Source organism: Tateyamaria omphalii (genome assembly GCF_001969365.1).
Taxonomy (GTDB): Bacteria; Pseudomonadota; Alphaproteobacteria; order Rhodobacterales; family Rhodobacteraceae; genus Tateyamaria; species Tateyamaria omphalii_A.
The window spans coordinates 1,414,180-1,637,978 of the sequence record NZ_CP019312.1 but is presented as its reverse complement, the minus strand read 5'-3'; the positions used below and the strand labels follow the sequence as shown (position 1 = coordinate 1,637,978).

General features: G+C 61.7%; 222 protein-coding genes, 4 tRNA genes and 2 pseudogenes (2 of these 228 only partly in view). 115 read left to right on the top strand and 113 right to left on the bottom strand.

Going from position 1 to position 223,799, the window contains the following annotated elements; translation table 11 throughout:
- On the top strand, window positions 1-373 hold the 3' portion of the coding sequence (locus BWR18_RS08185) for an HNH endonuclease (RefSeq protein ID WP_076627519.1). It extends 212 nt beyond the left edge of the window; the window shows 373 of its 585 coding nt (coding positions 213-585); its start codon lies off the left edge, out of view; its stop codon occupies window positions 371-373.
- 20 nt (window positions 374-393) lie between these two features.
- On the opposite strand, the gene BWR18_RS08180 is transcribed toward BWR18_RS08185, so the two are convergent.
- Window positions 394-849: a YHS domain-containing (seleno)protein gene (locus tag BWR18_RS08180; protein ID WP_076627518.1), complete on the bottom strand. Its 456-nt coding sequence runs from the start codon at window positions 847-849 to the stop codon at window positions 394-396.
- 102 nt (window positions 850-951) lie between these two features.
- Window positions 952-1,734 carry an exodeoxyribonuclease III gene (gene xth, locus BWR18_RS08175; RefSeq protein WP_076630197.1) on the bottom strand — a complete coding sequence of 261 codons (783 nt, stop codon included), beginning with the start codon at window positions 1,732-1,734 and terminating at the stop codon, window positions 952-954.
- A gap of 357 nt (window positions 1,735-2,091) precedes the next feature.
- Between xth and BWR18_RS08170 the strand changes: the two genes are divergently transcribed.
- A complete protein-coding gene (locus tag BWR18_RS08170; protein ID WP_076627517.1) occupies window positions 2,092-2,610 on the top strand; it encodes a DUF6749 family protein in 519 nt (172 codons plus the stop codon).
- A 46-nt stretch (window positions 2,611-2,656) separates the two neighbouring features.
- Entirely contained in the window at window positions 2,657-3,724 is a 1,068-nt protein-coding gene (locus BWR18_RS08165) for a DUF6902 family protein (RefSeq protein WP_076627516.1), read from the top strand.
- 2 nt (window positions 3,725-3,726) lie between these two features.
- On the opposite strand, the gene BWR18_RS08160 is transcribed toward BWR18_RS08165, so the two are convergent.
- Entirely contained in the window at window positions 3,727-4,050 is a 324-nt protein-coding gene (locus BWR18_RS08160) for a HesB/IscA family protein (protein WP_076630196.1), read from the bottom strand.
- A gap of 81 nt (window positions 4,051-4,131) precedes the next feature.
- Between BWR18_RS08160 and BWR18_RS08155 the strand changes: the two genes are divergently transcribed.
- The 8 genes from BWR18_RS08155 (at window position 4,132) to BWR18_RS08120 (ending at window position 12,296) form a co-directional block, all read left to right on the top strand.
- Window positions 4,132-5,265, top strand: a complete 1,134-nt coding sequence (locus BWR18_RS08155) for a deoxyguanosinetriphosphate triphosphohydrolase (protein ID WP_076627515.1) — start codon at window positions 4,132-4,134, stop codon at window positions 5,263-5,265.
- Window positions 5,266-5,326: 61 nt separating this feature from the next.
- Complete coding sequence (gene argS, locus BWR18_RS08150) at window positions 5,327-7,069, top strand: arginine--tRNA ligase (RefSeq protein WP_076627514.1); 1,743 nt, start codon at window positions 5,327-5,329, stop codon at window positions 7,067-7,069.
- Window positions 7,070-7,192: 123 nt separating this feature from the next.
- Window positions 7,193-8,197, top strand: coding sequence for an SPOR domain-containing protein (locus tag BWR18_RS08145; RefSeq protein ID WP_076627513.1), 1,005 nt, complete (start codon window positions 7,193-7,195; stop codon window positions 8,195-8,197).
- Entirely contained in the window at window positions 8,194-9,195 is a 1,002-nt protein-coding gene (gene nagZ, locus BWR18_RS08140; protein ID WP_076627512.1) for a beta-N-acetylhexosaminidase, read from the top strand. The genes BWR18_RS08145 and nagZ overlap by 4 nt, the downstream gene beginning before the upstream one ends.
- A 10-nt stretch (window positions 9,196-9,205) precedes the next feature.
- A complete protein-coding gene (locus tag BWR18_RS08135) occupies window positions 9,206-10,009 on the top strand; it encodes a segregation and condensation protein A (protein ID WP_076627511.1) in 804 nt (267 codons plus the stop codon).
- Window positions 9,984-10,646 carry an SMC-Scp complex subunit ScpB gene (gene scpB / locus BWR18_RS08130; RefSeq protein WP_083957663.1) on the top strand — a complete coding sequence of 221 codons (663 nt, stop codon included), beginning with the start codon at window positions 9,984-9,986 and terminating at the stop codon, window positions 10,644-10,646. The genes BWR18_RS08135 and scpB overlap by 26 nt, the downstream gene beginning before the upstream one ends.
- Window positions 10,647-10,719: 73 nt before the next feature.
- A complete protein-coding gene (locus tag BWR18_RS08125) occupies window positions 10,720-10,962 on the top strand; it encodes a hypothetical protein (protein ID WP_076627510.1) in 243 nt (80 codons plus the stop codon).
- A 98-nt stretch (window positions 10,963-11,060) separates the two neighbouring features.
- The gene (locus BWR18_RS08120; RefSeq protein ID WP_076627509.1) at window positions 11,061-12,296 is read left to right on the top strand and encodes a hypothetical protein; all 1,236 of its coding nucleotides are present in this window, start codon (window positions 11,061-11,063) and stop codon (window positions 12,294-12,296) included.
- A 2-nt stretch (window positions 12,297-12,298) separates the two neighbouring features.
- On the opposite strand, the gene BWR18_RS08115 is transcribed toward BWR18_RS08120, so the two are convergent.
- From BWR18_RS08115 to ihfA, 4 genes are all read right to left on the bottom strand, one after another.
- Window positions 12,299-13,375, bottom strand: a complete 1,077-nt coding sequence (locus tag BWR18_RS08115) for a 2'-deoxycytidine 5'-triphosphate deaminase (protein ID WP_076627508.1) — start codon at window positions 13,373-13,375, stop codon at window positions 12,299-12,301.
- A 67-nt stretch (window positions 13,376-13,442) separates the two neighbouring features.
- Window positions 13,443-13,519 (bottom strand) — tRNA-Pro (locus BWR18_RS08110).
- A gap of 70 nt (window positions 13,520-13,589) precedes the next feature.
- Window positions 13,590-14,903, bottom strand: a complete 1,314-nt coding sequence (locus BWR18_RS22070) for a MerR family transcriptional regulator (protein ID WP_076627507.1) — start codon at window positions 14,901-14,903, stop codon at window positions 13,590-13,592.
- A 4-nt stretch (window positions 14,904-14,907) separates the two neighbouring features.
- Window positions 14,908-15,210 carry an integration host factor subunit alpha gene (gene ihfA / locus BWR18_RS08100; RefSeq protein WP_076627506.1) on the bottom strand — a complete coding sequence of 101 codons (303 nt, stop codon included), beginning with the start codon at window positions 15,208-15,210 and terminating at the stop codon, window positions 14,908-14,910.
- Window positions 15,211-15,459: 249 nt separating this feature from the next.
- Here ihfA and BWR18_RS08095 point away from each other — a divergent pair, with 249 nt between their 5' ends.
- Window positions 15,460-15,915 carry a helix-turn-helix domain-containing protein gene (locus BWR18_RS08095; RefSeq protein ID WP_076627505.1) on the top strand — a complete coding sequence of 152 codons (456 nt, stop codon included), beginning with the start codon at window positions 15,460-15,462 and terminating at the stop codon, window positions 15,913-15,915.
- A 23-nt stretch (window positions 15,916-15,938) separates the two neighbouring features.
- On the opposite strand, the gene BWR18_RS08090 is transcribed toward BWR18_RS08095, so the two are convergent.
- From BWR18_RS08090 to BWR18_RS08075, 4 genes are all read right to left on the bottom strand, one after another.
- Window positions 15,939-16,910, bottom strand: a complete 972-nt coding sequence (locus BWR18_RS08090) for a beta-ketoacyl-ACP synthase III (protein WP_076627504.1) — start codon at window positions 16,908-16,910, stop codon at window positions 15,939-15,941.
- Window positions 16,907-17,998, bottom strand: coding sequence for a phosphate acyltransferase PlsX (plsX, locus tag BWR18_RS08085; protein ID WP_076627503.1), 1,092 nt, complete (start codon window positions 17,996-17,998; stop codon window positions 16,907-16,909). Before plsX ends, BWR18_RS08090 begins: the two co-directional genes overlap by 4 nt.
- A gap of 35 nt (window positions 17,999-18,033) precedes the next feature.
- Window positions 18,034-18,240, bottom strand: coding sequence for a 50S ribosomal protein L32 (gene rpmF, locus BWR18_RS08080; protein ID WP_076630194.1), 207 nt, complete (start codon window positions 18,238-18,240; stop codon window positions 18,034-18,036).
- Between the two features lie 195 nt (window positions 18,241-18,435).
- Window positions 18,436-18,990 carry a YceD family protein gene (locus tag BWR18_RS08075; protein WP_076627502.1) on the bottom strand — a complete coding sequence of 185 codons (555 nt, stop codon included), beginning with the start codon at window positions 18,988-18,990 and terminating at the stop codon, window positions 18,436-18,438.
- A gap of 102 nt (window positions 18,991-19,092) precedes the next feature.
- Here BWR18_RS08075 and BWR18_RS08070 point away from each other — a divergent pair, with 102 nt between their 5' ends.
- The 4 genes from BWR18_RS08070 (at window position 19,093) to BWR18_RS08055 (ending at window position 23,331) form a co-directional block, all read left to right on the top strand.
- Window positions 19,093-19,545 (top strand): outer membrane protein assembly factor BamE, encoded by a 453-nt coding sequence (locus tag BWR18_RS08070; RefSeq protein ID WP_076627501.1) that lies wholly within the window; start codon window positions 19,093-19,095, stop codon window positions 19,543-19,545.
- Window positions 19,546-19,621: 76 nt separating this feature from the next.
- Entirely contained in the window at window positions 19,622-20,344 is a 723-nt protein-coding gene (locus BWR18_RS08065) for a GNAT family N-acetyltransferase (protein ID WP_076627500.1), read from the top strand.
- A 229-nt stretch (window positions 20,345-20,573) separates the two neighbouring features.
- Window positions 20,574-22,385 (top strand): ABC-F family ATP-binding cassette domain-containing protein, encoded by a 1,812-nt coding sequence (locus tag BWR18_RS08060; protein WP_076627499.1) that lies wholly within the window; start codon window positions 20,574-20,576, stop codon window positions 22,383-22,385.
- A 25-nt stretch (window positions 22,386-22,410) separates the two neighbouring features.
- Window positions 22,411-23,331 carry a DUF5996 family protein gene (locus BWR18_RS08055; protein ID WP_076627498.1) on the top strand — a complete coding sequence of 307 codons (921 nt, stop codon included), beginning with the start codon at window positions 22,411-22,413 and terminating at the stop codon, window positions 23,329-23,331.
- Here BWR18_RS08055 and BWR18_RS08050 read toward each other — a convergent pair.
- The 3 genes from BWR18_RS08050 to mnmA form a co-directional block, all read right to left on the bottom strand.
- Window positions 23,328-23,873, bottom strand: a complete 546-nt coding sequence (locus BWR18_RS08050) for a sugar O-acetyltransferase (protein WP_076627497.1) — start codon at window positions 23,871-23,873, stop codon at window positions 23,328-23,330. The genes BWR18_RS08055 and BWR18_RS08050 overlap by 4 nt on opposite strands.
- Window positions 23,873-24,628 carry an SDR family NAD(P)-dependent oxidoreductase gene (locus BWR18_RS08045; protein ID WP_076627496.1) on the bottom strand — a complete coding sequence of 252 codons (756 nt, stop codon included), beginning with the start codon at window positions 24,626-24,628 and terminating at the stop codon, window positions 23,873-23,875. The genes BWR18_RS08050 and BWR18_RS08045 overlap by 1 nt, the downstream gene beginning before the upstream one ends.
- A 71-nt stretch (window positions 24,629-24,699) precedes the next feature.
- Entirely contained in the window at window positions 24,700-25,839 is a 1,140-nt protein-coding gene (mnmA, locus tag BWR18_RS08040) for a tRNA 2-thiouridine(34) synthase MnmA (RefSeq protein ID WP_076627495.1), read from the bottom strand.
- Between the two features lie 123 nt (window positions 25,840-25,962).
- Between mnmA and sciP the strand changes: the two genes are divergently transcribed.
- From sciP to BWR18_RS22260, 5 genes are all read left to right on the top strand, one after another.
- Window positions 25,963-26,241, top strand: a complete 279-nt coding sequence (gene sciP, locus BWR18_RS08035; RefSeq protein ID WP_076627494.1) for a CtrA inhibitor SciP — start codon at window positions 25,963-25,965, stop codon at window positions 26,239-26,241.
- 100 nt (window positions 26,242-26,341) lie between these two features.
- Window positions 26,342-27,061, top strand: coding sequence for a response regulator transcription factor CtrA (ctrA, locus tag BWR18_RS08030; RefSeq protein ID WP_076627493.1), 720 nt, complete (start codon window positions 26,342-26,344; stop codon window positions 27,059-27,061).
- A 149-nt stretch (window positions 27,062-27,210) separates the two neighbouring features.
- Complete coding sequence (gene ligA, locus BWR18_RS08025; RefSeq protein WP_076627492.1) at window positions 27,211-29,460, top strand: NAD-dependent DNA ligase LigA; 2,250 nt, start codon at window positions 27,211-27,213, stop codon at window positions 29,458-29,460.
- Window positions 29,457-31,544 (top strand): ATP-dependent DNA helicase RecG, encoded by a 2,088-nt coding sequence (gene recG / locus BWR18_RS08020; protein WP_076627491.1) that lies wholly within the window; start codon window positions 29,457-29,459, stop codon window positions 31,542-31,544. Before ligA ends, recG begins: the two co-directional genes overlap by 4 nt.
- A gap of 101 nt (window positions 31,545-31,645) precedes the next feature.
- Window positions 31,646-31,774, top strand: a complete 129-nt coding sequence (locus BWR18_RS22260; protein WP_302622829.1) for a hypothetical protein — start codon at window positions 31,646-31,648, stop codon at window positions 31,772-31,774.
- Window positions 31,775-31,951: 177 nt separating this feature from the next.
- Here BWR18_RS22260 and BWR18_RS08015 read toward each other — a convergent pair whose 3' ends face one another.
- Complete coding sequence (locus BWR18_RS08015) at window positions 31,952-33,346, bottom strand: methyl-accepting chemotaxis protein (protein WP_076627490.1); 1,395 nt, start codon at window positions 33,344-33,346, stop codon at window positions 31,952-31,954.
- Window positions 33,347-33,419: 73 nt separating this feature from the next.
- On the bottom strand, window positions 33,420-33,872 hold the full coding sequence (locus BWR18_RS08010) for an iron-sulfur cluster assembly scaffold protein (RefSeq protein WP_076627489.1): 453 nt from the start codon (window positions 33,870-33,872) through the stop codon (window positions 33,420-33,422).
- Window positions 33,873-33,947: 75 nt separating this feature from the next.
- Between BWR18_RS08010 and hisI the strand changes: the two genes are divergently transcribed.
- Entirely contained in the window at window positions 33,948-34,310 is a 363-nt protein-coding gene (hisI, locus tag BWR18_RS08005; RefSeq protein ID WP_076630193.1) for a phosphoribosyl-AMP cyclohydrolase, read from the top strand.
- A 31-nt stretch (window positions 34,311-34,341) separates the two neighbouring features.
- Here hisI and gluQRS read toward each other — a convergent pair whose 3' ends face one another.
- The 4 genes from gluQRS to BWR18_RS07985 all read right to left on the bottom strand — a co-directional run bounded on the left by gluQRS (window position 34,342) and on the right by BWR18_RS07985 (window position 38,497).
- Entirely contained in the window at window positions 34,342-35,211 is an 870-nt protein-coding gene (gene gluQRS / locus BWR18_RS08000) for a tRNA glutamyl-Q(34) synthetase GluQRS (RefSeq protein WP_076627488.1), read from the bottom strand.
- Window positions 35,208-35,813, bottom strand: a complete 606-nt coding sequence (locus BWR18_RS07995; protein ID WP_076627487.1) for a class I SAM-dependent DNA methyltransferase — start codon at window positions 35,811-35,813, stop codon at window positions 35,208-35,210. The genes gluQRS and BWR18_RS07995 overlap by 4 nt, the downstream gene beginning before the upstream one ends.
- A 34-nt stretch (window positions 35,814-35,847) precedes the next feature.
- Window positions 35,848-37,200: a methylenetetrahydrofolate--tRNA-(uracil(54)-C(5))-methyltransferase (FADH(2)-oxidizing) TrmFO gene (gene trmFO, locus BWR18_RS07990; protein WP_076627486.1), complete on the bottom strand. Its 1,353-nt coding sequence runs from the start codon at window positions 37,198-37,200 to the stop codon at window positions 35,848-35,850.
- 511 nt (window positions 37,201-37,711) lie between these two features.
- Window positions 37,712-38,497: an enoyl-CoA hydratase gene (locus tag BWR18_RS07985; protein WP_076627485.1), complete on the bottom strand. Its 786-nt coding sequence runs from the start codon at window positions 38,495-38,497 to the stop codon at window positions 37,712-37,714.
- A 57-nt stretch (window positions 38,498-38,554) separates the two neighbouring features.
- On the opposite strand from BWR18_RS07985, the gene BWR18_RS07980 reads away from it, so the two are divergent.
- Entirely contained in the window at window positions 38,555-38,992 is a 438-nt protein-coding gene (locus BWR18_RS07980; RefSeq protein WP_076627484.1) for a PaaI family thioesterase, read from the top strand.
- A 69-nt stretch (window positions 38,993-39,061) separates the two neighbouring features.
- On the opposite strand, the gene BWR18_RS07975 is transcribed toward BWR18_RS07980, so the two are convergent.
- On the bottom strand, window positions 39,062-39,295 hold the full coding sequence (locus tag BWR18_RS07975) for a DUF1127 domain-containing protein (RefSeq protein ID WP_076627483.1): 234 nt from the start codon (window positions 39,293-39,295) through the stop codon (window positions 39,062-39,064).
- Window positions 39,296-39,388: 93 nt separating this feature from the next.
- Here BWR18_RS07975 and BWR18_RS07970 point away from each other — a divergent pair, with 93 nt between their 5' ends.
- Window positions 39,389-40,804 (top strand): PLP-dependent aminotransferase family protein, encoded by a 1,416-nt coding sequence (locus BWR18_RS07970; RefSeq protein ID WP_076627482.1) that lies wholly within the window; start codon window positions 39,389-39,391, stop codon window positions 40,802-40,804.
- Here the strand turns inward: BWR18_RS07970 and BWR18_RS07965 are convergent.
- Together BWR18_RS07965 and BWR18_RS07960 are read right to left on the bottom strand one after the other, a co-directional pair.
- Window positions 40,801-41,847 (bottom strand): hypothetical protein, encoded by a 1,047-nt coding sequence (locus tag BWR18_RS07965; protein ID WP_076627481.1) that lies wholly within the window; start codon window positions 41,845-41,847, stop codon window positions 40,801-40,803. The two genes, BWR18_RS07970 and BWR18_RS07965, sit on opposite strands and share 4 nt — an antisense overlap.
- Window positions 41,847-42,164 (bottom strand): hypothetical protein, encoded by a 318-nt coding sequence (locus BWR18_RS07960; RefSeq protein WP_076627480.1) that lies wholly within the window; start codon window positions 42,162-42,164, stop codon window positions 41,847-41,849. Before BWR18_RS07960 ends, BWR18_RS07965 begins: the two co-directional genes overlap by 1 nt.
- 170 nt (window positions 42,165-42,334) lie before the next feature.
- Between BWR18_RS07960 and rplM the strand changes: the two genes are divergently transcribed.
- Together rplM and rpsI are read left to right on the top strand one after the other, a co-directional pair.
- Window positions 42,335-42,796 (top strand): 50S ribosomal protein L13, encoded by a 462-nt coding sequence (gene rplM, locus BWR18_RS07955; protein ID WP_076627479.1) that lies wholly within the window; start codon window positions 42,335-42,337, stop codon window positions 42,794-42,796.
- Window positions 42,797-42,798: 2 nt separating this feature from the next.
- Window positions 42,799-43,287: a 30S ribosomal protein S9 gene (gene rpsI, locus BWR18_RS07950; protein ID WP_076627478.1), complete on the top strand. Its 489-nt coding sequence runs from the start codon at window positions 42,799-42,801 to the stop codon at window positions 43,285-43,287.
- Window positions 43,288-43,358: 71 nt separating this feature from the next.
- On the opposite strand, the gene BWR18_RS07945 is transcribed toward rpsI, so the two are convergent.
- The 11 genes from BWR18_RS07945 to guaA all read right to left on the bottom strand — a co-directional run bounded on the left by BWR18_RS07945 (window position 43,359) and on the right by guaA (window position 53,914).
- Entirely contained in the window at window positions 43,359-44,213 is an 855-nt protein-coding gene (locus BWR18_RS07945; protein WP_076630192.1) for a lysophospholipid acyltransferase family protein, read from the bottom strand.
- A 153-nt stretch (window positions 44,214-44,366) separates the two neighbouring features.
- A complete protein-coding gene (locus BWR18_RS07940; RefSeq protein WP_076627477.1) occupies window positions 44,367-44,984 on the bottom strand; it encodes a TetR/AcrR family transcriptional regulator in 618 nt (205 codons plus the stop codon).
- On the bottom strand, window positions 44,977-45,846 hold the full coding sequence (gene ppk2, locus BWR18_RS07935; RefSeq protein ID WP_076627476.1) for a polyphosphate kinase 2: 870 nt from the start codon (window positions 45,844-45,846) through the stop codon (window positions 44,977-44,979). Before ppk2 ends, BWR18_RS07940 begins: the two co-directional genes overlap by 8 nt.
- Before the next feature lie 53 nt (window positions 45,847-45,899).
- The gene (locus BWR18_RS07930; protein ID WP_076627475.1) at window positions 45,900-46,871 is read right to left on the bottom strand and encodes an alpha/beta fold hydrolase; all 972 of its coding nucleotides are present in this window, start codon (window positions 46,869-46,871) and stop codon (window positions 45,900-45,902) included.
- Between the two features lie 4 nt (window positions 46,872-46,875).
- A complete protein-coding gene (locus BWR18_RS07925) occupies window positions 46,876-47,823 on the bottom strand; it encodes a homoserine O-succinyltransferase (protein ID WP_076627474.1) in 948 nt (315 codons plus the stop codon).
- A gap of 33 nt (window positions 47,824-47,856) precedes the next feature.
- The gene (locus BWR18_RS07920) at window positions 47,857-48,726 is read right to left on the bottom strand and encodes an ATPase (protein WP_076630191.1); all 870 of its coding nucleotides are present in this window, start codon (window positions 48,724-48,726) and stop codon (window positions 47,857-47,859) included.
- Window positions 48,727-48,764: 38 nt separating this feature from the next.
- Window positions 48,765-49,700 carry a DMT family transporter gene (locus BWR18_RS07915; protein ID WP_076627473.1) on the bottom strand — a complete coding sequence of 312 codons (936 nt, stop codon included), beginning with the start codon at window positions 49,698-49,700 and terminating at the stop codon, window positions 48,765-48,767.
- 109 nt (window positions 49,701-49,809) lie between these two features.
- Entirely contained in the window at window positions 49,810-51,057 is a 1,248-nt protein-coding gene (locus BWR18_RS07910; RefSeq protein WP_076627472.1) for an outer membrane protein transport protein, read from the bottom strand.
- A 147-nt stretch (window positions 51,058-51,204) separates the two neighbouring features.
- The gene (locus tag BWR18_RS07905) at window positions 51,205-52,074 is read right to left on the bottom strand and encodes a DMT family transporter (RefSeq protein ID WP_076627471.1); all 870 of its coding nucleotides are present in this window, start codon (window positions 52,072-52,074) and stop codon (window positions 51,205-51,207) included.
- Window positions 52,071-52,349, bottom strand: a complete 279-nt coding sequence (locus tag BWR18_RS07900) for a putative quinol monooxygenase (protein WP_076627470.1) — start codon at window positions 52,347-52,349, stop codon at window positions 52,071-52,073. The genes BWR18_RS07905 and BWR18_RS07900 overlap by 4 nt, the downstream gene beginning before the upstream one ends.
- Window positions 52,340-53,914, bottom strand: coding sequence for a glutamine-hydrolyzing GMP synthase (guaA, locus tag BWR18_RS07895; RefSeq protein ID WP_076627469.1), 1,575 nt, complete (start codon window positions 53,912-53,914; stop codon window positions 52,340-52,342). The genes BWR18_RS07900 and guaA overlap by 10 nt, the downstream gene beginning before the upstream one ends.
- A gap of 193 nt (window positions 53,915-54,107) precedes the next feature.
- On the opposite strand from guaA, the gene BWR18_RS07890 reads away from it, so the two are divergent.
- Entirely contained in the window at window positions 54,108-55,652 is a 1,545-nt protein-coding gene (locus BWR18_RS07890; RefSeq protein WP_076627468.1) for a trimethylamine methyltransferase family protein, read from the top strand.
- On the opposite strand, the gene BWR18_RS07885 is transcribed toward BWR18_RS07890, so the two are convergent.
- Window positions 55,653-55,952: a DUF6477 family protein gene (locus BWR18_RS07885; protein WP_076627467.1), complete on the bottom strand. Its 300-nt coding sequence runs from the start codon at window positions 55,950-55,952 to the stop codon at window positions 55,653-55,655.
- Between the two features lie 271 nt (window positions 55,953-56,223).
- Between BWR18_RS07885 and BWR18_RS07880 the strand changes: the two genes are divergently transcribed.
- The 4 genes from BWR18_RS07880 (at window position 56,224) to BWR18_RS07865 (ending at window position 59,708) form a co-directional block, all read left to right on the top strand.
- Window positions 56,224-57,369 carry a DUF6456 domain-containing protein gene (locus BWR18_RS07880; protein ID WP_076627466.1) on the top strand — a complete coding sequence of 382 codons (1,146 nt, stop codon included), beginning with the start codon at window positions 56,224-56,226 and terminating at the stop codon, window positions 57,367-57,369.
- Window positions 57,370-57,653: 284 nt separating this feature from the next.
- A complete protein-coding gene (locus tag BWR18_RS07875) occupies window positions 57,654-58,115 on the top strand; it encodes a hypothetical protein (protein WP_157598676.1) in 462 nt (153 codons plus the stop codon).
- A gap of 130 nt (window positions 58,116-58,245) precedes the next feature.
- The gene (gene lipA, locus BWR18_RS07870; RefSeq protein WP_076627464.1) at window positions 58,246-59,193 is read left to right on the top strand and encodes a lipoyl synthase; all 948 of its coding nucleotides are present in this window, start codon (window positions 58,246-58,248) and stop codon (window positions 59,191-59,193) included.
- A gap of 305 nt (window positions 59,194-59,498) precedes the next feature.
- Entirely contained in the window at window positions 59,499-59,708 is a 210-nt protein-coding gene (locus BWR18_RS07865; protein WP_076627463.1) for a hypothetical protein, read from the top strand.
- Here BWR18_RS07865 and hpt read toward each other — a convergent pair.
- Complete coding sequence (hpt, locus tag BWR18_RS07860; protein ID WP_076630190.1) at window positions 59,701-60,237, bottom strand: hypoxanthine phosphoribosyltransferase; 537 nt, start codon at window positions 60,235-60,237, stop codon at window positions 59,701-59,703. The genes BWR18_RS07865 and hpt overlap by 8 nt on opposite strands.
- Before the next feature lie 74 nt (window positions 60,238-60,311).
- Between hpt and BWR18_RS07855 the strand changes: the two genes are divergently transcribed.
- Entirely contained in the window at window positions 60,312-60,755 is a 444-nt protein-coding gene (locus tag BWR18_RS07855) for a type II toxin-antitoxin system RatA family toxin (protein WP_076627462.1), read from the top strand.
- A 58-nt stretch (window positions 60,756-60,813) separates the two neighbouring features.
- Window positions 60,814-62,046 carry an MmgE/PrpD family protein gene (locus BWR18_RS07850; protein WP_076627461.1) on the top strand — a complete coding sequence of 411 codons (1,233 nt, stop codon included), beginning with the start codon at window positions 60,814-60,816 and terminating at the stop codon, window positions 62,044-62,046.
- A 110-nt stretch (window positions 62,047-62,156) separates the two neighbouring features.
- Here BWR18_RS07850 and BWR18_RS07845 read toward each other — a convergent pair whose 3' ends face one another.
- From BWR18_RS07845 to ispD, 4 genes are read right to left on the bottom strand one after another with little or no spacing between them, the layout of a single operon-like run.
- Complete coding sequence (locus tag BWR18_RS07845) at window positions 62,157-62,630, bottom strand: CinA family protein (RefSeq protein WP_076627460.1); 474 nt, start codon at window positions 62,628-62,630, stop codon at window positions 62,157-62,159.
- Complete coding sequence (locus tag BWR18_RS07840) at window positions 62,627-63,118, bottom strand: phosphatidylglycerophosphatase A family protein (RefSeq protein WP_076630189.1); 492 nt, start codon at window positions 63,116-63,118, stop codon at window positions 62,627-62,629. Before BWR18_RS07840 ends, BWR18_RS07845 begins: the two co-directional genes overlap by 4 nt.
- Window positions 63,118-63,597 carry a 2-C-methyl-D-erythritol 2,4-cyclodiphosphate synthase gene (gene ispF / locus BWR18_RS07835; RefSeq protein WP_076627459.1) on the bottom strand — a complete coding sequence of 160 codons (480 nt, stop codon included), beginning with the start codon at window positions 63,595-63,597 and terminating at the stop codon, window positions 63,118-63,120. The genes BWR18_RS07840 and ispF overlap by 1 nt, the downstream gene beginning before the upstream one ends.
- Window positions 63,587-64,252: a 2-C-methyl-D-erythritol 4-phosphate cytidylyltransferase gene (ispD, locus tag BWR18_RS07830; RefSeq protein WP_076630188.1), complete on the bottom strand. Its 666-nt coding sequence runs from the start codon at window positions 64,250-64,252 to the stop codon at window positions 63,587-63,589. The genes ispF and ispD overlap by 11 nt, the downstream gene beginning before the upstream one ends.
- 203 nt (window positions 64,253-64,455) lie before the next feature.
- On the opposite strand from ispD, the gene dusB reads away from it, so the two are divergent.
- From dusB to ntrX, 5 genes are all read left to right on the top strand, one after another.
- Window positions 64,456-65,415 carry a tRNA dihydrouridine synthase DusB gene (dusB, locus tag BWR18_RS07825; protein WP_368073645.1) on the top strand — a complete coding sequence of 320 codons (960 nt, stop codon included), beginning with the start codon at window positions 64,456-64,458 and terminating at the stop codon, window positions 65,413-65,415.
- Window positions 65,412-66,503, top strand: coding sequence for a two-component system sensor histidine kinase NtrB (locus BWR18_RS07820; RefSeq protein ID WP_076627457.1), 1,092 nt, complete (start codon window positions 65,412-65,414; stop codon window positions 66,501-66,503). Before dusB ends, BWR18_RS07820 begins: the two co-directional genes overlap by 4 nt.
- 3 nt (window positions 66,504-66,506) lie before the next feature.
- Entirely contained in the window at window positions 66,507-67,868 is a 1,362-nt protein-coding gene (locus tag BWR18_RS07815) for a response regulator (protein WP_076627456.1), read from the top strand.
- Window positions 67,869-68,032: 164 nt separating this feature from the next.
- A complete protein-coding gene (locus BWR18_RS07810) occupies window positions 68,033-70,210 on the top strand; it encodes an ATP-binding protein (protein WP_438873646.1) in 2,178 nt (725 codons plus the stop codon).
- Window positions 70,207-71,619 (top strand): nitrogen assimilation response regulator NtrX, encoded by a 1,413-nt coding sequence (gene ntrX, locus BWR18_RS07805; protein ID WP_076627454.1) that lies wholly within the window; start codon window positions 70,207-70,209, stop codon window positions 71,617-71,619. Before BWR18_RS07810 ends, ntrX begins: the two co-directional genes overlap by 4 nt.
- Before the next feature lie 77 nt (window positions 71,620-71,696).
- Here ntrX and BWR18_RS07800 read toward each other — a convergent pair whose 3' ends face one another.
- The 6 genes from BWR18_RS07800 to BWR18_RS07775 all read right to left on the bottom strand — a co-directional run bounded on the left by BWR18_RS07800 (window position 71,697) and on the right by BWR18_RS07775 (window position 79,422).
- Window positions 71,697-72,710 (bottom strand): ester cyclase, encoded by a 1,014-nt coding sequence (locus BWR18_RS07800; protein ID WP_076627453.1) that lies wholly within the window; start codon window positions 72,708-72,710, stop codon window positions 71,697-71,699.
- A 20-nt stretch (window positions 72,711-72,730) separates the two neighbouring features.
- The gene (locus tag BWR18_RS07795) at window positions 72,731-73,195 is read right to left on the bottom strand and encodes a hypothetical protein (protein ID WP_076627452.1); all 465 of its coding nucleotides are present in this window, start codon (window positions 73,193-73,195) and stop codon (window positions 72,731-72,733) included.
- A 285-nt stretch (window positions 73,196-73,480) separates the two neighbouring features.
- Complete coding sequence (locus BWR18_RS07790; protein WP_076627451.1) at window positions 73,481-74,542, bottom strand: DUF2169 family type VI secretion system accessory protein; 1,062 nt, start codon at window positions 74,540-74,542, stop codon at window positions 73,481-73,483.
- A gap of 151 nt (window positions 74,543-74,693) precedes the next feature.
- Window positions 74,694-75,746 carry a hypothetical protein gene (locus BWR18_RS07785; RefSeq protein ID WP_076627450.1) on the bottom strand — a complete coding sequence of 351 codons (1,053 nt, stop codon included), beginning with the start codon at window positions 75,744-75,746 and terminating at the stop codon, window positions 74,694-74,696.
- A 3-nt stretch (window positions 75,747-75,749) separates the two neighbouring features.
- Window positions 75,750-77,189 carry a DUF4150 domain-containing protein gene (locus tag BWR18_RS07780; RefSeq protein ID WP_076627449.1) on the bottom strand — a complete coding sequence of 480 codons (1,440 nt, stop codon included), beginning with the start codon at window positions 77,187-77,189 and terminating at the stop codon, window positions 75,750-75,752.
- Between the two features lie 7 nt (window positions 77,190-77,196).
- Window positions 77,197-79,422 carry a type VI secretion system Vgr family protein gene (locus tag BWR18_RS07775; RefSeq protein WP_076627448.1) on the bottom strand — a complete coding sequence of 742 codons (2,226 nt, stop codon included), beginning with the start codon at window positions 79,420-79,422 and terminating at the stop codon, window positions 77,197-77,199.
- A 440-nt stretch (window positions 79,423-79,862) separates the two neighbouring features.
- On the opposite strand from BWR18_RS07775, the gene trkA reads away from it, so the two are divergent.
- From trkA to hflX, 4 genes are all read left to right on the top strand, one after another.
- Window positions 79,863-81,239, top strand: coding sequence for a Trk system potassium transporter TrkA (gene trkA, locus BWR18_RS07770; protein ID WP_076630187.1), 1,377 nt, complete (start codon window positions 79,863-79,865; stop codon window positions 81,237-81,239).
- Complete coding sequence (locus BWR18_RS07765; protein ID WP_076627447.1) at window positions 81,239-82,786, top strand: TrkH family potassium uptake protein; 1,548 nt, start codon at window positions 81,239-81,241, stop codon at window positions 82,784-82,786. Before trkA ends, BWR18_RS07765 begins: the two co-directional genes overlap by 1 nt.
- 129 nt (window positions 82,787-82,915) lie before the next feature.
- Window positions 82,916-83,155, top strand: coding sequence for an RNA chaperone Hfq (gene hfq / locus BWR18_RS07760; protein ID WP_007119530.1), 240 nt, complete (start codon window positions 82,916-82,918; stop codon window positions 83,153-83,155).
- Entirely contained in the window at window positions 83,155-84,426 is a 1,272-nt protein-coding gene (hflX, locus tag BWR18_RS07755) for a GTPase HflX (protein ID WP_076627446.1), read from the top strand. The genes hfq and hflX overlap by 1 nt, the downstream gene beginning before the upstream one ends.
- A gap of 16 nt (window positions 84,427-84,442) precedes the next feature.
- On the opposite strand, the gene BWR18_RS07750 is transcribed toward hflX, so the two are convergent.
- From BWR18_RS07750 to BWR18_RS07740, 3 genes and pseudogenes are all read right to left on the bottom strand, one after another.
- The gene (locus tag BWR18_RS07750) at window positions 84,443-86,023 is read right to left on the bottom strand and encodes a pentapeptide repeat-containing protein (RefSeq protein ID WP_076627445.1); all 1,581 of its coding nucleotides are present in this window, start codon (window positions 86,021-86,023) and stop codon (window positions 84,443-84,445) included.
- Window positions 86,024-86,084: 61 nt separating this feature from the next.
- Window positions 86,085-86,650 (bottom strand): annotated as a pseudogene (locus BWR18_RS07745) (pseudouridine synthase).
- Window positions 86,651-86,675: 25 nt separating this feature from the next.
- Window positions 86,676-89,141, bottom strand: coding sequence for a penicillin acylase family protein (locus tag BWR18_RS07740; RefSeq protein WP_076627444.1), 2,466 nt, complete (start codon window positions 89,139-89,141; stop codon window positions 86,676-86,678).
- Between the two features lie 92 nt (window positions 89,142-89,233).
- Here BWR18_RS07740 and BWR18_RS07735 point away from each other — a divergent pair, with 92 nt between their 5' ends.
- The gene (locus BWR18_RS07735; protein WP_302622828.1) at window positions 89,234-90,121 is read left to right on the top strand and encodes an NAD(P)-dependent oxidoreductase; all 888 of its coding nucleotides are present in this window, start codon (window positions 89,234-89,236) and stop codon (window positions 90,119-90,121) included.
- A gap of 57 nt (window positions 90,122-90,178) precedes the next feature.
- Here BWR18_RS07735 and BWR18_RS07730 read toward each other — a convergent pair whose 3' ends face one another.
- Together BWR18_RS07730 and hemB are read right to left on the bottom strand one after the other, a co-directional pair.
- Window positions 90,179-90,745 carry a YSC84-related protein gene (locus BWR18_RS07730; RefSeq protein WP_076630186.1) on the bottom strand — a complete coding sequence of 189 codons (567 nt, stop codon included), beginning with the start codon at window positions 90,743-90,745 and terminating at the stop codon, window positions 90,179-90,181.
- Between the two features lie 312 nt (window positions 90,746-91,057).
- Window positions 91,058-92,059, bottom strand: a complete 1,002-nt coding sequence (gene hemB / locus BWR18_RS07725; RefSeq protein WP_076627442.1) for a porphobilinogen synthase — start codon at window positions 92,057-92,059, stop codon at window positions 91,058-91,060.
- A 141-nt stretch (window positions 92,060-92,200) separates the two neighbouring features.
- Between hemB and BWR18_RS07720 the strand changes: the two genes are divergently transcribed.
- Together BWR18_RS07720 and mfd are read left to right on the top strand one after the other, a co-directional pair.
- The gene (locus BWR18_RS07720; RefSeq protein WP_076627441.1) at window positions 92,201-92,728 is read left to right on the top strand and encodes a component of SufBCD complex; all 528 of its coding nucleotides are present in this window, start codon (window positions 92,201-92,203) and stop codon (window positions 92,726-92,728) included.
- 57 nt (window positions 92,729-92,785) lie between these two features.
- On the top strand, window positions 92,786-96,241 hold the full coding sequence (gene mfd / locus BWR18_RS07715) for a transcription-repair coupling factor (protein WP_076627440.1): 3,456 nt from the start codon (window positions 92,786-92,788) through the stop codon (window positions 96,239-96,241).
- Here the strand turns inward: mfd and BWR18_RS07710 are convergent.
- The 3 genes from BWR18_RS07710 to BWR18_RS07700 all read right to left on the bottom strand — a co-directional run bounded on the left by BWR18_RS07710 (window position 96,238) and on the right by BWR18_RS07700 (window position 99,743).
- Entirely contained in the window at window positions 96,238-97,449 is a 1,212-nt protein-coding gene (locus BWR18_RS07710) for a multidrug effflux MFS transporter (protein WP_254684953.1), read from the bottom strand. The genes mfd and BWR18_RS07710 overlap by 4 nt on opposite strands.
- Before the next feature lie 126 nt (window positions 97,450-97,575).
- Window positions 97,576-98,220, bottom strand: coding sequence for a DsbA family oxidoreductase (locus BWR18_RS07705; protein WP_076627438.1), 645 nt, complete (start codon window positions 98,218-98,220; stop codon window positions 97,576-97,578).
- Between the two features lie 2 nt (window positions 98,221-98,222).
- Window positions 98,223-99,743 (bottom strand): class I adenylate-forming enzyme family protein, encoded by a 1,521-nt coding sequence (locus BWR18_RS07700; RefSeq protein WP_076627437.1) that lies wholly within the window; start codon window positions 99,741-99,743, stop codon window positions 98,223-98,225.
- Between the two features lie 44 nt (window positions 99,744-99,787).
- Between BWR18_RS07700 and BWR18_RS07695 the strand changes: the two genes are divergently transcribed.
- Window positions 99,788-100,411, top strand: a complete 624-nt coding sequence (locus BWR18_RS07695) for a helix-turn-helix domain-containing protein (RefSeq protein WP_076627436.1) — start codon at window positions 99,788-99,790, stop codon at window positions 100,409-100,411.
- A 5-nt stretch (window positions 100,412-100,416) separates the two neighbouring features.
- Here BWR18_RS07695 and BWR18_RS07690 read toward each other — a convergent pair whose 3' ends face one another.
- From BWR18_RS07690 to BWR18_RS07680, 3 genes are all read right to left on the bottom strand, one after another.
- On the bottom strand, window positions 100,417-100,635 hold the full coding sequence (locus tag BWR18_RS07690) for a hypothetical protein (RefSeq protein ID WP_076627435.1): 219 nt from the start codon (window positions 100,633-100,635) through the stop codon (window positions 100,417-100,419).
- Window positions 100,636-100,749: 114 nt separating this feature from the next.
- Window positions 100,750-101,406 carry an aquaporin gene (locus BWR18_RS07685; RefSeq protein ID WP_076627434.1) on the bottom strand — a complete coding sequence of 219 codons (657 nt, stop codon included), beginning with the start codon at window positions 101,404-101,406 and terminating at the stop codon, window positions 100,750-100,752.
- Window positions 101,407-101,425: 19 nt separating this feature from the next.
- Window positions 101,426-103,213 (bottom strand): extracellular solute-binding protein, encoded by a 1,788-nt coding sequence (locus BWR18_RS07680; RefSeq protein ID WP_254684952.1) that lies wholly within the window; start codon window positions 103,211-103,213, stop codon window positions 101,426-101,428.
- Window positions 103,214-103,541: 328 nt separating this feature from the next.
- Here BWR18_RS07680 and BWR18_RS07675 point away from each other — a divergent pair, with 328 nt between their 5' ends.
- The gene (locus tag BWR18_RS07675; RefSeq protein ID WP_076627432.1) at window positions 103,542-104,327 is read left to right on the top strand and encodes a 3-hydroxybutyrate dehydrogenase; all 786 of its coding nucleotides are present in this window, start codon (window positions 103,542-103,544) and stop codon (window positions 104,325-104,327) included.
- 72 nt (window positions 104,328-104,399) lie between these two features.
- Window positions 104,400-105,431, top strand: coding sequence for a patatin-like phospholipase family protein (locus tag BWR18_RS07670; RefSeq protein WP_076627431.1), 1,032 nt, complete (start codon window positions 104,400-104,402; stop codon window positions 105,429-105,431).
- A gap of 44 nt (window positions 105,432-105,475) precedes the next feature.
- Here BWR18_RS07670 and BWR18_RS07665 read toward each other — a convergent pair whose 3' ends face one another.
- The 4 genes from BWR18_RS07665 to BWR18_RS07650 all read right to left on the bottom strand — a co-directional run bounded on the left by BWR18_RS07665 (window position 105,476) and on the right by BWR18_RS07650 (window position 108,953).
- Window positions 105,476-106,222, bottom strand: a complete 747-nt coding sequence (locus tag BWR18_RS07665; protein WP_076627430.1) for a DUF502 domain-containing protein — start codon at window positions 106,220-106,222, stop codon at window positions 105,476-105,478.
- A 72-nt stretch (window positions 106,223-106,294) separates the two neighbouring features.
- Window positions 106,295-107,215, bottom strand: a complete 921-nt coding sequence (locus BWR18_RS07660; RefSeq protein ID WP_076627429.1) for a pseudouridine-5'-phosphate glycosidase — start codon at window positions 107,213-107,215, stop codon at window positions 106,295-106,297.
- On the bottom strand, window positions 107,212-108,105 hold the full coding sequence (locus BWR18_RS07655) for a PfkB family carbohydrate kinase (protein ID WP_076627428.1): 894 nt from the start codon (window positions 108,103-108,105) through the stop codon (window positions 107,212-107,214). The genes BWR18_RS07660 and BWR18_RS07655 overlap by 4 nt, the downstream gene beginning before the upstream one ends.
- 44 nt (window positions 108,106-108,149) lie before the next feature.
- Window positions 108,150-108,953 carry a DUF4198 domain-containing protein gene (locus tag BWR18_RS07650; protein ID WP_076627427.1) on the bottom strand — a complete coding sequence of 268 codons (804 nt, stop codon included), beginning with the start codon at window positions 108,951-108,953 and terminating at the stop codon, window positions 108,150-108,152.
- Here BWR18_RS07650 and BWR18_RS07645 point away from each other — a divergent pair.
- The gene (locus BWR18_RS07645; RefSeq protein ID WP_076627426.1) at window positions 108,952-110,145 is read left to right on the top strand and encodes a HupE/UreJ family protein; all 1,194 of its coding nucleotides are present in this window, start codon (window positions 108,952-108,954) and stop codon (window positions 110,143-110,145) included. The two genes, BWR18_RS07650 and BWR18_RS07645, sit on opposite strands and share 2 nt — an antisense overlap.
- Here the strand turns inward: BWR18_RS07645 and BWR18_RS07640 are convergent.
- The gene (locus tag BWR18_RS07640) at window positions 110,142-110,756 is read right to left on the bottom strand and encodes a thiamine phosphate synthase (RefSeq protein ID WP_076627425.1); all 615 of its coding nucleotides are present in this window, start codon (window positions 110,754-110,756) and stop codon (window positions 110,142-110,144) included. The genes BWR18_RS07645 and BWR18_RS07640 overlap by 4 nt on opposite strands.
- 136 nt (window positions 110,757-110,892) lie before the next feature.
- Between BWR18_RS07640 and BWR18_RS07635 the strand changes: the two genes are divergently transcribed.
- The 3 genes from BWR18_RS07635 to BWR18_RS07625 are packed head-to-tail and all read left to right on the top strand — an operon-like array spanning window position 110,893 to window position 114,301.
- The gene (locus tag BWR18_RS07635; RefSeq protein WP_076627424.1) at window positions 110,893-111,621 is read left to right on the top strand and encodes an RNA methyltransferase; all 729 of its coding nucleotides are present in this window, start codon (window positions 110,893-110,895) and stop codon (window positions 111,619-111,621) included.
- A 59-nt stretch (window positions 111,622-111,680) separates the two neighbouring features.
- A complete protein-coding gene (gene ctaA, locus BWR18_RS07630; RefSeq protein WP_076627423.1) occupies window positions 111,681-112,826 on the top strand; it encodes a heme A synthase in 1,146 nt (381 codons plus the stop codon).
- Window positions 112,826-114,301 (top strand): carboxypeptidase M32, encoded by a 1,476-nt coding sequence (locus BWR18_RS07625; protein ID WP_076627422.1) that lies wholly within the window; start codon window positions 112,826-112,828, stop codon window positions 114,299-114,301. Before ctaA ends, BWR18_RS07625 begins: the two co-directional genes overlap by 1 nt.
- A gap of 144 nt (window positions 114,302-114,445) precedes the next feature.
- On the opposite strand, the gene gyrA is transcribed toward BWR18_RS07625, so the two are convergent.
- Complete coding sequence (gene gyrA, locus BWR18_RS07620) at window positions 114,446-117,151, bottom strand: DNA gyrase subunit A (RefSeq protein ID WP_254684951.1); 2,706 nt, start codon at window positions 117,149-117,151, stop codon at window positions 114,446-114,448.
- 229 nt (window positions 117,152-117,380) lie between these two features.
- Between gyrA and BWR18_RS07615 the strand changes: the two genes are divergently transcribed.
- Window positions 117,381-117,650: an usg protein gene (locus tag BWR18_RS07615; RefSeq protein WP_076627420.1), complete on the top strand. Its 270-nt coding sequence runs from the start codon at window positions 117,381-117,383 to the stop codon at window positions 117,648-117,650.
- Window positions 117,651-117,653: 3 nt separating this feature from the next.
- On the opposite strand, the gene BWR18_RS07610 is transcribed toward BWR18_RS07615, so the two are convergent.
- Complete coding sequence (locus tag BWR18_RS07610; protein WP_076630185.1) at window positions 117,654-118,595, bottom strand: radical SAM protein; 942 nt, start codon at window positions 118,593-118,595, stop codon at window positions 117,654-117,656.
- Between the two features lie 209 nt (window positions 118,596-118,804).
- Between BWR18_RS07610 and zwf the strand changes: the two genes are divergently transcribed.
- From zwf to BWR18_RS07585, 5 genes are all read left to right on the top strand, one after another.
- On the top strand, window positions 118,805-120,256 hold the full coding sequence (gene zwf / locus BWR18_RS07605; RefSeq protein ID WP_076627419.1) for a glucose-6-phosphate dehydrogenase: 1,452 nt from the start codon (window positions 118,805-118,807) through the stop codon (window positions 120,254-120,256).
- Window positions 120,253-120,921 (top strand): 6-phosphogluconolactonase, encoded by a 669-nt coding sequence (gene pgl, locus BWR18_RS07600; protein ID WP_076627418.1) that lies wholly within the window; start codon window positions 120,253-120,255, stop codon window positions 120,919-120,921. Before zwf ends, pgl begins: the two co-directional genes overlap by 4 nt.
- Before the next feature lie 4 nt (window positions 120,922-120,925).
- Entirely contained in the window at window positions 120,926-122,500 is a 1,575-nt protein-coding gene (gene pgi / locus BWR18_RS07595; protein ID WP_076627417.1) for a glucose-6-phosphate isomerase, read from the top strand.
- Between the two features lie 248 nt (window positions 122,501-122,748).
- Window positions 122,749-124,233, top strand: coding sequence for a peroxidase family protein (locus tag BWR18_RS07590; protein ID WP_076627416.1), 1,485 nt, complete (start codon window positions 122,749-122,751; stop codon window positions 124,231-124,233).
- A 186-nt stretch (window positions 124,234-124,419) separates the two neighbouring features.
- The gene (locus BWR18_RS07585; protein ID WP_076627415.1) at window positions 124,420-126,039 is read left to right on the top strand and encodes a long-chain fatty acid--CoA ligase; all 1,620 of its coding nucleotides are present in this window, start codon (window positions 124,420-124,422) and stop codon (window positions 126,037-126,039) included.
- Between the two features lie 3 nt (window positions 126,040-126,042).
- On the opposite strand, the gene BWR18_RS07580 is transcribed toward BWR18_RS07585, so the two are convergent.
- From BWR18_RS07580 to speB, 5 genes are all read right to left on the bottom strand, one after another.
- Window positions 126,043-127,686, bottom strand: a complete 1,644-nt coding sequence (locus tag BWR18_RS07580) for a sulfatase-like hydrolase/transferase (protein ID WP_076627414.1) — start codon at window positions 127,684-127,686, stop codon at window positions 126,043-126,045.
- Window positions 127,687-127,743: 57 nt separating this feature from the next.
- Window positions 127,744-127,817 (bottom strand) — tRNA-Gly (locus tag BWR18_RS07575).
- 36 nt (window positions 127,818-127,853) lie between these two features.
- Complete coding sequence (locus BWR18_RS07570) at window positions 127,854-128,690, bottom strand: class I SAM-dependent methyltransferase (protein WP_076627413.1); 837 nt, start codon at window positions 128,688-128,690, stop codon at window positions 127,854-127,856.
- Complete coding sequence (locus tag BWR18_RS07565; protein ID WP_076627412.1) at window positions 128,687-130,723, bottom strand: ASKHA domain-containing protein; 2,037 nt, start codon at window positions 130,721-130,723, stop codon at window positions 128,687-128,689. The genes BWR18_RS07570 and BWR18_RS07565 overlap by 4 nt, the downstream gene beginning before the upstream one ends.
- A 163-nt stretch (window positions 130,724-130,886) precedes the next feature.
- Entirely contained in the window at window positions 130,887-131,843 is a 957-nt protein-coding gene (speB, locus tag BWR18_RS07560) for an agmatinase (protein ID WP_076627411.1), read from the bottom strand.
- 114 nt (window positions 131,844-131,957) lie between these two features.
- Here speB and guaB point away from each other — a divergent pair, with 114 nt between their 5' ends.
- The 3 genes from guaB (at window position 131,958) to BWR18_RS07545 (ending at window position 137,066) form a co-directional block, all read left to right on the top strand.
- Entirely contained in the window at window positions 131,958-133,406 is a 1,449-nt protein-coding gene (guaB, locus tag BWR18_RS07555) for an IMP dehydrogenase (RefSeq protein WP_076627410.1), read from the top strand.
- 44 nt (window positions 133,407-133,450) lie between these two features.
- A complete protein-coding gene (locus BWR18_RS07550) occupies window positions 133,451-134,611 on the top strand; it encodes an RsmB/NOP family class I SAM-dependent RNA methyltransferase (RefSeq protein WP_076627409.1) in 1,161 nt (386 codons plus the stop codon).
- Between the two features lie 250 nt (window positions 134,612-134,861).
- Window positions 134,862-137,066 (top strand): hybrid sensor histidine kinase/response regulator, encoded by a 2,205-nt coding sequence (locus tag BWR18_RS07545; protein ID WP_083957834.1) that lies wholly within the window; start codon window positions 134,862-134,864, stop codon window positions 137,064-137,066.
- A 3-nt stretch (window positions 137,067-137,069) separates the two neighbouring features.
- On the opposite strand, the gene BWR18_RS07540 is transcribed toward BWR18_RS07545, so the two are convergent.
- Window positions 137,070-137,669 carry a gamma-glutamyl kinase gene (locus BWR18_RS07540; protein WP_076627408.1) on the bottom strand — a complete coding sequence of 200 codons (600 nt, stop codon included), beginning with the start codon at window positions 137,667-137,669 and terminating at the stop codon, window positions 137,070-137,072.
- Window positions 137,670-137,866: 197 nt separating this feature from the next.
- Between BWR18_RS07540 and recA the strand changes: the two genes are divergently transcribed.
- The 3 genes from recA to BWR18_RS07525 all read left to right on the top strand — a co-directional run bounded on the left by recA (window position 137,867) and on the right by BWR18_RS07525 (window position 142,059).
- Window positions 137,867-138,946: a recombinase RecA gene (recA, locus tag BWR18_RS07535; RefSeq protein WP_076627407.1), complete on the top strand. Its 1,080-nt coding sequence runs from the start codon at window positions 137,867-137,869 to the stop codon at window positions 138,944-138,946.
- 169 nt (window positions 138,947-139,115) lie between these two features.
- A complete protein-coding gene (gene alaS / locus BWR18_RS07530; RefSeq protein WP_076627406.1) occupies window positions 139,116-141,770 on the top strand; it encodes an alanine--tRNA ligase in 2,655 nt (884 codons plus the stop codon).
- Window position 141,771: 1 nt separating this feature from the next.
- On the top strand, window positions 141,772-142,059 hold the full coding sequence (locus tag BWR18_RS07525) for a DUF1330 domain-containing protein (RefSeq protein ID WP_076627405.1): 288 nt from the start codon (window positions 141,772-141,774) through the stop codon (window positions 142,057-142,059).
- Between the two features lie 54 nt (window positions 142,060-142,113).
- Here the strand turns inward: BWR18_RS07525 and typA are convergent, their stop codons facing one another.
- From typA to BWR18_RS07510, 3 genes are all read right to left on the bottom strand, one after another.
- A complete protein-coding gene (typA, locus tag BWR18_RS07520; protein ID WP_076630183.1) occupies window positions 142,114-143,931 on the bottom strand; it encodes a translational GTPase TypA in 1,818 nt (605 codons plus the stop codon).
- A gap of 72 nt (window positions 143,932-144,003) precedes the next feature.
- Complete coding sequence (locus BWR18_RS07515) at window positions 144,004-144,339, bottom strand: DMT family transporter (RefSeq protein ID WP_076627404.1); 336 nt, start codon at window positions 144,337-144,339, stop codon at window positions 144,004-144,006.
- 12 nt (window positions 144,340-144,351) lie between these two features.
- Entirely contained in the window at window positions 144,352-144,807 is a 456-nt protein-coding gene (locus BWR18_RS07510; protein ID WP_076627403.1) for an Lrp/AsnC family transcriptional regulator, read from the bottom strand.
- A 115-nt stretch (window positions 144,808-144,922) separates the two neighbouring features.
- Between BWR18_RS07510 and BWR18_RS22065 the strand changes: the two genes are divergently transcribed.
- A complete protein-coding gene (locus tag BWR18_RS22065; protein ID WP_368073644.1) occupies window positions 144,923-145,201 on the top strand; it encodes a DUF6356 family protein in 279 nt (92 codons plus the stop codon).
- Here BWR18_RS22065 and BWR18_RS07505 read toward each other — a convergent pair.
- The 5 genes from BWR18_RS07505 to BWR18_RS07485 all read right to left on the bottom strand — a co-directional run bounded on the left by BWR18_RS07505 (window position 145,127) and on the right by BWR18_RS07485 (window position 148,629).
- Window positions 145,127-145,741 (bottom strand): YitT family protein, encoded by a 615-nt coding sequence (locus BWR18_RS07505; protein ID WP_076627402.1) that lies wholly within the window; start codon window positions 145,739-145,741, stop codon window positions 145,127-145,129. The genes BWR18_RS22065 and BWR18_RS07505 overlap by 75 nt on opposite strands.
- Before the next feature lie 103 nt (window positions 145,742-145,844).
- Window positions 145,845-147,059 (bottom strand): NADP-dependent isocitrate dehydrogenase, encoded by a 1,215-nt coding sequence (locus BWR18_RS07500; protein ID WP_076627401.1) that lies wholly within the window; start codon window positions 147,057-147,059, stop codon window positions 145,845-145,847.
- A 100-nt stretch (window positions 147,060-147,159) separates the two neighbouring features.
- Window positions 147,160-147,738 carry an HD domain-containing protein gene (locus BWR18_RS07495; RefSeq protein ID WP_076627400.1) on the bottom strand — a complete coding sequence of 193 codons (579 nt, stop codon included), beginning with the start codon at window positions 147,736-147,738 and terminating at the stop codon, window positions 147,160-147,162.
- On the bottom strand, window positions 147,735-147,974 hold the full coding sequence (locus BWR18_RS07490; protein WP_076627399.1) for a hypothetical protein: 240 nt from the start codon (window positions 147,972-147,974) through the stop codon (window positions 147,735-147,737). The genes BWR18_RS07495 and BWR18_RS07490 overlap by 4 nt, the downstream gene beginning before the upstream one ends.
- Window position 147,975: 1 nt before the next feature.
- Window positions 147,976-148,629, bottom strand: a complete 654-nt coding sequence (locus tag BWR18_RS07485; protein ID WP_076627398.1) for an alpha/beta hydrolase — start codon at window positions 148,627-148,629, stop codon at window positions 147,976-147,978.
- Between the two features lie 157 nt (window positions 148,630-148,786).
- Here BWR18_RS07485 and BWR18_RS07480 point away from each other — a divergent pair, with 157 nt between their 5' ends.
- The 12 genes from BWR18_RS07480 to BWR18_RS07420 all read left to right on the top strand — a co-directional run bounded on the left by BWR18_RS07480 (window position 148,787) and on the right by BWR18_RS07420 (window position 158,986).
- The gene (locus BWR18_RS07480; RefSeq protein ID WP_076627397.1) at window positions 148,787-149,248 is read left to right on the top strand and encodes an Rrf2 family transcriptional regulator; all 462 of its coding nucleotides are present in this window, start codon (window positions 148,787-148,789) and stop codon (window positions 149,246-149,248) included.
- Between the two features lie 66 nt (window positions 149,249-149,314).
- The gene (locus tag BWR18_RS07475; RefSeq protein ID WP_076627396.1) at window positions 149,315-150,358 is read left to right on the top strand and encodes a cysteine desulfurase family protein; all 1,044 of its coding nucleotides are present in this window, start codon (window positions 149,315-149,317) and stop codon (window positions 150,356-150,358) included.
- A 29-nt stretch (window positions 150,359-150,387) separates the two neighbouring features.
- Window positions 150,388-151,911 carry a Fe-S cluster assembly protein SufB gene (gene sufB / locus BWR18_RS07470; RefSeq protein ID WP_076627395.1) on the top strand — a complete coding sequence of 508 codons (1,524 nt, stop codon included), beginning with the start codon at window positions 150,388-150,390 and terminating at the stop codon, window positions 151,909-151,911.
- Window positions 151,912-152,092: 181 nt separating this feature from the next.
- Window positions 152,093-152,428 carry a hypothetical protein gene (locus BWR18_RS07460; protein ID WP_076627393.1) on the top strand — a complete coding sequence of 112 codons (336 nt, stop codon included), beginning with the start codon at window positions 152,093-152,095 and terminating at the stop codon, window positions 152,426-152,428.
- Window positions 152,425-152,658: a hypothetical protein gene (locus tag BWR18_RS07455; protein WP_157598675.1), complete on the top strand. Its 234-nt coding sequence runs from the start codon at window positions 152,425-152,427 to the stop codon at window positions 152,656-152,658. Before BWR18_RS07460 ends, BWR18_RS07455 begins: the two co-directional genes overlap by 4 nt.
- A 36-nt stretch (window positions 152,659-152,694) precedes the next feature.
- A complete protein-coding gene (locus BWR18_RS07450; RefSeq protein WP_076627391.1) occupies window positions 152,695-153,024 on the top strand; it encodes a hypothetical protein in 330 nt (109 codons plus the stop codon).
- A 136-nt stretch (window positions 153,025-153,160) separates the two neighbouring features.
- The gene (gene sufC / locus BWR18_RS07445) at window positions 153,161-153,916 is read left to right on the top strand and encodes a Fe-S cluster assembly ATPase SufC (protein WP_076627390.1); all 756 of its coding nucleotides are present in this window, start codon (window positions 153,161-153,163) and stop codon (window positions 153,914-153,916) included.
- The gene (locus BWR18_RS07440) at window positions 153,916-155,190 is read left to right on the top strand and encodes a SufB/SufD family protein (RefSeq protein WP_076627389.1); all 1,275 of its coding nucleotides are present in this window, start codon (window positions 153,916-153,918) and stop codon (window positions 155,188-155,190) included. Before sufC ends, BWR18_RS07440 begins: the two co-directional genes overlap by 1 nt.
- 2 nt (window positions 155,191-155,192) lie before the next feature.
- On the top strand, window positions 155,193-155,675 hold the full coding sequence (locus BWR18_RS07435; RefSeq protein WP_076627388.1) for a YIP1 family protein: 483 nt from the start codon (window positions 155,193-155,195) through the stop codon (window positions 155,673-155,675).
- Window positions 155,672-156,268 carry a YIP1 family protein gene (locus BWR18_RS07430; RefSeq protein WP_076627387.1) on the top strand — a complete coding sequence of 199 codons (597 nt, stop codon included), beginning with the start codon at window positions 155,672-155,674 and terminating at the stop codon, window positions 156,266-156,268. The genes BWR18_RS07435 and BWR18_RS07430 overlap by 4 nt, the downstream gene beginning before the upstream one ends.
- Window position 156,269: 1 nt before the next feature.
- Window positions 156,270-157,490, top strand: a complete 1,221-nt coding sequence (locus BWR18_RS07425; protein ID WP_076627386.1) for a cysteine desulfurase — start codon at window positions 156,270-156,272, stop codon at window positions 157,488-157,490.
- Window positions 157,491-157,756: 266 nt separating this feature from the next.
- On the top strand, window positions 157,757-158,986 hold the full coding sequence (locus tag BWR18_RS07420; protein ID WP_076627385.1) for an MFS transporter: 1,230 nt from the start codon (window positions 157,757-157,759) through the stop codon (window positions 158,984-158,986).
- A gap of 85 nt (window positions 158,987-159,071) precedes the next feature.
- Here the strand turns inward: BWR18_RS07420 and BWR18_RS07415 are convergent.
- From BWR18_RS07415 to BWR18_RS07405, 3 genes are all read right to left on the bottom strand, one after another.
- Window positions 159,072-159,148: transfer RNA gene (locus tag BWR18_RS07415), tRNA-Arg, on the bottom strand.
- Between the two features lie 80 nt (window positions 159,149-159,228).
- Entirely contained in the window at window positions 159,229-161,187 is a 1,959-nt protein-coding gene (locus BWR18_RS07410) for a bifunctional 2',3'-cyclic-nucleotide 2'-phosphodiesterase/3'-nucleotidase (protein ID WP_076627384.1), read from the bottom strand.
- A gap of 255 nt (window positions 161,188-161,442) precedes the next feature.
- Window positions 161,443-161,988: a DUF882 domain-containing protein gene (locus BWR18_RS07405; RefSeq protein ID WP_172839418.1), complete on the bottom strand. Its 546-nt coding sequence runs from the start codon at window positions 161,986-161,988 to the stop codon at window positions 161,443-161,445.
- A gap of 334 nt (window positions 161,989-162,322) precedes the next feature.
- Between BWR18_RS07405 and BWR18_RS07400 the strand changes: the two genes are divergently transcribed.
- The 4 genes from BWR18_RS07400 to BWR18_RS07385 are packed head-to-tail and all read left to right on the top strand — an operon-like array spanning window position 162,323 to window position 166,560.
- Window positions 162,323-163,930 carry a L,D-transpeptidase family protein gene (locus BWR18_RS07400; RefSeq protein ID WP_254684950.1) on the top strand — a complete coding sequence of 536 codons (1,608 nt, stop codon included), beginning with the start codon at window positions 162,323-162,325 and terminating at the stop codon, window positions 163,928-163,930.
- 36 nt (window positions 163,931-163,966) lie between these two features.
- Window positions 163,967-165,058, top strand: a complete 1,092-nt coding sequence (locus tag BWR18_RS07395; protein ID WP_076627382.1) for a UDP-3-O-(3-hydroxymyristoyl)glucosamine N-acyltransferase — start codon at window positions 163,967-163,969, stop codon at window positions 165,056-165,058.
- A 33-nt stretch (window positions 165,059-165,091) separates the two neighbouring features.
- Window positions 165,092-165,352: an acyl carrier protein gene (locus BWR18_RS07390; RefSeq protein WP_076627381.1), complete on the top strand. Its 261-nt coding sequence runs from the start codon at window positions 165,092-165,094 to the stop codon at window positions 165,350-165,352.
- The gene (locus BWR18_RS07385; protein WP_076627380.1) at window positions 165,352-166,560 is read left to right on the top strand and encodes a beta-ketoacyl-[acyl-carrier-protein] synthase family protein; all 1,209 of its coding nucleotides are present in this window, start codon (window positions 165,352-165,354) and stop codon (window positions 166,558-166,560) included. The genes BWR18_RS07390 and BWR18_RS07385 overlap by 1 nt, the downstream gene beginning before the upstream one ends.
- 46 nt (window positions 166,561-166,606) lie before the next feature.
- Here BWR18_RS07385 and BWR18_RS07380 read toward each other — a convergent pair whose 3' ends face one another.
- Window positions 166,607-167,242 (bottom strand): invasion associated locus B family protein, encoded by a 636-nt coding sequence (locus BWR18_RS07380; RefSeq protein ID WP_076627379.1) that lies wholly within the window; start codon window positions 167,240-167,242, stop codon window positions 166,607-166,609.
- Between the two features lie 420 nt (window positions 167,243-167,662).
- Here BWR18_RS07380 and BWR18_RS07375 point away from each other — a divergent pair, with 420 nt between their 5' ends.
- Both BWR18_RS07375 and BWR18_RS07370 read left to right on the top strand, forming a co-directional pair.
- Window positions 167,663-169,204 (top strand): helicase HerA-like domain-containing protein, encoded by a 1,542-nt coding sequence (locus BWR18_RS07375; protein ID WP_076627378.1) that lies wholly within the window; start codon window positions 167,663-167,665, stop codon window positions 169,202-169,204.
- Window positions 169,205-169,265: 61 nt separating this feature from the next.
- On the top strand, window positions 169,266-169,565 hold the full coding sequence (locus BWR18_RS07370; RefSeq protein WP_076627377.1) for a Dabb family protein: 300 nt from the start codon (window positions 169,266-169,268) through the stop codon (window positions 169,563-169,565).
- On the opposite strand, the gene BWR18_RS07365 is transcribed toward BWR18_RS07370, so the two are convergent.
- The 7 genes from BWR18_RS07365 to BWR18_RS07335 form a co-directional block, all read right to left on the bottom strand.
- Window positions 169,555-170,238 carry a DUF2306 domain-containing protein gene (locus tag BWR18_RS07365; RefSeq protein WP_076627376.1) on the bottom strand — a complete coding sequence of 228 codons (684 nt, stop codon included), beginning with the start codon at window positions 170,236-170,238 and terminating at the stop codon, window positions 169,555-169,557. The two genes, BWR18_RS07370 and BWR18_RS07365, sit on opposite strands and share 11 nt — an antisense overlap.
- A gap of 1 nt (window position 170,239) precedes the next feature.
- Entirely contained in the window at window positions 170,240-171,475 is a 1,236-nt protein-coding gene (locus BWR18_RS07360; protein ID WP_254684970.1) for a branched-chain amino acid ABC transporter permease, read from the bottom strand.
- Window positions 171,476-171,615: 140 nt separating this feature from the next.
- Complete coding sequence (locus BWR18_RS07355) at window positions 171,616-172,626, bottom strand: branched-chain amino acid ABC transporter permease (RefSeq protein WP_076627375.1); 1,011 nt, start codon at window positions 172,624-172,626, stop codon at window positions 171,616-171,618.
- Window positions 172,626-173,402 carry a hypothetical protein gene (locus BWR18_RS07350; protein WP_157598674.1) on the bottom strand — a complete coding sequence of 259 codons (777 nt, stop codon included), beginning with the start codon at window positions 173,400-173,402 and terminating at the stop codon, window positions 172,626-172,628. The genes BWR18_RS07355 and BWR18_RS07350 overlap by 1 nt, the downstream gene beginning before the upstream one ends.
- A gap of 32 nt (window positions 173,403-173,434) precedes the next feature.
- Window positions 173,435-174,253 (bottom strand): ABC transporter ATP-binding protein, encoded by an 819-nt coding sequence (locus BWR18_RS07345; protein WP_076627373.1) that lies wholly within the window; start codon window positions 174,251-174,253, stop codon window positions 173,435-173,437.
- A gap of 73 nt (window positions 174,254-174,326) precedes the next feature.
- Window positions 174,327-175,109: an ABC transporter ATP-binding protein gene (locus tag BWR18_RS07340; protein ID WP_076627372.1), complete on the bottom strand. Its 783-nt coding sequence runs from the start codon at window positions 175,107-175,109 to the stop codon at window positions 174,327-174,329.
- An 88-nt stretch (window positions 175,110-175,197) separates the two neighbouring features.
- The gene (locus BWR18_RS07335) at window positions 175,198-176,385 is read right to left on the bottom strand and encodes an ABC transporter substrate-binding protein (protein ID WP_076627371.1); all 1,188 of its coding nucleotides are present in this window, start codon (window positions 176,383-176,385) and stop codon (window positions 175,198-175,200) included.
- A 155-nt stretch (window positions 176,386-176,540) separates the two neighbouring features.
- Here BWR18_RS07335 and BWR18_RS07330 point away from each other — a divergent pair, with 155 nt between their 5' ends.
- Window positions 176,541-177,629 (top strand): PQQ-dependent sugar dehydrogenase, encoded by a 1,089-nt coding sequence (locus BWR18_RS07330; protein WP_076627370.1) that lies wholly within the window; start codon window positions 176,541-176,543, stop codon window positions 177,627-177,629.
- A 41-nt stretch (window positions 177,630-177,670) separates the two neighbouring features.
- On the top strand, window positions 177,671-178,051 hold the full coding sequence (locus BWR18_RS07325; protein WP_076627369.1) for a VOC family protein: 381 nt from the start codon (window positions 177,671-177,673) through the stop codon (window positions 178,049-178,051).
- On the opposite strand, the gene BWR18_RS07320 is transcribed toward BWR18_RS07325, so the two are convergent.
- The 6 genes from BWR18_RS07320 to BWR18_RS07295 all read right to left on the bottom strand — a co-directional run bounded on the left by BWR18_RS07320 (window position 178,048) and on the right by BWR18_RS07295 (window position 180,805).
- Window positions 178,048-178,239 (bottom strand): hypothetical protein, encoded by a 192-nt coding sequence (locus tag BWR18_RS07320; RefSeq protein WP_076627368.1) that lies wholly within the window; start codon window positions 178,237-178,239, stop codon window positions 178,048-178,050. The two genes, BWR18_RS07325 and BWR18_RS07320, sit on opposite strands and share 4 nt — an antisense overlap.
- Window positions 178,240-178,241: 2 nt before the next feature.
- On the bottom strand, window positions 178,242-178,544 hold the full coding sequence (locus tag BWR18_RS07315; protein ID WP_172839367.1) for a hypothetical protein: 303 nt from the start codon (window positions 178,542-178,544) through the stop codon (window positions 178,242-178,244).
- Complete coding sequence (gene ubiG, locus BWR18_RS07310) at window positions 178,541-179,263, bottom strand: bifunctional 2-polyprenyl-6-hydroxyphenol methylase/3-demethylubiquinol 3-O-methyltransferase UbiG (RefSeq protein ID WP_076627367.1); 723 nt, start codon at window positions 179,261-179,263, stop codon at window positions 178,541-178,543. The genes BWR18_RS07315 and ubiG overlap by 4 nt, the downstream gene beginning before the upstream one ends.
- A complete protein-coding gene (locus BWR18_RS07305; protein WP_216637320.1) occupies window positions 179,226-180,065 on the bottom strand; it encodes a methyltransferase family protein in 840 nt (279 codons plus the stop codon). Before BWR18_RS07305 ends, ubiG begins: the two co-directional genes overlap by 38 nt.
- An 88-nt stretch (window positions 180,066-180,153) precedes the next feature.
- Window positions 180,154-180,594 carry an ion channel gene (locus BWR18_RS07300; RefSeq protein WP_076627365.1) on the bottom strand — a complete coding sequence of 147 codons (441 nt, stop codon included), beginning with the start codon at window positions 180,592-180,594 and terminating at the stop codon, window positions 180,154-180,156.
- Window positions 180,595-180,715: 121 nt separating this feature from the next.
- Window positions 180,716-180,805, bottom strand: a tRNA-Ser gene (locus BWR18_RS07295).
- 161 nt (window positions 180,806-180,966) lie between these two features.
- Between BWR18_RS07295 and BWR18_RS07290 the strand changes: the two genes are divergently transcribed.
- The 11 genes from BWR18_RS07290 to BWR18_RS07240 all read left to right on the top strand — a co-directional run bounded on the left by BWR18_RS07290 (window position 180,967) and on the right by BWR18_RS07240 (window position 189,530).
- Window positions 180,967-181,794 carry a DUF2059 domain-containing protein gene (locus BWR18_RS07290; RefSeq protein ID WP_076627364.1) on the top strand — a complete coding sequence of 276 codons (828 nt, stop codon included), beginning with the start codon at window positions 180,967-180,969 and terminating at the stop codon, window positions 181,792-181,794.
- Complete coding sequence (locus tag BWR18_RS07285; protein WP_076627363.1) at window positions 181,795-182,565, top strand: DUF2059 domain-containing protein; 771 nt, start codon at window positions 181,795-181,797, stop codon at window positions 182,563-182,565.
- Window positions 182,566-182,770: 205 nt separating this feature from the next.
- Window positions 182,771-183,457, top strand: a complete 687-nt coding sequence (locus tag BWR18_RS07280) for a 50S ribosomal protein L21 (RefSeq protein WP_076627362.1) — start codon at window positions 182,771-182,773, stop codon at window positions 183,455-183,457.
- 12 nt (window positions 183,458-183,469) lie between these two features.
- Complete coding sequence (rpmA, locus tag BWR18_RS07275; RefSeq protein WP_076627361.1) at window positions 183,470-183,739, top strand: 50S ribosomal protein L27; 270 nt, start codon at window positions 183,470-183,472, stop codon at window positions 183,737-183,739.
- A gap of 97 nt (window positions 183,740-183,836) precedes the next feature.
- Complete coding sequence (locus BWR18_RS07270) at window positions 183,837-184,340, top strand: GNAT family N-acetyltransferase (protein WP_076627360.1); 504 nt, start codon at window positions 183,837-183,839, stop codon at window positions 184,338-184,340.
- A complete protein-coding gene (locus BWR18_RS07265) occupies window positions 184,337-184,888 on the top strand; it encodes a GNAT family N-acetyltransferase (protein WP_076627359.1) in 552 nt (183 codons plus the stop codon). The genes BWR18_RS07270 and BWR18_RS07265 overlap by 4 nt, the downstream gene beginning before the upstream one ends.
- Complete coding sequence (locus tag BWR18_RS07260; RefSeq protein WP_076627358.1) at window positions 184,885-185,487, top strand: LysE family translocator; 603 nt, start codon at window positions 184,885-184,887, stop codon at window positions 185,485-185,487. Before BWR18_RS07265 ends, BWR18_RS07260 begins: the two co-directional genes overlap by 4 nt.
- 2 nt (window positions 185,488-185,489) lie before the next feature.
- The gene (locus tag BWR18_RS07255) at window positions 185,490-186,026 is read left to right on the top strand and encodes a GNAT family N-acetyltransferase (protein WP_076627357.1); all 537 of its coding nucleotides are present in this window, start codon (window positions 185,490-185,492) and stop codon (window positions 186,024-186,026) included.
- Window positions 186,027-186,061: 35 nt separating this feature from the next.
- On the top strand, window positions 186,062-187,096 hold the full coding sequence (obgE, locus tag BWR18_RS07250; protein WP_076627356.1) for a GTPase ObgE: 1,035 nt from the start codon (window positions 186,062-186,064) through the stop codon (window positions 187,094-187,096).
- Window positions 187,084-188,190 carry a glutamate 5-kinase gene (proB, locus tag BWR18_RS07245; RefSeq protein WP_076627355.1) on the top strand — a complete coding sequence of 369 codons (1,107 nt, stop codon included), beginning with the start codon at window positions 187,084-187,086 and terminating at the stop codon, window positions 188,188-188,190. Before obgE ends, proB begins: the two co-directional genes overlap by 13 nt.
- A gap of 74 nt (window positions 188,191-188,264) precedes the next feature.
- Window positions 188,265-189,530 carry a glutamate-5-semialdehyde dehydrogenase gene (locus tag BWR18_RS07240; RefSeq protein WP_076627354.1) on the top strand — a complete coding sequence of 422 codons (1,266 nt, stop codon included), beginning with the start codon at window positions 188,265-188,267 and terminating at the stop codon, window positions 189,528-189,530.
- Window positions 189,531-189,533: 3 nt separating this feature from the next.
- On the opposite strand, the gene BWR18_RS07235 is transcribed toward BWR18_RS07240, so the two are convergent.
- Window positions 189,534-190,127: a histidine phosphotransferase family protein gene (locus BWR18_RS07235; RefSeq protein ID WP_076627353.1), complete on the bottom strand. Its 594-nt coding sequence runs from the start codon at window positions 190,125-190,127 to the stop codon at window positions 189,534-189,536.
- Window positions 190,128-190,165: 38 nt separating this feature from the next.
- Here BWR18_RS07235 and BWR18_RS07230 point away from each other — a divergent pair, with 38 nt between their 5' ends.
- From BWR18_RS07230 to pip, 6 genes are all read left to right on the top strand, one after another.
- On the top strand, window positions 190,166-190,348 hold the full coding sequence (locus BWR18_RS07230) for a DUF3553 domain-containing protein (RefSeq protein WP_076627352.1): 183 nt from the start codon (window positions 190,166-190,168) through the stop codon (window positions 190,346-190,348).
- 95 nt (window positions 190,349-190,443) lie between these two features.
- A complete protein-coding gene (locus tag BWR18_RS07225; protein WP_076627351.1) occupies window positions 190,444-191,205 on the top strand; it encodes a GNAT family N-acetyltransferase in 762 nt (253 codons plus the stop codon).
- The gene (locus tag BWR18_RS07220; RefSeq protein WP_083957660.1) at window positions 191,202-192,059 is read left to right on the top strand and encodes a lysophospholipid acyltransferase family protein; all 858 of its coding nucleotides are present in this window, start codon (window positions 191,202-191,204) and stop codon (window positions 192,057-192,059) included. Before BWR18_RS07225 ends, BWR18_RS07220 begins: the two co-directional genes overlap by 4 nt.
- A gap of 409 nt (window positions 192,060-192,468) precedes the next feature.
- A complete protein-coding gene (gene rpsB, locus BWR18_RS07215) occupies window positions 192,469-193,335 on the top strand; it encodes a 30S ribosomal protein S2 (RefSeq protein WP_076630179.1) in 867 nt (288 codons plus the stop codon).
- Window positions 193,336-193,409: 74 nt separating this feature from the next.
- The gene (gene tsf / locus BWR18_RS07210) at window positions 193,410-194,285 is read left to right on the top strand and encodes a translation elongation factor Ts (RefSeq protein ID WP_076627349.1); all 876 of its coding nucleotides are present in this window, start codon (window positions 193,410-193,412) and stop codon (window positions 194,283-194,285) included.
- 46 nt (window positions 194,286-194,331) lie between these two features.
- Window positions 194,332-195,282: a prolyl aminopeptidase gene (gene pip / locus BWR18_RS07205; protein WP_076627348.1), complete on the top strand. Its 951-nt coding sequence runs from the start codon at window positions 194,332-194,334 to the stop codon at window positions 195,280-195,282.
- Between the two features lie 364 nt (window positions 195,283-195,646).
- Here the strand turns inward: pip and BWR18_RS22060 are convergent.
- From BWR18_RS22060 to BWR18_RS07180, 6 genes and pseudogenes are all read right to left on the bottom strand, one after another.
- A pseudogene (locus BWR18_RS22060) lies at window positions 195,647-195,904 on the bottom strand (histidine phosphatase family protein); the annotation flags it as partial.
- Window positions 195,868-196,245, bottom strand: a complete 378-nt coding sequence (locus tag BWR18_RS22055; RefSeq protein ID WP_254684949.1) for a histidine phosphatase family protein — start codon at window positions 196,243-196,245, stop codon at window positions 195,868-195,870. The gene BWR18_RS22055 and the pseudogene BWR18_RS22060, both read right to left, overlap by 37 nt.
- A 3-nt stretch (window positions 196,246-196,248) precedes the next feature.
- Entirely contained in the window at window positions 196,249-196,977 is a 729-nt protein-coding gene (locus BWR18_RS07195; protein WP_076630178.1) for a LuxR family transcriptional regulator, read from the bottom strand.
- Between the two features lie 17 nt (window positions 196,978-196,994).
- Complete coding sequence (aroQ, locus tag BWR18_RS07190; RefSeq protein WP_076627347.1) at window positions 196,995-197,438, bottom strand: type II 3-dehydroquinate dehydratase; 444 nt, start codon at window positions 197,436-197,438, stop codon at window positions 196,995-196,997.
- Between the two features lie 41 nt (window positions 197,439-197,479).
- Window positions 197,480-197,971 (bottom strand): MaoC family dehydratase, encoded by a 492-nt coding sequence (locus BWR18_RS07185; protein WP_076627346.1) that lies wholly within the window; start codon window positions 197,969-197,971, stop codon window positions 197,480-197,482.
- Window positions 197,968-198,969 carry an NADP-dependent oxidoreductase gene (locus BWR18_RS07180; RefSeq protein ID WP_076627345.1) on the bottom strand — a complete coding sequence of 334 codons (1,002 nt, stop codon included), beginning with the start codon at window positions 198,967-198,969 and terminating at the stop codon, window positions 197,968-197,970. Before BWR18_RS07180 ends, BWR18_RS07185 begins: the two co-directional genes overlap by 4 nt.
- 26 nt (window positions 198,970-198,995) lie before the next feature.
- On the opposite strand from BWR18_RS07180, the gene BWR18_RS07175 reads away from it, so the two are divergent.
- On the top strand, window positions 198,996-199,658 hold the full coding sequence (locus tag BWR18_RS07175; protein ID WP_076627344.1) for a histidine phosphatase family protein: 663 nt from the start codon (window positions 198,996-198,998) through the stop codon (window positions 199,656-199,658).
- On the opposite strand, the gene BWR18_RS07170 is transcribed toward BWR18_RS07175, so the two are convergent.
- Complete coding sequence (locus BWR18_RS07170) at window positions 199,655-200,650, bottom strand: NADPH:quinone oxidoreductase family protein (RefSeq protein WP_076627343.1); 996 nt, start codon at window positions 200,648-200,650, stop codon at window positions 199,655-199,657. The genes BWR18_RS07175 and BWR18_RS07170 overlap by 4 nt on opposite strands.
- Window positions 200,651-200,788: 138 nt before the next feature.
- Between BWR18_RS07170 and BWR18_RS07165 the strand changes: the two genes are divergently transcribed.
- The 10 genes from BWR18_RS07165 to BWR18_RS07120 all read left to right on the top strand — a co-directional run bounded on the left by BWR18_RS07165 (window position 200,789) and on the right by BWR18_RS07120 (window position 211,150).
- Window positions 200,789-201,613: an SDR family NAD(P)-dependent oxidoreductase gene (locus BWR18_RS07165; RefSeq protein ID WP_076627342.1), complete on the top strand. Its 825-nt coding sequence runs from the start codon at window positions 200,789-200,791 to the stop codon at window positions 201,611-201,613.
- Entirely contained in the window at window positions 201,610-202,494 is an 885-nt protein-coding gene (locus BWR18_RS07160) for an SDR family NAD(P)-dependent oxidoreductase (protein WP_076627341.1), read from the top strand. The genes BWR18_RS07165 and BWR18_RS07160 overlap by 4 nt, the downstream gene beginning before the upstream one ends.
- Window positions 202,495-202,584: 90 nt before the next feature.
- Window positions 202,585-203,781, top strand: a complete 1,197-nt coding sequence (locus BWR18_RS07155) for an acetyl-CoA C-acyltransferase (RefSeq protein ID WP_076627340.1) — start codon at window positions 202,585-202,587, stop codon at window positions 203,779-203,781.
- Between the two features lie 82 nt (window positions 203,782-203,863).
- A complete protein-coding gene (locus BWR18_RS07150; protein ID WP_076627339.1) occupies window positions 203,864-204,853 on the top strand; it encodes an NAD(P)H-dependent flavin oxidoreductase in 990 nt (329 codons plus the stop codon).
- Between the two features lie 2 nt (window positions 204,854-204,855).
- Window positions 204,856-205,884: a phosphotransferase family protein gene (locus BWR18_RS07145; protein WP_076627338.1), complete on the top strand. Its 1,029-nt coding sequence runs from the start codon at window positions 204,856-204,858 to the stop codon at window positions 205,882-205,884.
- Window positions 205,885-206,066: 182 nt separating this feature from the next.
- Complete coding sequence (locus BWR18_RS07140; RefSeq protein WP_076627337.1) at window positions 206,067-207,308, top strand: branched-chain amino acid ABC transporter substrate-binding protein; 1,242 nt, start codon at window positions 206,067-206,069, stop codon at window positions 207,306-207,308.
- 137 nt (window positions 207,309-207,445) lie between these two features.
- Window positions 207,446-208,402 carry a branched-chain amino acid ABC transporter permease gene (locus BWR18_RS07135; protein ID WP_076627336.1) on the top strand — a complete coding sequence of 319 codons (957 nt, stop codon included), beginning with the start codon at window positions 207,446-207,448 and terminating at the stop codon, window positions 208,400-208,402.
- Entirely contained in the window at window positions 208,399-209,697 is a 1,299-nt protein-coding gene (locus BWR18_RS07130) for a branched-chain amino acid ABC transporter permease (protein ID WP_076627335.1), read from the top strand. The genes BWR18_RS07135 and BWR18_RS07130 overlap by 4 nt, the downstream gene beginning before the upstream one ends.
- Complete coding sequence (locus BWR18_RS07125) at window positions 209,694-210,449, top strand: ABC transporter ATP-binding protein (RefSeq protein ID WP_076627334.1); 756 nt, start codon at window positions 209,694-209,696, stop codon at window positions 210,447-210,449. Before BWR18_RS07130 ends, BWR18_RS07125 begins: the two co-directional genes overlap by 4 nt.
- Window positions 210,446-211,150, top strand: coding sequence for an ABC transporter ATP-binding protein (locus tag BWR18_RS07120; RefSeq protein WP_216637319.1), 705 nt, complete (start codon window positions 210,446-210,448; stop codon window positions 211,148-211,150). Before BWR18_RS07125 ends, BWR18_RS07120 begins: the two co-directional genes overlap by 4 nt.
- Before the next feature lie 91 nt (window positions 211,151-211,241).
- On the opposite strand, the gene BWR18_RS07115 is transcribed toward BWR18_RS07120, so the two are convergent.
- Window positions 211,242-211,853 (bottom strand): glutathione S-transferase family protein, encoded by a 612-nt coding sequence (locus tag BWR18_RS07115; RefSeq protein ID WP_076627332.1) that lies wholly within the window; start codon window positions 211,851-211,853, stop codon window positions 211,242-211,244.
- Window positions 211,854-211,930: 77 nt separating this feature from the next.
- Between BWR18_RS07115 and BWR18_RS07110 the strand changes: the two genes are divergently transcribed.
- Together BWR18_RS07110 and BWR18_RS07105 are read left to right on the top strand one after the other, a co-directional pair.
- Entirely contained in the window at window positions 211,931-213,139 is a 1,209-nt protein-coding gene (locus BWR18_RS07110) for a serine hydrolase domain-containing protein (protein WP_076627331.1), read from the top strand.
- Between the two features lie 13 nt (window positions 213,140-213,152).
- Window positions 213,153-214,031, top strand: coding sequence for an acyl-CoA thioesterase (locus tag BWR18_RS07105; RefSeq protein WP_076627330.1), 879 nt, complete (start codon window positions 213,153-213,155; stop codon window positions 214,029-214,031).
- On the opposite strand, the gene BWR18_RS07100 is transcribed toward BWR18_RS07105, so the two are convergent.
- The 9 genes from BWR18_RS07100 to BWR18_RS07060 all read right to left on the bottom strand — a co-directional run.
- Window positions 214,019-214,783: an SDR family oxidoreductase gene (locus BWR18_RS07100; RefSeq protein ID WP_076627329.1), complete on the bottom strand. Its 765-nt coding sequence runs from the start codon at window positions 214,781-214,783 to the stop codon at window positions 214,019-214,021. The genes BWR18_RS07105 and BWR18_RS07100 overlap by 13 nt on opposite strands.
- Before the next feature lie 236 nt (window positions 214,784-215,019).
- Window positions 215,020-215,709, bottom strand: a complete 690-nt coding sequence (gene phoB, locus BWR18_RS07095; protein ID WP_076627328.1) for a phosphate regulon transcriptional regulator PhoB — start codon at window positions 215,707-215,709, stop codon at window positions 215,020-215,022.
- 12 nt (window positions 215,710-215,721) lie between these two features.
- Window positions 215,722-216,423 (bottom strand): phosphate signaling complex protein PhoU, encoded by a 702-nt coding sequence (gene phoU, locus BWR18_RS07090; RefSeq protein ID WP_076627327.1) that lies wholly within the window; start codon window positions 216,421-216,423, stop codon window positions 215,722-215,724.
- 11 nt (window positions 216,424-216,434) lie between these two features.
- The gene (gene pstB, locus BWR18_RS07085) at window positions 216,435-217,232 is read right to left on the bottom strand and encodes a phosphate ABC transporter ATP-binding protein PstB (RefSeq protein WP_076627326.1); all 798 of its coding nucleotides are present in this window, start codon (window positions 217,230-217,232) and stop codon (window positions 216,435-216,437) included.
- Window positions 217,233-217,243: 11 nt separating this feature from the next.
- Window positions 217,244-218,572 (bottom strand): phosphate ABC transporter permease PstA, encoded by a 1,329-nt coding sequence (pstA, locus tag BWR18_RS07080; RefSeq protein ID WP_076627325.1) that lies wholly within the window; start codon window positions 218,570-218,572, stop codon window positions 217,244-217,246.
- Complete coding sequence (pstC, locus tag BWR18_RS07075) at window positions 218,572-220,044, bottom strand: phosphate ABC transporter permease subunit PstC (RefSeq protein ID WP_076627324.1); 1,473 nt, start codon at window positions 220,042-220,044, stop codon at window positions 218,572-218,574. The genes pstA and pstC overlap by 1 nt, the downstream gene beginning before the upstream one ends.
- A 111-nt stretch (window positions 220,045-220,155) precedes the next feature.
- Entirely contained in the window at window positions 220,156-221,196 is a 1,041-nt protein-coding gene (locus BWR18_RS07070; protein WP_076630177.1) for a substrate-binding domain-containing protein, read from the bottom strand.
- Window positions 221,197-221,551: 355 nt separating this feature from the next.
- Complete coding sequence (locus BWR18_RS07065; protein ID WP_076627323.1) at window positions 221,552-222,607, bottom strand: sensor histidine kinase; 1,056 nt, start codon at window positions 222,605-222,607, stop codon at window positions 221,552-221,554.
- Between the two features lie 11 nt (window positions 222,608-222,618).
- Window positions 222,619-223,799, bottom strand: the 3' portion of a protein-coding gene (locus tag BWR18_RS07060) for a trans-sulfuration enzyme family protein (RefSeq protein ID WP_254684948.1). It continues 7 nt past the right edge of the window; only the last 1,181 of its 1,188 coding nucleotides appear in the window; its start codon lies off the right edge, out of view; it ends in the stop codon at window positions 222,619-222,621.

The following is a 223,799-nucleotide window of genomic DNA, read 5'->3' as shown; positions in this document are numbered from 1 at the left end:
AATACCGTCGGTCGTGGTTCTCAAGGACTATGTGAAACCCCAAAAGCGCGTGGCCTTCACGCGCTTTAATTTGTTTCTGAGGGACGAATTTCAGTGTCAGTATTGCGGGGCCAAGGGGGATCTGACCTTTGACCACGTTGTGCCGCGTGCGTCGGGCGGTGTGACCAGTTGGCAGAACGTGGTTGCGGCTTGCAGCCCCTGCAACCTGCGTAAAGGGTCGAAACCGCTGCACCGCACCGGAATGGCCCTGCGCAAACCACCGCGCCAGCCGGGGGCGGAGGAGTTGCGGAACATGGGCCGCAAGTTTCCCCCGAACCACCTGCATGAAAGCTGGATGGATTTCCTTTATTGGGACGCCGAGTTGCAGGCGTGAGCCGCCCGCACCGGATCTTATCACGCCAGAACGCCCGGCCAGTTGGCATCGCCGGCCGCGATGTTGCCGGGTATGTCCCGTTCCCAACGACGTTGGATGCGGCGGTTGAAATTCAGATACAGCTTGCCGCCCACAACCTTCCACGCTTCGGGGATTGTTGAGGCGGTGTAACCCTGGCTCACCGCCCAGGCGCAGTACCCACCGTATTGCGGAGCATAGGCTTCCGGATCCGCTGCAAAGGCATCCCGGTTGGCGGCCGTTGCAAAGTGCCATTCCGCCCCGTTCCAGACATGCGCGTGCTCTGGCGCACCTTTGACGGGCTCACCTTGTGTAAAGTAGGCGACCACGTCGCTGGCGTCGACGGCGATGCCCTCGTTTGCATAAACAGCGGGGGTGCGGGCCAGTGCGGCCCGCGCGATGAGGGTTGCGGCGGGCAGGGTGGCTGCCATGGTGAGTAGGGTGCGACGGGTCGGCATCTGGATCTCCTGCAAACATCTGTGGCCAAGAGATGGGGCGCCCGTTTTCACGCGCCACAGTCCCCACGCACCTGTGACAGTCCGTGACACGGCCCCATGGCGTCAGGCGGCCAGATCGACCCAGACCGGCACGTGGTCCGACGGTTTTTCCTCACCCCGCACCGCCTTGTCGATCTGACAGTCGGTCATCAGGTCGGCACAGACCGGGCTGAGCAGGACGTGGTCGATGCGGATGCCGTCATCCTTGTTCCACGCGCCCGCTTGATAGTCCCAGAATGAATAGTGTCCCGGCCCGAACGTGCGTGCGCGAAAGGCTTCGGTCAGGCCCAGGTTCAGAAGCCGACGGAATGCCGTGCGGCTTTCAAGTCGAAACAACGCATCGTCGCGCCAGTCATCCGGGCGTTTGGCATCTTCGGCCTGCGGGATGATGTTGTAGTCGCCCGCCATCAGGAACGGCGTTTCTTCGGCCAGAAGCGCGATGGCGCGGGCACGCAGCCGGTCCATCCACGCGAGTTTGTAGTCGTATTTCGGACCTGGCGTCGGGTTGCCATTGGGCAGGTACAGCCCGCACAGGCGGATCGCATGCGTGTCGCCCATCACCGTGGCCTCGATATAGCGCGCCTGTTCATCCGCCTCGTCGCCGGGCAGGCCGCGGGTGACGTCCTCAAGCGGCAGCTTGGACAGGATCGCGACCCCGTTGAATGACTTCTGCCCGTGCGTGGCGACGTTATAGCCGCGGTCCTCGAACAGTTCGGCGGGAAAGTTTTCGTCCACCGATTTGATCTCTTGCAACAGCACGACATCCGGGTTGGCCGCATCCAACCAGCGCGGCAGTGCGTCGATCCGGGCTTTGATCCCGTTGATGTTGAACGTTGCGATTTTCATGTCGGCCCCTCGCGCGTGTGCATCCGATGTGTTGCGCATCCTGCGCCGGACGGCAAGGCCGTCAATCGGAAGCGGTGACGGGCTTAAATTAACTATTTCTTAACTGTTCGATTCGGGTTAAAATTTGGGAGAAGCGTGCTAAAAGTCAGAAAAATGCATTAAAAACAGCACTGTGGATAAGTTTTTTTGACGCTTCCCTTTCCGGTTTGAAGCCGATCTTGGCCAAATGCTTCTGTGGCTTTCCTTATGTGGATAAGTTTGCATCGGCTCGCCTTCGGGCAGAAAAATCCTTTCGTCAATCGCCTTAAGCGGGCAACGCTTTAAGGGTCACAACCCAAAGGCGAAAGGAATTCAGCCATGACAGCCCAACGCAAAATCAACGTCGCTCTCGATACCTCCGCAATCGGTGGCTTGCACGCTGGCGACGGGGTCGATCTGTTTTCGACCAGCAGCGCACCCGGCGCATTCGAGACCATCCTCGGTGAAGGTGTCGAGATGTTCTCGACCAGCAGTGCCCCAATGGCAACAGACGCAACCGTCGGGGACGGAACACACCTGTTTTCCACCAGCAGCGCGCCGTTTGCGACCGACACAACGATGGGCGACGGGGTCGAGATGTTCTCGACCAGCAGCGCACCTGTCGCAACGGATGCCACCCTGGGCGATGGTGTGGAATTGTTCTCGACCAGCAGTGCGCCTGCGGCGATCGAAACTGCGGCCGGTGACGGGGTTGAACTCTTCTCGACCAGCAGCGGCCCCCTGACTTCGGAGGCGGCATCCGGCGATGCGACCGGCGCGTTTTCGTCCGGTTCCGGCCCCGTAACAGGCACCGTGACCCAAGGTGACGTCACCGGCCTGTTCTCCTCGGGCTCCTGACCCGCGTTGGCGGGACATGACCACAGCACATGAAAGGACGCGACTTATGTCAAACATCATTGCGCTCAATGTCCCGCCGCGCCGCCAGCGCATGGCCGACCGGACGGACAGGCTGATTGACCTTTTTGCCACGCAGCGCCGGATCCCCGACGATGTCTTCTGGCTGAAGGAAAACGCCGAACTGCTCAGCATCCTCGAATGTACGGGGATGCAGGTCAGCGACGCAGCACTTGATCCGCATGTCGATTTCTACGCGGGGCTGAAAGAGCGGTTAAGGTTCTTTCCACAATACTACCGCTTCCTGCTGTCCATCGGTCTGGATCTGGAAGATCTGGGGGTGCGGGGCACCGGCGTGGATGCGCAGATGGAGGGCTTGTGCCACTGGGTCGCCGCGCAGGGGCTGCCCGATGCCGAACTGAGTGATCTGCAACGCGCCGAGGCACGACGGCTGCTTGAACGGCGGGGTGTGTGCTGCAAGGCCGCCGATCCCGACCTGGACACCCGATTGCGGGCGTTCATCGGTCGGGCAGAGACGTTCGGTTTGCCGAACAAAAAGGCGGCGTATGAGCTGACGCATATCGTCTTTTACCTGTCGGAATACGGGCGGCGTGATCCGAACCTGGATGCAGGCGCGCTGCGCAGCCTCGAATATGTCGGCATCCTTGCGCATATGGATCAAAACATCGACCTGCTGGCCGAGGTTTGCATTGCTTTGAAACATGCAGGGCAGGAGCCCAACGCGGTCTGGGTCGATGCGGCGCGCACGGCGATGGGCGCGTTTGCAGTGGTCGCGGACGACGCGGTGAGCGGGCCGGATGACTACCACGAATACCTTGTGGCAAATTGGGCGGCTCAGGTTCTTGGCCACGATGACACGGGGGCGGCCATTCCTGTCGGGCGCGTGCGCTTTGATCAACAGCAATACCGGCCAAGCGCCCTGCGCGGGGTGTCAGGCGCGCTCTTTGCCGCATCGCAAACGCGCAGCAAAGACTGGGGGCACATGTCCGACTACGTGTTCAGCGCGCTGGAAGATGATGCTGCCCTGCTGTTGGAGGCAACCATCGCGTCCACCATGGAATTCGAGGCGTTCTTTGACGTCTTCGCGCGCGCCTGATCCTACATTGAAAAAGACGTACCGCAGCCGCACGAACTGGTGGCGTTGGGGTTCTCGATCACGAACCGCGCGCCGATCAATTCCTCGGAAAAGTCGATGACCGCGTTGGACAGGAAGGGCAGGCTGATGCTGTCCACGACAACCTTTTCGCCCGCGCCTTCCAATACGAGGTCGTCTTCCTTCGGGTCGTCCAGCGCGATTTCATACTGAAACCCGGAACATCCACCCCCTTCGACGGCCACGCGCAGGGCTTGTCCCTGATCGGCGGCGCCAATCTCGGCCAGGCGTTCAAAGGCGCGGTCGGTCACTTTGGGTGGCAATTGCATGTGCGTCTGCTCCGAACGGTTTTCATCGTGCTGCATGTGCAATATATGCGAGGCTGTAGGAGCCGACAAGGATCACAGCGAATGACAGCCGCGTATGCCTCGGATCCTGCCCGCGCCCGGGGACGGCGTTGGCCGGAAGAAGAGATGTCGTTTCGCTCGCCCTTCCAGCGGGATCGCGACCGCATCATTCACGCCTCGGCCTTTCGGCGGCTCAAGCACAAGACCCAAGTGTTCGTGGAGCACGAGGGCGATTACTACCGTACACGGCTGACCCACTCCATCGAAGTGGCCCAGGTGGCGCGCACCATTGCGGGCGCTCTGGGTCTGAACGACTGCCTGACCGAAGCGGTGGCGTTGGCTCACGACTTGGGCCACCCGCCCTTTGGCCACACGGGCGAGGACGCGTTGCAGGCGCTGATGGCGCCCTATGGCGGCTTCGATCACAACGCACAGGCGATCAAGATCGTGACCCGGCTGGAATGCCATTATGCGGACTTCGACGGGTTGAACCTCACCTGGGAAGCCCTTGAAGGGATTGCGAAACATAACGGCCCGGTGGCAGGTGATCTGCCCTATGCGCTGGCCGACTACGACGCCGAACACGACCTGGAACTGGGCACCCACGCCAGTGCAGAGGCGCAGGTGGCCGCATTGTCGGACGACATCGCCTATAACAACCACGACCTGCATGACGGGCTGCGCGCCGCACTGTTTGACGAGGCGGATATCTGCGACCTGCCGATGATCGGCCCTGCCTTTGCCGAGGTCGACAGGCTTTACCCCGACCTCGATCCCAAGCGGCGGCGCCACGAAGGGCTGCGCCGCGTCTTTGCCGCAATGGTCACGGATGTGGTCGAAACGTCGCGCGCCTTGCTGGCCGAAAGCGGCGCCGGGTCGGTCGAAGACATCCGCCACCTTGGCCGCCCAGTCATACGCTTCTCGGATGCCCTCTGGGCGGATCTGCAACAGATCCGCGCATTCCTCTTCGCCAACATGTACCGCGCCCCGTCCGTCATGGTCGAGCGCGAGCGCGTGACCCGCATCGTCAATGACCTGTTTCCGCTGTTCATGGCGCAGCCCGACCTGCTGCCAGCCGAATGGCGCCGCAACGTGGACGCGCAGGATGAAGTCGCACTGGCGCGCAGCGTGTCGGACTACATTTCCGGCATGACGGACCGCTTCGCGCTGCAGGAACACGCCCGCCTGACCGGGTAGCAGCGCTTGACGCTTGGGGTGCGCGTGATACACCCCGCGCAACCAATGAATAAGGCCCCAAATGAACCTCTTTGCCGACATCCGCGCCCTCGTGCTGAACAATCTTGCCGCCATGGTCGAGGCGGGCGATCTGCCCGAAGGTCTGGCAACCGAAAATGTGACGGTTGAACCGCCGCGCGATGCGGCCCATGGCGATATGGCGACAAACGCGGCCATGGTGCTGGCCAAGCCTGCCAAGATGAAACCGCGCGACATCGCGGACATGCTGGCCGCGCGGCTGGCCGAAGACGACCGGATCACCAGCGCCGAGGTGGCAGGGCCGGGCTTTCTGAACCTGCGGCTGGACCCGTCCGTCTGGCAGGGCGTGGTCGCAGCGGTATTGCAGGCAGGCACTGACTATGGCCGGTCCAAGCTGGGCGCGGGAAAAAAGGTCAACGTCGAATATGTGTCCGCCAACCCAACCGGCCCCCTGCATGTGGGCCACACGCGCGGCGCGGTTTTTGGCGATGCGCTGGCTTCCTTGCTGGATTACGCGGGCCACGACGTGACGCGCGAATACTACATCAATGACGGTGGCGCGCAGGTCGACGTGCTGGCCCGGTCCGTCTACCTGCGCTATCTCGAAGCGCACGGCCAAGAGGTCGCGTTCGAGGATGGCACCTATCCGGGCGACTACCTGATCGGCGTGGGCAAGGCGCTCAAGGCCAAGGTGGGCGATGCCTTTGTAGACAAGGGCGAACAGTTCTGGCTGACCGAAGTGCGCGAATTCGCGACCGAAGCAATGATGGACCTGATCCGTGCTGACTTGGCCGCGCTTGGCGTCGAGATGGACGTGTTCTATTCCGAAAAGTCGCTTTACGGCACGGGCCGGATCGAGGCGGCGCTTGATGATCTTCGGTCCAAGGGGCTGATCTACGAAGGCGTGCTTGAGCCGCCCAAGGGCAAAAAGCCCGAGGATTGGGAGTCGCGCGAACAGACGCTGTTCAAATCAACCGACCATGGTGACGATGTGGACCGGCCCGTGATGAAGTCCGACGGGGCGTGGACCTATTTCGCGCCCGACATCGCCTATCACTACGATAAGGTACAGCGCGGCTTTGACGCGCTGATTGACGTCTTCGGCGCGGATCATGGTGGCTATGTCAAACGGATGAAGGCTGCTGTCAGCGCGTTGTCGGACGGCGCCGTGCCGCTCGACGTCAAGCTCACGCAACTTGTCAAGCTGTTCAAGGACGGGCAGGAATTCAAGATGTCCAAGCGGGCAGGGACCTTTGTCACCCTGCGCGACGTGGTGGACGAGGTGGGGCCCGATGTGACCCGCTTCATGATGCTGACGCGCAAGAATGACGCGATGTTCGACTTCGATCTGGACGCGGCGCTTGAGCAGTCCAAGGAAAATCCAGTCTTTTATGTGCAATATGCCCATGCGCGGGTCACGTCCGTGATGCGCAAGGCGGTAGAGGCGGGCTTCAACCTACCGCATGAGCGGCTCGCAGTGGCCGACCTGAGCGGCCTGACCGATCCGGCAGAATTGGCCGTGGCCGCCAAGATCGCCGAATGGCCCCGGTTGGTCGAGACGGCGGCGCGCAGCAACGAACCGCACAGGGTCGCCTTTTACCTTTACGAACTGGCGCAGGTGTTCCATGCGCTGTGGAACCGCGGCAACGACAAGCCCGAATTGCGCTTTCTTCAGGACAGCGAAGAGGCGTCCATGCCAAAAATCGCCCTTGCCAGTGCCTGCGCCGTTGTAATTGCAGCGGGCCTTGGTATTCTCGGAGTGAAACCAGCCGAAGAGCTGCGTTAACGCTCCGCCAATAGGGGCACACAGGCACTTACCCCAAGGCGCGCCGCGGTCAACAGAACCGGGCGGGCAAAACAAGATAGATGACTTGCGCGGGCATGTATCCGCGCGGGCAATGAGGCAAAGATGGCAGATATGCACTATACCCACGAGATGGGTCACGGGGGCTATGATGCGACCGAGTCCGCATCCCCGCCACCTTCGAACGTTCTGAAAAACCTGACAAATTTCGCGGGGGCTGCGGTGTCGCTTGCGCTGATCGCCGGGGTGTCCGTCTGGGGCTACAAGTTGGTGATGCGCGACGTCTCGGGCATTCCGGTTGTGCGCGCCGCCGAAGGCGAGATGCGTGTGCGGCCAGAAAATCCGGGCGGTCAACTGGCCCGCAACACGGGGTTGGCCGTGAATGAAGTGGCTGCCGCGGGCGAAGCCTCCGGCCCCGTCGATCAGGTCACCCTTGCGCCGCGCCCCGTCGATCTGACAGACGAAGATCAGCCGATCCCCGCGCAGGCCGTGGCACCCGTGCAACAACCTGAGCCGCTTGATGTGGCCGCCAGCCTCGATGCCCCGCAAATCGACGTGGCAGCGGCGCTGGCCGAGGGCAACGTGGACGATCTGGTCAACCAGCTCACCGCAGGTGTCGACACCATAGACGCGACCCCGATCGACGATGCTGTGGCCGAGGCGGTGCTGGCCAGCGTCAGTGCAGCCGATCTGCCCGAGATACCGACCCCCGTGCCCGCAGTGGTGAAGGGGCCCGGGCCGCAGACCTCTGTGCGGCCACAATTGCGGCCGGCTTCGGCCCCCGAAACGGTCACGCCTGCACCGATTGAGGTTGCGGCAGCCTCCCAAACCTCCGAATTGGAGGCATCGGCCATCCCGACGGGCACACGGCTCGTCCAACTTGGTGCCTTTGACAGCCCCGACATCGCCCGCGCGCAGTGGGATCAGATGCAGGGCCGGTTCGGCGACCTCTTGCGGGACAAAGAGCGCATCGTTCAACAGGCGCAATCCGGCGGGCGCACCTTCTACCGTCTGCGCGCCCACGGCTTTGCTGACCTCAGCGACGCGCGCCGCTTCTGCTCGGCCCTTGTCGCCGAAGGGGCCGACTGCATCCCGGTTGTCACCAGATGAGCAATTTCGGCGCCACGATCCTGGATGCCGACGGCCTGCGTCTAACGCCGGATGAAAAGGCGTTCTTCCGTGACGCGGATCCTTTCGGCTTCATCCTCTTTGCGCGCAATATCGACACGCCTGATCAAGTCTATGGCCTCTGCTCGGAAATGCGCGAGGCGGTGGGGCGCGACGCCATAATCACCATCGACCAGGAAGGCGGGCGTGTGCAGCGCATGCGCGGCCCCATCTGGACCGAATGGTTGCCGCCCTTGGACTTCGTGCGGGCCGCAGGTGACGATGCGGAACGTGCAATGTATTTGCGATACAGGCACATAGCGCACGAACTTAAAGCAATCAGCATCGACAGCAACTGTGCGCCCATGGTCGATCTGATGGTCAACGACACGCATGATTTCCTGCGCAACCGCTGCTACGGCACGTCACCCGGTGACATCGCGGCCCTTGGGCGGGCAGCCGCGCAAGGGCATCTCGATGGTGGTGTCGTGCCGGTCATCAAACATATGCCGGGGCACGGTCGCAGCGCCATCGACAGCCATTTCGACCTGCCGCGGGTCAATGTCAGCCTCGACACCCTCCGTGAGACGGACTTCGCCCCGTTCCGTGATCTCAACGACCTGCCGATGGGCATGACAGCGCATGTCGTGTTCGAGGCGGTGGACGAAGCGCCGGCCACCCTGTCCAAGGACACGATGGACCTGATCCGCAGCGATATCGGTTTTGATGGGCTGATCATGACCGACGACATCGGGATGAAGGCACTCGAAGGGACTGTTGATGAAATCTCACGCCGCGCGCTCGACGCAGGCTGCGATGTGGTCCTGCACTGCAATGCGCCCTTGGCGGCGCGTATCGCATCCGCCAACGCCGCGGGCCAAATGACCGACGCTGCCCAAACCCGGGCCGAGGCCGCGCTCGCCGCCCGCAAAACCCCCGACGACATTGACATTGCCGAGCTCACCGCCGAACTTGAGGCGCTTTTGGGCGGGGCTGGTTGAAGCGTGGGGCATGGCTGAAGACATATTCGAGGAAGATCGGATTTCGGTCGCCGACCGCCTTGCGGCGGAGGCACTGATCATTGACGTCGACGGGTTCGAGGGGCCGCTGGACCTGCTTCTGACCCTCAGCCGGACGCAAAAGGTCGACCTGCGCAAGATCTCCGTCCTGCAACTGGCCCACCAATACCTTGCCTTTGTCGAAAAGGCGAAACAGCTGCGCCTGGAACTTGCCGCCGACTACCTGGTCATGGCCGCCTGGCTCGCCTTCCTCAAGTCCCGCCTGCTCCTGCCGCCCGACCCGACCGAAGAGGGACCATCGGGCGAAGAGCTGGCGGCACATCTCGCCTTTCAACTGGAACGGCTGCAAGCCATGCGCGATGCGGCTGCACGCCTTATGGCGCGCGACCAGCTGGGGCGCGACTTCTTTGCCCGGGGCCAGTCCGAAATGGTGACGCGGGTGCGCAAGGTCACATATTCCGCCACGCTGCTCGACCTGATGCAGGGCTATGCCCGCATCCGCACGCGCGATGAATTCCGCCCCTTCGTCATGGACCGCGACGCGGTCTTTACCATGGAACAGGCGCTGGACCGGATGCGCGGCCTGATCGGCTTTGCGGGCGACTGGACCGACATCCTGTCCTACCTGCCCGAAGGCTGGGAACTGGACCCGGTCAAGCGCCGGTCTGCCACCGCAGCCACCTTTGCCGCCAGTCTCGAACTGGTCAAGGAAGGGCATCTGGAGATCCGCCAGTCCGACACATTCGCGCCCATCCAGCTGCGCAAGAAAGATGAGCCCCGTGACCGAAGCACCTGAAGAACAAGAAGAAAGCCTGTTCGAAGCGCCACCGATGGCGGAACAGGAACGCATGGTCGAAGCCATTCTCTTTGCCACCACCGAACCCATTACCACGCGCGAGCTTGAGGCGCGTATGCCACACGGCTGCGACGCCGCAGAGGCGCTTGTCTACCTGCGCAAACGCTACGAGGGGCGCGGCGTGCAGGTGATGAAAGTCGGCGACGCCTGGGCGATCCGCACCGCCGCCGACCTTGGGTTCCTGATGCAGAAGGAAACGGTCGAGACGCGCAAGCTGAGCCGCGCGGCCATCGAAACGCTGGCCATCATCGCGTACCACCAACCCGTCACCCGGGCCGAGATTGAAGAAATCCGAGGCGTCAGCGTCAGCCGGGGCACCGTGGATCAGCTTCTGGAACTGGAATGGATCCGCTTTGGCCGCCGCAAGATGACGCCGGGCCGGCCTGTCACCTTTGTGGTGACGCAAAGTTTCCTTGATCACTTTGGACTGGAAAACGCGCGCGACCTTCCGGGCCTGAAGGAGCTGCGCGCCGCAGGGCTTCTGGAAAATCGTCCACCGCCCGGCACGCTTCCGGGGCCCGAAACCGAGGCCGAAGACGAAAGCGAAGAAGGGCAATCCGAGCTTTTCGAGGATTGATCCGGCAAAAGGGCCTGAAAAACGTCGCATTCATTGCTATGTTACGGCCAAGCCAGATGGCAGGAGCAGTCCGATGAATGTGAACCAGATCATCAACATGATCATGCGGATCGTGATGCGCAAAGCGATCAGCAAGGGCATCGACGCCGGTGTGAACCGCGCAAGCCGCGGCCGGGCACAGCCTAAGGCCGCACCGCCGCCGCATCCCGAGGTGGAGGCTGACGATGGCCCGACCCAGGCGCAGATCCGCGAACAGCGCCGCGCACGCCGTGCCGCACGTCAGGCGCGACAGGCCGCCAAGGAAGGGCGGGACTAGCCCGGCATTCGACCCAACAGGTCGGGAATACCACCGTTGCTTGCGTCTGCACGCTGCCGTAGCGTCACCCCCATTGGTTAAAGTGGGGGATTTCAACCATGGCAGATCGCACACCCAGTCTGTTTGTCTCGTCCGTATCGCTTGGCGTGACGGTGATCGGGCTTTACGTCGTTTTCGTCCTGTTCGTCACAATCGGTTTCGGTAGCTATATCTACCGCACCGCCTGGAAGGCCGAGCCGATCACGTCGACCGTATCGGAGAACCAGGCGCTTGTGTCTGACATCGACAACCTGCTCTTCATCATCAAGCGCGAACAGGATCTGGAGCGTGCCAAGACACGGATAACCGAGGACATCCAGATTCAGGCCGCCGCGATGTCGGACATCGAAACCCGGCACAGCAAATCCTTTGGCACCATTGCCATCGCCAAACGCGCGCTGCGGGCAGAGGTCGACGCCACACTCGGCAAGCTGTCTGAATATCAATACGATCTTGGCGGCCCTCAACGCCTGATCTACGACACGACGCTGGAAAACCTTCACAAGGCGGTCGCCGAAGAAGAGGTTAATCTGCGCGCCACCACGGCTGATTTGCAATTGCGGGCGCTGCTGCGCACGTTGGGCGACGGGCTTGGGGCCAGCGATGTCGATCTGGACACGACCGACCGTTACGCGGCATTCCACGATGAAACGGTCGGCACGCTGGACCGCTTGTCCAAGGAGGTGGACGGCGCCAACACCGCGTCGCTAGCCATCAGGGCAGAGAAAGAGGCGCTGCAGGCCGAGATTGACGAACTGCGGCTGCGCTGGACGGCGCATGACGAACAGATCCTTGCACTGCAAAACACGCTTGGGCCGGGCGATCCGGCGCGCGCACGGTTGTCGGCCTTGTCGCTGAATTTCCCCATCTTTCCCGACATCCTGATGCGCTTCGTCAGCTTCCCGACGATCTTTCTGACGCTCATCGTCACCATTGCCGCGGGTGGTCTGGGCACCGTTGTCGCCTTTTCACGCCGGTATTACTCGACCAAGAACGCGGACGAGTTGACCCTGTCCCGATTGTTCGTGAATGTGGGCGAAGGGATCGCGGCGGCCATCGCCATCTTTCTGTTCTCAGGCGCCGGGATGCTGGCCCTGACCCAGGGCAGCGGTCCTACCAACGATGTCGAGCTCAGCCCCTACACCGTGGCCTTCATCGCGTTCCTGTCGGGCTTCATGGCCGAAGATGCCTTTGCCTCGATCCAGGCCGCGGGCAAGCGCATCTTCAAACCCGACACACCCGCAGATAACGACGGCAAAGCAGCGGACGAGACATCGCAGCCCGACCAGGCCTAGCGCTACGGGGCCGCAAAATGCTTGGACAGCTTCAGACCCTGACCCTGGTAATTCGACGCGATGCCCGCGCCATATAGCTGCGCGGGCCGTGCGGCCATGCGTTCATAGATCAGCCGACCCACGATCTGCCCGTGCTCCAGCACAAAAGGCGCCTCGTGACACCGCACCTCAAGCACCCCGCGCGAGCCTGTGCCCCCGGCCGCATCATGGCCAAAGCCCGGATCGAAAAAGCCCGCGTAATGCACCCGGAACTCACCCACCATGGCCAGGTAAGGTGCCATTTCGGCGGCATAATCCGGTGGAATATGCACCGCCTCACGGCTGACAAGGATGTAGAACGCGCCGGGATCGAGGATGATATGCCCATCCCGCGCGCGCACCTCCTCCCAGAACTCCGCCGGGTCGTAGTGGCCGATATTGTCCAGGTCGATGACGCCTGTATGCGGCTTGGCCCGGTAGCCGACAAGCGTGGTGTCCGGCAGGCGCAGATCGACGGAAAAGCCCAGGCCCTCGTCAATCACCGCGTCGCCGTTGACCAGGGGCATCTCGGCATGCAGCGCGGCAAGCGTCGCATCATCCAGAACCGCTTGCCCCGCGCGGAACCTGATCTGGTTCAACCGCATACCTGGCCGCACCAACACGGAAAAGGACCGCGGGCAGATCTCGGCATAGAGCGGGCCGGAATAGCCCGGCGGGATGCGGTCAAACTCGGTCCCGCCATCCGTGATCGTCCGGGTCAGCAGATCAAGCCGCCCGGTCGAGCTCTTGGCATTGGCCACGGCCTGCACATCTGCGGGCAGGTTCAGCCCCTCCATCAGGGGCACCACATAAACGCAGCCCTTTTCCAGAACCGCACCACCGGACAGATCCACCTCGTGCATCTGAAACTCGGATAGGCGGTCGGTCACGCGCCGCTCGTGTCCGGCCAGAAATGATGCACGCACACGGTAGGCAACGGCGCCCAAACGCAGGTCAAGGCTGGCAGGCTGGATCTGTTCGGAAATGACGGCGGGCTCCGCGGTGATCTCACCGCGGCCCATCATCGCTTGCAATTCGGTATCTGGAAGAACGCCGATCATGCTGCCCCCTTTGTCATCTGTGCGAGGCTTCGTATCAGCGACCCCGTAGCGCCGGGGCGGTGTGTAATGGTCGGGCTAGCAGGACTCGAACCTGCGACCTTCCGTCCCCCAGACGGACGCGCTACCAGGCTGCGCCATAGCCCGACGTGAGGGGTGTCATACCCGATTTCTGGCCGGGGGCAAGGGGGAATTGGCACGGGTCGTCGGGTTCTTGCTAGCGCGGCGCGCGCCGGTTGTCGGCCATCTGGTCGCGCAAGGACGCGAGCTGCGCAACAAGGGGCCGGATCATGTTGCGCTGCGCGTCATTCAGATGCGTCGCACGCGCGGCCTTGCTCAGGGCCGACGGCGCAACCGGGATCGTGTCGGGGTCCGGATCGTCCGGCACAACCACCACAACCGCCGCCGGTCGCACCGGTTCCTCCGCCTCTGGTGTCTCCGCCTCTGTCGTCTCGGGCACTTCCTCAGCGGGTGCGGCATAGTCCGCCAGGAATGACGGCAACCCCGTGCGCGCAGGGTCTGGCGCGTCGTCGGCATCGTCCTGTGCGCCCGGTTCGGGATCCGTCGCTTCGCCCGCGCCCATCGGCGGCGCAGCCTCCACCGGTGTTTCCTGCACCGGCTCGAATGACGGCTCGGGATCTGGGTGTTGGGCGGGCTCGGGGGCCACGTCGGCAACAACTTCGCTGTCTGCGTCGAAATCCAGTGTCGGCTCAAGCGGCAGTTCCGCGTCCGGTACCGCATCTGCCGGTTCGACCGATCCGTCTTCGACTGTGTCGGCCGCTTCCGCCTGATCCGCAATATGGGTGTCTACCGGTTCCGGCGGCGTGTCTGTCGGTGCAAACTCCACGGGCTCCGCAGCCTGCTCCTCGGCCAGCAGGGGCGGCGGATCATCCGCATATTCCACAGCGGTCTCTGGCGGTGCGACGGGCACGTCCTCGACAAAGGGCGGGTAGGGCAAGCCTTGTCGATCATCGCCATCGGTATCGGGGGCACCAGCCGGCGGCGTCGGGGTGCACAGGAAGGATGGCAAAGGCGCCATGTCCCCTCCGGGCGCCGACATTGGCTGTGGCGCGTCCGGCTCAGGTGATGCTGATGCTGCCTCGGGCTCCGATGACGCGGCCTCCGGCGGAGGCGTGTCCGGCTCTGCCTTGGGCGGGGCACCAAAGGAAATAACCTCCGCCTCAATCGGCGGCTGCGGCACGTCCTCGTCCATACGCGCCGTCAGGTCGGCATCCAGCTGGGCGTCGGTTTCGGCATCGAGCGGCGGCGACATGTCGGCCACATGCGCCATGCCTTCCTCGCGCAATATCTTCTGTACGCCCTTGATGGTCAGCCCATCCTCGTGCAGCAGCTTGCGGATCCCGCCCAACAGCAGCATGTCGGCAGGGCGGTAATAGCGCCGCCCACCGGCCCGCTTGACCGGCTTCACCTGCGTGAACTTGCTTTCCCAAAACCGCAGCACATGGGTCTGAACCCCCAGCCACTCGGCCACTTCAGAGATGGTGCGAAAGGCGTCTGCGGATTTGGTCATGCGCTCAGGACTTGTTGCCTGCAGCGACACGGTCCTTCATCAGATGCGAAGGCCGGAAGGTCAGCACGCGGCGGGGATTGATCGGCACTTCTTCACCCGTTTTGGGGTTGCGGCCCACACGCGCCGACTTGTCACGCACCGAAAAGGTGCCAAAGGATGAAATCTTGACCTGCTCGCCCCGCACGAGGGCATCGGACATGTGATCCAGCACGCTTTCTACCAATTGCGCGCTTTCGTTCCGCGACAATCCGACCTCACGAAATACGGCTTCGCTCAGGTCCATGCGCGTCAAAGTCTTGTCAGTCATACGAACTCCCCTTTGGCAAACCATAGGGCGCGGTGAAATTCCGAGTCAATATCAAGAGCTTGGACATAGGAGCGGAAGTTGGCTTTCTGCCGGGTTTCGGACCACTGTGTTTCGAAATCACAAGAGCAAACGCAGCCGTCCGGCGCGATCGGCGAAAATCCGCGGGAATCCCAAGCCGACGCGGGACCGGAAACAGATCGCAAAAGACCTCGTCACACAAATGCTGTAGGTTCTACCCGTGATTATGTCATGGGAGGACGCACCGTGCCGCACTTCGCTGCCGTATCGAAAGACACACCGAACTTTCCCGTCATCTCACCCACCGTCAGCCAAGAAATACCGGCTGGCGGCAGGCAGGCGCAGGATCGGACTGGCCATTTGCTGACCGCAAAATCATATCAGCAGGTCGTCGCGTGGATGCGCGCGCGTATTGACGAGCGCATCACCGAGGACGCGCTGTGCGCGCTCAGCCCGCTGGGCAAGGAGACGTTCCGGCGCGCCTTTGCCGCCCGTGCGGGCATGTCGCCGATGCGATATCTCACATGGTTGCGTGTGGACATGGCTGTGCGCCTGCTGATCGACACCCGCTTTGACCTGAGCGAGATCGCCTTTGTCACCGGCTTCAAGGGGGAGCAGGGGTTGATTGCGGCCTTTGTCAGCACGCTCGGCGTGCGTCCGCAGGCGCTGCGGGTGACGACTGCCTGATCGGGACATGCTGCGGGCGGCAGCTACCAGCGCAAGACGACCGAACCCCACGCCAGACCGCCACCAATGGCTTCGGTCACAAGCAGGTCGCCATCTTTGATCTGCCCGCTCTTGCGGCCCACCGACATGGCCAGCGGGATCGACGCGGCCGAGGTGTTGCCATGGTCCTGAACCGTGACGACCACCTTGTCCATGCTGATGCCCATCTTCTTGGCGGTGCCCTGAATGATGCGGATATTGGCCTGATGCGGCACAACCCAATCGACATCATCCGCGGTCACGCCCGCGCGCTCCATCGCCGTCTCGGCCGTTGCAGCCAGCTTTTCAACAGCGTGACGGAACACCTGGTTGCCCTGCATGCGCAAGTAACCGCTGGTGCCGGTGCTCACTCCGCCATCGACATACAAAAGGTCGCGGTGTCGCCCGTCCGAATTCAGATCGGTCGCCAGAATACCCGGGTCGCGTGCCGTGCCTGCATTGTCTTGCGCTTCCAGCACAAGCGCACCGGCCCCGTCGCCAAACAGCACGCAGGTGCTGCGGTCGGTCCAGTCCATGATCTTGGAAAACGTCTCGGCTCCGATGACGATCACGCGCTTGGCCTGTCCCGATGCGATCAGCGCGTTGGCATTGGCCAGAGCATAGACAAAGCCCGCGCATACCGCCTGCACATCGTAGGCAAAGCCGTGCGTCATGCCCAGCTTGGCCTGCACCATCGTCGCCGCCGACGGAAAGGTCAGATCGGCGGTCGACGTGGCCAAGACGATGGCGTCGATATCCTCTGCGCTCAACCCGGCCTCGTCCAAAGCCGCCTGCGCCGCAGCGGTTGCCATGGAGGACGTGGTGTCATCATCCGTTGCAAAATGCCGACGCTCAATGCCCGAGCGCGACCTTATCCACTCGTCCGAGGTGTCGAGCGTGGCCTCAAACTCGGCATTCTCGACCACCCGTGACGGCAGGTAGTGACCCACACCGCGCACCACAGCACGAAGCGTCATCGCTTGCTCTCCTCTGCCAGCGCAGTGGCCCGCGCAACGCGGGCGGCCAGCTTGTCGTTAAAGCCCTGTTCGGACAATTGGGCGGCCAGTTTTATGGCTGCCGAGATCCCCGTAGCATCGGCTCCGCCGTGTGATTTGACAACCGTGCCGTTCAGCCCGAGAAAAACACCGCCGTTGACGCGGCGCGGGTCGATGCGTTTTTTCAGCCGACGCATGGAGGTATAGGCCAGAAGAGAGGCGAGACGGGACAGAGGCGTGAACTTGAACGCCTCGCGCAGCAGATCCCCGATCAGGCTCGCCGTGCCTTCGCCCGTCTTGATGGCGACGTTCCCGGTGAACCCGTCGGTGACCACAACGTCAACGACATCGCCCTGAATATCTCCGCCTTCGACGAAACCGACAAAGTCGAACTCGGCGGCATCTGCCTGCGCGCCGATCAGCTCATAGGCTTCCTTCAGCTCGGACCGGCCCTTGTGCTCTTCGGTGCCGACATTCAGCAGACCGATTCGGGGGCGGGGCAGGTCCATGCCGTTTCGGGCATAGGACGCGCCCATCAGCGCATAGCGCAGCAAATCGTCGGCATCGGCGCGCACATCGGCACCGACATCCAGCATCACGTTGAAACCCTGGGGGTTCCGGCTGGGCCAGAGCACGGCGATGGCCGGACGGTTCACACCCGGCAGCTTGCGCAGGCGGATCATCGACAGCGCCATCAAGGCGCCCGTGTTGCCGCAGCTCACGGCCACATCGGCATCACGTGCACGCACGGATTCAATGGCCGACCACATGGATGTACCCTTGCCGTTCCGAACCACATGGCTGGGCTTGTCATCCATGGTGACGACGCCCGCGGCGTTGCGGATCATGCAACGCCCGGCCAGGTTCTTGCGCTTGGCGACCAGCCGCTCCAACTCGTCCTGGGGCCCGTGCAGGATAAAGCCCAGCTTCGGATTCTTCTTGGCAGAGGTGGAACAGCCGGACACGACGGCGGCGGGGCCCATGTCCCCGCCCATTGTGTCAATGGATACGATAATCGGAAAGGCGAGCTTTGCGTTGGCGTCGGCCGTATCGGTGGATGGGGCCGTCATTGCGCGCTGTCGTGCCTTGTCGCTGGGGACGCCGCTCAGGCCGCGTCGTCTTCCAGATCAACTTCTTCGGTCATCGCGACGATTTCATTGTCGTCATAGTGACCGCATGCCGCGCAAATGTGGTGCGGACGCTTCAGTTCGCCACAGTTGGGGCATTCGTTGGGGTTAAACGCGACCAAGCTGTCATGCGCGCGGCGATTGTTGCGGCGCGATTTCGACACTTTATTCTGTTGTACAGCCATTGAATCGGGCTTTCGGTTCGGGCAGCGCCGCGCAGGGTGCGCGGATGCGAGTTGTTTCATCTCGCCCATCAGCGGGCATTTCAGGTCAACCAAGTACGGGTTGAGCAGCGTTTAGGCAAAGCGCCGCGACATGTCCAACCCAAAATCTCGTGAGGGCGGCAAAATACGCATCCTCGGCCAAGACGCAAGGGCAAATCAGCCGTCTTTGTCGCTGTCCAGCTTCGACTTCAGATCAGCCAACCCCGCAAAGGGCCTGGCGGCCTCATCCGTCAGGGGCGCGACGCCGGGTTCGGTCAGCACCATGTGACCCAATTCCGCCCCGCTTGCGCGTGGGAAATCGGGCACGGCAAGGCTCAGCGCTTCGACCATGACGGCGCCCGGATCAATCGAGGCACCAAGGCGCTCGACCTCGTCGTCTTCGGGCATTTCCGCCTCGGGCGCATCAATCTCCTCATAGTCGCGCAGGTAAAGACGGCGCACCGGGGTATCTATGCGCGTCGTCACAGGGGCCAACGTCACGGCGCAGGGCTGGGTCACCGTGGCGCCCAACTGGCCCGTGAGCAGCCAGTCCCTGGCCCCATGCGCGGCAATCTGCCCCTCAAAGCGCAGCTTGCGCAGCCCCGACAGATCCAGCTCCCGCGCCAGACCCTCCATGGTGCGCGCATCCGGCTGAAGGGCGAACGGTGTGGCCGTGTTTTGCGACAAACCGCTCACCCGCAGGGCCGATGTCGAAGGAGGGGTTTGAGACATGGGCAAACTTTCGTTTCTTGAACCAAGGCCAACACTTGAGTAAGTCGAGATAAAAGCACCACGCCCCCTGAGCAAGGGGCGACGCGCAACAAGGGGGGTCAAATGGGGACCTTTACACCACTTTCCGCAGCAGGCCTGGCCCTGATTGTCACGCTGGGCGTCGCGGGATGCTCTCCGACGTTTCGCAATCACGGCTATGTTCCACCCGAAGAGGACCTTGCCGAACTTGCCGTGGGAATCGACACGCGCGCGACGGTCGAGGATCTGATCGGTCCGCCGACCGCCGGCGGCGTGCTGGAAGGAGGCGACTACTTCTATGTGCGCAGCCGCGTCCGCACCTTTGGGCCGCGCAGGCCGCAGGTGATCGACCGGCAGGTCCTGGCCGTCACCTTCGATCAGGAAGGCGTGCTGCAGAACATCGAACGCTTCGGCCTCGAAGACGGACGTGTCGTGGCGCTGTCCCGGCGCGTGACCGACAGCGGCGTGACCGACACCACTTTCCTGCGCCAGCTTCTCGGCAATATCGGACGGATCGGGCCAGAGGGCTTTTTCTGACCGGCCTTGGTTCACGTTGCTGTCACCTGCGCCGTGTTAACGGGGCGCAACAGCACACGGGCAGGAGGCTGACGGCATGATCGGGCTCAAGAAGGGGCGCTATTGCGCGCGCCAGGCAAGCAGCAAGACGGACGTGGCAGCGGCGCAAAACTTGCGCGCACGCTGCTTTGGTCTCGCGACGGATGTTGATGATTTCGACGACCGCTGCACCCACATCCTGATCCACCGTACCGCTGACGACGCGCTGGTCTGCTGCTTTCGGATGATGCCCCTGACCGGTGCCACGATCTCGCGCAGCTATTCGGCGCAGTATTACGAACTCAGCGCGCTTGCGGCCTATGATGGCAAGATGGTCGAGATGGGCCGCTTCTGCATCGATCCGGATGCTGCCGACCCGGACATCCTGCGTGTCGCATGGGGGGCGATGACGGCCTATGTGGATGAGATCGGGGTCGAGTTGCTCTTTGGCTGCTCGTCCTTTGCGGGCACCGAAACGGCGGACTACCTGGACGCCTTTGCCATGCTCAAGGCGCGGCACCTCGCGCCAACGCGCTGGTTGCCGCGGGTCAAGGCGCCAAAGGTTTTCAAATACGCCGCCCGTCTGCGTCGCAAGCCTAACGCAAAGAAGGCGATGCTGCGGATGCCGCCGCTGCTTCGCACCTATCTGATGATGGGCGGTTGGGTGAGTGATCATGCGGTGGTGGACGACCGGATGAACACGCTGCACGTCTTTACCGGCGTCGAAATCGGGGCGATACCGCCAGCGCGCAAGCGCCTGTTGCGGGCCGTGGCCGAGTGAGGTTTCGGATCAGGGTGCCCTGATCCGACCGTCTGGGGGGCGTTGCCCCCCAGACCCCCCAAAGTATTTTCAGCCAGAAGAAATGGGATACTGTTGCGCCTGTGTGCCAATGACCGCGCGTTGGGGGTGCACGGATGGTGCACGGATGGTGCACGGGGGGTGCACGCATGGTGCACGGCGGGTGACACCCCGGTTGACGGCCCCGATGCGACCCACTAGCTGCCCCGATATGGCGCGTGTACCTCTTCTTCAACTCTCCGACATTTCGCTGACCTTCGGCGGCGATCCTGTCTTCGATGACCTGTCACTTGTGGTCCAGCCCGGCGACCGGGTCGCGCTTGTCGGTCGCAACGGCTCGGGCAAGTCGACCCTGATGAAAGTCATGGGCGGGCTGGTGGAGCCGGACCGGGGCGAGGTCGTGCCTGGCCCTGGCGTCAATGTCGGGTACATGGAGCAAGACCCTGACATGACAGGGTTTTCGACGCTCGGGGACTTTGCGATCCACGGGCTTGAACCCTCCGATCTCTACAAGGTTGAACGCGCCGGTGAGGGGCTGAAATTTGACCCGGCCCGCCCGGTCGAGACGGCCTCGGGCGGTGAAAGGCGGCGTGCTGCGTTGGCCCGTCTCATGGCCGAAGCGCCCGATCTGATGCTGCTTGACGAGCCGACCAACCATCTTGATATCGAGGCGATTGCCTGGCTCGAGGCCGAGTTGAAGGCCACCCGGGCCGGTTTCGTCCTGATCTCGCACGACCGCGCATTTCTGCGTGAGCTGACCCGCGCAACCCTCTGGATTGACAGGGGAAATGTACGGAGGCAGGAAAAGGGATTTGCAGCATTCGAGGCGTGGCGCGACACCGTTTGGGAGGAAGAAGACACCGCGCGGCACAAGCTCAACCGCAAGATCAAGGCCGAAGCACGATGGGCCGTCGAAGGCATCAGCGCGCGGCGCAAGCGCAACATGGGCCGCGTGCGCGCCTTGCAGGATTTGCGGTCAGAGCGCGCCGCTCAGATCACACGGCAGGGCACGGCCGCCATGGCCTTGGATGCAGGGCCAAAGTCGGGTCGCAAGGTGCTGGAAGCAAATGATATTTCCAAGTCATACGATGGCAACACGATCCTTGCTCCGTTCTCTCTCAAGGTGCAGCGCGGTGATCGCATCGCCTTTGTCGGACCGAACGGTGTGGGCAAGACGACCCTGCTCAAAATGCTGATCGGAGAGGTCGCGCCGGATAGCGGAACCGTCAGCCACGGCACCAACCTGGAACGCGCAGTGTTCGACCAGACCCGGTCGAAACTGGACCCCGATGCCAGCCTTTGGGACAGCCTGACCGGCGACCCGGACATGCGCGTCAGCGGCAAGGCGGATCAGGTCATGGTGCGCGGGACGCCCAAGCATGTCGTTGGATACCTTAAGGAATTTCTCTTTGACGAGGCGCAGGCCCGTGCCCCTGTCCGGTCGCTGTCTGGGGGTGAAAAGGCGCGGCTGCTTCTGGCCAAGATCATGGCCCGTTCGTCGAACCTGCTGGTGCTGGACGAACCGACAAACGATCTGGATGTCGAGACCCTCGATCTGTTGCAGGATCTTCTCGGTCAATATGACGGGACGGTCCTTCTGGTCAGCCACGACCGCGATTTCCTCGACCGGGTGGCGGTGACCACGATCGCGATGGAAGGGGATGGCAAGGCCACTGTCTACGCCGGTGGATGGTCTGACTACCAGTCACAACGGGGCTGTATAACGTCGACAGAATCTGTAGAAACACAAAAGAAAACAACGCCTTCCGGGGCGAAGTCCAAACAGGCGCCCAAATCGGGTCTTTCCTTCACCGAAAGGCACCGGCTCGACGCTTTGCCGGCCGAGATTGAGCGGCTCGAGGTGGAGATGTCCAAGCTGCAGGAGTTGCTGTCCGACCCTGACCTGTATACGCGCGAACCGGTCAAGTTCCGCAAGGCGACCGAGGCGCTGGCGGAACGGCAAAACAGGCTGGATGCCGCCGAAGAGGAATGGCTGCGCCTCGAAGAAAAGGCAGAAGCCTGACGCCGCCCTGTGCTATAATACAGCCATGTCCTGGCCAGCACTCGACTACCCGAAATGGAAAGACACCGGCGACAGCCTGCACATGTGGGCGCAGATCGTGGGCAAGTTTCGCCTCGCGCATACGCCATGGGTCAATCATTCCTGGCACGCGACGCTCTATGCGGATGCGCAGGGGCTGACCACCGGGCTTGTTCCGGGCGGGTATGAGGTGCGGTTCAACTTCGTTTCGCACCAGCTGCAGGTCTTGTCGGTCAACGGCGACAGTGCTGCGTTTGACCTACGTCCGATGTCCGTTGCGGCCTTCGATACGGAATTCAAGGCGGCGTTGGGTCAGGTGGGCGCTCCGACAGATTACCACCATTTCCCCAACGAGGTGCCGGATCCGATTCCGTTCCATCAACAGACCGCAATGGGCAGCTATGACCCTGTCGCGGCGCATGATTGGTGGCGGGCGATTGCCGCGATGGCGCCAGTGTTTCAGAAGTTTCGTACCGGATTTCTGGGCAAGGTCAGTCCGGTGCACCTGTTCTGGGGGTCGTTCGATCTGGCTGTGACCCGCTTCTCGGGTCGGCCCGCGCCACTTCATCCTGGTGGGTTCCCGGCCTTGCCCGACGCTGTCACGCAAGAAGCATACAGTCATGAAGTCTCCTCCGCTGGGTTCTGGGCCGGGGGCAACGGCGCGGAGGAGGCCATGTTTTACAACTACGCCTATCCCGTGCCGGATGGGTTTGCCGATGCGCCGGCGGGACCGGAGGGCGCGTATTTCGACAAGGATTTGGGCGAGTTTCTGTTGCCCTACCGCGTTGTGGCCACAGCGGATGACCCGGCGGCCACTCTGATCGCGTTCTTGCAGGCGACCTATGATGCGGCCGCTGATTCAGCGTCCTGGGATCGCGCTGCGCTGGATTGCGCGATCGGGGAAAAGCGCGTGCCCCGCAGCCTTTAGACCGGCTTCGCCGGAACGCCCACGACCGTCGCCGCCATTGCCACGTCTCGGGTCACGACCGCACCCGCGCCTATGATCGCTTCCGCTCCGATGGTCACACCAGGCATCACGATGGCCCCCGCACCGATCCACACGTTTGCGCCGATGGTGACAGGATGCGCAATCTCGATCCCCGCGCGGCGTTTCACGGGGTCGCGGTGGTGATCCGCACATATGATCTGCGCGCCGGTTCCGATCAGGGTCCCGTCCCCGATATGCACCGGCGCACTGTCGAGGATGACGCAGCCGCTGTTGATGAACACCTCCGCGCCCAGATGGATGTTGCGGCCATAGGAGCAATGGAACGGTGTTTCGATCAGGCAGTTGGCGCCAGGATCGGCGAACAGGTTATGCAGCGGTGCGCTGAGCGTGCGACGTTCGCTTGGGGGGAGGTGGTTGTGCGCGTGCACAGCATTCAGCGCCGCCAATCGCAGTGCCTCAAGCTCATCATCGAGGCAGGTGTACCATTCGCCCGCCTCCATCTTTTCGCGTTCTGTTGCCATCACCGCATCCGCAGTGCGCCGTCGAGGCGGATCACCTCACCGTTGAGATACCCCATTTCGACAATAAACGCGGCGAGGCGCGCATATTCGTCCGGGTCACCCAGACGGGCCGGGTTCGGCACATCGGCGGCCAAGGCGGCCTGCACATCTTCGGGCAGTCCGGCCAGCATCGGCGTCTTGAAGATGCCCGGCGCGATGGTCACGACCCGTACGCCGACGGATGCCAGATCGCGCGCCATGGGCAGTGTCATGCCAACAATACCACCCTTGGATGCGGCATAGGCCGCCTGTCCTTTTTGCCCGTCAAAGGCGGCGATGGATGCCGTGTTGATGATCACACCGCGCCCACCGTCAGGTTCAGGCGCATTATCGGCCATGGCGGCGGCAGCCAGTCGGGCAACGTTGAAGCTGCCCACCAGATTGATGTCGATGGTCTTTTGAAAGGCGGGCAGGGGGTGCGGACCGTCCCGGCCCACCGTCTTGATCCCCAGCGCGATGCCCGCACAGTTCACCGCCGCGGTGATGCCGCCCATCTTGGCGCGTGCCTGATCCATAGCCTCTGTGACCGAGGTTTCGTCGGTCACATCCGTTTCGACAAAATGCCCGCCGATGTCCCCGGCGACCTCTGGCCCCCGATTCGCATCGCGGTCCAAGAGCGTCACCTGGGCCCCACGCGCTGCAAAATGGCGCGCGGTCGCCTCGCCAAGGCCAGAAGCACCGCCAGTTACTACCGCCATGGTTGTGTCGAGCTTCATAAAGTCCTCCGCCTGCCGAATATGAACGCGTGTTCAGTTAAGCGGATCGGCAGCGTACTGGCAAGCCGGGTCTAGCCCTTGTGGATCCACCCACCGCCAAAGATGCGACTGCTGTCGCGATCGTAAAAGACGCAGGCCTGGCCCGGAGACACACCTGCCTCGGCCGCGGCCAGCTCGACAGTGGCCTCGGTCGCGCTGATCGGGCGGATGACGGCGTCGGTCGGGGGGCGGGTCGAGCGGACTTTGACCGCTACGTGCCATGCGTCGCGGCTATCGAATCGGTCGTCGCCAAGCCAGTTCACCTCGCGCACCGGAATGCTCCGGGTGGCCAGCATGTCCTTTGGTCCGACGATCACCTGGCGGTTTTCTGCGTCCAGTTTCACGACGTATAACGGGTCAGCCAATCCGCCGATCCCAAGGCCCCGGCGTTGTCCGATGGTGTAATTAACTACGCCGTCATGTTGCCCCAGCACGCGGCCCGTGTGGTCGACGATATTCCCGGGTGCCGCTGCTTCTGGCCGCAATTTGCGGATGACCGAGGCATAATCGCCATTCGGCACGAAACAGATGTCCTGGCTGTCGGGCTTGTCGGCCACGCTCAACCCGTATTTGGCGGCAAGGGCGCGCGTGTCGTCCTTGGAGGGCAAGTGGCCCAGCGGAAAGCGCAGATAGTCCAGTTGTTCGGCGGTCGTCGAGAACAGGAAATAGCTTTGATCGCGACCCGCGTCGGCGGCTGCATGCAATTCCGCACCGTGATCACCCACTTTACGCTGAATATAGTGGCCCGTGGCCATGCAGTCCGCCTCGAGATCCTTGGCCGTTTCAAGCAGATCCTTGAACTTCACGCGCTCATTGCACCGAATACACGGCACCGGTGTGGCACCGCCCAGGTAGCTGTCGGCGAACTCGTCGATCACTGCGTCGCGGAACACGTTCTCATAGTCCAGGACGTAGTGGGGAAATCCCATTTCCTCGGCCACGCGACGCGCATCATGGATGTCGCGACCGGCGCAACAGGCGCCTTTTTTCGCAAGCGCCGCGCCGTGATCGTAGAGCTGCAAGGTGACGCCGACCACGTCATATCCCTGGCTTTTCAACTCGGCGGCCACGACTGAACTGTCGACGCCGCCAGACATGGCAACGACAACACGGGTGTCAGCAGGGGCTTTGTCAAAGCCCAATGAATTGAGCGGACCGGATTGGTCGAGCATGGCGTGTCTCCGAGGGAATTGGACGCATATATATGAAAATGCGAGATAGTCTCAAGGCCCCGTTTAACGGCACATTAAATGCATCACGTCACTGTCCTGACAACGTGACGAAAGAGCAGTGAAATGTATCTGAAGAAAGTTGATGGACCACGCGCGGTGACTTTGCCCGACGGGACGGTCCTGACCCAGGCGGATCTGCCGCCAAACACGACCCGACGCTGGGTGGCCTCGCGCAAAGCGGCCGTGGTGCGCGGTGTGCTTTACGGGCTGATCACGCAGGACGCCGCGCTTGAGCGTTATGGCCTGAGCGAAGAGGAATTTCACGAATGGGTGCGCGCCGTGTCCACGCACGGTGAGGATGCGCTGAAGGCAACATCACTACAAAAATATAGACAACTTTAAGTTGTTAAGATAAGAACGCATCAAGGGTAACGTGTGGTTAACCTTTTCGGTTCACGTTTGGTTCAACACCTGAACACCCTCTGTGTGGAGACCATAAAAAATGCGTGTGCTGCTTGTAGAAGACGATCCGACGACCTCCAAAAGCATTGAACTGATGCTGACCCATGCCAACTTGAACGTCTATGCGACGGACCTGGGTGAGGAGGGGATCGACCTGGCCAAGCTGTACGATTACGACCTGATCCTTCTGGACCTCGATCTACCGGACATGAACGGGCACGAAGTGCTGCGGCAACTGCGGCTGGCCCGTGTCGAAACGCCCATCCTGATCCTGTCGGGGGCCGACGACACGGAAAACAAGATCAAGGGCTTTGGGTTTGGCGCGGATGACTATCTGACCAAACCGTTCCATCGCGAAGAGCTGGTGGCGCGCATCCACGCCATCATCCGCCGCTCGAAGGGGCACTCGCAGTCGGTGATCGAAACCGGTGATATCTCGGTGAACCTTGATGCCAAGACGGTCAGCGTCGACAACAAGACGGTGCATCTGACGGGCAAGGAATACCAGATGCTCGAACTGCTGAGCCTGCGCAAAGGCACCACGCTGACCAAGGAGATGTTCCTCAACCATCTCTATGGCGGGATGGATGAGCCGGAACTGAAAATCATCGACGTGTTCATCTGCAAACTCCGCAAGAAACTGAGCAACGCAACCGGCGGCCAGAACTACATCGAAACGGTGTGGGGGCGCGGCTATGTCCTGCGTGATCCGGAGCCTGCCCAGGCAACCGAAGACCGGCCTATGGCCATCGGCGCCTAACGCGCGCCCCCATTCTCTTCGACCAAAGGCCGACATGCACACGTCATGCCGGTCTTTTTTTCGTTTGAACGCACCGCTCTGCGATCAATGACTGGACCGTACCGACTGCGGCTTTTATCTCTTGGCGCAACACCGACAGGGGATGCGTCGTGACGGATACGATCGAAATTCATGCGTTGACCGAAGCGCAAGCCAAGGCGGAGCTTGCCCGCCTGGCCAAAGCGCTGGCGCGGGCGAACGCAGCCTACCACGCAGAAGACGCGCCAGAGATCAGCGATGCAGAATATGACGATCTCAAGCGTCGCAACGTCGCGATCGAGGCGCGCTTTCCCCAGCTCAAACGCGACGACAGCCCGAGCGATCAGGTGGGTGCTCCGGTGTCCGACGGGTTTTCCAAGGTCACACATGCCGTCGCGATGCTGTCGCTCGCGAACGCGTTTGACGATGATGACGTGTCTGAATTCGATGCGCGTATCCGAAAATATCTGGGTTTGAAGGCCGACGCACATCTCAACTACACGGCGGAGCCCAAAATCGACGGTTTGTCGCTGTCGCTGCGCTATGAGAATGGTGAACTTACACAGGCCGCGACCCGCGGTGACGGCGCGGTGGGCGAGAATGTGACGGCCAATGCGCGGACGATTGAGGATGTCCCACAGTCACTCACGGGTGCGCCCGACATTCTGGAGGTCAGGGGCGAGGTGTATATGTCTCACCCGGACTTCGAAGCGTTGAATGCCCGTCAGTCCGAAGCCGACCAAAAGTCCTTTGCCAATCCTCGCAACGCCGCTGCCGGATCATTACGCCAGCTTGACGCAAACATCACGCGGGCCCGCCCGCTGCGCTTTTTTGCCTATGCCTGGGGTGCGCTGTCAGACCCGCTGGCCGAGACCCAAATGCGGGCCATTGAGCGGCTGGCTACCCTTGGATTTCAGACCAATCCGCTGACCAAACTGTGTGACAGCCCGCAGGACATGATCGACCACTACCGGCATATCGAACAGGCGCGCGCGACGCTGGGCTATGACATCGACGGCGTGGTCTACAAGGTTAACGATCTCGCGCTGCAATCCCGCCTTGGCTTTCGGTCAACCACGCCCCGGTGGGCCGTCGCGCACAAGTTTCCCGCGGAACTCGCCTGGACGCGCCTTGATGCCATCGACATTCAGGTGGGGCGGACCGGCGCCCTCAGCCCGGTTGCGCGGCTGACGCCGGTGACGGTGGGTGGCGTCGTTGTTTCGAATGCCACGCTGCACAACGAAGACTACATCGCGGGGCGCGACAACAAAGGGGCCGTCATTCGCGACGGCAAGGACATCCGTGTCGGCGATTGGGTTCAAGTCTACCGCGCTGGCGACGTGATCCCAAAAGTCGCCGATGTAGACTTAACCAAGCGCCCTGCGGATGCGGTCGCGTTCCAGTTTCCGCAACGCTGTCCCGAATGCGGCTCTGACGCGATAAGAGAAGAAGGGGATGCCGTTCGGCGCTGCACGGGTGGCCTGATCTGTCCGGCGCAAGCAGTTGAAAAATTAAAACATTTCGTGAGCCGCGGCGCCTTTGACATCGAGGGCCTGGGCGCCAAGCAGGTCGAGATGTTCTTCCATGATGACCAACTGCCGATCCACACCCCGGCTGATATCTTTTCTCTGCGGGATCGCGATGCGCAAAATCTCAGCAAGCTCGCGAACCGCGACGGTTGGGGCGAGACCAGTGCGCGTAACCTGTTTGATGCAATTGACGAACGGCGCAAGGTTCCGCTCGGTCGCGTGATCTTTTCCCTCGGCATCCGGCACGTGGGCGAGGTGGCCGCCAATGATCTGGCCCGGCACTATTCGACGTGGTCGTCCTTCGCAGAGGCGGTCGATACCGCAGGCCCGGCCGCAGAACGTCATTTGCAGGCGGATGCAGCAGAGGCGTCAGAACGCAACGCCGCAGCAGAAGAAGGGCGCCGCGCACGAATCAAACCCGTTCGGGATGCTGTCTGGGCCGATCTCTCGCCAGATGCGCGCACGGCGTGGTTTGATATGACAGGGATCGACGGCATCGGTGCATCTGTCGCGACTGCATTGATCACCACCTTCCAGCAAGAGGCGGAGCGTCGCTCGATCGACGCGCTGGTATCGCGGCTGGACATCGAGGCGGCGGAAAACAAATCCGCGACAGACAGCCCCGTCGTCGGCAAAACCGTCGTGTTTACCGGTACGTTGGAGAAGATGACCCGCGCCGAAGCAAAAGCCCGGGCCGAAGCCTTGGGCGCCAAGGTGTCGGGGTCCGTCAGCGCCAAAACCGACCTTCTGGTTGCTGGTCCGGGTGCCGGGTCCAAGGCAAAAAAGGCCGCCGATCTGGGGATTGAGACCATCGACGAAGACGGCTGGCTGGATCTGATCGGGACGTCATGAGCCGCCCGGAAATCCTGTTCCCACTTTTTGCCGAACTGGAAACGCTTGAGGGCGTCGGCCCGAAAACGGCGCAGAATCTGAACCATCTGGGCGTTGAAACGCCGCGGGACATGCTGTTCACCTTGCCGCATACGGGCGTCGATCGCGCATTGCGAGACACGGTTGAAGGGGCACCATTGCCTGCGACCGTGACCGTCCGGGTCCAGGTCGGCGCGCATTATCCCGCGCGCAATCGCGGCGGGGCGTATCGCATCCACGTCGAGGACGCCCAGACCAGTTTTCAACTCGTTTTTTTCCATGGGCGCAGTGATTATCTGAGCAAGGTTTTACCAACCGGCAGCACGCGCGTAGTGTCCGGTAAGGTTGAACTGTTCGACGGAATCGCCAACATGGTGCACCCGGATCACATCCTGCCCGAGGCCGACGCCGATGACATCCCGGCGTTTGAGCCGGTCTATCCTCTCACCGCGGGCGTCACGCAGAAAACAATGTTCAAGGCGTCGCGGGCGGCTTTGACGCGTGTGCCCGCACTGGAGGAGTGGATCGACCCCTCGCAGCTTGCGCAAGCGGGCTGGCCCGATTTCGGAACCGCGATGGCCACTGCACACAGCCCGCAATCGCAAAGGGATCTGTCACCGGATGCCGCAGCGCGCACCCGGCTCGCTTATGATGAGTTGATGGCGCACCAACTGACCCTGGCTTTGGCACGCGCGTCCGAGCGTCAGGTTGCCGGAATTGCGACCGTGGGCACCAACAGCTTGCAGGCCCGGGTACGCGCGGCCTTGCCCTATGCCCCAACCGGTGCGCAAGAGCGCGCCATTGCCGAAATTGGCAAGGACATGGCGGCACCTGTGCGCATGAACCGTTTGCTGCAGGGCGATGTAGGGGCAGGCAAGACGCTGGTTGCTTTCATGGCGCTGCTGATCGCGGTCGAGGCAGGCGGGCAGGGCGTCATGATGGCGCCGACCGAAATCCTAGCACGGCAACATCTGGAAGGTTTGCAGCCATTGGCGGAGGATGCGGGCGTGGTCCTCGACATCCTGACGGGCCGCGACAAGGGAGCGGAGCGTCGGGCCAAGCTGGCCGCGCTTGAGCGGGGCGACATCCAGATCCTTGTTGGCACGCATGCGGTGTTTCAAGCCGATGTGAATTTTGCGGACCTGCGCCTGGCCATCGTGGATGAACAGCACCGCTTTGGTGTGCGTCAACGCCTCGCCTTGGGCAAAAAGGGCGGCGCGGCGGACGTGCTGGTTATGACCGCAACGCCGATCCCGCGGTCACTTGCATTGGCGCAATATGGCGACATGGACGTGTCGGTGCTGGATGAAAAGCCGCCCGGGCGCAAACCGATTAAGACCGCGATGGTTAGCAACGGGCGCATGGAGGAAGTCGTCGCACGCCTGCGCGCCGCAATGGATGAGGGCCGCCAGTGCTACTGGGTTTGTCCGCTGGTCGAGGAAAGCGAGGCCGTTGACCTGACCGCAGCCGAAGAGCGGTTCAAGCGGCTGCGCGCGGTTCTTGGCGAAGATCGTGTCGGACTGGTTCATGGACAGATGCCTCCCGCGGAAAAAGACGCGGCGATGGCGAAATTCCAAGCCGGCGAAACGGGCGTTCTGGTGGCGACCACGGTGATCGAGGTGGGCGTGAATGTTCCCAACGCGACCATCATGGTGATCGAGAGGGCCGAGACGTTCGGCCTGGCGCAGCTGCACCAGTTGCGCGGTCGGGTAGGGCGTGGTGATGCGGCGTCGACCTGTTTGCTGCTCTATCAGTCGCCGCTCTCCGACGCCGGGCAAAAGCGGCTGGAAGTGTTGCGTGAGACGGAGGACGGGTTTCGCATCGCCGAGACGGATTTGCAGATGCGGGGCTATGGCGATCTGATCGGCACGGCGCAGTCTGGCGTGCCGCGGTTTCAGGTTGCAGATATGGAACGGCAGGCAGGGTTGATGGCGGTTGCGCAATCCGATGCGCGCAAACTGCTGGCCGACGATCCCGACCTTTTGTCCCCGCGGGGACAAGCGGCGCGTGTTCTTCTGTGGCTCATGCGGCAGGATGAGGCGATCCGTTTGATATCAGTGGGTTAGGTGCGGGCGTTCCGAAAAGTTCGCAAATGTTCTTAAAAAGTTCTTTACCAATGGTTAATAATGTGAGAACAAAGGGGCAACTCGAAGACGGAGATGCTGACATGACCACGCTGCGCCACATCAAGGAAATCGCCATACGCGCCGAAGCCACGCTGCTTCAGGATGCCGTCGGTGTTGCTGCCCTGACCGTGATGCTGGTGGTCGGTTTACACCTTCCGGCTTTGATCTGAGTTCTGCCTGCGATCTTGCTTGATCCCATACCGCGCCCGTCCCAGGTGCTGTTTCTGTGTTACCTCGGCTCTGCCTGCCGACACTGACACCCCCCGTCTGCCTCGGGGTTCCTGGATCTGTCCCATGCAAGAGAGCTTTCCTTGCGCCGCCATCCGCCCGGATGTGCGGCGCTTTTTTCAGAACGTGTAGGCGAGCCGCAAGCCACCCCAATGCTGACCATGTACGAAGATGGGTGCCGACAGATCCTTCATCATCTTGAACGTGCCGCCGCCCATGTCGCGGCGATAGACTTGCAAGAGAAATGGCGCCGTATTGCGCCCAGCCTTCAAACCGACCCGATCGTCAAAGATGCGCCTGTTACGGCTGTTGGCCGTGTTCCAGACTTCATCATCGGACTGCGGGCGTGAAAACTTTGTGTTGTGGGTTGGCAGATAGCCGTTGATGTCTACCGCTGCGCAGAACACGACGCGGCTATCGACGTCCAGCGCCGGTTCCTGGATCGGGGGCAGAATGCGATCCAATACGTCGTTGTAGGACGTTGCAACCTGCTGGGGCTTGGTGTTGTGCAGGGGTACATAGGTCCGGTCGAAAAGCGACGCTTCGGACAGATCGCCGTGCGCGAGCGCGTGTTCAAAAGCAGCGCCTACGGCAACCGCACGGCGGCGGACATCATCAATAAAATGCGCGTCTTCGGTCATGCCCCCGAGAGCAGCACTTGATTGCACGATCTCTTCGGACGTGTCGACCAGGCGTTCGATCCGCCCATGTGCTTCGACAATACCGTCGAACGTCTGCGCGATGCTCTGCCCAATGCCAAGCATGTTGGGGCCAAAGGCCGCGATCGCGCGCTGCACCTGTGCGGAGTGTTCGGCGATGCGCGCGGCCTCTCTCTTGGTGTCGTTGACAGATTGCTCCATCCGACCAAGTGCGCGGTCGGTATCGGTGCTTTGCGCTATGACGCCCATGGCCTGTTCGGCCACATCGGTTGACTCAGTTCCCAGTGCGGCGATCCAATGCGTCAGCGTCTCGATATTGGCGGAGATCTCAGCTGCGGCGCCTTTCGTCTTTTGGGACAACTCGTTGATCGCCTCGGCCACGACGGCAAAGCCGAGTCCGGCATCACCGGCGCGCGCGGCTTCGATCTTGGCGTTTATTGCGAGTGTGTTCACCTGCATCGAGATGGCGGCAATCTGCATGTTGTTGGCTTTGACCGCGGCGAGTGTCTTGCCCACGGCATCACTCCGATCCGATAGATCCTGCACCCACGCCGCGACATCGCGCGAGCGATTGCCCAGATCGCGCATCATTTCGACCGATTGACCAACATCAGCATGGGTACGCGCGACACTTTGAACCAGGTCAGTCGCAGCTACGTCTACGGCACCGTTTGCGGTTTCGATGTCATTGGCGCTGTCTGACAGAACCGTGAGTGCGGTGCGCTGATCTTGCGCCTGCCGTTCGATCATGTCGAGAAAGCCCGCGAGGTCCACGATCTCGTACCCCAGGGTCGAGGCTGACCCGGCAAGATCATTCAGGTGCGATATCTCGGGAAGGTCGGGCCGAGCTGTCATATCAGAGCCTGCAGCAATTGTTGAATGCCACAGGGCTAAACCCGATTCGTTCAAATTTTCCTAAGCCGACCGCTTACGCGCAATCAGATTGGACCGCTTGTTCCATCGCTTCCGCCGCCGCCTCAATGCTGAGCAGGATTGAGGCATGCCTGTTCTTGTAGTCGCGTGCCGGTTCCAGAACCTCGAACGCGTCGAAGGGTGCGGGGGGCACGGGACCGCTTGATTTGAGCATGGCACGCAGCGCATCGCGTCCCGTCTTTATATCCTGCAGCGTCAGGCCCATCACCGCGCCGCCGGTCACGGCCGCCGCCGCCTGTCCAAGGGCACATGCCTTAACGTCCTGGCCAAAGCCCGTGATCCGTCCGTTTTCCACCTGAATATCGACCGTCACTGTCGATCCGCAAAGGGGCGAGCGTTTTTTGACCGTCGCATCCGGAGCGTCGAGGCGCGTATGGTGCGGGATATCCGCCGCAAGCCCGAGGATGCGGTTGGAGTAGAGTTTGATCAGGTCTGTATCGGCGGGCATATCGCCTCCACACTGGTGTTATATTCGGTTTGGACATATTTAATCTCCTTGATCCCAGATGCAAAAGGTTTTGCCATGTCGGCCTTTGATCCCAACAGCTTGAAATTTAACGACCAGGGCCTGATCCCGGCGATCGCACAGGATGCCACCAGTTACGAGGTGCTGATGATGGCCTGGATGAATGCCGAAGCGGTGTCTCGGACGCTGGAGACGGGGCGGGTGACTTACTGGTCTCGGTCGCGGCAGTCGTTTTGGGTCAAAGGTGATACGTCAGGCCACGTGCAGGACCTGGTGTCCCTGCGTGTCGATTGTGATCGCGATTGTCTGTTGATGTTGGTGCACCAGACCGGGGCGGCATGCCACACTGGGCGGCGGACCTGCTTTTACACGGATGTGACTGATGGATCCGAGGTCGAGCTGATGGCGCCGATGATCTAGGGGGCTGTCGGCCCTCTTGGCACGGTGCGCCTCACTCCCGAGGATTTTTTTCAAACAGCGAAGGCAGACCGACCATAGCGCGGATGTCGTCCGGAGTGGCGCAGTCTGCCCGGTATTTTGCGATGGCGCGCGCGTCGTCGCGTTTGGCGAGCCGCTTGCCCGCGTCGTCGCGGATCAGACGGTGATGGTGGTAAATGGGCGTCGGAAGGTCGAGCAGATGTTGCAGAACGACTTGCAGGGGTGTGGTGTCGAACAGATCTGCGCCGCGGACGATGTGGGTGATGCCCTGGGCCGCGTCGTCGATCACGGCGGCAAGGACGTAAGACACGGTTTCGATTTCCTTGCGCCCGAGCACGGCGTCGCCGGTCTGGTGTAGCAGGGTATCGGGGTCAATGGCGTGGGTTCCGGTGTGGATGGGACCGGTATCCACGAAGGACAGCGGCGCCTCTAACCGCTCGAGCGCGCGGGCCATGTTCAATCGCAGTGCATCACCCGGCTTGCGGGAGGACATTTGGCGGTGGCGACATGTGCCGGGATAAACGGACGGTTCTATCACCCCTTCCTGCGGGGCCGACAGGGCAGCGCGAATGTCGCTGCGCCGGCACGAGCAGGGATATACCAACCCGTCAGCCGCCAATTGCATCAGTGCTCTATTGTACCGCTCCAGATGCTCGGACTGACGCAGGACCGGCGTTCGCCATGTCAGACCAAGCCAGGCGAGGTCGTCGTAGATTTGCTCTTCCCACGCAACGCGTGCCCGGCTGGTGTCAGTGTCTTCGATACGCAACAGGAAAGTGCCATTTACATCCCGCGCCATCTCGTGGGCGAGAAGCGCGGAATACGCATGACCCAGATGCAGTGGCCCCGTCGGCGACGGTGCAAAGCGCGTGACAAAGGTCATTTCTTTTCGATGACATAGACGTTGGACTCCAGTCCGATTCCGGGCAGGTGGTCGCCATGTTCCTTGAACAGGAGTTGCGCGGCACCACAATCGGTCCATTCGGCGATACCACCTTCGTTCGCAGGGTCTTCGAGCGCGTGATCGTTGAACGAAAATACCAGCTTGCCCGAGCGCGGCAGCGCCCGCATCAACAGATGTAGCACGTCGATAGGGGCAGCGCCTGCGCCAATCACGCCGATGGCGGCCATGGCGGTGTAGCCATTGCGCGGCAAAGCACCGCCCGCCTCGATCCGGTCCAGTGTGCGGTACACGCCCTTGGTCCGCGCGCCGTCCAGCATTTCGCTGGACAGGTCGACCCCGTCGATCACCTCAAAGCCTGCGAGTTTCAGCGCAAGGCCCGACAGCCCGGTGCCGCAGCCGAAATCCAGTATGGGAGCGGACAGATCGTCCACATGCGCTTTGAGTGCTTCAGCACAGCGAGCGGGTGTGGCGTAGCCGTTTTGGCGCACTTCCGCGTCATAGCTTGCCGCCCAATCGTCGTAGAGCGAACGGGTGGAGGCAGCGTTGCGCGCGCTGTAGGCCTTGTCCAGAAATCCAGTCATGCTGGTAACAGTAGCGGGCCGGGTAGGCGCCCGTCTAGGCCGCAGCAGCCTGCGGGGCCAGCCATGTGAGCCAATCGGCCTTTGCCCGGTCCGTATAAGCCTTGTAGCGGTCCTTGCGCCCGCGGCGTCCGCCGCGCAGTCCTTCGACCGGGGGAAACAGGCCGAAGTTCACGTTCATCGGCTGAAAGGTCTTTGCCTCGGCGCCGCCCGTGATGTGGGTGATCAGCGCGCCCATGGCCGTGGTGTGCGGTGGCATGTCCAGCGCGCCGCCCAGGATTTCGACGGCTGCTGCGCGTCCTGCCAAGAGGCCCATGGCGGCGGATTCCACATACCCCTCGACCCCGGTGATCTGCCCTGCAAAGCGGATATTGGGGCGCGATTTCAGGCGCATGTCAGCCGTCAGCAAAGTTGGCGCATTCAGGAACGTATTGCGGTGAATGCCGCCAAGCCGGGCAAAGCGCGCATCCTCGAGACCGGGAATTAATTTAAAAACATCGGTTTGCGCGCCGTACTTCATCTTGGTCTGAAAGCCGACAATATTGTAAAGCGTGCCCAGCTTATTGTCGCGGCGCAACTGGACGACAGCGTACGGTTTCACATCCGGTTGATGCGGATTGGTCAGGCCAACGGGTTTCATCGGACCGTGGCGTAGGGTTTCGCGGCCGCGCTCGGCCATGACCTCGATGGGCAAACAGCCGTCGAAATAGCCTGCGGTCTGACCCTCGTGAAATTCGGTTTTGTCAGCGGCCAGAAGGGTGTCGATAAACGCCTCGTATTGCGCCTTGTCCATCGGGCAGTTGAGGTAGGCCGTGCGCTCTTCTTCCGTCTCGCCCTTGTCATAGCGGGACTGCATCCAAGCCTTTTCCATATTGATTGAGTCGAAATAGACGATGGGTGCGATGGCGTCGAAAAAGGCGAGCGCTTCGGCTCCGGTCTCGTTGGCGATGGCCGCCCCCAGTGCGGACGACGTCAAAGGGCCGGTCGCAATGATCCACTGGCCACTCTCGGGCAAAGCGGTGATTTCACCATATTCCACAGCGATGTTCGGGTGCTTTATCAGCGCATCGGTCACAGATTGGGCAAATGGGTCGCGGTCTACGGCCAGTGCTCCACCTGCGGGCAGGCGGTGCTTGTCCGCGGTCTGCATGATCAGCCCGTTGGCCTGCCGCATTTCCCAGTGCAAGAGGCCGACGGCGTTCTGTTCGCTGTCATCCGAGCGGAACGAGTTTGAACACACCATCTCGCCCAGCAGACCGGTCTGATGCGCGAATGTGCCGACCTTCGGCCGCATCTCGTGGATCACCACCTGCACGCCCATATTTCCGGCCTGCCACGCGGCCTCGGACCCGGCCATGCCGCCGCCCACGATATGAAGTTTTTCTGCCATGCCGGGGATGTAGGGCAAGCTGTCTGTCTGCGCAATGGCGTGAACTGATCTGGATCAATACGGCCGTCAGTAGTGCTGCTAATTCCGCAGTATTAAGCAATGAAGGACTGACTTACGATGCATGCAAAGACTGCTTTTATGATTGTGGCCCTGGTCTGTTTGGCTGCATGTGGCGAACCGGACAGATATCCGATTTCTGGCCAGGCGTGCGCGCCAGATGATCCGGTGCAGGATCTGCAGGTGGATATGTGTGCGCCGACACCTTAGGCCCGCTTTAGCGTGTTTTACATCCAGTTTTGCAAGGAGGGTTTTGGGGTCGCCGCTGCGGGAATGGTCGGTCAGAGAGAGGCTGACCTGGAGGGACCTTCCGCACACGGCGACCCAAAATCGTCATCGGTTGGTTAACCGTGTCTAATTTATGCCTTATTTGCGCCCAAATTGCCAGCGGTGATTTGGAAATAGTCGGGTGACGATTTGGAAACAACCGAAAGTCGTGTCGGATTTTAGCGATCTATTGTGACCAATCGGGTGGGCGTTTTTCGATAAAGGCGTCGATACCTTCGGCTGTGTCGGGGTTCAGCATATTTGTGACCATCACTTCACCCGTATAGGCATAGGCTTGGGCCACTGGCATCTGCAACTGTTCATAGAACGCGTGCTTGCCGATCTTGACCGCGCTGCCCAGCTTGGACGCAATGCGATTGGCCAAGTCTTCCGCGGTGCTGGCCAGATCGTGCTGTGGCACTGCATGGTTAACAAGGCCCAGTTCGACGGCCCGGTCCGCTTCGATGAAGTCACCGGTTGTTAACATTTCGAAGGCCTGTTTGCGCGGAATGTTGCGGCTGAGCGCGACCATTGGGGTCGAGCAAAAGAGGCCAATGTTCACGCCATTGACGCCGAAGCGTGTGCCATGTGCGGCCACGGCCAGATCGCATGTGGCGACCAATTGGCAGCCTGCCGCGGTCGCGATGCCATGCACCTGTGCGATGACCGGCTGCGGCATGGATTGCACCCGCGCCATCATCGCGGCACAGCGGTCGAACAAATCCTTGAAATAAGCGGCGCCGCCATCTGCAGCCTGCCGTCCCGCGGTCATCTGCTTCAGATCGTGGCCCGCGCAAAACGCCTTGCCCACACCGGATAGGATGACCGCCCGGACTGTGCTGTCACTGGCTACGTCATCAAGGGCGCCATGCAGTTCCGCGATCATTTCATCCGACAGCGCATTCAACCGATCCGGCGCGTTCAAGCGCAGGTGCGCCACCGCCCCCGTGACCTCACGTTCCAGAATTGCCATCTTGCCCTCCCATTCTTTTGCGGCTCACCCTAGGGCAGGGACAGGGGAAGGAAAAGCATGGCCGTTGTGATGACCGCGTCTGAAATGAACGCGTTTCTGCAAAAGGTGTTTTTGGAAGTCGCCGGAGAGTTTCATGTCGAAGAGGTGACGGAAGAGGGGGTCGTGTTGCGCCTTTTGGTGTCCGACCGGCATTTGCGACCGGGTGGCACAGTTTCCGGTCCGGCGATGTTCGGGCTGGCGGACGTGACCGCCTATATGGTGACGCTCGCGCATATTGGGCCGCGCGCGCTGGCCGTGACGACCAATTGTTCCATCGACTTCATGCGCAAACCACGGGCTGGTGTTGATCTGATCGCACACGGGCGGTTGCTGAAACTGGGCAAGCAATTGTCGGTGACGGACGCGCTGCTGTTCTCGGAAGGGGACGAAAAACCCGTTGCCCGCGCCAGCCTGACATACGCCATTCCGCCGCAGGGCGTTGATCTTCCATCATAAAAAATGGCCGAGCCAGGGAAGTCCCTGAACCCGGCCAAAGGAAGAGGTCTGGCAGACGCCACGGGGATGTCACATCCGCCAGAACACACGCCGCGCTTCAAAGTCAGCCTCGGCTTGTGTCAGCCCGATGTCGCGCAGAATGTGCGGGTCCAGGGTGCGCAAGGACAACCGTGTTCTGCGGCGCATGGCCCATTTTGACAGCATCACGGCAACGTGCAGCGCGAGGACCGAGGCGGCTGGAATGCGGTTTTGCGCAGTCAGGTAGGCCAAGTGCGAAGCGGGCGTTTGCATGTGATGTGTCATGGGAATCTCCTAAATTGTATTGACACAATATGGCGTATTTGCCATGGTTTAGTGATACAATTCCAATTCGACTAACGCTACGGAAACATTGTAATGAATACAATTTGGTCGCCAGAACTGCTGGACGGGCAGGGACCGAAGTACAAGGCCGTGATGCAGGTGATCCGCCAGCGCATCTCGGATCACGATCTGACGCCGGGGGACAAGCTGCCACCGGTGCGCGACCTCGCCTGGAGCTTGGGCATTACACCGGGCACCGTCGCGCGCGCCTATACCATGCTGACCGATGACGGCACGTTGATGGCCGAAGTCGGGCGTGGAACCTTTGTTGCGCAACCCGATGAAAAGGGGCCGCTTTACGCTGATGTCCCGATTGAAGTGGACAGCACCACGCACAATTCCGAAGCGCAAACCTGGAACGTAAACCTATTCTCGCCGCACCTGCCGAGTGTTGGCCAGGCGACGCTGATCCGCAGGCTTCTGGCGGAGGTGGCCCAAGATCCGCCATCCGGCATGATGCACTATCCGACCCGCGCGGGCGGCGGGCCCGCACGCACGGCGGCGGCGGCATGGCTTGCGGGTGCACCGATTGGATCGTTCGGGCCCGACGACATCGTGCTGGCCAATGGCGGGCAAAACGCGATTCTGTTGGTGTTTCAAGCGCTTCTAAAGGGGCGGCGACCAGCAATTCTTGTCGAGGATCTGGCGTACCCAGGTTTTCGACGGGCGGCAGAGCTGCTGCGCGCTGATGTCATTCCGGTCGAGATGGACAGCCAGGGTGTCATTCCCGAAGCGTTGGACGCCGCGGCCAAGGCGCATGATGCGCAAATCTTCTGCACGTCACCGGAAGTACACAACCCGACCTGCGGGTTTACCCCGGCTTATCGGCGCGAAGCGCTGGCGGAAGTGGCGAAACGGCAGGACCTGCAGATCCTTGAAGACGATTGTTACAGGTTGGGACAGGCGCAGGCCCCCAGCTACCGGATGATTGTACCAGAGCGCACTTGGTACATTTCCTCGATCTCCAAATCCATCACGCCGTCGCTGCGGCTTGGCATTGCGGTGACGCCAAAGGGGCGGGCCAATGTGCTTCGACGGACGGCGGAGTATTCATTCTTTGGCCTTGCCACGCCCATGACGGACCTTTTTGCATCGCTTCTTGTGCACCGCGACCTGCCCGGGCTGATGGCAGATGCGCGCCAGGGGATCGGCACCTATGTCCAGCGGGCGGTCAACATCCTAGGCGGCTACGACATCATCTGGCGCAAGGATGTGCCGTTCCTGTGGTTGCATCTGCCCGAAGGGTGGCGGGCAGGCGCCTTTGTGCAAGCCGCCGCGCAACACGGTGTCGGGATTCGTGCGGCCGAGGATTACGCCTGCCGTGATGCGCGCACCCCGCACGCCGTGCGCATTGCGATCAACGCGGGCGTCAGTCTTCAATCCTTTGAGGCGGCCATCGAACGTCTGCGTGATTTGCTGGACAACCCGCCCGACCAGATCGGTGTTTAGAGCAGCCCGCCAGCGCCCCAAGCCAGACCAAACGCGATGATGAGGGCCGACAAAACGGCAGCATACCCCGCCAGTTTCAGCCACGAGAACGGACGCTCACCATAGGTCCGCCCCTGCATGCCGCAGACGACAACCTTCATCGCGTCGTCGTTGTATTTATAGTGCAGGATCCAAACGGGCAGCAGAATGCGGCGATACCGGATCCCCGTCGTGTCCGTGGAATAGCGGACATCATGTACGCCGCGCTTGTTTACATGCCCCTTGATCCGGTTGCGGATCAGCAGGTCCTTGTCGTCGGCATTGGCCCGCAGTCCTTCGGCCACCGATTGGTGGTGCCGTTCTGCTCCGAACCCGGCAAGATAGCCAGGGCGGTAGGAGCGCAGGCGTCGCGGGTCGAAGTCATGCAGGATGCCGTCGCGGATCAGCGGCGTGACGTGGGGCGACGCGGGGACCAACAGATCGTCAAACCGGATGCGGAATGCGCCGGATGTCCGACGTGTCACGCTGCGCTTGTTGCGCCTGACCGTGTATTTCGCCCAATAGCTGACAGCCTCTTCGCTGTCGAAGGTCCAGAACGGGACGTACAGACCGGCCACCCGACCCTTGGACACCACGGCCTTCAGGTCTGCGGGCGCGGCCCATCGCTTGGCAACCCAAGCAAGCGCGGCCACCTGCGCATCTCTTTCGGGCACGCGGAAGGGGATCAGCGCCTTTGTCCGGTAGCCCGTGTCGCTGGTGGCCAGTACCACCGGCCCGTCGCAATAGGCGCAGCGTTCGGACAGCGTCTGGCCCACAAACACCACATCGCCGCCGCAGGTCTGGCAATGATGCACACGGGTTTCCTCGACAACGGGCACGTCCGTGTTTGGCCCCACTGGGTCAAAGTCGAACTCGCGCGCCGCCTCTGCATCCTTGTCGGTTTCCAGCCCGTACCGCGTTGCGCAACTTGTACAAACGAGCGCCTGTTGCGCCGGATCATAGATGCACTGCCCCGCGCAATTGGCGCATTGCAATTCGGACTGCGCAACGCTCAGGTCGTCCATCAGTCCGACTCCATGATCGCCATCGCGATCTCAAGCAGAATGCGCAAGCGCAACCAGCCCCGGTCAATGGCAGCATCAAGATCGCCATTGGCGGCCCAGTCGCCAAAGATCGTCGCGATGAACCAGGTCGTCATCAGCCAGAACGCCACCATCGACCAGCCGCGCAGCGACCGCAGCCACCCAGCGGAGCCGTGCTTGAGCTCGTGTTTAGCCTCGTAGACAATGATCAGCTTTCGCATCACGGGCACGCCAACAGCCGTGGCCAGCATGAACAGGACCACTGTGGCAAGGGCAGGGGCAGCGAGTCCGGTCAGCATTGGGTCAACGAACTGTGCTGAGAACTGCGCTGATATTTGGGGTAATATGATACCTTATTTTCAAGCATTTGTTTTTGCTTCATAAAAACCGCGCGTCCGCAGTTGACGCGCTCTGACCCTGCTGTATAACCGCGCAATCCGAATTTCCACCCTTCAAGGGACGAACCGCAATGAAAACCTATACCGCAACACCTGCGGACATCGACAAGAAATGGATCCTGATCGACGCAGAGGGCGTTGTTCTGGGCCGTCTTGCCTCGATCGTCGCCATGCGTCTGCGTGGCAAGCACAAGCCGTCCTTCACCCCCCACATGGACTGTGGCGACAACGTGATCATCGTCAACGCGGACAAGATCCAGTTGACCGGCAACAAGCGCCAGGAACATCACTACTGGCACACCGGCCACCCCGGCGGGATCAAGTCGCGCACCAAGGAACAGATCCTTGAGGGCGCACACCCAGAGCGCGTGGTGACCCTGGCTGTGAAACGGATGCTGCCCGGCAACCGTCTGAGCCGCCAGATCATGACAAACCTGCGTGTCTATGCCGGGGCAGAGCACCCCCACGAGGCACAAAGCCCCGAAGTTCTGGACGTGAAGTCCATGAACAAGAAAAACACCCGGAGCGCATGAGCATGGCTGACGAAATCAACACACTCGAAGACCTGCAAGCTGTCGCTGGCGACGTTGCACCGGTCGAAGTCGATATGACGCCCCGCGAACCCGTCCGTGACGAGTTCGGCCGATCCTATGCCACCGGCAAGCGGAAGGACGCGGTGGCCCGCGTCTGGATCAAACCCGGTTCGGGCAAGGTCACCGTGAACGGCAAAGAGATGAGCACATATTTCGCACGCCCCGTGCTGCAGATGATCCTGCGCCAGCCGTTCCAGGTTGCGGGTGTCGAGGACCAGTTCGACGTGACCGCCACCGTCAAGGGCGGCGGTCTGTCCGGTCAGGCCGGTGCGGTCAAGCACGGTGTGTCAAAGGCGCTGCAGCTGTATGATCCGTCGCTGCGCGGAGCGCTGAAAGCGGCAGGCTTCCTGACCCGCGACAGCCGCGTCGTAGAGCGTAAGAAATACGGTAAGGCCAAAGCGCGGAAGAGCTTCCAGTTCTCCAAGCGCTAAGCCGAAAGATGTTTTCGGAAAGGCCGCCTTCTGGGCGGCCTTTTTCGTTTCTGTCCGGCCCTTGCCGTTGCTCAGGCGCGCTGCGCGATCCAGCGTGGTCTAACAGAAACGCGTCCCTGGGGATCTTTGGCCAGACGCAGCGTGGCGTCGCGCAGCATCGCAATCCCGTCTTCCGAGTTTTTCGGCAGGTCAGATGCGGGTAAAGCCTGACCAACACGGATGCGGAACGGTTGGGTGTTTTTATTCAGCGTCTCGTGAAACAGCGTAATGTCACGTAGCGTCGGGTGGATCAGGTCGAGCACGTAGAACAACGCGGAATTGCGCGCCTCGATATGTATGGGGATGACCGGCAGATCGAACTTTCGGGCGATCATTGCCGCCGACGCCATCCAGGGGCGCTCGTACAACCGCAGGCCGCGCCGCTTCGCCAAACGTCCCGACGGAAAAATCACGCCGAGCCTATCCTGCTCGACGGCTGCCCGGGTGTACGCCATCGTTTCACGCGTCTTGCCGTGGCACCGCTTGTCATGACGCCACTCGACGGGTGCGATCATGTCCGACATTTGCGGCAACACGCGCAGGATGTCGGCATTCGCGTAAAAGAACAGGTCGGGCCGGATTGGCGCCAGCATGTGGTGCAGCATGATCCCGTCTGCAATGCCCGTCGGGTGGTTGGCCACGACAATGGCCGGACCTTTGCGGGGCACATGGTGCAGGCCCGACACACACACATCCTGCGCAAGCAGCGCCCCCACATGGTGCATAAGGCTGCCGGCCGTCTGGTCCTTGAGCACTGTGGCCAGGTCGATGGTCTGATCGTAGCTGAGCAGGGACATGAAAGTGCGGCGGGCAAAGCGGCTTACAGTGCCCGGGCGGAAAAGCCACGGGGCGCGTTCTGCCACCAACGGGTCCAAGCGCTCTTTCATGCGGGCCTTTGACACCTGATCCGCAACAAAAGCATGACAGATGTGCAAACTTTGTGTGTCAGGCAAAAGCCAGCCGAATTGATTGAGCAGCCCCCGCATATCTTTGCCACCGCTCAGAAAAGGTGATGACCTCGGCTGGACGCGCGTGCCGTCTCAGCTGTCGCCTGGAATAAGTCCCAGACCGCGCAGGTAGATGCCAATGCCGGTTTCCAGCAGATCCTCGGGCGGGAACGGAGAGGCTTTGCCGGGCGAGTTGCGCGCGAAAAGCTCCACCACCCCGTGGCTCATCGCCCAGATATGAGCCGAGAACATGGATGCCGGTGGCCGCTTGTCCTCTGGGATATGCTGCGACAGATCACCGGCGGCTTTTTCCAGCACCGTGTTTGCGCGGTTCACAACATCGGCCAGTTCCGGGGTGCGGTTGGTTGAAATCCCGCTTTCGAACATGGCGATGTAGTGACCGGGAAAGCGGCGTGCAAAGGCGAGGTAAGCGCGCCCCGTCGCCTCAAACGCCGCCAGCGCCGAGGGCTGGCCAGATTCGTAGGCATGCTGCATCAGGTCGGCAAAGATGCCATAGCCCTGCCGCGCACATTCGGCGATCAGATCCTCGCGCCCCTCGTAGTGGCGATAGACAGCAGCCGGGGTCACACCGGCCTGCTTTGCCGCCTCGGAGAGCGTGAACCCGGTTGGGCCCTTCTCCTCGATCAGCTTGAGCGCTGCTTCGATCAGAGCTTGCCTGAGATTGCCATGGTGGTAGCCGCGTTTAGGCATCCCAGATATCCGGCCCGCCACAGACGTCTTTGTTCACTTTTCCAATGGCTTGCGGGTCTTTATTTGTGTAATCGAGCCCATGCAGAACGGTGCGGATGGCATTGAGACGCGCGCGTTTCTTGTCATCGGACCGCACAATGGTCCACGGAGCATGGCTGGAATGGGACCGGTCCAGCGTCTCGCGAATGGCATTGGTGTAGGCATCCCATTTCTTCAGGCCCTCCACGTCGATCCAGCTGAGTTTCCACTGCTTCAACGGGTCGTTTTCGCGGTCCAGAATGCGGCGCAACTGCTCGGCCCGGCACACATTCAGCCAGAATTTGAACACGTGGACCCCGTCGTCCACCAACATCGCTTCGAACGGGTTGACCTGAACAAAGAAGTGTTCGCGCTGGTGCGGTTGGCAAAAGCCAAATACATGCTCGACAACTCCGCGATTGTACCAGCTACGGTCAAAGAAAGTAATCTCTCCAGCCGTGGGTAAGTGCTTGATATAGCGTTGGAAATACCACTCAGATGCCTCTTTTTCGGTTGGCTTTGCCAAGGCGACAACACGGGCGCCACGCGGGTTCAGGTGTTCGCGAAACCGCTTGATCGTGCCGCCTTTGCCTGCAGCATCGCGGCCCTCGAACACGCAGACAACACGGGTGCCGGTTTTGGCCACCCAATCCTGCATCTTAACGAGTTCGATCTGCAGCGCGTCCATCTCGCGCTCGTATGGCTTGCGCCGCATCCGTTCGTCATAGGGATAGGTCGGGGTCAGGATATCATCCTTGTCCGCCGTACTGATCTTGTCACGAATGTCGTCCGGCGCGCCGGTCTCGTAGAATTCCGTGATCGCGCCGTCAAAGGGAAGGCTCATGGTTTTTGCCTTAAGTTACTGCTCTTAACATCCAATATGGGTCAGAGTGGCGCTTAACGCAAACCCGCACGTGCTGCGACGCGGTCAATCGCGTCGATGACGGCCTCGGGGTGGGTGTGTTGTGGCATATGTCCCACGCCGGGCAGGACTGTGACATTGGCCCCCTCAATCTGGCCGGGCAGCTTGGCCGAATGCACGTCGAGCGGAACGATTGTGTCGGCGTCGCCATGCACCACCTCGACCGGGACGCTGATGGAGCCATAGTCCTTGGACATCTCGACCACATGCGGCCGCAGCCAGTTCACTTGCCGCGCATTGGCGCGCATGGACGCGCGGCGCAGGATCAAGGCGGGGCCCACATGGGCGGTATACCCGTCTGGCGCGCTTTGCGGAGCGAAGATACCGGAGACGGCATTGTCGATATAGCTTTCGGGCACGAAGGCGGACAAGAGCGGCACCATCAGCCCGCCACCCCATGCCGAGCCATTGACCTGGTATGTCCAGTCCAGCTCTCCCGGCCATGGGTTCGCAACCCCTGCGACGGACACCACCCCGGCAAGATCATCGAATTCAAGTGCCCAAGCCAACGCGACGATGCCGCCGAAGGAATGGCCCAGCACGATGGGCCGGTCTACGCCCAGCTGGTCGGTTGCGGCCTTGAGCAGCCGGGCTTGCTGGGTCGGGGTGGCGTGGGCCGTGGTCCATGCCGATCTGTGCTGCGGTGCGATTTGTTCCGTCCAGCCAAGGCCCGGCCGGTCGAGGATGGTCACGCGGTAGCGATCCTTGACGAGGTCAGCAAAGACAAAGGTGTAATCACGCGTATTGCCCGATGCACCGTGGATCAGCACAAGATCGGGGCCAGTGCCCATCTGTTCGACATGCACACCGACACCGTTCACATCAATGATTTGCCCCGTCGGGGGAAAGGCCGCCTCCGCATCCCGTTCCCGCTTGGCCGCCAGCACCTGTACAACCGCCACCGTCAGGACCACGAGGCCCAGCACCACGTAAAACACTGTTTTCATTCCCTTACCCCCGCAGGTCGGTGCGGTCCTGCCCGATCCGGTCCATATCGTACGGTGTGGTCAAATATATCTCGGACAGCCAATTGCCATAGAGAAGATGCGCGTGGCTGCGCCAGCGGTTCATCGGCGTCCGCGACGGATCGTCATCGGGAAAGTAGTCGACGGGCAGGGCAATCTCTGCCCCTTCGACCTGGACCGAGGCCAGATCGCGGTCGTATTCCTGTTTCAGCGTATCGCTGTCATACTCAAAGTGATTGAGGATATAGAGCGCGCGATGCTCCGGATCTTCGATCAGGCAGGGGCCTGTTACGTCCGAGCCCAGCAGGATCGGCAGGCCAGCGACCTCCACTTCGGGCGCGCGCACCTCTGTCCAGCGCGACACTGGCACCACGCAATCATCCGAAAATCCCCGCAAGTAGGGCGAGGCAGGCGACAGGTTTGTGTGGCGGTACGCGCCGAACAGCTTGGACCCCAGCAGATGCTTGGGCACTTTGTGGAAGTGGTGCAGCATGGCCATGCCGCCCCAGCACACGCCAAAGGTGGAATGCACGTTGGTCTGGGTCCATTCCATGACCTCTTCCAATTCCTCCCAGTAATCCACATCCTCGTACTCAAGATGCTCGATGGGCGCGCCGGTGATGATCAGCCCGTCGAATTTCTCGCCCTTCACCTCCTGAAACGGGCGGTAAAAGCTCTCCATATGCTCGGCGGCGGTGTTCTTGGTCTCATGCTCGGACATGCGGATCAGGGACAGCTCGATCTGCAGGGGCGTGGCGCCGATCAAGCGGGCAAATTGCGTCTCGGTCTGGATCTTCTTGGGCATCAGGTTGAGCAAGCCGATCTTAAGCGGTCGGATGTCCTGATGCGCGGCCAGTTCTTCGTCCATCACCATCACGCCCTCGTTCGTCAGAACGTCATAGGCGGGCAGGGTGGAAGGCAATTTGATGGGCATGGGTCTGGTCCGATAAACGTGTGAAGACCGGACTTACGCCGCGCGCGCCCGACGCTCAAGAGCGGAGGCGACCAGAGTGATGAAATCCGCTTCACCTTTGAGCGAGGCGACCTCGTCCGCGGTTACCGTCACACCCCAGCGCGCCATCGCCTCGTAGCGGGGCTGTCGATGCGCCAGCGCGCGGGCGTAGGTCCAACGGACAAACGCGTCGGGGTCAACAGCTTCTTCATGCGCGCCGGTTTCTTTGAGGTAGTCCGTCCAGCAGAGCAGCAGGAATTCCGGCTGATAGGCCATTGGTTTCGGCGCCTTGTCGAACCGTGCAATCAGTGCTGCGGTGTGCGCTGCGTCCCCCTTGATCCAGATCGGCAGGGCAACGGCGCTGAGGGTCGTCATCAGCGGGTCGTGGTCATCCGCCGGGTTCACCCATTCACAGATCGACCCGCCGGTGTCGCAGATGAAGTTCGGATAGCCATAAAGCTGCTGTGCCCGCTCGGCGAAATACCCCGTATCCTCCAAGGCCGCGATCTCCGACCGGCGGAACTGTTCCTGCCTTTTGCGGTATTCGGCGATGGGCATACCGCCCTTGGCCGGATCGCCCGGCTTGCCCAGATAGGTCGAGACAGGGCTGAGATTGTGGAAGGTGATGTTCGAGCCGATATAGATGCTGTCGGACATCAAAAGGTCGCGCAGAAACGGCACCTTCATCGCCTCGGCCTTGGCATTGTCGGCGATACGTTCGCCCAAATAGCGGGTGCCGATCCGGTAGTCGATGGAGTAGTGGAACCACCGCCCGCTGTCGCGCACCGTCGTGGACATATGCGTCTTGCCCAGTCCCGACATGCCAAAGACAAGCACGCGCTTTGATGGCGCGGACCGCCAGGCGTCGGCATCGCGATAAAGCAAAGAGTTCATGTTCCGCAGGTCCCCGTTTTCGGGCTGTCCTAGCTGCGGGGCGTGGGGCGGTCAACGTCGGGGCGCCTCAGGAAGGTCAGTATGCGACCATCCAGGATCGCAAGGCCAAGTGCCAGCAAGGCAAAGCCGACAAAGGCATTGGGCGACAACGCCTCGTTCCGAACAATGGCGCCGAGCACGATGGCCACGGGCGGGATGACAAGTGTGACCAGCATCAGATTGCTGGAACCAGCCATGCCAAGCACGCGGTAGTAGAGCAGGTAGGCTCCCGCGGTTGCGACGAGCGCGTAGTAGGCGATGGCGAGGATCGTGTCGCCCTGCAGGTCGAGGGTGATGGGACCATCAACTGCCCATGCCAACGGCACCGTGATCACCGTTGCGCCCGTCAACATCCCCGCCGCCGCCACCTGCGGGGCCAAGCCTCCCAGAAAGCGCCGCGCCCAGACCCCGGCAAGCGCATAGCTCACCGTGCCGGCGATGATGGCCAGTTGGGCGACACTGCGCAGGTCGAAGGATCCGAAGTTGTCCAGCCCGATCGCGGTTGCCACGCCAAAGAACCCCAGTGCGACGCCTGCGGCCTTGCGGACCGTGATCCGCTCGTCCGCGAAAAAGAGCGCAGCGGCGATCACGCCGAAAATCGCGGTGGTCGCATTCAGGATCGACGTAAGCCCCGTCTCGATATGCAGCTGTCCCCAAGCCATGAGGCCGAAAGGGATGACGTTGTTCAAAAGGCCCATGCCAAGGAACGCGATCCAGATGTGCGGATCGCGCGGAACCGGGAGGCGTGACACCAACACGATGACCCAAAGCACGCACATCGCCCAAAAGGTGCGGTGCGCCACGCTGGTCAGCGGATCAATTTCGTCTAGTGCAATGCGGATGGACAGGAACGACGCGCCCCAGATCGTGCCAAGAAGGATCATTTCAGCCCAGGCGCGGCCAGAGAGTGTTTTTTGCGGTGTCATGCCGGCAACCTGTCAGGCCTGGCAAGGGCAAGCCACCCGGAACTTGCGCAAAGAAAAACCCCGCCCGAAACAGGGCGGGGTTTCGTGATCTGTCCCCGCGGGGACAGATTTAGAATGTGAAGTCGACCTTGAACCCGACCGCAAGCGACGAGTTGTCGGTGAACGAGGCAACCGGCTGGCCGCCAACTTCGGGCCGGGCATCGCCGAGCCACGAATAGTTGATCCCACCCGAGATCACCATGTTGTCCTTGTTGTAGCGGCCACCGAGTGAGATGCCGAACAGGCCGTCGGTCGGACCGAGGGGCGAGACGAGATCATCATCGCCTTCGGGCTCATATGAGAAAGTGAGCGAGCCGGAGAAGCTTTCTGTAAAGCGACGACCGACACCCAGGGTGAAGCGGTGGCCGTTGTCGAGGTTCACCAGGTCCGACTGCAATGCGGTTGGCACGAGGTCAACCGCGTCGAATTCGGTCCAGCGGTAGGATGCCAGCAGCAGTGTATCCTTGGCGATACCGGTCTGGAAGTCGATGTTCAGCGACTCAGGTGTTTCGAATTCGACTGTGCCAGGTACGGTGTTGCCGAGGATCTGTTCGGTTGTGTTTGCGGTGTAGTCAATCGACGCATGGTACGTGACAGCCAAGCGCAGGGCGATGTCCGGAATTTCGTAAGCGGCACCGATCAACCAGCCGTACTCGGTTTGGGCGTCTTGGCTGTAGCTGTAGCCGTTGTCTGCTGTGAAAGCCGCTTGCTGCGCTTGTACCTGCGCGCCAAGAGCGCCGACAACTGCGAGGCCCCCCAGAGCACCAATTGCGTTTGCGTCGCCCTGCAGTGCTGCACCGAGCGTGCTTGAGTCGACGCCTGCTGCGCGGGCAACGGCTGCGGTCGGGATCGCGTCGCGGTACGCCTGACCATTCAGGTTCACGCTTGCCCGGATGGTCTGTGCCTGCACACCGCCAAAGACGCTGAAGCGCGGTGTGAACTGGTACTTCGCGACCAGCTTGTAGGCTTCGCTCGACAGGTCCGCGCCGGTGCCGCCCAGCGTGCTGGTGTTGGGATCCGCGTTGTAGAAAACATCGGCGCCAAACGGCTGGTCCGTGATGAAGCCAAGGGTGAATTTGTCGGTGATATCCTTGGTAAAGCTCAGAACCGTCTGCTCATAGCTTTCGCCGACGTCATAGCTTGATCCAAGTGCGTCGGTGCCAGTCACATCGGGCGATACGTGCGAGAAGGTGAAGCTGAGCGTGTTGTCCTCGGCAAAGATCGAAGACACATTCTGGAACGACCGGTCAAGACCAGCCGCATATACGGACGTAGATGACAGCAAAAGGGCTGTCGCCGCGAGGACGCGGGTTTTCATAATATTTCCTCCCAAAGGCGCGCGGCAGATATGTCGAGTGGATGCGCGTTGGGAATGTATAAGCCGGTTTCAAGGGGGGTGCGTCAATATTGACGCTAGGGCAAATGGGACCCCGTGACGGAGCGTCATATATCTGTGACTTTCAGGTCACAGCGGTTTGGATTGCCGCGATTCCACCCAAATGTTCACGTAGTTGCCGGCAAAAATGATCGCTGCACCGATAAACACCCAGGCATCAATCGTCTCTCCATACACCACCATCCCGATCACCGCGATGGTGGGTAAGCGAATAAAGTCGATTGGTACAACGACTGTTGCAGGTGCGATCGACAGCGCATGGGTCAGGCAATAATGCGCCAGCAGGCCAGCACATCCAATCAGAAAGACCCACGGCCCGGTCTGCACGTCCGGCAATGCGATGTCGCCATCATAGCCTGCCATGACGATCCCCATGATCAGTTGCATCGTCGTGAGCCAGAACAGGATCGACGCGATCCCCTCGTGCCGTGTCAGGCGTTTTGTCAGCATGATGGTGATCGCAAAGAAGATGGCCGAGGATGCTGCCGTTATGACTCCCGCGTTCAAGCCTGCCATGTCTGGGCGCGCCACGATGAGAATGCCGATGAACCCCATGATCGCCGCCATGGCCCGCACCGCGGTCAAGCGTTCGCCCAGCACAAGGGGGCTGAGCACAATCACCCAGATGGGCGAGGTGAACTCCAGCGCAAAGACCTGTGCAAGCGGGATCACTGTAACGGCATAGAACCAGAGGTTCTGACCGGTGAAATGGGCCAGGTTGCGCACCAGATGGGTGCCCAACCGGTCGGTGCGGATGTTGCGCCATGCGCCCGTGCCGGCCACAATGGCAACGACCACGATCACACCGACAAAGCTGCGGTACATCATGATCTCAAAGGTATCGAGGCTGCCTGACACTTCGCGTCCGGCAACGGCCATCGCCGAAAAGGAGGCGATTGACCCTGTCATCCACAGGGCCGCCCTGAGAATAGGGCTCATTCCATGCCCTTGATCGTGTAGTCGCGGGCGATCCCGGCGGTGTCGCGTGCCCAGTCGGATTTGGCGGCGCGCGCCTGATGTGCCTTGAATGCGGCGGGGTCGGTGAACGCCTCGGAGACTGTCCACACCAGCGGATCGTCTGTCGGCACAACATCGAAACGGACGCAGCCCGGTTCCGCCCTCGTCAGCCGGACATGCTCCGGCAACGCAGCACGGACGCGGTCGGCTTCACTCTCTGACGCGCAGCGCAGAAACCCGTTCAGCGTCACTCCCATTCGATGGTGCCCGGCGGCTTTGAAGTGATGTCATATGTGACCCGGTTGATCCCAGGCACCTCGTTGATGATGCGCGTCGCCGTTTCGCCCAAAAAATCGTGGCTGAACGGATAGTAGTCTGCCGTCATCCCATCGACGGAAGTGACGGCGCGCAAGGCGCAGGCGTAGTCATAGGTGCGCCCATCGCCCATGACGCCCACGGTACGCACTGGAAGGATGGCGCAGAACGCTTGCCAGATTTCGTCATAGAGCCCGTGCTTGCGGATCTGGTCGATATAGACGGCGTCGGCTTCGCGCAGGATCTCGAGCTTGGCGCGCGTGATCTCGCCCGGACAGCGGATGGCAAGGCCGGGGCCGGGGAAGGGGTGGCGCCCGATGAAATGGTCGGGCAGGCCCAGTTCGCGACCTAGGGCGCGCACCTCGTCCTTGAACAATTCGCGCAGCGGTTCGACCAGCTTGAGGCCCATCTTTTCCGGCAGACCGCCCACATTGTGGTGAGATTTGATCGTGACCGAAGGGCCACCCGAAAAGCTCACGCTCTCAATGACGTCCGGGTAAAGTGTCCCCTGCGCCAAGAATTCCGCGCCTTCGATCTGGTCGGCGTATTTCTGGAACACGTCGATGAACAATCGGCCAATGATCTTGCGCTTGGTTTCGGGGTCGGATTGCCCGTCAAGTTCGCCAAGGAAGAGTTCGGTTTCGTCTGCGTGGATCACCGACAGGTTCATGTGATCGCGGAACATGCCCACGACCTCGTCTGCTTCGTTCTTGCGCAAAAGCCCATGGTCGACAAAGACGCAGGTCAACTGGTCGCCCACAGCTTCGTGGATCAGCGCGGCGGCGACCGAACTGTCGACACCGCCGGACAGGGCGCAGATCACCTTTTTGTCGCCCACCTGTTCCCGAATGCGCTCAACCGCCTCCTCGCGATAGGCGCCCATGGTCCAGTCGCCCGCGAAGCCGGCCAATTTGACGAAGTTTTCGTAGAGTTTGGCGCCCTTTGGTGTGTGGTGCACTTCGGGGTGGAATTGCACGGCATAGAAATGGCGGGAGGTGTCGGCGGTGATCGCAAAGGGCGCGTTGGGGGAGGTGCCGTAGACCTCGAACCCCGGCGCCAGTTTCGACACGTGGTCGCCATGGCTCATCCACACCTGTTCGTTGCCGTTCGCAAACCAGCCGTTGAGCAAATCAAGCTGTCCAGCGGGTGTGACAAAGGCGCGACCGAACTCGGCCGTGCCGCCGCCGCCCGAGATCTTGCCGCCATGCACCTCGCCACCCAGTTGCTGCATCATCGCCTGCTGGCCATAGCAGATGCCGAGGACCGGGATGCCCATGGTCCAAAGCGCCTCGGGCGCGCGGGGCGAGCCGGGGCGCGTCACGCTGTCGGGGCCGCCGGACAGGATGACGGCTTTGGGCGACATCTCCGCCAGGCTGGCATCGGTGACGTTTTGATAGGGATGAATTTCGCAATACACATCCAGTTCGCGCAGGCGGCGCGCGATCAGTTGCGTCACCTGGCTGCCGAAGTCGATGATAAGAAGGCGGTCGTGGGTCTGGTCGGTCATGGGCTTGCAATAGGCCCGTGTGCAAGGGGTGGCAAGCACCCGACTGGGGCTCTGCCCCAGACCCCGTGGTATTTTTGGTCAGAAGAAGAGCGCATGTCGCTTTTTTCCCTCTGGGGGCGCTATGGGCCAGCGGGCGATGCTGCGATGCGGTAAGAACCTGCACACCCAAGGACGTGCAAGAGGGGGAATGCTTATGACCGAGGCAGCGACACGCAGACGTGGACGTGGTGGTGGCGGTGCCGCCCGCCGGGCCGAGCGCAGTGCCGTGTCGTTCGAGACGGCCCGGTTCATTGAGCGCAACATTCCCAATTTCGAGGTGCTGACAGAGGAAGCGCTGGAGATCATCGAGCACAACGCCGAAACGGTGCTGGAAGAGATCGGGGTGAATTTCCCGGACAATCCCGCAGCGCTTGACCGGTGGCGTGATGCCGGGGCGGATGTGAGCGGCGAGCGGGTGCGTATCCCGCGCGGTCTGGCGCGCAAGCTTTGCGCGACAGCGCCATCATCCTTCACCCAGCATGCCCGCAATCCGGCCCGGTCGGTTGAGGTCGGCGGCAAGAACCTCGTGCTGGCCCCAGTCTATGGTCCGCCCTTCGTCCGCGATGCCGACGGTGGTCGGCGCTATGCGACGATGGAGGATTTCCGCAACTTCGTGAAGCTGGGCTATATGTCCAAGTGGCTGCACCATTCCGGCGGGACCGTGTGCGAGCCTACGGATGTGGCGGTGAACAAGCGTCATCTGGACATGCTGCATGCTCATATGACGCTGTCGGACAAACCCTTCATGGGCTCGGTCACGGAGCCAGACCGCGCGCGCGATTCGGTCGAGATGGCGGAGATCCTGTTCGGCAAGGATGTCATTCAGCGCAAAACGGTGATGACCTCGCTGATCAACATCAACTCGCCCATGACTTTCGATGACGTAATGATGGGCGCGCTAGAGGTCTATGCCCAGTCAAACCAGGCCTGTATCATCTCGCCCTTCATTGTTGGCGGGGCGATGGCGCCCGTGTCCGTAGCCGGCACGCTGACCCAAGTGCTGGCGGAGGTGTTGGCTGGTATCGCCTATTCCCAACTGTGCCGCGCAGGCGCGCCGGTGATCATGGGCGCATTTGTGACCTCCATCGACATGAATTCAGGTGCCCCGACCTTTGGCACGCCGGAAGCGGCGCATATCACCTATGGGGCGGGCCAGTTGGCGCGCCGTTTGGGGCTGCCCTTCCGCTCGGCGGGGTCGTTTTGCGGATCGAAACTGCCTGATGCCCAGGCCGCGTATGAGACGGCGAATTCGCTGAACATGGGGCTGCTGGCCGGCGTGAACTTCATGTTGCACGCCTGCGGCTGGCTCGAAGGGGGATTGGTCAGTTCCTACGAGAAGTTCGTGATGGATGCGGATCAGCTGGGCACACTGCATCATTTGGCGGCAGGCGTTCAGGTCGATGCGAATGCCCAAGCCATGGATGCGATCCGAGAGGTAGGCCCGGGCGGGCATTACCTGGGTTGCGCCCATACGCAGGCGAATTTCAAATCCGCGTTCTGGAAGTCGGACGTTCTGGACTACAAGCCGTTCGAGACCTGGGAAGACGAGGGCGCGCGCGACACCGCACAGCTTGCCACTGAGCGGGTCAAAAAGCTCCTCGCCGACTATCAGCAACCCGCCATGGACCCCGCCATACGCGAGGCCCTGGATGCTTACGTCGCTGAAAAGAAGGCGGCGGAGCCTGACAGTTTCATGTGATCATGTTGCAAGTTCGTTTTGTGCGGCCCGCAAGATGCGGGCTTCGCCAACGATAGCAATCAAAATGTCGATATGGCGCAAGAGGCTGTAGGACGAATCGTCCGAGATGCGTTGCGCATTCAATTCGCCTTCGATCTCCATCAGGCGCATCAGGGCGGCGCCGTGACGCGGTAAGTGTCCATATCCCAGCAAGCGGGGCAGATGCGCGCTGCGACGGTAGTCTTCCGCACCGATTCGTGCCGCGCGCATCAGCAGGCGAGGGCGGCGCAGTGTGCTGAGCATGGTCAGGATATCTTGCATTTCCGGTCTCCTTTTTGAGTGCGTCGCTCCTTCCCCGGAAGCGGCGTTGCGGTGACCATTGCACAACCTGAGCGGGTGTTGCGTGTGGTGAACGGAGCCCGCACGTTCGTTTAGCAACTGTTTATCATTTAGAAACAATGCTGCTCAGCACGACGAATGTTAACGATCCGGTAATCAATGCAGCTTTAGGTTGTGTGGACTATTTTGTGGACAACCCGGTGCAAAAGTCATGACACACGGGGCCCGAAGGGAAGAAGGACGGACACTACCGATGCGCAATAGCGATGCATTCTGCGCCACGGACCTGAACCTGCCGACTTGGGTTCCGGACGCGGCCGTACACTACCTTGCTCATACCGAAGCGGGGCTGCCAATTCGCGAATTGGCGCGCAAGTCGGGCTGCCATGCCTCGACCGTGTTGCGTCAGATCCGACGGTACGAGACCCGGCGCGATGATCCACTGGTAGATGCCGTGTTGCGCAAGCTGGGTGCCACGGTCGGTCGTTCTCGTTCGTCGGCTGACCATCGGCCCAACAAGGATGACGCTGACATGCAAACCGCTCGCGCACTTGATCACGACACGCCCCATGAAACCGCAGCCATGACGCAGGATGCGGTGCGCATCCTGCGCCGTCTATGCGAAACCGGCGCGGTGCTTGCCGTTGCGGTCGATATGCAGAAAGCAGTCGTTGTGCGCGATGGCGTGACCGGCAGCAGTACCCGCACAGCCGTGGTGGATCGCAAGGTCGCCGAGGCGATGGCCCTGCAAGACTGGATCGCAGCCGACCAAACCGGGCGGATCACCCGGTATAAGATCACCCCAGCCGGACGCACGGCCCTGGCCGATATGATGGGCGAGGTCGAACGGGAGCAACCCGGCTTTGCCGAGGCTGCGACGCCGTTTGCCGACCAGCACCGGCAATGGGGCGAGCGCACGGTGCGGGATACAGAGACAGGCCAGCCGCGCAAGGTCCGCTACAACCTTGCGGAATCACCACTCACGGCGCTGGCACGTCGCCGCGATAAGGGCGGAGAGCCCTTTCTGTCCGACGATCTGGTCACAGCCGGCGAACGGCTGCGCGAGGATTTCGAACTTGCCCAGATGGGCCCGCGCGTGGCCCAGAACTGGGACCGCTTCCTGACCGGCGGCGGGCGTGGCGGCTTTGCCATGGACAGCGGCGTTGGAAACGGACCCGAAGGGGCACGCAACCGGGTTGCCGCAGCCCTGCGTGATCTTGGACCGGGGTTGTCCGACGTTGTTTTGCGGTGCTGCTGCTATCTTGAGGGGCTTGAAAGCGCCGAAAAGAAACTGGGCTGGTCGGCGCGCTCCGGCAAGATCGTGCTGCGCATCGCGCTGATGCGGCTCAAGCAGCACTACGATGAGACCACGGGGCCGGGCGGCGGCATGATAGGCTGATCGTTTCGCCCGGTGACAAAGAGTGGCGTCGCGCTCCTCCCGCGGCGCCACTTTTTTGTGTGCAGATGACGACAAAACGCCGCTCTTTGCGCTCGGTCAAGGGAAGAAACCGGGCACGCGGCATAAGGTGACCTTGACCAATTTGCATTTTCAGTGAGGCATTGCGCAGGATGACGCATTTCCGATGGCTGGCGCGCGCCGGCGCAACTGCCTGCTTGTTCGTTCTTTCCGCTTCCGCCGCTCGGGCAGAGTGGGAGGTCCACGGCTCTGTCGTCATAGGCACGATGACTGAGGGCAGTTGGCACGAAACCGTCAATCCCAAGCGTTTGCGGTTCGCGGGCTCGCATATGGTTGGTGTGGCGGTCGGGGCCGACAGGGCCATTGGGGACAGCCGGTTTCGCTTTGGGGCCGAAGCGCAGCTGCTTGGTCATTTCGGACGGCAGGACCACTTCGAGTTGAGCGTTCCGGTTGTCCTGCGCTATGTGCCTGACACACGATCCGTGGTGACGTCGCTGGCGGCTGGCCTAGGGCTGTCTTATGCATCGGACGTTCCGCAGGTCGAGATTGACCGCAACGGCGCGTCGCAGCGGCTTTTCGTTCACTGGATGGCGGAAATCGAGTTCGACTTGCCAGATCCGGATCTGACAACCTTTCTGCGCTTGCACCACCGTTCGGATGGGTATGGGCTGTTCGAAGTTGATGCTGGGTCAACCGGTTTTGTTCTGGGCGTCCGAAAACGGTTTTGAAGCCTTCGTGTCGCTGACGATCTGCGGAAATTGCCCCGAGCCTGCATAGCGGCCATGCGCCACGTGGTGTTTTCCGATGCGTCCCTTATGTTAGGAATAAGTTTAAAGCTGAACCATCTGGCAGAATTCCATGCGCGACCTGAAGATCCCCGAGCAAAGGCACCCTGAAAAGGCGCGGCGGCCCGACAATCCGCAGCCCAAGAAACCGGATTGGATTCGGGTCAAGGCGCCGGTGAGCCAAGGGTACAAGGACACCCACAAGATCATGCGCGACAACGGCCTTGTCACCGTGTGCGAAGAGGCGGGTTGCCCCAATGTGGGCGAATGCTGGAGCCAGGGGCACGCCACCATGATGATCATGGGCGAGGTCTGCACCCGCGCCTGCACGTTTTGCAACATCGCGACGGGCAAACCGCCAGAGGCGCTGGATGCGTTCGAGCCGGGCCGCGTCGCCCATGCCGTCGAAAAGCTTGGCCTGAACCACGTGGTCATCACCTCGGTCGACCGCGACGACATCGAGGATGGCGGGGCAGAGCATTTTGCCCAGACCATTCGCGCCGTCCGGCACCGCAGTCCGGGCACAACGATCGAGATCCTGACGCCGGATTTCATCCGCTGCGATCCCTCTGTGCTCGAGGTCGTGGTCGAGGCGCGACCCGACGTCTTCAACCACAATCTTGAGACTGTACCGGGACTATACCCCGAGGTACGACCGGGTGCCCGCTATTTCCACAGCCTGCGGCTGCTCCAACGGGTCAAGGAACTGGACCCGACGATGTTCACCAAGTCCGGTATCATGGTGGGCCTGGGCGAAGACCGGCAGTCGGTCATTCAGGTGATGGAGGACATGCGCGCCGCGGACATCGACTTTCTGACCATCGGCCAATACTTGCAACCGACGCCAAAACACCACCGCGTAGATCGCTTCGTGCATCCTGATGAATTCGCGTCCTACGAGAAAGCGGCCTATGGCAAGGGCTTCTTGATGGTGTCCGCTACGCCGCTCACTCGATCATCTTACCACGCTGGCGACGATTTCGCGCGGCTGCGCGCGGCGCGACAAGCCAAATTCGGGTAAGGCCGACCGCCAAAACAGCATCGCGTGTGGCGAGGCCTGTTTTGGCGGTCCGCCTTTGGTGTGCGAGGTACACGCGCAGGGTATTGCTCGCTGTTTCGGCTGATCCGCTTATGTAATGCGCAGTTGCCGGGCACAAAAAAACCGATCTTCGCACATGTCAAAAGCCGATTAACGAAAGTCTTAGTACCGTTTTTCGTGTGGTTTTACAAAGGGATACCACCCTAGGGAGAGGTGATTCTTCTTGACAGTGTCAACCTGCGCCGCACATAGGGGTACTGCTGGATTGACACGAGGAAGTGCGCCCTATGACTGACCCGGCGAAAAACATAACCGTGCTGGAATTGCTGATTTCAGAACTTGATCCGCGAAGGCACGAGGTTGCGATTGCCCATTTGCAGGACGCCATTGAGGCGTTGGATGCAGCATCTCGCGGAGACCAAACACGCTATGCGAAGTCGGGAAAAATCGTAAACGGAACCGTAACCACAACGGGCAAGATCCGGCTGTTCAGGTGAACCGCACCTTGCCGATAAAGGGCAGGTTGCGGTTGCGCTGCGCATAATCAATGCCGTACCCCACGACAAATTCATCCGGGATCTCGAAGCCGGTCCAGTCCGCCTTGACCTCAACCTCGCGGCGGCTTGGCTTGTCCAGCAGCGCAATGGTGCGCAGCTTGGATGGCTTGCGCCCCTTCAGCAGGCGGATCACGTGCTGCATGGTAAATCCGGTGTCAACGATATCTTCGACGACCAGCACATCGCGCCCTTCAATTGCGCCGCGCAAGTCCTTGAGAATACGCACTTCCCGGCTGCTTTCCATGCCGTCGCCATAGGAAGACGCCTCAAGGAAATCGACCTCGATGGGCAGGTTCAACTCACGCACCAGATCGGCGATGAACACGAAAGAGCCCCGCAGCAAACCCACCACGACCAGCTTGTCGGTGCCTGCAAATTCGCTCTGGATCTCGTCGCACAATGTCTCGATCCGGGCCGCGATGGCCTTGGCCGAGATCATCTGGTCTATGACATATGGCCGCTCTGACATCTGCGTCCCCTTGATTTCATTGGGCATTCGGGACACATGCCAGCAACACGCGTCTCAAGGCCATTCCTACCGCAATGCCCACACATTCCGAAACCCGCTTCCTGCCATACAGCCCACAACAGATGTATGATCTGGTCGCCGATGTCAGCAAATACCCGCAGTTCCTGCCGTGGTGCGCCGCGGCGCGCGTGCGCACCGTCACACCCAAAGGTGACAGCAAAGTGATGGAGGCCGATCTTGTGATCAGCTTCAAGGTCTTTCGCGAACGCTTCGGCTCTCGTGTGGTTCTCTACCCCGAGGCAAAGAAGATCGACACCGAATATCTGGATGGCCCGTTTCGCCACATGAAGTCCAACTGGGCCTTTGCTGAGGCCGAGGGCGGGTGCGAGGTGTCGTTTTTCGTGGACTTCGAGTTCAAGAACGCGATCCTGCAGGGCATCATCGGGGTCGTGTTCAACGAAGCCATGCAGCGCATCGTGCGCGCGTTCGAACGGAGAGCAGCGAAGCTTTACCGCTAGACCGGCGGCCAAGTGGCAACCCGGCCCTTCGGGGAGGATTTTTTTGAACCAGAGAAGCATGGACATCACCGCGTCGGTTCTGGCCTACGCCAAGGCGGAACCGCCAGAGGACGTGCGCGCCGTGATGCGACTGTCACTGCTGGATTGGGCGGCGTGTGGCATCGTCGGTCATCGTGATGGGGCGTTCGACAGCTGGGCAGCGACGTTGCAGGCGCTTGGTCCTGCGACGCGCTTTGACGGGCGTGGCGGCGCGCTGGCGGAGGCCGCGTTGGTCAACGGTACGCTGTCACATGCGCTGGACTATGACGACACGCATTTTGCGCATATCGGGCATCCATCGGTCGCTGTGCTGCCTGCCGCGCTCGCCATGGCGGAGGGGCAGGGTGCATCGCTCGCGCAGATGGTCGATGCCGCTCTGGTCGGCGCCGAAGCGTCCATTGCCGTGGGGCTTTGGCTCGGCCGGGACCATTACGAGCTGGGGTTTCATCAAACGGCGACCGCCGGTGCATTCGGCGCCACCGTTGCATCCGGTCGGTTGCTTGGACTGTCCGATTCCCAGATGCGCCACGCGCTGGGACTGTGCAGCACGATGGCGTCAGGGCTGAAGTCGCAGTTTGGGACCATGGGCAAGCCGTTGAATGCAGGTCTGGCGGCGCGTACCGGGATTGAGGCGGCCCTTTGGGCGCAGGCAGGCATGACGTCCGCCTCTGACGGGCTTGCCGCGCCGCTGGGCTTTGGTGCGTCCCATCATGGGACAGGGGCCGACGTGCCATTTGTCTGGCGCATGGGATCGGTCAGCCACAAGTTCCATGCCTGCTGTCACGGGTTGCATGCGGCGTTGGAGGCGGTTCGGGGCATTGATCTGTCCGCCGCAGAGCAGATCACCGTACACACGCATCCGCGTTGGATGACCGTGTGCAACCAGCCATCCCCCGACACCGGGCTCGGGGCCAAGTTCTCTTACCGTCACGTGCTGGCCATGGCGGCCCATGGCAGTGATACCGGAGATGTGGGGGCCTTCACCGACCGCTGCGCGCAAGACCCCACGCTCGTCGCATGGCGGGACCGGGTGCAGGTCCAGCCGGATCACGGTTTGACAGAGATGCAGGCGCGCGTCGTCGTGGATGGCGTTGAGCACATGCATGATCTGGATGCCCCCTTGCCCCTGCACACGCGGCGCGCCCGGATCCATGCAAAGGCCCGGGCGCTGGTGGGCGCACGGGCGAATAAGATTGCGCAAGCCATCGAAGACGATGATGTGCCACGGTTCGCCCAGCTGCTGGCGCCGTAGACGGCGCAAGCGAGGTTACTGAAAAGAAGCGCGTCATGTCACGACTGTCTTTAAGGGTGGATGGAATTTAAGTATTTGAAAATAAATAATAATTTTGACATGGTTGCGAGTTACACTGCCGACAGGGCATTTTTGAGTAGTTCCAGCGCGTGATCCCGCGCGGCGATACGCACGTTGTCACGTCCCAATGCTCCGAACTCAACCGTTTCGGTATGCACACCGTTCGCATCGGCGATGCCAAAGCACACCCGGCCCTCCGGTTTGAACTCTGATCCGCCGGGCCCCGCGATGCCCGTGATCGACACCGCAAGCTGAACGGGCGCGTGCGTCAGGGCGCCACGCGCCATCTCGGCGGCCACATCTTCGCTGACCGCGCCATGTGCCTCAAGCGTGGCCGAGCTGACCCCCAACATCTCGATCTTGGCGCGGTTCGTGTACGTTACGAACCCGCGTTCGACGACGGTGGACGATCCGGGCACGTCGGTCAATGCCGCCGCCACCATACCGCCGGTACAGCTTTCGGCTGTGGCCACCATGACCTGCCGTTCCTTCGCAAGATCAAGCACGTCCGCGGCGAGGGTCATCTCATCAACACCCCGTGGGCAAGGGCGGCGAGTGCCAGAACGCCAATGGCTGCAAAGACGCCCGCAATCACATCATCAAGCATCACCCCAAGCGCATCGCCACGCCGATCTGCCCAGCCCACCAACCAAGGCTTCCAGATATCGAAAAGGCGAAACAGGGCAAAGGCAGCCAACCAACCCGGCCACATCGCCAGAATGTCGATCCCCCGATCCCAGGCCGCGTAGCTGAGCGGGAACAGGGCAATCCACTGACCGACAACTTCGTCTGCGACGATCTCGGACGGATCATGGTCCGTGCTGCCTGCCGTCATCTGAGCCGTTGCCCACAAGGCGGCTGCAAAATACGAAAGCGTTGCCAACGCAAGCAGCGGAAACCCCCCGGCAATGTGCAGGGCCCAGGCCAGCGGCAACGCAAAAAGCGACCCCCAGGTGCCCGGCGCGGGCCGCAAATAACCCACGAAACACGCTGTGCCCAGGATGCGGGCCATCATGGCTTGATCAACGCGGCGGTGGCGATGCAGGCGATGCCCTCGCCGCGCCCGGTAAAGCCCAAACGCTCGGACGTTGTCGCCTTGACCGATACGCGGTCCTGCCCCAGCTCCATAATCCCGGCCATAACGGCGCGCATCTGTGCCGCATGTGGCCCGATCTTGGGTGCTTCGCAGATCAGTGTGCAATCCACGTTGGAAATCTCGAACCCCATGTCCGCTGCCAGTGCCACCGCATGGCGGAGGAAGATATCGCTTGCCGCACCTTTCCACCGGGGATCCGTGGGCGGAAAGTGCTGTCCAATGTCCCCGCGGGCCAGCGCGCCATAGATCGCATCGGTCACTGTGTGCATGCCAACATCCGCATCCGAATGGCCGATCAGCCCCTTGTCATGTGGCACCTGCACGCCGCAGAGCGTGATATGATCGCCGGGACCAAAGGCATGCACGTCAAATCCGTTGCCCAGTCTAATGTCCATCGCGCCCTCGCAAGATCCGGTCGGCCCGCGCGAAATCCGCAGGCATGGTAATTTTCAGATTGTCCTCATCACCGGGCACAATGGCAACCGCAAGGCCGTGGGCGCGTGCGACCTCTACATCATCCGCTGCACCGCCGGGGTGCGCTGCGTGGGCCGCGCGGATCGCCTCCAGGTGAAAGCCTTGCGGCGTTTGCGCCCGGTACAGCCCGGTGCGATCCTGCGTGCCTGTGACCTGACCATCCGCGCCGGTCCAAAGCGCGTCGGTCACGGGCAGGGCCGGTGCAGCGCCCGGCGTCTTGTCCAATGCCGCGATCACGTTGGAAATGGTCTCGGCCGTCACAAGGGGCCGTGCCACATCATGGATCAGCACCATTTTCGATCGGGCGACGGCGTCCAGCCCGTTCCGCACCGACGCCGCCCGGTCTGCGCCACCCTCGACAAGGGTTGCAGTGCCCATGTCCAGCATGGCCAACATGTTCCTGTCCTGCGGATTTATGACCAGAACGATCTCTGCAATCCCGGGATGGCTGGCGAACGCATCCAGCGTGTGCGCAAATATGGGGCGTCCTGACAGCGCCTGCCACTGCTTGGGCATATCGCCCCCTGCGCGGACCCCTCGGCCCGCCGCAACGATCACGGCAGCGGCGCCATTCATCGCAATTCCTTCCCAATCATATGCGATCTCTAGGCGCAGACGGGCATCCTGTCCATGCCTCACGGGGGTGCACAAAAAATAGGCGGTCAGCCGCTGCATGACGCACAAACAGGCCTGAGAGAATTGAGAAAACCCAGACAGTGAAGTACCAAAGGTAAACGCACAATGATTAGGCATCAGGCATGGCCGCAGGCCCCCTCGACATGACAGCTCCCGTAATGCTGGCCCCGATGGCCGGAATCACCGACCTGCCGTTCCGGTCCCTCGTGGCCCGGTTCGGGGCCGGTATGGTGGTGTCCGAGATGGTGGCGAGCCACGATATGCTGAACGCACGCCCGGGCAGCCGCGAAAAGGCCGAACTCGGGCTTGGCGCCGCTGGAACAGCCGTGCAATTGGCCGGGCGAGAGGCCGCGCCGATGGCCGAAGCGGCCCGGATGGTCGCTGGGCAAGGCGCGCGCGTCATCGACATCAACATGGGCTGCCCGGCCAAAAAGGTTGTGAACGGGTATTCCGGGTCTGCGCTGATGCGCGACCCGGATCATGCGTTGACGCTGATCGAGGCGGTCGTGAATGCTGTCGACATTCCGGTCACGCTCAAGACCCGGCTTGGCTGGGATGATGCGCTGATGAACGCGCCCGACATTGCCGCGCGGGCCGAGGCGGCAGGCATTCGCCAGATCGTGATCCATGGGCGCACGCGCTGCCAGTTCTACAAGGGACAGGCCGATTGGGCGGCGATCCGGGCCGTGGTTGATGCCGTGGACATCCCGGTGATCGCCAATGGCGACATTGTTGATCCCGCCACCGCTCGACAAGCGCTCGACCAGTCGGGCGCGCATGGTGTGATGATCGGGCGCGGCGCGCAGGGCAAGCCGTGGCTTTTGGCGCAGGTCGCGCGTGCGCTTTACGGCACACCTGCGCCGGATGTGCCGCGCGGCGATGCCTTTGCCGAGATGGTGATGGCGCATTACGACGCCATGCTCGCCTTCTATGGCGACCTGTTGGGCCTGCGCGTCGCGCGCAAGCATCTGGGTTGGTTCATGGACACGGCTGGCACGCCCGCTGATCTGCGCCGCGCGGTGCTGACGGCAAAGACTCCCAAGGCCACGATGGATCTGCTGCCGCGCGCGCTGTGCCCCGAAGCCGGGATGGCCGCGGCATGACCGGGGCAGGGGATCTTTGGGCGTCATTGCCCGTGCCGGTGATCATCATCGGGCCGCAGGACGAGATCGTCGACATCAATTCCGCCGCCGAGGGGTTCTTCAACTCCTCCGTCAAGACGATGAAGGGGCTGCCGCTTTGGGACGAGCTGGCGGTCGATGCCCCGCTGGAAGACAACCTGGCCCGCGCCCGCAAGAACGGCACGCCGCTTTTCGTCAACGACGTGGATGTGGGCCACGGACGACGCGCGCCGCTGCAATGCGCCCTGCAGATCGCGCCGCTCATCGGGGCGCCGGATCACATGGTGCTGATGATCTCGCCGCGCGAGTTGTCGGGGCGCATGACGCAGAACCATTCGGTCAAATCCGCTGCCAAATCCGCCATCGGCATGGCCGAGATGCTGGCGCATGAGATCAAGAACCCGCTCGCGGGCATCACCGGCGCCGCGCAACTCCTCAGCATGAACCTCAAGCCCGAGGATCTGGAACTCACCGATCTGATCGTCGAAGAGGGACGGCGCATCGTCAAGCTGTTGGAGCAGGTCGAACAGTTCGGCAACCTGTCGCCGCCCGACCTCAAGGCGGTGAACATCCACGACGTGCTGGATCGCGCACGGCGCTCCGCGCTTCTGGGCTTTGGCGCGCAAATGAAGATCATTGAGGATTACGACCCCTCACTGCCGCTGGCCTATGGCGACCCGGACAAGCTGTTGCAAGTCGTGCTCAACCTGCTCAAGAACGCTTCCGAGGCCGCTGGCGATGCGGGCGGGAAGATCCGCCTGCACAGCTATTTTGAACACTCGTTCCGCCTGCGCCGTGCCGATGGGTCCGGCCAGTCACTGCCCTTGCAGATCGAGATCATTGATGACGGTCCCGGCCTGCCCGACGCCATCGCCGCCGATATCTTCGACCCGTTCGTATCGGGCAAGGAGAACGGCACCGGCCTTGGCCTTGCGCTGGTGTCCAAGATCATCTCGGACCACGGCGGCTGGATTTCCGTCACCTCCGTTCCAGGCAAAACCGTGTTTCGCCTGTCACTGCCCCGCGCGCCCAAGTCAGCGCAGCTTCATTCCGAACAACCAAAGGACTAGCACATGGATGGCACCGTTCTTGTTGCCGATGACGACCGCACGATCCGCACCGTTCTGACCCAGGCACTGACGCGTGCGGGGTGCAAGGTGCACGCCACCTCCAGCCTGACGACGCTCATGCGATGGGTGGGCGAGGGGAAGGGCGACGTGGTGATCTCGGATGTGATGATGCCCGACGGCAACGGGCTGGAAATGCTGCCCAAGATCTCCGAAGACCGGCCCGGCCTGCCGGTGATCGTGATCAGCGCGCAGAACACGATCATGACAGCGATCCAGGCGGCCGAGGCCGAAGCCTATGACTACCTGCCCAAACCGTTCGACCTGCCGGACCTGATGAAACGCACGGCCAAGGCGCTGGAACAAAAGGCCCACGCGCCCGCACGCGAAGAAGAGATTGACCGCCCCGACGAGCTGCCCCTCGTTGGGCGGACGGCGATCATGCAAGCGCTCTACCGCGTTGTGGCGCGGGTGATGAACACCGACCTGCCCGTGCTGATCTGGGGCGAAAGCGGCACCGGCAAATCGCTGATTGCGCGCGCGATCCATGACTTTTCTGACCGCCGTACGCTTCCGTTTGTCACGGTGAACGCCGCTGAACTGCAAGACCTCGAAGGCCCGGCGCGCGTGCTGGCGCGGGTCAAGGGCGGCACGCTTCTGATCGATGAGATCGGCGATATCCCCGAGGAAATCCAGGCGCGCATCGTGCGGATGATGGATACGCCCGGCGAATATGTCCCGCGCTTCCTGGCCACCTCGCAAACCGACCTGACGGCGGCGATGGAAGCAGGACAGGTGCGCAAGGACCTCTATTACCGGCTCTCGGGTGCCACGCTCAACGTGCCTGCCTTGCGCGAACGGGTCGACGATATCCCGCTGCTCGCCGAACATTTCCTCGTGCGCGGCGAAAAGACGGGGCAACCCCGCCGGGCCCTGTCCGAAGCCGCGGCAGAGATTTTCCGCACCTATTCCTGGCCCGGCAATGTGCGTCAGTTGGAAAATGCGGTACGTCGCCTTGGCCTCACCAGCCGCGCCGTCGAAATCTCGGCATCCGAGGTCGAACAGGTGCTGGGCAGCCAGCCCGAACTGGAACCGATCCGCAGTGCGGGCGACACCGAAAAGCTGGGCGCGTCCGTCGCGCGCCACCTCAAGCGCTACTTCGACCTGCACGGCAACATGCTGCCACCTCCGGGCCTCTACCAGCGGATCCTGCGCGAGGTCGAAGCGCCCCTGATCGAAATCGCGCTCGACGCCACGGGTGGAAATCAGGCGAAATGCGCGGACCTTTTGGGCATCAACCGAAATACCTTGCGCAAGAAAATCACCGATCTTGATATTGAGGTGACACGCCGCCGCAAATTGATGTAATACTGCCACACAACCCGTGGCATCTGCGCCGCATCGGTGCGGATGATCACGGGATATGGCGGTAAGGCACCCTGTGTGCCACATCATCGAGGGCGCACGAAGTGGCATCCGGAACACGCACAACCTGGTGGTTAACGCTGGGTCGATTGCGACGACGCAGGCGCGTGCGCAACTTTGCGACGCTGGGGCTGGTCCTTCTGGGGCCGGTACTCGCGCTGGCGACTTTCCTTGTTCTTGGCCCACTCGATCAGGGCGCGAACGCGCTGTCGCTCCGTCTCGTTCTGTTGGCCGACCTTGTCTATGTCCTGCTGCTTGGTGCGCTTGTTCTATCGCAGATCGCGCGGCTGATCGCGGCGCGGCGCGCGAAGTCTGCCGGGTCACGCCTGCACCTGCGGCTCACCGGCGTCTTTGCTCTTCTTGCCCTGATCCCGACCGTCACTGTCGCCGTCTTTGCCGGTCTCACAGTGAATATCGGGCTCGAGGGGTGGTTTTCCGACCGCGTCAGCCGCGTGGTCGGTGCTTCCCTTGCCGCCGCCGAAGCCTACGAATCCGAACAGCGCGAGGACCTGATCACCGACGCTCGCGCCCTTGCGCGCTACATCGACACCGTGCGCGGCGCGCAAATCGTCAGCGACCGTGAGGTGCTGACCGAAGGGCAGTTGCAAGTGCAGCGCGGCCTGCGCGAAGCCTACATTATCGACGGCACCGGCGATATACGCGCGCGGGGCGACCGCTCCTATCTCTTTGATTTCGAACAGCCCAATTCCGACCAGATCAAGCAGTCCAGAGACGCAGCCGGTTTGGTGATCCAGGACTGGGACAACAATGAATTCCGCGCGCTCGTGCCGCTCGCCAGCTATGTGGACCGCTTTGTCTATGTCAGCCGCGATGTGGACGGTGAAATCCTGTCGCTGCTGGATGAAACCAAGGAAACCGTGCGGCTGTATCAACAGCTTGAAAGCGAACGCGGAACTGTGCTCTTTCAGTTCGGCCTGCTTTATCTGGGCTTTGCCGTGATCCTGATCCTGGCCGCGATCTGGTTGGGCCTGTGGTTCGCTGAACGTCTGTCCGGTCCCGTGGGCCGCCTGACCGGTGCTGCGCAGCGGGTCGGGGCCGGGGACCTCGACGTGCAGGTGCGAGAGGAAGAGGGCGACGACGAAATCGCCATGCTCGGCCGCTACTTCAACCAGATGACCAAGCAGCTCAAGGGTCAGCGTCAGACCCTGCTCGCCAACACCGAACAGATCGAACGCCGCCGCCGCCTGTTCGATTCGGTGCTCAGCTCTGTCACCTCCGGTGTGGTCGGCGTCGATGCCAATGGGCGCGTCACGTTCGTTAACCGCTCCGGCGCGCGCCTCCTGCATTGGCAAGAGGGGCGCGAAACCGTTCCGCTGGCTGTTGCCGTGCCGGAATTCGCGGCACTCTTCGCCCTGCTCCGGGCGGGCCCGCAAGAGGTCGCCACGGGCGAGGTCAAGGTGACGCGCAATGGCCGCCTCGAAAACCTGCTGGTCCGTATGGCGACGCGCCGCAGCGTCGAAGGCACGCTCGAGGGATATGTGGTTGCCTTCGACGACGTGACCGACCTTGTGTCGGCGCAGCGGATGGCGGCCTGGGGCGATGTGGCCCGCCGCATCGCACACGAGATCAAGAACCCGCTGACCCCCATCCAGCTCAGCGCGGAACGCATCAAGCGCAAGTTCAGCCCGAAGCTGGGCGAGGAGAGCGACAGTCTCGAACAGATGACCGACGTGATCGTGCGCCAGACCGGCGACCTGCGCCGCATTGTTGATGAGTTCTCCAAATTTGCGCGCATGCCCGAACCCGAACGCAAGAGCGAGGATTTGACCCAGATCGTGCGGGACGCCGTCGTCCTGCAGCAGTCCGGTCAGCCCGATGTGCAGATCGTGGCAGACCTGCCAGACACGGCCATCCACGCCGAGGTGGACGCGACCATGATCTCTCAAGCGCTGACAAACCTTGTGAAGAATGGTGGAGAAGCCATTGAAACATTGCGTAAAAAAGGGGCTCCGGATGGTCACGCGCCACGCATCGAGGTGCGTATGGAGACCAACCCGATCGGCGCTGTGATCACAATTTCGGACAACGGCATTGGCCTGCCTGAGGACCGCGCGCGCCTGTTCGAACCCTACGTGACCACCCGGGACGAGGGGACGGGCCTTGGCCTGCCCATCGTCAAGAAGATCATCGAAGAACACGGGGGCACCCTGACCCTCGACGACGCGGCCCCCTTTGCGGGCCAGACCCACAGCGGCGCCATGGCGGTCATCACCTTGCCCATCCTGGCCCAAGCACCAGCAGTTGAGAAAGAGGAAGCGGTATGAGCGATATCTTGATCGTAGACGATGAACGCGACATCCGGGAGTTGATCTCGGACATTCTCGAGGATGAGGGCTATGCCACGCGGCTCGCGGGTAATTCCGACGATGCGATGGCGGCCATCAACACGGCGGAACCTGCGTTGATGATCCTCGACATCTGGCTCAAGGACAGCCGGATGGACGGGATCGACATCCTCAAGGCGGTCAAGCGTGACAATCCCGGCGTGCCCGTGGTCATCATATCAGGCCACGGCAATATCGAGATTGCGGTCGCGGCGATCAAGCAGGGCGCTTACGATTTCATCGAAAAACCCTTCAATATCGACCAGTTGCTGGTCGTCATCCGCCGCGCGATGGAAACCTCGCGCCTGCGCCGCGAAAACCAGAGCCTGCGCCGCCCCGAGGTGGCCGAGGCTAAGATGATCGGCGCTTCGGCCAGCTTCCGCGCTCTGATCTCGCAGCTCGATAAGGTGACGAAATCGAATGGACGGGTGATGCTCACCGGTCCTGCGGGCTGCGGCAAGGAGGTTGCGGCGCGCTATATCCACGCCAATTCCAACCGGTCCGATGCGCCCTTTATCACCGTGAATTGCGCGGGCGTGGCGCCAGAGAATATGGAAGAGGTGCTGTTCGGCAAGGAAAGCGCCGACCGCGGGGTCGAGCCTGGGCTCTTGGAGCAGGCGCATGGTGGGGTGATCTATTTCGATGAGGTCGCCGACATGCCCATCGGCACGCAATCCAAGATCCTGCGGGTTCTCGTGGACCAGCAGTTTCAGCGGGTCGGCGGCACGGATAATGTGCGGGTCGATCTGCGGGTGATTTCCTCGACCAATCGCAATCTGGAAGAGGCGATCGCGGCCGAGACGTTCCGGCAGGAACTTTATCACCGTTTGAATGTGGTGCCGATTGCCGTGCCCAGCCTTGAGGATCGGCGCGAGGATATTCCGGTGCTGGCCTCGCATTTCATCGAGGAATGCAACGCGGCGCAGGGCCTTCCGAAACGGGAGCTGACCGAGGATGCGTCGGCCTTGATGCAGACGATGGTCTGGCCGGGGAATGTGCGGCAGTTGAAGAATATGATCGAGCGGGTTTTGATACTGGGGGACGGGACGGGCCCAATTGATGCCAAGGAGTTGCCGGGCTCGGAGGAGCCCGCGGGCGAGGAGGGGCGCGTGGTGCTTTCGGGGGCCTTGGCGACCTTGCCGCTGAGGGAGGCGCGGGAGGCGTTTGAGCGGGAATATCTGCTGACCCAGATCAATCGGTTCGGGGGCAATATCAGCCGGACGGCCAATTTTGTGGGGATGGAGCGGTCGGCGCTGCATCGGAAATTGAAATCGCTTGGGGTCGTGACCTCTTCGAAATCGGGCGCGCGTGTGGCGCATCTTGATGAGGAGGAGGTGCAGGCGGGGTGACGAACGTCCCATTGTGGGACGTTTTTGAAACCGTTTCTAATCAACGGCTTAGACCGGCTGCAAATCCTTAATGGGCGTTAACCTTTGCGGACCTCGAGCTGGGCCAGCACGTCGAGACCCTGCATATTCAGAAAGTGCAGCATGTCGATGAAGACCCAGTTCTCGGCCAGCTTGTCGCCGTCGCGGCGGTAGATGTCGACCACGCGCATGTCCGCTTTGCGGCCCGAGGGCGGCAGGCCCATATAGGGGCCGGTGCATTCCATCGTCAGGTTCGGCCAGCCGAAGAAACCGCCGTAATTCCCTTCGGCCATGCGGCAGATATGGCCGTTGAAGGTGCGTGCGCCCAGCTGGGTGCGGAACGGGCGCTGGTGCTGTTCGATATAGCGGTCGATCGTGTAGGTGGCGCCGATGCCTGTCGGGCCCCACCAGATCATGTCGTCATGCCAGTCGCGGGCCAGTTCGTCCTGCGGCACGGGCGGTGTGGCAGAGGCGTTGGCCAGGTTGATCGCGTCCATCATCGCGTGGATCCGGTCGAGCGTGGCCTGACCCACAGCGGCGTCCTGATCGTCAAAGAGCAGGCCGTCATGGGTGAGGGGGCCGGGCTGCACCAGCTGAGCGCCGGTCATGCCGGGCAGGGGGTACTGGCCCGCCTGCGCCATGAGGTGCAGAAGGTCCACGAAGAGGGCCTGTTCGACGATGCGGTCGCCTTCGACCCGTGAGAACTCTGCATAGCGGACCATTGCGATCTTGCGGGTGGGCTGGATGCCGAGAAACGGCGCGTCGAAAAGGCCCATGAGATGGCCCATGGAGGCGACCCATGTGCCGCCGCCCTCGTCCAGATGGTTGTGCCCGGCAAAGAACACATCTTGCCGCCGCTGCACGCGGGACATGGCGGACAGGAAGGGGGACCAGAACGCGTCGGCCACGGCCTGCGGGCCGCGCTGTTCGTGGAAGGGGTGCATGCCGCGCCACAGCGTGTCGGGCAGAAAATGCTGCGACAGCGTGGTGAAACAGCAGGAGGGTTCTGCGCGCGCAAGGGCCGCGTGATGGGCCAGCACGACGGCTTTGGCGTGGGCGAGGGTGGTGGTCATGTCTTTCCTTGGGTGACGGCTTAACCTTGGGTGACGACCCGAAACCGGCCATCGCCGGTCCGGATGGCGCAGCTGCGTGCGTTGAGCCGCGGCAGGGTCGCGGAGGGGCCGGGCGGGGCCGATTGGGCCACGCCCTGCGGGCAGGCGGGGATTTCGACGGGGCGATAGCCCAGATCGCCCATGCACTGCCCCTTGACCCGTTTGCGCAGGTCGGCATTCACGTCGACGGTATAGACCTCGCCCGGGACCCAGTAGCCGCCGCGGGTGTAGCATTCGCCATAAGCGTTGCAGACCCGGCGCGGCACATAGCGCGGTGCGCCCTGCCGGACCTGATTGGCGACCGGCGCGTCGCGCAGCGCGCGCACATCGCAATTGGTGTCATCGCGTTCGAATTGCGCAAAGCTGACCCCCTCGGCGTAGTAGGTCGAGAGCGGCAGGCAGCCGGACAGGGCCAGCGGCAGAACGAGGGTGAGCAGGATGCGCATCGCGGTGACAGTGCCGCAGCTTGGGGGCTTTGGCAATTGGGGTTTGGCGGGTTGCGGCGTTTCCGCCGAACTGGTGGCACGGCGGCGGCCTTGGGCCGCCTTTGTTCTGTGTCGCGGGGGGATGAATGGCGGGTTCGAGCCCAAATCGACAGATGCTGCGGATTGGACGAATTTCCGCTTTTTTAACACCGGCCAGAAACACGGGAGCCTCAGAGTGAGTCTTGTTGGTAGGATCCGGCGTCGCCTCCATAATCAAGCGCCAAACAACGAGATATGGCTTTGCTGTCACGCCTCTTCCAACCCATGTAGACGCGAGATCGGTAGTGACATCTCACGGATGCGGCTTAGAGGCGCATGATGGAGATCGATGCGATAGAAGGATGGGCAGATCGCCATCCAGGCCCGCCAAGTGAGATCGAGTTGCGTCGTCTCCCCTCGGACATCCAGATGCACACCGTCGAGGCTCAACAGAGCCTCCACATCGCGGCCATCGCGGAAGTGGAACCGCGCCCAGGGTTGCAGGCCTGGCAGTTGGATGTCGAGCCGCGCGGCACCGCGGCGCAGACCCACCGTCTGGATCACCTCGTCTCCCGTTAGAAACCCAGGCTGGATGAGCGCGGGCGGGGCGCAATTGTAGAAGCGGTAGTCGAAATCCTTCGGCAGGCGGGGATGCTGGTTCGCCTGCCACTCCTCGTCATAGGTGCCCGCAAATTGCTGTCGGCTGCGCCACCAGGGCGGCATCGGGCCAAAGCCCTGGGGGGCGGGCCAATGTGACAGATCTTCGGTCACCGGCACGTGTTCACTGTCGATTCTGGGGGCCGGGATCTGCGCATCTGTCGGGGTGTGATCCAGGCTGATGACCCCCGGGCCAATGGGATTGCGCGCATCGACCTGGCCATCGGGATCGCCGATGTGGCGCCCACCGCTGGCATGGCAATAGGTGAGATCGGCCTGCTGGATGGGGTCAGGCTGGGTGAGGTGCCACGTGTCCTTGTCGCAGATCCAAGACCGCTCACCCACGGCGCGCAGCACGGCAACATGGTCGCCGATCTGGATCCCCGCAAGGATCGCATCGCTTGGCTCTGCGGCATGTATCGCGCCCAGATATGTCACGTCAGTCGCGGGCTTGAACGGCACCAGATCCGACGCGACCAGCATGTCGCTGTCCTGTGGCCCGCCTTCAAACACATCGCTCAGGATCAACTCCGGGCGGTCCGCGGCGTCCAGGGACCCATCGGGTTGCACCACATACCGCCCCCGCGCGACCACAACCGCCATTGTCGCCCCATCCCGGTGCCATTGCTCAAAGCCAAGGCCAGAAAAGGGCGTCGTGTTGTCAACTAGCATGGGGCTTCGTTCCCTTTGCGCAGATAGTGGCGGCACGCCACCCAATCGACCGTTGCCCTTAGTATGATCTCGTTCTTAGTGCTCTGCGGACCTCAATCCGATGACGCGACCACCACCTTCCAGTTGAACTCAGCAACGAGCGGCACTTCCTTTATGTGCGAGGGCCATTTTCCGGGTGTGCAAGGCGTGTCCAGAACGAACCATCGAAATACGCGAGGTCTTTGAAGCCGATACTCCAAAGAACGCCATCAGCTACCGAAAGATGATGGAAATCATTAATCTCGGTCGAGCCTTCGGGCCGTATGCGTTCCGCAGTTTCGGTGTTCGGATCATAACGATAAAGTCCCCGGTTTCCCGCGATCCAAATGGCGCCGTCTCGTTCAGCGATGCCGGTCAGATAGGGGCGATCCGGCAAGGGCGTTTCAGTCGCCGGACGCAATCCGCTCGCATCTCCGCGCAAAAATGTGCCGTCTGCACCGATCACGTAGACGGTGCCGTCGGAGGCAACGTGAACGTCCAACAAGTGTTTGTGCGTGCCTGTTGGTACCTCTGACCAATTGCTGCCGTCAAAGTGGAAGACCTCACCAGAAACGCCACAGGTGAAAATACTAGTCTCGACCCTGCCATGAACACCAAAAAAATGGCTCATGAGGGTCATATCACGGAGGCCCGTTTCCCGATTGAACGCCTCGTTCTGGATTTCTGCGGAGATCATTTCCCAAGTGGCATCTGGCGTTGGAGCCCGACGGAAGACTTTGCGATTGCTTCCAACCACGTAGAGTGAAGACCCAATCTCGCGAATTTGTTGTGTTGTAACATATTCATCGTTCGACCAGGGCATCATTCGGCCCGCCCCTTGAATTGTCTCATTCATCGTAGGGCGCCCGCCGGGACCGAACATATGAACGTGGCCATCCAGCGATAGCGCAACGTAAAGCCGAGTTTGTGGAAAGCTGCGCCAGACGCAGCAGCTGGCGCCTTGCCATTCGTGGGGGTTCTGTCGCCATGGAACAGCTTCATTTTGGCCGTTCCAAGTGGTAACAAATGTCAATTCTATCTCATCGGCAACCTCAGCGTAGGCATCAGCCGTCTCAAGAAAAAGCATGTAATCTGCTTCGATGGCCGCCCCGGTGATGATCGTAAACTCGGTGTTTGAGGGATCGATCATCCCCTCATCAATCAATGCTTGGATGTCGTCTTGCATACTTTACCTTTCGTCTGCTCCGCCAGGACGTCCACCAAACTGCCGGATGTTTAACAAGCCAATCCTGCGGCGCGTGCCGCGCACCAAGGTGTCAGGCTCCAAGGTAAATTGCGATGACGAATGGTAGCGACGTAATTCGTTGCGAATGAATTCTCGGCGGCACCGGCCATCCGTGCCAATTTCCAGCGCCTGAGCACCCAGATCTTCGGCCCGCGCCAGCGTAATGAAAGGTGGGTGAGAGCCAGTTCGTGCTTCGAAGTCAGCTTGTGGATCGAAATAGACATTGTGAATCACGGAATGTTCCGCATCCCTTCCAACTCGGTTGGATTCGACACAAACCGCAAGGCCTTCGCCGTAACTGGGGCCTCCGACCATGCGGGCGCCGCGCGGGCCTGCTACGCGAAAACTGCGATCAGGTACGACATGGTGGGCTTGCATGCCGAGGGCGCGGCAGGCCGGCAACATTTCGGAATGTGGTCCAATGCGACACTCAGGTTCATCGCGCTGTTCTTCGTCACCATGGATCGTGACCGTATCCTCGGTGCGGCCCGACTCGGCATCTACGGTGGTCTCGGCTTCAGTTCTTTCCTCCGCTTCAAGACGCTCGATGAGTTCCGCCAATTCCTCATCTGTCTCGACGCCGAGCTCACGCATCAATTCACGTTCCAGCTGTTCTGGCGTGACATGACGAAACCCACCTTCCCCGTCAGGCACAGTGATGGTGCGCTCCATTTCCTCGTAAATATCTGCTTGGCGTCCAAGACTGCTGAAGAGTTCACCGATCAACCTGAGCTGCATTAAAATCGGGTTGGGTGTTGCCGGAGGTCTGCGATCACGATTGTCGTTTGGACCTACTGGCCCGGGTTGGGTTGGGGCGGTTTCCGCAGGCGGTGAACCCGCTCCTGGAATTTCAATCTCTGGAAGCGTTTCAGGTTCCGGCGGTGCGAACCATGACCAACCTCCAGAAGCATCGGCAACTTGAAACGAGCCCGGCGGCAATTCACTTCCCGGAGTATTGTTTCTGGTTATCGTCGGCGTCGGTTCAAACGTCTCAACACTTTCCACCCATGTCAGTCGCCCGAAGGTGTTGCGGTTGTTCATGTCCCAATAGTCGTTGTGCCGGACGGCCCATTCGCCTTGGATGCGCACGGTGTTGGAATGGCTGCGGGGGTGGCAGACGCTGCCAGTGGTGCCGGAGGACACGCCGCCGCCGGTGCCGGGGGCATCGCCGGAGCACTGGGTGACAATCGACGCCATGTTGTGCGCCCGCTGGCCTGTCATCCGAACAGTTGCTGCTGTGTTCGCGTCGTCACCCTGGATCGCGTAGATGCAATACGGGATCGGCGGCATCGAACTGCCCACAGGGGTCCGACAGACATCAGGCGTGACGCTTATGATGATGCCGCTGCCGGTGTCACGACTGCCTTCGCGGGGGATGCTCATCGCCCGCTCAATTCAGGTCGATGATCCGGGCGTTGGCCTGGATGTGGTCTGTGGCGGAGAAATTGAACTTGGTGCCGATGATGGTGACGTTGCCGTCGCGATCCATGACGAACTTGGACTTGCCGCAATTTATGATGAATTCCTGGCCCACGTGCACGGTCATCGTATGCCCGACCGAGGTGTTTTTGAATTGTCCGATTTGCTCGGTCCGTGCCATCCCGATTGTGTCCGAGCGGAACTTCTCGACAACGGTATTGAGAATGCCGGACATCGGCATGGTGGTTGACAGAAGCTGGCCCAGCCTGGTGCCCGCCGACGCGGTCTCGGCACCCGCCAAGGCTCGGTGATGACCGGACCCGGCAAAGCCTGCATTGGACAGCGCCGTCAAGCCGGCCATGACGGTGCCCGCCTGCGCAAGGTTGCCCACAAAGCCGGAAATACCGCTGTCACCAACAGCCTCGGAACCGGCCAAAGCGTCCGCGCCGCCCGCTGCAGCGATGCCCCCCAGAAGGCCAACAATACCAACACCGCCGCCACCGACGCTCAGGTTCATCGATCCGCCAATGCTTTCCTGATGGTTCAGGCTCACATCGATCGCTTTGTTCGATCCAACACTCTCGACCTGATCGTTATCGACCCGCTTAGCCCGGTTGTGCAGAACCTTGATCGTCTGGTCTTTCTGGGCATGAAAGAACATGTCCTCCTCGCCTGTTGCATCCTCAAACGTGATTTCGTTGTGGCCAGACGATTTATGCGAGTTGGTGCGCATCACGCTCTTCGTCTTGTTCGCGGGCAGCTCATACGGCACCTTCTGCCGCTCATTTGGCACGACGCCGGTCACCACGGGGCGGTCCGGATCGCCGTCGAGGTAGCTGACCATGACCTCCATCCCGATGCGCGGGATCACTTGCCCGCCCCAGCCGGCACCCGCCCAGTTCTGCGTCACGCGCACCCAGCAGGTGTCGCTGCCGTCCTTGGCCGCGCGGCGGTCCCAGGGGAACCACAGCTTGATGCGGCCGTATTCGTCGGGGTGGATCTCTTCGCCCTCGGGGCCCGCAACAATCGCCACCTGCGTGCCGTCGATACGCGGATGCGGGGTCGTGCGTTGCGGCGTGGCAGGCACATCGGCAGGCAGCGCCAGGAAGCGGTTGAGGTATTCGGGCTGGTTCTCGACGCTTTCGTAACTTGTATCCGTCACCTCATGGACGATCGACAGGATCGTGTGGGGGGCGAACACGGTGTCCGGGTTCGCCACATCATAGGGCGTAAAGCGGTGCCCCGGTGCCAGCGTCCGCACGGCGCTCGCGCCCTCGACACGCGCATGCTCGGCCTCCAGCGCCTGCATGCGCAGCTTCGCGACACGCTCGACCTCGGCGTCGTCGATCCCCTCGGATGCGCGCGTGCCCGTGCCATACCCCGCCTGCACGGGGTACTCATAAAGCTCATAGCCGCCATTCTTCGGCAGCGTCACGAGGCCGGGCGCGGCCGCCCCCGGCACCATGCCCGGTGTGGTAAAGTTCCAGTCCCGTCCCGCATGGCTGCCGGGGATGTAACGGAAGGTCGTTTCAAAGCGGTTAATGTGGTTGCGGTCCGTGGAGCCTGCCGCAAAGCGCACATCGCCATCGCCTTCCAGCGCGGTCAGATAGCCCGCCGCATGCGAGGCGATATGAAGGTCATGCGCGCCCGCCTCATGCTGCCAGAAGAAGAACAAGCCATCCTCCTGGAGCCGCCGCATCAGGTAGTCCAGATCCGTCTCGTTCCACTGCACGGAATAGTGCTGCCGCGGCACCGGGTCGACCACGCCCGCGGTCACGGGCGCGGGCAGACCATGCTCGGCGCACAGGATCTCGGCAATCTCGGTGGCGCTCTTGTCCAGCCAGATGCGGCAGTCGCTCTTCTGGGCCAGCATCCAAAGCGCCGGGCGCAGCACCAGCTGGTAGCTGCGCAAGCCACGGCTCGCGCGCGGGCCGGCGATCAGATCGGTGACGATGGCGTTCCAGGTCCGGCGCACAGGCGGCTCCTGGCTGAGCTCGACGCTCACGTCGACAGGCTTGCCCAGAAGCTGATCGGGCGCGATCTCGGGCTGTTTGGAGCGCACCGACACGGTGATCTCGAAGAGCGCCGAGACATGTTCGTTGACCGTGAGTTTCTCCGCCAGCAGAATATCATCGCCAAGCGGTGTCGCGATGCGCAGGATGCGGTCGGCTTGAACAAAATCACGCGCGACGTTCATTAAAAAGCCCCCGACCCAATCGTTAAAATATGCCTGATCAGATCATAGCCACGGCCCAGTCCGCCGCGCGAGTCGAGAGTGGCCAGCCGCCCGTCGTCGGCGTAACTTCGCGAAGGGTGCGAACAGAAATGCGCTCAAGAGTGCCCGCGGAACGCACAGACCGCACCACCCCGCCGACGGCCCATCACAACAGCGACATGTGCGCCATCGTCCGCTAATCCTCCGCGGGCGGCGATGGCCAAAGGGTCCGGATCGCCAATCTCGCCAGCAGCGGACAAAGTCGTTCGCCAAACGGCAACTCTGTCCGCAAACCCGACACACAACCTGAGACCGCGCCCCACCACCCCTGAACCAGCCCCAAGCGTTGACCCCTTGCCCCCCGTCTGTCATGCACAGAGGCCGAGAGTGCTGCGATGCGGCGCGTCATCACGGGGACATGGATGAAGGTCATCATCTGCGGGGCAGGCCAGGTGGGGTGGCAGATTGCCCGCCACCTTTCGGGCGAGCGCAATGACGTCACGGTGGTCGACAGCGACCCCGACCTCGTGCGCCGCGCCACCGATACCCTGGACGTGCAGGGGGTTGCGGGCTTTGCCAGCTATCCGGACGTGCTGGACCGTGCCGGTGCCCGCGATGCCGATATGGTCATCGCCGCCACCTATTCGGACGAGGTGAACATGGTCACCTGCCAGGTGGCCCATTCCGTCTTTGGGGTGAACCGCAAGATTGCGCGGTTGCGCAGCCAGTCCTATCTGACCGCTATTTATTCGGACCTGTATCGCCGGGATCACATGCCCATCGATGTGGTGATCAGCCCCGAGCGCGAGGTGGCGGCGGCGGCGTTGCAGCGGCTGAGCGCGCCTGCGGCCTTCGATACGGAGCTGTTCATTGACGGGCAGGCGCAGCTTTTGGGCATTGCGCTGGACGAGGATTGTCCGGTGCTGAACACGCCACTGCGCCAGTTGACCGACCTTTTTTCGACCTTGCGCGTTGTGGTCGTGGGGGTGCGCCGGGAGGGGACGCTCTTTGCCCCCGAGGCGTCGGATCAGCTGTTTGCGGGGGACGAGGCCTATGTCTTTGCCCATGTGGATGATGTGCCGCGCACCATGGAGGTCTTTGGCAAGACCATGCGCAAGCAGGAGCGTGTGGTGCTGGTGGGCGGGGGCAATGTGGGTCTGACCGTGGCCCGCGCGCTTGAGGGCCGTGCGGGCCGGGTGCGTGCCAAGGTCATCGAGCGCAACCGCCGCTGTGCGGAGCTGGCCGCCGAGGCGCTGGAGCGGACGATTGTGCTGCATGGCGATGGGCTGGATGTGAACCTGCTGGCGGAGGCGGGGGTGAGCCGGGCCGATGCCATGCTGGCCGTGACCGACGACGACAAGACCAACATGCTGGCCGCTGTGCGCGCCAAGTCCGAGGGGTGTCCTTACGCCATTGCGCTGATCAACGATCCGACGCTGGTGCCGATGATGGGGGCCCTGGGCATCGACGCCTATATCAATCCGCGCGCAACGACGGTGTCGTCGATCCTGCGCCATATCCGGCACGGGCGCGTGCGCTCGGTCTATTCCATCGGGGATGCGGATGCGGAGGTGATCGAGGCGGAGGTGCTGTCGACCTCGCCCCTGGCGGGCCAGACCATCAACGAGATCGACTTTCCCGAAGGCGTGCTGGTCGGCGCGGTGCGCAAGGGCGACAAGGTGATCCGCCCGGTGGGCAAGACCCGCATTGACGAGGGTGATGTCGTCGCCATCTTTGCCCTGGCCACCGATGTGCCCGAGGTGGAGCGCCTGATGCAGGTGTCCATCGACTTTTTCTGATGGGGGACCGCGCCCATCCGAAGCAGCCGTTCTGGGCCTCTGTCCTGCAATTGCCGCTGTTTCTGCTGCTGCTGGGCGTCTTTTCGTCGGCGATGCTGGTGCCCGCCGTTTATGGCGGCATGGTGCGCGATCTGGATGCGGCGCGCGCGTTTCTGTATGCGGGGCTGCTGGGCGTGGTGGTGTTTGCCCTGATCGGGCTCGCCCATGCGGGACGCGATCCGGGGCATGGCACCCTTGGCCCGCTCATGTCGCTGTTCAGCGCCTTTACCGTGCTGCCCGCGATCCTGGCGGTGCCGTTCTACGAAGGGTTGGGCACCACCACGTTTCTGAACGCCTATGTGGAGATGGTGAGTGCGATCACCACCACGGGGGCCACGCTGTTTGACGATCCCGCGCGCCTGAACGGCACCTTGCACCTGTGGCGGTCCATCGTGGGCTGGCTGGGTGGTCTGCTGATGTGGATTGCGGCGTCGGCCATCCTGGCGCCCCTGAACCTGGGTGGGTTCGAGGTGACGGCGCGGGCCGAGCCGGGCCGCAGTTCGAGCCGCGATATCGGGATGTCCGGGGCAGAGGTGCGGATGCGGATCCTGAAGGTGTCGTCGGTGCTGATCCCGATCTATACGGGCCTGACGCTGCTTTTGTGGGTGCTGCTGGCTGTGGGCGGCGATGTCGGGCTGGTCGCCCTTTGCCACGCGATGGCGATCCTGGCCACGTCCGGCATTTCGCCGGTGGGCGGGCTGAGTGCGGCGGGCTCGGGCATCGCGGGCGAGGCGGTCATGCTGCTGTTCATGCTGTTCGCGCTGTCGCGCCTGACCTTTTCGACCGACACGACCACCGCGGAATCCGGCGGGCTGTGGCAAGATCCGGAGTTCCGGATCGGTGCGCTGGTGGTGTTGGCCGTGCCCGTTTTCCTGTTTCTGCGCCACTTCCTGGGCGCCTATGACGTCGAGGCCGAGCGGGACCTGCTGAGCGCGGGCCGGGCGCTATGGGGCAGCGCGTTCACCGTGTTGTCGTTTTTAACGACGACCGGCTTTGCCTCCGCCAATTGGGTCGATGCGCAGGCCTGGTCGGGGCTGGAGACGCCGGGCCTGTTGCTGATGGGGCTGGCGCTGATCGGCGGCGGGGTGGCCACGACCGCGGGCGGCGTGAAGCTGCTGCGCGTCTTTGCGCTGTATCGCAACGGGGTGCGCGAGATGGAGCGGCTGGTGCATCCATCCTCTGTCAGCAGTGCGGGGCCACGGGGGCGGCGGTTGCAGAAGGACGGGGCGTTTATCGCGTGGATCTTTTTCATGCTGTTTGCGCTGAGCCTTGCGCTGATCACCATTCTGCTGGCGTTGACCGGTCTGCCCTTTGACACGTCGCTGGTGCTGGCGGTGTCAGGGCTGTCGACGACCGGCCCGCTGTTGGAGGTGGCCAAGGAGGTGCCCATCTCTCTGACCGAGCTGAACACGGGCGCCAAGGCCATTTTTACGGCTGCCATGGTGCTTGGGCGGCTTGAGACGCTGGCCATCATTGCCCTTTTCACCCCCGATTTGTGGCGCGGGTAGGCGGGGCTTTGCGGTAGGTCCGTAACGGACTGTTTTTTGGGGTGGAATCTTTCCAAACCCCACGACATACTCCGCCCGGAGGGACGGTCTGATCCGCAGGCCTAAGCAAGAAAAAAAGGGTTAACCGACATGGCTTCGGACCGACAGAATTTGCAAGATGCATTCCTGAACCACGTGCGCAAGACCAAGGTGCCCGTGACAATTTTTTTGATCAATGGCGTGAAATTGCAGGGCGTTATCACGTGGTTTGACAACTTTTGCGTGCTGCTGCGTCGCGATGGGCAAAGCCAGTTGGTCTATAAGCACGCGATCTCGACCATCATGCCGAGCCAGCCGATCAGCCTCTATGAGGGCGAAGACGCCTCTTGATGGGGGAGATGCCGGAGTTTACTCGCGCCTGGGTGCTCCATCCTGATATCAAATCCGATCCGGACCGGCGCGAAGCACGCTTTGCGCTGGCTGAAGCCGTGTCGCTGGCCCATGCGCTGCCCGAACTTGAGGTCGTGGGCAGTGAGATCGTGCCCCTGCCGCGGGTGCGTGCGGGGCTGCTGTTCGGGTCGGGCAAGATCGAGGAACTGGCGACGCGGTTGCACGATGCGGAGGTCGAGTTGGTCCTGATCGACGGGCCGGTGACCCCGGTGCAGCAGCGCAACCTTGAGAAGGCGTGGAAGGTCAAATTGCTGGACCGGACCGGCCTGATCCTGGAGATTTTCAGCGACCGTGCCGCCACCCGCGAGGGGGTGTTGCAGGTCGAGATGGCGGCGCTGAGTTATCAGCGCACGCGGCTGGTGCGGGCCTGGACCCACCTGGAACGCCAGCGCGGCGGTTTAGGTTTTGTCGGCGGTCCCGGCGAAACGCAGATCGAGGCCGACCGCCGGGCCATCGACACGCAATTGGTGCGCTTGCGCCGGCAGTTGGACAAGGTGGTCAAGACGCGCACCCTGCACCGGGCGGCGCGCGCCAAGGTGCCCTATCCGATCGTGGCCCTGGTGGGGTACACCAACGCCGGCAAATCCACGCTGTTCAACCGCCTGACGGGGGCGGATGTGATGGCCAAGGACATGCTTTTTGCCACGCTGGATCCGACCATGCGCCGGGTCGAGCTGGAGGACGGGCCGGAGGTGATCCTGTCGGACACGGTCGGCTTTATCTCGGACCTGCCGACGGAATTGGTGGCGTCGTTTCGGGCGACGCTGGAAGAGGTGCTGGCGGCAGATGTCATTTTGCATGTGCGCGATATTTCGCACCCGGAGACCGAAGCGCAGGCCGCGGATGTGCGCGCTATTCTGACCGATCTGGGCGTGGGCGAGGGCCGCGAGATGGTCGAGGTGTGGAACAAGATTGACCTTTTGCCCGAGGACGAGGCCGATGCGGCGCGCGCGCGGGCGGACCGGGACGACGATGTCTTTGCCATGTCGGCGATCACGGGCGAGGGGATCGAGGCGCTGCTGGGCGATGTGGCAGCGACCTTGCAGGGGGCGGTGAGCGACGAGACGTTTTTGCTGCCCTACGCCGAGGGGCGCAAGCGCGCATGGCTGTTTGAGCAGGACGTGGTGCAGGCCGAACGGCAGGGCGAGGACGGGTTCGAGTTCGACGTGCGCTGGACCGCGATCCAGAAGGCGCGGTTCGACGGGCTGTGATGGCGGGCATGTGCGTCTAACCGCAATCGTCGGGCCGGAACGCGCGATTTAGTACCCCATCGACATAATCGCAAAGGGTCAGTGGAATGTCGTCAGGCCAGCCGATTGGCGGTTGGTCGCGCCAGGCCCATACGAGTGGGGCGCGCAATCCTTCAAACGTCGCGCCGGTGAAATCGGCAGCCGTGACCTGAACGTCGTTCAACTTCGCTTCGGTCAGGTTGGCATCGCGAAAATTGGACCGGGACACGTCAACGTCATTCAGGATGCTTTGATACAGGTGCGCACGGAAGAAATTTACCGATGTAAAGGTCGAGGCGTCGATAACGCTGTTGTTGAACTTGACCTCTTGGAGATTTGCCAAGCTGAATGTGCTGCCTTTGGTTCTGAGCCTGCCAAGATCGGATCTTGTGAAATCGACGCGCATGAAGGAGGCGCCTGCAATGTCTGCGCCAAAAAGATCCGCTGCGATCATGGTGGCATCCGGGAAAATCGGCTGCGCCAGTTCCGCTGCGTTCAAGGACGCACCGTTCAAGTTCGCGCGGGTAAAGTTGAGCCCCTGACCCTTGCTGTTGCTGAGATTGGCGTTTTGCAGGTTTGCTTCGACGAACGTTGTGCGCATGAGGAAGGCATCTCTCAGATCGGCGTTTTCGAAATCCGCGTATCTGAGGTTGGCATCTGACAGATCTGCCTCTCGCAAATCGCTCGCCGTCAGTTGCGCATATGTAAAATCAATGTCGCCAACATAGGCGTCTTGCGCGACAAGTGCCTGCAACAGGCGCCCGCGTTCAGGGCTGAGCAGTGGAAACCGAAACTGGTCGCGCAACGGCAATTCGAAGTCCAGCGGCGATGCCGATGAGACGGCGATCCGGTAAGGTGTGCTTTGTCTCGCAAAGCGGCTGACCTGATCGAATAGCGGTTGGCTGAGGAAGTGGAGTTTCGCCCCTTGCTCCCTGGAACTGGGGGTCCAGCAGGCGACATTTGCGCTGTTGGGCTTGCAGGTCTGCGACGCGTCCTGCCGGATCGTGACGGACGCGTCCAGAACGATGCGAAGATCATCGGACAGCGCGGCGCGGCGGGTCGATTCCAGCAGGACGCTTTGCGCGATGTCGGCGTCGGTTTGCAGCACGATGCGGCGGTTCTGCTCCTGTGTCAGCTTGTTCAATTCATATGTGAGATAAAGACCAGCCGCCCCGGCAAGACCCGCCACGACTGCGACGGTGATCCGGAAGTAAAGTTCGCTCGCGCCGCGCCGGACGAGGAGCAAGCCAAGATTGACCAGTGCCGTGGTCCGGCGGTTTTCCGGGGTGGGATGGGCGACGCCGTCGGGCGTCGTGAAGTGATCGACCAGAGCGGTCACCATCTCCTCGTTGTCCATGGTCGGCTCTACGCCGCGCTTGCGAAGCCAGCGTTTGAGCAACGCGTTGGCAAGAAAGAGCAGACACCCCAGCAGCAGAAGCACGGCCAGAGCCAAAGCGGCGATTGTGGGCGCCGCGTCCCGCAGGGCGCGCGCGATGTCTTCGTTTTCGAGAAGCGATTTGGCCGCGAACCCTGCCGCACCGCAGGCCAGGCAAACAAGCAAAAAAGCAATGCGTTTCATCGAAAGGCTCAATCTGGAAATGTCATCAGACTAAGCGAGAGGCTGGTCCGCTGCCAAGTCCCTAGGCCGGGCGCCATGCCCCAGGTGCAAGATCGCCCAGGCGCCAGTCCCCGATCTGCACCCGGATGAGGCGCAGCGTGGGGAAGCCCACATGGGCCGTCATCCGCCGCACTTGCCGGTTGCGTCCCTCGGTGAGGGTGAGTTCGAGCCAGCTGTCGGGGATGGATTTGCGCACCCGGATGGGCGGGTCGCGGTCCCAGATCCTTGGTACTGCGATGGCCTGCGCCCTGGCGGGTTTGGTGGGGCCGTCCTTGAGAGTGACACCCTTGCGCAGTTGGGTGAGGGCCGTGTCGGTGATCGTACCCTCGACCTGCGCCCAGTAGGTTTTGGGCGCCTTGTATTTCGGGTGCGCGATCTGGGCTTGCAGTTTGCCGTCGCTGGTCAGGACCATGAGCCCCTCGCTGTCGCGGTCGAGCCGCCCTGCGGCGTAGACGCCGGGCAGGTCGATGTAGTTGGACAGCGTGGGGCGGGGGAGCCTGCGGTGCCTGTGTCGGTGAATTGCGACAGCACGCCGTAGGGTTTGTTGAAAAGGATCGTGGTCACGGGGTGGCCGCCGTGGACGTGCATATTTTTGGAACAATGAAGGGCGGGGTCATCGCAGCGGTTCGAGCCGTGTGATGCCCACGGCAGCGGCCCGTGCCAGCCCTTCGTCAAGCGACATGGGGATGTATTCGCCGCGCCGCCAGAGCTGCGCCAGATCATCGTAGTGGCGCGACAGGAAGTGGCCGGATTGACCCGTGGAGATCACGAAGACCGAGGAGTTCGGGTCAGCAAAGTCGTAGACGCCCCGGTAGCCTGCGCCGTGCACGTTGTGGAACGGGTCGGGTCCGGTGCCCCGGGTCAGTCCGCGCAGGAGCGTGTTGTCGCCGCCCGACGTGCTTTGCCGGATGTTGACGAAGTAGCGCAGGATCGGCACCGTACCCAGCACCTGATGGTCATGGGTGGCCTGATGCGCGTCGCCCCAGCGCAGCGATTCCAGTTGCGTGCCCCAGGTCTCGTTGATCTCGAGCAGGGCGTCGTCGAGCGCGAGGCGCGCCATGTCGGGGCAGGTTTCAATCGGTGCCGACTGCCGCACGTCGCACCAGATGCTTGCGCCGTCCACATCCCGGAACGCGCGTTCGATGAACAGAGGCTCTGGATGCGTCAGTGTGTCGGCCATAGGGCCCAGCTCGTCCCGGATCAGCCTGTCCTGCAGCTTGCGGATCCAGGCGGCGTAGATCAGCGGTTCGGGCCAGTGTTCGTTCATCTCGCCATTCCATTCGGCGAGCAGCGCGAGCGCGCGTTGGCGTTGGCGTTCGGGGGTGCCTGTGGGTGCGGCTTCGCCCGTGAACCACAGTTCTGCCCCGATCAGAGGCAGAAGCGAGCGGGCGGTGAAGCTGACAGTGTCGAGCTGCGCCTCGATAAAGCTGTCGCGGGTATGGACCTCGCGCGCCTGCATGAGCCTGCGCCAGCGCTGCACGCGCTGTGTGTCGCCCCAGGTGAAGCTGATGTGGTTGGGGAAGGGGCGGTCCACCGTCTTGTTGTTGGTGTTGCCGAGAATGCCGCCGATGGGCGAGACGAAGCCAGGGTTCGAGGCGTAGGGCATGCGCCCCTGCCAGCGGTTTTCGGCCCGGTATCCGAGCGAGGGCAGCCGCCCCTGGCTTTGATGCGCGGAGTTCCTGTTCGGCACCGCGCCGATGGTCTTCATGGCGATGGAACTGCGGTCCACCAGCGTGATGTTCTGGGCCGGGGCGATGTAGTCTTCGCCTACGATGATCGCCTCGGCGACGTTTTGCGCCTTCATGATGCCCAGGGCAGCGCTGAGCGAGGTGTCATTGGGGCTGAGCACGGTCCAGCTGAGTGCGGCCACGTGGCCCGGCGGTGTCACGGCGCCCAGATTGCGGACGCTGCCCGGCAGCACGGGGCCGTTGTCGGTCCAGCGCAGGGTGAGCGTGACTGGATCCTGATCCGCGATCTGCAGGATGGAATCGCGCGTCTCGAAATCCTTCCAGCCTGTGGGGGTGCGGTATTGGCCGGTATTGTCGGGGTTCAGTTCCTCGATGAACACGTCCTGATCGTCGACATAGGCCGTCGTCAGCCCCCAGCCGAGCCGGTCGGAGCGGCCCGTGAGGACCACGGGCATGCCGGGGATGGTGCCGCCGATGACGCCGCCGGTCTGAAGCTCCAGCCGGGCGAGATACCAGATGGCGGGTGCAGAGAATCCCAGATGCGGGTCGTTGGCCAGCAGCGTGCCGCCCGAGGCGGAGCGTATGGCGGCGGCGGCCCAGGCGTTGGAGGCACCCGCAAAGCCGCGCGGGCGAAAGGGGGAGAGCGGGTGCGGGTCGGGTTCGGTTGCAGCAAAGTCGGGTGTCGTGCCGGGCACGAGTGTCGCGTATTCGGGCAGGCTGGCGATGCCGTCGCCCGGCACGTCCGGAAGGATGTCGGCGAGCCGTGCGGGGTCATCGAGGGCCAGCGACATGCGGGCGCGCAGCACTTCCTCGCTCAGGTGGCCGGAGAGTTGAAGACCCATGAGTTTCGCGACGGCAATGCTGTCGGCGGGTCGCCACGGGGCGAGGGGCGTGTTGAAGAGGAACATTTCTGGCGCGCCGCGCCCCAGTGCCTCGGCGTTGATCTGGTCGAGGCGGGCATTGACGCCAGAGGCGTAGGCCTCAAGCGCGGCGCGGGTGTCGGCGTCTTGGGCGTCTACCGATTGGACCGAGAGCCGGTAGATGTCGAGGCGGCGGATGAAGCTGTCGATATCGACGGTGGTGGTGCCGAAAAGCTCGCTCAGCCGCCCCTGGGCCGTGCGGCGCAGCATCATCATTTGCCAGAGCCGGTCCTGCGCGTGGGCAAAGCCCAGACCGTGGAACACATCCCTGTCCGTCTGGCCGAAGATATGCGGCACGTTGGCGTTGTCGCGCACGATCTCGACCGGTGCCGAGATGGCGGGCACGCGCACCCGCGCGTCGTAGTTGGGCAGCGAGCGGGAGGCGAGGTAGTAGACCATGCCCACCGCCAGAACGGCCAGCACGATCAGTGCCGCCGTGAGCCGGACCAGCCATTGAAACACCACTGCCATTCCGTCTGTCCTTGCCGTCCGCGTTGACCCTTGGGCCATGACTGTTAGGTAGGCGGGGACGGAAGCGCAAGCCACCGGCTGCGCAAAACAAGGTGAGGGATCCTGGCATGGCGAAGCTGGCGTTTTTGGGGATGGGCGTGATGGGTGCGCCGATGGCGGGGCATCTGCTGAAGGCGAGCCATGAGGTGACGGTGTACAACCGCACGGCGGCCAAGGCGCAGGATTGGGTCAGCGACCATGGCGGGGCCATGGCGCGAACCCCGCGGGCGGCCGCCGAGGGGGCGGATTTCGTCATGGCCTGTGTGGGCAATGACGACGATTTGCGGTCGGTGTGTTTGGGAGAGGACGGCGCCTTTGCCGGGATGGGCAGCGGCACCGTGTTTGTCGATCACACGACCGTGTCCGCGAAGGTGACGGCGGAGCTGTATGCGGCCGCCGATGCCGCACAGATCAGTTTTGTGGATGCGCCGATCTCGGGCGGGCAGGCGGGGGCCGAGAATGGTGCCCTGTCCATCATGTGCGGGGGCGATCAGGGGGCTTACGCGCGGGCCGAGCCGATCATGGCCGCCTATGCCAAGCTGTGCCGCCGGATTGGCGAGAGCGGTGCGGGTCAGATGACCAAGATGTGCAACCAGATTGCCATTGCCGGTGTCGTGCAGGGGCTGTCGGAGGCGCTGCATTTTGCGGAGAAGGCCGGTTTGGATGGTCGTGCGGTGGTCGAGGTGATTTCGCAGGGCGCTGCGGGGTCGTGGCAGATGTCAAACCGGTACGAGACGATGCTGGACGATCATTTCGAGCACGGCTTTGCCACCGACTGGATGCGCAAGGATCTGGGGATTTGCCTGGACACTGCGGATGAGAACGGCGCGAGCCTGCCGGTGACGGCGCTGGTCGATCAGTTTTACAAGGATGTGCAGAAGATGGGGGGCGGTCGCTGGGATACGTCCAGCCTGTTCAAGCGGCTGCGCAGTATGGGGTGAGGGATGTCGGTGGGTGCGCTCCCAGCAAGGCTGGATCGCCCACCCACCGACCCGGAATTAGGGGATGATCCGCGTGTATTTGGTGCCTTCGAGTGTGGCGCCGATGCGCAGGCCCGCGCGGGCGAAGACGGCGGCCAAGACCGGTGAAAGTGCGGTCGTCGTGTCTGCGGCAACGCTGTCGCCTTCGTCCGACACGACGTATTCCAGGTCGGCGCCTGCCGCCCAGCCGGGGCTGCGGCGGAACTCGCTCAACGCCTCTTCGGTCATGAAGAAGAGGACGTGGGCGTATTGCTGCGCGCCGATTTGCAGCCCGCCGGAGCCTTTGACCACTGAGTAATAGTCGATGGTCGCGTCGTTGACCCGCAAAGCGCCGCGCCCGTAGGCGCCGCCAAAGCCCAGGCCCGCCTCGGTCACGAGCGGCATGACCAGCATGCCGTTGGACTTTTGCGCAAGCTGCACGGTGTTGGGGTAGCTGCGATACATTTCGTTCAGCGTTGCGTCGACGCGGGCGTCGATGAGCGACCCGCCCCGGCTGCCGATGCCGTTTCCGCATGCCGCCAGCAGCCCCGTGCCAGCAAGCGCCCCTGCGGCGAATGCGCGCCGCGAGATTCCGTTCGATTTCATGTTGAACCGCCTGTGTTGCTCTTGTTCGTGCCCGGTTTCTCCGGGCCTCATGCGCAGATATACGCCGATTGTGGCGGTGTGTCACTATGGGGTATGCAGTGCGCAGGTTTTTGCCGGGGTTTTGGGGGCTCTGCCCCCGGCCTGCGGCCTCCCCCGGGATTTTTTTGAACCAGAGAATGAGGAATGGTTCGCGCAGCGGCAAACGGTGGAGCGGATCAGTAAAGGCCCGGGACGGGCGTTTGCCCGCTGAACGGGCGGCATTTGAGGTTCGAATGAGTGGAGCCTTGGGCCGTCGCAGCGCCCACTTGCACGCTATCCGCCGTTCAAAATCCGCGCCGCTGCGGGGGCGAAATAGGTCAGGATGCCGTCGCAACCTGCGCGTTTGAAGGCCATCAGGCTTTCCATCATCACCCGGTCGTGGTCGACCCAGCCATTGGCGCTGGCGGCTTTGATCATCGCGTATTCGCCGGACACCTGGTAGGCGAAGGTGGGCGCGCCGAATGCGTCTTTCACCCGGCGGCAAATGTCGAGATAGGGCAGGCCGGGTTTGACCATGACCATGTCGGCCCCTTCGCTGAGGTCGCGTTCGATGAGCCGCAGCGCCTCGTCCGAGTTGCCGGGATCCATCTGGTAGGTTTTCTTGTCCCCTGTCAGCGCGCCCGATGCACCCACCGCGTCGCGGAACGGGCCGTAGAAGGCAGAGGCGTATTTGGCGGCGTAGCTGAGGATCATCACGTTCTGGTGGCCGTTGCCTTCGAGCGCGTGGCGGATTGCGCCGATGCGCCCGTCCATCATGTCGGAGGGGCCGATGATGTCTGCGCCGGCCTCGGCTTGCGCCAGCGCCATTTTCACCAGCGCCGCGACCGTGCGGTCGTTCACGATCTCGCCGTTTTCGACGAAGCCGTCATGGCCGTTGATATTGTAGGTGTCGAGTGCAACATCCGTCATGATCGCGATCTCTGGCACCGTTTTTTTGATCGCGCGGATGGCGCGGTTGGCGTGGTTGTCGGGATCCCAGGCGCCTGCGCAATCCTCGGTCCGTTCTTCGAGCCCTGTGTAAGGGAAGATGCAGATGGCGGGGATGCCCAGATCGGCGGCCTCGCGCGCGGCATCGACCACCTTGTCCACCGAGCGGCGGATGACGCCCGGCATGGAGGGGATGGGCTCTTCGATCCCTTCGCCCTCGCGCACAAACACCGGCCAGATGAAATCATCGACCGTTAGAGTATTTTGGCGGACCATGCCGCGCAGCGCGGCGCTTTGCCGTGTGCGGCGCAGGCGTGTGGCGGGAAAGGGGGCTTGGGTCGGGCGCATGGCAAAGTGTCCAGTTTGAGTGACAGTGCATGGGTGGCATGGAATTTTGCGCTTGCCAAGCCTAGGCACCGCAACGCACCCGCGCTAAGAGGGACGCCAACCGGGGCAAGATGGCCCCAGAGCAGCCGCAACGGGACAGGCGTGGACTGGTACGACACCATTTTCGAGCTGATCGACATGCGCTCGTTCTCGAACCTGTGGTTCTGGATCGCGCTGGCGGTGGTGTGGTCGACGGCCAGCCATTGGGTGCTGGGCGTGCCCTATGACATGGTGGCGCGGGCGCGGCGCCATGGCGGGCAGGCGGCTGAAGACCTCGAAGACTTGATCCGCATCAACACCAACCGGCTGCTTTACATTGGCGCGGTTTCGGGGCTGTGGCTGCTGGGCATTGCCTGTTTTCTGATGACTGGGCTGATCCTGCTGGGCTTTGTCTATGGCGTGGAGTTTGCGCAGGCCGTGTTTTTGCTGGGCTTTCCCATGAGCATCGTGGGCGCGCTGAACCTGTCCACCGCGCGGCTGATCCGGGACGAGGACGCGACCGGCGAGGCGTTGTGGCGCCGCCTGACCCGGCACCGCACCATCGTGCAGGCCATCGGGATGGTGTCGATTTTTATCACCGCGCTGTGGGGGATGTATCAAAACCTGGCTGTCGGGCCCTTCGCCGGTTGACAGTCGGGGCGAAAACGCCAAGTTACGCGTCCTTGGTCCCCGAACATCTGCTGATCCATGCCCAACGCCCAACACATCACCGTATCCGGCGCGCCCGAGGGGTTTGACGCGCGGCTGATCCTTGACGAAGTCGCCAAGGGTGGTCCCGTCTGCCATGTGGCGCGCGATGACAAGCGGCTGGCGGCCATGCAGGCGGCCTTGAGGTTCTTTGTGCCCGACATGCCGGTACTTGTGTTTCCGGGTTGGGATTGCCTGCCATACGACCGCGTATCTCCGAACGCTGATATTTCGGCCCAGCGGATGGCGACCTTGGCCGCGTTGGTGCATGGGATGCCGGAGCGGTTCATCCTGCTGACCACGCTGAATGCGGCGACACAGCGGGTGCCTGCGCGGGATCTGCTGCGCGAGGCGGCGTTTTCGGCCACTGTCGGCAGCCGGGTGGACGAGGGTGCGCTGCGGAATTTCCTTGTCCGTATGGGCTTTGTGCAGAGCCCGACGGTGATAGAACCGGGCGATTATGCCATTCGCGGGGGGATCATTGATATTTACCCACCGGGTGATCTGGGCCCTGTGCGTCTGGATCTGTTTGGCGATGTGCTGGACGGTGCGCGCCGCTTTGACCCGGCGACGCAGCGGACGACGGAAAAGCTGGATGTGATCGAACTGGCGCCGGTGTCCGAGGTGATCCTGGATGAGGCGGCGGTGACGCGGTTTCGGCAGAATTACCGCCTGGAGTTTGGGGCGGCGGGCACTGACGATCCGCTGTATGAGGCGGTAAGTGCGGGGCGCAAGCATCAGGGGGCGGAGCATTGGCTGCCGCTGTTCCATGATGGGCTTGATACGCTGTTTGACTACCTGCCCGGCGCGACCATTACGCTGGATGATCAGGTCACACCATCGCGGTTGGCGCGGTGGGAGAGCATCGAGGACCAGTACGAGACGCGGCGGATGGCGATGCAGAACCGGTCAAAGATGGACTCGGTCTACAAGCCTGCGGCCCCGGCCGGGCTGTATCTGGACGATGCGGCGTGGGAGGCGGCGGTTGAGGGCTTTCGCGTGTTGTCCTTTGCGCAGTTGCCGCAGGCGACGGGCCCCGGCGTCACGGATGCGGGTGGACGGATCGGGCGCAACTTTTCGCCCGAGCGACAACAGGAATCCATCAGCCTTTTCGGGGCCTTGGCGAGCCATGTTAAGGCGAAGATGGCGGATGGACCGGTTGTTATCGCGAGCTATTCCGAGGGTGCGCGCGAACGCCTGACCGGACTGATCGAGGATGAGGGGCTGGCGGAGGTCGTTCCCATTCCGAATGCCACGCGCGTCGGCAAGCGGGGTCTGCACCTGGCAGTCTGGGCGCTGGAGCATGGGTTCGAGGCGCCCGGCCTGACTGTGATCTCGGAGCAGGATGTGCTGGGTGATCGCCTCATTCGGCAGCCGAAGAAGAAGCGGCGGGCGGAGAACTTTCTGACCGAGACGCAGTCGCTGTCGCCGGGGGATCTGGTCGTGCATGTCGATCACGGCATTGGCCGCTATCAGGGGATGGAGGTCGTTACCGCCGCTGGGGCGGCGCATGAGTGCCTGCTGCTGGAATATGCGGAACGCTCGAAGCTTTATTTGCCGGTCGAGAATATCGAGTTGTTGTCCAGGTACGGGCATGAGGAGGGGTTGCTGGACCGCCTGGGCGGCGGCGCGTGGCAGGCCAAGAAGGCGAAGCTGAAAGAGCGCATTCGCGAGATGGCGGATCGGCTCATTCGCATTGCCGCCGAGCGCGCGCTGCGCAAGGCGCCCATTCTGGAGCCTCCGCCGGGGATGTGGGACGCGTTTTCGGCGCGCTTTCCCTATCAGGAGACGGATGATCAACTGAACGCCATCGCTGCCGTGATGGACGATCTGACCGCGGGCCAGCCGATGGACCGGCTGATCTGTGGCGACGTTGGCTTTGGCAAGACCGAGGTCGCGATGCGCGCGGCCTTTGTCGCGGCGATGTCAGGTGTGCAGGTTGCGGTGATCGCGCCCACGACGCTGTTGGCGCGGCAGCACTACAAAAGCTTTGCGGAGCGGTTTCGGGGTTTTCCAATCGAGGTGCGGCAGTTGAGCCGTTTTGTCAGCGCCAAGGATGCCGCTGCCACGCGCGATGGGATGTCGAAGGGCACGGCGGATATCGTGGTGGGCACGCATGCGCTGCTGGCCAAGGGGGTGCGGTTTCAGAACCTGGGCCTGCTCGTCATTGATGAGGAACAGAAATTCGGGGTGGGGCACAAGGAGCGGCTGAAGCAGATGCGGTCGGATGTGCATGTGCTGACGCTGACGGCGACGCCCATTCCGCGCACCTTGCAATTGAGCCTGACAGGCGTGCGCGATCTGTCGATCATCGGGACGCCGCCGGTCGACCGGTTGGCGATCCGCACTTACGTGTCCGAGTTCGACGCCGTGACCATTCGCGAGGCGCTGCTGCGCGAGCATTACCGGGGCGGGCAGTCGTTTTACGTTGTGCCACGCATCAGTGATCTGCCGGAGATCGAGGCGTTTCTGAAGGAACAGCTGCCGGAACTGAATTACGTTGTCGCCCATGGGCAGATGGCGGCGGGCGAGTTGGATGACCGCATGAATGCGTTCTACGACGGCAAGTTCGATGTGCTGCTGGCGACGACGATTGTGGAGAGCGGTCTGGATATCCCCACGGCCAACACGATGGTGGTGCACCGGGCGGACATGTTCGGTCTGGCGCAACTGTACCAGATCCGGGGCCGTGTGGGGCGGTCGAAGACGCGGGCCTATGCTTATCTAACCACGAAGCCGCGCACCAAGCTGACGGCCACGGCAGAGAAGCGGCTGCGCGTGCTGGGCTCGCTTGATACGCTTGGGGCCGGGTTTACGCTGGCCTCTCAGGACCTTGATATTCGCGGGGCCGGGAACCTGCTGGGTGAAGAGCAGTCGGGCCAGATGCGCGACGTGGGCTTTGAGCTGTACCAATCCATGCTGGAAGAGGCGATTGGCAAGATCAAGGCGGGCGAGATGGAGGGCCTGGCCGACGATGACGGGCAATGGGCGCCCCAAATCAATCTGGGCGTACCGGTGCTGATCCCCGAAGCCTACGTCCCTGACCTGGATGTCCGTCTGGGGCTTTACCGGCGCTTGTCGGACCTGACCACCAAGGTTGAGCTTGAGGGCTTTGCCGCCGAGTTGATCGACCGGTTCGGCAAACTGCCCAAGGAGGTGAACACCCTGATGCTGGTCGTGCGCATCAAGGCGATGTGCAAGCGGGCGGGCATCGCGAAGTTGGATGGCGGGCCGAAGGGCGCGACGATCCAGTTCCATAACGACAAGTTCGCCTCGCCCCAGGGGCTGGTCGAGTTCATTCAGGACCAGCGCGGTATGGCCAAGGTCAAGGACAACAAGATCGTCGTGCGCCGGGATTGGGCCAAGGACAGCGACAAGATCAAGGGCGCCTTTGCCATTGCGCGCGATCTGGCAGAGAAGGTCGTGGCGCAGAAGAAGAAGGCCAAGGCGGTTTAGGCGACTGCCTCTTCCGCCCGGCGCATCTGCTGCATCAGCACGGATGCGATGATGCAGGCGATCAGAACCGTCGCGACCAGCGCCATAGGCGTGCCGTCGAACAGAAGCCCGATGGGGGAGGCGAACGCTGCGGCGAGCACGGTGGACACGGCGCCTATGACCGATGCGGCCATGCCCGCGATGTGGCCCATCGGCTCCATCGCGATGGCGTTGAGATTTGCGACCGTAAGCCCACCCTGGAACATCACACCCCACTGCCAGAAGATGTAGAACCAGAAGAGCCCCGGCATGTCCGTGACCATCCACATGACGAACACGGTCGAGATCACCACCTGTGCCGTCAGCGCCCATGTGACCAGTCTTCGCATGCCGAAGCGGCCGACGATGGCCGCGTTCAGCAGGCTGGATACGCCCGAGGCCAGCGCAATGGCGCCGAACCACATGGGGAACGTCTCTGCCCGGTCAAAGGAGACTTCGAAGATCGGTTGCACCATGGTCAGGATGGAGAACAGGATCGTCAACATCAGGGTTTGCACATAGATCGACAGGCGGACTGTGCGGTTGCCGAACATCTGGCGCACGGCGTCCACCATCAGTGGCCAGCGCAGGGGGCGGCGGTGCTCCCTTGGCAGGGTTTCGGACACGCGGGCGCCGAACCACACCAGCAGGACCAGCGCAAAGATCAGGAAAGACGGGAAAATGGCACGCCATCCCGCAGCGTCCATGATGATCTTGCCCAGAAGCGGTGCGATGGCGGGCACCAGCAGGAACACCATCATGGTCAGCGACAGGATGCTGGCCATCGCCCGTCCGGAATACAGGTCGCGGATGATCGCAGCAGACACCACGCGCGGACCGGCCGCGCCCAGACCCTGCAGCACCCGCGCGGCGAGCATCAATTCGAGCGTGGGCGCCAACCAGCTGAGCACGGCCCCCAGCGCATAGACGGCGAGGCCCAGATAGACGACGGGCTTGCGTCCGATGGCGTCCGACAGTGGTCCGGTGAAAAAGGTGCCAGCGCCCATTCCGATCACGAAGAAAGTCATGACGAGCGCAGCTTGCGCCACACCGCCGGGTGCGATGTCGTTCGCTATTGCAGGCAGGGCCGGCAGCATTGCATCGATAGAAAACGCAATGGTCGCAAACATCATCGCCATGAGGGCGATGAACTCTGGCTTGCCCAGTCTTTGTCCCTCTGGTTTGGTCAAGGTGTACTTGGCTTTGCTCGGCTAATGTGACGCTATTGCGCAGCACATTGCCGTTGCGGATTGGGATTGGCAACGACTTAAGGTTGAAATCCGACCAATTGGTTAAATTGTGATCGTTTGTGTGGCTCAGGCTGCGCCCTGCCGCAGCTCTTGGATGACCTTTGACCAAAGCTCGGGCGGTTGGGCGCCCGGCACGGCGTGTTGATTTGCGACAATGAAGGTCGGGACAGAGCTGATTCCCATCTGACGGCTATGGGCGTCACGGGCGGCGATATCCTCTTTGTCTGCGTCAGAGGTGAGTAGGCGCAGGACCACGCTTGCATCCATGGCGATGCTGTCTGCGATATCCGCCAGCACCTCGTGATCGCCGATGTCGCGCGCATCGACGAAATAGGCTTTGAAAAGCGCGGACACGGCTGCCGTTTGCTTGCCCTCGATCCCTGCCCAGTGGATCAGCCGGTGCGCGTCCATCGTGTTGGGGGTGCGTTGCATCCCTTCGAAGTCGATCTTGAGCCCGGCCTTTTCGGCGTTTTCGACAACGGGCGCATAGGCGCTCACGGCCCCGTCCTTACCGCCGAACTTGCCTTCGAGATAGGCGCGACGGTCCATCCCTTCTTCCGGCATGTCGGGGTTCAACTGAAAGGGGTGCCATTCGATCACAAACGGGTGGTCCGGGTTCGCCTCAAGCGCGCGGTCCAGATGCGCCTTGCCGATATAGCACCAGGGGCAGATCGGATCGGACATGATGTCGAGTTTGATGGGGTCTGGCATCGTCAGGCTTTCGTTTGTTTGGGCCAGAACAGGGGCAGACGCCGCCGGACCAGCTTGCCATTTGCGCCCGTGGGCAGCACCGGCACGTGAACATAGGCGCGGGGTTGTTTGTACCGCGCCAACTTCGGCTCGACATAGGCACGCAAGCCGTCCGCGTCCAGTGGGGCCGCCGCCGTGTAGAAGGCCGCGATGATGAAAACGCCGGTCTTAACCTCAATCTGCGTGGCGCCAACCCCCGTGATACCGGGGGCGTCGGCGAGTGCTGCCTCAACCTCGATCGGAGAGACGCGGTAGCCGCCTGCGTTCATCATGTCGTCGTCGCGTCCCAAGTAGGTGATCTGCCCGTCGTCATCCATGACGCCCATGTCGCCGGTGAGGAACCAGTCGCCCCTGAACCGGGCGGCGGTGTCTTCGGGCGCGTTCAGGTATTCCCGCATCAGCCCGGGGTCCGAGCGATGGACGACGATGGTGCCCGCGGTGCCACGCCGCGTGGGTGCGCCATCGGAGAGAATGGCGATATGCCGCCCCGCTTGCGGTTGCCCGAGCGCGCCGGGTTTGGCGGGATGCGCGGGGCTGGAGGAGATGAAGGTGGAGCATTCCGACATCCCGTAGGCTTCGAAGATGTCGGTGCCGGTGGCGCTGCGCCAGGTGGTCAGCGTGTTGTCCGGCAGCTTTTCCCCGGCGCTGAGTCCGTGGCGCAGGCGGGGCAGGTCCGGCATATCGCCATGTGCGAGCATCTGGCGGTAAACACCTGGGGCTGCTGCAAAAATCGTGGCGCCGTGTTGCGCCATCAGGCTGGCAAGGGCCTCCGGTGCCGTGCCGGGCGCGGGGATCAGCGCCGTTGCCCCGACGGACCACGGGTCCATCAGCCCGGTGCCCAACGTGTAGGTCCAGTTGAACGCGCCCGCATGCATCAGCGCGTCATCGGGGCGCAGCCCGTACCAGCCCTCGTGCATCATCTGGCGTGCCCAGATGGCGCGGTGGGCGTGGGCGACGGCGCGTGGCTGGCCGGAGGTGCCGGAGGTGTAGATGATGTATCCCAGACGGTTGGGATCCCCCATGTGCCAGTCGGCGGGGGGATGGCTGCGCAGGGCGGCCAATGTGGCGGGCCCGATTTCCGGCGCGCCCGGGGCGGAGGCGACGTTGGGATCGCGCAGGATCAGACGGGGCCGCAGATCGGCGACAATCTGCGCCACCTCCGGTGCGGTCAGCGCGGCAGAGGTCGGCACCGGCACCAGCCCGACCGCCAGCGCGCCCAGATAGGCGATGGGAAAGTCGATTGTATTGCCCAGCCGCAACAGCACGATGTCGCCGGGCGCGCAGCCTGTGGCGAGCAATCCTCCGCCGGTGCCCAGGACGGCGCGTTTCAGGGCGCCGTAGGTCAGCGTGTCGGCACGCGGCCCGTCAACAACCGACACCGCGATCTTGTCCGGTATCGCGTCGGCGTGGGCGAGCACATGGGCTGCCATGTTGAACGGGTTGGGGCAGGGCGGCAGCGGCGTGCTGCGGACAACGCTTAGCAAGGGCGGCGTTGCATGGTTGAACCACGCGTCCTATAGAGGTCGCCATGCAAGGCAAAGACCCCAAAACCCTGATCCAGATCGCCCGGTCGACAGGCCGGGACGAGACCGCGGAACCGCTTGATCTGGGCGCGCGCGTGCGCGAGTTGCGCAAGGCGCGCGACTGGACGCTGGAGCAGGCGGCCAGCCAGGCCGGTTTGGCGCGCTCGACCCTGTCCAAGATCGAAAACGGGCAAATGTCGCCAACCTATGAGGCGCTCAAGAAGCTGGCCGTGGGGCTTGAGATCAGCGTGCCGCAGCTGTTCACGCCGCCGGAAAAGGGGCAGATCAACGGCCGCATGGTTGTGACCCAATCGGGGCAGGGCAACGCGCAGGCCACGGTCACGTATGAGCATGAGTTGCTGGCCGAGACGCTGACCAAAAAGCAGATGCTGCCCTACCGCGCCCGGGTGCGCGCGCGGTCGATGGACGAATTCGATGGTTGGGTGCGGCACGACGGTGAAGAGTTCCTGTATGTGCTGACCGGTGTTGCGCGTCTCTATACCGAGTTTTACGAGCCCGTCGATATGCGGCGGGGCGACAGCGCCTATTATGATGCCACGATGGGCCACAATGTCGTGTCGGTCAGTGATGAGGATGCGCTGATCCTGTGGGTCACGTCGCTCGCCTGACCGTGTCAGGCGGTGCGCAGCGCTTTGGCGTGCCGGGATAGGAAAGCGTCAAACGCCTCTTGCGCCTCTTTCAGAGACATATCATGCGTTGCGGCAAGATAGCTTTCGAACCGGTCTTGATCCGCTTTGAGAAACGGCATCGCGCTGGGTTCGAGTTTGGGGAATTCCTGGCGGAGCGCACAATAGTTTTCCGCCCAGTTGCGGGTCAGATCATTCCAGTTCATGCGTACCCCCGAGGTTGCGGCTTGTCCGATGTGCTGAACGCGTGTCCGCTTCCGCCTCCCACAGCGGGCCAGACATCCACCACTGCGCACACAATATTGCATTTTCTTGACAGATCAACCTTTGACCGCGAACAGCCGACGTAAGGTCGCGTGTGCGATACCCACAGCCACCAGTTGAATCACAATGAATGCAGGCGCGTGACCGGGGTAAATACCTGCAAACGTATCAGAAAATCCGCGTGCGATGGTGACGGCAGGGTTGGCGAAACTGGTCGAGGCGGTGAACCAATAGGCCCCTGTAATATACAGCGCGACCAGCGTTGGCACCGCCTCCGGACGGCTGCGCAATCCGCCGAAAATGACAAAAAGCAGACCAAAGGTGGCGATCCCTTCGGACCACCATTGCGCCGGTCCGGTTCTGTGCATCGTCGTCGATGCCTGTAAAATTGGCAGGTCAAACATGGCGTGCGTGGCCCAGACCCCCAACACGCCGCCCGCCACCTGCACCATCACGTAGAGCAGCGCCAGCCGCGCCGTGATCTCACCCCTCAGCCAAAATGCCAGCGTCACCGCCGGGTTGAAATGCGCGCCCGAGATCGGCCCCAGAACCGTGATGATCACATAGAGCATACAGCCCGTGGCAATCGCATTGGCGAGCAGTGCAATACCGACGTTACCACCCGCCAATGTGTCGCCCATGATGCCGGAGCCGACCACGCCGACAAGCAGCAGGGCGGTGCCCAGCCCCTCGGCCCAGAGTTTCTGGATCATTTTGACTGTCCGTTTGCCGTTAGTTCGCGTCCCACCACCAGAACTGGGGCATCCAGTCGGGCCCATCGCCATAAATCGGGATCACGTCGGGGTGCTTCATCTCTGACACATGCGCGATGCGGCCTGTGGTGAACTGCCAGAACGGGACCACATAACGACCCGCCGTCAGCAGCCGGTCGAGTGCGCGTGTTGCGGCAATGCTGTCTTCGCGGGTGGTTGCGGTCAGCATAGCGGTGATCATTGCATCAATTGCCGGGTCCTGTGCTCCCATGAGGTTGGCTGACCCTTCCTCGTCCGCGGCGGTGGAGCCCCAGTAGAACCATTGTTCGTTGCCGGGGCTCAGAGACAGGGCGCGGCGGTAATATGTCATGTCGAAATCGAACGAATCCTCGCGCGCGGTGAACTGGGCGCCATCGACCAGGTCGATGTTCACGTCGATGCCAAGCTGTTCCAGCGCCTGAATGTACAGATTGGCAATAGCGCGGTCTTCGGTCCGTTGCTGGTCCAGCAGGATTGTAAATGCCATCGCCTGCCCATCGGCATTGCGCATCTTGCCGTCTTGCGTGCTCCACCCCGCCTCTTCCAGTAGGCCAATGGCGCGGCGCAGTCCCTGTCGGTTGCGCAGCGATCCATCGCTTTCGGGCAGGGTGTATCCTTCCATCACCCCGGGCAGCAGCGTGCCGTTGAAGGGCGCCAGCAGTTCGGCCACGCGCCCCTTGGCGGCACCCGGTTCCATTGCCAGCAGCGAGTTCGAGAAGTACGAGGTGATGCGCGGTTGCGCCCCGCCGGTCAGCGTGTCGTTGATGTACTCGAAGTTGAACGCGGTGATCAGCGCCTCGCGCACCCGCCAGTCGTCAAAGGGCGCGCGGCGGGTGTTCATCACGAAGCCGGTGATGCCTGACGGCTTTTGGTGCTCCACCTCGGTTTTGACAACATCGCCGGACTGCACGCGCGGGAAATCGTATTCGCTGTTCCATGTCTCGGCGTTGAACTCGCGCCAGGCCGAAATCTCGCCTGCCTTGAACGCTTCCAGCACCACATCGCCATCGCCGTAAAAGTCTATGGTGATTTCGTCGAAATTGAACGTGCCGCGGCGAAAGTTAAGGTCCGTACCCCAGTAGTCCGGATTGCGGGTCAGGGTGACGTACCGCGCGCTTTCGTAGTCGCTCACAACGTAGGGGCCGGATCCGATGGGGACGTCATTGATAGTGGCGGCTGCGAAATCCTGCCCCTCCCACTGTGCCTTTTGCAGGATGGGGCGCATTCCGGCGAGCAGGGCGAGTTCGCGGTTCTCGGTGTTGAAGGTGAACTTGATGCTGCGCGGGCCGGTCTGTTCCAGTGTTTCGATTTGTGTCCACAGGCTGCGATAGCGCCCGTGCCCCTCGGTCCCCAACGTTTCGTACGACCACAGGACATCCTCGACCGTTACCGGGCTGCCGTCGGAAAAACGCGCCTCCTCGCGCAGCGTGAATTCGACCCAGGTCCGGTCCGGATCTGTCTCAATCGATTCGGCCAGCAGGCCATAGAGCGCGAAGGGTTCGTTGCGGCTGCGGCCCATCAGGCTTTCGTGGGTGAGAAAGCGCAGCTGCCAGGGCACGTTGCCTTTCTGGATGTAGGGATTGAGCGAATCAAAGCTGCCCGTATTGGCGAGGGTGATGGCACCGCCTGTCGGCGCATCGGGATTCGCGTGTGGAAGAGCCACAAAATCCGGTGGTAGGGCCGGGTCTCCATACATAGCTATGCCATGTTGTGGCTCTGCTTGTGCCATTGCGGCAAGGCCAACAAGACCCGCGAGAATCGCCGACATGGCGCGGTTTTTGCTGGGTCCGGTTTGGAAAAAATGCCTGCTCATTTCGTAAACAATCCTCGATCGCCCTTGTTTTGTTAACAATAGCGGCCCGGGGACACTTACGCATTATCAAACTTTTAGCTTGGACTCTTCGGGCGGGTTTGCGTATAACAAGGCCACTGCTCGATAGGTTTCTTGCCTGTATGAAACCTGCCTCAATAACTTAACGCCAGCTTCGTGCTGGCGTTTTTTTTGGCGTGTACGCAACCGATACGCGGGCAGAACCATTCCTTTCGCAGGTGCAGCATGACAGGATGCGCACAACTCTGATGAAAGGATCATCGCAATGGCTTTTGAAATCTCACTGGGCGGCAAGACGTCCGTCATCACGGGCTCGAACTCGGGCATCGGCCTGGGCATGGCATGGGAACTGGCGCGCGCCGGGGCGGATGTGGTGCTGAATTCGTTCACCGACAGCGACGAGGATCATGCCATCGCCAAGGAGATCGCGGATAAGACGGGCACCAACGCCCGCTACATCAAGGCCGACATGTCCAAGGGCGACGAATGCCGTGCGCTGATCGAACAGGCGGGCGCCTGTGACATCCTCATCAACAACGCAGGCATCCAGCACGTGGCCGGCATACCCGAGTTTCCGGTCGACAAATGGGACGCCATCATTGCCATCAACCTCAGCTCCGCCTTCCACACCACAGCGGCGGCACTGCCGATGATGCGGGATGCGGGTTGGGGCCGCGTCATCAACGTCTCCTCCGCCCACGGTCTGACGGCCTCGCCTTACAAGTCGGCCTATATCGCGGCCAAGCACGGCATTGTCGGCCTGACCAAGACAACCGCGCTCGAGACGGCAGAGGAACCGATCACCGCCAACGCGATCTGCCCGGGCTACGTGCTGACCCCACTGGTCGAAAGCCAGATCCCCGACACGATGAAGGAATACGACATGGGCCGCGAAGAGGTGATCAAGAACGTCATGCTCAAGCGTCAGCCTTCGAAGGAATTCGCCACGACCGAACAGATGGGCGGCACTGCAGTTTTCCTCTGCTCGCCCGCTGCAGATCAGATCACCGGCACAACAATCAGCGTGGACGGCGGCTGGACCGCGCTGTGATCCATCTTCATTTCGCCGAGTAAACCGCCGCCGGAGGCTCCAGGACTCTCCACCCAGACCAGAGGTCAACCCATGACGCGCAAGAAGATCAACGTGGCCCTGCAAGGGGGCGGAGCGCATGGCGCTTTCACCTGGGGTGCGCTCGATGTGCTCCTGGCCGATGACCGGATCGAGATTGCGGGCGTGTCCGGCACATCTGCAGGCGCGCTTAACGGTGCTGCCATCAAGGCGGGCCTCGCGCTCGGGGGTGAGACGGACGCGCGCGCCAACCTCGACTGGTTGTGGGACCAGGTGGCGGGGGTACAGGACATGCGCATGGCGACGTGGATGGCACCCTTTGGGCCCGCTCAAGTGTCCCAGGCGCTGGAATACTCGCTGCCTTACGCCATTGGCGATGCGGTGGGGCGCATGGTGTCGCCCTATTCTTTCGGTCCCTTCTACCGCAATCCACTCACCGATATCGTGTCCAAGTTCAACATGGAGAAAGTGTGCTGCGATGACGGCCCGCAGCTTTTCATCAACGCCACGCGCGTGCGCAACGGCAAGCTGCGCGTGTTCAGACAGGCAGAGGTGACACCGGACGTCATCATGGCATCGGCCTGTCTGCCGACGCTGTTTCAGGCCGTTGTGGTCCACGATGATGAGACCGGACAGGAGGAGGAGTTCTGGGACGGCGGCTATACCGGCAATCCCGCACTTTTCCCGCTCTTTGATACGTCGCTGCCGGATGACATCGTGGTCATCAACATCAACCCGCTGGAACGCGAACACCTGCCGCGCACGCCGCAACAGATCCAGAACCGGATCAACGAGATCAGCTTTAACTCGTCACTATTGCGCGAGATGCGGGCGATCTCATTTGTGAAACGACTGATTGATGAGGGCACGATCGAAGAGGGCCAGATGCGGCGGATCAACATGCATATGATCGCTGATGATGCGCTGATGAACGATCTGAGCGTGGCAACCAAGGTTGTGCCAAATGGCTTTGTCATGGGGCGGTTGCGCGACGCAGGTGCGCGGGCGGCACAGCAGTTTCTGGACACGCATTTTGATCGGGTCGGCACCTGCGACAGCATCAATCTGCGCGACATGTTCAGCTAAACGCCAAATTCCGACACGGATTTTTGCGGCACAGTCTCGTTTTGTCACGACGGCGGTTTGGTCGGGTCCTTGCCGTTCGGATACACAAGGCCCGCCGAGATCACCAGCTTTGCCGCATCCTCGACTGACATGTCCAATTCGATGACGTCTTCTGCCGGAAAGAAAAGCAGGAAACCGGACGTCGGGTTCGGCGTCGTGGGCACAAAGATGCTGAGCAGCGCGCCCGTACTGCCCGCCCGGTCGCTCACTTCGCCCTTGGCTGTGGTCGAGATAAAGCCGATGGCCCAGATGCCCTTGCGCGGATACTCGATCAGGCACGCTTTTTCGAAGGATCGTTCGGATTGGGCAAAGATCGTCTCGGAGATCTGCTTGATCCCGGAATAGATCGACCGCACGACCGGCGTCCGCTCCACCAGGCTTTCGGCCCAGCGGATCAGGGACCGCCCGATGAACCCCTTGGCGATCCAGCCCACGAAGATGGTGAACAGCAAAAAGACGATCACGCCCACGCCGCGCACGTTTACATGAATCCAGTCCGGATTGGGCACACGAACCCCGTTCTGGTCGATGAAACGCGGGTTGTTCAGCCAGAAATTGACGATGGAATCCGGTTGCCACGCAGCTGGCACGAGCGGCCAGACGAATCCATCGACCCAACCGATCACCGTCCAGATCAGCCAGACCGTTAATCCCACGGGGGCGATGACGACAATGCCGGTCAGGAAAGACGCCCGCAGCCTGGAAAACAGGCCGGGGCGCCTGGGTGTTTCTGGATCAAATGGGGTATTCATCGTGGTCCCGGCACTTCTTCACAGGTTACGTAAGGCAACGGTTCGGGCACTACAATGCTTTGTGCCCTTTGTTCAGGCATCGCTCGTTTGCGTGCCCAATTCGGCGGCGATTTGCGCGGCGAGCCGGCCATTGTTGCGGACAAGCGCGATATTCGCGGTCAGCGAGCGCCCGTCCGTCAATTCAAAGATGCGTTGCAGCAGGTAGGGTGTCACACCCTTGCCGCTGATCCCATGCGCATCGGCATCCCGCGTGGCCTGCGCGATGATCGGTGCGAGGGTCGCGCGATCAATCTCGTCCGCTTCCGGGATCGGGTTCACCACCAGCTGTCCGCCGGGCAGGCCCATGGCGCTGCGCTGGACATGGGCCGCAGCGATGGCGGCGGCGGTGTCCATGCGCAACGGGGCAAGGATGCCTGCGCTGCGCGACCAGAAGGCGGGCATGTCGTCCTGACCATAGGCGATGACCGGCACGCCCTGGGTTTCCAGCACTTCCAGCGTCTTGGGAATGTCGAGGATCGCCTTGGCCCCCGCCGCAACCACGGTGACGGGGGTTTGCGCCAGTTCCAGCAGGTCGGCGGAGATGTCAAAGCTGTGTTCGGCCCCCTTGTGCACGCCGCCGATGCCGCCGGTGGCAAAGACGGAGATACCAGCGAGGCGTGCAGCGATCATCGTGGCCGCCACCGTTGTCGCCCCTGTTCCGCCCCCCGCGATGCACACCGCCATGTCGGCGCGGCTGAGTTTGGCCACGTTTTTGGACTGCGCCAGACCTTCAAGCTGCGTGTCCGTGAGGCCCGCGTGCAGCACGCCGTCGATCACGGCCATGGTGGCTGGCACGGCGCCGCCCGCGCGGATGTCACCCTCGACCTGCCGCGCGACCTCAAGGTTTTGAGGATAGGGCATGCCGTGGGTGATGATCGTGCTTTCCAGCGCGACCACGGGTGTGCCGTTACTTAGTGCTGCTGCAACTTCGGGCGAAGGGGTGAAGAGCGTCATGTGGGCGTCTTTCCTGAAACGTAGATGGCGGCCGCCTCAAGTGCGGCGTGCAGGGCGTCAGAGCGGTTGGCTCCGCGCACCTCGGCCGCAATATGTGCGGCCATGAACGTGTCGCCCGCACCGGTGATGCGGGTGACAAGGACCTGCGGGGGCGTTTCGCTGACCAGCCCGTCCGCCGACCCTTCGGTCGCGGTCTTGCCGCCATCCGTCACCAGCACCCGCGCCGCCCCGCGTGCGAGCAGACCGTCAGCGGCCTCGACTGAGTTGTCAAAGCCGCGCTGGCACAGCAGCCCGGCCTCTTCGAGGTTCACGTAAAGCGTGCCGCGGCTGTGGTTGAGAAACGGACCAAGCCGTTCCGCCTTGCCTGGCGAGGCAGGCGCCACGCGCAGATCCGCATGCGAAAGAACAGGGCTGGTGGCGATCTTGTTCAGCAGATCGAGCGTCAGGTTCCCATCCAGCGCAGCCAGCCCGCCATAGGGCGCCTCCGGCGTGGCGATTGTGCCGTTTGTCAAAGGGCGCAGGATCTTGGCGCCCGCGCTTTCCAATGAATGGGCGTCGGCAATGGCGGCGATCAAGCCGTTCGCGCCCTCGACGGCCATGTACTGGTCCGTTGGCAAGTCCTCAGAGCGGTAGACAGTGTCGGTGATCATGCCCCGCGCGGTGCAGGCGGCGACCAATTCGTCCCCTTCGGCATCGCGGCCAATGGCCGTGAGCAGCGCAGGCGTTAGACCGAAGCGCGCGAGCGTCATGGCAATGTTCATGGCGACACCGCCGGGCAGCCGCGTGATCCGCCCCGGCACGTCAGATCCCTGTCGCATCGCCAGTGGCGCGCGCCCAATCACGTCCCACAGGACCGATCCGATGCACAGAATGTCAGGCGTTTGCGTCATGGCGGTGTTGTGCCGCTGCCGGCGGCAAGAGGCAAGGGCGCCCGTTACTCCGGCACGCCAAAGGTGAGCGCGGCCCAATAGGTGTCCCACACGGCGTCGGTCGTGCCATCCGTTGTGGGCGCAATGGCGACTGCGTCGAACAGGTAGTCATGTCCGGCTGTCACAGGGATTGCTGCAATGCCAGTGTCGTCGGTGCGGTGCAGGGTGATGGTGACGCTGTCATTGGGTGCGCGGTCGAAGACTTCCACTTGCGCGTCTGTCCGGATCTCACCGTCCAGAGTGAGTTGCACCTGCATGGTGCCATCGAACTCCGGGGCATAGGGGTTTGTCAGCGCGATGAATTCGGTCTTCAGACCCAGCGCGCGGTCGAGGCCGACGCCTTCACCGACAGCGACCAGTGCCTTGGCGTGGCGTGTGTAGCGTTCCTTGAACGGCGGTTCTGGGAACCCGTTGGCCGTGTGGCGGTCCGCAATGTCCGGGAAATCCTTGTGCTTGGCGAATTTCTGGAACTTCGCCCAATCCCGGTAGGTCAGAAGTGATGGCTTGGTTTCGTGCACCACGACGACAAGCCCACCCACGGGCCCTGGCACGTCAAGGGCCGGGTTATCGCCCATCCGCGCCTGAACCGGGCGTATGGTGTCGCCGACCACAACATCAAACCGTTCAATCCGCCGTTCGAAATAAGCGAGGTTCACGCCCTCAAATTCTTCGCCGTTCTTCAGCCGCGCCACAATTTGCGCCGAGGGGGGCAATTGAAAGTTTTCGGGTTCGATCCAGAACTCATGGGCGGTTGCGCTTGCGGCGCAGATGGCGCACCAAAGCGATGCGATCAATCGGGTGAGAAACATGAAGACTGCCTTTGTTCTACTGTCCTTGAAGCTGCGGCTTTGGGCGGTGTTGTCAACTCTTTGCTGTGGCATGTGGGCCAGCATGTCCGCCGCACACGAGGTTGTGCCGACGATTGCAGATCTGACCGTGGCAGACGGCACAGTGCAGGTCGCGTTGCGCGTGAATGTCGAGGCGCAGCTGTCCGGGATCGACTTGGATGTCGTGACCGATACGAACAATGCCGAGAACGCAGCTGACTATGATGTGTTGCGTGCGTTGGGCGGTGCTGAGGTTGCGGCGCGCGTTCCGGATCTTGTCGAGGTGTTGAACACTGTCCCGCTCGTGACGGCGGCCGGTGCGGCGGTGCCAATGGCCATCGACGACGTGAATGTTCCGGAGGTGTCCAATCCGGAACTTGCACGCATCACCGACATCGTGCTGACCGGATCTGTCCCCGCGGGGACAGATGCTGTCGAGGTGGCTTGGCCCGCTGGCGCTGGCGATTTGATCCTGCGGCAACAGGGGGTGGAGGCGCCCTATACCGGGCTGATTTCGGGCGGCGATGCGAGCGGACCGATTGCTGTTGCGGGCGGCGATGCTGCGTCCGGCTGGCAGACCTTTGGCGCGTATATCCCGGTTGGCTTTGACCACATCTTGCCGAAGGGGCTGGACCATATCCTGTTTGTGCTGGGTCTGTTTTTCCTGTCCACGCGGCTGGCGCCACTGTTGTGGCAGGTAACGGCCTTCACGCTTGCGCACACTGTCACGCTGGCGCTTGGCGCGCTTGGCATCGTCACCATGCCGGGCAGCATCGTGGAGCCGCTGATTGCTGCCTCTATTGTGTACGTCGCGATTGAAAACATCTTTGCGCGGGGGCTGAACAAGTGGCGGCCCATGATCATCTTCGGTTTTGGCCTGCTGCACGGGCTTGGTTTTGCATCCGTGCTGGGCGAGTTCGGCTTGCCGGAGGGGCAATTCATCCCTGCGCTTATCGGCTTTAATGTCGGGGTCGAGATTGGCCAGCTGACCGTCATCGCCCTGGCCGCCATCGCGCTGTGGCTGGGTGTGCGCGCAGCGCGTGTGTCCGAGCTCGACGGCCAGGAAGAGACCATCACCGACTACAACGTCATGTTCCGCGCCTGGTCGATGACCGGGTCGCTGATCATTGCGGTGGTGGCGATCTACTGGGTGATTGAACGGACGCTGCTTTAACCGATTGGGTCCATCAGGCGGGCGAGGGCGGCGGCGGGGTCCTCATCGCCCCAGATCTCTTCGCCCACGCCAAAGAAGTCCGTGACGGGGGCGAGCCGTTTGACCGTGTCGAGGGTCAGGCCACCTTCGGCCACGATGGGGACTTCGATCATCTCTGACCACCAGGCAAAGAGGGCGTTCTCGGCTGTCGCCTCCTCGGCCATGCCTGTGAGTGGGCCGAAAGAGACATAGTCGGCCCCTGCTTCGCCTGCCGTCATGCCGTCATGGCGGGACGTGCCGCAAAAGCTGCCCACGATCGCGTCCGGCCCCAGCGCCTTGCGTGCGTCGCGCACCGATTTGGCCGCGTCGCTGAGGTGCACGCCATCGAGGCCCAGCCGCTCGGCAAGGCTGACGTGATCGTTCAGGACAAGTGCGACATCATGGGCGTGGGCCACCTCGCGGCAGGCGTCGGCTGCGCGGGAAATGCGGTCCTCTTCCCGCGTGGCAAGGGCGAGGCGAATGCAGGCGACATCATGCGCTTCGAGCACGGCATTCAGCTGTCCGGGGAATACGGACAACTCAAAGACGGGCGGGGTGAGAAGGTAGATCTGCGGCTGCTCGGGGGCACTCATTGGTGTTGTCCTTTGTTCTGGGTGCCGCTCTAGCCGGAAAAGCCTGTGTTTGAAAAGATTTATGCCTCCGGCGGCGGTTTATTTGGCGAAATGAAGGGGATTGTCGGGCCTTACAAGCCGCGATAGACGGCGCGACATGACACCGACATTTGTGCTGACACGCCCGCAGATGGGCGAGAACATCGGGGCAGCAGCCCGGGCGATGCTGAATTTCGGCGTGGACCGGATGCGCATTGTGGACCCGCGCGATGGTTGGCCCAATCGGGCGGCTGTGGCCATGGCGAGTGGCGCAGGCCGGGTGCTGGATGCCGCCACCGTGCATCCGGATGTGGCGGGCAGTGTCAGTGACTGCACCTATGTCTACGCCACCACGGCCCGTATGCGCGACATGACCAAAGAGGTGCTGAGCCCCGAGGCCGCGATGCAGGACGCGGCCCGCCGCATTGCCGAAGGCCAACACGTGGCGGTGATGTTCGGTCCCGAGCGCGCGGGACTTGAGAATGAGGATCTGGCGCAGGCGAATGCGCTGATCACTGTTCCGGTGAACCCCGAGTTTCCCTCTCTGAACCTGGCCCAGTGCGTGTTGCTTGTGGGCTATGAATGGGTGCGTGCCAGCGCAGAGATCGAACACCAAGTCACCGAGATGGCGGGCACCGACTGGGCCGATGGGCAGGAGATTGAACACCTGGCGCGCCATTTCGAGGAACGGCTGGAGGGGGCCGGGTTCTTTTTCCCCGAACACAAGGCCCCCAGCATGAAGATGAACCTGCGAAATTTCTGGAGCCGGATGCCCCTGACCCGGGCCGATGTGCAGACCCTGCACGGCATGCTGCGTCAGATGGTCCGCTGGGCCAGCCGCCAGTGACTATGGACGACCCCGCACGGCAGACTTAGGTTGCGCGGTGAGCAAGGACCGGAGCCAAGATGGCAAAAAACCGTAGTATTTTCGAAGAGGTCGGGACCACCGAAAAGCAAGTGGTCGAAACAGGTGTGATCGACAAGGGCAGGGGCGGTGCGCGCGGTGCCATCCGCGTGTGGCTTATGATGCTCTTTGCCCTGGTCGTCGTGATGATTGCAGTGGGCGGGCTGACGCGTCTAACGGACAGTGGGCTATCCATCACTGAATGGCGACCTTTCACCGGGGCGATCCCGCCGCTGAACCAGGCCGATTGGGAGGCCGAGTTCGCGCTGTACCAACAGATCGACGAGTTTCGCCTGCAAAATCAATGGATGACGATGGCCGATTTCAAGGTCATCTATTGGTGGGAATGGGGGCATCGGCAGTTGGGCCGGGTGATTGGTCTGGTCTGGGCCATTGGCTTCTTCTGGTTCCTGATCCGTCGTCAAATCCCTACGGGCTGGACGCCGCGCCTTTTGGGTCTTGGCGCATTGGGAGGTCTGCAAGGCGCCATCGGCTGGTGGATGGTCGCCAGTGGTGTGACACAGGGCGAGGGGATGCTGGACGTGGCCAGCTACCGCTTGGCCACGCATCTGGGCTTGGCCTTCGTCATTCTGGGCTTTATCGCGTGGTACACCTACCTTCTGGGCCGATCGGAGCGCGATCTGATGCAGGCGCGGCGCGGCAAGGAAGCCAAGCTGTTTTCCATGTCCACGGGCCTGATGCACTTTGCGTTTCTGCAAATCCTGATTGGTGCTCTGGTGGCGGGTATCGACGCTGGGCGCAGTTATACAGATTGGCCGTTGATGGGCGGGCAGGTGTTTCCGGCGACGGCCTTTGTGTTCGAGCCGTGGTGGCGGAACTTTTTTGAAAGCCCCGGTCTTGTGCAGTTCATCCACCGGGTGACGGGCTATCTGCTCGCTGCCTTTGCAGTGGTCGTCTGGTGGCGCGGCCGCGCGTCCGCCCATGCCAACACGCGTTTTGCGTTCAATGCCGTCTTTGCCGCCATGAGCCTGCAAATCGTGCTGGGGATCGTCACGGTTCTGTACGGCGCGCCGTGGCAAATCGCGATCCTGCACCAGTTTCTGGCCGTGATCCTTTGGGCGCTGATCCTGCGGGCGCGGTTCCTTGCGGCCTATCCCATTGCCACATCCATCCGGGGGACTTCGTGATGAGCGCCTTTGACGACCTTCTGGCCTATGACCAAACTACGCAAGCTCTGGGACAGGTGGCGGGACGACTGGGCTGGGATCAGGAGACGATGATGCCCCGCGGTGCTGCCGCGCAGCGTGGCGAAGAGATGGCCGCGATGGAAAGCGTTCTGCACGCCCGCCGGACGGATCCCAAGGTGGGCGACTGGTTGGCTGCGATTGATGCGGGGGCCCTCGCCGCTGTGGATGCGGCCAAGTTGCGGGAAATCAAGCGCAGCTACGACCGCGCATCAAAGGTGCCCGGCGATCTGGCCGCGCAGATCGCGCGCGTTACGTCCAACGCGCAAGGCAAATGGGCCGAGGCGCGGGAGGCGGACGACTACGCCGCCTTTGCCCCTGTACTGGCCGAGGTCATTGCGCTGAAGCGCGAGGAAGGCGCGGCGCTGGCCAATGGCGGCGACATCTATGACGCGATGCTGGAGGACTACGAGCCCGGCACGACCGGCGCCGACCTCGAGGCGATGTTTGGCGCATTGCGCCCTGCGTTGACGGAGTTGCGCGCCGCCATTCTGGACAAGCCCGCGCCTGCCGGCGTGGCCGGGCGTTTTGATGAAGCGGCGCAGCTGAAGCTCAGCACGCTTCTGGCCGAGACTTTTGGCTACGATCTCACACATGGTCGTATCGACAAGGCGGTCCACCCGTTTTCGTCCGGATCGGGCAGTGATGTGCGCATCACCACGCGCACCAACCCCGAAGATCCGTTCAACTGCTTTTACTCGACCATCCACGAGGTCGGTCACGCCTGTTATGAACAGAATATCGACGACGCTTATCTGCTGAGCCCGCTGGGCCGGGGCGTGTCGATGGGTGTGCACGAAAGCCAGAGCCGGATTTACGAGAACCAATTGGGGCGCAGCCGCGCCTTCACCAGATGGCTCTATGGTCAGATGCGCGATGCGTTTGGCGATTTCGGGATAGCGGATGAACAGGCGTTCTATGCCGCTGTCAATCGTGTGTCGAATGGCTACATCCGGACCGAGGCGGACGAGGTGCAGTACAACCTGCATGTGCTCTTGCGCTTTGATCTGGAGCGGGCGCTGATGTCCGGCGATCTGACTGTCGGCGATCTTGAGGCGGCGTGGAATGACCGGTTCGAGGCCGATTTCGGCTATGCAGTGGACAAGCCGTCGAACGGGGTTTTGCAGGACGTGCACTGGTCGGTCGGTCTGTTTGGGTACTTCCCGACCTATTCGCTGGGCAATGTCTATGCAGGGTGCTTGCACGAGGCATTGCGTGGGGCGGTGCCGGATCTGGATGCCCAACTGGCCCAAGGCGACACATCGTCTGCCACAGGGTGGCTGCAGGACAATTTGCAGGTGCATGGCAGCCTCTATGAGCCGCGCGAGGTGATCGAGAAGGCGAGCGGGCGTGTGCCCGGACCTGAACCTCTCTTGGCGTATTTGACGGGTAAGTTCAGCGGCATTTACGGGTTGTAGACGTGCCGTGACCTTGCGGAGCGGCCCCGACGGGCCGCACGACATTCATTGATTGCGCATATGCGAAGCGGCGCGTTCCGTAGAGGCCGCGCCGCCTTTGTTTTCGTCCCCTCCGGGAGCGGTTTATTTTGCAAAGTGAAGAACTTATTCGGCGTCGCTGCCAGCGTCTTCGTCACCCTGATCTGCAATCCAAGCGACGCTGACGACCTCTTCGTTCTTGCCGGTGTTGAACACCTTGACCCCGCCCGCACTGCGCGACCGGAAGCTGATGCCGTCGACGGGGACGCGGATGGATTGCCCCTTGGATGTGGCCAGCATGATCTGGTCGTCCATGTCGACGGGGAAGGAGGCCACGATGTCGCCGCCGCGCATCGCCTTGTCCATGGCCGTCACGCCAAGACCGCCGCGCCCGCGCACAGGGTAATCGTGTGACGAGCTCAGTTTCCCTGCGCCTTGCGCGGTGATCGTCAGGATCAGGTTTTCAGCCGCGGACATTTCCACATAACGGTCGTTTGAGAAATTTGGATCGGCGGGTGCTTCGTCTTCATCCGTTTCGCTGTCATCTGCTATGCCAGCCATGGCGCGGCGCATTTTCAGATAGGCTGTGCGCTCTTCGCTGGTGGCGTCGAAGTGGCGGATAATCGACATTGAAACGACTCGGTCGGCCCCATTCAGCTTGATCCCGCGGACACCGACGGAGGCGCGGCTGTTGAACACGCGCACGTCGGTGGCAGGGAAGCGGATGGCGCGGCCGGAATTCGTAACCAGCATCACGTCGTCGTCGTGCGAGGCGATGCGGGCGTTGATCAGGGTCGTATCGGCGTGCTCATCCTCGAACTTCATCGCAATCTTGCCGTTGCGCATGACGTTGGTGAAGTCGCTCAGCTTGTTGCGGCGTACCGTGCCTGCGGAGGTGGCGAAGACCACTTGCAGGTCGTCCCATTCATTTTCATCCCGATCGACGGGCATAATGGCGGCAATGCTAACCCCTTGGGGGATAGGTAGAATATTGATGATCGCCTTACCCTTGGAGGTGCGGCCGCCCTGCGGCAGACGCCAGGTCTTGAGCTTGTAGACCATGCCGTCGGTGGTGAAGAACAGAAGCTGGGTGTGCGTGTTGGCGACGAAGAGGGTGGTGATCACATCCTCTTCCTTGGTCTGCATGCCGCTGACACCCTTGCCGCCGCGTTTCTGGCTGCGGAAGTCGGCGAGCGGGGTGCGCTTGATGTAGCCTCCTGAGGTCACCGTCACGACCATGTCTTCGCGCTCGATTAGGTCCTCGTCTTCCATATCGCCGGACCAGTCGACGATTTCGGTGCGGCGAGGCACGGCAAACTGGTCTTTTACCTCGGTCAATTCGTCCGAGATGATGCCCATGATCCGTTCGCGTGATCCGAGAATGTCCAAGTATTCCTTAATCCTTGCCGCCAGCTCTTCAAGTTCGTCGGTGACTTCTTTGACCCCGATCTGGGTCAGGCGTTGCAGGCGCAGATCAAGGATCGCGCGCGCCTGGACTTCGGTCAGGTTGTAGGTGCCATCGTCGTGCATCTTCGACAGTGGATCGTCGATGAGGCGCAGGTAGCCTTCGATCTCGGCGGCGGGCCAGCGGCGTTCCATGAGCTTTTTACGCGCTTCGGCACCGTCGGCGGAGGACCGGATGGTGGCGACAACTTCGTCAACATTCGAGACTGCGACGGCGAGGCCACACAAGATGTGCGAACGGTCGCGGGCTTTGCGCAGATCGAATGCGGTGCGGCGGATCACAACCTCTTCGCGGAAATCGAGGAAGGAGGTCAGGAATCGGCGCAGCGTGAGTTGTTCGGGCCGCCCGCCGTTCAGGGCGAGCATGTTGCAGCCGAATGAGGTCTGCATCGGTGTGAACCTAAAGAGTTGGTTCAACACAACTTCTGCTGTGGCATCGCGCTTAAGCTCGACCACGACGCGCACACCGTTACGATCGGATTCATCCTGCACGTGAGAGATACCCTCGATGCGTTTTTCGCGCGCTGCTTCGGCGATGCGCTCGATCATCGTGGCCTTGTTCACCTGATAGGGAATCTCATCGATAACAATGGCGTAGCGGTCTTTCCTAATCTCCTCTACCCGGGTTTTGGACCGCACGATGACGCTGCCGCGCCCCTCGAGATAGGCTTTCCGCGCGCCGGAGCGCCCGAGCATGATGCCACCGGTGGGGAAGTCGGGGCCGGGGACGTAGTCGATGAGCGCTTCGGAGGACAGGTCGGGGTCCTCAATCAGGGCAAGGCAGGCGTCGACCACTTCGCCCAGGTTGTGGGGCGGGATGTTGGTGGCCATGCCGACGGCGATGCCGCCGGCGCCGTTGACAAGCATGTTGGGGAAACGCGCGGGAAGGACGGTCGGTTCGCGGTCCTTTCCGTCGTAATTGTCTTGGAAATCAACGGTGTCTTTGTCGATGTCCGCCAGGACGAATGCCGCCGGTTTGTCCATCCGCACTTCGGTGTAGCGCATGGCTGCGGGGTTGTCGCCGTCCATGGAACCAAAGTTGCCCTGACCGTCAAGTAGCGGTAAGGACATGGAAAAATCCTGCGCCATGCGGACAAGGGCGTCGTAGATCGCGCTGTCACCGTGGGGGTGGTATTTCCCCATCACGTCGCCGACAGGGCGGGCGGACTTGCGGTAGGATTTGTCGTGCGTATTGCCCGTTTCGTGCATTGCATAAAGGATGCGCCGGTGCACAGGTTTTAGGCCGTCGCGCAGATCGGGGATGGCGCGGCTGACGATGACCGACATTGCGTAGTCCAGATAGGACGTGCGCATTTCGTCTTCGATCGAGACAGAGGGGCCGTCATACGGGGGGCGCTCTGGCATCATTTCATCATCATTTTCAGGAGGTTGTGGCGTGTCGTTCACGTGTTTCTGCCCGTTCTGTCGCGTGCGCTATATGTTGCGGTGCAGTCTATCAGAAAGCGCAGATAAGGTGCAATGCTTGGGCGCTTCTGGTTGTTAGCACTCGGGCGTGAACGGTGCTAGTATATTGTTTTCATTGAAAATTAATCGGTGATCGGCTCTGCTGCCACGGGAGCAGAAAAAGAGGTGCCACATGGCGGAAACAGAGACCGAGTTGATGTTGAAAGGATACGGGCTGACCACGGCGGAGATGTTTTATCGCATGCCGGATTACACCCATGTGCTGAACACTTTTGTTTGGCAGGACTATGATCTGGCGCCGGATCATCCCAGATTGTTCAAATTCATTGATTTTTGGCGTGCGGAGATCGAAGGCGCCTTGCATTCGGTGCGCTTTACGCATCGCAAGATGATCGCGCCGGGTGAATGGCGCAACGTGACAGGCGAATTCACTCTGCAGTGATGGTCAGGCCGAACAGGACGCCCCGCCCAGCACGCAGAATTTCGCGCAGTGGGGGTGGTTAAGGGACACGTCGGCCTCGGCTTCCTTCAGTGTCGCGCCCATTTCGAACTGCGGGTCGTAGGGCAGGAGGGTGCAGGCCAGCACGGCTGGCGCGGCTGCGCTTTTGCGTTTGACCACCATGCGCGACGACGAACACATCACCGCGTCGGGGTGCTTGTTCAGGATGCCCCAGCAGGCAGTCGTTATTTCGGGCACTTCGACCTGGGCGTCCATTTCGGGGAAGAGGACGGTCATGCCGGGATCTTGCGCATCGATGTCCCAGCCGTGTTTGGCGTAGAGGGCGGCGTAGCCGTCCCGCGCCTCAGCCTCGCTTTCGGCCATTTCGATCCGGCCTGCGACTGCCAGACGCGCTCCGATGGAAGACAGCCAGTGGATGCCGCGCAAGGTCTTGGCAAAGGTGCCCACGCCCCGCTCGGCGTCATGGACGGCGGCGGCGTGGTGGTCAAGCGAGATGCGGAAGGTCAGCTTGTCGCCATAGGCCTCGATCAGTGGCACAATGCCCGCCTTGATCTTGGGACGCATCATGGGGGCCATGGCGTTGGTGAGGATCAGCACCTCGTATCCGCGCGCGAGCGACTGGTCGACCATAGCGAGAAAGGCGGGGTTCATGAACGGCTCGCCGCCCGTGAACCCGATCTCGCGCACGTTCCAATTCCGGTCTTCGAGTTGGTCGAGATAGTCGGACACTTCGTCCGCGGTCATGAATTCCAGCGCGTCGTTGGTGGGCGAGCTTTCAATGTAGCAATTGGCACAGGCGATGTTGCAGAGCGTGCCAGTGTTGAACCACAGCGTTTCCGGATGTGTCAGCGAAACCTTGGCGCGGGGTTCGCCCTTGGCGGTCACGTTGGGGTCCTGGAATTTGCCAAGATTGGCCAAGTCTTTCATGCGCGTGCGGTCCATTTCTGCGATTGCGATCGGAGGTTAGACCTAAGCCCTGCGATCACAAGGGAAAAGCGCGCTGTGGCCCCCTGACGCCTTTGTGATAGAAAGACATGGGTCCGTGCTGCACTTGCAGCATCGGGCGTTGAGTATCTGTTTGAATCTGCTACTGGTAGCGCAAACATTTTGCAGGCACGCAAGAGGGAGCCCTTGCCATGGTATCGCGCGTCATTCCCGTGGACCCTTTTGATCTGGTGATTTTCGGAGGCACCGGCGATCTGGCCCGCCGCAAGATCCTGCCCGGGCTGTTCCGCCGGTTCTGTGCCGGGCAGATGCCCAAGGATGCACGTGTGATCGGGGCCGCCCGCGGCGACATGAGCAGTGCAGAGTACCGTGAGTTCGTCGCCGAGGCTGTTGCAGAGTTCGGTGGAGAGGGCGCCTGCGAAGACGGCACGCTGGATGGGTTTCTGGAGCGGATGGAGTTCGTCACCATTGATGCGCGCGGCGACACTGGCTGGACTGATCTGGTCACGTTGATGCGCGACGATGTGGTGCGTGCGTTCTACTTTTCGGTTGGGCCGAGCCTGTTTGGTGATCTGGCCGAACGCCTGACCAAGCACGGCCTGACCGATGCGGACAGCCGGATTGTGGTCGAAAAACCCTTTGGCCGCGATCTGGACACGGCGCAGGCGCTGAACCGCGACCTGGCCAAGCATTTCGACGAGCGCCAGATTTACCGGATCGACCATTATCTGGGCAAGGAGACGGTGCAGAACCTTATGGCCGTCCGCTTTGGCAACATGCTGTTCGAGCCGTTGTGGAACAGCCAGTATGTCGATCACATCCAGATCACCGTGGCCGAGACCGTGGGCGTGGGCGGGCGCGGTGAATATTATGATAAGTCAGGTGCCATGCGCGACATGGTGCAGAACCACCTGATGCAATTGCTGTGCCTGATCGCGATGGAGCCGCCCTCGAAATTTGACCCCGATGCGGTGCGCGATGAGAAGTTGAAGGTCATCCGGGCGCTGGACGCTGTGGTACCGCATCACATCGTGCGCGGCCAGTATGAGGCAGAAGGCGGCGACCCGAGCTACCGCGAGGCGGTGGGCGATGCCAGATCCCGGACCGAGAGCTACATTGCAATGAAGGTCGGCATCTCAAACTGGCGGTGGGCGGGCACGCCTTTCTATTTGCGCACCGGCAAGCGGCTCAAGGCGCGGTCGAGCGAGATTGTCGTTGTCTTCAAGGAGTTGAACCATTCGATCTTTGGCGAGGCGGGGGAGCATCGCAATGAGCTGTCCATTCGCTTGCAGCCGAATGAGGGGATCACGCTGGGTGTGACCATCAAGGAGCCTGGGCCGGGTGGCATGCGGCTGATGAATGTGCCGCTTGATATGTCCTTTGCCGAGGCGTTGGGGCCGGATGGTGCGGATCAGACCGATGCCTATGAACGTCTGATCATGGATGTGATCCGTGGCAACCAGACCTTATTCATGCGCGGGGACGAGGTGGAGGCCGCCTGGGCCTGGACCGATCCCATCATCCACGGCTGGGAGGCGCGCGGAGATGTGCCCAAGACCTATGATGCCGGTAGCGAGGGGCCGGTGGATGCGGTACAGCTTTTGGCCCGCGACACCCGCGTGTGGAGAAAGGTCACCCCATGAACATCGTCGAGTATCCCGACCGCGATCTGCTGGCCATGGGGCTGGCCGACGCGCTGGCCAGCGAGTTGAAGAATTGTCTTCTGGTGCATGAGTGGGCATCCTTTGTGGTGCCCGGCGGGACCACGCCGGGGCCGATCTTTGACAACTTGTGCGCGGCCGATCTGGATTGGGCGCGGGTGCATGTGATCCTGAGCGATGAACGGTGGGTGCCGGAGGATCATGCGCGGTCCAATACCGCGCTGCTCAAGGACCGTTTGTTTCAGAGCCGTGCGGCAGCGGCGCAGTTTGCGCCGTTCTACGCGGAGGGGCAGACGCCGGAGGAGGCAGCGCCCGGATTGTCCGTGCAATTGGCCGAAGAATTGCCGATCTCTCTGCTTTTGTTGGGCATGGGGGCGGACATGCACACGGCATCGCTGTTTCCGGGTGCCGAGGGGCTGGCCGATATGCTGGCCGATGACGCGCCCATTGTCGTGCCCGTGTCGGTCGAGGGGCAGGAGCCGCGGATTTCGTTCTCTGGCCCTGCTTTGGCCGGAGCCATGGCCAAGCACCTGGTGATTTATGGCGTTGAAAAGCGGGCCGCGCTTGAGCGGGCCGAGGGTTTGGATGTCACGCAAGCGCCAATCAAGACGGTTATGAGCGGCCTTACGGTGCATTGGGCGGAGTGATTTCATGTGGACTGAATTGAAGACGAAGGCCGCGTCCGTGGACGGGCGCGCCATTCTGGACCTGTTTGACGAGGCGCGTGCGGATGAATTCGCCGTGCAGACGCAGTACATGCGATTTGATTACTCCAAGACCAATATCGACACCGACACGCGCGCCTTGCTTCTCGCGCTGGCAGGCAGCGCCAATGTGGCAGCGCGGCGCGACGCGATGTTTGCGGGTGAAAAGATCAACGAGACCGAGGGGCGTGCGGTGCTGCATACCGCACTGCGCAACCTGGATGGTGGTCCAGTGCATGTGGATGGCGAGGATGTCATGCCGGGCGTGTTGGATACGTTGGCGCGGATGGAGGACTATGCCGGAGAGGTGCGTTGCAGTGACATTACCGATGTCGTGAATATCGGGATTGGCGGGTCGGACCTTGGCCCTGCCATGGCGGTGCAGGCGCTGTCGCCCTACCACGACGGGCCGCGTGTTCATTTCGTGTCCAATGTCGATGGGGCGCATATTGCTGACACGTTGCGGGGGCTGGATGCGAAAACGACGCTGGTGATTGTGGCGTCCAAGACCTTTACCACCATCGAGACGATGACCAATGCGCGCACGGCGCGGGCGTGGATGCAGGACCACGGCGGTGATCCCGGCGCGCAGTTTGCGGCGCTGTCGACGAACCTGGAGAAGACGTCGGAGTTTGGTATTCCCGAAGCCCGTGTTTTTGGCTTCGAGGATTGGGTCGGCGGCCGCTATTCGATGTGGGGGCCGATCGGCCTGTCGGTCATGCTGGCCATCGGGCCGGATGGGTTCCGTGCGTTCCTGCGCGGCGGTCAGGAGATGGACCGGCATTTCTGTGCGGCCGAAGGCGCTGAGAACATGCCGCTGATGCTGGCCCTGGTCGGCATCTGGCATCGGCAGGTGCTGGGCCATGCGACGCGGGCCGTGTTACCCTATGACCAGCGGTTGGGGCAGCTGCCAGACTATTTCCAGCAGCTTGAGATGGAATCTAACGGTAAGTCGGTGACTATGGATGGCGGTGCCGTGCCGGAGGAGAGCGGCCCTGTGGTCTGGGGTGCGCCCGGTACAAACGGGCAGCACGCGTTTTACCAGTTGATCCATCAGGGGACGTCCGTGATCCCCTGCGAATTCATGGTCGCCTGTGAGGGCCACGAGCCGGAGCTGCGCCATCATCACGACCTGTTGGTGGCCAATTGCCTGGCACAGTCCGAGGCGTTGATGCGCGGGCGGTCCCTGGACGAGGCGCGGGCGAAAATAGCGGACAAATTCGAGGGTACAGAGTTGGAGCGGCAGGCGGCACACCGCGTCTTTGCCGGGAACCGGCCGTCCACGACGCTTATCTATCCCAAGTTGGATCCGTTCACGCTGGGCCAGATCGTGGCGCTGTACGAGCATCGGGTTTTTGTCGAGGGCGTAATCCTCGGCATCAATTCTTACGACCAATGGGGCGTGGAGTTGGGCAAAGAACTAGCAACCGCATTGCAGCCGATTGTCGAGGGAGAGGCCCCCGCGGACGACAAGGACGGCTCGACCCAGGCGTTGGTGCGATATTTGCATACGCACCGCTAAGGCCCACTGTCGAAAGGCGCGCCTGCGGCGCACGCGATTCACTTTTTTGAATGAGGGGCTGTCTGCCCCTCAAACGCCCCGAAAGTATTTTCAGCCAGAAGAAGGGGGGCGTTGCGCGGATTTTTCCTTTGCGCGCCTTTTCGGGTGGGGAATCTCTGACCTGACTTGCGGTTGAAAGCGCAATACCGTTGCGCAGGGCGTCAGATATTTTGCCCTGTTTCTTTTAACATGCACCGGAGGCCAATATTATGGCTGGCACACAGCACGGGCTGACACGGCTCGATCAACTTTTCAAAACATGTATTCAAGGCAATGGGCCTGCGCGGCCCTTTGCGCAGACGCTGGGGCGGGTTCTGCCTGCGAACCCGGTTCACATCAAAAACATCTCTCATGCAGATGTGATTGCGACGCTGCACGCGCTGGCGAATGCGATGGGCGCTACAGAGAATGAGGACGGGCCCGCGGATGCGGGTATGACCTTTCTGGGGCAGTTCGTCGATCACGACATCACGCTCGACGCGACCTCGGCCCTAGGGACGCGGATTGATCCTTCGACCATTCCCAATGTGCGCACGCCCAGCCTGGATCTGGATTGCGTGTATGGCGCGGGGCCGGAGGCATCGCCGCATCTGTATGGCGCTGGCGAGGCGGAGCAGTTTCTTGTCCATGGCCGCGAGGACAACCCCCGCGACCTGGCGCGGACCTGCGCGGGCAAGGCGCTGATCGGTGATCCACGCAATGACGAGAATATTCTCGTGGCCCAAGTCCAGTCGATTTTCATCGAGCTGCACAACATTCTGATGAGCAAGCGGGTCGAAGGGGGCGAAGATGCCAAGGACATCAGTGCCTGCGCCCATGAGGGGCTGCCCAAACATGTCTGGCACGATCATGTCAGCCCGAAGCTCGCGAATTTCGAGGAGGTGCGCCGGTTCATCCGTCTGCATTACCAGTGGATTGTGTGGTGTGAATTGCTGCCCGCGTTCGTTCAGCAGGAATGCCTCGATTGGGCGTTGCAGAACGATCCCTTTGGTTGGGATGCGCCGGTGATGCCTGTGGAGTTCACCGGGGCTGCGTACCGCTTTGGTCATGCTACCACGCAGTTTGAATATGCGCTGACGGATGGGGCCGCCCCCAAGGGTCTGTTTGCATTGCCCGGCTTTGGTCCGCGGCCCGTGGACGGCAACATCGACTATGCGATGTTTTTTGGGCTGAACGGTGCGGTGACGTCGCAAAAGGCGCGGCCCGTGGGGCCGAAGCTGGGTACGCCGCTGTTGAACCTGCCCTTTGTGCATGCGCCCATCGCGCTTGGTGACATCGAGGAGGAGCTGACGCTGGAGCAGTCGCGCAACCTCGCGCTGCGCAACATGGTGCGTGATCGCTATACTTACCAGCTGGCGAGCGGGCAGCAATTGGCGGCCCATCTGGGCACCCATGTCCTTGATGTGCCGGACATTCTGAGAGCCAAGGGCATTACCAAGACGCCACTTTGGTTCTACTGCCTGCAAGAGGCGGGCGAGAAAGGCCATGGCAAGCTGACCGGTGCGGGTGGCCGTCTGGTGGCGTCCGTCTTTGCCAATCTGCTCAAGCGTGATCCCACCACCTTCCTGCATGTGCCGCACTTCAAGCCGTGGCACGGTTTCAAAGGGCAGCCGAGCGTGATGGCGGGTCTGATCGCCTATGTGGAAGCGCATCGTGGGCATATTGCCCATGCCGAGGACCTGCAGTGCGGGTGAACTGACTGTTGTGACGGAGGGAGGGCCGGCCACTGTGCCGGCCCTTTTCTTTGCGTCAGCCATTCGACGTCGTGCTTGCAAGGCGCGCCGCCGCTTGGCAGGGTCGGGTCAAGGGAGGAACGCGCGCGGTCTGGGAGGGCTCGTGTGGGCAAGGCGTTGCTCTGACAGGAAAAACGGGAGGCGCCCATGCTTGGCCAAATGATGAACTATCCTCTGACCATTTCGTCCCTTGTAGACCATGCGGCACGGTATCATGCAGAGACGGTCATTTCGTCTGTCAACACGGGTGGTGGTGTTGAGGAAACGAATTGGGGGACGGTAGGCGCCAACAGCCGCCGTTTGGGTGATGCACTGCTGAAGCTGGGGCTGGAGCCGCAGGCGCGTTGCGCGACCATTGCGTGGAACAACCGGCGGCATCTGGAGATTTATTTTGGCGTGTCCGGCGCGGGGCTGGTGTGCCACACCATCAACCCGCGGCTGTTTCCGGAACAGCTGATCTACATCATCAACCATGCCGAGGATCGTGTGCTGTTTATCGACCGTACCTTTGTCCCGTTGGTGAAGGCGATCCGGGACAAGATCCCCGGTGTGCAGCATATCGTTTTGATGGAAGGGCGCGATGAAGACGCGGCTGCCGAGATCGAGGGATTGGAATTCTACGACGCGTTGGTTGAGACCGGCGCGCCTGACTTTGAATGGCCGGAGTTCGATGAGAATACGGCGTCATCGCTGTGCTATACGTCGGGGACGACCGGGAACCCGAAGGGGGTGCTTTATTCGCATCGGTCGACTGTGCTGCATGCGTTTGCGTTCAACACGCCGGATTGCATAGGGGTTTCAGCCCGCGATGTCGTCCTGCCCGTTGTGCCGATGTTTCATGTGAATGCCTGGGGGACGCCCTATGCCTGTGCGCAGGTGGGCGCGCGGATGGTGTTGCCGGGGCCGGGACTGGATGGGCCGTCGCTGGTCAAGCTGATTGACGGGTGCAAGGTGTCGATTGCCCTTGGTGTGCCGACGATCTGGTTGGGGCTTTTGGGCGAGGCGGCGGCGTCAGGCTCGCAATTAGCGTCGTTGAAGCGGACCGTTGTGGGTGGGTCGGCCTGTCCGCCGTCGATGATAGCGGCCTTCCGCGAGAAATATGACGTGGAGTTGATCCACGCCTGGGGCATGACCGAGATGTCGCCACTGGGATCCAGCAACCAACCGCTGGCCAAGCACGCCGATCTGCCGATCGAGGCGCAGCATAAGCTGCGCGAGAACCAAGGGCGTCCGCCTTGGGGCGTTGAGTTGGAGATCATGGACGAGGACGGCAACCCGCTGCCCCATGATGGCGAGGCGCAGGGCGCGCTGATGGTGCGGGGGCACTGGATTTTGGACAGCTATTTCCTGAAGTCACGGGACGAGACGCTGACGAATGGGTGGTTTGATACGGGCGATGTGGCGACGCTGGATCCTGACGGGTATCTGTCGATCAAGGATCGGTCGAAGGACATCATCAAGTCCGGGGGCGAGTGGATTTCGTCCGTGGATCTGGAGAATATCGCCATTGCCCATCCCGCACTTGCCGACGCTGCCGTGATTGGTGCGCGGCACGAGAAGTGGGACGAGCGGCCGGTGCTGGTGGCTGTGCCCGCCGAGGGGCAGAGCCCGTCGGAGGCAGAGGTGCTGGAGGTTTTCGAGGGCAAGATCGCCAAGTGGCAGGTGCCGGACAAGGTTGTCTTTACAGATGTACTGCCACGCAACGCGACGGGCAAGGTGCTGAAGCGGACCCTGCGGGACGCGTTTGGCGAGGTCCTGATCGGTTAGCGGTCAGTCCGTCAGGTGGTTCTGGCGGGCAAATCCGCGGTATTTTTCTGTCAGCTTTTCATCGACTTCCGATCCGTCCTTGAGGTGAATCAGGACGCCTTTGGCTGTCGAGGCGCCGCGCATGGCCTTGATCTGGTCCTCCGACCGCGTCGTGCGTTGCGACATGCGCAGGCCCCAGTCGCGGAGGTGGGCGAGCAGTTTGGCTTCGATGTCGCGGTGCGCTTCGGTCTTGGCCAGGTCGCGCAGCTCTTCGGGGTCGGTTGCGAGGTCGAAGAGCATGTTGCGCAAGGTGGGCGCGGCGCAATGCATGAGCTTGTAGCGTCCGTCGAAGACCATGAAGAGGCGGCAGTCGCGTGGTTCGAGCTCCAGTTTGACGGCCACCGGGGTGGCCGAGAAATCATATTCGGAGATGGCGTAGTCGCGCCATAATGGAGTTTGGCCGTGGAGCCAGGGCTGGAGGCTACGCCCTTCGATGATGTGGTCGGGGACGGTGCCGCCGGCCGCTTCGATGAAGGTCGCTGCGAGGTCGATGGATTCCACCAGCGCGTCGCAGGTGGTGCCGCGCGTGCTGTTTGCCGCATTGCGCGGGTCGTAGATGATCAGCGGCACTTTGACCGATGGGTCGTGGAACAGGTTTTTCTCGCCCAGCCAGTGGTCGCCCAGATAATCGCCATGGTCCGATGTCAGCACGATCATGGTGTCTTGCATGCGCCCGGTGCCCTCGAGGTGATCGAGCAGGCGGCCAAGCTGGTCGTCGCATTGCTTGATGAGGCCCATGTAGGCGGGGATGACTTTGGCCCGCACCTGTTCGTCTTGGAAGGCGCGGCCGACAGGGCCGTTCATGAAGGCGTCGTAGACCGGGTGCGCCTGTTCCCTTTCCGCGTCGGCGCGGGTCGCGGGCGGCACGTGTTCAGGGCCGTACATGGCATGATAGGGGGCAGGCACGATGTACGGCCAGTGGGGTTTGATATAGCTCAGATGCGCGCACCATGGGCCTTGCGCCTGATCAATGAAGCGGATCGCTTCGGAGGTGAGCCAGGGCGTTTCGCTGTCTTTTTCGCGGATATTGGCAGGCAGGTCGGTGTTGTCAAAGAACCAGCCCGAGGCGATCCGACCACCCCTGACCCCTGCATTGGCATAGTCGGCCCACGGGTTGGTGCCGTCGTACCCTTGAGACTTGAGGTATTCGTTGTAAGGACTTCGTCTTTCGTCATAAAATCCGTCCGGGCCCTCGGCCCAGAGCCCATCATCGCGAACCCATGGGTCGAACCCGCATTCGGATGTGCGGACGCCGATCAGGCTGCCCGCGTCGAGGCCGAGCCGTTCCATCCCTTCACCGTCGACGGTCATGTGGGTCTTGCCGATCAGGTGACAGGACATGCCGATCTTGCGCAGGTGGTCGCCCAAGGTCTGCTCGCCGACGCGGAGTGGAAAGCCGTTCCAGTGCGCGCCATGGGATGACGCATACCGGCCCGTATAGAAACACATGCGTGAGCCGCCGCAGATCGGCGATTGTACATAGGCGTTCGTGAACCGCACGGCCAGGGCCGCGATTCGGTCGAAGTTCGGCGTGTGCAGGTGCGGGTGCCCAGCGCAGCCGAGGTAATCGAACCGCAGCTGGTCATACATGATGAACAGGATATTCATAGCTCCCCTCCCGCCGTCCATGCTTGGCCGGTGGGCGCGTTAGACGCAAGTAGGGAGTGGAGCGGGTAACGGGAATCGAACCCGTAACTAAAGCTTGGGAAGCTGCCGTGATACCTTTTCACCATACCCGCGCTCGGGGGTTGGGATAGGCGCGGCGGTGGCTGGCGTCAAGCGGGTTTGCGGGCCGAGAAGATGTGGACGCAGGCCGGGATGCGCAGGCCGAGGTCCGTATCGAATTGTGCGATGGCGTCGGCCACGGCGTCTTTGACCCGTGCTGTCGTGGCGGCGTCGGCCTCGTGGTAGGTAACAGCCCGTTGTGCTGGCCCGATCTTGAGCAGCAGGGCGGCGGTATCGGCGGCATCGCCCGGTGGTGTGAGGTCGAGGTGGACAGTGTCTACTTCGGATTCGGTCAGCTTGGCGTCATGCATCATGCCCAGCACATGATCCGCATCCTCGAATGCGAAGGGGCCAGGCAGGGTGCGGTCCACCTTGGGCATGTCGCCCAGCACGCTAATGGCGGCCTTGGCCGGTACCATGAAATAGGGGTTTTGTGGCGCCGGTCCCCATGCGGCAAAGGTCATCTTGCCGCCCGGCTCGAGGGCTGCGTTCAGGTTGGCGAACGCCGCCACGGTGTTGTCGAAAAACATCACGCCAAAGCGTGAGATCATCGCGTCATAAGCTGTGGCAAAATCGTGGGTTTGCGCATCCGCCTTGAGAAAGGATGTGGTGTTGCCCGTGTTCCGACTGGCGGCCAGATCGAGCATCGTTGGCGAGATGTCGAGGCCCGTGACATGGCCCGACGACCCCACCGCCTGCGCCGCCCTGGCTACGCTAACACCGGTGCCGCAGCCTATGTCGAGCACCCGGTCGCCCGGTTTAAGCGCTGCGCGATCCATGAGAAGGTCCAGCACAGGTGCCAGTACCGCATCCATGTTTTCCTGTTCCGCCACCCAGTGCGGGCCTGCGTCTGAGGTCCAGAAGTCTTCCTGTTCGGTATTGCTCACGCGCGTCTCCTGCGTCTGCGGCCGCCTTCGGCCTCGCCGCCGGTGTTAAAGCTGACATCGGGCAGGTCGACGATTCCGTTCAGGATCGGGAACGTGTCGGCGGAGTTGGGGATGGCGGAGGCGTTCACGAAATGCTCCTGGAACCTCGGTTCGATGGCGGTCTCGACCTTGTGGATGCGGCGGACGGTTTCCTCGATCTCGCCCCGTGCATCACGGTTCAGGAGCGCGATGCGGGCGCCCGTGCCTGCCGCGTTGCCGGCCGAGGTGACTTTGTCCAGCGGGGCGTCGGGGATCATGCCCAGCACCATGGCGTGTTTTGACGAGATATGCGCGCCGAAGGCCCCGGCCAGCACGACCCGGTCCACGGTATCAGCGCCGAACTTGTCCATCAGCAGGCGCGCCCCGGAATAAAGCGCCGCTTTGGCCATCTGGATCGCGCGGATGTCGGGGTTGGTGATGGTGATGCGTGGGCCCCCGGCGGCGGTGCCGTCGTGCAGAAGGTACGCATGCGTACGCCCGTCGGGCACGCAGCGACCCGTCCCGGTTTGCGCTGCGTTGCCGATCAGGCCCGAGGCGTCTAGCACACCGGCCAGCCGCATCTCGGCAATCGCCTCGATGATGCCAGAACCGCAGATGCCGGTGATGCCAGTGCCCGCGGCAGCGGCCTCGAACCCATCCTCGTCCGACCACATATCGACGCCGATTATGCGAAAGCGCGGTTCCTTGGTGGTGGGGTCAATCTCAACGCGTTCGATGGCGCCTGGGGCGGCGCGTTGACCGGCGGTGATCTGCGCCCCTTCGAAGGCGGGGCCGGTCGGCGACGAGCAGGCGAGCACCATATCGCGGTTGCCCAGCAGGATTTCAGCGTTTGTGCCGACATCAACCACCAGCACCAGGTCGTCGGATTTGTCTGGCGCCTCGCTGAGTGCTACGGCGGCAGCGTCCGCGCCCACATGCCCCGCGATGCAGGGCAGCAGGTAGATGCGCGCCGAGGGGTGGATGTTCAGGTCCAGATCGTCGGCCCGCATACGCAGCGCGTTCGATGTGGCGAGCGCAAAGGGTGCCTGGCCCAGCTCGAACGGGTCGATGCCCAGAAGCAAGTGGTGCATGACCGGGTTGCAGACGAACACGGCATCCACGATCAGCCCCTTGTCGATCTCCGCCTCGGTCGCGATCTGGGTGAAAAGCGCGTTCATCCCCTCGCGCACTGCTTGCGTCATCTCGCCCGCGCCGCCCGGGTTCATCATGCCGTAGCTGACGCGGCTCATCAGGTCCTCGCCGAAGCGGATCTGGGGGTTCATAATGCCGGAGGAGGCCACCACATCGCCGCTGGTCAGGTCGCACAGATGTGCCGCGATGGTCGTGGAGCCCAGATCGACGGCGAGGCCGTAGACCGCCCCTTCGTAGTATCCCGGCCAGATGTGCATGATGCGCGGCGCGTTTTCATCATCGCCCAAGTGAATGGCGACGGTGACTTTCCATGCGCCCTTGCGCAGAACGGGCTGCAGGTCCTGCAGGATGTGCAGATCGGCGTGGATGTTGGTGATACCCCAATCTGCTTCGATGGCGGCCACCAAACGCTCCAAATCGCCGGACGGATCGTGCATGTCGGGCTCCGCCACCTCAACATAGTAGAGTTTGGTGGAGGGGTTCATAACGATGTCCCGCGCCTCGGCTCGTTTGCGCACGACCTGCTTATGGACCTGGCTTTCGGGGGGCACGTCGATGACCACATCACCCTGTACGGTGGCCTGACAGCCAAGGCGGCGCCCGTCGATGAGGCCGCGCTTGGACTTGTAGCGTTCCTCGACACTGTTCCATTCGGACAGTGCACCGTCCGACACCATCACCCCGTGCTTGGCAAACTCGCCATAGCTGGGTGTGATCTGGCACTTGGAACAGATCCCGCGCCCGCCACAGACGGAATCAAGATCCACCCCCAGCTGCCGCGCGGCCGTCAGAATGGGCGTGCCCACGGGAAAATGCCCGCGCTTGCCGGAGGGGGTGAAAACCACAAGTGGGTCAGTGCTCATGCGTGCCTCGGATTTGCCTGTCGTTACAATAGTGACCGCGCAGGCAAGGGAAAGGTGTCAAACGACATCGCCGGGTATCAAGGCGGCACATTGTTCCTTCTTCTGGCCGAAAACACTTCGGGGGTGAGGCGCATCGCGCCTAGGGGGCTGGCCCCCTTCCGCACTATCCACGCGAGCGGGCGTGAAAAACAAAGCCCAGCAGGTTCATCAGCACCTGAGCCGCCAGGATGGCCGTGGACCCGGTGGGATCGTAATCCGGCGCGACCTCCACCAGATCTACGCCCACCACCTCGTGCCGCCGGGCCGCCGCCTGCAACATCTCGAGCACGTGGTAGTACAGAAACCCACCATGGCTGGGCGTGCCGGTGCCCGGCGCGATAGAGGGGCAGAAGGCGTCGATGTCGATGGTGATGTAGAGCCGCGCGCCTGTCGGGATACGGTCGATCACCCCTTGCGGCCCCAGAGCGCGGGCCTGCCGGACCGACAGAATGTCGGATCCCATGGCACGGGCGTCGGCGTAGCCTTCCTTGGCCGTGGAGCTGACATTGCGGATGCCCACTTGTGTGAGCCCCGTGACACACGGCTGTTCGACAGCGCGACGCATCGGGTTGCCGTGCCCGTGCCGAACCCCGTGCCGTTCATCGACAAAATCCAGATGCGCATCGATTTGCAGGATGTGGATGTCGCCCTGACCATCGAAAGCGCGGATGCAGGGGATGTTGACCGAGTGATCGCCGCCTATGGTGACGGGCAGGGCGCCTGCGGCCAGTGCCGCGCGGACCCCCGCCTCGATATTGGCGTGCGATCCTTCGGTGTCCGTATGGATGATGTCGGCATCGCCCATGTCCACGATGCGCACCGTTTCGGGCAGATAGGTTGCGTCATCCTCGTGATCATATGCCCCGGCATGGCCGAAGCTGAAGAGCGTGGATGCTTCGCGCACCGCCCTTGGGCCGAACCGCGCTCCGGAGCGCCATTGAGTGCCGGCGTCGAATGGCGCGCCAAGGATCGCAACGTCTGCATCCAGGCTTGACCAATCTTCGACATAAGGCCGCTTGCCAAAGGTCGAGATGCCCACGAAAGGCAGGTTCAGGCGGCCAGTGTCGTAGTTGTTCGTCATGGCCGCACTCTGCGCAGCCGCATCCCTACGCGCAAGCCGCCCATTTGCCCCTTTCCATTTTTGTGGACCCATGAAATAGGGAAGCGCCAAACGAACCCTCCCAAGGAGAGACCCATGGAGATTCGCGAGGCGCTCACCTTCGATGATGTTCTTTTGGTTCCGGCCGCGTCCAGCGTGCTGCCGACTACGGCTGACACCCGCACACGGGTGACGCGCAGCATTGCGTTGAACATCCCGCTTTTGAGTTCCGCCATGGACACCGTGACCGAGGGGCGCATGGCCATCGCCATGGCCCAAGCGGGTGGCATGGGGGTCGTGCACCGCAATCTGGATATCGAGGCGCAGTCGCAGGAAGTCCGCCGGGTCAAGCGGTTCGAGAGCGGGATCGTCTACAACCCCATTACGCTCAGCGCCAATCAGACCCTTGCAGATGCGCGCGAGCTGTCCGAGGTCTATGGCTTTTCCGGGTTTCCGGTTGTCGATGAAAGCCGCCGGGTCGTGGGCATCGTCACCAATCGCGATATGCGCTTTGCGGAGAATGACAAAACGCCCGTGTCCGTGATGATGACAACCAAGGATCTGGCCATTCTGCATGAGCCTGCGGACCGGGATGAGGCGATCAGCCTGATGAAGGCGCGACGCATTGAAAAGCTTCTGGTGACCGATGCCAGTGGCAAGCTGACCGGCCTCTTGACCCTCAAAGACACTGAAAAGGCCGTGCTCAACCCGACCGCCTGCAAGGATGATCTGGGCCGCTTGCGCGTTGCCGCCGCCTCGACCGTGGGTGATGCGGGGTTCGAGCGGGCCGAGGCGTTGGTGGACGCCGGCGTCGACATGATCGTGATCGACACGGCCCATGGACATTCCGAGGGCGTGGCTGAGGCCGTGCGCCGGGCTAAGGGGCTTTCGAACGAGGTGCAGATCGTGGCCGGCAACGTCGCCACCGGCGAGGCGACACGCGCATTGATTGATGCGGGTGCCGATGCCGTCAAGGTGGGCATCGGACCGGGGTCGATCTGCACCACCCGCATGGTCGCCGGTGTCGGCGTGCCGCAACTGACCGCCATCATGGATTGCGCGGCGGCGGCGGGCGACGTGCCGGTGATTGCCGACGGTGGCATCAAGTTCTCGGGTGATTTTGCCAAGGCGATTGCCGCTGGTGCGTCCTGTGCCATGGTCGGCTCCATGATCGCGGGCACGGATGAATCCCCTGGCGAAGTGATTCTGTACCAGGGCCGCAGCTTCAAATCCTACCGCGGCATGGGCTCGCTTGGCGCCATGGCCCGTGGCTCTGCCGACCGGTATTTCCAAAAGGATGCCGCGAGCGACAAGCTGGTGCCCGAGGGGATTGAGGGGCAGGTGCCTTACAAGGGATCGGCAGGTGCCGTCATTCACCAGCTTGTGGGCGGTCTGCGCGCGGCCATGGGGTACACCGGCTGCGCCACTGTCGATGAGATGCGCGGTAACTGTACTTTCGTAAAAATCACAGGCGCCGGGCTGAAGGAAAGCCATGTGCATGACGTGCAGATCACACGCGAGTCGCCCAATTACCGCGTTATGTGAGAAAACAACATGTTGCGGTCCTGTGTTGACGTGGACATGAACCCATGACACCGGGCGCACGCGTGGCGGCTGCCATTGATATTCTGGATGCGATTGCCGCTGGACAGGCGGCCGAACAAGCGCTGAGCCGTTGGGCGAGGGCCAGCCGCTTTGCCGGGTCCAAGGACCGTGCCGCGGTGCGTGACCATGTGTTTGACGTCCTGCGTCACTGGCGCAGCGACGCGGCCCGCGGCGGGGCAGAGACGGGACGTGCCCGGATGATCGGGCGTCTGCGGGCGCAAGGCATCGACCCTGACACCCTCTTTGACGGCCAGGGCCACGCGCCTGCACGTTTGTCGGTTGCCGAACGGGCCCCGCACGATATGCCGGGCGACCGGGGCACGGCGTGGGATTTGCCCGATTGGCTGGTGCCTGTGTTCGAGGACAGTCTGGGTCCGCACGCAAAGTCACAAGCGCTCGCTTTGACGGGCCGCGCGCCTGTGACTTTGCGTGTGAACCTGAGCCTGTGCGATATGTCCAAGGCGGGTGCCATGCTGGCGCAAGAGGGGATCGAAACCGTCCCAAACCCGCGCGCTGATACGGCGTTGACTGTGACCGAAGGCGCGCGGCGGCTGCGCAACAGCGCCGCCTATCGCGAGGGCCGGGTCGAGATCCAGGACGCGTCGAGCCAGGCCGCCGTTGCCGCATTGGGCCGGCCGGGCCGGGCGCTTGATCTGTGCGCCGGGGGTGGGGGCAAGGCTCTTGCCCTTGCCGCCTATGGGTGGGCAGTCACGGCAAGCGATATTGATCCCAAACGGATGAAGGACCTGCCGGAACGCGCAGCGCGCGGGCGGCACAAGATCGACATTTGCGCGGCGGAACAGGTGGACGCGCGCGCGCCCTTTGATCTTGTTTTTGTCGATGCGCCCTGTTCCGGGGCGGGCACCTGGCGGCGTGCACCGGAGGCGAAATGGGCGCTCACGCCCGCGCGGCTGGCAGAATTCTCCGCCATGCAGCGTGAAGTTCTGACCAAAGCCGCACCATTGGTCGCGCCGGGCGGCGCCCTGGTCTATGCGACGTGCTCTGTTCTGCAGTCGGAAAATAGTAAGCAGGTAGAATGGTTTGCAAGTCAAACCTCAACCTTTGAGGTCGAGCGTGAAACGTGCTGGCCCGTCGATGAATGGGGCGACGGATTTTACAGCGCGCACTTGACGCGCGCCGATTGAGCGGGCTTTACTCAACCTCAGGTTTATTGCTGCCGGATGTTTCGCCTTATCGTGATGACATCGTATGCAGGTGACGGGTGCCGGTTAAGCGGCAATTAACCGTTTTCCTCGCAAAAAGGCACATCGAATCGCAAAGGTGAGGTGCCTGGTGTCCGACAGCGTGCAAACGCCCTTTAGCTTGAACCGTCCTGATCGGGGCGGATCGAACCGCGCCGTCAGCCTGCTCGGCGCGTCTGCGCTGTTGGGCGTGATGGGCGCGCTGGCGCCTGAGCGTTTGATCCAGCTGGGACTGCTCGCGGCGGCACTCACTTTTTTTGGTCTGGGGCTGACTTTCATGCTGACGGCCCGGCGGTCCCGGGCCAAGCAGGACACGGCTCTCTCCAATATCGGGGCGTTCATTGAAAAGGACGCGTCGCCAAGCTTTGTCTGTACGGCAGATGGCGAAGTGCTGCGCGCCAATGCGGCGGCGCGGCAGGCCTATGCCACGCGGCGCGGCGAGACGCTGGCTGGGACGTTACGCAACACATTTGCAAATCCGGGCGGCATTCTGTTCCGGCTGAAAGGTCAGGCCGCCGTCGAGGGCGCGGCGCGCGAGGATATCGTGACGCGGCGCGGGCACATGCGCCTGGCGGTCCACCATATGGACGATGACACCTTGCTCTGGCGGCTTGAAGCGGCACCGGACACGGGGCAGGGGCGCGGCGCAGATGGGCCGGGTCTGCCGATGCTCATGGTCGGTCGCACCGGTGCGATCCTTTACATGAACGAAAGCGCGCGCAAACTGATCGGGTCGCGGGTCAAGACCCTGGAATCTGTATTTGATCGCACGCCGGTGGCCGCAGGAGCGGTCAGCCCGGTCACCACGAATGACGGCCCCGTCGACGTGCTTGTAACGCAGATCGATGCAGGGGCCGGGCGGCACGCCTACTATCTGCTGCCCCCGCCCGAAAACGGCGGTGATACTACCGGAAGTTGGGCCTCGTTCGAGGATTTGCCCGTGCCTCTGGTGCGGTTTTCGCCCGAGGGCGATGTGCGCAGTTTCAATCGTAGCGCTGCCGACCTGATCGGCCCGGCGCTTGCCGCGGGTGAGCATATCTCCGACCTCATGGCGGGGCTGGGGCGGCCCATTACGGATTGGCTTGAGGAAACGGTGTCGGACCGGGCGGTTCAGCAATCGGAATTCTTGCGCCTAAGCCGATCGGACAAGGAAATGTTCGTGCAGGTCGCGCTGAACCGGATGCAGGATGATGGCGAAGTGTCTGTCATTGCCGTTCTTGCGGACGCGACGGAACTTAAGACGCTTGAGGCGCAATTCGTCCAGAGCCAGAAAATGCAGGCCATCGGCCAGCTTGCGGGCGGCGTGGCGCACGATTTCAACAACCTGCTTACAGCGATTTCCGGGCATTGCGACCTGCTGCTCTTGCGCCACGATCAGGGCGACCCGGATTACAGCGACCTGGTGCAAATCAACCAGAACGCCAACCGCGCCGCGGCGCTTGTCGGGCAATTGCTGGCCTTTTCCCGCAAACAGACCCTGCGCCCCGAAGAGTTGGATCTGCGTGACACGATGTCCGACCTAACCCATCTGTTGAACCGTCTGGTGGGTGAAAAGGTGACGCTGACGCTGTCGCATGATCCGATCCTGAAACCGATCCGGGCGGACAAGCGCCAGTTGGAACAGGTGCTGATGAACCTGGTCGTGAACGCCCGCGATGCCATGCCCGAGGGCGGAGAAATCCAGATCCAGACCGAGAGCATGACCCTGACCGAACCGCTTGAGCGGGACCGGGTCAACGTGCCGGCCGGGGAATACATTTGCTTGCGCGTGGTCGATCAGGGCGTCGGCATTTCACCGGACAAGCTGCAAAAGGTGTTCGAGCCGTTCTATACCACCAAGAAAACGGGCGAGGGCACAGGTTTGGGTCTGTCCACCGCCTACGGGATCGTCAAGCAGACCGGCGGGTTTATCTTTGTTGATAGTACAGTGGGGCAGGGCACCTGCTTCTCCATCATCTTCCCCGTGATCGAAGCGCCGGCGGCAAAGGCACCTGCGCCCAAGGCTCCTGCAAAGCTGGCCGAACCCAAGCACGGCGACGGCGTGATTCTTCTGGTTGAAGATGAGGCGCCGGTGCGCGCCTTTGCCAGCCGGGCGCTGCGTCTGCGCGGCTATACGGTCCTCGAGGCGGATTCGGCCGAAGCTGCGCTCAAGACGCTTGAGGATGCATCGCTGAATGTGGATTTGTTTGTCACGGATGTGGTGATGCCCGGAAAGGACGGCCCGTCCTGGGTACGCGAAGCCTTGCAAGAGCGGCCGGATGTGCGCGTGGTGTTCGTGTCCGGCTATGCCGAAGATCGACTGAGTGACCAGCAGCGCGCAATCCCGAATTCCGTGTTCCTGCCCAAGCCGTTTTCACTGAACGATCTGGCCGAAACGGTGCACCAGCAGCTGCACTGAGCGTCAGTCGGTCGGGATTTCGTCATAAAGCGCGAACTCTTCAGCGAATTTGCGGCGGAACCTGCGTTCGACAGCTTCTGACAATTCAACCCGCCGTGCGGGCGACACGTTTTCGCGCCCCAACTTAAATCTCACGCCGACCCGGTCCGTGAGAAAGGACTGCAAACGCGCTTGATCTTCGTAGCGGAAAAGATGGGTGACGCCGGTCCCGTTTGCTTGTCGTTCGAGAAACTTGAGTTGGCTGCCGACATTGGCAAAACCGGGGCGCTGCCCTTTCATATACGCCAGCACGAAGTCATCGAAGCTGATGTCGTGTGTGGCGTTTGGCTTGCCTTGCATGAAGGGCCGCTGGCGGTAGCGCCACCAGCTGCCCAGCCAACTGATCGGCTCGCGCATCACGGCCATCACCTCAAGCTCTACATCGCAAACCTTTTCGAACATGGGCCGGATGAAGCGGTTGTAGCGATAAACCGGCGCGTGTTTCAGGTCGGGCGGTTCGGAAATGACCAGATCCGCATGCGGTCGCAGCGCAGTTTCGTATGCGGATGTGCCCGTCTTAGGCACTGACAAGAAGGCGAGCCGTGCCTTGTAGAACACCAACATTTCCTGCCCCGATCCGTTTTTCTCGTATTCGCATTGGGCTGTAAACTACTCCTTAACCCCTCGGCGCAAAAGGTGGCTGTGTAGAAATTTATTGAAATGTTCCCGATTTGATCTCATAAGGAACGCAAGGGGAACATCGATGCAGAAGCGGCAATGATTGCCGCCCCCCGGCGGGTATGACACAAAGGACCAAAGCAATGGCAACGGCAGACCTTTTGACAATGACAGACAAGAAATCGGCAGACAAACAAAAGGCGCTGGACAGTGCCCTGGCCCAGATCGAACGGCAGTTCGGCAAGGGTTCGATCATGAAACTGGGCGACGAGGGCGCCATCCAGGATATCAAGGCCAGCTCGACCGGTAGCCTGGGTCTCGACATCGCGCTGGGGATCGGCGGGCTGCCCATGGGGCGGATTGTCGAGATCTATGGCCCTGAATCGTCGGGTAAAACCACGCTGACGCTGCATTGTGTAGCGGAACAGCAGAAGTCGGGCGGCGTGTGCGCCTTCGTCGATGCCGAGCACGCGCTCGACCCACAATATGCCCGCAAGCTGGGTGTGAACCTGGACGAGCTACTGATCTCGCAGCCCGACACGGGCGAGCAGGCGCTTGAGATCACCGACACGCTGGTGCGCTCTGGCGCCGTGAACATGGTTGTTGTCGACTCAGTTGCGGCGCTGACGCCAAAATCCGAGCTTGAGGGTGATATGGGCGACAGCAGCGTCGGCGTGCAGGCCCGACTGATGAGCCAGGCCATGCGCAAGCTGACCGGGTCGATCAGCAGGTCGAACTGCATGGTGATCTTCATCAACCAGATCCGGATGAAGATCGGCGTCATGTTCGGCTCGCCCGAGACTACAACGGGTGGCAACGCACTGAAATTTTATTCCTCCGTTCGTCTTGATATTCGCCGCATCGGCGCGCTGAAGGATCGCGACGAAGTGGTTGGCAATGCCACCCGCGTGAAGGTAGTGAAGAACAAAGTTGCGCCACCCTTCAAGCAGGTGGAATTCGACATCATGTATGGCGAAGGCATCTCGAAAATGGGCGAGCTGCTGGATCTGGGCGTCAAAGCGGGCGTCGTGGAAAAATCCGGCTCGTGGTTCAGCTATGGCGACGAACGCATCGGGCAGGGGCGCGAGAATGCCAAAACCTTCCTGAAGGAAAACAGCCGCATCGCGCTGGACATCGAGGACAAGATCCGTGCCGCGCACGGGCTGGATTTCGAAATGCCCAAACATGAACAGTCCGAGGATGACGACATCCTCGAGGCGTGACCGGTCGGGCACGGGGGGCTCGGCCCAGAACGCCCCCGGCGCACAAGACGTGGTGTGGACAATACGCGGGAACGGGGTGTCGCGACGGCGGCGCCCCGTTTCGTTTGTAGACACCGCCCCGGCGCGGCGCTATGTCAGTGCGACCAATCAGACGCCTGGGACCACGGCCATGCCATCGCTCAACGACATCCGCTCGACCTTTCTGAATTACTTTGAAAAACAAGGGCATGCGGTTGTGCCCTCCAGCCCGCTGGTGCCGCGCAATGACCCCACGCTGATGTTCGTGAACTCTGGCATGGTCCAGTTCAAGAACCTGTTCACAGGTCTTGAGAAACGCGACTACACGCGCGCCACAACCAGCCAGAAATGTGTCCGGGCAGGCGGCAAGCACAACGACCTCGACAATGTCGGCTATACTGCGCGGCACCACACGTTTTTCGAGATGCTGGGCAACTTCAGCTTCGGCGATTACTTCAAGCACGAGGCGATCCCATTCGCCTGGAACCTGATCACGGGCGAGTTCGGCATTCCAAAGGATCGGCTTTACGTCACCGTCTACCACACCGATGACGAGGCCTTCGAGATCTGGAAGAAAGTCGGCGTACCCGAAGACCGGATCATCCGCATCGCCACCTCGGACAACTTCTGGCAGATGGGGCCGACCGGCCCTTGCGGTCCGTGTACCGAGATTTTCTATGACCATGGCGATCATATCTGGGGCGGCCCGCCGGGAAGCCCCGAGGAAGACGGTGACCGGTTTATCGAGATCTGGAACATCGTTTTCATGCAAAACGAGCAGTTCGAAGACGGGTCGATGGTCGATCTGGACATGCAGTCCATCGACACGGGTATGGGGCTTGAGCGGATCGGCGCGCTTTTGCAGGGCAGCCACGACAACTACGATACCGACCTGTTCAAATCGCTGATTGAGGCGTCGGCGGATGCGACGGGTGTGGACCCCTACGGCGAACAGAATGTGCACCACCGGGTGATCGCGGATCACCTACGCTCGACCTCATTCCTCATCGCCGACGGGGTAATGCCGTCGAATGACGGGCGCGGCTATGTGCTGCGCCGCATCATGCGCCGGGCGATGCGCCATGCGCATCTGTTGGGCGCGAAGGACCCCGTGATGTACCGTCTGGTGCCCGCGCTCGTGCAGCAGATGGGCGCGGCCTTCCCGGAATTGAGCCGGGCGCAAGCGCTGATCACCGAGACGCTCGAGGCCGAGGAAACCCGGTTTAAGCAGACGCTCGACCGTGGTCTGAAGCTGCTGGACGATGAGGTGGCGGGCCTCTCCCAAGGCGCTGACTTGCCTGGCGATGCCGCCTTCAAACTCTACGACACCTATGGCTTCCCGCTGGATCTGACGCAGGATGCGCTGCGCGAAAAGGGTCTTGGCGTTGACACAGACGGCTTTGACACGGCCATGGCGGAACAGAAGGCAAAGGCGCGCGCAGCTTGGTCCGGGTCGGGCGAGGCGGCGGACGCGACGGTCTGGTTCGACGTGGCCGAAGCCAATGGCGCAACCGAATTCCTAGGTTACGACACCGAAACCGCAGAGGGCCAGATCGTTGCACTGGTCGTGGATGGGGCGCAGGCTGATACCGCAGGCGAAGGCACCCAAGTGCAGATCGCCCTCAACCAGACACCGTTCTACGCCGAAAGCGGTGGGCAGGTTGGGGATGCGGGTCTCATCCGCACCGAAAGCGGTGAGGCCCGCGTGACGGACACACGCAAGACAGCGGATGTGTTCGTTCATATTGCCGACGTCATAAAAGGAAGCGTTTCCAATGGTGAAGCTGCCGTTCTTGAAGTCGATCACGCGCGCCGCTCGATGATCCGGGCCAATCACTCGGCCACGCACTTGCTGCACGAGGCGCTGCGGGGCGCGCTTGGCGATCATGTTGCGCAGCGCGGCTCTCTGAACGCGCCTGACCGCCTGCGGTTCGATTTCAGCCACGGCAAAGCGCTTAGCCTTACAGATTTGAACAGGGTAGAGGCCGAGGTGAACGCCTATATCCGTCAAAACGCGCCGGTCGAAACGCGGATCATGACGCCGGATGACGCCCGCGCGCTTGGGGCGCAGGCGCTCTTTGGCGAGAAATATGGGGATGAGGTGCGTGTTGTGTCGATGGGCATGCAGGCAGGTTCCGGCAAGGGCACAGGCGGCGACACCTATTCGCTGGAACTGTGCGGCGGCACCCATGTGCGCCAGACGGGCGACATCGGCGCCTTTGTTACGTTGGGCGACAGTGCGTCGAGCGCCGGTGTGCGCCGGATCGAGGCGCTGACCGGGCAGGCGGCGATGGATTACCTACGCGGGCAGGACCATCTGCTAGCCGAAACCGCAACCGAACTCAAAGCGCAGGCGCAGGACGTGCCTGCAAGGGTCAAGGCGCTGATGGACGAACGCAAGGCGCTGGCCGCCGAGGTGGCACAGCTGCGCCGGGATCTGGCAATGGCCGGCGGTGGACAAGTCGCGCCAGAGGCTGAGGATGTGAACGGCACGCAGTTCCTGGCCCAGGTTCTGAATGGCGTGACGGGCAAGGACCTGCCCGCGCTGATTGACGAACACAAGGGGCGCATCGGCTCCGGCGCGATCCTGTTGATTGCGGATGCCGACGGCAAGGTCGCCGTGGCCGCAGGGGTCACGCAGGACAAGACGGACAGCGTGAACGCGGTTGATCTGGTCAAGGCGGCCGTCGGCCAACTCGGTGGTAAGGGTGGCGGGGGCCGTCCCGATATGGCCCAGGGCGGCGCCAAGGATGCAAGCAACGCCGACGCCGCCATCGCGGCGGCCAAAGCGGTCATGGGAGGATAAGATGCCAGCACTCTGGATTGCGCATGTCACAGTGACGGATGAAGACGCATACAAGAAGTATGCGGCAGGTGCGACCGTCGCCATCGCCGATCATGGCGGCACCTTCATCGCGCGTGGCGGTCGCTATGTGCAGCTCGAAGGAACAGACCGCCCGCGCAACGTGGTGGCCAGGTTTCCGGACGTGGAAACCGCCGAACGTTGCTATCACTCTGATGCATATCAAGCCGCTCTTGCGTACGCCCGCGGCGCATCAGAGCGCGAACTGTTGATCGTTGAGACCACGGAATAGATCTTCTTCTGACTGCAAATACCACGGGGTCTGGGGCAGCGCCCCAGTCCACCCTTATGACGCGCGCGCCATCCGCTTGCGTTCATGCGGATCGAGATACCGCTTGCGCAACCGCACTGCGTTCGGCGTCACCTCTACCAACTCATCATCGTCGATATAGGCAATCGCCTCTTCCAGCGACATCGAGATCGGCGTGGTCAAACGCACCGCTTCATCGGTGCCGGACGCGCGGACGTTGGTCAGTTTCTTGCCCTTGAGCGGGTTCACTTCCAGATCATTCTCGCGGCTGTGCTCGCCGATGATCATGCCGGTGTACACGTCCGCCTGGGCACCAATGAACATGCGCCCGCGTTCTTCCAGGTTCCAGAGGGCGAAGGCGACAGATTGCCCATTTTCCATGGAAATGAGCACACCGGCACGGCGGCCCGGGATTGGGCCCTTGTGTGGCGCCCATTCGTGGAATACGCGGTTCAGCACGCCGGTGCCGCGCGTGTCGGTCAGGAATTCGCCGTGATAGCCGATCAGCCCCCGTGACGGGACATGTGCCACGATGCGTGTCTTGCCCGCACCGGCCGGTTTCATCTCGACCAGATTGCCCTTGCGCACACCGGTCAGCTTCTCGATGACCGCGCCGGAATACTCGTCGTCTACGTCAATGGTGGCCTCTTCGATCGGCTCATGGCGCACGCCGTCAATTTCCTGGAACAGCACCTGCGGGCGCGAAATGCTCAGCTCGAACCCCTCGCGGCGCATGTTCTCGATCAGAACGCCCATCTGCAATTCGCCGCGCCCTGCCACTTCGAACGCGTCGCCACCGGGCGTGTCCGAGATCTTTATGGCGACGTTCGACTCCGCCTCTTTCATCAGCCGGTCGCGGATCACACGGGACTGCACCTTCTTGCCGTCCCGTCCCGCAAGGGGCGAATCGTTGATGCCGAAGGTCACGGTGATGGTCGGCGGGTCGATGGGCTGCGCGGGTAGCGCGTCATTGACGGACGTGGCGACGATGCTGTCGGCCACGGTCGCTTTTGACATCCCTGCAAGCGTGACGATGTCACCCGCCTCGGCCTGTTCAATCGGCTGCTGGCCCAGACCCCGGAACGCGAGGATCTTTGTGCAGCGGAAATTTTCAATCAGCGTACCGTCACGCGACAGGGCCTTGACGGTTTCACCTGCTTTCAGTGTGCCGGATTCGACCCGACCCGTCAGGATGCGCCCGATGAATGGGTCGGAGCCAAGGGTCGTTGCCAGCATACGGAACGGCTCATCCTTGGCCTCCAACTGCGCAGGCGCAGGCACGTGATCGACGATCAGGTCAAACAGGGCCGACAGGTCCTTGCGCGGCCCGTCCAGCTCCATGTCCGCCCAGCCGGACCGGCCCGATGCATACATGGCAGGGAAATCCAGCTGGTCGTCATCGGCGCCGAGGTTCGCAAACAGATCAAAGCATTCGTCCAGCGCGCGGTCCGGTTCACCATCGGGCTTATCGACTTTGTTCAATACCACGATGGGGCGCAGACCAAGGGCGAGCGCCTTTGAGGTGACAAACTTGGTCTGCGGCATGGGCCCTTCGGCGGCATCGACCAGCAGCACAACGCCATCGACCATGGACAGGATGCGCTCGACCTCGCCCCCGAAGTCGGCGTGGCCGGGCGTGTCGACGATGTTGATGCGGGTGCCTTTCCACTCCACGGATGTGGCCTTGGCCAAAATGGTAATCCCGCGCTCACGCTCCAGATCGTTGCTGTCCATCGCCCGTTCAGTCGTGGCCTGGTTGTCGCGGTACGTGCCCGATTGCTTCAGCAATTCGTCCACCAGCGTGGTCTTGCCGTGGTCGACGTGTGCGATGATAGCGATGTTGCGCAGATCCATGAAACGAGCCTCAATGATTGTTGCCCGGCCCATATAGCGCCGCAGTGCAGAAAGGAAGCCCCCAACGCGCCTCTAGTGTGTGGCCGTCTTTGAGAAGAGCTGGATCACCACGATCCCCCCGATGATCATGGCAAGGCCAAGCGCGGCAGGCAGGTCCAGCCGCTGGCCGAAGACGGCAACGCCGATGAGGGCGATCAGCACGATCCCAAGCCCCGACCACAGCGCATAGGCGATGCCGACGGGGATGTATTTCAGCGCGATGCCCAGGAAATAGAAGGCAAAACCATAGGCCACGATCACCAGAATCGTCGGTCCGGTTCGGGTGAACTGATTGCTGGCCTGCAGCGCGGTCGTGCCAATGGTTTCCGCGGCGACGGCCACGATCAGATAAATATAGTGCAGGGGCATCTGGGGTGTCCTTCAAAGAGGCAGCGCGGTGCTGTCCTTAATCTCTTCCATAACAAAGCTTGCCGATACATCCGCAATCGGCACCTGGCTGATCAATTGCTGGTAAAGCGTATCGTACCCGTCCATGTCCGGCACACGCGCGCGGATCAGATAGTCCAGATCGCCCGTCATGCGGTAGACGCTCAAAATCCCGGGGATCGTGCAGGTGGCGCGTTTGAACTGCATTTGCCAGTCGGGGTCATGGCTGTGCGTTCTGACCTGCATGAACACCATCAGGCCCAGGCCCACCGCCTTGGCGTCGACCAGAGCGACGCGCGACGTAATTGCCCCGGACTCCTCCAGCGATTTCACCCGGCGCCAACACGCATTGCGGCTCAGCCCCACATCCGCACCAAGCGTTTCAAGCGACTGTCCTGCATCGCGCTGCAGCGCATTCATTATTTTTATGTCGATCGCATCAAAAGTCATCTTACTTCTCCGAAGAACGGGATAATCTCATCTAAAAACTGCTCTACTGGGAAAGATTTGGGAACATTTACCACTGGCTGCGCTGTATCGTCATGACAAATAAGCACGAGGCCCCATGTTTACACGTATCTTTCTGACCCATCCGCGCGCCGTGGATGAGACCTATGTTCAACACGCTGTTTTTGCAAGTAGATTTGCAATTCAGCTGGCGTTGGCAGCCGGTGCGGCGGCAGTCCATGCCGTCATCCCGTCCCTGTTTGAGCAGACAGCGAGCCGTATGATCGCCAAGATGCACGCAAGGATTCAAAGCCGGAAAACGTCAGGTGGCGATGTACCTGTCCCGGCGGTGGTTGAAGGTTATGATCATATTCAAAATGACTGCGCCAAGCAGTGACCACCCCACCACACTCAGCGGAAACAGCAGCGCCGCGATGGCAAAGATGACAGCGTCCGAAATCAGCTGCACATAGCCTGCCTTGAACCCTGTCTTGTCCTGCACAAGCAGTGCGACGACTCCGAGCCCGCCAAGCGAGCCATTGTGCCGGAACATCGCAAGCAGGCCGATGCCCACCGTCGCGCCAAAGATCACGGCGCCCAACGCGGGGTGCAGCGTATCAATAGTAAATCCGAACGGCAGCAGATCGGTGACCAGTGACAGCGCCGTTACAGACACCAGCGACTTGACCGTGAATTCCAGTCCCAGCCGCCGGTAAGCCAGCAGGTAAAAGGGCAGGTTGATCACAAAGAACACCGCGCCAAAGGACCAGCCGGTCATGTAGCTGATGATGACGGCAATGCCTGCCGTCTGCCCGGTGATAAGGCCCACATGGGTCAGCACGTGCATCCCAAGGCCGCACAGGAACACGCCCAGTCCCAGACCCTGCGCGTCATCCAATGCGGTGTGCCGCACCTTGGTTTCGTCGATTGTCACCATGCGGCCAGAGCTAGGACAGCGCCGCTGTTACTTCCAGCCGCGGCAGCGCATAAACAGGCCCGCGCATGGCGGACCCGCAGCCTGTGCATGGATTTTGCGCGGATCAGCCCGCCAAAGCGGCGTTCAGGTTCTCGTCGATCTTTTCCAAGAACCCCATGGTGGTGAGCCAACCCTGATCGGGACCGACCAGCAGGGCCAGATCCTTGGTCATGTGCCCGCTCTCCACGGTCTGCACGATCACCTTCTCCAGCGTCTCGGCAAAGGTCATGAGGGCTGCGTTGTCGTCCAGCTTGGCCCGGTGCTTGAGGCCCCCGGTCCACGCATAGATCGACGCGATGGAGTTGGTCGAGGTTTGCTCGCCCGCCTGATGCTGGCGATAGTGTCGCGTGACAGTGCCGTGGGCGGCCTCTGCCTCCACGATCTTGCCATCGGGTGTCATCAGCTGGCTGGTCATCATACCCAGAGAGCCAAAGCCTTGCGCAACCACGTCAGACTGCACATCGCCATCGTAATTCTTGCAGGCCCAGACAAAGCCACCATTCCACTTGATCGCACAGGCCACCATGTCGTCGATCAGGCGGTGTTCGTACCAGATCTTCTTGGCCTCGAACTGGTCCTTGAATTCGGCATCATAGACTTCCTGGAATATTTCAAGGAACCGGCCGTCATATTGTTTCAGGATCGTGTTCTTGGTCGACAGGTAGACCGGCCAGCCCAGGTTCAGACCATAGTTGAACGACGCACGCGCGAAATCGTAGATCGACTTGTCTATGTTATACATCGACAGGAACACGCCCGGGCTGTCGGCCTTGTAGACCTCGTGCTCAATCTCGGTCCCGTCCTCGCCCACGAATTTCATCGTTAGCGTGCCGGCGCCCGGGAACTTCATGTCCGTGGCCTTGTACTGATCGCCAAAGGCATGGCGGCCCACGACGATGGGGCGTGTCCAGCCGGGCACAAGGCGGGGGACGTTGCGGCAGATGATCGGCTGGCGAAAGATCACCCCGCCGAGGATGTTGCGGATGGTGCCGTTGGGGCTGCGCCACATCTTCTTGAGGCCAAATTCTTCCACCCGCGCCTCGTCCGGGGTGATGGTCGCGCATTTGACGGCAACGCCCACCTCCTTGGTCTTTTCGGCGGCGTCGATAGTGATCTGGTCTTCGGTCCGGTCGCGTTCTTCGATCCCCAGATCGTAATAGAGCAGGTCGATGTCCAGATATGGCTCGATCAGTTTCTTCTTGATGAAGTCCCACATGATGCGGGTCATCTCGTCCCCGTCCATCTCGACGATTGGATTTTCTACCTTGATCTTGCTCATGGGGAGGGTCCTTTGCGCGCGCGAAAACTCTGAGCGTCGCTTAGCGTGTCAGGGCCGGTTTGGAAAGAGTGTATGCAATGGTATACAAAAAAGTGTGGAGTTAAGAGGCGGAGGCAAAGAACGCGGCGATGCGTTTGCGGGCATAGGCCCACAAACCGGGCGCGCCGCGCTCGATCTTGGTCCCGACACGGGCCGCAATGGTGTCTTGAGTCACGTTGTATGCGCGCCAGCTGCCGCCACCCGAAGCGAGGTTCTGCATGGGCGGCTGGAAGCGGTCCAGCGCCTTGGCGAATTGTGCGGTGGGGGTCAACGCCGCTTCGAACTCTTCCCAGATCGGGCGCAACGCGCTGGCAATGTCCGCGGGAAGCAGCCCAAAGATCCGGTCAGCTGCCGCTTCCTCTTTCGCAGCGACCTCCGCCGCATCGACATTCTCAAAGATGGGCGTGTCGCCCGCATCAATCTCGACCAGATCATGCAGGATTAGCATCTTGATAACCCGGTCGATGTCCACATCCGGCCCGGCCTGATCGGCCAGAACAAGAGCATATAGGGTCAGATGCCACGAGTGTTCGGCACTGTTCTCGGCCCGGCTGGCATCGGCGAGCGTGGTGGCGCGGAGAACTGATTTCAGCTTGTCCGCCTCGTTCAGAAAGGCGATTTGCTTGTCGAGCCGCGTCACTCGGTCGCCTGCGCCGCCCTGTGCGCCTTGATCTTCTGCGCCAAGAACCGGCGGCCCTGATCGTTCGCCATCCGCGTGCGGATTGCGGTCAGGAATGCCTCTTCCAGGGTTTGCGAGGACGCGCCCAGAACGTCGCCCACTTCCATGAACAGCCGGTCGTTGCCAATCTCGTTCTGCACAGCCAGGCATTCCTCGGCCAGTTTGTTGGCCATTTCGACAACAACAGGATCGGCCATATCAGCGCGTCGTCTCGGTCAGGCGGCGTTTGACGTAGTCGGTTGTGTTGCCGATCAGCGTGTCCAGATGCGGGTCTTCAAAGAAGTGCCCGGCACCTTCGACTTGGGTGTGGGTGATCGTGATGCCCTTTTGGTCGTGCAGCTTCGACACCAGCGATTCCGTGTCCGCGGGCGGCGCCACGCGGTCGGCGGTTCCGTTGATGATCAGGCCGCTCGACGGGCAGGGCGCCAGAAACGAGAAGTCGTACATGTTCGCGGGAGGCGAGACCGAAATGAATCCGGTGATTTCGGGCCGTCGCATCAGAAGTTGCATCCCGATCCACGCGCCAAAGCTGAAGCCCGCCACCCAGCAATGCTTGGAATTGTTGTTCATCGACTGAAGGTAGTCGAGGGCGGAGGCGGCGTCGGAAAGCTCGCCAATCCCTTGATCATACTCGCCCTGGCTGCGCCCCACACCCCGGAAGTTGAAGCGCAGAACGGTAAAACCCATGTTGAAAAACGCGTAGTGCAGCGCATGCACCACCTTGTGATTCATCGTTCCGCCAAACTGCGGATGCGGATGCAGCACGATGGCAATGGGGGCGTCACGTTCTTTTTGTGGGTGATAGCGGCCTTCGAGACGGCCTTCGGGTCCGGGAAAAATGACCTCGGGCATATGCGTTACTGTCCTTGTCGCGTCTTTTCGGCATCCGATTTCTTGACGGAATTGATCGGTTACCTTAGAACGGTTCTAACTTCTCGGGCAGGCGTGCATCCTGCGGTGGCCACGGATGTATGACCTTGGGCCGGTAACGTCAATTGGGGGCTGTGCGATGAAATTGTCGACAAAGGGGCGCTATGCGATGGTGGCACTGGCCGATATCGCGATGCAGGCCGAGGATAAGCTCGTCAGCCTGAGCGACATCTCCGGCCGGCAGGACATTTCGCTGCCCTATCTTGAACAGCTGTTCGTCAAGTTGCGGCGCGCCGATCTGGTGGTGTCTGTGCGGGGACCGGGGGGTGGCTACCGCCTTGCGCGGTCAGCATCGGACATCCGGGTGGCCGATGTGCTGGCGGCGGTCGATGAAAAGGTGGACGCCATGCACAAGGGCGCAGGCGCGTCCGGTGCGGCGTCAGGGTCCAAGGCGCAATCGCTGACCAACCGGTTGTGGGAGGGGTTGAGCGCGCATGTTTACGTGTTCCTGCACCAGACGCGTTTATCGGATGTGATTGGCAATGATCTGGCGCCGTGTCCTGCGGTGCCCAACCTGTTTGCGGTGGTCGATGATGGTTGATGCTGCTGGGGGCCAGCCCCCGTCGCTTGCGCGACTCCCCCGGGATTTTCTTGAACCAGAGAAGATATGACCCGGGTCTATCTGGATCATAACGCAACGACACCTCTGAGGGCGGAAGCACGGGAGGCAATGCTGCGCGCCATGGATGCGTTGGGCAATCCATCGTCGGTGCATGCCGAGGGGCGGGCGGCCAAGGCAATTGTTGAAAGGGCGCGGGGGCAGATATCCGACGCCCTAGGCGCATCCCATGCCGACATCGTGTTCACCGCCAGCGCGACGGAGGCGGCGGCGCTGGCCTGTGCCGGGCGGTCCCTGCAAGGCGCGGCCATTGAACATGATGCAGTTTGCGCGTGGATCGATCCGGTTTTGTTGGCCGATGCGCATGGTGTCGTGCGCATTGAAACACCCGCTGCATCTTGCCTGCAGCTTGCCAATTCCGAAACAGGGGTTGTGCAGGACTTGCCGTCTGACCTCGCGCTCAGCGATCTGACGCAGGCCTTTGGTAAACTGCCTTTCGGTTTTGACTGGCTGGGCGCCGAAATGGGCCTGGTCTCTGCCCACAAACTGGGCGGACCGAAGGGCATCGGTGCGCTTGTATTGCGCCAGGGGTTGGATGTGCAGGCGCAGGTGCGCGGCGGCGGACAGGAAATGGGCCGCCGGTCCGGCACCGAAAACGTCATCGGCATCGCCGGATTTGGCGCCGCCTCCGAGGCAGCACAGCGCGATATTGCGAACGGAAAATGGGACCGCGTCGAGAAACTTAGAAATATTCTAGAAAACGCTCTTGCTGCTGCCTCAAAGACAACTATTTTTGTCGGGAAAGGCGCCAAACGGCTCCCGAACACCTCCTGTTTCATCACGCCCGGCTGGAAGGGCGAGACGCAGGTGATGCAGATGGACCTGGCCGGTTTTGCCGTATCGGCAGGCTCGGCATGTTCGTCCGGCAAGGTCAAGGCGAGCCGCGTGCTGAGCGCCATGGGGTATTCGGAGCTTGAAGCATCATCCGCCATACGGGTGTCGCTGGGGCTGGAGACGACGGAAGACGACATTTTGCGCTTTGCCGAGGTTTGGGCGCAGAAACTGAAGAAACACGAACGCCGGGCGGCGTGAACCGCTCAGATGCGAGAGGAACATCCGATATGGACAATGTTGCAGAAGATGTGGTCGTCAAGGACGGCGTCGATCAGGAAACAGTCGATGCCGTACGGGATGTCAGCACGTATAAATACGGCTGGGAAACCGACATCGAGATGGAATATGCGCCAAAAGGCCTGACCCCGGACATCGTGCGTCTGATCTCGGAAAAGAATGAAGAGCCTGAATGGATGACCGAATGGCGCCTGCAGGCCTATGAGCGCTGGCTGCAGATGAAGGAACCCGATTGGGCCATGGTCGACTACCCCGAGATCGACTTTCAGGACCAGTATTACTACGCCCGCCCTAAAAGCATGGAAGTGAAGCCCAAGTCGCTGGACGAGGTCGATCCGAAGCTGCTTGCCACCTATGAGAAGCTGGGCATTCCGCTGAAGGAACAGATGATCTTGGCAGGCGTCGATGGGGCAGAGGATGCGCCCGCCGAGGGCCGCAAGGTGGCCGTGGATGCGGTGTTCGACTCCGTGTCCGTTGGCACGACGTTTCAGGCCGAACTGAAAAAAGCGGGCGTGATCTTCTGCTCGATTTCTGAGGCAATCAAGGAACATCCCGAACTGGTGAAGAAATACCTGGGCTCGGTGGTGCCGGTGCAGGACAATTTCTATGCGACCTTGAACTCTGCCGTGTTCTCGGATGGATCGTTCGTATACGTCCCGCCGGGTGTGCGCTGCCCGATGGAGCTGTCCACCTATTTTCGCATCAACGCCGAAAACACCGGCCAGTTCGAACGTACGCTGATCATCGCCGACAAGGGCAGCTATGTGTCCTACCTGGAAGGGTGCACCGCACCCCAACGCGACACCTCGCAGCTGCATGCCGCTGTGGTCGAGATTGTCCTGCTGGAAGATGCTGAGGTGAAGTATTCGACCGTGCAGAACTGGTATCCCGGTGATGAGAACGGCAAGGGCGGTATCTACAACTTCGTGACCAAGCGCGCCGATTGCCGCGGCGACCGGGCCAAGGTGATGTGGACGCAGGTCGAAACCGGCTCTGCCGTCACATGGAAATATCCGTCCTGCATCCTGCGCGGTGACGACAGCCAGGGCGAGTTCTACTCGATCGCCATCGCCAACAATATGCAGCAGGCCGATACGGGCACCAAGATGGTGCATCTGGGCAAGAACACCAAGTCGCGCATCGTGTCCAAGGGCATCAGCGCAGGCAAGGCGCAGAACACCTATCGCGGTCTTGTGTCCATGCACCCTAAGGCCAAGGACAGTCGCAACTACACCCAGTGCGACAGCCTGCTGATCGGCGACAAGTGCGGGGCGCATACGGTTCCGTATATCGAGGTCAAGAACAACTCCTCCCGCGTCGAACACGAGGCGACAACGTCCAAGGTGGACGACGACCAACTGTTCTACTGCCGCAGCCGCGGCATGGACGAGGAAGAGGCGGTCGCCCTGGTGGTCAACGGTTTCTGCAAGGATGTGCTTCAGGCCCTTCCTATGGAGTTCGCAATGGAAGCGCAGCAGCTCGTCGCCATCTCGCTTGAAGGGTCGGTGGGGTAGCAGATGTCGGGCGAGCAAAAATTCCGGTCGGCTTTCGCGACCATGGCCCTGTCCGTGCTTGCAGGTGCGGCCTTGGGTGGCGGACTGGGCGTTACTCTGCTCCCGAATTTTGCGGCGGCCCTGGCGATTGGCGGAGCGATGACGACAGGTGCTATCGCGGTTGCGTGGATGTTGTTTCAAGATGGATGACCACGGCTCCAACATCGACCGGCACGTGCGCATTGGCGCACCCGACCTGTGGGCACTGAAAAGGGCCAAGGCGCTCTACGGGACTGTTTTCTCGGCAATTCTGGGCGCTCTGTTGTTCGCCAATATCGGCCACATGCTTGTACCCGCTTGGCTCGTTGAGTTCGGCTTTGTGGGTTTTATTGTGGGCGCAGCGGCATACGTGGCACTGGCCGCCCGGTTGACGAAGACGCGCAGCAAGGATGAGTACGCCCAAGGCGTCAGCCGAACCGACGAAGAAGTAAGACAGGCACTTGCGGAAATGCGGGCGAGGAAAAAATGGTCGAAGTGAGCGAACGCAAACCGATCAAACGTCACACGGTCTCTGATCTCGACGGCACGCAGCAGGGTGGCCTCGCCTTTCTTGTCGCGGTGCTGGGCGGCATGATCGCTGCGGCGTCATTGGCACCGGGGGCACTGACATCCTTTTGGGTCTGGTGCGCGCTTCTGTTTATGGCAATCACAGTTGGCATGGGTTTCCAGCAACTCTTTGCCCGCGATACGGTGGAGGGTGCGGAATGACCGGCGCACCCACTCCAAAGAGCGGGGCCTGACCCCATGGCCCCCGACACCCCACGCAAACCCGGCATCGTGCGCTTTGGCCACCATTGGCGGCTGGCGCAGGAAACCCGCACGCTCACCATGCTGATCCTGGGCCACGTGATCGTCTTTCTGCTGTCCATTGGCCATGATGAGATTGTGGCCGAGATGGTCGCCGACGGCTGGATCTTTGCCCGCTTTGCAGAACAGTTCGAGCTTCTGTTCGGCCTCGTGCTGTTTGTGTGCTGGGGCGCGCTGACGGTGCGCCTGATGACCATTCTGCAGCGCGCACGGGCCGGTGACTGCATCTGCCCCCGTTGCAACCAGCAATGCGGGGATGCGGAATGACCATGCCGATACAGAGGAACAATTTCGCGACGACGCAAAGCATCGTTGCGAACACGTAAATGCTGATGGTCGGTGCCGCGGGCACCACCGTCAATTTGAAATAACGCGCGGCGTCGCGCAGGACGAGGAATAGATCATGTTGAATATCAAAGACTTGCACGTGCAACTGGAAGAGGAAGACAAGCAGATCCTCAAAGGTGTCGATCTGACGGTCGAAGCGGGCAAGGTGCACGCCATCATGGGCCCCAACGGCTCGGGCAAGTCGACGCTGTCCTATGTGCTGTCGGGCCGCGACGGCTACGAAGTGACCGGCGGTGAGGCGACGCTCGATGGCGAAGACCTGCTCGATATGGAGCCGGAAGAGCGCGCCGCAGCGGGCCTGTTCCTGGCCTTCCAATATCCGGTCGAAATCCCAGGCGTCGGCAACATGACGTTCCTGCGCACGGCTGTGAATGCACAACTCAAGGCCCGGGGCGAAGAAGAGATGAGCGCCGCAGATTTCCTGAAGGTGATCCGGGCCAAGGCCAAGGACCTCAAGATTGATGCGGATATGCTGAAACGCCCCGTCAATGTCGGCTTTTCCGGTGGTGAGAAAAAGCGCAATGAAATCCTGCAGATGGCGATGCTGGAACCCAAGATGTGCATCCTGGATGAAACCGATTCCGGCCTCGACGTCGACGCGATGAAGCTTGTGGCCGACGGCGTGAACGCGCTGCGCAGCGAAGGGCGCGGGTTCCTCGTGATTACTCACTACCAGCGTCTGCTCGACCACATCAAACCCGACGTCGTGCACATCATGGCAGACGGCAAGATCGTCAAAACCGGCGGCCCCGAACTGGCGCTCGAAGTTGAAAACAACGGCTATGCCGACATTCTGGCCGAGGTGGCGTAATGGCCGAACCAGCGACCAAGACCACCCCGACCGAGGATCGGTTGGCGACCCTCACCATGCCGCAAAACGGCTGGGCGGACGCGGCGCGCAAGGCGGCACTGGCCCGCGTGCGCGACATGGGCCTACCGAACCGGCGCGATGAGTACTGGAAATTCACGCGCCCCGACACGCTGGTGCAAGCCGATGCGCCCCAGGCCGCACTCTTCCACAACGAAGAGGGCCCGCTTTTTGGCGAGATGGACCGCCTCAAGATCGTGTTTGTCGATGGCGTGTTCGACGCCGACAAGTCCGACGACCTGACCCTCGCGGGCGTGCGCATTGATCGGCTGGCCGACAGTGCGGACGTCCACTGGGCCGCCGACCTCTATGGCACGCTTGAAGGCAACGGGCACTACGTGCCGCGCCCGCTTGCCGCGTTGAACACGGCCTATGCGACCGATGGTGTGCTGATCCACGTCACTGGAAAGGCGGAAAAGCCGATCAATTTCATATACTTGCACGAAAATGAGACGTCGGACGCGATCCTGCACCACGTGGTGAAACTCGACGCCGGTGCGGAACTGACCCTGCTTGAAACCGGTCCGGCTGCAGCTCGGTTCAATAAGTGCATGGAAGTGGATGTCGCCGATACTGCCGCGTTCCACCACGTGCGCGCGCAGGGCCGTGATCATGAACGCCGGGCGGTGACGCACATCTTTACCCGCCTTGAATCGGAATCGGTGTTCAAATCCTTCACGCTCACGGTGAACGGGCGGCTGACGCGCAATGAATGCGTGATCGACATCACCGGCGACGATGCGGTGGCGCATGTTGCGGGCGCGTGCGTCGGCGACGGTGACTTCCACCACGACGACACCGTGTTCGTCACCCACGACGCGCTGCGCTGCGAAAGCCGTCAGGTGTTCAAGAAGGTGCTGCGCAACGGTGCCGTCGGCGTGTTCCAGGGCAAGATACTGGTCAAGGAAGGGGCCCAGAAAACGGACGGTTACCAGATCAGCCAATCCCTTCTGCTGGACGATGACAGCCAATTCCTCGCCAAGCCGGAACTCGAAATCTATGCCGACGATGTCGCCTGTTCGCACGGATCGACCTCGGGCGCCATCGACGACGAGGCGCTGTTCTACCTGCGCTCGCGCGGGGTGCCTGCGGACATCGCGACGGACCTGCTGACCCTTGCCTTCCTCGCCGAGGCGGTGGAAGAGATCGAGGACGAAGCTCTGCGCGACGCGCTGGTCGAGCGTCTTCAAGGCTGGTTGGAGCGGCATCGGGGCTGACCATGGCCATCACTCGGAACATCACGGCGACCTACCGCGGACCGGGGCGGGTCGTGCGGCAACTGTTGTCGCTGGGCGAACGCGAGGACCGCGCGCTGGCCTACCTCATGGCGTCCTGCGTGCAGATCTTCATCGCGCAATTGCCCCGTCTGGCGCGCGAGGCGCATCTGACGGGCGAAGATCTGAACATGCTCATGGGCGCCTCGCTCATGGCGCTGATCTTTATCGCACCGCTTTTGTTCTACGTCATCGCGCTTCTGGCGCGTCTGGTTGGACGCATCTTCGGCGGCAAGGGCACTGCCTATGGTGCACGGCTGGCGCTGTTCTGGGCCTTGCTGGCATCGTCACCGCTGATCCTGTTCCACGGTCTTGTGTCCGGCTTCATCGGGCCGGGACTGGAAAAGCAGGCCGTGGGCCTCATCTGGTTTGTCGTTTTCATGTGGTTCTGGATTGGTGGATCCATCGCACAGGAGCGTTCGGAATGAGTTCTGTGTCAGATCTGGCTGTCGATACGCTGCGCGACCCCAAACAGGTGGCCGCGCAGATCATCGGGTGGCGGCTGGATCGCGCAACGCTCTATACCGCGCTCTTCGCGGTTGCCGCGGTTAACGCCGTGCTGGCCTCAGCGCCGGTTGTGCTGCTTGATGGGCAGGTTGACGCGGCTGCGCGCGCGGCCATGCCGATCCTTGGATTGCTGGAACGGCCCATCGCGCTTTTTGCGATTATCGCCGGGGGCCTTCTTTTGATGGTGCACGGTTTGGTGTGGGCCGGACGTGCCTTGGGTGGGCAGGGCGACTTCACCGACATGCTGGCGCTGCTGACCTGGCTTCAGGCGTTACGCGCTGCGGCGCAGGCGCTTGTTCTTGTGCTCAGCATGGTCGTGCCGGCCATCGCCGGGCTGGTCGCCTTGGGTGTGGCAATTGTAGCCTTCTGGCTGCTGTTGCACTTCATCAGCGCAGCCCTACGCTTTAACTCGCTCTTTCGTGCCTTCGGCCTCTTGCTTGTGGTGCTGGCGGGCCTGTTTATTGGATTGATGATGCTTGTGACGCTGACCGGCGTGACAGCAGGAGGATTGTGAGATGTATGACGTGAACGCCATCCGCGGGGACTTTCCGATCCTGTCGCGCGAGGTGAACGGCAAGCCGCTGGTCTATCTCGACAATGGCGCATCGGCGCAGAAACCGCAGGTCGTGATCGACGCGATCTCCAAGGCGTATTCCGAGGAATATTCCAATGTTCACAGAGGTTTGCACTACCTTTCTAATCTTGCGACCGAGAATTACGAAAGCGTCCGAGGCAAGCTTGCCCGCTTTCTGAACGCAGGTTCCGAAGACGAGATCGTGATGAACTCAGGCACGACCGAGGGCATCAACATGGTCGCGTATGGTTGGGCCATGCCGCGCATGGAAGCGGGCGACGAGATCGTCCTTTCGGTCATGGAACACCACGCTAACATCGTGCCGTGGCATTACCTGCGCGAACGGCAGGGCGTGGTTCTTAAGTGGGTCGATGTGGACAGCACGGGCGCGCTGGATCCGCAGAAGATCATTGATGCCGTCAGCCCCAACACCAAACTGGTTGCCGTCACCCACATGTCCAACGTCCTGGGCACCAAGGTCGACATCAAAGCGGTCTGCGAAGGCGCGCATTCCAAGGGCGTTCCGGTGCTGGTCGACGGCTCGCAGGCCGCGGTGCATATGCCGGTGGATGTGCAGGATCTGGACGCCGACTTTTATGCGATCACCGGTCACAAACTCTACGGCCCATCAGGCTCCGGCGCGATTTATTGCAAGGCCGAGCGGATGGCGGAGATGCGCCCCTTTATCGGCGGCGGCGATATGATCAAGGAGGTCAGCAAAGACGGTGTTGTCTACAACGATCCGCCCCACAAATTCGAAGCGGGCACGCCCGGTATCGTGCAGATGATCGGCTTGGGTGTCGCGCTGGACTACATGATGGGTCACGGGATGGACGCCATCGCGGCGCATGAGGACTCGTTGCGGGATTACACGGTTGAAAGACTGGGTGGTCTCAACTGGCTGCAGGTGCAGGGCACGACACCGGACAAAGGCGCGATTTTCTCCTTCACGCTGGACGGGGCTGGGCACGCCCATGATATCTCGACCATCCTTGACAAGAAGGGGGTCGCGGTGCGGGCGGGACAGCACTGCGTAGGCCCGTTGATGGAGCACATGGGGTTGAACGCCACCTGCCGCGCGTCCTTTGGCATGTACAACACCAAGGAAGAGGTGGACGTGCTCGTGGACGCGTTGGAGTTGGCGCACGACCTGTTTGCATGATCTGTCCCCGCGGTGACAAGGTGTTCGCTCGCTTTGCGAGATGTTCATCGACCTGCGAAAGCGCCTGTAGATCAAGGGCTTGAGGCCCGCGCGCTGCGTTCTGTCAAAGTTAACCATCCAAGAGCGATGCTGTTGCCCGAAGCCGGGCGGCGGTTCAGCGCAAGCGCGTGCGTCGCGCCGTTTTCATCTGTGATGGCGCGCCATATAGATGGGTCGGCGCAAATTCCTTTGTGTAATCACGCCACCGCTCAATCTGGAACTCATCAATGATCAAGACGGCGCTGACCGACAGACTGCTTCAAGTGGCGCTGGTTGGCTTGATCCTTATGGGCGTTGGCGCGGCAACGGTTGGCCCGTTCCAGTCGATCATTGGGATCGAGGAGATTGGTTTTTCCGACGCCGCCTACGCCCTCATCGTGACGGGTGGGGCATTTTTCAGTGTCGTCGCATCCATACTGGTGGGGATCTATACCGATCAGACAGGACGATTTCGCGAAGCGTTGCTGGCCGCGTTGGCAGTTGGCGCTGTAGCCGGGCTATTGATGTTTTTCGTGCCTTCGAAGATCGCTTTCTTGCTGGTGCATGTCGTGCTGTTTCCAGTCGGGGCGACGGCTTTCACCCAGTACTTCGCAATCTCTGTTGTGGCGGCCAATGAGAACCCGAAGCTTGATCGTTCTTATGCGGCCACTCTGTCCCGGGCGACATTTTCCGGCGCATTTGCACTGACACCCGTGGTGTGGGGGTACGCCCTGGTACAGGGTGTGGATGTGCTCGCGGCCTATGCTGTCGTCGCTTTTGCAAATGCCATGGCGCTTGCCGCCGTCCTGACGTTGTGGCGCCGGGACCATACGGTGTCGCAGACCGCGAAATCAGGCAAGGGGTTGTTGGCGTCTTTGTCGGAGCTGACAGAGCCGGGCCTGTTGTTGCGTATGGTTCTGATCTGCGTAATCTCAGCCACCAATGGTCTGTACAATATTCTGCTGGGTCTGCTGATCCTCAATAACCTTGGCGGTGTCGAATCCGACGTCGCAGTCTTTGCGGGCCTCGTCGCATTCATCGAAATTCCGGTCATGATGCTGACGGTTCGGTTTTTGCGTGTGATTTCAGCCTCGTTTCTTATCCTGATCGGCGTTGTGATTTATGGTGGCTTTCTCGCTGTCTTGGGTCTCATGCCGTCCATTGGGTTTGCGTGGTGGCTGGTGCTGCCAGCGGGGATTGGCGCGGGCATCATCCTGTCTATCCCTATTGGGTATGTGCAGAACCTTGTTGCAGACCGGGCAGGAGCCGGAAGTTCGCTGTTGTCCGTGAATCATTTTGGCGGCGCGATCATTGCGTCGGTGATCTTTGCGATTGGGACGAGCGTGACCGACTACCAGGGCGTGGCGATGATTGGAGCGGTGATTGCCATTGCGTCGTCGGCTTTGCTGTTTGTCCTGGACTATCGCCAAGCGCGACGGATGTCCCCGGCACAGGCGCTGGATCATGACAGAGGTTAATGCGGGATTGGCAAAGGTTGATAACCTTTAAAGTCGATGTCGTCGGAAGTGGTTAGTGCGATCCACGCGATCAGTGTGTGGGAGATGGCGGACCATAGAGGATTCGAACCTCTGGCCTCTGCCTTCGGAGGGCAGCGCTCTATCCAGCTGAGCTAATGGTCCACTGGGGCGCGGTATAGCGGTGCCACCCGCGCCCTGCAATTGCTAAATCGTAAGGCGTAGGTGTCCTGCGCCCATGTGGGTCAGAGCGAGATGCGGAACTGGGCGAAGCCGTCCGGGCCGTCGCCTGCGGGCTCGATTGTGACCCCTTTGACGTCGTCGATATAGTCCTTGGCCTTTGGCCCTGTTTCAAACAGGACGCTCGTGCCCTCCAGCGGCGCAAAGGACCAGTTGGCATCGGCGCGCGGGCTGATCGTACCCTGTTCCACGATGTAGCGTACGATCACGTCGCGGTTGGTGTCAGGCCCCTCAAAGATGACCGTTTCGCTGCTCGCGCCGGGGAAGTTGCCGCCGCCACCTGCGCGATAGTTGTTGGTGGCAATGATGAATTGTGCTTGTGGATCAATCGGTTCACCGTTGTAGCTCAGGTTCACGATCCGGTTTGCATCCGCGTTGATGACCGCGCCGTCGCTGTCGAATTTCGACGGTTGGCTGAGGTCGATCTGGTAGGTCACACCGTCGATCACGTCGAAATTGTAGCTGGGGAACTCTGGGTTCAGGAGGGGCGCGTCAGTGCTGCCGGGCTCTACTTGGTTGAACATGCCCGCCGAGCGTTCCAGCCAGTCCTTGACCTCGGCCCCCGTCACCAGCACGGCGCGCGCGGTATTGGGGTAGAGGTAGAGGTCGGAGACATTCTTGATGGCCACGTCCCCCTTGGGCACATCGGTGAAGTATTCGGGGCCGCCGCGGCCACCGGCCTTGAACGGGGCGGCGGCGGAGAGGATCGGCAGCCCCTCGTATTCGGTGCCCTGCATCATCTGGGCGATGTACCAGCTTTGCGCGATCGACACGATCTGGACTGAAGGGTCGTCGGCGACGAGGGCGAAGTAGCTGTGAAGCGGGGCGTCCGTCTTGCCGACAGCGCGGCGGACATAGGCCAGCGTTGCGTCGTGGTCTTCTTGGACGCTGGCGAGGACGGCCTCGTTGTCTTCGACAAGGGCGGTAACGGAGCGGTCTTCGTTGCGTTTGGAGATGGGGCGGGCTTCGGACCCGAAGCCGGTGATCCGCCAGTCGGAGCCATCGCGTTCGAGCATCAGGTCAATCACACCCAGGTGCGAGCCCCAGAAGCCGCCCATGGCTGCCGGTTTGCCGTGGATCGTGCCGGCGGCGACGTCGACGGCGGGCATGTCGGCATAGGTGTCGGAGGGGAAGACCTGGTGATGGTGGCCGGTGAGGATCGCGTCGATCCCGTCGACCGCGGCAAGCGGGACGGAGGCGTTTTCCATGCCGTCCGCGTGGTCGGCCGCGCCGATGCCCGAGTGGCTGAGCGCGATGATTATGTCGGCGCCTTGTTCCTTCATCAGCGGCACGAGCGTTTTGGCCGTGTCCACGATGTCACGGGTCTGCACGTTCCCTTCGAGGTGGCGGCGATCCCAGGTCATGATCTGGGGCGGGACAAAGCCGATGAGCCCGACCTTGATCGGGTGCGTGTCGCCGGCACCATCCGTGACCGTGTGGTCGAGGATGACAAAGGGGGGCAGGAGGGTTGTATCGGCGGATGCGTCTGCGCCCTGCTTGGTCGAGACGTTTGCGCAGACCACGGGGAAGTCGGCGCCTGCCAGCGATTTCATCAGGAAGTCGAGGCCGTAGTTAAACTCGTGATTGCCCAAGGTGGCAGCGTCAAAGCCCACGGTGTTCATGGCGGTGATGATCGGGTGGGTGTCGCCCTCTTTCATGCCGCGCTCATAGGCGATGTAATCACCCATAGGATTGCCCTGCAGGAAGTCGCCATTGTCGATGAGCATGGAGTTCGTCGCCTCCGCCCGGATGCTTTCAATGATTGAGGCGGTGCGCGACAAGCCCACCGTATCGCGGGGCCGGTCGGCATAGTAGTCGTAGGGGAAGACGTGCACGTGCAGGTCGGTTGTTTCCATGATCCGCAGGTGGGCCTGATTGGTGCTGGCGTGCAGGGAAAACGGGTGCATGGCCGCGAATGTGGCAGTGGTTGCCAGGAAAGTGCGGCGCGAAATCAGGTGTGTCATGTGGGTCCCCCGGGAGTGTCAGCTCGTTATACGCTAGGCGCGTAGGGGCGGGTTGTCACAGTTTCATGTCAATCCGGGCGGAAGATTGCGCAAAAGTTAACCCACTGGGGAACTTGCGAGCTGTTTGTGCGGTTGATTGGCGGCTGTGCAGGGCAACTGTCTCTTCGGACGGCGCGCGCTTTATCCTTCAGACTGTGCCGCCTTACACAAAGAAGGGCGCCGAAGCGCCCCGCGTGAAGAATAGTGTGGACGTGTTTAGCGGCCCCAGGACCGGACGACGCCACAGTCCATGTGCACGAAGTTCGAACCAGAATACTTGCCGACTCCGCCACCACGGCAGGCTTGCGCTGCGCGCGCCATTTGGCTGACCGATCGTGAGGACAGGCGCAAATCGGCGGCCTGGCCCTTCATATGAAGGGAGTTTTTGGCGACGCCGCGGCTGCGCGAGCGGAGCATGGCGTTGGTTTTCGGGCTGCGGTAGCCCGAGAGCAGCATGTAGGGTTCGTCCGTCTGCATCAGGTTGTGCGCGGCGGCCATGATGTCCACATTGCGCAGATCCATCGACTTTACATCGTCGGTGCGCCAGTCGCGCATGAAGTGGTTCACTTCCTTGACCGCGTCCTTGATGTAGTGCCCTTCGATCCAGTAGATCATATCGATCCGCTCACCCGTGCGACCGGAATACATACGGAGGCGTCGGATGTCGCCCGCGCCTCGCAAGAACCCTGCTGCGTTTGAGAAAGTCGGTGCCGCCGTTACTGCCGTTGCCGCGAATGCGCCAAGTAAGGCTCGGCGGGTCATGCCCGTAGAGGTATCATTCATATCACTGCGCCGTCCCGTACGCCTGCCTGTCCGTGATGTTACACGGAGTTTGCCATCTCATCCCCAGATGCAACATTTTTATTGCATAGCTCGATTCGTTTACCAAGCTCTGAATCTGCCCTAAAAAACGTCGCAAGAGATTTAGGCAGATTTTTGCGCAAATTCTGGCTCATGTGGCGCAATGGCCGCGAGGCGATGCAGGTGCGCATCACGCATGTGCTTCTTGATGGACTGCCGGCAATGTGAATAGACAGGCGTTGTCCGGCCTTGGGATACTGCGGACTAGCGCAAAATTGATAATAACAGGTGCGATATGACGGTGACATTTTTCAGATCTTGGATGGTGGCTTTGGGCCTGATCCTGACGGCGATGCTTTGGACTGCGCCGCAGGGCGCTTTGGCGCAAGTGACGGCGTTCAAGCAGGCCGTGGCAGAGGCGGCCGCCAGAGATGCCGACATCGCCGCATTCTACAAGGCCAGCGGCTATGAAAGCCTATGGACCGGGCGGTCTGGCCGCGAGCGGCAGCGGCGTGTGGCGCTGTTCAAGGCGCTGGACCAGGCGGGCAACCATGGCCTGCCTGCCGCGCGCTATGATGCCGCTGGGCTGCAAGCCAAGATGAAGGCCGCTCAGACGCAGCGCGACCGCGGGTTGGTCGAGGTCGAGATGAGCCGGACCTTCCTGCAGTTTTCGCGGGATCTGCAGACTGGTGTGCTGGTGCCGTCCCGCGTGGACCGGGCCATCGTCCGGCAGGTGCCGTATCGGGATCGCACGTCGTACCTGGTGAACTTCTCGAAGTCATCGCCATCGGGATTTTTCAAGGCGCTGGCGCCGAAGACGATGGAATACACTGCGCTGATGAAGGAAAAGCTGCGGATGGAGCGGCTGCTGGCCAAGGGCGGCTGGGGTCAACAGGTGCCGGTCAGCACGCTCAAGCCCGGCCAATCGGGCGATGCGGTGGCCATCATGCGCAACCGGCTGATCGCCATGGGCTTTCTGAAGCGCACCAACACACAGACTTATGACACCGACGTTCAGGCGGCTGTACAGCAGTTTCAGTTGGCGCATGGTCTGACCGCCGATGGCGTGGCGGGCCAGGCGACGATTGCAGAGATGAACATGTCGGTGCAGGAGCGCCTGCAATCCATCATCGTCGCGATGGAGCGTGAACGATGGGTCAATCAGGAGCGCGGCCGGCGGCACATTCTGGTGAATATCCCGGATTTCACGGCCAAGGTCGTCGACAACGGCAAAGTGACGTTCGAGACCCGGTCGGTCGTGGGCGCCAACAAGGATGACCGCCCAACGCCTGAGTTTTCGGATGTGATGGAGTTCATGGTCATCAACCCGAGCTGGTATGTGCCGCGGTCCATCGTGACCAAGGAATACCTGCCTGCGCTGAAGCGCAACCGCAACGCCGTGCGTCATATCGAGATCACGGACAGCCGGGGTCGCAAGGTGAACCGTTCGGCGGTGAACTTCAATCAGTACACCGCGCGCACGTTCCCCTTTGCCATGCGCCAGCCGCCCAGCAAGGGCAATGCGCTGGGGCTGGTGAAGTTCATGTTCCCCAACGTGCACAATATCTATCTGCACGACACACCGGCCAAGAACCTGTTTGGCCGAGAGGTGCGTGCGTATAGCCATGGGTGCGTGCGGCTGGCTGATCCGTTCGACTTTGCCTATGCGCTTCTCGCCAAGCAAGAGGCGAACCCGCAGCAATATTTCCAATCCGTGCTGGCCACGGGCCGTGAAACGCGCGTGGACCTGAAGGCGCCGGTGCCTGTGCACATCATCTACCGCACGGCCTTTACCACGCCAAAGGGCCACACGCAGTATCGCCGCGACATCTATGGTCGCGACGCGAAGGTGTGGAAGGCCCTGTCCAATGCGGGGGTGGCACTGCGCGCCGTTCAGGGGTAAATCCCGGCCCTGAGCGATATGCCAAGGGGTGCCGTCATGCGTTACACTGTTGCCGAGATTGCACGGGCGCTGGAGGCGGAGGCCGTTGGTGACGCGGGCGCAGTGGTGACAGGGCTGGCGGAGCCTGCACAGGCCGGTGCCGATGATCTGGCACTGGCGAGTAGCCCGAAATATGCGGACACTCTTGCAGCAGGGGCGGCACAGGCCGCCCTGTTGTGGGAGGGGGCCGATTGGCAGGCTTTGGGCCTGCGCGCCGCCATTCTGCCGAAACGCCCACGCTTTGCTATGTCGCGCCTGACGACGATGGCCGATCCGGGGCATGGGTTCGGCAACGGCGTGCATCCCAGTGCGTCGGTCGATCCCACGGCCAAGCTGGGCGATGACGTCACCATCGCAGCCGGGGCCGTCATCGGGCCGGAGGCAGAGATTGGCGCAGGGTCGATCATCGGGCCGTTGTCTTTTGTCGGCTGGCAGGCCGTGCTGGGGCCCAATGCCTTTCTTCGGGAACATGTCAGCATCGGTGCCCGCGTGCGCATCGGTGCCAACTTCATCTGCAATCCGGGTGTGCGCATCGGTGGTGACGGGTTTTCCTTCGTCACGCCGGAAAAGAGCGGCGTTGAGAACGTACGCGAGACGCTGGGTGAGCAGGGCGATGCGGGCGGGCAGCCCTGGGCGCGGATTGCGAGCCTGGGCGCTGTTGTCATCGGTGATGATGTGGAGATCGGGACCAATACGGCCATCGACAGCGGTACGATCCGACCTACGCAGGTCGGCAACCGTACCAAAATCGACAACCTCGTCCACATTGGCCACAACTGCATTATTGGCGAAGACAACCTGATCTGTGGTCAGGTCGGTCTGGCCGGGTCGGTGACCGTCGGCAATTTCGTCGTTATGGCGGGGCAGGTTGGTGTGTCCGACAATCTGAGCATCGGTAACAACGTGGTGTTGGCTGCAGCCTGCAAGGTCATGAGTTCAGTCAAGGACGGCAAGGTCATGCTGGGCTATCCAGCGAATGAGATGAAAACCAATCTGGACATGTACAAGAATACCAAGCGCCTGCCGCGCATCCTGCGGGACGTCGCGGAGTTGAAGAAAGCTGTTTTAAAGTCGGATGGCAGTGACTAAATCAACGCAAAGTCAGGCAAGGGGGCAGGCATCGTGAGCATCAAGGACAAGGTCATCGAGATTGTCGCAGAGCAGGCAGTGCTGGAGCCGTCGGATGTGGGTCTGAGCAATACGCTTGAGGATCTGGGCATCGACAGCCTGGGTCTGGTCGAAAGCATCTTTGCCATTGAGGAAGAATTCGACATCCAGGTCCCGTTTAACGCCAATGCGCCTTCCGAGAGTGACTTCGACATCTCGAATGTGCAGTCGATCATTGCGGGCATTGAGCGGCTGATCGCAGAACAGAAAACCTGATGCATCGCGTTGTCATTACGGGGGCGGGCACCGTCAATGCCCTGGGCCATGATGTGCCCGAGACATTCGAGGCCATGCGCGAGGGCCGTTGCGGCATCGGCCCGCTGGAGTTTCAGGACGTGGAACGGCTGGCCATCAAGATCGGCGGTCAGGTCCGCGGGTTCGAGGCCGAGGGGCGGTACAATCGCCAGCAGATGAGTCTTTATGACCGCTTTACCCAGTTTACTCTGGCCGCCGCCAAGGAGGCGATTGAGCAGGCGGGCGTGAGCTTTGCCGGGGAAGAGGCCGCCCGGTCGGGCGTTATTCTGGGCACCGCTGCGGGGGGTGTCAGTACATGGGATCAGAATTATCGCCTGGTCTATGAAGAGGGTAAGAACAGGGTTCACCCCTTTGTCGTGCCGAAGTTGATGAACAACGCCGCTGCAAGCCACGTGTCGATGGAATGGAACCTGAAGGGGCCGTCCTTTACCGTCGCCACGGCCTGTGCGTCGTCGAACCACGCCATGGCGCAGGCGTTTCAGATGGTGCGCACGGGCATGGCGCCGGTGATGGTCACCGGCGGGTCCGAAAGCATGTTGTGCTTTGGCGGGGTCAAGGCCTGGGAGGGGCTGCGCGTCATGTCCAAGGACGCGTGTCGCCCCTTTTCTGCCAATCGCAACGGTATGGTGCAGGGCGAAGGGGCGGGCGTGTTCGTGTTCGAGGAATTCGAACATGCGCGTGCCCGCGGGGCCGACATCCTCTGCGAGGTGGTGGGCTTTGCCATGTCGTCGGATGCAGCTGACATCGTGATGCCATCGAAAAACGGTGCGGCGCGCGCGATGGCCGGTGCCTTGGCCGATGCGCGGGTGAATGCGGATGAGGTCGGCTACATCAACGCTCATGGCACGGGCACGGCCGCCAATGACAAGACCGAATGCGCGGCTGTGGCGGATGTGTTCGGGCCGCATGCGGACAAGTTGATGATCTCTTCCACCAAGTCGATGCATGGTCATTTGATCGGTGGGACCGGTGCGGTGGAATTGTTGGCCTGCATCATGGCGCTGCGCGATGGTGTCGTGGCGCCAACGATTGGCTATGAGGAGCCAGATCCGGAATGTGCGCTGGATGTGGTTCCGAACGATGCGCGGGACGCGAAGGTCGATGTCGCGCTGTCCAACGCATTTGCGTTTGGCGGCATGAACGCGGTGCTGGCGCTGCGCAAGGTCTGACAAAAAAGCCGCCCGAAGGCGGCTTTTGGTGCGGATCAGTTGATCCTCAGAACTGTGCGACGGATGTCTTGTCAAAGGCTGCGGTAAATCCGCTGAGCGACATGTTCAACTCGACCTGCTGGTCGGGTGCCAGCGCTGGGACAATGGTCAGCTTGGCATTCGCACCGCGCCGGAATTGCGCAACTTCGTCCGCCACAAGGCCCACACGCGAATAGCAGCCAATCGGGTTGCAGAACGCATAGGGATACCGACGGGCCTGGCCGCCATCGACTTCCATCGTCAATTGCTGGGGCAAGGATGTCTCCAGCGGGACGATGATCGTCGCACCGGCCACAGCACGTCCACCTTCGGGCAGGCGGAAGATCGAGATTTCCGCGACGGGTGTGCCTTCATCGTCCTGCATCAGCTGGTACATCTGGCAGGGTTCTTCCTGACCTTCTTCTGCCTTGATGCAGCGCAGTTCCCAAGCGCCAAAGGTTTCGGCAGTGTAGGTCTGACCGACCTGGGGGGCTGAGGCGTCCTCACCAAGGCTCAGCTGGTCCTCGATGGGGTTTGCGACACCGGGGGTGTCTGTGCCTTGCTCGGTTTCAGTCGTGTCTTCGGGTGTCGTGTCCGTGGATTGGGCCATGACGCCAATTGGCATCAGAAGGGCTACGGAGAGTGCAATCAGGGACGTGCGCATATCGGTTCCGCTCTTGTTTCGTTTCAAAAACTGCTAGCACGGACTGGAACGAGTGTCAGGGCCAAAGCGCAAAGTTTTCGTGACTGGCAACAAGCAGTAAAAAAGGGGACCCCAAAGCCCCCTTTTTCACGTGTTTTTTCTCTCCCCGTCGGACTGGCCGACATATTGCACGAAGGTTACGAAAGCCCCCGGCGGCGGTCAACCGGGAATATGTAAAAAAGAAAACATTGCGAAATCAGGAACTAAACCCATTCGTTCAATCGAACAAAAAAAAGGCCGCGCATGAAGCGCGGCCCAGTCTGACAGGGAGGAAGTGTTCCGCGCCAGGAGGACTCTCGACGGGAACGAAAACACTATGGCACCCAATGGTTAACTTTGTATGGTCGCGCCGAAGAACCCAATGGACAAAAGGTTAACGGCATGGAAGATCACATTTTTATCGGCGGTGGCGGGGTCGAGTATGCCGAAAAACAGGGGCTGACGCTGAAGTACGCCAACCGGCACGGTTTGGTGGCAGGTGCGACCGGGACGGGCAAGACCGTAACGCTGCAAATCCTGGCCGAAGGCTTTTCCAACGCGGGTGTTCCGGTGTTCTTGTCAGACGTGAAGGGCGATCTGTCGGGGTTGGCCAAATCGGGCACGCCCGAACACAAGCTGCATCGTCCGTTCACTGAACGCGCTGAAAAGATTGGGTTTTCCGACTACAGCTATCACGCCTGTCCCGTCACCTTCTGGGACATGTTCGGGCAACAGGGCCATCCGGTGCGCACCACGGTGTCAGAGATGGGGCCGCTGTTGCTGGCTCAACTGCTGGAGTTGACCGAGGCGCAGGAAGGGATCCTAAATATCGCTTTTCGCCTAGCGGATGAAGAGGGGATGCCGCTTCTCGACCTCAAGGATCTGCAGGCGTTGCTGGTCTGGGTGGGCGAGAATGCCAAGGACATGTCGCTGCGCTACGGCAACGTGTCCACGCAATCCATTGGCGCCATCCAGCGGCGCTTGCTGGTGCTTGAGAACCAGGGGGCGAGCCAGCTCTTTGGTGAACCTGCGCTGGAATTGTCCGACCTGATGCGCACGGACGCGGCGGGCAAGGGGATGGTGAATGTCCTGGCGGCAGACAAGCTGATGGGCGCGCCCAAGCTCTATGCCACGTTCCTGCTGTGGCTGCTGTCGGAGTTGTTCGAGGAGTTGCCCGAGGTGGGCGATCCAGACAAGCCGAAGCTGGTCTTCTTCTTTGACGAGGCGCATCTGCTATTCGAGGACGCGCCCAAGGCGTTGGTCGACAAGGTCGAACAGGTGGCGCGCCTGATCCGCTCAAAAGGTGTTGGTGTCTACTTCATTACGCAAAACCCGGCGGACGTGCCCGAGGATATTCTGGGTCAATTGGGCAACCGGTTTCAGCATGCTCTGCGCGCCTTCACCGCCAAGGACCGCAAGGAATTGCGCATGGCCGCCGAGACCTATCGCGAGAACCCGCGGTTCGAGACGGAAGAGGCCATTCGCGAGGTGGGTGTGGGCGAGGCTGTCACGTCGATGCTGCAGAAAAAGGGTGTGCCGGGGATAGTGGAGCGGACGCTTATTCGTCCGCCCTCGTCGCAATTGGGGCCGATCACAGCTGCAGAGCGCAAGGCGCATCTGGCGGCGAGTGATATGGCCGGGAAATATGACGCACCGCTGGATCGAAAATCCGCTTTCGAGATGTTGAAGGAGCGGGCTGACAAAGCCGCCGCCGAGGCTGCTGAAGCTGAAGAGAAGGCAGAGGAGATGGAGCCGGTGTTGCGTGAATTCAATGCCGGTCGGCGCTATTCCGGCGCGCGGGTGTCGCGTTCGTCTGCTCGGACGACCCGTCGCGGCGCGAGTTTTGGCGAGGCGATGACCAAAATGGTTGTCAAGGAACTGACAGGTACGACCGGTCGTCGCATGGTGCGCGGTATATTGGGCGGCCTCTTCAAAGGGCGGTGATCCGGCTTTATGTCGAGAGTGGAGGCTGACAGCCTTTGACCAGATGTGAGGACCGTTGCCCATGTCCGATGCTGACCGCTTACGCCATGTCGTGTTTTTCCGGGCCCGTGACCGCGCCGATGTGGACCGCGTGTTCGAGGGCCTTTCGATACTGGAGGCAAACCCGCATGCCGACGTGATCTCTGTCCGCAAGAACACCCATTCCGACGCGCTGTCGGATCAGGTGGATGTGGTGGTTTATGCCGAGTTTCGCGATGCCCGCGCCCTGGCGGATTACAAAGCGCATCCGCTTTATCAGCGCTCGATTGATCTTGTTCGTCCGCTGCGGGATCTGCGTGTTGCTGCAGATATCACGTTTTGACCAGCTGCGGTGCGCGCCGCAGCCACCATTCGAGTGCGAGCAGGTATGGCAGGTAGAAGGCAAAGAGGTTGATCTGGTCGAAGAGACCTGAGAAATCTGGTTCGGCTGCGATCCCGCACAGCGTGTCGCTCAGCGTGCAGGTGGTGCCGTACCACAGCCCGTAATGCAGCCGGTAGAGCCATGACCCCAAGCCCAGCACGATCAGCCGCAGGCCCCAGCGGCGGTGTCGTGCGTAGTCGCCCGCCATGGCGAAACGCGGCGTCTGGATCGCTGCGATGATCATCAGGACGCCATAGAGTGCAAAGGCGACCGACATGGGCGCCCCGCCGACGGTGCCGCTGCGCGCGATGTAGATCAGACCGCCGATGCCTGTGAGTAGCGCTGCGACCGCCAGAACGCGGCCAGAGATGCGGTGCACGCGCGGCCAGCGTTGGCGAATGGGCCCTGCCAGTTGGATGACCGACAGCAGCGTCACCAGCGCGCCCGAGACCATATGCGCGAAAAGCGACATGAGGCTGGGCGTTGGCCCGGTTAGCCGTTCAATGACCGATGTATCGCCGCTGAGCCCCAGTGCGCCGCGCTGTGCGGAGTGCCAGACAAAGCCCTGGATCATCACAAACAGCAGCACCAACCCCGCAATGGCCCATCGCGTTCGGGTCGTGCTGCGCTGCATGTCACTTCTCCGGAATCAGTCCTCGGGGGCTGAAGCGTAGCACCAGAAGCAGGACGACCCCCATGGTCAAAAGTCGCATGTGGGCAGCGCTATCGAGCAGGTGTTCGCGCAGCCAGAACCCGTCGGCCATGCCAGAGGTGACAACCTGCATGACCCATAGCCCGATGGGTTCGACCATCACCCAGAGCCACCAGATCAGGAACCCGCCCAGTACTGCGCCCAGGTTGTTGCCGGACCCGCCCACGATCACCATGACCCAGACAAGGAAGGTAAAGCGCAGGGGTTGGTAGGTGCCCGGCGTCAGCTGGCCATCAAGCGTGGTCATCATCGCGCCTGCGATGCCGCAGATGGCGGAGCCGAGGACGAAGATCTGGAGGTGGCGGGCGGTCACGTCCTTGCCCATGGCTTCGGCAGCAACCTCGTTGTCGCGGATGGCGCGCATCATCCGACCCCACGGGGAATGCAGCGCGCGTTGGGCGAGGATGAAGAGGATCAGTAGGACGACCGTGAAGAGGCCCGCATAGATCGTTTTCACCCAGAGCGTGGAGGCGGTGACCGGATCGAAGCCAAAGCTCGTGACCCGTTCGACGAAGGTTGTGCTGTTCTGCAGGTCAATCTCGTAGGGCGCAGGGCGGGGCAGGCCGACCACGTTTTTCACACCGCGGGCCAGCCAGTCCTCGTTTTTCATGATCGCGATGATGATTTCGGCAATGCCGAGCGTGGCGATGGCCAGATAGTCGGAGCGCAGGCCGAGCGCCGTCTTGCCGATGATCCAGGCCGCTCCGGCAGCCAACAGCCCACCCACGGGCCAGGCAATCAGTACGGGCAGGCCGAGCCCGCCGAGGTAGCCCGCGTTGGCGGGGTTCACCGCCTCGACCGCCTGCACGCCGCCGTCAAACACCGCACGGTAGATGAAGAAGCCTGTACATAGGATCACAATCATACCCAGTGTGCGCACACGCCCCTTTGGTAGCGCACCATAGGCGAGGATCGCACCGACGATGGTGGCCGCCCCGAGGATCAGCGCCAGGATGACGCGCAGTCCGCCAGCGGCCCAGGCCTCTCCCACCGGAGGCATGGCGACGAGTACGGTGGCGAGGCCGCCGAGGGCGACGAAACCCATGATGCCCACATTGAACAGGCCCGCGAACCCCCATTGCAGGTTCACCCCCAGCGCCATGATGGCCGAGATAAGGCCGAAGTTCATGATCGTGATGGCGAGGTTCCACGACGTCATCAACCCGGTGCCGATAAGTAGGGCGGCGATGCAGCCGAAATAGACGATTGTTCGTTGAGTGCTTCCTGTTTCACCCAAAAGGCGGCCGCCGCCGAGCAGATGCCAGATACGGAATTGCTCTTGGTTCGCGTTTTTATCACTCATACCGCTTTCCCCGCAAACAGGCCGGTGGGCCGGAACAAAAGCACGATCAGCAGGATCACGAAGCTGACGGCGAATTTGTAGTCGGTGGACAGAAGCTGGGCGAGGCCATCGGGGGCGAGACTGTCCGGCAGGGCGTAGCCTGCGACCTTCTTCCAGGCATAGGTTATCATCACTTCCGAGAACGCGATGGTGAAGCCGCCTGCAATGGCGCCCAGCGGGTTGCCCAAGCCGCCAACAATTGCAGAGGCGAAAATGGGCAGCAGGAGCTGGAAGTAAACGAAAGGTTTGAACGACTTGTCGAGGCCGTAAAGCACGCCCGCCACGGTTGCCAGCGCCGCCACGATCAACCACGTCACCATGACCACGCGTTCAGGATTGATGCCCGACAGCAGCGCGAGGTCTTCGTTATCCGAATAGGCCCGCATGCTCTTGCCGGTGCGCGTGCGGTTCAGGAAGTAGAAGAGCAGCGCCACAACGATGATGGCGGTGATGACAGTGATGCCTTGGGTCGTTTTGATCGCCAGCCCCTCGTCGAGGCCCGTAAGTGCCTTGAACTCACGCACCGAGATAATAAAGCGTTCCCCATCGGAAAAGCGCTGGTCATCGGGGCCGATGACGAACCGCACAAGGCCGTTCATGATGAACATGACACCAAGAGAGACCATAACAAAGATGATCGGCTTGGCCTTTTGCGTGCGGTAAAACCGGTAGACGCCGCGATCCGTCGCCAATGTCAAAAGCGCACAGACCCCGATGCCGAAGGGCAGTGCCAGAAGGGCCGTGGGTAGGGGACCGGCGGAAATGCCGATGCTCTGGAATGCCCATGTGATCAGGATGGTGGCCATGGTGCCAAAGGCCATCGTATCGCCATGCGCGAAGTTCGAAAACCGCAGGATGCCGTAGATCAGCGTGACGCCAAGCGCCCCGAGGGCCAGTTGTGAGCCATAGGCGATCGCGGGGATCAGGACGAAATTTGCCAAGGTGATGAAGGCGTTGAGGAGATCCATCAGAACAGGGCCTCGCATTGGCCGGAGAAGGTCCGGCGGATATCGGATGCGTCGCCGCGCTGGTCGGGCAGGGACAGGAATTGAGCTATGACGGTGTCGGGGTCCGTCCCTTGGATTATGATGCCCGACAGGTCTTTGCCGGTCAGAAACAGGGTCGGACCATTCGCACGGATCGCCAGATCGGTGTCACCCACACGCATGTTGGCAAGCGCTGCCGCCCCGTCCAGGCGGGACACGCCCGCGCGGGTGTCGTCAATGCGCAGGGTGTCCGGGTCGTCCCGCCACCTCAGGGTAACGGAGCGATCGGCGCAAGCGCCGCTGCCATCACAGGTTTCGACCAGGGTGCAGGCGTTTTCGGCGCCTTGATCCGCAGCCATGCCAACCTCGCATTGCCCGAGGAAGGTTTGGCCGTCGCCGGGATTGCCTGCATATTGCACGGAATAGACAGCGCCGCCGCCGTCAAAGACAGTGAGATGACCCGCCACCGCCTCGCGCATCGGCATCAGGATCGCGCGCGCGTCCGAGCGTGCTTTCCACCTTGCGTCCTGCATCAGCGGCAGTTTGCGCCCGATCTTGCCCTGGTCGCGCACCGCATAGGCGCTGCCGGTGTCGTCGTTGATCAGCCAGCGAAATTCGCGCCAGGCCCGTTCGCAGGGCTGGCCGATCACGCAGCGCTGATCGAAAAGGCAAGTAAGCGGTTGGTAGCCTTGGTCGCGCAGATCACCCTCGGTCAGTGCCGCGGCGGGGCCGCTCAGACACAAGAGAACCGCCACCATCTTCTTCTCTTTCCAAATACGGAAACGCACCATCAGCCTCCCAAAAACGACTTGCGCACCTCTGGGTCTGCAAGCAGCTCTTTGCCCGTCCCGCTAAACGCGTTTCGCCCCTGTACCAGCACATAGCCCTTATCGGCGATCTCAAGCGCTTGGCGGGCGTTCTGTTCAACCATCAGGATCGGGATGCCGGTGCGCGCCACCTCGATGATCCGGTCAAAGAGTTCATCCATCACGATGGGACTGACGCCGGCCGTGGGTTCGTCCAGCATCAGCACCTTGGGTTGGGTCATCAGCGCGCGGCCCACAGCGACCTGCTGGCGCTGGCCGCCCGACAGTTCCCCCGCTGCCTGATTGCGCTTTTCCTTGAGGATCGGAAACAGGTTATAGACCTGGGCCATTGTGCCCGAGAAGTCGTCGCGCCGGATGAATGCGCCCATTTCCAGGTTCTCCTCGACCGTCATGGAGGTGAAAATATTCGACGTCTGGGGGACAAATCCCATGCCCTTGGCGACACGGTCCTGTGGCGACAGGTCCGTAATGTCCTCGCCACCCAGCCTGACGGAACCTTGCCGCACGTCCAGCATCCCGAACACAGCCTTCATCGCAGTGGATTTACCCGCGCCATTCGGCCCGACAATCACGGCAATCTCGCCCCGCTCAACGGCGACGGTGCAGTCGTGCAGAATGTCCGGCCCCGCGCCATAGCCGCCCGTCATGGTATCGCCGATCAGGAATGCTTCTGCCGGCTTCATTGTCCCCTTGGTGCCCGGAGATGCTGTCAGTGCGCCGCCGCCCGCGCGCGTGATTGTGCGATCTGTGTTGCCGCGATCATCCTGATAGGGGTTACTCATCGCACAGCCCCCATCTTCTTCTGATCAAAAATACCACGGGGGTGTGGGGGCTGGCCCCCACGCAGGGTTACCCTCATGCGCCCACCTTGTCTTTGTTCTTGAGACCGGTGCCCAGATAGGCTTCGATCACCTGCTCATTGGCCTTGATCTCATCCAGCGTGCCTTGGGCCAGCACCTTGCCCTCGGCCATGCAGATGACCGGGTCGCAGATTTTACCGATGAAATCCATGTCATGTTCGATCACGACAAAGGTATAGTTGCGTTCCGCATTCAGCCGCAGGATCGCATCGCCGATGGTGTTCAGAAGCGTGCGGTTCACGCCTGCGCCCACCTCGTCCAGAAACACGATCTTGGCATCGACCATCATCGTGCGGCCCAGTTCCAAGAGCTTCTTCTGCCCGCCCGAGACCTGACCCGCCTTGTGGTCGGCGAGGTGTTCGATGGTCAGGAATTCCAGCACTTCGTCTGCCTTGGCGGCGAGGGCGCGTTCTTCGTCCGCAATCCGGCGGCGTCCGAACCACGTGTTCCAAAGCGTCTCGCCCGATTGGCTGCCCGGCACCATCATCAGGTTCTCGCGGCAACTCATAGAGGAAAACTCATGCGCGATCTGGAAGGTGCGCAAGAGCCCCTTGTGAAACAGCGTGTGGGGCGGCAGGCCGGTGATGTCCTCACCGTCCATCGTCACGCGCCCGGATGTTGGCGGAAGAACGCCTGCGATAACGTTGAAAAGAGTGGTTTTTCCGGCGCCATTGGGGCCGATCAACCCGGTGATCGATCCCGCCTCGATCGACAGCGACGCGCCATCGACGGCATGAAACCCGCCAAAATGCTTGTGAATGTCGTCTACGACGATCATGTATATCCCCGTGCTGTCTTAGGAACAGTCTTCAAGATATTGAAACAGCCCGGGAAAACCCGGGCTGCCTGTTGGTTCTGATGTCCGCTTAACGGTACTGCGCCGTGGTGATTTCACCGCCTTCGATAACGATCTGACGATAGTTGCCCGCCGACTCGCCCCCGCCGATCAGCTCGACCGCGGTGGCTCCGACATAGTCCACGTCGCCGCCATCTTTGAGGATTTGCAGGGCCTTGGCCAGTTCACCCGGGAAGATCTGTTCGCCCGGCGCGTTGGCCACGTCCATGACATGGTCTTTGAAGTCGTTGCTGTCCTTGGAGCCTGCCGCCTCCATCGCCAGCATGATCAGCGCGGCGGCGTCATAGCTTTCGGGCGTGAAGGGCGATGTGGCATCAAACGTGTCCCCCACCATTTCGGCGAACATCGCAGCGCCTTCGCTGTCGGTGCCGGGGTGCTGACCGGTGGAACCTTCGATCTCGTCGCCGAAGTTTTCCTGCAACTTGGCGCCGATCATCCCGTCTGGGAAGTGGAAGGTGTCGAATGCGCCGGAATCGATCGCCGCGCGGACAATGCCCGAACCACCTTGATCCACATAGCCCGCTACGACCAGACGGTCACCACCTGCGGCCGCCAATGCGCCGACCTCAGCGGAATAGTCGGCCTTGCCGTCCTCATGCGCGGCGTTGATGGTCACGGTGCCGCCTGCGGCCTCAAACGCGGCCTGGAAGCTGTCCGCCAGACCCTTGCCATAGTCGTTGTTGGTGTAGGTGACGGCGACCTCGTTGATGCCTTCTTCCATCAGCACTTCGGTCATAACGACGCCCTGGCGTGCGTCGGACGGTGCGGTGCGGAAGAACAGGCCGTTGTCTTCATTGTCGTTGTGCGACAGGCCGGGGCTGGTGGCAGAAGGTGAGATCATCACCACGCCGTTGGCCACAGCGACGTTGTTCAGGATCGCGCCCGTCACGCCCGAGCAGTCTGCACCCATGATCGCATCCACCTGGTCCGACGTAACCAGACGTTCGGCGGCAGCGGTTGCAGCGCCTGCGTCGACGCACGTCGAATCCGCGCGCACGGACGACACCGTCGCACCGTCCAGCAAAAGGCCGCTGTCGGTCACTTCCTGCATCGCAAGCTCTGCGCCGTCGGCCATCGACGGGGTCAGCGATTCAATTGGGCCGGTGAAGCCGAGAATAACGCCGATTTTGACGTCCTCAGCAAAGGCTGTTCCTGCCATCAGCGCTGTTGCGGCTGTCGCCGTAAGCAATTTTTTCATGTGTTTACTCCCTGTGGATCTGCTGTCCTGCGGCAAAGCCTAAGCCCGGCCTTCAAAAAAGAAAAGGCGAATAGCTGCGCCTGCCCACGGGAATGTGGGTGGAATGGATCGTCACGCTGACTACGTAACCAACAAGCGATTTAGGAGGATGCCCCATGCACCGTTTTGCTGCTCTTGCCCTTGCTTTGGTTCCATGCGCCGCCCTTGCCCTTGATACCGACCAAGGTGCTGTGACTGTGGCGCCGGTGGTGACCGGCCTCGATGAACCATGGGGCGTTGCAGAGCTTCCCGACGGGTCGCTTCTGGTGACCCAACGCGATGGGCAGCTCGTTCTTGCGCGAGACGGCGCAACACAGCAGGTCGCCGGCACGCCGCGTGTGGCTGCACGGGGGCAGGGTGGCCTTTTGGACGTCACGCTGGCCCGTGACTTTGCCACGTCCCGTACGTTGTTTCTGACCTATTCAAAACCGCAGGTCGGTGGGTCGGGCACCGCGTTGGCCGCCGCTGAATTGAGCGCGGACGGCACAACGCTTGAGAACTTGCGCGATCTGTTTGAAAGCGCGCCCGCCGGGCGGACGGGACGGCATTACGGCAGCCGCGTGGTCGAGGCACCGGATGGCACGTTGTTCGTGACGATCGGAGACCGCGGTGATCGTCCTTCGGCCCAGGATCGCAGCAATCACAACGGCGCAATTGTCCGCGTCACGCGCGATGGCAGGGTGCCCGCCGACAATCCCTTTGTCGGGCAGGACGGCGTCCAGCCGCATATCTGGTCCTACGGCCATCGCAATCCGCAGGGCGCGGGGCTGGATGCGCAGGGTCAGCTTTGGACCGCCGAACACGGCGCGCGGGGCGGCGACGAGGTGAACAAGGTGCAAGTGGGGGCCAATTTCGGCTGGCCCGTTATTTCCTACGGGGTGCACTATTCCGGGGCCAGTATCGGCGAGGGCACGACCCAACAGGGCATGGAACAGCCGGTCTTCTACTGGGATCCGTCCATGGCGCCGTCCGGGCTGATGATCTATCAGGGCGATATGTTTCCCGAATGGCGCGGCGACATGTTCGTCGGCTCCCTCAAGTTCAGCTACATTTCGCGGCTCGACATGAACGGTGACACCGTGCGCGAGGTCGAGCAGATCGAAGGAGACGAGACCCTGCGCGTGCGCGACATCGTCGAGGCACCCGATGGCAGCATCCTGTTTATTTCCGTGGGCAACGGCACCGTCTACCGGATGACGCGCTGACTGATCGCCGCTAGGGTGCCCTTGCAAAGAGGAGGACACCCATGGCCATCACCCGGCTGGATCACGTCAACTTGCGGACCACTCGGCTGGCGGAGATGGTGCATTGGTACGGGGACATTCTGGGCCTCCGTGCCGGTGATCGTCCCAATTTCACGATGGACGGCGCATGGCTGTATGCAGGGGACGTCGCTGCCGTTCATCTGGTTGCCGTCGAGGAGGATGGTGCCGTGGGATCAGAGACGGCACTCAAACTGGAACACTTCGCCTTTCGGGCGCAGGGCGATGCGGACGCCTTTCAAGAGCGTTTGCACGCGCGCGGCGTCTCTTTTCGCCGGTCTGTCGTTGATGCGATGAACCTTGTCGCGTTCAACATCTGGGACCCGGATGGCAACCACATCCACGTGGATTTTGTTACTGACTAGGCATCGTCTTCGTTGTGGCGCGCCATGCGCGTCAGCTCATGCGTCAATTGCTTGGCGTATCGGCGCTGCCGACGCCGCGCCTTGGCCGCGGTTGCGCGCCAGCCCTCGCGTTTGTCGGTGACGATGTCGTCCAGATCATCGGCGACTTCGACGTGCTGCGCGTCCTTGGGAGAGGTTCGTTTCGGCATGTTTAGGCCCTGATCTGCAATTTCCCGCGCCATGCCAGCGATTGCCGGTTCAGCGCATGGAGGTCGGCGCGACCCGTGACGATGTCGTCGCACAACGCGACCGCCCGCTGCGCCTGATCCTGCGTCAGATGCTTGTACGCCGGGCGTTGCACATGGTTGTACCAAACCCCACTGCAGACCGTATCCAGCACGATCCGCTGAAAGCAGTGATCGTTGCGCACAGGCCAGCCGCGCCGCGGTTCAGCCGCCATTTGCGGTAGAACTTCGCGCGTGAGCATCAGGTAGCGGGCGACTGGATCGGTCATGTGGTCGTCCGGCCGGGCAGGGTCGCGACGCCCATGTAGATGATCGCCTTGCTGGGCAGCGGGCCAAAGGTGAAGTCAAGCTGACGGGTCAGGCCGCGCGGGCCCAGCCCGGTCTGTGGGCCGATGTCAAACCCTGCCCGTTGCAAGGCTGCGGTGAGTTCCGCGGGCTTGATAAACATCTCGGGATCGTGCGTGCCCTTGGGCAGAAGGCCGATCACGTCCTCCGCAATCGTGATCGTGGCGAGCCGCGCCAACGGATTGCGGTTGATCGTGTCAAACAGGAACATGCCGCTGGGGCGCAAGACGCGCGCCACTTCGGCCAACACTTGAGACAGGTCCGCCACGTGTTCCAGCACATCGACGCACGCAACCGCATCAAAACTGGCGTCGGGGTAGGGCAGATCCTCGCCCACGCCGATCTCATAATGAATGTTCTTGCCGGTCGCCTTTGCATGAACCCGCGCTGCTTCGATTGCTTGCTCCGCCGGGTCGATCCCGGTCACCTGCGCGCCGCGCTCTGCCAGCGCCTCGGCCATGAAACCGCCCGCGCAGCCCAGGTCCAGCACGTCCTTGCCGACCCAGTCGATGTGCCGGTCAAACCATTTCAGCCGCCCCGGCACCATGTTTTTCAGCGTGCGCACCCATTTGATGTCGTCCGACCACCATTGGGCCGACACATCGTCATAGATCTGAAGGTTGTTGCGTTGTGTCTGTGTCATCTGTTCGGGTCCAACGGAGGGGAAGGGCGTAAGGCACACGCGCCTTGTAGGCTGCAAACCGGTCACCATAACGGGCGGCAAAGCGGCGTTCTTTCAACAATGGGGCCAAAAGGCAGTAAGCCGTGAGGCTGATGGCGACTGCCAGCTGATCCGGTGTCCAGACGGGGACCGTCCACGTCGTCAGAGCAAAGGACACGTAGATGGGCTGGCGGACAAAGCGGAAGAGGCCCGTTGTGGGCATGTCCGGGAACTCCGGCTTTTTATCTTGCGCAAGTGACATCCAGCCCAGGGCGCCCGACTGCACCTCAGCGCCGGCATCATAGCTTGCCTTGATCAACAGCGCCCAGCTGGCGGCATATGCGGCGCAGAGCCCGATGAACGCGGCGCCTTCGGCTTGCCACCAGATGGTGCCGCTCGGTGTCCATAGTGCAAAGAGGAGCAACAGCTGGATGGACGCAACAATGGCATAGGTGGTGGTCGCCAATGTACCGCCATGCGGGGCGGGCGCGAGGCGCGACAGCTTTGGCCCGCCGCGCCGCGTCAGAAGAAGCGAATGCACCAGCGGGAATTGCAGCAGCAAGAGCGCGTTTGCCGCAAAGGACCACGGCGCAGGTAGGTTGCCAAGGCTGATGGTCATGCCAAAGAACATCGCTACGATCATGGCGATAACCGCTGCCGCAAAGAGCGCGTGGCAGACAATTCCATAGGCGAAAGCCAGCGCGATCCGTCCGCGCCCCGGCGGCGGGCGCAGCGTGCCAATTGCAAGTGCCCAAAGGCGCTGGAAGGGGGACGGGTCGTCCATCTGCATGACGGATCAACTAGCCAGTGCGCCCCGGTTTTCCATTGTCCTCGTCAAAAGGTCGCGGATGTGGTGCGGGGCGCGCTGCCATTTAAGTGTCGTGGCCATGTATCTTGGGAAATAACGCGCTGATGACCGTCATCAGAAAGGCCGTGCTGATCCCGAAGGTCAGAAACCCCGTCACAGCGGCAAAGGTGGCAAAGATGCGCGTCCCGGGTTCCAGAATGACGTCCCCGTATCCCACCGTGGTGTATGTCGCCATCGCGAAATAGAACGCGTCCGCAAAGACATCGAACGCATTGATGAGCAAAAAGACGAACGCCCAGGACCAGACCTGGATCGTGTGCGCAAACAGGATGACGATCACGCCAAGGCTGAGAAGCAGCAAGACGCTCAGCGCCGTCCGCGCGCCATGAAGCGCCGATGCCACCCTGATGATTACCGGTATTGCGGCTGTGACAATGCCGACATGCACAATGGCACAGATCACCAGCAACAGGCTTCCAAATGCGATCTCTGCGGCGGTCGTCATGCCAAAGCGCTCCTTGGGATAGGGTCGCGGGTATGGCACCTTTTTTAAGCGGCAAAGGCAAGTGGCCCGCATCGCGACGACATGAACGGGCGGCCGATCATCCTGATCAAGTTGTTGAAAATGGCGGAGAGACAGGGATTCGAACCCTGGGTGGGCTTGCACCCACAACGGTTTTCGAGACCGCCCCGTTCGACCACTCCGGCACCTCTCCGCGGGGGTCTGGTGCGCCCAATTAGAGGGAACCGTGCGCACGCGCAAGGCGGTTTTTGCGCAATAGGGCGCACACGGGAAATTTGATGGACGCGCCCGCAAAAAGCCATAACCTGTTCAACAGATCGACACGACCGAGCAGATCAATAGGAGAAGACACCCATGCGCGCGCTACGAGCAGGATTTGCCGCCCTCGTCCTGACGATGGCCTTGCCGGTGGTGGCTTGGGCGGCCGACCGGGCCAAGTTGCAGGACTTTCTGGAAGTAACCGGCTTTGACGTGGCCCTTGAAAGCATCCGGTTGTCGGCGGAATCCGCACCGCAGATGCTGGGCATGCAAGCAGAGGATTTCGGGACGGAATGGACCCGCTTGACGACGGATGTGTTCAAGACTGAAACGATGCACAACCTGGCGCTCGATATCCTGGAAAGGACGCTCGATGACGACATGCTGACCCATGCGGCGGACTTCTATGCCACGGATCTTGGCCAGCGTCTGGTCGAGGCTGAGAATGCCAGCCACATGAAAGAAGACGACACGCTGAAACAGGAAAGCGGTGAAGCCATCGTGGCGGGCCTTGAACAGCTTGACAGCCCGCGCCTCGACTACCTCAAGCGGATGAACGAAGCGTCGGATACTGCGGGCGTCAGCGTGCGGGCGATCCAGGAAATTCAGGTGCGCTTTCTTCTGGCGGCGGCCGGCGCGGGCGTGATCGAGCTGCAACTGGAAGAACCTGACTTGCGCGAGTTGCTGTCCAGCGATGAAGACGTGTTGAAGGAAGAGATTGCCGAAGGCGCGCTCACCGGCGCAGCCTATACGTACCAATCGTTTTCGGACGAGGAAGTGCTGGAATACACGGAGGCGCTGGAGCACCCCAAGATGCGCAACGTCTATGACCTTATGAACGCCGTACAGTACGAGATCATGGCCAACCGGTTCGAAGCGCTGGCGCGGGCCATGCAGTCGCTGCAGCCCAGCCAGGAACTGTAAATGCGCCTTGCCGCCCTGACCGTATCGCTTGGACTATTGGCTCAAACCGCGCTGGCGGATGTCGACAGGCTGATAAACGCCATGGGCGTGCCACAACTGGTCGAGGCGTTCGTGGCCGAGGGGCGCGATGCGGGCACGTCTATCGACGACGCATTTCTGAACGGGCAGGGCGGCGCTGTCTGGGCCGACACGGTCGCGCGCCTATACGACCCGCAACGCATGGAAAGCGAGCTCAGGTTGGTGATGGCCGAAGAGCTGGATCCGGCCATCGCGGAACAGGCGCTTTTGTTCTTTGACAGCGCGTTGGGCGAACGCATCATCACGCTTGAGGTCGAAGCGCGGCGCGCGTTCATGGACGACAGCGTTGAGGAGGCAGCCAAATCAGCACAATCAGCATCGGGCGAAATGGTCACTGATTACTTGCTGACCCGAAACCTGATCGAACGGAATACGGATGTGGCCGTGGCGGCGCAGGCTGCATTTCTGGACGGCATGGCCGACGCATCGGGACTGTCCGGTGACCCACCCGACATGGAACGCCTGCGGGCCCGTGTCTTGATTGACACCGAAAGCTGGCTGCGCGGCTACAACGCGCTGGTGCAATCGGCACTCAGCGAGGATGACATCGCGATTTATACGGCATTCTGGGAAACGGAGGTCGGCGCGCAGGTGGATGATGCGTTGTTTCTAGCCTTTGGTCAGAGTTACACGACCCTCTCATACGCGCTTGGCCAGGCTGCTGGCCGTCTGTTGCCGCAAAACGAGTTGTGAGCGGGCTGAGCGCTTGCATACCCTATAGTTAGCCGTTGACATCCTGCACCCCTTCGCTCAAAAGGCGCGCACACGCCGCTGGAGCCTCTCCGGCGGTGCTTTATTTCGCAATGACGCCCCATGCAGGGCGCGCTGTTCGAGGCGGCAGATGCCACAACACCGGGCAACCGGGGCCACAGAACGCGGCAGACAAAGGAAGAACGTAATGTTCGCGGTTATGAAAACCGGCGGCAAGCAGTACAAGGTTCAATCGGGCGACACGCTCCGCGTTGAAAAGCTGGCCGCAAATGCAGGTGACAAGGTTCAATTCAACGAGGTTCTGATGGTGGGTGGCGACAGCCCCGTCGTTGGTTCGCCCGTTGTTGCAGACGCAGGTGTGCAGGCCGAAGTCATCGAACAGATCAAAGGCCCCAAGACAATCAACTTCGTCAAGCGGCGTCGGAAACACTCGTCCAAGCGCACCAAGGGCCACCGCCAGCAACTGACGCTGGTCAAAATCACCGACATCCTCGCCTCCGGTGCGGACAAGTCGGGTGTGATGGCCGCCGAAAATGGTTCTGGCTTTGGCATCGCTGCGGCACCTGTTGTTGCAAAGCCTGCCAAGACGGCGGCCAAGGCCGAAGCGCCCGCAGCCGAAGCCAAGGCAGAGCCCAAGAAAGAAGCCAAGAAAGCGGCGCCCAAAGCGGACGCAGCTGGCGACGATCTGAAGCAACTGTCTGGCGTGGGCCCCGCGCTTGAGAAGAAATTGCACGACGCGGGTGTGACCACATTCGCGCAAATCGCAGCATGGACCGAAGAGGACGTTGCTGCTATGGACGAGAAACTGTCGTTCAAAGGTCGGATCGAGCGTGAAGGCTGGATCGCTCAGGCCCAAGAACTGGCCAAAGGCTAAGGAGAGAGACGCATGGCACATAAAAAAGCAGGCGGTTCATCCCGTAACGGTCGCGACTCCGCGGGCCGCCGTCTTGGCGTGAAACTCTATGGTGGCCAGGCGGCCATCCCCGGCAACATCATCGTGCGTCAGCGCGGCACCAAGTTTTGGCCGGGCCAGGGCGTGGGCATGGGCAAGGATCACACGATCTTTGCGACCGATGAAGGTGCCGTCACGTTCCACAAGGGCCTGAAGGGTCGCACATTTATTTCGGTGCTTCCGGTTGCGGAGGCTGCTGAATAAGCCGAACCACAAACGGGTTTTTCGAAATTCAGGGGATCGGCGGAAACGCCGGTCCCTTTCTGCGTTTCCGCCCCCCGCAACCAGCGAGGATGGTCCAATGACAGACCACATCACAACCGAACGATTGACACTGCGACGCCCGGACATGGCGGATGCGGCTGCCATCGCATCGCTTGTGGGGGATCTGGACGTGTCCCGCTGGTTGACCCGTGCGCCCCACCCCTACGGCTTGTCGGACGCCTATGAGTTCGTGTCAGCCGTGCAAAATGGCAACGGCAATACCTTTGTGATCTGCGCGGGTAGCAAACTGGTCGGCTGCATCGGCACCGAGGGGCAATTGGGTTATTGGCTGGGTAAAAACCATTGGGGCCGTGGCTATGCGTCCGAGGCGTGCCGCGCCATGGTGAAACGCCATTTCACCCAAGGGCATGACGAATTGATCAGCGGGTACTTCATGGAAAATCTCGCGTCGCGCCATGTGCTGCAGAAACTCGGATTCGTGCGCACTTCGCAAGAACAGGCGCGTTGCCCAGCCACAGGCGACTGCCACGTCCTGCAGCGTATGGTCCTGACGCAAAGCCGGTGGGAGGATCAGGCATGAACACGACACCCAAACCAATCTTGCGCGGCCCGCGGGTGACGTTGCGCGACACCGGCTTCGGCGATATCGACGCGCGCTTTGCCCTCGGCAACACGCCGGACATCATCAAGATGTTCGGCGGCGACCCCACCCAAGTGCGCGACATCACCCGCGACGCGGCAGAGGCGTGGGTGAAGGCGCAAGAGGCAGAACCCTATGCCTGGATCATCGACGCCGGTGGCGCTTTGCTGGGCTCTGTGCGTCTGCACACCGTGAACCATGCCGACAAGCGCGCCCAGATCGCCATCGGGATCATCGACCCGGCGGCGTTGGGCAAGGGCTTTGGCACCGAGGCGATGCAGCTTCTGGCGGTACACGCATTCGACCAGATGGGCCTTCACCGGCTGGGATGCCGTGTGCTGGATTTCAATGCGCGCGCCATCGCGGCCTATGAAAAGGTGGGCTTCAAGGTCGAGGGGCGCGAACGGGAATCTGCGCTGATTGGTGCTGACTGGCATGATGATCTGATCATGGGGCTGCTTGATCGTGATCTGGTGCGGCTGACATGAGTGTGGCCGCCGCATCCTTTGCCGTGTTCGCGGCCAGCCAGGTGGGCACACCGGGTCCCGCCAATATGGCCTTGCTCGCCACCGGCGCCCGCTACGGGTTCCGTGCAGCACTTCCATTCGTGGCGGGAGTGGCTCTGGGCAAGCAGTTCATCATCTGGCCTGTCGGCCTTGGCCTGATGGAATTGGCCGATAGGGTGCCCTTGGTGTTCGAAACACTTAAATGGATCTCGGCCGCCTACATCATCTGGCTGGCCTGGAAGGTATCGCAGCTGCGGCTCGGACCGTCCAAACACGCACCCAAGGCACCTGGTTTTCTTGCAGGGCTGATTGTGCATCCGCTCAATCCCAAGGCATGGGCGATGATCGTGGCCGGTTTCACCGGTTTCGTCACCCCAGGCACCGACCCCGTTATCGCAACAGCAACCATTGGCGGGATATTGCTTGCCACGCAGGTGGTTTTGCATCCGCTTTGGACGCTTGCGGGTGATCGTATCGCCCGCACCCTCGCAGGAACGGCGGCGGAACCTTATCTGATGTATAGCCTTGCGGCGCTCACCGTCGCATCGGTCCTGTTTGTTTTGTTCGGAGGAGGAACATGACAATGGAGATGGAGACTATCGTGACCCAGGATGTGATCGAGACGGAGCGCTTTGTGCTGCGGCCATTGCGAAAATCCGATATGGGCCTGATCGAAATGTATGCCAGTGACAAGCGCGTTGCGTGCATGACAACATCCATCCCGCATCCTGTTCCACCCGGCATGACCGAAGCCTTTGTCACGCGCGCCATGGCCAATGACCGGGACGAGGACGTTTGGGCCATGGACGGGCACAAGTCCGGCGGCGCCGAGGTGATGGGCATCATTTCCCTGACCCGGATGGACCGTAACCAGTCCGAGGTGGGATATTGGGTTGCACCGCCATTCTGGAACACCGGCCTTGCCTCCGACGCGGTTCAGGCGCTGGTCGACGCAAACCCGATGGCAAACGCCACGATGTTCGCAAGCGTTTTTCAGGACAATCCGGCCTCGGCCCGGGTTTTGACCCATTGCGGGTTCGAATATCTGGGCGACGCCGAAAGTTTTTCGGTCGCGCGCGACGCCACGGTGCCCACCTGGACCTATAGCCGCAAACTCTGATTGCGGGGGGCGCACCCCCGCGCTAGGACCACCACATGAAATTTCTTGATCTGGCCAAGGTCTACATCCGCTCGGGTGCAGGCGGGAACGGGTGCATATCGTTCCGGCGCGAAAAATACATCGAATATGGCGGCCCCGACGGCGGTGACGGCGGCGGCGGCGGCTCCGTCATTGCCGAGGCGGTTGACGGCCTGAACACGCTGATCGACTTCCGCTACCAACAGCACTTCTTTGCCAAGAACGGCCAGCCCGGTATGGGACGGCAGCGCACAGGCAAGGATGGCGACGACATCCTGTTGCGTGTCCCCGCGGGGACAGAAATCCTCGACGAGGATCAGGAGACGGTGATCGCCGATCTGGTCAATGTCGGCGACACGGTCGAACTGGCGCGTGGCGGCAATGGAGGCTGGGGCAACCTTCACTTCAAATCCGCCACCAACCAGGCGCCACGCCGCGCAAATCCGGGGCAGGAGGGTGTCGAACGCACGCTTTGGCTGCGCCTGAAGCTGATTGCCGATGTGGGCCTTCTGGGGCTGCCCAACGCGGGCAAGTCCACCTTCCTCGCCACCACGTCGAATGCGCGGCCGAAGATCGCCGACTACCCATTCACCACGCTCCATCCTAATCTGGGTGTCGTGGGCGTCGACAACACCGAATTCGTCGTGGCAGACATCCCCGGCCTCATCGAGGGTGCCTCCGAAGGGCGGGGGCTGGGCGACTTGTTCTTGGGCCATGTCGAGCGCTGCGCGGTTTTGTTGCACCTAATTGACGGCACATCCGAAACGGTCGCCGAAGATTACGCCACCATCATTGGTGAACTTGAAGCCTATGGCGGGGATCTTGCCGACAAGCCGCGCGTCACTGTCCTGAACAAGATTGATGCCCTGGACGACGACCAACGGGACGAGGCCCGCCAAGCTTTGGAAAAAGCGTCAGACGGACCCGTCATGCTGATGTCGAGCGTTGCGCGCGAAGGCGTGACGGAGGTTCTGCGCACGCTCCGCTCACAGATTGACGACGACAGGCTGCGCCACCGCCCCGCCGAAGAGGCAGAGCCATGGCGTCCCTGACCACGGCCAAACGGCTTGTGGTCAAGATCGGGTCGGCCTTGCTGGTCGACCGGACCACGGGCGCGCTGCGCACGGACTGGCTGGCTGCGCTTGCGCGCGATGTCGCCTGGCTCGAGGGGCGGGGGGTACAGGTCGTGCTTGTCTCCTCCGGTTCGATTGCGCTGGGGCGTGGTGTGCTGGGCCTGCCCACGACCGATCTAGCGCTTGAGCAATCACAGGCAGCTGCAGCGGTAGGCCAAATCCGTCTTGCCCGCGCCTATGAAGAAGCCCTCGCCCCACATGGCATCACAACGGCTCAGGTGCTGATGACCCTGGAAGACAGCCGCGACCGTCGCCGCTACCTCAATTCACGCGCCACGCTGGAACAGCTGATCGGGCTTGGCGTGGTGCCCATCGTCAACGAGAACGACACAATCGCCACGGACGAAATCCGCTTCGGAGACAATGACCGGCTGGCCGCACAGATCGCGGCCACCATCGGGGCTGACATGCTTGTTCTGTTGTCCGATGTGGACGGCTTCTATTCCGCGAACCCTGCCGTGGATCCCGCGGCACAGCGCTATCAGGTGATCGACCGCATAACCCCAGATATCGAAGCGCAGGCGGGTGACGCAGGCTCGGGCCTGTCCAAAGGCGGCATGAAAACGAAACTGATGGCCGCCAAAACCGCGACGGCGGCGGGATGCGCCATGGCGATTTGCCAAGGTGCCGCGCTGCGCCCGCTGAAGGCCCTAGAAAATGGTGCCAATGCTACTTGGTTCACCGCCACGCTCGACCCGCAAGCGGCGCGCAAGCGGTGGATCGCGGCCATGAAACCGCTGGGGTCTGTAACCCTCGACGCGGGCGCTGCACAGGCATTATTCAATGGAAACAGCCTTTTGCCTGCCGGTGTTCACGCGGTTGACGGGGCGTTTGGACGCGGCGACCCCGTGTCGATTTCCGGCCCGGACGGGCGGCAATTGGGCTTGGGTCTCAGCCGCTATACCGCCGATGAGGCACAGAAGATCAAGGGACACCAAAGCGCCGAGATCGAAGCATTGTTGGGCTATCCGGGCCGCGCAGCGCTGATCCATAGGGATGACATGGCGCTTTGATCTTCTTCTGGCTAAAAATACTTCCGCCGGAGGCAAAAAATCCTCTGGCCCATCGCCTGCAAAGGACGTGACACATGAAAGATTTCGCTGACATTCCCACGCTGATGGCCGACATCGGCGCGCGTGCCAAAACGGCTGCGGCGACGCTCGCTTTCGCCAGCGCGGAACGCAAGCATGCCGCGTTGATTGCCGCCGCAGATCATGTCTGGAACAGCCGTGACGCGATCATCGTTGCCAACAAGAAAGATATGGCATTTGGCCGTGACAAGGGGCTGACGGATGCGATGATGGACCGGCTGCGGCTGGACGACGACCGCATTCGGGGGATCGTCGACGGGTTGCGCGCCGTCGCGGAACAGGCCGATCCGGTGGGTGAGGTCATGGCCGAATGGACCCAGCCCACTGGACTGAACATTCAGCGCGTCCGCACGCCGCTGGGTGTCGTCGGTGTCATCTATGAAAGCCGTCCCAATGTGACGGCGGATGCGGGGGCGCTGTGCCTCAAAGCGGGCAACGCGGTGATCCTGCGCGGCGGCAGCGAGAGCTTTCATTCCTCGGGTGCCATTCACGGCGCGCTGCAAGCGGGTTTGCGCGACGCGAACCTGCCCGAAGACTCGATTCAGCTGGTGCCGACCCGCGACCGTGCAGCCGTGAGCGAGATGCTGACCATGACCGACACGATCGACGTCATTGTGCCGCGCGGCGGCAAGGGGTTGGTTGGTCTGGTCCAGCGCGAGGCGCGCGTGCCCGTCTTTGCCCACCTTGAAGGGATCGTGCATATCTATGTGGACAAGGACGCCGACCCTGAAAAGGTGCTCAAGGTCGTCTTGAACGCCAAGACGCGCCGCACCGGCATTTGCGGCGCTGCTGAATGCCTGCTGATTCACGCTGATATTGCAAACACCATCGGTCAAGGCGTGGTGAAGGCGTTGATGGACGCAGGGGTGCGTGTACATGCGGATATTGGTTTACAGACCATTGACGGCGTGTTGGCGGCAACGGGCGCCGATTGGGGCAAGGAATACCTCGATATGGACATTGCCGCTCGCATCGTGCCCGATATCGACGCAGCTATCGACCATATTCGCACTTATGGATCGAACCATACAGATTGCATCCTGACCGAAGATGCGGCTGCGGCGACGCAGTTCTTTGACCAGCTGGACAGTGCGATCCTGATGCACAACGCTTCCACCCAATTCGCCGACGGCGGCGAGTTCGGGATGGGGGCAGAAATCGGGATTGCAACCGGCAAGATGCACGCCCGCGGTCCCGTTGGTGCGGCGCAACTGACCAGCTTCAAATATCTGGTGCGCGGCGACGGAACCGTCCGCAGCTAAACGCTAGAACCGGATCGACAGCCGTTCTGGGGTCAGTTCGGTGTTCAGGCTGCGGTCTGCATCCTTGGACACTTCGTGGAGCAGGGCAAATTGAACGTGTGCGGGCGCAAGCTCTTGCACGTCATGCCCTCTGAGCAGGCCCCAAAGGCCGGTATCCACGCTTTGCTTGGCAGAATGTCCGGTGATGTCCCAAGCACCGTCGGAGCAGGCAATCTCGATCCGCCCGCCATAGGGCAGGCTCGTTTCCAGGCACTGCACCGCCAGAAACGCCATACGCACGCCCCAGCGGGGTTGCGGGTCCAGCGGGCCATAGACCACCTTGAGCCTTTCGCCGCGCATGCTGTCGGCCAGGATCGACACAACCTCCGCCCGGCCGAGGGACTGATCGCTGGCCGCGCCATAGGCGATGCGGAAGAAACGGATACGCGCACTGGCATTGCCGACGCTTTCCGAGATCAGATCAAGTTCCGGCCCTTCGCGCGCATCCGACATGCCCAAAAGCTCGAGCCCATTGTTGATCGCGCCGATCGGCGATATGAGATCATGACAAATCCTGCTGCCGATCAGTGCTGCAAGGTTGATGTTACTTTGGCCCATCAGCGGCCCCCCAGTTCAGCATTTGGTAAGGCCACATCATGGAAGATATGAACGCCATTCTGGCCCCCGGTATGTTGGTGCGTCATCCCCAGCACGAAGACTGGGGTATCGGACAGGTTCAAAGCAACATCGCAGGCAAGGTCACCGTGAATTTTCCCAATGAGGGCAAGATGGTGATTGATGGGACGCGGGTTGCTTTGGTTCCGGTGTTTGATGCCTGAACATCCTTTCCGAATTGTTAACGCGTTGCAACCTGCGGTCGCATCTGTATGACAGCGCCTACCCATTTTCGAACGATCCCGCTAAACCGCCCGCGATGACCCTGACCCATGTGCCCGAATTTCGCGTCTCGCTGGCTGATACGGACGCTGATCTGCGCGCTGCCCAGCGTCTGCGCTATGATGTGTTCGTGCGCGAGCTGCGCGGCGGCGGGCCGTTGGTCGATCACGAGGCGGGGTTGGAGCGGGACCGGTTTGACCCTTTCTTTGATCATCTGCTGTTGCATGACGACGCCGTCGGGCAGGTGGTGGCCGTGTACCGGATGCTGAGGGCGGAGCGGGCCGAAGAGGTGGGGCAGTTCTATTCCGAGGATGAATATGATCTTGCACCCTTGCATGCCACCGGACGCAGGCTGCTGGAGCTGGGGCGGTCGTGCGTGCATGCCGCCTATCGTGGCGGTCCGGCCCTCTATCATATGTGGAACGGCCTTGCGGCTTATGTGGCCGAGCATCGGATCGACATCATGTTCGGTGTCGCATCCTTTCACGGCACGAATGTCCCGCGTTTGGCGGCGCCCTTGTCGCTGCTTCACCACCGCCATCTGGCGCCAGAGCCGCTCAGGGTTCGCGCCCGCGCACCACATGCCGTGCCGATGGATCTGGTGCCCGAGGCCGGGATTGACCGGCGCGCTGCGATGCTGGAAGTGCCTGCGCTGATCAAAGCCTATTTGCGACTGGGCGGAGTGGTCGGCGCGGGCGCCTATGTCGATCACACGTTCAACACGACCGACGTGTGCATGATCATGGACACGGCCGCCATGTCCGAGCGTCAAAAGCGCATTTATGGTGCGCAATCATGAGCATGACATGGGATGGCGCGCCGCCGCCCGAGCACGTCGAGCGCGGCCCGCTTGCCGTTCTGCGCATGGTCTGGCGTGCTTTGGGCATCATTCTGATCATTCTTGTGGGGCTGGCCCTGTTGCTGCCGCTGCGGTTGGTCGAACGGCCCCTTTTCGCGCTTCATCGTCCGTGGACACCGTGGATCACCCAGGTGGTGTGCCGCCTGTCGCTCCGTTGGCTTGGGCTGGCGTATCGCAGGACGGGCAGGCCTATGACGGGGCAGGGGGCCATTGTCGCCAACCATTCGTCATGGCTGGATATTTTTGTGCTGAACGCGGCGGACCGCATCTATTTCGTGTCGAAATCCGAGGTGGCCGGATGGCCCGGCATTGGCACGTTGGCCCGTGCCACCGGCACGCTGTTCATCGCCCGTGACAGGCGCGCGGCGAAGGCGCAGACCGCGCTGTTCGAGGAACGGCTCATGGCGGGGCAGCGCCTGTTGTTTTTCCCCGAAGGCACCAGCACGGACGGGTTGCGGGTCTTGCCCTTCAAGACAACCCTTTTTGCATCGTTTTTTGCTGATGCCTTGCGCCCGCGCATGTCAGTGCAGCCCGTCACAGTGGTCTACCATGCGCCCGCGGGCCGCGATCCGCGGACCTATGGCTGGTGGGGGGATATGGAGTTCGGCACACATCTGCTGGCCACGCTGGCGTTGCCCCGTCACGGTCATGTGGAGGTGATCTATCATCCGGCGATTGCGGTGTCTGACGTCGCCGATCGCAAGGCGTTGGCTGCCGCGGCAGAGACGATCGTGCGGGGCAGCCATAGCCTTGCCGCCGATGAACATCGCGTTAACGGCAACGCGGAAATTTAACCTTTTGTTGCGTGCGACGTATGATCAGCGCGCGCGGGTGGCCTGTCACCCCGCGTACACCACCTGTACACACCCTGTGCACCGGTCATGCACCGCTCTATGTGCGTATCGTCTGTTGCCAACCAGATGTTGTGGTTTCGACATCCGAATGACGCGCGGGGCGCGACACCATGTTTTTGGGGCTCTGCCCCGTCCTTCGGACTCCCCGAAGTATTTTCAGCCAGAAGACGATGGGGCGTGGACCGGGGCCGATTTTGCCCTTGTCAATGGGGAGGCTCTGCCTTAAAGCCCGCCCATCAATCCGCAGTTCGGGGCGGGCAGATGGGGGAGACATCCCCAGATGTCCACCGGTTGGTGCATCCGCACTGATACCCCGGACGAGGCGAAAACCGGAAAAAGGATAAAGCACATGGCTCTTCCCGAGTTCTCCATGCGTCAGCTGCTTGAAGCGGGCGTTCACTTTGGTCACCAGACACAGCGCTGGAACCCGCGTATGTCCCCGTTCATCTACGGGTCGCGCAACGGCATCCACATCATGGACCTGACGCAGACTGTTCCGATGCTGGACCAGGCGCTGCAGGCCATCCGCGACACCGTCGCAAAAGGTGGCCGCGTTCTGTTCGTTGGCACCAAGCGCCAGGCCGCAGGCCCCGTGGCCGAAGCCGCAGAGAAATGCGCGCAATATTACATGAACCACCGCTGGCTGGGCGGCACGCTGACCAACTGGCAGACAGTTTCGCAGTCGATCAACCGTCTGAAGTCCATCGACGAGCAGTCCGAGACCGGGTTTGAAGGTCTGACGAAGAAAGAGCGTCTGGGCATGGAACGGGATCAGGGCAAGCTGCAAGCGTCGCTTGGCGGGATCCGCGAAATGGGCGGTCGTCCTGACCTGCTGTTTGTCATTGACGTCAAGAAAGAGGCGCTGGCCGTGGCCGAGGCCAACAAGCTGGGCATCCCGGTTGTGGCTGTCGTGGACACCAACTGTTCGCCCGATGGTGTCGATTACATCATCCCCGGCAACGACGATGCGGCCCGTGCCATCTCGCTCTATTGCGATCTGGCGTCGCGCGCAGCACTGGACGGCATGAGTGCCCAACTGGGTGCCGCAGGCGTTGACCTGGGTGCGATGGAAGAGGCGCCCGTCGAGGACGCCGTGTCCGAAGGCGTCGAAGTTGGTGCCGCGTCGAACGAGACCGTGTCCAACGATGCGATTGCCAAGGACGCGCCGCTGGACATCGAATCGACGCAAGAGACCGTGGCCAAGGCCGACAGCTGATCGCTGTCACGAAGCTGACATATGCGGCGGGCTAAGCCCTGCCGCAAACCACACCTATTTGAGGAGAGCCAAGCATGGCAATCACAGCAGCAATGGTGAAAGAACTGCGCGACAGCACCGGCGCAGGCATGATGGACGCGAAAAAAGCGCTGACCGAAACGGATGGCGACATGGACGCCGCCGTGGACTGGTTGCGCACCAAGGGTCTGGCGAAGGCCGCCAAGAAATCGGGCCGTACCGCAGCCGAAGGTCTGGTGGCCGTTGTTGTGGACGGTGGCACCGGTGTGGCCGTCGAAGTGAACTCGGAAACCGACTTTGTCGGCAAGAATGCCGAGTTTCAGGAGATGGTATCGGGCATCGCCACCGCAGCCTTGGGCGTGGACAGTGTTGACGCGCTGGTTGCGGCCGACATGGGCGGCAAGACCGTCGGTGACGTCGTGACCGACAAGATCGCCACCATTGGCGAGAACATGTCTGTTCGCCGCATGGCGAAGATCTCCGGCGGCACGGTTGTGTCCTATGTCCACAATGCGGCGGCTGCCGGTATGGGCAAGATCGGCGTTCTGGTGGCCATGGACGGTGGTGACGAGGCGTTTGGCAAGCAGGTTGCGATGCACATCGCCGCTGTGAACCCTGCCGCCCTGTCCGAGGCTGACATGGACCCCGCCGTGGTCGAGAAGGAAAAGCAAGTCCAGATGGACATTGCCCGCGAGAGCGGCAAGCCCGAGCAGGTCATCGAGAAGATGATCGTGGGTCGGATGAAGAAGTTCGTGGCCGAGGCGACCCTGCTGAACCAGTCTTTCGTGGTGAACCCCGACCTGACCGTTGAGGCCGCAGCGACAGAGGCTGGTGCGACCATCACCGGCTTTGCCCGCCTGGAAGTGGGCGAGGGCATCGAGGTCGAGAAGGAAGACTTTGCCGCCGAGGTCGCGAAGGCCGTTCAGGGGTGATCTGGGGCTGATCTTTTCCTTGCATTGAGTTGGAAACGGCGTGTCCATGCGGGCGCGCCGTTTTGCGTTGGAGGGTTGGATGCTTGATGTGGGGGATGGCCATCGTCTGTGGTTCGAACAGGCGGGGCAGGGGGTGGATGCGCTTGTCCTGCATGGCGGGCCCGGGTCCGGGTGCAGGCCGGGGCATTATGATCTGTTTGATCTGAGCCGCTACCGCGTGACCTTGCTGGACCAGCGCGGGTGCGGGCGGTCGACCCCGCGCGCGTCGGCGACGTTGGACGCACTGGAGGCCAACACGACGGCGCATCTGATTGCGGATATCGAAGCGCTGCGCGCGCGCCTTGGTGTCGAGGCCTGGGTGCTGTGTGGCGGGTCGTGGGGGACGACGCTGGCGATGGCCTATGCGCAGGCCCATCCTGATCGCGTGCGTGCGATGGTGCTGGCGGGTGTTGCGACGACGGCGGCGCGTGATCTGCAGTGGCTCTATGGCGATGTGGGCGCGATGTTTCCCGAAGCCTATGCGGCGTTCTGTGCGCATGTGCCCGAGGTTTCGGATGACGCCGCCGCGACGCCCCAGCGCATTGCGGCCTATGCCGACCGGTTGCGTGATACGGGACGGGCACAGGCCGCGGCGGATGCGTGGTGTCAGTGGGAGACGGCGATCTTTGGCGGAGATATCCGGGACCCCGCGTCGCGCTATGCCGATCCGGGATTTCGCCTGGGATTCGCGCGAATCGTGACGCATTATTTTGCGCATCAGGCATGGCTGGGCGACGATGAATTGCTGAAGAATGTCGCGGCCATTGCCCACATTCCGTGCACGATGATCCACAGCCGGTTTGATCCGTCTTGCCCGTTGCGGGGCGCCTGGGCGTTGGCGCAGGCCTGGCCGGCGGCCACGTTGCGAATCCTTGGCGGGACGGCGCATTCCGCTTTGGATGCGGATATGTCAGCGGCGATCCGGACAGCGACGGATGCGGTGTTGCCTGAGAGATGAGGGTGGGCGGGACCGCGTTTGGGGTCGCAATCCCGCCCTTTTGTCGGCGTCCTTGGCCACGGGGATGAGACACGTGGACGCTACAAATCCGGCCCACCTGCGGATCAATACACAGGTGAACCGGCTCCGGATAAACCGGCCGAGACGCAGAGCCCCCGAAATGGCGAAGGATCCGTCTCGCTGTTCCCTGGCTAAAGCCACCACTCACGGAACATGGACACAATGCCAAATTTACTTGGGATTAGCAAAGTGGGGGATTCCTTACCTAACGGTCAAAAATTGCGATTGACGTAACGTTCGCCGTATTTTTGTTTCAAAGAAGGGTCATTGAGCGATACGGAGCCGGAGCGGAAGCTATTATTTTTTATAGCAAAAAATGGGTTTCCAAAGACTGCCATTCACTATTGATTTCAAGTGTTTCACGGTCGAAAATGAGAAGATTTCCGCCACCTCCGGGACCCTGATCATAGGTCCGTGTGATGGGATATCCTTTGATTGCACAAAAAAGCAGCGTTCCGACCGCACCGTGTCCGACAATCAGCACATCTCCGGCGGGAACTTCCCGCAGAGCGTGCTTAACGCTGCTTAGAATCCTTGTTTGCGCGTCAACTGCGCGTTCCCAGCCGCGGACAGATTCCGCGGGTTTGCCGAAGAAAACATCTGCGGTCTTCTCGAACTCTTCAGGGGGAGATAACCGGTTGAAGAGCGATCATTTTCGTAGCTGTCGGGCGCGATCTGGACGGTCAGATCGAGCGCGGATGCAATTGGCTCTGCCGCGTCACGCGCCTTGCGTTCGGGGCTGGAATAGACCGCGACGGTGTCGCTGAGACGGTCTAGCGCAACGGCGGCGAGCGACGCGATTCGTGCGCGACCCACGTCGTTCAGGGACCATTCGGTGATGTCGACAGCAGGATCAATCTGAACCTGGGGGTGGCTCAGATACCGCAGAACGGATTTTGGCATGGGCTAGGCCTCGAGGATGAACATCTGGTTGGCGAAGGCCGCCTTGAGCACGGCCTGCGCCGTTGTTTCCACTGCCAGAGCCTCGCGCGCAAGGCGCAAATGCTTCTCTACCGTTGCCGAAGTCAGACCCATCAGAACTGCAATATCCTGCATGGTCTTGCCATCACCGACCCATTCCAGCGCCTCGCGTTGCCGTTTGGTCAGGGACCGGTTGGGCGCGCTGTAGGGCAGGGTGAGGATTTTCAGGTGGGCCACGTTGTTCATCAGGTGGATGTCGCGGCCATGTTCGGCCCACACGGCATCAATATCGTCCTGGCTCATTCCTGCGCGCGCAGTGAGGGCGATGGCGCCCTTGGACCGGGCCGACACGGATTTGAAACTGATCGTGTAGCCTGCCGTCACGCCCTTTGAGTAGTTGAATTCCAACACGCGCTGTTCCGAGGGCGTGAGCGTTTTGGTCGATTGCATCTGGGCCAGAATGCCCCAGCTGCACGCCCCTTCGTTGTTGAGCGCCCAGTTGACCATGGGCGCGTGGACATAGTGCTGTTCACCCAGAAACGTGTCGGTGTATTCCTTGGCGTGGTTGGTCAGGATAATGAAATCTTCGGGATCGCCCAGCGATGTGCTGGACCGGTAGCGCGTGAAGCCATAGATCAGACGGTCAAAGCCGTACCCTTCCATCTTGCGCGTGTGGGCTTCCCACAGCTCTTCGATGGTTTGGCAGTTTGACATCCTGTGCAGATAGCTTTTCACGTGCGTCCCCCAAGATGCCCGATCAATGCGTCAAGAGCCAGACTATACCCGGCAACGCCAAAGCCGCAAATCATTCCGATGGCGACAGGCGCAATGTAGCTGCGGTGCCGAAATGCCTCGCGCGCGTGGATGTTGCTGAGGTGCAGTTCGACCACCGGCATTTCGGTACTGAGGATGGCGTCATGCAGCGCGATGGAGGTGTGCGTGTAGGCGCCTGCGTTCAGGACGATGCCGTTGTGCACGCCCTTGGCCGCGTGAATCGCATCGACAAGCGCGCCTTCGTGATTGGACTGGGCACAGGTCACGTCGAAACCGCCCGCCGCACCGTGGGAACGGCACATCTGTTCGACCTCCGGCAGGGTCGTCGCGCCGTAGATGTCGGGTTGCCGTATACCCAAGAGGTTCAGGTTGGGCCCATTGAGAACCAGAACAGAAGTCATGGAAAATACCTTGATGTTCCCGGGGTGTTAGCGAGTTTGTCCTACCTCTGTCCAGAGGTAGCTTGTGGCGATTGCGCAAACACGGCCAACCCAAGCCATTCTGCAACAAGGGCGGGGGACCCCGCCCCGTCAATCTCGATCGTCAGGTTGAATGTGCGCAGAAGCTCGGACCCGTTGCGCTTGGTGACATCGCGCAGGGTGAAGCGCCCGCGCAACCGCTGTTCGGGTCGAACAGGTGTCAGAAACCGCAGCCGGTTGAAGCCGTAATTGATGCCCATGCTTTGCCCCGGCAGCAGCGGAAAGCAATCGTAGGCGAAGCGTGAGGCGAGGCTGAGGGTGAGAAATCCGTGCGCGATGGTGCCGCCCAGGTCGGTCTGCGCGGCCCGTGCGGGATCTGTGTGGATCCACTGGTCGTCATGCGTCACGTCTGCAAATCTGTCGATCATGGGCTGATCGACGGTGATCCAGTTCGACACACCGACCTCGGTCCCGATTTGCGCTTGCAAGGTTTCGAGGGCCTGGTCGATGCTCATGGATCGGCACCGACGCGCACCATGCGCTTGCCGGTGTTGTCGCCGTTCAAGAGCCCGATAAGCGCCTGCGGTGCGTTTTCCAGGCCGTCGACGATGTCTTCGGTCACCTTGATCTTGCCCTGTGCGACCCACGCCTGAAGCGCGCGCGTCGCCTTGGCGTCGTCGCGGGCGAAGTCCATGACGATGAACCCTTCCATACGCAGGCGTTTGACGACCACCACGCCGGGCAGGTTGCGTGGCCCCGTGGGATTGGTCGTGTCGTATTGGCTGATCGCGCCACAGCAGACGACCCGACCCCGTTCATTCATCAGGCCAAGCGTGGTTTCCAAGATGTCGCCGCCCACGTTGTCGAAATAGACGTCGATCCCATCGGGGCAGGCGGCCCGCAGGGCCTTGAACACGCCGCCCGCGCGGTAATCGACGCAGGCGTCAAAGCCGAGTGCATCGGTCACAAAGGCGCATTTGTCCGGCCCGCCCGCGATGCCCACGACGCGGCAGCCAAGCGCCTTGCCGATCTGCCCCACATAGCCGCCGACCGATCCTGCCGCAGCGCTGACCACGATGGTTTCGCCCGCAAGGGGCTGGCCGATCTGCATGAGCCCGTGGAATGCGGTTTTGCCTGCTATGCCGTAGACACTGAGCAGGTGGCTGAGCGGTTCCACCTTGGGCAGCTTCTGGACCTTGTGGGCGGGGCGCGTGACGTGATCGGCCCAGACGCTTTCGGCCGCAACGATGTCGCCGGGCGACAGGCGGGGCGATGTGCTCTTGACCACGTCGCAGATGGCGTAGGTGGGCATGGGATCGCCTGCCTTGACGGCGTCGCGGTAGGTGGCGCCCTGCATCCAGGAGCGGTTGGCGGCGTCGATGCTCATCAGGATGGTGCGCAACAGGACCTCACCGTCCTGCGGTGTCGGCATGGGCACATCCTGCAGTTCGAAATGCGCGGGTTCGAGTGTGCCCTGCGGCAGGCTGGCGACAACGATCTGGCGGTTGGTCATGGGAGGCTCCTGTTGTATGCGGAGGCATGACGACAGAATATCGCCAGCCGGTTTATGCGCCGCCCGCAGGGGCGGCTGATCTGTATCTGATCCGACATGGGGAAAGTGCGCCTGCGCGCCCCGGCGTGTCGTTTCCGATGAAGGATGGGCATGGCGATCCGCGCTTGCATCCGCAGGGGGAGCGGCAGGCTGTTGCGGTCGGTGAACGGTTGAAAGATCATTCTTTTGTAGCGCTTTACGTGACGAAGTTGACGCGCACTCATCAGACGGCGGCACCCTTGGCCGCGCATCTTGGTGCAACGCCAATTGAGAACCCTGACTTGCACGAGGTGCATCTGGGTGACTGGGATGGTGGTCTGTACCGGATCAAGGCGGCCGAAGGGGACCCGATCTATCGACGCGTGATAGAGATTCAGGATTGGTCGCCCATTCCCGGCGCTGAAACACGCGATGCGTTTTTTGGGCGTGTTCGGAAGGGGTTGTTCGACATCGCTCATGCACATGCCGGTGAGCGTGTTGCCGTTTTCGTGCATGGCGGTGTGGTTGGTGCGGCGCTGGCCATGGCCTCGGGCTCCGAACCCTTTGCGTTTCTGGGTGCCGCCAACGGGTCGATCAGCCGCCTGGTGATCCATGACGGGCGGATGAGTGTCCGGGGCTTCAACGACACGCAACATCTGGACCACCTTTAGGGGTTTGTCAGGACCACTTTGCCCAGCACCTTTCGGTCGGCGATCAGGGTGAGTGCCTTGGCCGCCTCCTGCATCGGGAAGCTGGCCGAGATGCGCGGTTTGACCTTGCCCTGTGCATACATTTCAAAGAGGTCCGACACATTCTGCATGTGACCTGCCGGGTCGCGGTAGATGGACGCGCCCCAGAAGACGCCCACGATCTGGCAGGATTTGAGCAGGGTCAGGTTGAGCGGGATCGCCGGGATGCCCGCCGGAAAGCCCACCACAAGGAACCGACCGCCCCAGGCCATGGAACGGATCACCGGTTCAGCATAATCGCCGCCTACTGCGTCATAGGCGACATGCACGCCGTCGGGGCCTGCGATCTTCTTGATTTCTGCCGAGAGCGCCTTTTGGGCGTCGCGATCCATCTCGCGCGCGTAAACGATCGTCTCGTCCGCGCCGAGGGTGCGGCAGAAGTCGGCCTTTTCCTGCGAGCTGACGGCGGCGATGACCCGCGCACCCGCGGCCTTGCCCAGCTCGATAGCGGCGGCCCCCACGCCACCGGCGGCGCCGAGGATGAGAAGCGTTTCACCCGATTTCAATTCTGCACGGTTTTTCAATGCGTAATGCGACGTTCCGTAGGTGAATATGAAACAGGCGGCATCCTCGAACGGCATGTCATCTGGTATCTTCACACATGCCGTCGCCTGCGCGCAGAGATGCGTGGTGAAGCCGCCGAATCCCGTCATGGCAAGCACGCGGTCACCTGCGGCCAGGGTCGTGACCCCGTCGCCGACCGCGTCGACCACGCCAGCAACCTCGCCACCCGGGGCAAAGGGGCGGGGCGGTTTGACCTGATAGAGATCACGGATGATCAGCGTGTCGGGAAAGTTGACCCCTGCGGCTTTGACAGCGATTCGCACTTCGCCCTTCTTGGGGGCGGGGCTTGGCCCTTCGGTCCATTCCAGGGTTTCAGGCCCGCCGGGGGCGGTGCTGAGCATGGCGTGCATATCGGGTCCTCCCACCCATGACGTAACGGCAGGGGTGCAATGCGCCTGCCTTTGCCACATCCTGCAGTTGAGGAGATGCTGCTGTAAAGCGGCAAGCCCGGGCGACGTAACGGTAGCCCGCGCAAGGGAGGATAAACGATGGACCCCAAGACCCTGTTTTCATTGGAGGGTAAGGTTGCCCTCGTGACCGGCGGTGCGACCGGCATCGGGCGGATGGCTGCCACCGGCCTGATGATGGCGGGCGCGCGCGTGCTGATCGCGAGCCGCAAGGGCGACGCCTGCGAAGCGGTGGCGGCGGAGCTGAACGCCACGGGCGGCCCCGGTTCGGTCGAAGGATTTGCCGCAGACATCGGCAGCGAAGAGGGGATCGACGCCCTTGTGGCCGAGGTGACGGGCCGGGCTGAGCACCTGCATATCCTGATGAACAATTCCGGCGTCACCTGGGGCGCGCCCATGGGGCAATTCCCGCACGCGGCCTGGGACAAGGTGATGAACGTGAACGTCGCGGCGATGTTTCATCTGACGCAGTCGCTGCTGCCCGTTCTGATCAAGACCGGCACGGCGGATGACCCCGCCCGCGTGGTCAATGTGGGCTCGGTCATGGGAGAGGTGCCGCTGGGCGATGGCGCCTATTCCTATGCCGCGTCCAAGGCCGCTGTACTGCACATGACCAAGATCATGGCCAAGGAGCTGGCGCCGCACCATGTCACTGTGAACGCGCTGGCACCGGGGCCGTTCGTGTCGAAGATGACCGCCTTTGCCACTGCAGACGAAGACATGCGCGAGAAGGTCGGTGCCGATGTCCCGCTGGGCCGTGTGGGTCGGGACGAGGATATCGCGGGCTGCATGCAGTTTCTGTGCGGGCGCGGTGGTGCCTATCTGACGGGCGCCGTGTTGCCGGTGTCGGGCGGCGTGCAGGTGATGACCGGGCCCAACCTGTTTCGCGCGGCCCTGGGCGGATGATCCGATTTGACGATCAGGTGGCCATCGTAACCGGTGCGGGTGCCGGACTGGGGCGGTCACATGCCCTCGGGCTGGCTGCACGCGGCGCCAAAGTTGTCGTCAATGATATACATGCCGCAGATGATGTCGTGGCCGAGATCGAAGCCGCGGGCGGCGAGGCGCTGGCGCTGGCTGCGGATGTGTCCGATGGGCAGGCCGTGACCGAAATGGTGCAGCAGGTCATGGACCGCTGGGGCCGGATCGACATCCTGATCAACAACGCTGGCATCCTGCGCGACAAGACACTCGCCAAGATGGACATGACCGACTTTGCCAGGGTGCTCGACGTGCACCTGATGGGCACTGCGCGCTGCTGTCATGCGGTTTGGCCGATCATGCGGGCGCAAGGCTATGGCCGGATCGTGCTGACCTCCTCTGGATCGGGGCTTTACGGCAATTTCGGCCAGTCGAACTATGCGGCGGCCAAGGCGGGTATGGTCGGCCTGATGAACACGCTGCACCTTGAAGGGGCGCGAGATGATATCCGTGTGAACACGCTGGCCCCGACAGCCGCCACCGCGATGACCGAAGGGCTGCTGCCCGAGGCCGCACTGGCGCTGTTGCAGCCGAAGACGATCACCCCCGGCGTTCTCTACCTGGTGAGTAGGGACGCGCCCAGCCGCACCATCCTGTCGGCGGGCGGTGGCACCTTTGCCGTCACGCAGATCACCGAAACCCAAGGTGCGCTGATTGAGGGTGAGATCACCCCCGAAGCGGTGGCCGGAGCATGGGCACAGATCACCGATCCGACCGGCGCGGAACCGCTCGAAAACGCCTTTGCCCAGACCCGGAAATATGCGCTGCGCGCGGCAAAAGCACAGGGGGTGAACCTTGACTGGTGAACGCCCATGCCCCTTCATCTTGCCAGACAAACTCCGGTGTCCGGGGCAGCGCCCCGGCCCGACGGCTCCAAACCAAGAGGACATTTGATCATGCGCGATGCCGTTATCGTCTCTACCGCCCGCACGCCAATCGGCAAAGCATACCGCGGTGCCTTCAACGCGACGCCACCGCAGACGCTTGCGGCCCATGCCATCGAACACGCGGTCAAGCGGGCCGGGCTTGAGGGTGCAGAGGTGCAGGACGTGATCATGGGGGCGGCCCTGCAACAGGGTCATCAGGCGGGCAACGTCGCGCGGCAGGCCGCAATCCGCGCCGGGTTGCCGGTGACCGTTGCCGGCATGAGCGTGGATCGCCAATGTGCGTCGGGCATGATGGCGATTGCGGCCGCGTCAAAGCAGGTGGTGCAGGACGGTATGGACGTTGTCGTGGGCGGCGGTGTCGAATCCGTGTCGATGGTGCAAACGCAGGAGATGCGCACCCATGCCGATCCATGGCTGAAGGCGAATAAGCCCGAGATCTACATGACCATGCTGGAGACCGCCGAGACGGTTGCCGCCCGCTATGGCGTGAGCCGCGAGGCGCAGGACCGATACGCCGTGCAATCGCAGGCTCGCACGGCTGCGGCGCAGGAGGCAGGCAAGTTCGATGATGAGATCGTGCCCCTGACCACGGTGATGAAGTTTCAGGATCGGGAGACCAAGGCGATCTCTGAGCATGAGGTGACTCTGGACAAGGACGAGGGCAACCGCCCCGGCACCACCTACGACAACATTGCGGGGCTGAAGCCGGTATTCGCGAATGGCATTCATGTGGAACAGGGGGAATACATCACAGCTGGCAATGCCTCGCAGCTGTCCGATGGGGCGTCCGCTGCGGTGGTCATGGAGGCGTCGCTGGCGGAGAAGAAGGGCCTGTCGCCGCTGGGTCGCTGTGTTGGTGTGATGGCCGCCGGGTGCGAGCCGGACGAGATGGGGATCGGCCCCGTTTTTGCGGTGCCGAGGTTGCTCGAAGCGCATGGGCTGCAAATGGACGACATCGGCCTGTGGGAGTTGAACGAGGCTTTTGCCGTTCAGGTTCTTTACTGCCGTGACACGCTGGGCATTCCGGACGACCTGCTGAACGTGAACGGCGGCGCGATTTCCATCGGCCACCCCTATGGCATGTCGGGTGCTCGCATGGTCGGCCACGCGCTGATCGAAGGGAAACGCCGGGGCGCCAAACATGTCGTCTGCACCATGTGTGTGGGCGGCGGGATGGGGGCGGCGGGCCTCTTCGAGGTGCTCTGAGCGTGGCGCGGGTTGAGCCTGCGGGCGCCTCCGGCAGGGAAGTTTTGAAAGAGGGAAGGATGGACCTGTGGCGCGAGATGTGATGGCTGAGACACGGTTGCCAGCGGCCTTGCAGGGGCTGCGCATTCCGATGATTGCAGCACCTTTGTTCATCATTTCGGTGCCGGACCTGGTGATTGCCCAGTGCAAGGCGGGCATTGTTGGGTCCTTTCCGGCGCTGAATGCGCGCGAGGCAGAGGGCGAGCCGCCGCTTCTGGATGCGTGGCTGACACAGATTTCCGAAGAACTGGATCGTCACAACCAGGCGCATCCCGACCGCCCGGCGGCCCCCTTCGCCGTGAACCAGATCGTGCACAGGTCCAATGCACGGCTCGATCGGGATCTGGAGATCTGCGTCCGTCACAAGGTGCCGATCTGGATCACGTCGCTGGGCGCGCGGGTCGAGGTGAACGAGGCGGCGCATTCCTGCGGCGGGGTTGTCCTGCACGACATCATCAACAACACCTTCGCGCGCAAGGCTATGTCCAAGGGTGCCGATGGTCTGGTCGCCGTGGCCGCAGGGGCGGGAGGCCACGCAGGCCAACAATCCCCCTTTGCCCTGATCCGCGAGATTCGGGAATGGTTCGACGGCCCGCTGGCGCTGTCCGGTGCCATTGCCACGGGTGAGGCGTTGCTTGCCGCCCGCGCGATGGGTGCCGATTTCGGCTATGTCGGCTCGCCCTTTATCGCGACGGACGAGGCAAACGCGGTGCAAGGCTACAAGGAGATGATCGTGGACAGCGGGGCGGAGGACATCGTCTATTCATCGCTCTTTACGGGTGTCTGGGGCAATTACCTGCGCGGACCGGTTGAGGCGGCGGGCATGGATCCCGACAACCTGCCGGTAGCGGACGCCTCGTCAATGAATTTCTCCTCCGGGTCGTCCAAGCCCAAGGCGTGGAAGAGCATCTGGGGCGCCGGGCAGGGGATTGGCGCGGTCAAATCCGTCGGGTCGGCGGGTGCCATCGTGGACCGCATGGCCGAGGAATACGCTGCCGCGGGCGCCAGACTGGCGCAGGATTTCCAAGGGTAGACATGGACACACAAACGCTCGATACCGACGCCGTCGCACAATACCTGCAGGGCAGATTGCCCGGATTTGACGGGCCAGTCTCTGCCACGAAATTCACTGGCGGTCAGTCCAACCCGACCTTCCTTTTGGAAACCGGTGCAGGCAATTATGTACTGCGCCGCAAGCCGCCGGGGCAGTTGCTTAAATCCGCCCACGCCGTCGACCGCGAGTTTCGGGTGCAAAAGGCACTTGCCGGATCGGATGTGCCCGTCGCCAGAATGCATGTTCTGTGCGAGGATCCGTCGGTCATCGGGTCGGATTTTTATGTCATGGATCATGTGCAGGGCCGGAACTTCAACGAACCGACGATGGAGGGGCTGTCGAACGCGGATCGGACCGCCGTCATTGCAGACATGAACCGTGTTTTGGCGGCCCTGCATGATGTGGATGTGGATGCGGTGGGCCTTGGCGATTACGGACCACCCGGCCACTATCTGGAACGGCAAGTGGCGCGATGGACCAAGCAATACCGCGCCTCGGAAACGCAGGACATCCCGGCGATGAACCGGCTTATCGAACGGCTGGCCGCCGACATGCCGGAGGATGATGGGCAACGTACGCTGGTGCATGGCGACTACCGGATCGACAATATGATTTTCGAGGCAGATGGCACCAATTGCCTTGCCGTACTCGATTGGGAACTCAGCACGATAGGGCATCCTTATGCCGATCTGGCCTCGGTCATCATGCAGTGGCAATTGCCGGCAGGTACCGAAGGGCGTGGATTGATGGGGGTGGATCGCGCGGCCCTTGGTCTGCCATCGGACGCGGACTTTGTAGCGGAATATTGCCGACGACGCGGATTACAGCGCGTGGACCGGTTCGGTTTTTTCGTGGCGTTCTGCTTTTTCCGCATGGGCGCGATCATTCAGGGTGTGCTGAAACGGGCCATGGACGGCAACGCGTCAAATCCAAAGCGTGCGATGCAGCTTGGGGTCTTTGTTCCGGTCTTTGCCGAGAACGGGCTAAACGCACTAAAAAGTGATAGTTAGCATCGTCTTATGGACGTTAATTCATGTGACACATGAAATATAGCTGTCTCGGTCTTTGCGGAGAGACAGATTCAACCTAGACGCTTGACTTATCCTGCACCTGTGCAACGCTGGACCTATCCCGCGTCGCAAACTGGCCCGATAGAGGCAGCGATGCGGATCGCGTTCTAGGGAGGAACATCATGCGCACCACAACAATGCTGGGGCTGACGACAGCCCTGACCCTGGCCGCCAGTGCCTTTGCCGCTGGGGCTGACACGGTCAAGATTGCTTTCATTGACCCCTTGAGTGGCCCGTTCGCGGGTACCGGCACCAACGGGCTGCACCAGTATGAATTCGCAGCCGAAGAGCTTGTGAACAAGCAGGGTGGGGTACTGGACGGCGACATGTTCGAGATCGTCGCGTTCGACAACAAGATCAGCCCGAAGGAATCGTTGATCCAACTGCAGGTCGCCATTGATCAGGGCATTCGCTACATCGCGCAGGGCAATTCGTCCGGCGTGGCCAATGCGCTGACTGAGGCCATCAACAAGCACAACCGCCGCAATCCGGACGACCGGGTGCTGTTCCTGAACTACTCCGCCGTCGATCCGGCGCTGACCAATGACAAGTGCAACTTCTGGCACTTCCGCTTCGACGCCAATGCCGACATCAAGATGGATGCGCTGACCGACAGCATCGTCACCAATGATGAGATCGAAAAGGTCTATATCATCGGGCAGGACTACAGCTTTGGTAAAGCCGTGGCGGCGGCTGCGGTGCGCTATCTTGGAGAAAAGGCACCCGAGATCGAGATTGTCGGGAACGAATTGCACCCCATCGGCAAGGTCAAGGATTTCACCCCCTACAGCCGCAAGATCGTTGCATCCGAAGCGGATGCAGTCATCACAGGCAACTGGGGTGCTGACATGGTGGGCTTAGGCAAATCGGTGCTGGAAAACGGATTTACCGGACCGATCTACACCTATTACGCCGCCGCCGACGGGATCACCGCGGCCTTCGGTGATGCTGGCGTCGGCAGCCTGCGTCTGGTGGCCGAAGGGCAATTGAACCCGCCGCCAAACGACCGGGCGTCAGAATACATCCAGGCGTTCAAGGCCAAGTATCCGGATGGCAACCTGAGCCAGGCGCGCATCACCAATGTGATCGAAATGCTGGCCAAGGCGATTAATGAGGCCGGCACGGCAGATGACGTGGTGCCGGTGGCCTATGCGCTTGCCGGGATGGAGCACGAAAGCCTCTGGGGCGGCAACCTCATGATGCGCGAGGAAGACCACCAGTTGATCCAGAACGTGCACATCATGGAGCACACCAGCGATGTTGTGCATGACCATGACAATTCCGGTTTCGGCGTGAAGGTGGTCAAGACAGTCGAGATGGCCGCCGCCGACAGTCCCACAAGCTGCAAGATGCGTCGCCCCTGACGTGGAACAAAGCACGGGGCCATTGCGCGTCCCCGTGCTTCTTCTCTTTGCAAATACGGTGGGGAGTTTGAGGGGTGAAACCCCTCATTCCCAAAACTTGAATCGCGTCGCGCAAGCGGCATTTGGATCACGCTGATATGGACCTCATCCTCGTCAATCTCATCGACGGACTTGTGACTGGCCTCTTGCTGTTCATGCTGTCGGCAGGGCTGACGCTCATCTTTTCCATGATGGGCGTGCTGAACTTTGCCCACGCCAGTTTTTACATGCTCGGTGCGTATTTCGCCTTCCAGATCAGCCTGTATCTGGGCTTCTGGATGGGCCTTCTGATCGCGCCCCTCGTTGTTGGCGTGCTCGGGGCCGGGGTCGAACGCTACGGCCTTAGGCGCGTGCACCAGTATGGCCACGTGCCCGAACTGATCTTCACCTTCGGCCTCGCGCTGCTGATCGAGGAGGTGGTGCAGTTCATCTGGGGCAAGAACCAGATGCCCTATGCCACGCCCGAGATCCTGCAATTCACCGCCTTCTCCATCGCGGGCAATTCGATCCCGGCCTACAAGATCTTCATGATCTTCATCTCGATCGCGATCTTCATCGGGCTGCTCTACGTGCTGACGCGCACGCGGGTGGGGATGATCATCCAGGCCGCCCTCACATATCCGAAAACGGTCGAAGCCCTGGGCCATAACGTGCCGTTGATCTTTATGGGCGTCTTTGGGGTGGGCACCGCCTTGGCCGGTGTCGCGGGGGTCATCGCAGGGCCTGTTCTGGGCACGTTCCCGGGCATGGCCTTCGTCCTCGGCTCCATCGTATTTGTCACGATCGTCATCGGGGGCTTGGGCAGCTTATGGGGTGCGCTGGTCGCGTCCCTCCTGATCGGCTGGATCACCACCTTTTCCAAAGCCTACAACCTGCGGATGGAGGATCTGCTGACCTCGCTGGGCTTTACCAAGCCGGAACCGATCTGGGACAGCGCGTGGCGTGACTTGTGGTCCATTACCAGCCCTCAGATTGCAGATATCCTGCCTTACATACTGATGGTCCTCATCCTGATCTTCCGGCCCTATGGCCTTTTTGGAAAGCGTGACGCATGACCGATCAGCTCACCACCGACACGACCAAACCTGCCCAGCGGATGCGCACAGGGTCCATGGCGCTGCCGCTGATCCCATGGGTGTTGGCAGCGGCCCTGCTGATGGTCCTGCCGTTCATCTTCACCGCCAATTCCGCCATCACCATCATGAACCAGATGGCGATCACCATCATCTTCGCGTTGGCGTACAACATGCTGCTGGGGCAGGGGGGCATGCTCAGCTTCGGCCACGCGGTCTATGCCGGGGTGGGCGGCTTCGCCTGTGTCCACATTATGAACATGGATGACTTCTTTGCGCAGATCCCACTTCCGCTCCTCCCGGTCTTCGGCGGGCTGATGGGCATGGGGCTCGCCACCATCGTGGGTGCCTTTTCCACGCGCAAGGCAGGCACGGTCTTCGCCATGATCTCGCTCGGCGTGGGCGAGTTGATCGCCGCCTGTTCCGTCATCATCGTCGCCTTCTTCGGCGGAGAGGAAGGCATTTCGGGCGACCGCACCTATGGCATGCCGTTCTTCGGCGTCGAGTTCCTGCAACAGATCGAGGTTTATTACCTGATCGCGGTCTGGCTCCTGATCTCGGCCGCACTCATGTATCTCTACTCGCGCACCCCGCTGGGCCGCATGGCAAATGCCGTGCGCGACAACCCCGAACGGGCCGAGTTCCTGGGCTATTCCGCACGCTGGGTCCGCTTCTTCTCTTTCGTTGCCTCCGGCTTTTTCGCAGGGGTCGCAGGCGCGCTTTTTGCAATCAACTATGAAATCCTGACCGAAGAGAACCTGAACACAACCCAGTCCGGGCTGATCCTGCTCGCGACCTTCTTGGGCGGCGTCGGCTTTTTCTTTGGCCCCATCCTCGGGGCCATCGTGTTCACCCTGGTGCAAACCGTGCTGAGCCTGCAGACCGAGTTGTGGGGCTTCTACCTCGGCATCGTCTTTGTGGTGACGGTCATGTTCTTCCCCGGCGGCCTCGCGGGGCTGATCATGATGCATGTGCCCGCGATGCGCTTGGGCAAGTTGAACCGTCTCGGCGTGCCCTATCTCAAGACGCTGGGATCTGGTGCGCTGGGATGCTTGGGCGCCGCGGCACTGATCGAAATGACGTTTCACGCGCGCCATGCCAGCACGGGTGATCACGAGATGACAATCTACTGGACGACCTTCGACAGCCATACGGTACTGCCTTGGATCCTTGCCACTGCCGTCACATTGATCGGTTTCGGCGTCGCGCGGGCCACCGCACCGGCCCTGGCCGAGGCTTGGGGTGAGGCCAATACACCGGACGGAGCCACCCGATGAGCGCTGCGCTGGAACTCGACGGGCTGAAGAAGTCCTTTGGCAAGACAGAGATCATCCGCGGCGTTGATCTGAGCATAGGCAAGGGCGAACGCCACGCGATCATCGGACCCAACGGGGCTGGCAAATCGACCCTCTTCAACCTGATCACGGGCCGCTTTCCCCAGACCGAAGGCGCCATCCGGCTGCATGGACAAGACCTGGCGGGCAAGGCCCCGTTCCAGATCAACCGCATGGGCCTTTCCCGCAGCTTTCAGATCACCAACATCTTCCCCAAGATGACCGTATTCGAAAACGTCCGCTGCTCGCTGCTGTGGTCGATGGGCTATCGCTACAATTTCTGGTCCATGGTGGGCCGCTCCCGCGCGCTGACCGAAGGCACAGACGACATCCTCGACCAGATCAACCTGACGGCCCGGCGCAATCTGCCCGCCGGTGTGCTCAGCTATGCCGAACAACGCGCGCTCGAGATCGGGATCACCATCGCAGGGGGTGCCGATGTCATCATGCTCGATGAACCAACCGCAGGGATGAGCCATTCCGAAACAGACTATATTGTCGATCTGATCCGCACGGTGACGGAGGGGAAAACGCTGGTCATGGTAGAGCACGACATGGGCGTCGTCTTTGGCCTCGCCGACCAGATCAGTGTGCTGGTCTATGGTGAAATCATTGCGACGGGCACACCGGAAGCGGTGCGCGCAAATCCCAAGGTTCAGGAAGCCTATCTTGGCGAAGCATTGGAGGATCACTGATGCTTGATGTCACCGACCTGCACGCCTATTACGGCAAATCGCACATTCTACAGGGTGTGAATATCCAGATCGCAGAGGGCGAGATTGTCGCCTTGCTTGGCCGCAATGGCGTCGGACGCTCCACCACCTGCAAGGCGGTGATGGGCGAAGTGGTACCGCACGGATCGGTAAAGTTCCGTGGGCAAGAAATCGCGGGCAAGAAGGCCTACGAGGTCGCAAATCTCGGCATCGGGTATGTACCGGAAAACCGCGATATCTTTCCCGGCCTCACCACCCGGCAGAACCTGATCCTGGGTCTGAAGCCCGGCCAAAAGGACGGGCAGGGGCGCTGGTCGATGCAGGACATGTTCGACATGTTCGAAAACCTTGCCCGCCGGGCCGATGTGGAGGCGTCGGTCCTGTCCGGGGGCGAGCAACAGATGCTGACCATGTGCCGCACGCTCATGGGCGACCCGGATCTGGTGATGATCGACGAACCGACCGAGGGGCTGTCCCCGCAGATGGTCCAGCGCGTGGCCCAACTGCTGCAAGAGATCGCGAAGCGGGGCATCGCGACACTGCTTGTTGAACAAAAACTCTCCATCGCCCTCGACATCGCGCACCGCGTCTATGTCATGGGCCACGGCCAGGTCGTTTTCGAGGGTACGCCAGACGAACTCAAGGCCCGTGATGATGTGCGCAAGGAGTGGCTTGAAGTCTGATCTTCTTCTCTTTGAAAATACGGCGGGGAGTTTGAGGGGCAGCGCCCCTCATCAGCAAAAATACATCGCGTCGCGGCACGCGTCCTTTGGATCACAGCGCTGCCGCGCTACGATACGCGGCCCTGTGCGCAAGCCGATCCATATAGGCGGCGAGGTTGGGCATACCCCCAAAGTCGATCCCGATCCCCTTTGCACTGATCGCAGCAGAGCCAGTCATGATGTCAGCCGCTGAAAAATCGCCAGCAAGGTAGTCCTGCCCGTCCAGCGCCGCATCCACCGGGACCAGCATCTGACCGATCAGCTTTTTGGCGCGCGCGGCGTGCACCTCTGACCGCCGTTCAGGCGGCAGAAAGAACGTCTCGACCATATAACTGTTCACCTGCGGCATGATCATACCTTCGGCATAGTGTAGCCATTGCAGGTAAGCGGGGTAGTCCGCGCTGTCTGGTGCAGGTCGAAAGCGGCCATCGCCGTGCCGCGTCAGCAGATATTCGAGGATCGCGCCGCTTTCGATGACTTGCACATCATCATCGACCAGCACGGGCACGCGGCCCATCGGGTGCACCTGCGTGCGAAACTCGGCGCTGCGCATCTCCGGATCGCCCAGATCGTAGGACACAAGGTCGTAGTCGAGCCCCATCTCGTCCAGCAGCCAAGCCACACGGACCGCGCGGCTCCGTGGCGCGAAGTAAAGTGTTAGCATCCGGTCCTCCCGTTGCGCCGATGCTACGCAGGGTCGTTTTGCCTTGGCAAGACCGCACAGCGCCGTATCGTGGTGACATGTCCCTGACCCTTGATCCCGCCCGACTGTCCCGCATTCAGACTTGGGCGGACAGGTATACAGCGGCCGGGAAGTTCGCAGGGCTTACGGTTCAGATCCGCCAACACGGCAGCGAGGTTCTGTTTGTGAGGTCCGGCGTGCGTGGCCTCGACAGCGGCGCGCCATTTGATCGAGAGACGCTGGCTCGCATCTATTCGATGACCAAACCAATCACATCGCTCATCCTCATGATGCTGGCAGAGGAGGGGCGTCTGCACCTGGATGCGCCCCTGTCACGGTTTTTGCCCGGCTTTGAGAACATGCGCGCGCTGCGGCCTGACGGCAGTGACATCGCGCACACCGATCCATGCCCGACACCCACCCTGCACCAAGTGCTGACGCATCGTTCCGGTCTGAGCTATCCGTTCAACCCGGGCGTGGTGCCAAAGGCGATGGAGGAGCTGGATCTGCTTTTCAAACCCACGGCAGGGACGTTGGCAGAGCAGTGCGATCTCTTGGCGACGCTGCCGCTTGCCTTTGCGCCGGGGCAGCGCTGGGAATACTCGGTCGGGATTGATGTCATCGGGCGCGTGATCGAAGTGGTCACAGGCGACACGCTGGACCAGGTGTTTCGGAAACGCGTTCTGGGCCCATTGGGCATGGTCGATACGGGCTTTGCCGTTCCAGACGGCGCGCTTGATCGGTTTGCCAGTCTTTACACTCCGCTGCCGGGCGATGCGATGGACCTGAACGCGCAGGCCGCGGATGACCCTGCGCTGCGCCTCTTTGATGATGCCGATGGCTCGCCCTTTCGACACACCACCTGTTTCAGCGGCGGTGGCGGGCTTGTCGGAAGCATCGACGACTACATGACCTTTGCCGAGTGCTTGCGACTGCGGGGGCAGGGGCTGATCTCGCCCTCGACCGCGGATTTCATGATGTCGAACCATCTGCCCGGCGATATCGCCAGCCTTGGCCCGGCAAGCTTTGCCGAGCAACCGATGGAAGGCATGGGATTTGGCATCGGCGGTGCCGTTGTGATTGACCCCGCGCGCAGTCGTGTGCCGTCGTCCGTCGGGGATTTCAGTTGGGGTGGCATGGCGTCGACCTTTTTCTGGGTGGACCGCGTGCACGACATCAGCACGGTGCTGTTTACGCAACTCAGCCCGTCCTCCAGCTATCCGGCGCGCGCGGAACTCAAGGCACTGGTGCATGGCGCGTTGATGTGACAGGACGGCTGACATGACAGATGCACATCAGACCTTGCTGGATCTTCTGGCGGTTGAACGGCTTGAGGTCGATCTGTTCCGTGGTACGGGGCAGGGCGGCGAGACGCCCACGCGCATTTTCGGCGGTCAGGTGATCGGTCAGGCGCTTGCCGCCGCTTATCGCACGGTCGAGGATCGGTTGTGCCATTCACTGCACGCCTATTTCATCCGACCGGGTGATCCATCCATCCCTGTGATCTACCAGGTCGACCGCGCCCGCGACGGCGGCAGCTTTACCACACGGCGGGTTGTTGCGATCCAGCACGGACGGCAGATCCTGAACATGTCCGCCTCGTTCCATGCAGATGAAGACGGCTGGGCGCACCAACACCCGATGCCCGAGGTCGAAGGGCCCGCGCATCTGAGCGACCGCAAGGAGTTGCGGGAGACGGTCGTTGATCGCATCCCTGAAAAGTACCGCGAAGAGTTCCTGCGCCCCCGTCCCATCGACATCCGCGAGGTTGCGCCGCGCGATTTCTTTACGCCCGAACCGATGGATGACCGCAGTCATCTGTGGTTTCGGATGGCCGCCGCACGCGGCATCAGCGCGCAATTGCAGCACTGTCTGTTGGCTTACGCGTCCGATCTGAACCTGCTGGGCACGGCGCTGCGACCGCACGGCCAGACCTGGTTCACGGGCCGCGTCATGGCCGCCAGCCTGGACCACGCGATGTGGTTTCACGCGCCAGCGTCGTTCTGTGATTGGCATCTCTACACCATGGACAGCCCGTGGTCGGGCAAGGGCAGGGGTTTTAACCGTGGGATGATCTACGACAAGGACGGCAGGCTTGTCGCCTCCGTCGCGCAGGAAGGGTTGATCCGCCCGATCACACCCAAGGCTCAGCCAGAATAGGCCCGGTTCAACTTCTGCATACCCGCGATCCAGCGGTCGTAGTCGCCCGTCTTCAGTTGCATGTATTTGCGGACATTCGCGTGCGGCAGGACCAGAAACGTCTCGTTCCTGATGGCGTCCATACAGGCCTGCGCCGCATCCGCAGGTTCCAGCATCCCGTCAATGGCGGCAACGTGGTCCTCGTGGCCCTCGGTCATCGCGGTGCGGACCGCCTGCGGGCACAGGACGGACACCTTGATGCCCGCGTCACCATGTGTGATCGCCAGCCATTCCGCCAGCCCGACAGCGGCGTGTTTCGTCACACCGTACGGCGCCGATCCGATCTGGTTCAGCAATCCCGCCGCAGATGCCGTGTTCAGCAAGTAGCCGCCGCCGCGCGCGATCATCCGCGGCACCACATGGCGCGCGGCCCAGACATGGGCCATGACGTTGATGTCCCAGAGGCGCTGCCATTCGACATCAGGCGCATCAGCGCCACCTTCGACCAAGACACCCGCGTTGGAACAAAAGATGTCGATCGGGCCGACGGAGGCTTCGATATCCTCAACAAGATCGGCGATCTGTGCCTCGACGGAAACATCAACTTTTCTGGGCAAGCCATTGATAGAATGTGCTGTTTGCGCAGCCCCGTTGATGTCGATGTCGGCACAGACAACCGTATCGGCGCCCTGAGTGGCAAACGCCTCGCACAATGCGCGACCGATGCCGGCTGCTGCGCCTGTTACAACAACAACCTTGTTTTTGATGTCCATGGCTTCCCCCAAAATGCTGACACGCGGTTAACGAGCGGTCATTCGGGTCAAGCCTAGGCGGCATGTTCGAGGCTGCCAAGAGACGGGGGCAATACGGGAGGGATATTGACGATACGTCATCGTCAAAGCCGTATACCGCTTGCTTTCCTCATTTTATCCAGAAAGCATATAATCCACATTATGTAATTATACTAGATACTGAAACTGATTAAAATCAGGCGCTTCCAGCGCGTTATTCACCCGAGCGCATACCCAGCGCCTCGCACTGTGCGCACCGGATCGCTCCCTCCGAAATACGTCAATGCCTTGCGCAGCCGACCGATATGCACATCGACCGTCCGCGTATCGACATAGATGTCCCGGCCCCAGACACGGTCCAGCAATTGTTCACGGCTCCAGACCCGACCGGGTTTCTCCATGAATGTGCTGAGCAAACGAAACTCCGTCGGTCCGAGCTTCAATTCATCTGCGCCGCGCGTCACCTTGTGGCTTTCGGCATCGAGAATGATGTCGTCGAATTCCAAGCGCTGGCCGACGGTTGCGGGCCGCACGCGGCGCAACTGACTGCGCACGCGCGCCATCAATTCGATCACGGAATATGGTTTGACCACGTAGTCGTCGGCGCCAGTCTCAAGCCCGCGCACCTTGTCGACTTCCTCGGATCGTGCGGACAACATAATGACCGGAATGCCACGAGTCTCTGGCCGGATCTTGAGCCTGCGGCACACTTCGATGCCGCTGAGGTTCGGCATCATCCAGTCCAACACGATAATGTCCGGCATGTCCTCGTCCACAAGCAGCAAGGCTTCGTCACCGTTTTGCGCGCGGCTCACGGCAAAGCCTTCGGCCTCAAGGTTATAGGCCAGCACTTCGCGCTGCGCAGGTTCATCTTCGACAACCAGGACACGGGGTTGATCGACGGACATTTGGTAGTTCTCCTAGGCCTGAAGCGATGTCTTGTCCGCCTTCTGGCGGTTTTCATCCGGGGTCGTGCCTGTCACCAAGTATACGACCTGTTCGGCAATTGACGTAACGTGGTCGCCCATACGTTCGATGTTCTTGGCGATGAAATGCAGGTGCATGCAAGCGGTGATGTTGCGCGGGTCTTCCATCATGAAGGTCAGGAATTCGCGGAACAGCGCGTTGTACATCTGGTCAACTTCAGTATCGCGGTCGATGACGTCCTGCGCCAGTTCCGCGTCACGAGCGACGTAGGAATCCAGTGCGTCCTTCAGCATCCGTTCGACCTCTTTCGCCATCCGGCGCAGGGCCCCTGCACTGTCATTCACCGGCGCCATCTGTGACAATACGCTGGTCCGTTTGCCCATGTTCTTGGCGTAGTCGCCGATCCGTTCCAGGTTCGCGCTGACCTTGATCACCGACAGCACGAGCCGCAGGTCAACCGCCGTGGGCGCGCGCAACGCGATCACGCGGGCCGCTTCCTCGTTGATCAGCTCTTCAAGCTCATCGATGGCCTTGTCGCCCTTGCGCACCCGCTCCGCCCGCTCTTCATCGCGGGTCTCGAGGCTGATGGCAGCCTCAAGGATCGCGTTTTCGACAAGCCCGCCCATTTTCATGATTTGGGCTTGGATCGCTTCAAGGTCCCGGTCAAAGGCCGAGGCGATGTGTTGGTCTTGCATTGCTTTGCTCCTTAGCCGATGCGGCCAGTGATGTAGCTTTCGGTGCGTGGATCGACGGGATTTGTAAAGATCTGTCCCGTTTCACCATACTCGACCAAGTTGCCGAGGTGGAAGAATGCAGTCTTCTGGCTGACCCGGGCCGCCTGTTGCATGGAGTGCGTGACGATAACGACCGAGTAGCTTTGGCGCAGCTCGTCGATCAGTTCCTCGACTTGTGCGGTGGCAATCGGGTCAAGGGCCGAGCATGGCTCGTCCATCAACAGCACTTCGGGTTCGGTCGCGACGGCCCGCGCGATGCACAGGCGCTGCTGCTGACCGCCGGACAGACCGGTGCCGGGCGCATCCAGCCGGTCCTTGACCTCATCCCAGATCGCGCCCCGGCGCAGGGACTTTTCAACCAGGTCATCCAGTTCCGCTTTGTTCTTGGCCAGACCGTGGATGCGGGGACCGTAGGCCACGTTGTCATAGATCGACTTCGGGAACGGGTTTGGTTTCTGGAACACCATGCCCACCTTGGCGCGCAGCTGCACCGGATCGACCTTGGTGTCATAGATGTCTTCGCCGTCGATATGGATGTCACCCGTCACACGACATACATCAATCGTGTCGTTCATCCTGTTGATACAGCGCAGGAAAGTGGACTTGCCGCAGCCGGACGGGCCGATAAACGCGGTGACCGTCTTGTCCTCGATATCGACATCCACGTCCTTGATGGCATGTGTGTCCCCGTAATAGACCTGCACGCCTTTGGCCGCGATCTTGACGTCGTTTTGGTCCACGTCTCTCTCCACAATTCTCATATCATTCATGGGCTTGCCCCCTACCAGCGGCGTTCGAACCGGCGCCGCAATATGACGGCGATGGTGTTCATGGTGATCAGGAACAAGAGCAGCACGATGATGCCGCCCCAGGCTTTTTCCGTAAAGACGGCGTCGGAACGCGCCGCCCAGTTGTAGATCTGTGCAGGCACTGCCGAGTTCGGTTCCAGGAACCCCTCGACAAAGCTGTCGGGGTACCGTGCCACGAAACCGACCATGCCGATCAACAGGAGCGGTGCAGTTTCACCCAGTGCCTGCGCCAGACCAATGATCGTGCCCGTCAGGATACCGGGCGCGGCGAGGGGCAGCACGTGGTGGAACACTGATTGCATTTTCGAGGCCCCTACCCCAAGCGCTGCGTCCCGGATCGACGGCGGCACCGCCTTCAGCGACGCACGGGTCGAAATGATGATCGTCGGCAACGTCATCAGTGTCAGCACCAAGCCACCCACCAGCGGCGCCGATTGCGGCAGGTGCGCAAACTGGATGAAGACCGCGAGGCCGAGAATACCGAACACGATGGACGGCACGGCGGCAAGGTTTGCAATGTTCACCTCGATGAAGTCCGTGAACCGGTTCTTCGGCGCGAACTCCTCAAGATAGATCGAGGCCGCGACGCCGATCGGCAGGCTCAGCACCAGAACCACCAGCATCATAAAGAATGACCCCAGAACAGACGCCCCGATCCCGGCGCCGCCGGGGTTGTCCACGCCGGTATCAACGCCCGTGATGAAGTTCCAGTTGAACACCTGTTTGACCAATCCCGCCTCTTGCATGGCGTCGATCAGGTCGAAGTCTTCCGGCATGAAGAAGCGGTTGCCGCTTTGCAGGTCGTCGCGCGTGAACGTGCCTTTCAGGTAGCGATCCACGCGGGAGGACGCCGCCAGCTCAAAGCCGATCTGTTCACCGATCTGGTCCTGGTTCTCGCGGTAATAGGCGCGCAGATCACCACCAACCTTGCCCAGCAGGCGATCAACAGCGTCTTCGTCGAATTCGATCTGAACGCCCTCGGCCTGCATGGTGTCCGACAGCGACGTGATGAAGTAGTCGGTGTAAATGGCCGTCTTCAGCATGGCCCCTTCTGCTTCGTCGTATTGCTCCTGCGTCATGGTGAATGGCACTTCGACCACCGCCTGACGGAAGGCGGGCAGACCCGCGCTCAGAATGGCGGCCAACAGGGCCAGCAGGAAGAACAGGCCGGTACAGATCGCAGCGATGCCATAGGCACGGAACCTGCGCTCGGTCGCGTTGCGTTTCTTGGTGCGCGCGTCCTCGTGGACCAGCGACTTTGTCGGTCGCGCGCTTTCGGGTGTCATGGCTGCGTCGGTCATTACTCGTATTGCTCCCGGTATTTGCGCACGATGTAGAGGGCAAAGACATTCAGCCCGAGCGTGATGATGAAGAGGGTCATGCCCAGGGCAAAGGCGACGAGCGCCTCGGGCGAGGCAAAGTCACTGTCGCCCGTCAACTGCGACACGATCTTGGCCGTCACAGTGGTCATTGCTTCGAAAGGGTTCAGGCTGAGCCGCGCCGCAGCCCCAGCCCCCAGCACCACGATCATCGTTTCACCGATGGCGCGGCTGGCGGCAAGCAGGATCGCGCCCACGATGCCCGGCAGGGCGGCAGGCAGCACAACCTGCTTGATCGTCTCGGATTTTGTTGCGCCCAGGCCGTAGGAGCCGTCGCGCATCGCCTGCGGCACGGCGTTGATGATGTCGTCTGACAGTGAGCTGACAAAGGGGATCAACATGATACCCATGGCCAGACCCGCCGTCAGCACCGCACGCTGCCCCTGCATCCAACCTAGGCCATTGTCGCCAAAAACCGACAGGAGGATCGGACCGATGGTCAGAAGCGCGAACAGGCCGTAAACGATGGTCGGGATACCGGCCAGGATTTCAAGCAGCGGCTTGGCAATGCCGCGCATCTTTGGTCCGGCATATTCCGACAGGTAGATCGCGGCGAAAAGTCCAATCGGCACTGCCACGAGCAAGGCCACCAGTGAAATGTAAAGTGTACCCCACAGAAGTGGGATGATGCCGAGGCTCGACGCGCCGCCCCGCCCCGAGAAGCTGGGCGCCCATTCGAGAAGGAAGAAGAATTCGGACGCAGGATAGAGGCTGAAGAATTCGATCGTGTTGAAGATCAGCGACAGGACAATACCGATTGTGGTCAGAATGGCGACCGATGCGGCGGCAATGAGCAGCGCCATAATGCCCTGCTCGACCGTGTTTCGCGCGCGGAACGCCTTTTTTCCTTCCATCATGCCCCAGGCGGCCCCTGCAACAGCCACAATGAGCACCGCAATGGTCATCAGCAGATTGGAGGTCTGGCTCATCGCGCGGTATGCTTGCGCGGCGCGCAGAACCGTTTGCGTGATCTGGTTCGTTACGACCTGCCCCGCATCACGCAGACGCTGCGTGATGTCGGTGAAATCCGTGCGCGCGTTCTTGGCTGTCTCGTCGTCGATCAGGCCCAGGTCGACTGCGTTTTGCAGACCGTCCGCGGTGCGCCGCACCTCTGACATGACCAACCCGATGTTGGACCCCTCGGAAATCTCCGCATCAGGGATCATCTGGGAAATGCGGTTGTCAATGAAAAGCGGTTGAACCAAGAGCCACACGAACATGAGGCCCAACGCCGGAACGACAGATTTCATAAACGCGTTGGAACCGTAGTAGACCGGCAATGAGTGCAGGTTGCGACTGTCGCCATCCGCACTGGCCAGCGCGCGGCGCCGCCCCAGGACGAACCCAACTGCCGAGATCGCCAATACGATCAGCGTGAGCCAGAAAACAGGCATATGTCCCCCAAAGTGCTAAGGCCGCGTCTCAGGCGGTCTTGAAAGCAGAAACCGGGCGGCGGTGGAGCCGCCCGGTCGTTTGTCTTGGCATGGGTATGATCTGTGATCAGATCAGGAACCGCCGCCCATTGTTTGCTCGTCAGCGATCATCGCTTGAGTAGCGGCCAGCTCTGGATCGGACACCAGGCCATAGGCGGCCAGCGGGCCGGAGGGGCCAGCAACTGCGTCGGACACGAAGAACTCAGCGTACTCTTTCAGGCCGGGGATCACGCCGATGTGGGCCTTCTTGATGTAGAAGTACAGCGGACGCGACACGGGGTATTCACCGGCTGCGATGGTTTCTGTGGTCGGCTCAACGCCCGACATGGTTGCCACTTTCAGCTTGTCGGTGTTGTTTTCGTAGAAGGCCAGACCGAACACGCCGATGGCGTTGGCGTTGGCGTCGATCGAAGCCAGAGTTTCGGTGTAATCACCGTCGATGTCGACCGAACGACCGTCGGTGCGCACGCTCAGGCACGCGTCTTCGGCGTCATCCTCGGACATGCCGCCAGCGATCATGGCTTCCATGGCGCCTGTGGCTTCGCAGCCTGCGGCGATCACTTTTTCCTCGAACACTTCACGTGTGCCGTGCTTGGTGCCTGGGATGAAGGCCAGGATGTCATCGGCAGGCAGGTCGGCGTTGAAGTCGGACCATTGCGTGTGAGGGTTGTCGACCAGTTCGCCGTCAACCATCACTTGCGGTGCCAGAGCATTGAAGATGTCCGACGGGGTGAAGGCTGTGTAGGCGGGGCCGTCGATCTGGCTGGCGAACACGATGCCGTCGTAGCCGATGCGCACTTCGATGATGTCGGTCACACCCGCTTCTGCGCAGGCCTGGATTTCCTTATCGCGGATGGCGCGCGATGCGTTTGCGATGTCGGTGTGCTCGGTGCCAACGCCCTGGCAGAACCGCTTGAGGCCCGCCGAGGAGCCGCCCGATTCAACGACCGGCGTCGGGAAATCGGTGTTGTCGCCGAAGAGTTCCGCAACGATCGAAGCGTAGGGCAGAACGGTGGACGACCCGGCGATTTGAACCTGGTCACGCGCCACAGCGGCGGTTGCAGCCATGGCCGAAAGGGCCAATGCCGATGTGGTGAGTTTCACAAAGGACATGAATGTCTCCTGTTTGAGCATATTATAGGTGATCCCCCCCATGAGGACCTTAGCCGCCCGTTTAGGCGACATAGGCGCAGCTTTTGTGTCGGTTTTGTAACAGGCGTATGACAATAGACATCTTTGGCAAAAGCAACCGGCTTTTTCGTTACATGATCCCGCAACACATTGTTTTACCGACCATTTTCCTAACACAAGTGACCTCAACAACTCGACAAATTCCATGGAGAAAATCGAGTTTCTCAGCAAGATCAGACAGTTTGTGAAGAATCGGCTGTGTCGTTCAAGGGTCCGACCCACCCTTCAAACGGGAATGTCCTGCGCAGCGGCGCGCCGCGATGCGGTATCTGGCATCTCAGACGGTCTGCACCGGAAGGATCACCGTAAACGTCGCACCCTCACCCAGCGTGCTTTGCACCCGAAGCCGCCCGCGGTGGCGATTGATGATGTGTTTTACGATGGCAAGGCCCAGCCCGGTGCCCCCAAGCGCACGGCTGCGGTGATCATCGGCGCGGTAAAAGCGTTCTGTGATCCGCGGCAGGTGCACGGGGTCGATGCCGGGGCCGTAATCCACGATCTGCACGCGCACACCGGGCGCCCGCAGCGCGGGTTCTCGGGCACTGCTGGTCATGCGCACGGTCACCCGCTCCCCGGTGCCGCCGTATTTGATCGCGTTCTCGATCAGGTTGGTAAACACCTGCTTCAACTGATCCGCGTCCGCCATGACATAGACGGGATCGCCGTTGAATTCCCGTTCGAAGGTAACGCCTGCTTCTTCGGCCAGGGACCGCAGGGTGCGCAGGGTCGAATCGAGGATGTCGTTCAGAACCACAGCTTCGGTCGGGCGCACACGCTCATCCCCTTCCACCCGGTTCAGCGACATCAGATCACCAACGAGCCGGTTCATACGCTCCGCTTCGTCCTGCATGATGTTCAGAAACCGCTCTGCCGCTGCCGCATCGTCTCGGGCCGGGCCACGCAGGGTTTCGATGAACCCCATCAGGGCCGTCAGCGGCGTGCGCAGTTCATGACTGACATTGGCAACGAAGTCGCGGCGCATCTGGCTGGCCTGTTCGACATGTGTGATGTCCTCGAACACCAGTACAGCGGCGCCGCCTGCATTTCGGCCAATGCGGGACACCGCGCGGATACTGACGCGGAACGTCGTGTCCTGGGCCCCGTCGTTGCCCAGATAACTGGTGCCGCGCGGCTGCCCGTCCTGCAACGTCGCCTCGACTGCATCCAGAAGCGCAGGCTGGCGCAGCATGGTGACATAGTTCCGACCAAGCGCCTGTTGCCCGATCAGCGTCAGCGCCTCGGCATTTGCGGCGACGATCCGTTCCGTTCCGTCAATGGCCAGCGTGGGCAGCGGAAAGGCGGCCAGCAGCGCGTCCAACACATCGTTGCCCATGGAGTGCCCTCTTAGCCAACCGCAGCCTCAACCGCGCGGCTGAAGACGTCGCACAGCGCAGTGGGCTCCTCCAGGCCGACGGAAACGCGAAAAAACCCTTCGGACATGCCCAGTTCCGCCCGTTTCTCTGCCGTCAGCGCCCGGTGCGAGGATGACGCCGGGTGGGAGATCGTTGTGCCGACGTCACCGAGGGTGGGTGCGAAGTTCAAGCCTTCGGCACCGCGGGCAAAGGCATTGGCCGCCGCGCGTCCGCCGTCGATTTCGAAACTGACCATGTTGCAATACTGGCCCTTGAGCAGCGCCTCGGCGCGCGCGTGGTCGGGATGGTCGTGCCGCGCGGGGTAAATCACGCGCTTGACGCCTTTCAAGCCGCCCAGGTGTTCTGCCAGAACGGCCGCGGTCGCCTGCGCCCGGTCATAGCGCAGATCGAAGCTGAGCAGACCGCGTTCGGCCAGCCAGCAGTCGAAGGGGCTGGGCGTCATGCCAGCTGTCACGGTGAACACGCGCAGTCGGTCGTTGGTCGCCTTGTCTCGCGCGGCGACATAGCCAAGCATCACGTCAGAATGGCCCGACAGCAGCTTGGTCAGTGAGTGGATGACGATGTCGGCGCCGTGATCGAATGCCTTGAACGCGCGGGGTGTGGTAAAGGTGTTGTCGATCACGAACAGGACGCCCGCCTCTTTCGCAAGTGCCGACAGGCCCAGCACATCCGCCACGCGAAGGGTCGGGTTCGACACAACCTCGACCAGGATCATCTTCGTCTCGGGGCGCATGGCCGCGCGCACAGCGTCAACATCCCCCGGATCGACCATCGACGTTTCAATACCCAAACGCGGCAGGTCTTCGGCCATCATGCGCAGGCTGCGACCGTAAAGCTGGTTGCCGCCGATCACGTGATCCCCGGCTTTGAGGAGCCCCAGCAACACAGCAGATACCGCACCCATGCCCGAGGACGTCAGCACACCCAGATGCGGTGCCCCTTCCATCCGGTCGATGGCTTGTGCCACCACATCGGCATTCGGGTGCCCTTCCCGACTGTAGGTGTAGCCGTGCAGGTCGCCATCATATTGCGCATCCAGCATGTCCGGCGTGTCCGACGCGTAAACCACCGACGGACTGAGCGGTGTGACGACCGGGCGTGACGCACTTTCGGGCAAGGGTGTGGGCCGCATCAGCGAGCCCTTGTTGTTCG

Bases quoted from the DNA above. Each gene is read 5' to 3' on its own strand.
- trmFO (WP_076627486.1), bottom strand. From the start codon at position 37,200: ATGGCAGAAAAACTTCATATCGTGGGCGGCGGCATGGCCGGGTCCGAG.
- scpB (WP_083957663.1), top strand. From the start codon at position 9,984: ATGAGCCCCGTGACCGAAGCACCTGAAGAACAAGAAGAAAGCCTGTTC.
- BWR18_RS07815 (WP_076627456.1), top strand. From the start codon at position 66,507: ATGGATGGCACCGTTCTTGTTGCCGATGACGACCGCACGATCCGCACC.
- ppk2 (WP_076627476.1), bottom strand. From the start codon at position 45,846: ATGAGCCTTCCCTTTGACGGCGCGATCACGGAATTCTACGAGACCGGC.
- trkA (WP_076630187.1), top strand. From the start codon at position 79,863: ATGAAGGTCATCATCTGCGGGGCAGGCCAGGTGGGGTGGCAGATTGCC.
- BWR18_RS07980 (WP_076627484.1), top strand. From the start codon at position 38,555: ATGGCCGTTGTGATGACCGCGTCTGAAATGAACGCGTTTCTGCAAAAG.
- rpsB (WP_076630179.1), top strand. From the start codon at position 192,469: ATGGCTCTTCCCGAGTTCTCCATGCGTCAGCTGCTTGAAGCGGGCGTT.
- BWR18_RS07130 (WP_076627335.1), top strand. From the start codon at position 208,399: ATGACCGATCAGCTCACCACCGACACGACCAAACCTGCCCAGCGGATG.
- BWR18_RS08060 (WP_076627499.1), top strand. From the start codon at position 20,574: ATGGCGCGTGTACCTCTTCTTCAACTCTCCGACATTTCGCTGACCTTC.
- BWR18_RS07065 (WP_076627323.1), bottom strand. From the start codon at position 222,607: ATGGGCAACGATGTGTTGGACGCGCTGCTGGCCGCCTTTCCGCTGCCC.
- BWR18_RS08120 (WP_076627509.1), top strand. From the start codon at position 11,061: ATGGCAGATCGCACACCCAGTCTGTTTGTCTCGTCCGTATCGCTTGGC.
- BWR18_RS07635 (WP_076627424.1), top strand. From the start codon at position 110,893: ATGACACCGACATTTGTGCTGACACGCCCGCAGATGGGCGAGAACATC.
- gluQRS (WP_076627488.1), bottom strand. From the start codon at position 35,211: ATGACCTTTGTCACGCGCTTTGCACCGTCGCCGACGGGGCCACTGCAT.
- BWR18_RS07450 (WP_076627391.1), top strand. From the start codon at position 152,695: ATGGCCCCCGACACCCCACGCAAACCCGGCATCGTGCGCTTTGGCCAC.
- BWR18_RS07115 (WP_076627332.1), bottom strand. From the start codon at position 211,853: ATGCTAACACTTTACTTCGCGCCACGGAGCCGCGCGGTCCGTGTGGCT.
- BWR18_RS07280 (WP_076627362.1), top strand. From the start codon at position 182,771: ATGTTCGCGGTTATGAAAACCGGCGGCAAGCAGTACAAGGTTCAATCG.
- BWR18_RS07305 (WP_216637320.1), bottom strand. From the start codon at position 180,065: ATGGACGACCCGTCCCCCTTCCAGCGCCTTTGGGCACTTGCAATTGGC.
- BWR18_RS07690 (WP_076627435.1), bottom strand. From the start codon at position 100,635: ATGAACTGGAATGATCTGACCCGCAACTGGGCGGAAAACTATTGTGCG.
- BWR18_RS07740 (WP_076627444.1), bottom strand. From the start codon at position 89,141: ATGGCAGTGGTGTTTCAATGGCTGGTCCGGCTCACGGCGGCACTGATC.
- BWR18_RS07900 (WP_076627470.1), bottom strand. From the start codon at position 52,349: ATGGGAGTGACGCTGAACGGGTTTCTGCGCTGCGCGTCAGAGAGTGAA.
- BWR18_RS07170 (WP_076627343.1), bottom strand. From the start codon at position 200,650: ATGCACGCCATGCTCAGCACCGCCCCCGGCGGGCCTGAAACCCTGGAA.
- BWR18_RS07775 (WP_076627448.1), bottom strand. From the start codon at position 79,422: ATGAACGTCGCGCGTGATTTTGTTCAAGCCGACCGCATCCTGCGCATC.
- pstC (WP_076627324.1), bottom strand. From the start codon at position 220,044: ATGCCTGTTTTCTGGCTCACGCTGATCGTATTGGCGATCTCGGCAGTT.
- rpsI (WP_076627478.1), top strand. From the start codon at position 42,799: ATGGCTGACGAAATCAACACACTCGAAGACCTGCAAGCTGTCGCTGGC.
- BWR18_RS07590 (WP_076627416.1), top strand. From the start codon at position 122,749: ATGGCTGGCACACAGCACGGGCTGACACGGCTCGATCAACTTTTCAAA.
- BWR18_RS07375 (WP_076627378.1), top strand. From the start codon at position 167,663: ATGGAAGATCACATTTTTATCGGCGGTGGCGGGGTCGAGTATGCCGAA.
- BWR18_RS07440 (WP_076627389.1), top strand. From the start codon at position 153,916: ATGGCCGAACCAGCGACCAAGACCACCCCGACCGAGGATCGGTTGGCG.
- BWR18_RS07380 (WP_076627379.1), bottom strand. From the start codon at position 167,242: ATGCGCACGTCCCTGATTGCACTCTCCGTAGCCCTTCTGATGCCAATT.
- BWR18_RS08170 (WP_076627517.1), top strand. From the start codon at position 2,092: ATGACAGCCCAACGCAAAATCAACGTCGCTCTCGATACCTCCGCAATC.
- BWR18_RS07155 (WP_076627340.1), top strand. From the start codon at position 202,585: ATGCGCGATGCCGTTATCGTCTCTACCGCCCGCACGCCAATCGGCAAA.
- ubiG (WP_076627367.1), bottom strand. From the start codon at position 179,263: ATGACACAGACACAACGCAACAACCTTCAGATCTATGACGATGTGTCG.
- BWR18_RS07670 (WP_076627431.1), top strand. From the start codon at position 104,400: ATGACGCGCAAGAAGATCAACGTGGCCCTGCAAGGGGGCGGAGCGCAT.
- BWR18_RS07145 (WP_076627338.1), top strand. From the start codon at position 204,856: ATGGACACACAAACGCTCGATACCGACGCCGTCGCACAATACCTGCAG.
- aroQ (WP_076627347.1), bottom strand. From the start codon at position 197,438: ATGACTTCTGTTCTGGTTCTCAATGGGCCCAACCTGAACCTCTTGGGT.
- BWR18_RS07140 (WP_076627337.1), top strand. From the start codon at position 206,067: ATGCGCACCACAACAATGCTGGGGCTGACGACAGCCCTGACCCTGGCC.
- plsX (WP_076627503.1), bottom strand. From the start codon at position 17,998: ATGACGGCCCCATCCACCGATACGGCCGACGCCAACGCAAAGCTCGCC.
- BWR18_RS07945 (WP_076630192.1), bottom strand. From the start codon at position 44,213: ATGAAAGAGCGCTTGGACCCGTTGGTGGCAGAACGCGCCCCGTGGCTT.
- BWR18_RS07480 (WP_076627397.1), top strand. From the start codon at position 148,787: ATGAAATTGTCGACAAAGGGGCGCTATGCGATGGTGGCACTGGCCGAT.
- alaS (WP_076627406.1), top strand. From the start codon at position 139,116: ATGCCATCGCTCAACGACATCCGCTCGACCTTTCTGAATTACTTTGAA.
- BWR18_RS07795 (WP_076627452.1), bottom strand. From the start codon at position 73,195: ATGCGCATCCTGCTCACCCTCGTTCTGCCGCTGGCCCTGTCCGGCTGC.
- hfq (WP_007119530.1), top strand. From the start codon at position 82,916: ATGGCTTCGGACCGACAGAATTTGCAAGATGCATTCCTGAACCACGTG.
- BWR18_RS07880 (WP_076627466.1), top strand. From the start codon at position 56,224: ATGCGCAATAGCGATGCATTCTGCGCCACGGACCTGAACCTGCCGACT.
- BWR18_RS07500 (WP_076627401.1), bottom strand. From the start codon at position 147,059: ATGAGCAAGATCAAGGTAGAAAATCCAATCGTCGAGATGGACGGGGAC.
- tsf (WP_076627349.1), top strand. From the start codon at position 193,410: ATGGCAATCACAGCAGCAATGGTGAAAGAACTGCGCGACAGCACCGGC.
- BWR18_RS07385 (WP_076627380.1), top strand. From the start codon at position 165,352: ATGCATCGCGTTGTCATTACGGGGGCGGGCACCGTCAATGCCCTGGGC.
- BWR18_RS07960 (WP_076627480.1), bottom strand. From the start codon at position 42,164: ATGCTGACCGGACTCGCTGCCCCTGCCCTTGCCACAGTGGTCCTGTTC.
- BWR18_RS07325 (WP_076627369.1), top strand. From the start codon at position 177,671: ATGGCCATCACCCGGCTGGATCACGTCAACTTGCGGACCACTCGGCTG.
- BWR18_RS07850 (WP_076627461.1), top strand. From the start codon at position 60,814: ATGGACATCACCGCGTCGGTTCTGGCCTACGCCAAGGCGGAACCGCCA.
- BWR18_RS07365 (WP_076627376.1), bottom strand. From the start codon at position 170,238: ATGCAGCGCAGCACGACCCGAACGCGATGGGCCATTGCGGGGTTGGTG.
- BWR18_RS07425 (WP_076627386.1), top strand. From the start codon at position 156,270: ATGTATGACGTGAACGCCATCCGCGGGGACTTTCCGATCCTGTCGCGC.
- BWR18_RS07510 (WP_076627403.1), bottom strand. From the start codon at position 144,807: ATGACTTTTGATGCGATCGACATAAAAATAATGAATGCGCTGCAGCGC.
- BWR18_RS07350 (WP_157598674.1), bottom strand. From the start codon at position 173,402: ATGGTGGCGGTTCTCTTGTGTCTGAGCGGCCCCGCCGCGGCACTGACC.
- dusB (WP_368073645.1), top strand. From the start codon at position 64,456: ATGACAGCTCCCGTAATGCTGGCCCCGATGGCCGGAATCACCGACCTG.
- BWR18_RS22055 (WP_254684949.1), bottom strand. From the start codon at position 196,245: ATGCCAAAATCCGTTCTGCGGTATCTGAGCCACCCCCAGGTTCAGATT.
- BWR18_RS07820 (WP_076627457.1), top strand. From the start codon at position 65,412: ATGACCGGGGCAGGGGATCTTTGGGCGTCATTGCCCGTGCCGGTGATC.
- BWR18_RS07270 (WP_076627360.1), top strand. From the start codon at position 183,837: ATGACAGACCACATCACAACCGAACGATTGACACTGCGACGCCCGGAC.
- BWR18_RS08010 (WP_076627489.1), bottom strand. From the start codon at position 33,872: ATGCCCGCCGATACAGACCTGATCAAACTCTACTCCAACCGCATCCTC.
- BWR18_RS08165 (WP_076627516.1), top strand. From the start codon at position 2,657: ATGTCAAACATCATTGCGCTCAATGTCCCGCCGCGCCGCCAGCGCATG.
- BWR18_RS08070 (WP_076627501.1), top strand. From the start codon at position 19,093: ATGGGGACCTTTACACCACTTTCCGCAGCAGGCCTGGCCCTGATTGTC.
- BWR18_RS07330 (WP_076627370.1), top strand. From the start codon at position 176,541: ATGCACCGTTTTGCTGCTCTTGCCCTTGCTTTGGTTCCATGCGCCGCC.
- BWR18_RS07240 (WP_076627354.1), top strand. From the start codon at position 188,265: ATGAAAGATTTCGCTGACATTCCCACGCTGATGGCCGACATCGGCGCG.
- BWR18_RS07395 (WP_076627382.1), top strand. From the start codon at position 163,967: ATGCGTTACACTGTTGCCGAGATTGCACGGGCGCTGGAGGCGGAGGCC.
- BWR18_RS07615 (WP_076627420.1), top strand. From the start codon at position 117,381: ATGGCGGAAACAGAGACCGAGTTGATGTTGAAAGGATACGGGCTGACC.
- ispF (WP_076627459.1), bottom strand. From the start codon at position 63,597: ATGGACATTAGACTGGGCAACGGATTTGACGTGCATGCCTTTGGTCCC.
- BWR18_RS07915 (WP_076627473.1), bottom strand. From the start codon at position 49,700: ATGACACCGCAAAAAACACTCTCTGGCCGCGCCTGGGCTGAAATGATC.
- BWR18_RS07750 (WP_076627445.1), bottom strand. From the start codon at position 86,023: ATGAAACGCATTGCTTTTTTGCTTGTTTGCCTGGCCTGCGGTGCGGCA.
- BWR18_RS08065 (WP_076627500.1), top strand. From the start codon at position 19,622: ATGATCGGGCTCAAGAAGGGGCGCTATTGCGCGCGCCAGGCAAGCAGC.
- BWR18_RS07695 (WP_076627436.1), top strand. From the start codon at position 99,788: ATGCAAGGCAAAGACCCCAAAACCCTGATCCAGATCGCCCGGTCGACA.
- BWR18_RS07930 (WP_076627475.1), bottom strand. From the start codon at position 46,871: ATGAAAACAGTGTTTTACGTGGTGCTGGGCCTCGTGGTCCTGACGGTG.
- BWR18_RS07995 (WP_076627487.1), bottom strand. From the start codon at position 35,813: ATGACTGGATTTCTGGACAAGGCCTACAGCGCGCGCAACGCTGCCTCC.
- mfd (WP_076627440.1), top strand. From the start codon at position 92,786: ATGCCCAACGCCCAACACATCACCGTATCCGGCGCGCCCGAGGGGTTT.
- xth (WP_076630197.1), bottom strand. From the start codon at position 1,734: ATGAAAATCGCAACGTTCAACATCAACGGGATCAAAGCCCGGATCGAC.
- BWR18_RS07885 (WP_076627467.1), bottom strand. From the start codon at position 55,952: ATGCAAGATATCCTGACCATGCTCAGCACACTGCGCCGCCCTCGCCTG.
- BWR18_RS07160 (WP_076627341.1), top strand. From the start codon at position 201,610: ATGATCCGATTTGACGATCAGGTGGCCATCGTAACCGGTGCGGGTGCC.
- BWR18_RS07545 (WP_083957834.1), top strand. From the start codon at position 134,862: ATGGGCGCGCTGGCGCCTGAGCGTTTGATCCAGCTGGGACTGCTCGCG.
- phoB (WP_076627328.1), bottom strand. From the start codon at position 215,709: ATGTCCGTCGATCAACCCCGTGTCCTGGTTGTCGAAGATGAACCTGCG.
- BWR18_RS22065 (WP_368073644.1), top strand. From the start codon at position 144,923: ATGTTTACACGTATCTTTCTGACCCATCCGCGCGCCGTGGATGAGACC.
- BWR18_RS07165 (WP_076627342.1), top strand. From the start codon at position 200,789: ATGGACCCCAAGACCCTGTTTTCATTGGAGGGTAAGGTTGCCCTCGTG.
- hflX (WP_076627446.1), top strand. From the start codon at position 83,155: ATGGGGGAGATGCCGGAGTTTACTCGCGCCTGGGTGCTCCATCCTGAT.
- BWR18_RS07335 (WP_076627371.1), bottom strand. From the start codon at position 176,385: ATGAAAAAATTGCTTACGGCGACAGCCGCAACAGCGCTGATGGCAGGA.
- proB (WP_076627355.1), top strand. From the start codon at position 187,084: ATGGCGTCCCTGACCACGGCCAAACGGCTTGTGGTCAAGATCGGGTCG.
- BWR18_RS07230 (WP_076627352.1), top strand. From the start codon at position 190,166: ATGGAAGATATGAACGCCATTCTGGCCCCCGGTATGTTGGTGCGTCAT.
- BWR18_RS07320 (WP_076627368.1), bottom strand. From the start codon at position 178,239: ATGCCGAAACGAACCTCTCCCAAGGACGCGCAGCACGTCGAAGTCGCC.
- BWR18_RS07340 (WP_076627372.1), bottom strand. From the start codon at position 175,109: ATGATCGTCGTAGACGACATTCACAAGCATTTTGGCGGGTTTCATGCC.
- BWR18_RS07255 (WP_076627357.1), top strand. From the start codon at position 185,490: ATGGAGATGGAGACTATCGTGACCCAGGATGTGATCGAGACGGAGCGC.
- BWR18_RS07260 (WP_076627358.1), top strand. From the start codon at position 184,885: ATGAGTGTGGCCGCCGCATCCTTTGCCGTGTTCGCGGCCAGCCAGGTG.
- BWR18_RS07660 (WP_076627429.1), bottom strand. From the start codon at position 107,215: ATGACGCTCTTCACCCCTTCGCCCGAAGTTGCAGCAGCACTAAGTAAC.
- BWR18_RS07730 (WP_076630186.1), bottom strand. From the start codon at position 90,745: ATGAAATCGAACGGAATCTCGCGGCGCGCATTCGCCGCAGGGGCGCTT.
- ihfA (WP_076627506.1), bottom strand. From the start codon at position 15,210: ATGACTGACAAGACTTTGACGCGCATGGACCTGAGCGAAGCCGTATTT.
- BWR18_RS08125 (WP_076627510.1), top strand. From the start codon at position 10,720: ATGAATGTGAACCAGATCATCAACATGATCATGCGGATCGTGATGCGC.
- BWR18_RS07640 (WP_076627425.1), bottom strand. From the start codon at position 110,756: ATGAGTGCCCCCGAGCAGCCGCAGATCTACCTTCTCACCCCGCCCGTC.
- BWR18_RS07515 (WP_076627404.1), bottom strand. From the start codon at position 144,339: ATGCCCCTGCACTATATTTATCTGATCGTGGCCGTCGCCGCGGAAACC.
- BWR18_RS07175 (WP_076627344.1), top strand. From the start codon at position 198,996: ATGACGACAGAATATCGCCAGCCGGTTTATGCGCCGCCCGCAGGGGCG.
- hemB (WP_076627442.1), bottom strand. From the start codon at position 92,059: ATGCGCCCGACCCAAGCCCCCTTTCCCGCCACACGCCTGCGCCGCACA.
- BWR18_RS07505 (WP_076627402.1), bottom strand. From the start codon at position 145,741: ATGGTGACAATCGACGAAACCAAGGTGCGGCACACCGCATTGGATGAC.
- BWR18_RS07420 (WP_076627385.1), top strand. From the start codon at position 157,757: ATGATCAAGACGGCGCTGACCGACAGACTGCTTCAAGTGGCGCTGGTT.
- rpmA (WP_076627361.1), top strand. From the start codon at position 183,470: ATGGCACATAAAAAAGCAGGCGGTTCATCCCGTAACGGTCGCGACTCC.
- gyrA (WP_254684951.1), bottom strand. From the start codon at position 117,151: ATGATGCCAGAGCGCCCCCCGTATGACGGCCCCTCTGTCTCGATCGAA.
- BWR18_RS07655 (WP_076627428.1), bottom strand. From the start codon at position 108,105: ATGACGCAAACGCCTGACATTCTGTGCATCGGATCGGTCCTGTGGGAC.
- pgl (WP_076627418.1), top strand. From the start codon at position 120,253: ATGAACATCGTCGAGTATCCCGACCGCGATCTGCTGGCCATGGGGCTG.
- BWR18_RS08055 (WP_076627498.1), top strand. From the start codon at position 22,411: ATGTCCTGGCCAGCACTCGACTACCCGAAATGGAAAGACACCGGCGAC.
- BWR18_RS07680 (WP_254684952.1), bottom strand. From the start codon at position 103,213: ATGTCGGCGATTCTCGCGGGTCTTGTTGGCCTTGCCGCAATGGCACAA.
- BWR18_RS07185 (WP_076627346.1), bottom strand. From the start codon at position 197,971: ATGAGCATCGACCAGGCCCTCGAAACCTTGCAAGCGCAAATCGGGACC.
- BWR18_RS07360 (WP_254684970.1), bottom strand. From the start codon at position 171,475: ATGACGTCGTGGAACCTCGCCATCACGATCATGAACTTCGGCCTTATC.
- BWR18_RS07705 (WP_076627438.1), bottom strand. From the start codon at position 98,220: ATGCCAGACCCCATCAAACTCGACATCATGTCCGATCCGATCTGCCCC.
- BWR18_RS08155 (WP_076627515.1), top strand. From the start codon at position 4,132: ATGACAGCCGCGTATGCCTCGGATCCTGCCCGCGCCCGGGGACGGCGT.
- BWR18_RS07460 (WP_076627393.1), top strand. From the start codon at position 152,093: ATGGATGACCACGGCTCCAACATCGACCGGCACGTGCGCATTGGCGCA.
- BWR18_RS08115 (WP_076627508.1), bottom strand. From the start codon at position 13,375: ATGATCGGCGTTCTTCCAGATACCGAATTGCAAGCGATGATGGGCCGC.
- sciP (WP_076627494.1), top strand. From the start codon at position 25,963: ATGTATCTGAAGAAAGTTGATGGACCACGCGCGGTGACTTTGCCCGAC.
- BWR18_RS07400 (WP_254684950.1), top strand. From the start codon at position 162,323: ATGACGGTGACATTTTTCAGATCTTGGATGGTGGCTTTGGGCCTGATC.
- sufB (WP_076627395.1), top strand. From the start codon at position 150,388: ATGGACAATGTTGCAGAAGATGTGGTCGTCAAGGACGGCGTCGATCAG.
- BWR18_RS07485 (WP_076627398.1), bottom strand. From the start codon at position 148,629: ATGCCCGAGGTCATTTTTCCCGGACCCGAAGGCCGTCTCGAAGGCCGC.
- phoU (WP_076627327.1), bottom strand. From the start codon at position 216,423: ATGCAAGACCAACACATCGCCTCGGCCTTTGACCGGGACCTTGAAGCG.
- BWR18_RS07315 (WP_172839367.1), bottom strand. From the start codon at position 178,544: ATGACCGATCCAGTCGCCCGCTACCTGATGCTCACGCGCGAAGTTCTA.
- BWR18_RS07235 (WP_076627353.1), bottom strand. From the start codon at position 190,127: ATGGGCCAAAGTAACATCAACCTTGCAGCACTGATCGGCAGCAGGATT.
- rplM (WP_076627479.1), top strand. From the start codon at position 42,335: ATGAAAACCTATACCGCAACACCTGCGGACATCGACAAGAAATGGATC.
- BWR18_RS07965 (WP_076627481.1), bottom strand. From the start codon at position 41,847: ATGGACGACCTGAGCGTTGCGCAGTCCGAATTGCAATGCGCCAATTGC.
- BWR18_RS07225 (WP_076627351.1), top strand. From the start codon at position 190,444: ATGACCCTGACCCATGTGCCCGAATTTCGCGTCTCGCTGGCTGATACG.
- BWR18_RS07970 (WP_076627482.1), top strand. From the start codon at position 39,389: ATGAATACAATTTGGTCGCCAGAACTGCTGGACGGGCAGGGACCGAAG.
- speB (WP_076627411.1), bottom strand. From the start codon at position 131,843: ATGACGAACAACTACGACACTGGCCGCCTGAACCTGCCTTTCGTGGGC.
- zwf (WP_076627419.1), top strand. From the start codon at position 118,805: ATGGTATCGCGCGTCATTCCCGTGGACCCTTTTGATCTGGTGATTTTC.
- BWR18_RS07540 (WP_076627408.1), bottom strand. From the start codon at position 137,669: ATGTTGGTGTTCTACAAGGCACGGCTCGCCTTCTTGTCAGTGCCTAAG.
- BWR18_RS07780 (WP_076627449.1), bottom strand. From the start codon at position 77,189: ATGAGCATCCCCCGCGAAGGCAGTCGTGACACCGGCAGCGGCATCATC.
- BWR18_RS07290 (WP_076627364.1), top strand. From the start codon at position 180,967: ATGCGCGCGCTACGAGCAGGATTTGCCGCCCTCGTCCTGACGATGGCC.
- BWR18_RS07580 (WP_076627414.1), bottom strand. From the start codon at position 127,686: ATGAATATCCTGTTCATCATGTATGACCAGCTGCGGTTCGATTACCTC.
- ctrA (WP_076627493.1), top strand. From the start codon at position 26,342: ATGCGTGTGCTGCTTGTAGAAGACGATCCGACGACCTCCAAAAGCATT.
- BWR18_RS07925 (WP_076627474.1), bottom strand. From the start codon at position 47,823: ATGCCCATCAAATTGCCTTCCACCCTGCCCGCCTATGACGTTCTGACG.
- BWR18_RS07685 (WP_076627434.1), bottom strand. From the start codon at position 101,406: ATGATCCAGAAACTCTGGGCCGAGGGGCTGGGCACCGCCCTGCTGCTT.
- BWR18_RS07110 (WP_076627331.1), top strand. From the start codon at position 211,931: ATGTCCCTGACCCTTGATCCCGCCCGACTGTCCCGCATTCAGACTTGG.
- BWR18_RS07355 (WP_076627375.1), bottom strand. From the start codon at position 172,626: ATGGATCTCCTCAACGCCTTCATCACCTTGGCAAATTTCGTCCTGATC.
- BWR18_RS08075 (WP_076627502.1), bottom strand. From the start codon at position 18,990: ATGTCTCAAACCCCTCCTTCGACATCGGCCCTGCGGGTGAGCGGTTTG.
- sufC (WP_076627390.1), top strand. From the start codon at position 153,161: ATGTTGAATATCAAAGACTTGCACGTGCAACTGGAAGAGGAAGACAAG.
- BWR18_RS07265 (WP_076627359.1), top strand. From the start codon at position 184,337: ATGAACACGACACCCAAACCAATCTTGCGCGGCCCGCGGGTGACGTTG.
- BWR18_RS08090 (WP_076627504.1), bottom strand. From the start codon at position 16,910: ATGACGCTTCGTGCTGTGGTGCGCGGTGTGGGTCACTACCTGCCGTCA.
- BWR18_RS07875 (WP_157598676.1), top strand. From the start codon at position 57,654: ATGACTGAGGGCAGTTGGCACGAAACCGTCAATCCCAAGCGTTTGCGG.
- BWR18_RS07865 (WP_076627463.1), top strand. From the start codon at position 59,499: ATGACTGACCCGGCGAAAAACATAACCGTGCTGGAATTGCTGATTTCA.
- recA (WP_076627407.1), top strand. From the start codon at position 137,867: ATGGCAACGGCAGACCTTTTGACAATGACAGACAAGAAATCGGCAGAC.
- BWR18_RS08160 (WP_076630196.1), bottom strand. From the start codon at position 4,050: ATGCAATTGCCACCCAAAGTGACCGACCGCGCCTTTGAACGCCTGGCC.
- BWR18_RS07790 (WP_076627451.1), bottom strand. From the start codon at position 74,542: ATGCTAGTTGACAACACGACGCCCTTTTCTGGCCTTGGCTTTGAGCAA.
- pstB (WP_076627326.1), bottom strand. From the start codon at position 217,232: ATGAATGATATGAGAATTGTGGAGAGAGACGTGGACCAAAACGACGTC.
- BWR18_RS07610 (WP_076630185.1), bottom strand. From the start codon at position 118,595: ATGAAAGACTTGGCCAATCTTGGCAAATTCCAGGACCCCAACGTGACC.
- BWR18_RS07525 (WP_076627405.1), top strand. From the start codon at position 141,772: ATGCCAGCACTCTGGATTGCGCATGTCACAGTGACGGATGAAGACGCA.
- BWR18_RS07905 (WP_076627471.1), bottom strand. From the start codon at position 52,074: ATGAGCCCTATTCTCAGGGCGGCCCTGTGGATGACAGGGTCAATCGCC.
- BWR18_RS07940 (WP_076627477.1), bottom strand. From the start codon at position 44,984: ATGCCTAAACGCGGCTACCACCATGGCAATCTCAGGCAAGCTCTGATC.
- BWR18_RS07550 (WP_076627409.1), top strand. From the start codon at position 133,451: ATGACACCGGGCGCACGCGTGGCGGCTGCCATTGATATTCTGGATGCG.
- BWR18_RS07100 (WP_076627329.1), bottom strand. From the start codon at position 214,783: ATGGACATCAAAAACAAGGTTGTTGTTGTAACAGGCGCAGCAGCCGGC.
- BWR18_RS07220 (WP_083957660.1), top strand. From the start codon at position 191,202: ATGAGCATGACATGGGATGGCGCGCCGCCGCCCGAGCACGTCGAGCGC.
- BWR18_RS07665 (WP_076627430.1), bottom strand. From the start codon at position 106,222: ATGAATACCCCATTTGATCCAGAAACACCCAGGCGCCCCGGCCTGTTT.
- BWR18_RS07405 (WP_172839418.1), bottom strand. From the start codon at position 161,988: ATGACCCGCCGAGCCTTACTTGGCGCATTCGCGGCAACGGCAGTAACG.
- pstA (WP_076627325.1), bottom strand. From the start codon at position 218,572: ATGACCGACGCAGCCATGACACCCGAAAGCGCGCGACCGACAAAGTCG.
- BWR18_RS07435 (WP_076627388.1), top strand. From the start codon at position 155,193: ATGGCCATCACTCGGAACATCACGGCGACCTACCGCGGACCGGGGCGG.
- BWR18_RS07285 (WP_076627363.1), top strand. From the start codon at position 181,795: ATGCGCCTTGCCGCCCTGACCGTATCGCTTGGACTATTGGCTCAAACC.
- BWR18_RS07800 (WP_076627453.1), bottom strand. From the start codon at position 72,710: ATGACCACCACCCTCGCCCACGCCAAAGCCGTCGTGCTGGCCCATCAC.
- argS (WP_076627514.1), top strand. From the start codon at position 5,327: ATGAACCTCTTTGCCGACATCCGCGCCCTCGTGCTGAACAATCTTGCC.
- BWR18_RS07975 (WP_076627483.1), bottom strand. From the start codon at position 39,295: ATGACACATCACATGCAAACGCCCGCTTCGCACTTGGCCTACCTGACT.
- BWR18_RS07195 (WP_076630178.1), bottom strand. From the start codon at position 196,977: ATGTCAAACTGCCAAACCATCGAAGAGCTGTGGGAAGCCCACACGCGC.
- hisI (WP_076630193.1), top strand. From the start codon at position 33,948: ATGTCGGCCTTTGATCCCAACAGCTTGAAATTTAACGACCAGGGCCTG.
- obgE (WP_076627356.1), top strand. From the start codon at position 186,062: ATGAAATTTCTTGATCTGGCCAAGGTCTACATCCGCTCGGGTGCAGGC.
- BWR18_RS08135 (WP_076627511.1), top strand. From the start codon at position 9,206: ATGGCTGAAGACATATTCGAGGAAGATCGGATTTCGGTCGCCGACCGC.
- BWR18_RS08180 (WP_076627518.1), bottom strand. From the start codon at position 849: ATGCCGACCCGTCGCACCCTACTCACCATGGCAGCCACCCTGCCCGCC.
- BWR18_RS07890 (WP_076627468.1), top strand. From the start codon at position 54,108: ATGACCGAGGCAGCGACACGCAGACGTGGACGTGGTGGTGGCGGTGCC.
- BWR18_RS08050 (WP_076627497.1), bottom strand. From the start codon at position 23,873: ATGGCAACAGAACGCGAAAAGATGGAGGCGGGCGAATGGTACACCTGC.
- BWR18_RS07300 (WP_076627365.1), bottom strand. From the start codon at position 180,594: ATGACGACCGCCGCAGAGATCGCATTTGGAAGCCTGTTGCTGGTGATC.
- BWR18_RS07785 (WP_076627450.1), bottom strand. From the start codon at position 75,746: ATGCAAGACGACATCCAAGCATTGATTGATGAGGGGATGATCGATCCC.
- BWR18_RS07565 (WP_076627412.1), bottom strand. From the start codon at position 130,723: ATGAGCACTGACCCACTTGTGGTTTTCACCCCCTCCGGCAAGCGCGGG.
- ntrX (WP_076627454.1), top strand. From the start codon at position 70,207: ATGAGCGATATCTTGATCGTAGACGATGAACGCGACATCCGGGAGTTG.
- pip (WP_076627348.1), top strand. From the start codon at position 194,332: ATGCGGGCGCGCCGTTTTGCGTTGGAGGGTTGGATGCTTGATGTGGGG.
- BWR18_RS07135 (WP_076627336.1), top strand. From the start codon at position 207,446: ATGGACCTCATCCTCGTCAATCTCATCGACGGACTTGTGACTGGCCTC.
- BWR18_RS08095 (WP_076627505.1), top strand. From the start codon at position 15,460: ATGGGAGGACGCACCGTGCCGCACTTCGCTGCCGTATCGAAAGACACA.
- ctaA (WP_076627423.1), top strand. From the start codon at position 111,681: ATGGCAAAAAACCGTAGTATTTTCGAAGAGGTCGGGACCACCGAAAAG.
- guaA (WP_076627469.1), bottom strand. From the start codon at position 53,914: ATGACCGACCAGACCCACGACCGCCTTCTTATCATCGACTTCGGCAGC.
- BWR18_RS07625 (WP_076627422.1), top strand. From the start codon at position 112,826: ATGAGCGCCTTTGACGACCTTCTGGCCTATGACCAAACTACGCAAGCT.
- BWR18_RS07430 (WP_076627387.1), top strand. From the start codon at position 155,672: ATGAGTTCTGTGTCAGATCTGGCTGTCGATACGCTGCGCGACCCCAAA.
- BWR18_RS07675 (WP_076627432.1), top strand. From the start codon at position 103,542: ATGGCTTTTGAAATCTCACTGGGCGGCAAGACGTCCGTCATCACGGGC.
- BWR18_RS07125 (WP_076627334.1), top strand. From the start codon at position 209,694: ATGAGCGCTGCGCTGGAACTCGACGGGCTGAAGAAGTCCTTTGGCAAG.
- BWR18_RS08045 (WP_076627496.1), bottom strand. From the start codon at position 24,628: ATGAAGCTCGACACAACCATGGCGGTAGTAACTGGCGGTGCTTCTGGC.
- recG (WP_076627491.1), top strand. From the start codon at position 29,457: ATGAGCCGCCCGGAAATCCTGTTCCCACTTTTTGCCGAACTGGAAACG.
- BWR18_RS07180 (WP_076627345.1), bottom strand. From the start codon at position 198,969: ATGACCAACCGCCAGATCGTTGTCGCCAGCCTGCCGCAGGGCACACTC.
- BWR18_RS07650 (WP_076627427.1), bottom strand. From the start codon at position 108,953: ATGTTTCTCACCCGATTGATCGCATCGCTTTGGTGCGCCATCTGCGCC.
- ispD (WP_076630188.1), bottom strand. From the start codon at position 64,252: ATGAATGGCGCCGCTGCCGTGATCGTTGCGGCGGGCCGAGGGGTCCGC.
- BWR18_RS07840 (WP_076630189.1), bottom strand. From the start codon at position 63,118: ATGGCCCGCATCCTGGGCACAGCGTGTTTCGTGGGTTATTTGCGGCCC.
- mnmA (WP_076627495.1), bottom strand. From the start codon at position 25,839: ATGCTCGACCAATCCGGTCCGCTCAATTCATTGGGCTTTGACAAAGCC.
- BWR18_RS07070 (WP_076630177.1), bottom strand. From the start codon at position 221,196: ATGTCCTTTGTGAAACTCACCACATCGGCATTGGCCCTTTCGGCCATG.
- BWR18_RS07345 (WP_076627373.1), bottom strand. From the start codon at position 174,253: ATGAGTAACCCCTATCAGGATGATCGCGGCAACACAGATCGCACAATC.
- BWR18_RS08015 (WP_076627490.1), bottom strand. From the start codon at position 33,346: ATGACAGCTCGGCCCGACCTTCCCGAGATATCGCACCTGAATGATCTT.
- BWR18_RS07410 (WP_076627384.1), bottom strand. From the start codon at position 161,187: ATGACACACCTGATTTCGCGCCGCACTTTCCTGGCAACCACTGCCACA.
- BWR18_RS07845 (WP_076627460.1), bottom strand. From the start codon at position 62,630: ATGACCCTCGCCGCGGACGTGCTTGATCTTGCGAAGGAACGGCAGGTC.
- BWR18_RS07910 (WP_076627472.1), bottom strand. From the start codon at position 51,057: ATGAAAACCCGCGTCCTCGCGGCGACAGCCCTTTTGCTGTCATCTACG.
- hpt (WP_076630190.1), bottom strand. From the start codon at position 60,237: ATGTCAGAGCGGCCATATGTCATAGACCAGATGATCTCGGCCAAGGCC.
- BWR18_RS08145 (WP_076627513.1), top strand. From the start codon at position 7,193: ATGGCAGATATGCACTATACCCACGAGATGGGTCACGGGGGCTATGAT.
- BWR18_RS07370 (WP_076627377.1), top strand. From the start codon at position 169,266: ATGTCCGATGCTGACCGCTTACGCCATGTCGTGTTTTTCCGGGCCCGT.
- BWR18_RS07475 (WP_076627396.1), top strand. From the start codon at position 149,315: ATGACCCGGGTCTATCTGGATCATAACGCAACGACACCTCTGAGGGCG.
- BWR18_RS07490 (WP_076627399.1), bottom strand. From the start codon at position 147,974: ATGGCCGATCCTGTTGTTGTCGAAATGGCCAACAAACTGGCCGAGGAA.
- guaB (WP_076627410.1), top strand. From the start codon at position 131,958: ATGGAGATTCGCGAGGCGCTCACCTTCGATGATGTTCTTTTGGTTCCG.
- BWR18_RS07150 (WP_076627339.1), top strand. From the start codon at position 203,864: ATGGCTGAGACACGGTTGCCAGCGGCCTTGCAGGGGCTGCGCATTCCG.
- BWR18_RS22260 (WP_302622829.1), top strand. From the start codon at position 31,646: ATGACCACGCTGCGCCACATCAAGGAAATCGCCATACGCGCCGAAGCC.
- BWR18_RS07645 (WP_076627426.1), top strand. From the start codon at position 108,952: ATGAAGACTGCCTTTGTTCTACTGTCCTTGAAGCTGCGGCTTTGGGCG.
- BWR18_RS07765 (WP_076627447.1), top strand. From the start codon at position 81,239: ATGGGGGACCGCGCCCATCCGAAGCAGCCGTTCTGGGCCTCTGTCCTG.
- BWR18_RS22070 (WP_076627507.1), bottom strand. From the start codon at position 14,903: ATGACCAAATCCGCAGACGCCTTTCGCACCATCTCTGAAGTGGCCGAG.
- BWR18_RS07105 (WP_076627330.1), top strand. From the start codon at position 213,153: ATGACAGATGCACATCAGACCTTGCTGGATCTTCTGGCGGTTGAACGG.
- typA (WP_076630183.1), bottom strand. From the start codon at position 143,931: ATGGATCTGCGCAACATCGCTATCATCGCACACGTCGACCACGGCAAG.
- BWR18_RS07585 (WP_076627415.1), top strand. From the start codon at position 124,420: ATGCTTGGCCAAATGATGAACTATCCTCTGACCATTTCGTCCCTTGTA.
- lipA (WP_076627464.1), top strand. From the start codon at position 58,246: ATGCGCGACCTGAAGATCCCCGAGCAAAGGCACCCTGAAAAGGCGCGG.
- nagZ (WP_076627512.1), top strand. From the start codon at position 8,194: ATGAGCAATTTCGGCGCCACGATCCTGGATGCCGACGGCCTGCGTCTA.
- rpmF (WP_076630194.1), bottom strand. From the start codon at position 18,240: ATGGCTGTACAACAGAATAAAGTGTCGAAATCGCGCCGCAACAATCGC.
- BWR18_RS07985 (WP_076627485.1), bottom strand. From the start codon at position 38,497: ATGGCAATTCTGGAACGTGAGGTCACGGGGGCGGTGGCGCACCTGCGC.
- pgi (WP_076627417.1), top strand. From the start codon at position 120,926: ATGTGGACTGAATTGAAGACGAAGGCCGCGTCCGTGGACGGGCGCGCC.
- BWR18_RS07855 (WP_076627462.1), top strand. From the start codon at position 60,312: ATGCCCACACATTCCGAAACCCGCTTCCTGCCATACAGCCCACAACAG.